Origin of the sequence: Nocardioides faecalis (assembly GCF_018388425.1) — a bacterium.
GTDB lineage: Bacteria > Actinomycetota > Actinomycetes > Propionibacteriales > Nocardioidaceae > Nocardioides > Nocardioides faecalis.
Genome location: NZ_CP074406.1, coordinates 1,940,487 through 2,166,393, shown reverse-complemented (window position 1 = coordinate 2,166,393; position 225,907 = coordinate 1,940,487). Strand labels below are relative to the sequence as shown.

220 protein-coding genes, 2 tRNA genes, 3 rRNA genes, 1 pseudogene and 1 riboswitch (2 of these 227 only partly in view) are annotated in these 225,907 nt (G+C 72.1%); of the genes and pseudogenes, 123 read left to right on the top strand and 103 right to left on the bottom strand.

Going from position 1 to position 225,907, the window contains the following annotated elements:
* Both hisG and KG111_RS10030 read left to right on the top strand, forming a co-directional pair.
* Nucleotides 1-184: the 3' portion of an ATP phosphoribosyltransferase gene (gene hisG, locus KG111_RS10035; RefSeq protein WP_205291935.1), read on the top strand. The gene continues 659 nt to the left of window position 1, outside the view; only the last 184 of its 843 coding nucleotides appear in the window; its start codon lies off the left edge, out of view; its stop codon occupies nt 182-184.
* An 11-nt stretch (nt 185-195) separates the two neighbouring features.
* Nucleotides 196-660, top strand: a complete 465-nt coding sequence (locus tag KG111_RS10030; RefSeq protein ID WP_205291936.1) for a PH domain-containing protein — start codon at nt 196-198, stop codon at nt 658-660.
* Between the two features lie 65 nt (nt 661-725).
* Here KG111_RS10030 and KG111_RS10025 read toward each other — a convergent pair whose 3' ends face one another.
* From KG111_RS10025 to KG111_RS10015, 3 genes are read right to left on the bottom strand one after another with little or no spacing between them, the layout of a single operon-like run.
* Nucleotides 726-1,631, bottom strand: a complete 906-nt coding sequence (locus KG111_RS10025) for an aldose 1-epimerase family protein (protein WP_205291937.1) — start codon at nt 1,629-1,631, stop codon at nt 726-728.
* Entirely contained in the window at nt 1,628-2,173 is a 546-nt protein-coding gene (locus KG111_RS10020; RefSeq protein ID WP_205291938.1) for a nucleoside/nucleotide kinase family protein, read from the bottom strand. The genes KG111_RS10025 and KG111_RS10020 overlap by 4 nt, the downstream gene beginning before the upstream one ends.
* Nucleotides 2,174-2,228: 55 nt before the next feature.
* Nucleotides 2,229-3,473, bottom strand: coding sequence for an amino acid deaminase/aldolase (locus KG111_RS10015; protein ID WP_205291939.1), 1,245 nt, complete (start codon nt 3,471-3,473; stop codon nt 2,229-2,231).
* Nucleotides 3,474-3,500: 27 nt separating this feature from the next.
* On the opposite strand from KG111_RS10015, the gene KG111_RS10010 reads away from it, so the two are divergent.
* From KG111_RS10010 to KG111_RS18570, 22 genes and pseudogenes are all read left to right on the top strand, one after another.
* Nucleotides 3,501-4,052 (top strand): SseB family protein, encoded by a 552-nt coding sequence (locus KG111_RS10010; RefSeq protein ID WP_249666069.1) that lies wholly within the window; start codon nt 3,501-3,503, stop codon nt 4,050-4,052.
* 391 nt (nt 4,053-4,443) lie between these two features.
* Entirely contained in the window at nt 4,444-5,073 is a 630-nt protein-coding gene (gene infC, locus KG111_RS10005) for a translation initiation factor IF-3 (protein ID WP_249666068.1), read from the top strand.
* 70 nt (nt 5,074-5,143) lie between these two features.
* Nucleotides 5,144-5,338 (top strand): 50S ribosomal protein L35, encoded by a 195-nt coding sequence (rpmI, locus tag KG111_RS10000; protein ID WP_028654205.1) that lies wholly within the window; start codon nt 5,144-5,146, stop codon nt 5,336-5,338.
* A 41-nt stretch (nt 5,339-5,379) separates the two neighbouring features.
* Entirely contained in the window at nt 5,380-5,775 is a 396-nt protein-coding gene (gene rplT, locus KG111_RS09995) for a 50S ribosomal protein L20 (RefSeq protein WP_205291941.1), read from the top strand.
* A gap of 5 nt (nt 5,776-5,780) precedes the next feature.
* Nucleotides 5,781-6,596, top strand: a complete 816-nt coding sequence (locus tag KG111_RS09990) for a TrmH family RNA methyltransferase (protein WP_205291942.1) — start codon at nt 5,781-5,783, stop codon at nt 6,594-6,596.
* Entirely contained in the window at nt 6,593-7,654 is a 1,062-nt protein-coding gene (locus KG111_RS09985; RefSeq protein ID WP_249666067.1) for a sensor histidine kinase, read from the top strand. The genes KG111_RS09990 and KG111_RS09985 overlap by 4 nt, the downstream gene beginning before the upstream one ends.
* A gap of 86 nt (nt 7,655-7,740) precedes the next feature.
* Nucleotides 7,741-8,868 carry a phenylalanine--tRNA ligase subunit alpha gene (pheS, locus tag KG111_RS09980; RefSeq protein ID WP_205291943.1) on the top strand — a complete coding sequence of 376 codons (1,128 nt, stop codon included), beginning with the start codon at nt 7,741-7,743 and terminating at the stop codon, nt 8,866-8,868.
* A gap of 3 nt (nt 8,869-8,871) precedes the next feature.
* Entirely contained in the window at nt 8,872-11,358 is a 2,487-nt protein-coding gene (gene pheT / locus KG111_RS09975; protein ID WP_205291944.1) for a phenylalanine--tRNA ligase subunit beta, read from the top strand.
* Nucleotides 11,355-13,463 (top strand): acyltransferase family protein, encoded by a 2,109-nt coding sequence (locus tag KG111_RS09970; RefSeq protein WP_205291945.1) that lies wholly within the window; start codon nt 11,355-11,357, stop codon nt 13,461-13,463. The genes pheT and KG111_RS09970 overlap by 4 nt, the downstream gene beginning before the upstream one ends.
* A 48-nt stretch (nt 13,464-13,511) precedes the next feature.
* The gene (gene argC, locus KG111_RS09965) at nt 13,512-14,567 is read left to right on the top strand and encodes an N-acetyl-gamma-glutamyl-phosphate reductase (protein ID WP_213449978.1); all 1,056 of its coding nucleotides are present in this window, start codon (nt 13,512-13,514) and stop codon (nt 14,565-14,567) included.
* Nucleotides 14,564-15,037, top strand: coding sequence for an ACT domain-containing protein (locus KG111_RS09960; protein WP_205291947.1), 474 nt, complete (start codon nt 14,564-14,566; stop codon nt 15,035-15,037). The genes argC and KG111_RS09960 overlap by 4 nt, the downstream gene beginning before the upstream one ends.
* Nucleotides 15,038-15,059: 22 nt before the next feature.
* Nucleotides 15,060-16,220, top strand: a complete 1,161-nt coding sequence (argJ, locus tag KG111_RS09955; RefSeq protein WP_205291948.1) for a bifunctional glutamate N-acetyltransferase/amino-acid acetyltransferase ArgJ — start codon at nt 15,060-15,062, stop codon at nt 16,218-16,220.
* Nucleotides 16,217-17,152 carry an acetylglutamate kinase gene (gene argB, locus KG111_RS09950; protein ID WP_240195832.1) on the top strand — a complete coding sequence of 312 codons (936 nt, stop codon included), beginning with the start codon at nt 16,217-16,219 and terminating at the stop codon, nt 17,150-17,152. Before argJ ends, argB begins: the two co-directional genes overlap by 4 nt.
* Complete coding sequence (locus KG111_RS09945; RefSeq protein ID WP_283770547.1) at nt 17,149-18,348, top strand: acetylornithine transaminase; 1,200 nt, start codon at nt 17,149-17,151, stop codon at nt 18,346-18,348. Before argB ends, KG111_RS09945 begins: the two co-directional genes overlap by 4 nt.
* The gene (gene argF / locus KG111_RS09940) at nt 18,345-19,316 is read left to right on the top strand and encodes an ornithine carbamoyltransferase (protein WP_205291949.1); all 972 of its coding nucleotides are present in this window, start codon (nt 18,345-18,347) and stop codon (nt 19,314-19,316) included. The genes KG111_RS09945 and argF overlap by 4 nt, the downstream gene beginning before the upstream one ends.
* A gap of 1 nt (nt 19,317) precedes the next feature.
* The gene (locus tag KG111_RS09935) at nt 19,318-19,860 is read left to right on the top strand and encodes an arginine repressor (protein ID WP_205291950.1); all 543 of its coding nucleotides are present in this window, start codon (nt 19,318-19,320) and stop codon (nt 19,858-19,860) included.
* Entirely contained in the window at nt 19,857-21,287 is a 1,431-nt protein-coding gene (gene argG / locus KG111_RS09930; protein ID WP_205291951.1) for an argininosuccinate synthase, read from the top strand. Before KG111_RS09935 ends, argG begins: the two co-directional genes overlap by 4 nt.
* 63 nt (nt 21,288-21,350) lie before the next feature.
* Nucleotides 21,351-22,781, top strand: a complete 1,431-nt coding sequence (argH, locus tag KG111_RS09925) for an argininosuccinate lyase (RefSeq protein WP_205291952.1) — start codon at nt 21,351-21,353, stop codon at nt 22,779-22,781.
* Nucleotides 22,782-23,240: 459 nt separating this feature from the next.
* Nucleotides 23,241-24,758 (top strand): 16S ribosomal RNA (locus KG111_RS09920).
* 424 nt (nt 24,759-25,182) lie between these two features.
* Nucleotides 25,183-28,319 (top strand): 23S ribosomal RNA (locus KG111_RS09915).
* A gap of 153 nt (nt 28,320-28,472) precedes the next feature.
* A 5S ribosomal RNA gene (gene rrf, locus KG111_RS09910) occupies nt 28,473-28,589 on the top strand.
* The 16S, 23S and 5S rRNA genes sit together here, the layout of an rRNA operon.
* Nucleotides 28,590-28,648: 59 nt before the next feature.
* A pseudogene (locus tag KG111_RS18570) lies at nt 28,649-28,861 on the top strand (hypothetical protein); the annotation flags it as partial.
* A 395-nt stretch (nt 28,862-29,256) separates the two neighbouring features.
* Here KG111_RS18570 and KG111_RS09905 read toward each other — a convergent pair.
* On the bottom strand, nt 29,257-30,387 hold the full coding sequence (locus KG111_RS09905) for a DUF1015 family protein (protein WP_205292926.1): 1,131 nt from the start codon (nt 30,385-30,387) through the stop codon (nt 29,257-29,259).
* 49 nt (nt 30,388-30,436) lie between these two features.
* Here KG111_RS09905 and KG111_RS09900 point away from each other — a divergent pair, with 49 nt between their 5' ends.
* The 26 genes from KG111_RS09900 (at nt 30,437) to KG111_RS09775 (ending at nt 57,014) form a co-directional block, all read left to right on the top strand.
* On the top strand, nt 30,437-31,507 hold the full coding sequence (locus tag KG111_RS09900; protein WP_249666066.1) for an HAD-IIA family hydrolase: 1,071 nt from the start codon (nt 30,437-30,439) through the stop codon (nt 31,505-31,507).
* A gap of 9 nt (nt 31,508-31,516) precedes the next feature.
* Complete coding sequence (locus KG111_RS09895; RefSeq protein ID WP_205292927.1) at nt 31,517-31,669, top strand: hypothetical protein; 153 nt, start codon at nt 31,517-31,519, stop codon at nt 31,667-31,669.
* A gap of 1 nt (nt 31,670) precedes the next feature.
* Nucleotides 31,671-32,504: a TlyA family RNA methyltransferase gene (locus tag KG111_RS09890; protein WP_205292928.1), complete on the top strand. Its 834-nt coding sequence runs from the start codon at nt 31,671-31,673 to the stop codon at nt 32,502-32,504.
* Nucleotides 32,501-33,511, top strand: a complete 1,011-nt coding sequence (locus KG111_RS09885) for an NAD kinase (protein ID WP_249666065.1) — start codon at nt 32,501-32,503, stop codon at nt 33,509-33,511. The genes KG111_RS09890 and KG111_RS09885 overlap by 4 nt, the downstream gene beginning before the upstream one ends.
* Nucleotides 33,508-35,259: a DNA repair protein RecN gene (gene recN, locus KG111_RS09880; RefSeq protein ID WP_205292929.1), complete on the top strand. Its 1,752-nt coding sequence runs from the start codon at nt 33,508-33,510 to the stop codon at nt 35,257-35,259. Before KG111_RS09885 ends, recN begins: the two co-directional genes overlap by 4 nt.
* A 45-nt stretch (nt 35,260-35,304) precedes the next feature.
* On the top strand, nt 35,305-37,005 hold the full coding sequence (pyrG, locus tag KG111_RS09875; RefSeq protein WP_205292961.1) for a CTP synthase: 1,701 nt from the start codon (nt 35,305-35,307) through the stop codon (nt 37,003-37,005).
* Nucleotides 37,006-37,013: 8 nt separating this feature from the next.
* Entirely contained in the window at nt 37,014-37,637 is a 624-nt protein-coding gene (locus KG111_RS09870) for an NUDIX domain-containing protein (RefSeq protein ID WP_205292930.1), read from the top strand.
* 21 nt (nt 37,638-37,658) lie between these two features.
* Nucleotides 37,659-38,783 (top strand): alanine dehydrogenase, encoded by a 1,125-nt coding sequence (gene ald / locus KG111_RS09865; protein WP_205292931.1) that lies wholly within the window; start codon nt 37,659-37,661, stop codon nt 38,781-38,783.
* A gap of 10 nt (nt 38,784-38,793) precedes the next feature.
* On the top strand, nt 38,794-39,774 hold the full coding sequence (locus KG111_RS09860; RefSeq protein ID WP_249666064.1) for a site-specific tyrosine recombinase XerD: 981 nt from the start codon (nt 38,794-38,796) through the stop codon (nt 39,772-39,774).
* On the top strand, nt 39,767-42,361 hold the full coding sequence (locus tag KG111_RS09855; protein ID WP_205292932.1) for a DEAD/DEAH box helicase: 2,595 nt from the start codon (nt 39,767-39,769) through the stop codon (nt 42,359-42,361). Before KG111_RS09860 ends, KG111_RS09855 begins: the two co-directional genes overlap by 8 nt.
* A gap of 388 nt (nt 42,362-42,749) precedes the next feature.
* Nucleotides 42,750-43,565 (top strand): ParA family protein, encoded by an 816-nt coding sequence (locus tag KG111_RS09850; protein WP_240196155.1) that lies wholly within the window; start codon nt 42,750-42,752, stop codon nt 43,563-43,565.
* A complete protein-coding gene (locus KG111_RS09845; protein ID WP_205292934.1) occupies nt 43,550-43,906 on the top strand; it encodes a hypothetical protein in 357 nt (118 codons plus the stop codon). The genes KG111_RS09850 and KG111_RS09845 overlap by 16 nt, the downstream gene beginning before the upstream one ends.
* A 7-nt stretch (nt 43,907-43,913) precedes the next feature.
* Nucleotides 43,914-44,795, top strand: a complete 882-nt coding sequence (locus tag KG111_RS09840; protein WP_205292935.1) for a segregation and condensation protein A — start codon at nt 43,914-43,916, stop codon at nt 44,793-44,795.
* Nucleotides 44,792-45,424: an SMC-Scp complex subunit ScpB gene (gene scpB / locus KG111_RS09835; RefSeq protein WP_205292936.1), complete on the top strand. Its 633-nt coding sequence runs from the start codon at nt 44,792-44,794 to the stop codon at nt 45,422-45,424. The genes KG111_RS09840 and scpB overlap by 4 nt, the downstream gene beginning before the upstream one ends.
* Nucleotides 45,414-46,205, top strand: a complete 792-nt coding sequence (locus KG111_RS09830) for a pseudouridine synthase (protein WP_205292937.1) — start codon at nt 45,414-45,416, stop codon at nt 46,203-46,205. Before scpB ends, KG111_RS09830 begins: the two co-directional genes overlap by 11 nt.
* A gap of 16 nt (nt 46,206-46,221) precedes the next feature.
* Nucleotides 46,222-47,058 carry a helix-turn-helix domain-containing protein gene (locus tag KG111_RS09825; RefSeq protein ID WP_249666063.1) on the top strand — a complete coding sequence of 279 codons (837 nt, stop codon included), beginning with the start codon at nt 46,222-46,224 and terminating at the stop codon, nt 47,056-47,058.
* Complete coding sequence (locus tag KG111_RS09820) at nt 47,055-47,510, top strand: VOC family protein (RefSeq protein ID WP_205292938.1); 456 nt, start codon at nt 47,055-47,057, stop codon at nt 47,508-47,510. The genes KG111_RS09825 and KG111_RS09820 overlap by 4 nt, the downstream gene beginning before the upstream one ends.
* A gap of 57 nt (nt 47,511-47,567) precedes the next feature.
* Nucleotides 47,568-48,677 carry a prephenate dehydrogenase gene (locus KG111_RS09815; protein ID WP_205292939.1) on the top strand — a complete coding sequence of 370 codons (1,110 nt, stop codon included), beginning with the start codon at nt 47,568-47,570 and terminating at the stop codon, nt 48,675-48,677.
* 10 nt (nt 48,678-48,687) lie between these two features.
* Complete coding sequence (gene cmk / locus KG111_RS09810; protein ID WP_249666062.1) at nt 48,688-49,428, top strand: (d)CMP kinase; 741 nt, start codon at nt 48,688-48,690, stop codon at nt 49,426-49,428.
* Nucleotides 49,425-50,171, top strand: a complete 747-nt coding sequence (locus KG111_RS09805) for a lysophospholipid acyltransferase family protein (protein WP_249666061.1) — start codon at nt 49,425-49,427, stop codon at nt 50,169-50,171. Before cmk ends, KG111_RS09805 begins: the two co-directional genes overlap by 4 nt.
* The gene (gene der, locus KG111_RS09800; RefSeq protein ID WP_205292940.1) at nt 50,164-51,510 is read left to right on the top strand and encodes a ribosome biogenesis GTPase Der; all 1,347 of its coding nucleotides are present in this window, start codon (nt 50,164-50,166) and stop codon (nt 51,508-51,510) included. Before KG111_RS09805 ends, der begins: the two co-directional genes overlap by 8 nt.
* An 80-nt stretch (nt 51,511-51,590) precedes the next feature.
* Nucleotides 51,591-52,172, top strand: coding sequence for a DnaE2-dependent mutagenesis accessory factor ImuA' (imuA', locus tag KG111_RS09795; protein WP_205292941.1), 582 nt, complete (start codon nt 51,591-51,593; stop codon nt 52,170-52,172).
* A gap of 23 nt (nt 52,173-52,195) precedes the next feature.
* On the top strand, nt 52,196-53,851 hold the full coding sequence (locus tag KG111_RS09790; RefSeq protein ID WP_205292942.1) for a DNA polymerase Y family protein: 1,656 nt from the start codon (nt 52,196-52,198) through the stop codon (nt 53,849-53,851).
* A gap of 35 nt (nt 53,852-53,886) precedes the next feature.
* A complete protein-coding gene (locus KG111_RS09785) occupies nt 53,887-54,309 on the top strand; it encodes a YjbQ family protein (RefSeq protein WP_205292943.1) in 423 nt (140 codons plus the stop codon).
* Between the two features lie 44 nt (nt 54,310-54,353).
* On the top strand, nt 54,354-56,375 hold the full coding sequence (locus tag KG111_RS09780) for an oxidoreductase (protein WP_205292944.1): 2,022 nt from the start codon (nt 54,354-54,356) through the stop codon (nt 56,373-56,375).
* A 24-nt stretch (nt 56,376-56,399) separates the two neighbouring features.
* On the top strand, nt 56,400-57,014 hold the full coding sequence (locus KG111_RS09775) for a GyrI-like domain-containing protein (RefSeq protein ID WP_205292945.1): 615 nt from the start codon (nt 56,400-56,402) through the stop codon (nt 57,012-57,014).
* Nucleotides 57,015-57,036: 22 nt separating this feature from the next.
* Here KG111_RS09775 and KG111_RS09770 read toward each other — a convergent pair whose 3' ends face one another.
* A complete protein-coding gene (locus KG111_RS09770) occupies nt 57,037-57,627 on the bottom strand; it encodes a malonic semialdehyde reductase (protein ID WP_205292946.1) in 591 nt (196 codons plus the stop codon).
* 156 nt (nt 57,628-57,783) lie between these two features.
* On the opposite strand from KG111_RS09770, the gene KG111_RS09765 reads away from it, so the two are divergent.
* The 4 genes from KG111_RS09765 (at nt 57,784) to KG111_RS09750 (ending at nt 65,776) form a co-directional block, all read left to right on the top strand.
* Nucleotides 57,784-61,092, top strand: coding sequence for an error-prone DNA polymerase (locus tag KG111_RS09765; protein WP_205292947.1), 3,309 nt, complete (start codon nt 57,784-57,786; stop codon nt 61,090-61,092).
* A 78-nt stretch (nt 61,093-61,170) separates the two neighbouring features.
* Nucleotides 61,171-61,244, top strand: a tRNA-Pro gene (locus KG111_RS09760).
* Between the two features lie 315 nt (nt 61,245-61,559).
* On the top strand, nt 61,560-64,298 hold the full coding sequence (locus tag KG111_RS09755; RefSeq protein ID WP_213449977.1) for a beta-glucosidase family protein: 2,739 nt from the start codon (nt 61,560-61,562) through the stop codon (nt 64,296-64,298).
* 131 nt (nt 64,299-64,429) lie between these two features.
* On the top strand, nt 64,430-65,776 hold the full coding sequence (locus KG111_RS09750) for a right-handed parallel beta-helix repeat-containing protein (RefSeq protein ID WP_205292949.1): 1,347 nt from the start codon (nt 64,430-64,432) through the stop codon (nt 65,774-65,776).
* Nucleotides 65,777-65,813: 37 nt separating this feature from the next.
* Here KG111_RS09750 and KG111_RS09745 read toward each other — a convergent pair whose 3' ends face one another.
* The 6 genes from KG111_RS09745 to KG111_RS09720 form a co-directional block, all read right to left on the bottom strand.
* Nucleotides 65,814-66,044, bottom strand: coding sequence for a GlsB/YeaQ/YmgE family stress response membrane protein (locus KG111_RS09745; RefSeq protein ID WP_205292950.1), 231 nt, complete (start codon nt 66,042-66,044; stop codon nt 65,814-65,816).
* A gap of 24 nt (nt 66,045-66,068) precedes the next feature.
* On the bottom strand, nt 66,069-66,479 hold the full coding sequence (locus KG111_RS09740; RefSeq protein ID WP_205292951.1) for a VOC family protein: 411 nt from the start codon (nt 66,477-66,479) through the stop codon (nt 66,069-66,071).
* 101 nt (nt 66,480-66,580) lie between these two features.
* Nucleotides 66,581-67,018, bottom strand: coding sequence for a DUF7674 family protein (locus KG111_RS09735; RefSeq protein ID WP_205292952.1), 438 nt, complete (start codon nt 67,016-67,018; stop codon nt 66,581-66,583).
* Nucleotides 67,019-67,215: 197 nt separating this feature from the next.
* Nucleotides 67,216-67,824, bottom strand: coding sequence for a DUF3618 domain-containing protein (locus KG111_RS09730; RefSeq protein ID WP_205292953.1), 609 nt, complete (start codon nt 67,822-67,824; stop codon nt 67,216-67,218).
* Complete coding sequence (locus tag KG111_RS09725; RefSeq protein ID WP_205292954.1) at nt 67,797-68,264, bottom strand: phage holin family protein; 468 nt, start codon at nt 68,262-68,264, stop codon at nt 67,797-67,799. Before KG111_RS09725 ends, KG111_RS09730 begins: the two co-directional genes overlap by 28 nt.
* The gene (locus tag KG111_RS09720) at nt 68,261-68,968 is read right to left on the bottom strand and encodes a hypothetical protein (protein ID WP_205292955.1); all 708 of its coding nucleotides are present in this window, start codon (nt 68,966-68,968) and stop codon (nt 68,261-68,263) included. The genes KG111_RS09725 and KG111_RS09720 overlap by 4 nt, the downstream gene beginning before the upstream one ends.
* A 140-nt stretch (nt 68,969-69,108) precedes the next feature.
* On the opposite strand from KG111_RS09720, the gene KG111_RS09715 reads away from it, so the two are divergent.
* A complete protein-coding gene (locus tag KG111_RS09715; protein ID WP_205292956.1) occupies nt 69,109-69,534 on the top strand; it encodes a Fur family transcriptional regulator in 426 nt (141 codons plus the stop codon).
* A 360-nt stretch (nt 69,535-69,894) separates the two neighbouring features.
* Here KG111_RS09715 and KG111_RS09710 read toward each other — a convergent pair whose 3' ends face one another.
* From KG111_RS09710 to KG111_RS09655, 12 genes are all read right to left on the bottom strand, one after another.
* Nucleotides 69,895-70,176, bottom strand: coding sequence for a GlsB/YeaQ/YmgE family stress response membrane protein (locus KG111_RS09710; RefSeq protein ID WP_205292957.1), 282 nt, complete (start codon nt 70,174-70,176; stop codon nt 69,895-69,897).
* A 174-nt stretch (nt 70,177-70,350) separates the two neighbouring features.
* On the bottom strand, nt 70,351-72,021 hold the full coding sequence (locus KG111_RS09705) for a protein kinase domain-containing protein (RefSeq protein WP_213449976.1): 1,671 nt from the start codon (nt 72,019-72,021) through the stop codon (nt 70,351-70,353).
* Nucleotides 72,018-72,950 carry a ferredoxin family protein gene (locus KG111_RS09700; protein WP_205290427.1) on the bottom strand — a complete coding sequence of 311 codons (933 nt, stop codon included), beginning with the start codon at nt 72,948-72,950 and terminating at the stop codon, nt 72,018-72,020. Before KG111_RS09700 ends, KG111_RS09705 begins: the two co-directional genes overlap by 4 nt.
* The gene (locus KG111_RS09695) at nt 72,947-74,077 is read right to left on the bottom strand and encodes a cupin domain-containing protein (protein WP_205290426.1); all 1,131 of its coding nucleotides are present in this window, start codon (nt 74,075-74,077) and stop codon (nt 72,947-72,949) included. Before KG111_RS09695 ends, KG111_RS09700 begins: the two co-directional genes overlap by 4 nt.
* Before the next feature lie 2 nt (nt 74,078-74,079).
* On the bottom strand, nt 74,080-74,331 hold the full coding sequence (locus KG111_RS09690) for a hypothetical protein (protein WP_205290425.1): 252 nt from the start codon (nt 74,329-74,331) through the stop codon (nt 74,080-74,082).
* Between the two features lie 99 nt (nt 74,332-74,430).
* On the bottom strand, nt 74,431-74,733 hold the full coding sequence (locus KG111_RS09685; RefSeq protein ID WP_205290424.1) for a DUF4235 domain-containing protein: 303 nt from the start codon (nt 74,731-74,733) through the stop codon (nt 74,431-74,433).
* A 23-nt stretch (nt 74,734-74,756) separates the two neighbouring features.
* A complete protein-coding gene (locus KG111_RS09680) occupies nt 74,757-75,899 on the bottom strand; it encodes a YihY/virulence factor BrkB family protein (protein WP_205290423.1) in 1,143 nt (380 codons plus the stop codon).
* Complete coding sequence (locus KG111_RS09675) at nt 75,899-76,210, bottom strand: DUF3618 domain-containing protein (protein ID WP_205290422.1); 312 nt, start codon at nt 76,208-76,210, stop codon at nt 75,899-75,901. The genes KG111_RS09680 and KG111_RS09675 overlap by 1 nt, the downstream gene beginning before the upstream one ends.
* Before the next feature lie 62 nt (nt 76,211-76,272).
* Nucleotides 76,273-76,695 carry a phage holin family protein gene (locus KG111_RS09670; RefSeq protein WP_205290421.1) on the bottom strand — a complete coding sequence of 141 codons (423 nt, stop codon included), beginning with the start codon at nt 76,693-76,695 and terminating at the stop codon, nt 76,273-76,275.
* Nucleotides 76,692-77,066, bottom strand: a complete 375-nt coding sequence (locus KG111_RS09665; protein WP_205290420.1) for a hypothetical protein — start codon at nt 77,064-77,066, stop codon at nt 76,692-76,694. The genes KG111_RS09670 and KG111_RS09665 overlap by 4 nt, the downstream gene beginning before the upstream one ends.
* A 107-nt stretch (nt 77,067-77,173) precedes the next feature.
* On the bottom strand, nt 77,174-78,208 hold the full coding sequence (locus KG111_RS09660) for a Gfo/Idh/MocA family protein (RefSeq protein ID WP_205290419.1): 1,035 nt from the start codon (nt 78,206-78,208) through the stop codon (nt 77,174-77,176).
* 64 nt (nt 78,209-78,272) lie between these two features.
* Nucleotides 78,273-79,196 (bottom strand): hypothetical protein, encoded by a 924-nt coding sequence (locus tag KG111_RS09655; RefSeq protein WP_205290418.1) that lies wholly within the window; start codon nt 79,194-79,196, stop codon nt 78,273-78,275.
* A 189-nt stretch (nt 79,197-79,385) separates the two neighbouring features.
* Here KG111_RS09655 and KG111_RS09650 point away from each other — a divergent pair, with 189 nt between their 5' ends.
* The 3 genes from KG111_RS09650 to KG111_RS09640 are packed head-to-tail and all read left to right on the top strand — an operon-like array spanning nt 79,386 to nt 81,999.
* Complete coding sequence (locus tag KG111_RS09650; RefSeq protein WP_283770545.1) at nt 79,386-79,721, top strand: ArsR/SmtB family transcription factor; 336 nt, start codon at nt 79,386-79,388, stop codon at nt 79,719-79,721.
* Nucleotides 79,721-80,692, top strand: a complete 972-nt coding sequence (locus KG111_RS09645) for a cation diffusion facilitator family transporter (protein WP_205290417.1) — start codon at nt 79,721-79,723, stop codon at nt 80,690-80,692. Before KG111_RS09650 ends, KG111_RS09645 begins: the two co-directional genes overlap by 1 nt.
* 56 nt (nt 80,693-80,748) lie before the next feature.
* Nucleotides 80,749-81,999: an oxidoreductase gene (locus tag KG111_RS09640; RefSeq protein WP_205290416.1), complete on the top strand. Its 1,251-nt coding sequence runs from the start codon at nt 80,749-80,751 to the stop codon at nt 81,997-81,999.
* A gap of 13 nt (nt 82,000-82,012) precedes the next feature.
* Here the strand turns inward: KG111_RS09640 and KG111_RS09635 are convergent, their stop codons facing one another.
* Together KG111_RS09635 and KG111_RS09630 are read right to left on the bottom strand one after the other, a co-directional pair.
* Nucleotides 82,013-83,401: a DUF7168 domain-containing protein gene (locus KG111_RS09635; protein WP_205290415.1), complete on the bottom strand. Its 1,389-nt coding sequence runs from the start codon at nt 83,399-83,401 to the stop codon at nt 82,013-82,015.
* A 35-nt stretch (nt 83,402-83,436) separates the two neighbouring features.
* Entirely contained in the window at nt 83,437-84,633 is a 1,197-nt protein-coding gene (locus KG111_RS09630; protein WP_205290414.1) for a CDP-glycerol glycerophosphotransferase family protein, read from the bottom strand.
* 78 nt (nt 84,634-84,711) lie between these two features.
* Here KG111_RS09630 and KG111_RS18480 point away from each other — a divergent pair, with 78 nt between their 5' ends.
* The 14 genes from KG111_RS18480 (at nt 84,712) to KG111_RS09560 (ending at nt 98,032) form a co-directional block, all read left to right on the top strand.
* Nucleotides 84,712-85,389 carry an acyltransferase gene (locus tag KG111_RS18480; protein WP_283770544.1) on the top strand — a complete coding sequence of 226 codons (678 nt, stop codon included), beginning with the start codon at nt 84,712-84,714 and terminating at the stop codon, nt 85,387-85,389.
* A 94-nt stretch (nt 85,390-85,483) separates the two neighbouring features.
* The gene (locus KG111_RS09620; RefSeq protein WP_205290413.1) at nt 85,484-86,872 is read left to right on the top strand and encodes a hemolysin family protein; all 1,389 of its coding nucleotides are present in this window, start codon (nt 85,484-85,486) and stop codon (nt 86,870-86,872) included.
* Nucleotides 86,865-87,944, top strand: coding sequence for a hemolysin family protein (locus tag KG111_RS09615; RefSeq protein ID WP_205290412.1), 1,080 nt, complete (start codon nt 86,865-86,867; stop codon nt 87,942-87,944). Before KG111_RS09620 ends, KG111_RS09615 begins: the two co-directional genes overlap by 8 nt.
* A 65-nt stretch (nt 87,945-88,009) precedes the next feature.
* The gene (gene clsA, locus KG111_RS09610) at nt 88,010-88,585 is read left to right on the top strand and encodes a cardiolipin synthase ClsA (RefSeq protein ID WP_205290411.1); all 576 of its coding nucleotides are present in this window, start codon (nt 88,010-88,012) and stop codon (nt 88,583-88,585) included.
* The gene (locus KG111_RS09605) at nt 88,585-89,430 is read left to right on the top strand and encodes a DUF881 domain-containing protein (RefSeq protein ID WP_205290410.1); all 846 of its coding nucleotides are present in this window, start codon (nt 88,585-88,587) and stop codon (nt 89,428-89,430) included. Before clsA ends, KG111_RS09605 begins: the two co-directional genes overlap by 1 nt.
* Nucleotides 89,427-89,759 carry a small basic family protein gene (locus KG111_RS09600; RefSeq protein WP_205290409.1) on the top strand — a complete coding sequence of 111 codons (333 nt, stop codon included), beginning with the start codon at nt 89,427-89,429 and terminating at the stop codon, nt 89,757-89,759. Before KG111_RS09605 ends, KG111_RS09600 begins: the two co-directional genes overlap by 4 nt.
* Nucleotides 89,752-90,663 carry a DUF881 domain-containing protein gene (locus tag KG111_RS09595; RefSeq protein WP_205290408.1) on the top strand — a complete coding sequence of 304 codons (912 nt, stop codon included), beginning with the start codon at nt 89,752-89,754 and terminating at the stop codon, nt 90,661-90,663. The genes KG111_RS09600 and KG111_RS09595 overlap by 8 nt, the downstream gene beginning before the upstream one ends.
* Before the next feature lie 10 nt (nt 90,664-90,673).
* Nucleotides 90,674-91,063, top strand: coding sequence for a glycine cleavage system protein GcvH (gene gcvH / locus KG111_RS09590; protein WP_205290407.1), 390 nt, complete (start codon nt 90,674-90,676; stop codon nt 91,061-91,063).
* 48 nt (nt 91,064-91,111) lie between these two features.
* Nucleotides 91,112-91,636, top strand: a complete 525-nt coding sequence (locus KG111_RS09585; protein WP_205290406.1) for an FHA domain-containing protein — start codon at nt 91,112-91,114, stop codon at nt 91,634-91,636.
* 2 nt (nt 91,637-91,638) lie between these two features.
* Nucleotides 91,639-92,376 (top strand): transcriptional regulator FtsR, encoded by a 738-nt coding sequence (ftsR, locus tag KG111_RS09580; RefSeq protein ID WP_205290405.1) that lies wholly within the window; start codon nt 91,639-91,641, stop codon nt 92,374-92,376.
* Between the two features lie 21 nt (nt 92,377-92,397).
* Entirely contained in the window at nt 92,398-92,889 is a 492-nt protein-coding gene (locus KG111_RS09575; RefSeq protein ID WP_205290404.1) for a bifunctional nuclease family protein, read from the top strand.
* 235 nt (nt 92,890-93,124) lie between these two features.
* Entirely contained in the window at nt 93,125-93,652 is a 528-nt protein-coding gene (locus KG111_RS09570; RefSeq protein ID WP_240195431.1) for a MerR family transcriptional regulator, read from the top strand.
* A gap of 22 nt (nt 93,653-93,674) precedes the next feature.
* Nucleotides 93,675-93,781: riboswitch (glycine riboswitch) on the top strand.
* A 70-nt stretch (nt 93,782-93,851) separates the two neighbouring features.
* A complete protein-coding gene (gcvP, locus tag KG111_RS09565) occupies nt 93,852-96,686 on the top strand; it encodes an aminomethyl-transferring glycine dehydrogenase (RefSeq protein ID WP_205290402.1) in 2,835 nt (944 codons plus the stop codon).
* Nucleotides 96,687-96,694: 8 nt separating this feature from the next.
* Nucleotides 96,695-98,032, top strand: coding sequence for a serine hydrolase domain-containing protein (locus tag KG111_RS09560; RefSeq protein WP_205290401.1), 1,338 nt, complete (start codon nt 96,695-96,697; stop codon nt 98,030-98,032).
* Here KG111_RS09560 and KG111_RS09555 read toward each other — a convergent pair.
* On the bottom strand, nt 97,992-98,318 hold the full coding sequence (locus tag KG111_RS09555) for a hypothetical protein (protein ID WP_205290400.1): 327 nt from the start codon (nt 98,316-98,318) through the stop codon (nt 97,992-97,994). The genes KG111_RS09560 and KG111_RS09555 overlap by 41 nt on opposite strands.
* 62 nt (nt 98,319-98,380) lie before the next feature.
* Nucleotides 98,381-98,809 carry a hypothetical protein gene (locus KG111_RS09550; protein WP_205290399.1) on the bottom strand — a complete coding sequence of 143 codons (429 nt, stop codon included), beginning with the start codon at nt 98,807-98,809 and terminating at the stop codon, nt 98,381-98,383.
* Between the two features lie 65 nt (nt 98,810-98,874).
* Between KG111_RS09550 and KG111_RS09545 the strand changes: the two genes are divergently transcribed.
* Nucleotides 98,875-99,753 carry an acyl-CoA thioesterase domain-containing protein gene (locus KG111_RS09545; protein ID WP_249666060.1) on the top strand — a complete coding sequence of 293 codons (879 nt, stop codon included), beginning with the start codon at nt 98,875-98,877 and terminating at the stop codon, nt 99,751-99,753.
* 11 nt (nt 99,754-99,764) lie between these two features.
* Here KG111_RS09545 and KG111_RS09540 read toward each other — a convergent pair whose 3' ends face one another.
* From KG111_RS09540 to KG111_RS09520, 5 genes are all read right to left on the bottom strand, one after another.
* On the bottom strand, nt 99,765-100,244 hold the full coding sequence (locus KG111_RS09540) for a VOC family protein (RefSeq protein WP_205290398.1): 480 nt from the start codon (nt 100,242-100,244) through the stop codon (nt 99,765-99,767).
* A gap of 83 nt (nt 100,245-100,327) precedes the next feature.
* Nucleotides 100,328-101,614, bottom strand: a complete 1,287-nt coding sequence (locus KG111_RS09535; RefSeq protein WP_205290397.1) for an HNH endonuclease signature motif containing protein — start codon at nt 101,612-101,614, stop codon at nt 100,328-100,330.
* A gap of 129 nt (nt 101,615-101,743) precedes the next feature.
* Entirely contained in the window at nt 101,744-102,073 is a 330-nt protein-coding gene (locus tag KG111_RS09530; RefSeq protein ID WP_205290396.1) for a hypothetical protein, read from the bottom strand.
* On the bottom strand, nt 102,070-103,248 hold the full coding sequence (locus KG111_RS09525) for a hypothetical protein (RefSeq protein WP_205290395.1): 1,179 nt from the start codon (nt 103,246-103,248) through the stop codon (nt 102,070-102,072). The genes KG111_RS09530 and KG111_RS09525 overlap by 4 nt, the downstream gene beginning before the upstream one ends.
* 206 nt (nt 103,249-103,454) lie before the next feature.
* Nucleotides 103,455-103,640, bottom strand: coding sequence for a hypothetical protein (locus tag KG111_RS09520; protein ID WP_205290394.1), 186 nt, complete (start codon nt 103,638-103,640; stop codon nt 103,455-103,457).
* Nucleotides 103,641-104,065: 425 nt separating this feature from the next.
* Between KG111_RS09520 and KG111_RS09515 the strand changes: the two genes are divergently transcribed.
* Entirely contained in the window at nt 104,066-104,656 is a 591-nt protein-coding gene (locus tag KG111_RS09515; RefSeq protein WP_205290393.1) for a hypothetical protein, read from the top strand.
* 22 nt (nt 104,657-104,678) lie between these two features.
* On the opposite strand, the gene KG111_RS09510 is transcribed toward KG111_RS09515, so the two are convergent.
* The 4 genes from KG111_RS09510 to pepN form a co-directional block, all read right to left on the bottom strand.
* Complete coding sequence (locus KG111_RS09510; RefSeq protein WP_205290392.1) at nt 104,679-105,995, bottom strand: DUF1501 domain-containing protein; 1,317 nt, start codon at nt 105,993-105,995, stop codon at nt 104,679-104,681.
* Between the two features lie 38 nt (nt 105,996-106,033).
* Nucleotides 106,034-107,815, bottom strand: a complete 1,782-nt coding sequence (locus tag KG111_RS09505) for a DUF1800 domain-containing protein (protein ID WP_205290391.1) — start codon at nt 107,813-107,815, stop codon at nt 106,034-106,036.
* Between the two features lie 88 nt (nt 107,816-107,903).
* Nucleotides 107,904-109,376 carry a DNA recombination protein RmuC gene (locus KG111_RS09500; protein ID WP_205290390.1) on the bottom strand — a complete coding sequence of 491 codons (1,473 nt, stop codon included), beginning with the start codon at nt 109,374-109,376 and terminating at the stop codon, nt 107,904-107,906.
* 64 nt (nt 109,377-109,440) lie between these two features.
* The gene (gene pepN / locus KG111_RS09495) at nt 109,441-111,921 is read right to left on the bottom strand and encodes an aminopeptidase N (RefSeq protein WP_205290389.1); all 2,481 of its coding nucleotides are present in this window, start codon (nt 111,919-111,921) and stop codon (nt 109,441-109,443) included.
* Nucleotides 111,922-112,089: 168 nt separating this feature from the next.
* Here pepN and KG111_RS09490 point away from each other — a divergent pair, with 168 nt between their 5' ends.
* Genes KG111_RS09490 through KG111_RS09470 form a run of 5 tightly spaced genes read left to right on the top strand, consistent with a single transcriptional unit; the run spans nt 112,090 to nt 117,054 of the window.
* The gene (locus tag KG111_RS09490; protein WP_205290388.1) at nt 112,090-113,085 is read left to right on the top strand and encodes a putative F420-0 ABC transporter substrate-binding protein; all 996 of its coding nucleotides are present in this window, start codon (nt 112,090-112,092) and stop codon (nt 113,083-113,085) included.
* A 13-nt stretch (nt 113,086-113,098) separates the two neighbouring features.
* Nucleotides 113,099-114,178, top strand: coding sequence for a putative F420-0 ABC transporter permease subunit (locus KG111_RS09485; protein WP_249666059.1), 1,080 nt, complete (start codon nt 113,099-113,101; stop codon nt 114,176-114,178).
* Nucleotides 114,175-114,999 (top strand): ABC transporter ATP-binding protein, encoded by an 825-nt coding sequence (locus KG111_RS09480; protein ID WP_205290387.1) that lies wholly within the window; start codon nt 114,175-114,177, stop codon nt 114,997-114,999. The genes KG111_RS09485 and KG111_RS09480 overlap by 4 nt, the downstream gene beginning before the upstream one ends.
* Before the next feature lie 58 nt (nt 115,000-115,057).
* On the top strand, nt 115,058-116,053 hold the full coding sequence (locus KG111_RS09475) for a TIGR03557 family F420-dependent LLM class oxidoreductase (protein ID WP_205290386.1): 996 nt from the start codon (nt 115,058-115,060) through the stop codon (nt 116,051-116,053).
* A gap of 53 nt (nt 116,054-116,106) precedes the next feature.
* A complete protein-coding gene (locus KG111_RS09470; RefSeq protein WP_205290385.1) occupies nt 116,107-117,054 on the top strand; it encodes an SDR family NAD(P)-dependent oxidoreductase in 948 nt (315 codons plus the stop codon).
* On the opposite strand, the gene KG111_RS09465 is transcribed toward KG111_RS09470, so the two are convergent.
* Together KG111_RS09465 and KG111_RS09460 are read right to left on the bottom strand one after the other, a co-directional pair.
* Complete coding sequence (locus KG111_RS09465; protein ID WP_205290384.1) at nt 117,051-117,791, bottom strand: peptidylprolyl isomerase; 741 nt, start codon at nt 117,789-117,791, stop codon at nt 117,051-117,053. The genes KG111_RS09470 and KG111_RS09465 overlap by 4 nt on opposite strands.
* 164 nt (nt 117,792-117,955) lie before the next feature.
* Entirely contained in the window at nt 117,956-118,741 is a 786-nt protein-coding gene (locus KG111_RS09460) for an SDR family oxidoreductase (RefSeq protein WP_205290383.1), read from the bottom strand.
* 101 nt (nt 118,742-118,842) lie between these two features.
* On the opposite strand from KG111_RS09460, the gene KG111_RS09455 reads away from it, so the two are divergent.
* Together KG111_RS09455 and KG111_RS09450 are read left to right on the top strand one after the other, a co-directional pair.
* Nucleotides 118,843-119,841 (top strand): SPFH domain-containing protein, encoded by a 999-nt coding sequence (locus KG111_RS09455; RefSeq protein ID WP_205290382.1) that lies wholly within the window; start codon nt 118,843-118,845, stop codon nt 119,839-119,841.
* A gap of 21 nt (nt 119,842-119,862) precedes the next feature.
* On the top strand, nt 119,863-120,075 hold the full coding sequence (locus KG111_RS09450; protein ID WP_240195435.1) for a type II toxin-antitoxin system antitoxin: 213 nt from the start codon (nt 119,863-119,865) through the stop codon (nt 120,073-120,075).
* Nucleotides 120,076-120,111: 36 nt separating this feature from the next.
* Here the strand turns inward: KG111_RS09450 and KG111_RS09445 are convergent, their stop codons facing one another.
* The gene (locus tag KG111_RS09445) at nt 120,112-121,155 is read right to left on the bottom strand and encodes a S66 family peptidase (protein WP_205290381.1); all 1,044 of its coding nucleotides are present in this window, start codon (nt 121,153-121,155) and stop codon (nt 120,112-120,114) included.
* 114 nt (nt 121,156-121,269) lie between these two features.
* On the opposite strand from KG111_RS09445, the gene KG111_RS09440 reads away from it, so the two are divergent.
* Both KG111_RS09440 and KG111_RS09435 read left to right on the top strand, forming a co-directional pair.
* Nucleotides 121,270-121,722 carry a TA system antitoxin ParD family protein gene (locus tag KG111_RS09440; RefSeq protein WP_205290380.1) on the top strand — a complete coding sequence of 151 codons (453 nt, stop codon included), beginning with the start codon at nt 121,270-121,272 and terminating at the stop codon, nt 121,720-121,722.
* Nucleotides 121,719-122,285 carry an ATPase gene (locus KG111_RS09435; protein WP_205290379.1) on the top strand — a complete coding sequence of 189 codons (567 nt, stop codon included), beginning with the start codon at nt 121,719-121,721 and terminating at the stop codon, nt 122,283-122,285. Before KG111_RS09440 ends, KG111_RS09435 begins: the two co-directional genes overlap by 4 nt.
* Nucleotides 122,286-122,364: 79 nt before the next feature.
* Here the strand turns inward: KG111_RS09435 and KG111_RS09430 are convergent, their stop codons facing one another.
* Nucleotides 122,365-123,120: a hypothetical protein gene (locus KG111_RS09430; protein ID WP_205290378.1), complete on the bottom strand. Its 756-nt coding sequence runs from the start codon at nt 123,118-123,120 to the stop codon at nt 122,365-122,367.
* Nucleotides 123,121-123,219: 99 nt separating this feature from the next.
* On the opposite strand from KG111_RS09430, the gene KG111_RS09425 reads away from it, so the two are divergent.
* Nucleotides 123,220-123,744, top strand: coding sequence for a GNAT family N-acetyltransferase (locus KG111_RS09425; RefSeq protein WP_249666058.1), 525 nt, complete (start codon nt 123,220-123,222; stop codon nt 123,742-123,744).
* Nucleotides 123,745-123,853: 109 nt separating this feature from the next.
* Here the strand turns inward: KG111_RS09425 and KG111_RS09420 are convergent, their stop codons facing one another.
* Nucleotides 123,854-124,486: a TetR/AcrR family transcriptional regulator gene (locus KG111_RS09420; RefSeq protein WP_205290377.1), complete on the bottom strand. Its 633-nt coding sequence runs from the start codon at nt 124,484-124,486 to the stop codon at nt 123,854-123,856.
* Between the two features lie 97 nt (nt 124,487-124,583).
* Here KG111_RS09420 and KG111_RS09415 point away from each other — a divergent pair, with 97 nt between their 5' ends.
* Together KG111_RS09415 and KG111_RS18300 are read left to right on the top strand one after the other, a co-directional pair.
* Nucleotides 124,584-125,918: an oxygenase MpaB family protein gene (locus KG111_RS09415; protein WP_205290376.1), complete on the top strand. Its 1,335-nt coding sequence runs from the start codon at nt 124,584-124,586 to the stop codon at nt 125,916-125,918.
* A gap of 193 nt (nt 125,919-126,111) precedes the next feature.
* The gene (locus KG111_RS18300) at nt 126,112-127,782 is read left to right on the top strand and encodes a DUF4389 domain-containing protein (RefSeq protein ID WP_240195348.1); all 1,671 of its coding nucleotides are present in this window, start codon (nt 126,112-126,114) and stop codon (nt 127,780-127,782) included.
* Nucleotides 127,783-127,812: 30 nt separating this feature from the next.
* Here the strand turns inward: KG111_RS18300 and KG111_RS09405 are convergent, their stop codons facing one another.
* From KG111_RS09405 to KG111_RS09395, 3 genes are read right to left on the bottom strand one after another with little or no spacing between them, the layout of a single operon-like run.
* On the bottom strand, nt 127,813-128,274 hold the full coding sequence (locus KG111_RS09405) for a VOC family protein (RefSeq protein ID WP_205290375.1): 462 nt from the start codon (nt 128,272-128,274) through the stop codon (nt 127,813-127,815).
* A gap of 47 nt (nt 128,275-128,321) precedes the next feature.
* Entirely contained in the window at nt 128,322-130,682 is a 2,361-nt protein-coding gene (locus tag KG111_RS09400; RefSeq protein WP_240195347.1) for an ATP-binding cassette domain-containing protein, read from the bottom strand.
* Between the two features lie 46 nt (nt 130,683-130,728).
* Nucleotides 130,729-131,745, bottom strand: a complete 1,017-nt coding sequence (locus KG111_RS09395) for a zinc-dependent alcohol dehydrogenase family protein (RefSeq protein WP_205290373.1) — start codon at nt 131,743-131,745, stop codon at nt 130,729-130,731.
* A gap of 120 nt (nt 131,746-131,865) precedes the next feature.
* Here KG111_RS09395 and KG111_RS09390 point away from each other — a divergent pair, with 120 nt between their 5' ends.
* The 4 genes from KG111_RS09390 to KG111_RS09375 all read left to right on the top strand — a co-directional run bounded on the left by KG111_RS09390 (nt 131,866) and on the right by KG111_RS09375 (nt 136,048).
* Nucleotides 131,866-133,407, top strand: coding sequence for a UDP-N-acetylglucosamine 1-carboxyvinyltransferase (locus KG111_RS09390; protein ID WP_205290372.1), 1,542 nt, complete (start codon nt 131,866-131,868; stop codon nt 133,405-133,407).
* Between the two features lie 7 nt (nt 133,408-133,414).
* Nucleotides 133,415-134,203 carry a glycerophosphodiester phosphodiesterase family protein gene (locus tag KG111_RS09385; protein ID WP_205290371.1) on the top strand — a complete coding sequence of 263 codons (789 nt, stop codon included), beginning with the start codon at nt 133,415-133,417 and terminating at the stop codon, nt 134,201-134,203.
* A 13-nt stretch (nt 134,204-134,216) separates the two neighbouring features.
* Complete coding sequence (locus KG111_RS09380; RefSeq protein ID WP_205290370.1) at nt 134,217-135,569, top strand: MFS transporter; 1,353 nt, start codon at nt 134,217-134,219, stop codon at nt 135,567-135,569.
* An 83-nt stretch (nt 135,570-135,652) separates the two neighbouring features.
* On the top strand, nt 135,653-136,048 hold the full coding sequence (locus KG111_RS09375) for an RNA polymerase-binding protein RbpA (RefSeq protein ID WP_205290369.1): 396 nt from the start codon (nt 135,653-135,655) through the stop codon (nt 136,046-136,048).
* A 26-nt stretch (nt 136,049-136,074) separates the two neighbouring features.
* On the opposite strand, the gene KG111_RS09370 is transcribed toward KG111_RS09375, so the two are convergent.
* From KG111_RS09370 to KG111_RS09355, 4 genes are all read right to left on the bottom strand, one after another.
* Nucleotides 136,075-136,545, bottom strand: coding sequence for an FxsA family protein (locus tag KG111_RS09370; RefSeq protein WP_205290368.1), 471 nt, complete (start codon nt 136,543-136,545; stop codon nt 136,075-136,077).
* Nucleotides 136,542-137,336 carry a polyprenol monophosphomannose synthase gene (locus KG111_RS09365; protein WP_307856043.1) on the bottom strand — a complete coding sequence of 265 codons (795 nt, stop codon included), beginning with the start codon at nt 137,334-137,336 and terminating at the stop codon, nt 136,542-136,544. The genes KG111_RS09370 and KG111_RS09365 overlap by 4 nt, the downstream gene beginning before the upstream one ends.
* Nucleotides 137,326-138,912, bottom strand: coding sequence for an apolipoprotein N-acyltransferase (gene lnt, locus KG111_RS09360; RefSeq protein WP_205290366.1), 1,587 nt, complete (start codon nt 138,910-138,912; stop codon nt 137,326-137,328). The genes KG111_RS09365 and lnt overlap by 11 nt, the downstream gene beginning before the upstream one ends.
* 437 nt (nt 138,913-139,349) lie before the next feature.
* Nucleotides 139,350-139,820: an Lrp/AsnC family transcriptional regulator gene (locus tag KG111_RS09355; protein ID WP_249666057.1), complete on the bottom strand. Its 471-nt coding sequence runs from the start codon at nt 139,818-139,820 to the stop codon at nt 139,350-139,352.
* Between the two features lie 90 nt (nt 139,821-139,910).
* On the opposite strand from KG111_RS09355, the gene KG111_RS09350 reads away from it, so the two are divergent.
* Nucleotides 139,911-140,837 carry a 5'-3' exonuclease gene (locus KG111_RS09350; RefSeq protein WP_283770543.1) on the top strand — a complete coding sequence of 309 codons (927 nt, stop codon included), beginning with the start codon at nt 139,911-139,913 and terminating at the stop codon, nt 140,835-140,837.
* Between the two features lie 47 nt (nt 140,838-140,884).
* Here the strand turns inward: KG111_RS09350 and KG111_RS09345 are convergent, their stop codons facing one another.
* The 8 genes from KG111_RS09345 to pafA form a co-directional block, all read right to left on the bottom strand.
* Nucleotides 140,885-143,698, bottom strand: a complete 2,814-nt coding sequence (locus KG111_RS09345) for a DEAD/DEAH box helicase (RefSeq protein WP_205290365.1) — start codon at nt 143,696-143,698, stop codon at nt 140,885-140,887.
* Entirely contained in the window at nt 143,695-144,564 is an 870-nt protein-coding gene (locus KG111_RS09340) for a diacylglycerol kinase (RefSeq protein ID WP_205290364.1), read from the bottom strand. The genes KG111_RS09345 and KG111_RS09340 overlap by 4 nt, the downstream gene beginning before the upstream one ends.
* Before the next feature lie 120 nt (nt 144,565-144,684).
* Entirely contained in the window at nt 144,685-145,521 is an 837-nt protein-coding gene (tatC, locus tag KG111_RS09335) for a twin-arginine translocase subunit TatC (protein ID WP_205290363.1), read from the bottom strand.
* A gap of 13 nt (nt 145,522-145,534) precedes the next feature.
* Nucleotides 145,535-145,816 (bottom strand): twin-arginine translocase TatA/TatE family subunit, encoded by a 282-nt coding sequence (gene tatA, locus KG111_RS18295; protein WP_249411283.1) that lies wholly within the window; start codon nt 145,814-145,816, stop codon nt 145,535-145,537.
* Between the two features lie 131 nt (nt 145,817-145,947).
* On the bottom strand, nt 145,948-146,982 hold the full coding sequence (locus tag KG111_RS09325; RefSeq protein ID WP_205290362.1) for a helix-turn-helix transcriptional regulator: 1,035 nt from the start codon (nt 146,980-146,982) through the stop codon (nt 145,948-145,950).
* On the bottom strand, nt 146,979-147,947 hold the full coding sequence (locus KG111_RS09320; protein ID WP_205290361.1) for a helix-turn-helix transcriptional regulator: 969 nt from the start codon (nt 147,945-147,947) through the stop codon (nt 146,979-146,981). Before KG111_RS09320 ends, KG111_RS09325 begins: the two co-directional genes overlap by 4 nt.
* Nucleotides 147,948-147,972: 25 nt before the next feature.
* The gene (locus tag KG111_RS09315; protein ID WP_205290360.1) at nt 147,973-149,022 is read right to left on the bottom strand and encodes an FKBP-type peptidyl-prolyl cis-trans isomerase; all 1,050 of its coding nucleotides are present in this window, start codon (nt 149,020-149,022) and stop codon (nt 147,973-147,975) included.
* Nucleotides 149,023-149,072: 50 nt separating this feature from the next.
* Complete coding sequence (gene pafA, locus KG111_RS09310) at nt 149,073-150,434, bottom strand: Pup--protein ligase (RefSeq protein WP_205290359.1); 1,362 nt, start codon at nt 150,432-150,434, stop codon at nt 149,073-149,075.
* Nucleotides 150,435-150,479: 45 nt separating this feature from the next.
* On the opposite strand from pafA, the gene KG111_RS09305 reads away from it, so the two are divergent.
* Nucleotides 150,480-151,913 carry an FAD-dependent oxidoreductase gene (locus KG111_RS09305; protein ID WP_205290358.1) on the top strand — a complete coding sequence of 478 codons (1,434 nt, stop codon included), beginning with the start codon at nt 150,480-150,482 and terminating at the stop codon, nt 151,911-151,913.
* 282 nt (nt 151,914-152,195) lie between these two features.
* Here KG111_RS09305 and prcA read toward each other — a convergent pair whose 3' ends face one another.
* The 4 genes from prcA to dop are packed head-to-tail and all read right to left on the bottom strand — an operon-like array spanning nt 152,196 to nt 155,692.
* Nucleotides 152,196-153,080: a proteasome subunit alpha gene (gene prcA, locus KG111_RS09300; protein WP_205290357.1), complete on the bottom strand. Its 885-nt coding sequence runs from the start codon at nt 153,078-153,080 to the stop codon at nt 152,196-152,198.
* Between the two features lies 1 nt (nt 153,081).
* The gene (prcB, locus tag KG111_RS09295; protein WP_205290356.1) at nt 153,082-153,942 is read right to left on the bottom strand and encodes a proteasome subunit beta; all 861 of its coding nucleotides are present in this window, start codon (nt 153,940-153,942) and stop codon (nt 153,082-153,084) included.
* 7 nt (nt 153,943-153,949) lie between these two features.
* A complete protein-coding gene (locus KG111_RS09290) occupies nt 153,950-154,156 on the bottom strand; it encodes a ubiquitin-like protein Pup (RefSeq protein WP_205290355.1) in 207 nt (68 codons plus the stop codon).
* Between the two features lie 27 nt (nt 154,157-154,183).
* Nucleotides 154,184-155,692, bottom strand: coding sequence for a depupylase/deamidase Dop (gene dop / locus KG111_RS09285; RefSeq protein ID WP_240195345.1), 1,509 nt, complete (start codon nt 155,690-155,692; stop codon nt 154,184-154,186).
* A 114-nt stretch (nt 155,693-155,806) separates the two neighbouring features.
* Here dop and KG111_RS09280 point away from each other — a divergent pair, with 114 nt between their 5' ends.
* A complete protein-coding gene (locus tag KG111_RS09280) occupies nt 155,807-156,649 on the top strand; it encodes a DUF1206 domain-containing protein (protein WP_205290354.1) in 843 nt (280 codons plus the stop codon).
* Nucleotides 156,650-156,716: 67 nt separating this feature from the next.
* Here KG111_RS09280 and KG111_RS09275 read toward each other — a convergent pair whose 3' ends face one another.
* From KG111_RS09275 to KG111_RS09260, 4 genes are all read right to left on the bottom strand, one after another.
* Nucleotides 156,717-156,869, bottom strand: a complete 153-nt coding sequence (locus KG111_RS09275) for a hypothetical protein (RefSeq protein WP_205290353.1) — start codon at nt 156,867-156,869, stop codon at nt 156,717-156,719.
* A 58-nt stretch (nt 156,870-156,927) separates the two neighbouring features.
* On the bottom strand, nt 156,928-158,688 hold the full coding sequence (gene arc / locus KG111_RS09270; RefSeq protein WP_205290352.1) for a proteasome ATPase: 1,761 nt from the start codon (nt 158,686-158,688) through the stop codon (nt 156,928-156,930).
* A gap of 169 nt (nt 158,689-158,857) precedes the next feature.
* Nucleotides 158,858-159,811 (bottom strand): tRNA (adenine-N1)-methyltransferase, encoded by a 954-nt coding sequence (locus KG111_RS09265; RefSeq protein ID WP_283770542.1) that lies wholly within the window; start codon nt 159,809-159,811, stop codon nt 158,858-158,860.
* A 62-nt stretch (nt 159,812-159,873) separates the two neighbouring features.
* Nucleotides 159,874-160,998: a site-2 protease family protein gene (locus tag KG111_RS09260; RefSeq protein WP_205290351.1), complete on the bottom strand. Its 1,125-nt coding sequence runs from the start codon at nt 160,996-160,998 to the stop codon at nt 159,874-159,876.
* Nucleotides 160,999-161,066: 68 nt separating this feature from the next.
* Between KG111_RS09260 and KG111_RS09255 the strand changes: the two genes are divergently transcribed.
* From KG111_RS09255 to KG111_RS09230, 6 genes are all read left to right on the top strand, one after another.
* The gene (locus tag KG111_RS09255) at nt 161,067-161,984 is read left to right on the top strand and encodes a RecB family exonuclease (RefSeq protein ID WP_205290350.1); all 918 of its coding nucleotides are present in this window, start codon (nt 161,067-161,069) and stop codon (nt 161,982-161,984) included.
* A gap of 117 nt (nt 161,985-162,101) precedes the next feature.
* Nucleotides 162,102-163,649, top strand: coding sequence for an ABC transporter substrate-binding protein (locus KG111_RS09250; protein ID WP_205290349.1), 1,548 nt, complete (start codon nt 162,102-162,104; stop codon nt 163,647-163,649).
* Complete coding sequence (locus KG111_RS09245; protein WP_205290348.1) at nt 163,646-164,653, top strand: ABC transporter permease; 1,008 nt, start codon at nt 163,646-163,648, stop codon at nt 164,651-164,653. The genes KG111_RS09250 and KG111_RS09245 overlap by 4 nt, the downstream gene beginning before the upstream one ends.
* Complete coding sequence (locus KG111_RS09240; protein WP_205290347.1) at nt 164,650-165,564, top strand: ABC transporter permease; 915 nt, start codon at nt 164,650-164,652, stop codon at nt 165,562-165,564. Before KG111_RS09245 ends, KG111_RS09240 begins: the two co-directional genes overlap by 4 nt.
* Entirely contained in the window at nt 165,561-166,544 is a 984-nt protein-coding gene (locus tag KG111_RS09235) for an ABC transporter ATP-binding protein (protein ID WP_205290346.1), read from the top strand. Before KG111_RS09240 ends, KG111_RS09235 begins: the two co-directional genes overlap by 4 nt.
* On the top strand, nt 166,541-167,527 hold the full coding sequence (locus tag KG111_RS09230; protein WP_205290345.1) for an oligopeptide/dipeptide ABC transporter ATP-binding protein: 987 nt from the start codon (nt 166,541-166,543) through the stop codon (nt 167,525-167,527). The genes KG111_RS09235 and KG111_RS09230 overlap by 4 nt, the downstream gene beginning before the upstream one ends.
* Nucleotides 167,528-167,529: 2 nt before the next feature.
* On the opposite strand, the gene KG111_RS09225 is transcribed toward KG111_RS09230, so the two are convergent.
* The 6 genes from KG111_RS09225 to metH all read right to left on the bottom strand — a co-directional run bounded on the left by KG111_RS09225 (nt 167,530) and on the right by metH (nt 176,152).
* The gene (locus KG111_RS09225; protein ID WP_283770541.1) at nt 167,530-168,228 is read right to left on the bottom strand and encodes an HAD family hydrolase; all 699 of its coding nucleotides are present in this window, start codon (nt 168,226-168,228) and stop codon (nt 167,530-167,532) included.
* 132 nt (nt 168,229-168,360) lie between these two features.
* Complete coding sequence (locus tag KG111_RS09220) at nt 168,361-169,035, bottom strand: response regulator transcription factor (RefSeq protein ID WP_205290343.1); 675 nt, start codon at nt 169,033-169,035, stop codon at nt 168,361-168,363.
* On the bottom strand, nt 169,032-170,111 hold the full coding sequence (locus KG111_RS09215) for a sensor histidine kinase (protein ID WP_205290342.1): 1,080 nt from the start codon (nt 170,109-170,111) through the stop codon (nt 169,032-169,034). The genes KG111_RS09220 and KG111_RS09215 overlap by 4 nt, the downstream gene beginning before the upstream one ends.
* A 17-nt stretch (nt 170,112-170,128) precedes the next feature.
* The gene (locus KG111_RS09210; protein WP_205290341.1) at nt 170,129-170,938 is read right to left on the bottom strand and encodes an ABC transporter permease; all 810 of its coding nucleotides are present in this window, start codon (nt 170,936-170,938) and stop codon (nt 170,129-170,131) included.
* A complete protein-coding gene (locus KG111_RS09205; RefSeq protein WP_213449975.1) occupies nt 170,935-171,915 on the bottom strand; it encodes an ABC transporter ATP-binding protein in 981 nt (326 codons plus the stop codon). Before KG111_RS09205 ends, KG111_RS09210 begins: the two co-directional genes overlap by 4 nt.
* A 484-nt stretch (nt 171,916-172,399) precedes the next feature.
* Nucleotides 172,400-176,152: a methionine synthase gene (gene metH, locus KG111_RS09200; RefSeq protein ID WP_205290340.1), complete on the bottom strand. Its 3,753-nt coding sequence runs from the start codon at nt 176,150-176,152 to the stop codon at nt 172,400-172,402.
* A 137-nt stretch (nt 176,153-176,289) separates the two neighbouring features.
* On the opposite strand from metH, the gene KG111_RS09195 reads away from it, so the two are divergent.
* From KG111_RS09195 to KG111_RS09175, 5 genes are all read left to right on the top strand, one after another.
* Complete coding sequence (locus tag KG111_RS09195) at nt 176,290-177,135, top strand: PAC2 family protein (protein WP_240195344.1); 846 nt, start codon at nt 176,290-176,292, stop codon at nt 177,133-177,135.
* 94 nt (nt 177,136-177,229) lie between these two features.
* The gene (locus tag KG111_RS09190; protein WP_205290338.1) at nt 177,230-177,592 is read left to right on the top strand and encodes an SAV_915 family protein; all 363 of its coding nucleotides are present in this window, start codon (nt 177,230-177,232) and stop codon (nt 177,590-177,592) included.
* Nucleotides 177,592-177,885, top strand: coding sequence for a hypothetical protein (locus KG111_RS09185; RefSeq protein ID WP_205290337.1), 294 nt, complete (start codon nt 177,592-177,594; stop codon nt 177,883-177,885). Before KG111_RS09190 ends, KG111_RS09185 begins: the two co-directional genes overlap by 1 nt.
* Nucleotides 177,882-178,925: a hypothetical protein gene (locus KG111_RS09180; protein WP_205290336.1), complete on the top strand. Its 1,044-nt coding sequence runs from the start codon at nt 177,882-177,884 to the stop codon at nt 178,923-178,925. The genes KG111_RS09185 and KG111_RS09180 overlap by 4 nt, the downstream gene beginning before the upstream one ends.
* 26 nt (nt 178,926-178,951) lie before the next feature.
* Nucleotides 178,952-179,623, top strand: a complete 672-nt coding sequence (locus KG111_RS09175; RefSeq protein ID WP_205290335.1) for a hypothetical protein — start codon at nt 178,952-178,954, stop codon at nt 179,621-179,623.
* Nucleotides 179,624-179,773: 150 nt separating this feature from the next.
* Here KG111_RS09175 and mshC read toward each other — a convergent pair whose 3' ends face one another.
* Genes mshC through KG111_RS09155 form a run of 4 tightly spaced genes read right to left on the bottom strand, consistent with a single transcriptional unit; the run spans nt 179,774 to nt 183,131 of the window.
* Nucleotides 179,774-181,009 carry a cysteine--1-D-myo-inosityl 2-amino-2-deoxy-alpha-D-glucopyranoside ligase gene (gene mshC, locus KG111_RS09170; protein WP_205290334.1) on the bottom strand — a complete coding sequence of 412 codons (1,236 nt, stop codon included), beginning with the start codon at nt 181,007-181,009 and terminating at the stop codon, nt 179,774-179,776.
* Nucleotides 181,010-181,032: 23 nt separating this feature from the next.
* Nucleotides 181,033-181,776: an SCO1664 family protein gene (locus tag KG111_RS09165; protein WP_249666056.1), complete on the bottom strand. Its 744-nt coding sequence runs from the start codon at nt 181,774-181,776 to the stop codon at nt 181,033-181,035.
* A 25-nt stretch (nt 181,777-181,801) separates the two neighbouring features.
* A complete protein-coding gene (locus tag KG111_RS09160; RefSeq protein ID WP_205290333.1) occupies nt 181,802-182,356 on the bottom strand; it encodes a DUF3090 domain-containing protein in 555 nt (184 codons plus the stop codon).
* A gap of 10 nt (nt 182,357-182,366) precedes the next feature.
* On the bottom strand, nt 182,367-183,131 hold the full coding sequence (locus KG111_RS09155) for an MSMEG_4193 family putative phosphomutase (protein ID WP_205290332.1): 765 nt from the start codon (nt 183,129-183,131) through the stop codon (nt 182,367-182,369).
* A 33-nt stretch (nt 183,132-183,164) separates the two neighbouring features.
* On the opposite strand from KG111_RS09155, the gene corA reads away from it, so the two are divergent.
* Nucleotides 183,165-184,145: a magnesium/cobalt transporter CorA gene (gene corA / locus KG111_RS09150; RefSeq protein WP_205290331.1), complete on the top strand. Its 981-nt coding sequence runs from the start codon at nt 183,165-183,167 to the stop codon at nt 184,143-184,145.
* Between the two features lie 23 nt (nt 184,146-184,168).
* On the opposite strand, the gene KG111_RS09145 is transcribed toward corA, so the two are convergent.
* Nucleotides 184,169-184,990 (bottom strand): undecaprenyl-diphosphate phosphatase, encoded by an 822-nt coding sequence (locus KG111_RS09145; protein WP_205290330.1) that lies wholly within the window; start codon nt 184,988-184,990, stop codon nt 184,169-184,171.
* A 91-nt stretch (nt 184,991-185,081) separates the two neighbouring features.
* Between KG111_RS09145 and KG111_RS09140 the strand changes: the two genes are divergently transcribed.
* Nucleotides 185,082-186,032, top strand: coding sequence for an aldo/keto reductase (locus tag KG111_RS09140; protein ID WP_205290329.1), 951 nt, complete (start codon nt 185,082-185,084; stop codon nt 186,030-186,032).
* Nucleotides 186,029-186,262: a DUF5703 family protein gene (locus KG111_RS09135; RefSeq protein WP_205290463.1), complete on the top strand. Its 234-nt coding sequence runs from the start codon at nt 186,029-186,031 to the stop codon at nt 186,260-186,262. The genes KG111_RS09140 and KG111_RS09135 overlap by 4 nt, the downstream gene beginning before the upstream one ends.
* Before the next feature lie 23 nt (nt 186,263-186,285).
* Here the strand turns inward: KG111_RS09135 and KG111_RS09130 are convergent, their stop codons facing one another.
* The 3 genes from KG111_RS09130 to KG111_RS09120 form a co-directional block, all read right to left on the bottom strand.
* Nucleotides 186,286-187,623, bottom strand: a complete 1,338-nt coding sequence (locus KG111_RS09130) for a M20/M25/M40 family metallo-hydrolase (RefSeq protein WP_205290328.1) — start codon at nt 187,621-187,623, stop codon at nt 186,286-186,288.
* 81 nt (nt 187,624-187,704) lie between these two features.
* The gene (locus tag KG111_RS09125) at nt 187,705-189,396 is read right to left on the bottom strand and encodes a GMC family oxidoreductase N-terminal domain-containing protein (protein ID WP_205290327.1); all 1,692 of its coding nucleotides are present in this window, start codon (nt 189,394-189,396) and stop codon (nt 187,705-187,707) included.
* Complete coding sequence (locus KG111_RS09120) at nt 189,393-190,892, bottom strand: flavin-containing monooxygenase (protein ID WP_205290326.1); 1,500 nt, start codon at nt 190,890-190,892, stop codon at nt 189,393-189,395. Before KG111_RS09120 ends, KG111_RS09125 begins: the two co-directional genes overlap by 4 nt.
* A gap of 70 nt (nt 190,893-190,962) precedes the next feature.
* On the opposite strand from KG111_RS09120, the gene KG111_RS09115 reads away from it, so the two are divergent.
* Genes KG111_RS09115 through KG111_RS09105 form a run of 3 tightly spaced genes read left to right on the top strand, consistent with a single transcriptional unit; the run spans nt 190,963 to nt 194,214 of the window.
* The gene (locus tag KG111_RS09115; RefSeq protein ID WP_205290325.1) at nt 190,963-192,027 is read left to right on the top strand and encodes an AraC family transcriptional regulator; all 1,065 of its coding nucleotides are present in this window, start codon (nt 190,963-190,965) and stop codon (nt 192,025-192,027) included.
* A gap of 55 nt (nt 192,028-192,082) precedes the next feature.
* Complete coding sequence (locus KG111_RS09110; protein ID WP_205290324.1) at nt 192,083-193,747, top strand: GMC oxidoreductase; 1,665 nt, start codon at nt 192,083-192,085, stop codon at nt 193,745-193,747.
* Nucleotides 193,747-194,214, top strand: coding sequence for a hypothetical protein (locus tag KG111_RS09105; RefSeq protein ID WP_205290323.1), 468 nt, complete (start codon nt 193,747-193,749; stop codon nt 194,212-194,214). The genes KG111_RS09110 and KG111_RS09105 overlap by 1 nt, the downstream gene beginning before the upstream one ends.
* Nucleotides 194,215-194,543: 329 nt before the next feature.
* Here the strand turns inward: KG111_RS09105 and KG111_RS09100 are convergent, their stop codons facing one another.
* The 3 genes from KG111_RS09100 to KG111_RS09090 all read right to left on the bottom strand — a co-directional run bounded on the left by KG111_RS09100 (nt 194,544) and on the right by KG111_RS09090 (nt 196,916).
* A complete protein-coding gene (locus KG111_RS09100; protein WP_205290322.1) occupies nt 194,544-195,140 on the bottom strand; it encodes a TetR/AcrR family transcriptional regulator in 597 nt (198 codons plus the stop codon).
* Nucleotides 195,127-196,653, bottom strand: a complete 1,527-nt coding sequence (locus KG111_RS09095) for an MFS transporter (protein ID WP_205290321.1) — start codon at nt 196,651-196,653, stop codon at nt 195,127-195,129. The genes KG111_RS09100 and KG111_RS09095 overlap by 14 nt, the downstream gene beginning before the upstream one ends.
* A gap of 177 nt (nt 196,654-196,830) precedes the next feature.
* A tRNA-Leu gene (locus tag KG111_RS09090) sits at nt 196,831-196,916 on the bottom strand.
* A 155-nt stretch (nt 196,917-197,071) separates the two neighbouring features.
* Between KG111_RS09090 and KG111_RS09085 the strand changes: the two genes are divergently transcribed.
* Complete coding sequence (locus KG111_RS09085; RefSeq protein ID WP_205290320.1) at nt 197,072-197,350, top strand: Fe-S cluster assembly protein HesB; 279 nt, start codon at nt 197,072-197,074, stop codon at nt 197,348-197,350.
* A 44-nt stretch (nt 197,351-197,394) separates the two neighbouring features.
* Nucleotides 197,395-197,988, top strand: a complete 594-nt coding sequence (locus KG111_RS09080; RefSeq protein ID WP_205290319.1) for a LysR family transcriptional regulator substrate-binding protein — start codon at nt 197,395-197,397, stop codon at nt 197,986-197,988.
* A 31-nt stretch (nt 197,989-198,019) separates the two neighbouring features.
* Here the strand turns inward: KG111_RS09080 and KG111_RS09075 are convergent, their stop codons facing one another.
* Complete coding sequence (locus tag KG111_RS09075; RefSeq protein ID WP_205290318.1) at nt 198,020-198,586, bottom strand: nucleosidase; 567 nt, start codon at nt 198,584-198,586, stop codon at nt 198,020-198,022.
* Nucleotides 198,587-198,624: 38 nt separating this feature from the next.
* On the opposite strand from KG111_RS09075, the gene KG111_RS09070 reads away from it, so the two are divergent.
* A complete protein-coding gene (locus tag KG111_RS09070) occupies nt 198,625-199,719 on the top strand; it encodes a galactokinase (RefSeq protein WP_205290317.1) in 1,095 nt (364 codons plus the stop codon).
* Between the two features lie 19 nt (nt 199,720-199,738).
* Here the strand turns inward: KG111_RS09070 and KG111_RS09065 are convergent, their stop codons facing one another.
* Nucleotides 199,739-200,956, bottom strand: coding sequence for an acyl-CoA dehydrogenase family protein (locus KG111_RS09065; protein WP_205290316.1), 1,218 nt, complete (start codon nt 200,954-200,956; stop codon nt 199,739-199,741).
* Nucleotides 200,957-201,035: 79 nt separating this feature from the next.
* Entirely contained in the window at nt 201,036-202,400 is a 1,365-nt protein-coding gene (locus tag KG111_RS09060) for an acyl-CoA dehydrogenase family protein (RefSeq protein ID WP_205290315.1), read from the bottom strand.
* Nucleotides 202,401-202,494: 94 nt separating this feature from the next.
* Here KG111_RS09060 and def point away from each other — a divergent pair, with 94 nt between their 5' ends.
* Nucleotides 202,495-203,130: a peptide deformylase gene (gene def, locus KG111_RS09055; RefSeq protein ID WP_205290314.1), complete on the top strand. Its 636-nt coding sequence runs from the start codon at nt 202,495-202,497 to the stop codon at nt 203,128-203,130.
* A 27-nt stretch (nt 203,131-203,157) separates the two neighbouring features.
* Entirely contained in the window at nt 203,158-204,081 is a 924-nt protein-coding gene (locus tag KG111_RS09050; RefSeq protein WP_205290313.1) for an alpha/beta hydrolase, read from the top strand.
* On the opposite strand, the gene KG111_RS09045 is transcribed toward KG111_RS09050, so the two are convergent.
* Nucleotides 204,065-204,868, bottom strand: coding sequence for a TrmH family RNA methyltransferase (locus KG111_RS09045; RefSeq protein ID WP_205290312.1), 804 nt, complete (start codon nt 204,866-204,868; stop codon nt 204,065-204,067). The genes KG111_RS09050 and KG111_RS09045 overlap by 17 nt on opposite strands.
* Nucleotides 204,869-204,879: 11 nt before the next feature.
* Nucleotides 204,880-206,100: a uroporphyrinogen-III C-methyltransferase gene (cobA, locus tag KG111_RS09040; protein WP_249666054.1), complete on the bottom strand. Its 1,221-nt coding sequence runs from the start codon at nt 206,098-206,100 to the stop codon at nt 204,880-204,882.
* 69 nt (nt 206,101-206,169) lie between these two features.
* Here cobA and KG111_RS09035 point away from each other — a divergent pair, with 69 nt between their 5' ends.
* Nucleotides 206,170-206,697: a YbhB/YbcL family Raf kinase inhibitor-like protein gene (locus KG111_RS09035; RefSeq protein WP_205290310.1), complete on the top strand. Its 528-nt coding sequence runs from the start codon at nt 206,170-206,172 to the stop codon at nt 206,695-206,697.
* Nucleotides 206,698-206,848: 151 nt separating this feature from the next.
* Here KG111_RS09035 and KG111_RS09030 read toward each other — a convergent pair whose 3' ends face one another.
* The 4 genes from KG111_RS09030 to KG111_RS09015 all read right to left on the bottom strand — a co-directional run bounded on the left by KG111_RS09030 (nt 206,849) and on the right by KG111_RS09015 (nt 210,648).
* Nucleotides 206,849-208,000, bottom strand: coding sequence for an acyl-CoA dehydrogenase family protein (locus KG111_RS09030; protein WP_205290309.1), 1,152 nt, complete (start codon nt 207,998-208,000; stop codon nt 206,849-206,851).
* A gap of 53 nt (nt 208,001-208,053) precedes the next feature.
* Nucleotides 208,054-208,722, bottom strand: a complete 669-nt coding sequence (locus KG111_RS09025; RefSeq protein WP_205290308.1) for an FMN reductase — start codon at nt 208,720-208,722, stop codon at nt 208,054-208,056.
* Nucleotides 208,719-209,807 carry an LLM class flavin-dependent oxidoreductase gene (locus KG111_RS09020; protein WP_205290450.1) on the bottom strand — a complete coding sequence of 363 codons (1,089 nt, stop codon included), beginning with the start codon at nt 209,805-209,807 and terminating at the stop codon, nt 208,719-208,721. Before KG111_RS09020 ends, KG111_RS09025 begins: the two co-directional genes overlap by 4 nt.
* A 133-nt stretch (nt 209,808-209,940) precedes the next feature.
* The gene (locus KG111_RS09015) at nt 209,941-210,648 is read right to left on the bottom strand and encodes a PP2C family protein-serine/threonine phosphatase (protein WP_205290307.1); all 708 of its coding nucleotides are present in this window, start codon (nt 210,646-210,648) and stop codon (nt 209,941-209,943) included.
* A gap of 66 nt (nt 210,649-210,714) precedes the next feature.
* Between KG111_RS09015 and KG111_RS09010 the strand changes: the two genes are divergently transcribed.
* Both KG111_RS09010 and KG111_RS09005 read left to right on the top strand, forming a co-directional pair.
* The gene (locus KG111_RS09010; protein ID WP_205290306.1) at nt 210,715-211,713 is read left to right on the top strand and encodes an alpha/beta hydrolase; all 999 of its coding nucleotides are present in this window, start codon (nt 210,715-210,717) and stop codon (nt 211,711-211,713) included.
* A gap of 45 nt (nt 211,714-211,758) precedes the next feature.
* Nucleotides 211,759-212,121: a hypothetical protein gene (locus tag KG111_RS09005; RefSeq protein WP_205290305.1), complete on the top strand. Its 363-nt coding sequence runs from the start codon at nt 211,759-211,761 to the stop codon at nt 212,119-212,121.
* A 36-nt stretch (nt 212,122-212,157) separates the two neighbouring features.
* Here KG111_RS09005 and KG111_RS09000 read toward each other — a convergent pair whose 3' ends face one another.
* Genes KG111_RS09000 through KG111_RS08990 form a run of 3 tightly spaced genes read right to left on the bottom strand, consistent with a single transcriptional unit; the run spans nt 212,158 to nt 214,287 of the window.
* A complete protein-coding gene (locus KG111_RS09000; protein WP_205290304.1) occupies nt 212,158-212,595 on the bottom strand; it encodes a DUF4190 domain-containing protein in 438 nt (145 codons plus the stop codon).
* 38 nt (nt 212,596-212,633) lie between these two features.
* Nucleotides 212,634-213,482: a sulfite exporter TauE/SafE family protein gene (locus tag KG111_RS08995; protein WP_205290303.1), complete on the bottom strand. Its 849-nt coding sequence runs from the start codon at nt 213,480-213,482 to the stop codon at nt 212,634-212,636.
* A 7-nt stretch (nt 213,483-213,489) separates the two neighbouring features.
* A complete protein-coding gene (locus tag KG111_RS08990) occupies nt 213,490-214,287 on the bottom strand; it encodes an ABC transporter ATP-binding protein (protein WP_205290302.1) in 798 nt (265 codons plus the stop codon).
* A 62-nt stretch (nt 214,288-214,349) separates the two neighbouring features.
* Between KG111_RS08990 and KG111_RS08985 the strand changes: the two genes are divergently transcribed.
* Nucleotides 214,350-215,147, top strand: a complete 798-nt coding sequence (locus KG111_RS08985) for an Rv1486c family protein (protein ID WP_205290301.1) — start codon at nt 214,350-214,352, stop codon at nt 215,145-215,147.
* Nucleotides 215,148-215,159: 12 nt separating this feature from the next.
* Nucleotides 215,160-216,386: a phosphoserine phosphatase SerB gene (gene serB, locus KG111_RS08980; RefSeq protein WP_205290300.1), complete on the top strand. Its 1,227-nt coding sequence runs from the start codon at nt 215,160-215,162 to the stop codon at nt 216,384-216,386.
* Between the two features lie 42 nt (nt 216,387-216,428).
* Here the strand turns inward: serB and KG111_RS08975 are convergent, their stop codons facing one another.
* The 7 genes from KG111_RS08975 to KG111_RS08945 form a co-directional block, all read right to left on the bottom strand.
* The gene (locus KG111_RS08975; RefSeq protein ID WP_249666053.1) at nt 216,429-216,935 is read right to left on the bottom strand and encodes a SixA phosphatase family protein; all 507 of its coding nucleotides are present in this window, start codon (nt 216,933-216,935) and stop codon (nt 216,429-216,431) included.
* Nucleotides 216,936-216,962: 27 nt separating this feature from the next.
* On the bottom strand, nt 216,963-217,946 hold the full coding sequence (locus KG111_RS08970; protein WP_205290298.1) for an SDR family oxidoreductase: 984 nt from the start codon (nt 217,944-217,946) through the stop codon (nt 216,963-216,965).
* The gene (locus KG111_RS08965) at nt 217,943-218,989 is read right to left on the bottom strand and encodes a bile acid:sodium symporter family protein (protein WP_205290297.1); all 1,047 of its coding nucleotides are present in this window, start codon (nt 218,987-218,989) and stop codon (nt 217,943-217,945) included. The genes KG111_RS08970 and KG111_RS08965 overlap by 4 nt, the downstream gene beginning before the upstream one ends.
* The gene (locus KG111_RS08960; protein ID WP_205290296.1) at nt 218,986-220,299 is read right to left on the bottom strand and encodes a flavin-containing monooxygenase; all 1,314 of its coding nucleotides are present in this window, start codon (nt 220,297-220,299) and stop codon (nt 218,986-218,988) included. Before KG111_RS08960 ends, KG111_RS08965 begins: the two co-directional genes overlap by 4 nt.
* A gap of 139 nt (nt 220,300-220,438) precedes the next feature.
* Complete coding sequence (fabI, locus tag KG111_RS08955) at nt 220,439-221,218, bottom strand: enoyl-ACP reductase FabI (RefSeq protein ID WP_205290295.1); 780 nt, start codon at nt 221,216-221,218, stop codon at nt 220,439-220,441.
* Nucleotides 221,219-221,221: 3 nt separating this feature from the next.
* A complete protein-coding gene (gene fabG / locus KG111_RS08950; RefSeq protein WP_205290294.1) occupies nt 221,222-221,932 on the bottom strand; it encodes a 3-oxoacyl-ACP reductase FabG in 711 nt (236 codons plus the stop codon).
* A gap of 133 nt (nt 221,933-222,065) precedes the next feature.
* Nucleotides 222,066-222,281: a dodecin gene (locus tag KG111_RS08945; RefSeq protein WP_205290293.1), complete on the bottom strand. Its 216-nt coding sequence runs from the start codon at nt 222,279-222,281 to the stop codon at nt 222,066-222,068.
* Nucleotides 222,282-222,317: 36 nt separating this feature from the next.
* On the opposite strand from KG111_RS08945, the gene KG111_RS08940 reads away from it, so the two are divergent.
* Together KG111_RS08940 and KG111_RS08935 are read left to right on the top strand one after the other, a co-directional pair.
* Nucleotides 222,318-222,653: a DUF3099 domain-containing protein gene (locus KG111_RS08940; protein WP_205290292.1), complete on the top strand. Its 336-nt coding sequence runs from the start codon at nt 222,318-222,320 to the stop codon at nt 222,651-222,653.
* Nucleotides 222,643-222,906 carry an acetone carboxylase gene (locus KG111_RS08935; protein ID WP_205290291.1) on the top strand — a complete coding sequence of 88 codons (264 nt, stop codon included), beginning with the start codon at nt 222,643-222,645 and terminating at the stop codon, nt 222,904-222,906. Before KG111_RS08940 ends, KG111_RS08935 begins: the two co-directional genes overlap by 11 nt.
* Here KG111_RS08935 and moaA read toward each other — a convergent pair.
* Entirely contained in the window at nt 222,889-223,881 is a 993-nt protein-coding gene (gene moaA / locus KG111_RS08930) for a GTP 3',8-cyclase MoaA (RefSeq protein WP_205290290.1), read from the bottom strand. The genes KG111_RS08935 and moaA overlap by 18 nt on opposite strands.
* A gap of 71 nt (nt 223,882-223,952) precedes the next feature.
* Between moaA and KG111_RS08925 the strand changes: the two genes are divergently transcribed.
* The gene (locus tag KG111_RS08925; protein ID WP_205290289.1) at nt 223,953-224,852 is read left to right on the top strand and encodes an SURF1 family cytochrome oxidase biogenesis protein; all 900 of its coding nucleotides are present in this window, start codon (nt 223,953-223,955) and stop codon (nt 224,850-224,852) included.
* Here KG111_RS08925 and KG111_RS08920 read toward each other — a convergent pair.
* Together KG111_RS08920 and KG111_RS08915 are read right to left on the bottom strand one after the other, a co-directional pair.
* Complete coding sequence (locus KG111_RS08920; RefSeq protein ID WP_205290288.1) at nt 224,738-225,508, bottom strand: SDR family oxidoreductase; 771 nt, start codon at nt 225,506-225,508, stop codon at nt 224,738-224,740. The genes KG111_RS08925 and KG111_RS08920 overlap by 115 nt on opposite strands.
* On the bottom strand, nt 225,508-225,907 hold the 3' end of the coding sequence (locus KG111_RS08915; RefSeq protein WP_205290287.1) for a glycerol-3-phosphate dehydrogenase/oxidase. It continues 1,397 nt past the right edge of the window; 400 of the gene's 1,797 nt are visible here — the last part of the coding sequence; its start codon lies beyond the right edge, outside the window — the gene reads right to left on this strand; its stop codon occupies nt 225,508-225,510. The genes KG111_RS08920 and KG111_RS08915 overlap by 1 nt, the downstream gene beginning before the upstream one ends.

The window sequence follows — 225,907 nt, the reverse complement described above, 5'->3', positions numbered from 1 at the left end:
CGAGCAGGCCATCGCCCTGACGCCGGGTTTCGAGAGCCCCACCGTGAGCCCGCTGCACAAGGAGGGCTGGGTCGCGGTGCGCTCCATGGTGCCGCGCGCCACCGCCCAGCGGGTGATGGACGAGATCTACGCGCTCGGGGCCCGAGCGATCCTGACCACCGACATCCACGCCTGCCGCCTGTGAGGCCCGCTACCGTGCCCGAGAACGCGACCACCACCGGCGGTGTGCCCACGCTGCCGCGCACCTGGCGTCCCTTCGGCCCGCGCATGGCCGCACTCGCCTTCGGCGTGATCCTCGTCGGCGGGTTCGTGTTCCTGTGGCTGCGCTTCGACCCGGACACCCAGGCGTCGGTCAACATCTTCCAGAAGGGCACCGTGATCGCCCTCGTGCTGCTCGGCCTGGCCCTGCTCAACGGCATGGCCCGCTCCCGGGTGGTCGCCGACGAGGACGGCCTCACCGTGGTCAACGGCTACCGCAAGCGGGTGCTGGCCTGGTCGGAGGTCGGTGTGGTCCGGGTGCCGAACGGTGCGCCGTGGCCGCAGCTGGACCAGGGCGACGACGTCCGGATCGGGCTGATGGGCATCCACACCTCGGACGGCGCCCGCGCCGAGAAGGCCGTGCGCGAGCTGCGCGCCGTCGTGGCGGCGCACAAGCCCTGACCCGGCCCTGACCCGGCCCTGACCCGGCGCCCGTCCACCGACGACCCCGGCGACGCCGGAGCGGCTCAGAGCGCCCGGATGCCCCACTGCGCGGCGAACGACGCACCCGGCTCCAGCACCACCAGGTCCTCGCGCGAGTTGAACGCGTCCGGCGGCGAGGTCATCGGCTCCACCGCGAGCGAGACCCGCGGCCGGGGCGTGTCGTCGCCGGTGTAGAGCTGCAGCCAGCGGTGGTGCGCGTCCACCCAGAGCGCGACCCCACCGCCGTCGGGGTGGCGCAGCCGGACCGTGGCGACGCCCTCGGCGTCGCGGACCAGGTCGGTCACCGCGTGGTTCAGCGCGTGCCCGGCCAGCCCGGTGGGGGAGTCGGCCTCCAAGCCGAGGTCGCCGATCGCGCCGCGCCCGGTCGGCAGCAGCCGCTCGGCGTCGGTGGCCAGGTAGGTGGCCGCCGGAAGCTCCAGCTCCCACTCGTCGCACGACCCCGGGCCGGCCACCAGGTAGGGGTGGGCGCCGGAGGCGTACGGCGCGGGCGTGTCGGTGGTGTTCGTCGCGGACTGGGTGACGGTGAGCCCGTCGGTGTCGAGGGCGTAGGTCGTGCGCAGGTCCAGGGCCCACGGGTAGCCGGACTGGGCGGGCAGGAAGTAGGACAGCTCGACCAGTGCGGGCTCGTGGCGCACCAGGGTCCATGACGCCCAGCGGACCAGGCCGTGGGAGGCGTTGTTGCGGCTGGGCTCGGTGAGCGCCAGCTGGTGGGTGGTGCCGCCGAACTCGTAGCGGCCGTCGCGCAGCCGGTTCGGCCACGGCACCAGCAGCTGGCCGCGCCCGCCGCTGGGCACGGCGTCCTCGGCGGTGCCGTCCAGCAGCGGCCGGTCGTCGTGGCGCAGCGCGCGCAGCACGCCGCCGCCCTGGGTCACCACGGCGTGGTAGCCGTGGGCACTGATCGGGTACTGCTCGCCGGTGGGTGCGCTCACGCCTGTGAGCCTAGGTCGCGGTCCTCGGTGCGGACGAGGACGTCGGCGTGGCGGCGGGTCCCGGTCTCGGCGTGCAGCCGTTCCTCGTCGGCCAGCCAGGTGGGCCAGTGCTCGGCGAACGCGTCGCCGTCGCGCCGGGCGGCCCGCCGCGCCCGGGTCGCCGGCGACGCCTCGACCCAGGCCAGGGTGGTGACCAGCTCCGCGTAGCGCGGCGAGTAGCAACCGACCCCCTCGAGCACCAGCAGCGGCACCGGCTGCTGCACCTGCTCGCCCGCCCAGCGGTCCTCGGTCCAGTCCCAGCGCGGCCAGCGCCCGGGGCGGCCGGTCGCCAACGGGCGCAGCAGCGCCTCGACGGTCGCGGCGAGGCCGGGCAGGCCGCGCCACCCGGCCAGCATCTCGTCGGTGCCCAGCACCACGGCGTCCGGCGCCAGCTCCCGCAGCCGCTGCGCCAGGGTCGTCTTGCCCGCGCCGGCCGGTCCGTCCAGGCAGATCAGCCGGCCCGCGCCCAGGGTGGCGGGCCGGGCGAGGGCGTGGGCGAGCACGCGACCCGCAGGGTCCGCCTCAGTGGGCTCGCCAGGTCCGGCGGGTTCGGAAGGCTCAGAAGGCAAGGCCGAGGCCGCGGTACGTCGGCGCCTGGTCGACGATGTCGGCGCCGTGCAGCAGCTGCACGGTGGTGCCGTGCTCGAACAGCTCGCCCGACTTGGCGTGGCGGAACCAGACCAGGTCGCCGATCCTGGGGTGCTCGGCGCTCGCCCCGCTCAGCGGGGTCTGCACCTCGCCGGCACCCTCCAGCGCGGTGAGCCCGAGGCCCGAGGGCGCCCACGGCGTGGGGGCTCGGTCCGCGCCGGTGGGGCCGGACGCGATCAGGCCGCCGCCGTGCACCGTCGCCACCTTCGCCGACGGCCGACGCGTCACGGGCAGCCCGAAGAACGCGGCGGGCACGGGGCTGAAGGAGCGGTAGTGGTCGAACAGCGTCGGACCCAGCAGCCCGGAGCCCGCGGTGACCTCGGTGACCACCGGGTCCGCCGCAGACGTCTCCAGCGAGCCCGACCCGCCCGCGTTCCACAGCTGGAGCCCAGCGTGGTCGTGGTGGCCCTCGAGCGCGGCCAGCGCCTCGGCGATGTCCGCGCGCCGCTGCCGCAGCTGCGGCACGGAGAGCTGCTTGATCCGGCGCACCACGGCCGAGCGGGCACGCTGGTGCGGCACCTCGTCCGGGACGCCGGCCACCTGGCCCTCGTAGGTCATCACGCCGACCAGGCGGAACCCGGGCCGCTCCACGACCATCCGGGCCAGCTGGGCGACCGACCCCACGTCGTACAGGGGGGAGCGTTGGGGGCCCACCGAGACACCCGCCCAGCGCAGGCCGGCGTCGACGTCGATGGCGACCCGCACCGGCACGGCGGTGGAGGAGCGCAGCGCGTCGACGGCGTCGAGGTGAGCCACGTCGTCGACCATGATCGTGATCCGCGACGCTGAGCGCGGCGAGGCCACCAGCGCGGCCAGGGCGCCGGCGTCGACGCTCGGATAGGCGACCAGGACGTCGTCGCTCACTTCGTTGTCCACCAGCCACAGCGCCTCGGCGAGGGTGTAGGCCAGCACCCCGGCGAAGCCCTCGGTCTCCAGGGCCCGACGGATCAGCGCCGGCACCCGCAGCGACTTCGACGCCACCCGGATCGGCACGCCGCCGGCGCGGGCCACCAGGTCGGCGGCGTTGGCGTCGAAGGCGTCGAGGTCGACGACGAGCAGGGGCGTGGGCAGCGGCTCGGGCCACGCGCGGACGGCGCCGCTCAGGCGCTCGGCGAGCCGGTCACGGGCCTGGGGGGAGTGGTGCACGTCGGCCATGTTTCCACGCCTGGGATGATCGGGTGCGTGAACCACCCGCCCTCCGAGCGCCCGGACGCCCGACGCCTGCAAGGCTCGGAGTACGTCGACGACGACGGCAGCCCCGACCCGGCGCTGCGCACCGCCCTCGCCGGGTACGACGCCGGCACCACGCCGTACCCCGCTGTGCTCGCCGCGCTGGCCGAGTCCCGGCTCGTGGTGCCGGTGGTCGCGATCCTCGGGGAGACCGGGGAGGGGGCAGCCGGCGCGGACGGCGCCGCGCTCGTCACCGACAAGTCCTCCGACATGGCTGCGGTCCTGCTGACCGGGGCCGACGGCCGGATGGCGCTGCTCGCGTTCAGCGGCATCGACAGCCTCGCGGCCTGGGACCCGCAGGCGCGCCCGGTGCCGGTAGCGGCCCCTCTCGCCGCGGCCACCGCGGTGCAGGAGGGCGCTGCGGCGCTGGTCGTCGACGTCGCCGGCCCGCACCAGCTGGTGCTCGCCGAGGACGACCTGCACCGGATCGCCGCGGGCTGGAGGCCCGTGCGGCTGCAGGACGGCGGCTGGGGCTGGCTGGGCGCCGCCCCCGAGGGCGAGTGAGGCGAAGGCGAGTGAGGCGACACGGCGCGTGAATTGGCACGCAGCGGAACATCTCGGATACGATCGACGTTGACCGATCAGCTGCCACCGAACCGGGAGACCGGGGAGAGCGGCGGACGATCCACAAGCGGGGACCAGCACCATCGTCTCCCACCCGCACGGCCGCCAGGTTGTCGGGTCCGGTCCATGGAGAGCCCTGTTCCACCTCCCTTCGCGGGAGGCGGATGCAGTCGGGGCTCGTGACTGGCTTCCGCTTGGACAGCGGGAGCCTTTTCGTTTTTTGTGCTGTACCACGGCACCTCCGAGAGGCTCTTGACCGAACGAGTTTGGAGGACACATCAGCACCGAGCTGCGAATCAACGACCGGATCCGGGTTCCCGAGGTCCGGCTCGTGGGACCCAACGGCGAGACCGTTGGCATCGTCTCCACTGACCAGGCACTGAAGCTCGCCCAGGAGTCGGACCTCGACCTGGTGGAGATCGCTCCGATGGGCAAGCCGCCCGTCTGCAAGCTCATGGACTACGGGAAGTTCAAGTACGAGAACGCCCAGAAGGCCCGTGAGGCGCGACGGAACCAGACCAACGTCATCATCAAGGAGATGAAGCTCCGGCCGAAGATCGACGCGCACGACTACGAGACCAAGAAGGGTCACGTAGTGCGCTTCCTCAAGGCCGGCGACAAGGTCAAGATCACGATCATGTTCCGCGGCCGCGAGCAGCACCGCCCCGAGCTCGGCTACCGCCTGCTGCAGAAGCTGGCGGAAGACGTGCAGGAGCTGGGCTTCGTGGAGTCCAGCCCCAAGCAGGACGGCCGCAACATGACCATGGTCATCGGTCCGCACAAGAAGAAGGCCGAGGCCAAGGCCGAGGTCAAGGCCGCGAAGGAAGAGCGTCGCGCCGAGCGCGAGGCCGAGGTCGCCGAGGAGCGCGCCGCACAGGCGGAGCGCACGTCGGTCAAGCCCGCCGCCCAGAAGAAGGAGCGGGGTCGCTCGGAGAACCTCGATCCCGAGATCGAAGCCTGAGCAACACATTTCTCGCCCGTGCCACCCCCAGCACGGGCCGTCGGACCTCGCACACAAGGAGACGAGAGACATGCCGAAGAACAAGACGCATTCCGGTGCCAGCAAGCGGTTCAAGGTGACGGGCAGCGGCAAGATCCTGCGGGAGAAGGCCGGCAAGCGCCACAACCTCGAGAAGAAGGCGTCGAAGGTCACGCGTCGACTGACCGGCACCGTCGAGGTCGCCAAGAACGACGTCCCGCGCGCGAAGAAGATGCTCGGTCTCTGACCGACCCTCTCGCACCTGAACACTGAAACAAGGAGCACAAGATGGCACGCGTCAAGCGCGCAGTGAACGCGGCGAAGAAGCGTCGTACCACCCTCGAGCGGGCTAGCGGCTACCGCGGCCAGCGCTCGCGTCTGTACCGCAAGGCCAAGGAGCAGGTCACCCACTCCCTGGTCTACAGCTACAACGACCGCAAGAAGAACAAGGGCAACTTCCGCCGCCTGTGGATCCAGCGGATCAACGCGGCCGCCCGCGCCGAGGGCCTGACCTACAACCGGTTCATCCAGGGCCTGAACCTGGCCGGCATCGAGGTCGACCGCAAGATCCTCGCCGACCTCGCCGTCAACGAGCCCGCCACCTTCTCGGCGCTCGTCGCGCAGGCCAAGGCCGCGCTGCCCGAGGACGTCAACGCTCCTCGCGAGTCCGCGGTCTCTGCCTGAGCCCCATGGACGCACCCCTGAGCGCGGGTAACGCCCGCGTGAAGGAAGCACGCAAGCTGCACCGCCGCTCGGCTCGTTCCGAGCGGCGGTGTTTCCTTGCCGACGGCCCGAAGGCCGTCGAGGGCGCCCTCGACGTCCCAGGCTGCGTGGTCGAGGTCTTCGCCACCCCGCGCGCCGCCACCGAGCACGCGGCCCTGCTGGGCGCCGCGCCGGTCACCGCTCCCGTCACGTTGGTCGACGACCGGGCGATGGCGGGCCTCAGCGACAGCGTCACGCCGGCCGGCCTGGTCGCGGTGTGCCGCCACCTCGACGTGCCGCTGGCCGACGTGGTGGGCGTGGCCGTGGTCCCGCCGCGGCTGCCGGTCATCGCGGTGTGCGCCGACGTGCGCGACCCCGGCAATGCCGGCACCGTCGTGCGCTGCGCCGACGCCGCCGGGGCCAGCGCCGTGGTGCTGGCCGGCGACGCCGTCGACCTGCACAACCCCAAGACGGTGCGCGCCTCGGTGGGCAGCGTCTTCCACCTCCCCGTCGCCCTGGAGCGGGACCCGGCCGCCGCCGTCGCCGCGCTGCGTGACGCCGGCTACCAGGTGCTCGCCGCCGACGGCGGCGGGGAGCTCGACCTCTTCGCCGCCGAGCCGCTGCTGTCCCGCCCGACGGCGTGGCTGTTCGGCAACGAGGCATGGGGGCTGCCGAGCGAGCTGGCCGCCCTCGCCGACGAGCGCATCACCATCCCGATGCTCGGCGCGGCCGAGTCGCTCAACCTCGCCACCGCCGCAGCCGTGTGCCTGTATGCCAGCACCCGCGCCATGATCAGGGCGTGAGCGAACCCGGCGACACCCTGGACCTGCTGCCCGACGGAGTCGTGGTGGCCGACGCCGACGGTCGCGTCTGCGCGATCAACCGCGTCGCCGCCGACATGCTAGACCTGCCGGCGACGCCGTCCCCGCTCGGCCGGCCTCTCGCGGAGGTCCTGACGCTGCGGGACCATCACGGTGCCGCGTGGACCGACACCAACCAGCCGTACGGCGGCCTGCGCACCCGCACCGCGATCCCCGAGCAGACCTGGCTGCTGCCTGAGGGCACCGAGGTGCTCGTCACCGCCCGGCTGCACCGCCTCCCGCGCAGCGGCAGCGGGCAGATCGGCGCCGTGCAGGCGGTGGCACTCTCCCTGCGCTCCGGGCGAGGGCGGGCCCGGCTCGACCGCGACCGCTCCGACCTCGTCGCGACCCTGGCTCACGAGCTCCGCTCCCCGCTGACCGGGGTCAAGGGGTTCGTCCACGTCCTGCTCAACCGCTGGGACCAGCTCAACGACGACCAGAAGCGCCTGATGCTGACCACCGCCGGCGCCGACGCCGACCGGCTGAGCCGGTTGATCGTCGAGCTCCTCGACGTCGCCCGCATCGACACCGGCCGCCTGCAGCTGCACCGCCGCCCGGTCGACCTGGTTCGCAAGGCCGTCCAGGCGCAGCAGTCGATCTCGGTGGCGACCTCCACCCCGATCGAGGTCAGCGTCGCCGACGACCTCCCTCCGGTCGACGCCGACCCCGACAAGGTGATGCAGGTGCTCACCAACGTGATCGAGAACGCCGTGCGCCACGGCGCCGGCACCGTGCGGGTGCACGTCGACCATCTGGCCGAGGACGCCGGCTGGCTCGCCGTGAGCGTCACCGACGAGGGCGACGGCATCCCCGCCGAGCTGCGCAAGCGGGTCTTCACCAAGTTCTGGACCGCCGCCCGGGGTGGGGGATCGGGGCTCGGGCTCTACATCGTCCACGGCCTGGTCCGCGCCCACGGCGGCACGGTGGTGATCGGTGAGAGGCCCGGTGGCGGTGCGCAGGTGGTGACCACCTGGCCCGTCGCGGCCGAGGCCGGGGAGTAGCCGCCGACCCGGACCCGACCGGGGAGACCCGCCGCGGCGGCACCGGTTCGCCGACGGGTCCTCCGGGTTCCTAGACTGCTGCCGATATGTCTGGCCCCAACACCGACTACGACCCCGTGGAGGTCGCCGCCGTGAGCCCTGCCGAGGTGGAGACCGCCCGCGACGCGGCGCTGTCCGCGATCGCCGCCGCCACCGACCTGGAGCGGCTCAAGGCGGTGCGCACCGAGCACGCCGGCGACCGCTCTCCGCTCGCCCTGGCCAACCGGGAGATCGGCGCGCTGCCGCCGCAGGCCCGCAAGGAGGCCGGTCAGCGCGTCGGCCAGGCCCGTGGGGCGGTGAACAAGGCCCTGGCCGAGCGGCAGGCGGTGCTCGAGGTCGAGCACGAGGCGCGGATCCTCGTCACCGAGGCCGTCGACGTCACGCTGCCCACCGACCGCGAGCCCACCGGAGCCCGGCACCCGCTGACCACCGGCGCCGAGCTCATCGCCGACATCTTCGTCGCGATGGGCTGGGAGGTCGCCGAGGGGCCGGTCATCGAGGCCGAGTGGCTCAACTTCGACGCGCTCAACCTCGGTCCGGACCACCCGGCGCGCACCATGCAGGACACCTTCTGGACCGCGCCGGCCGAGAACCACGTCGTGCTGCGCACCCACACCAGCCCGGTCCAGGCCCGCAGCATGCTCGCCCGCGGCGTCAGCGCCGAGAACCCGCTGTACGTGGTGTGCCCCGGCCGCGTCTTCCGCACCGACGAGTACGACGCCACGCACTCGCCGATGTTCCACCAGGTCGAGGGCCTCGCGATCGACGAGGGCATCTCCATGGCGCACCTCAAGGGCACCCTGGACCACTTCGCGACCCAGATGTTCGGTGAGGGCATCACGACCCGCTTCCGGCCGTCGTACTTCCCCTTCACCGAGCCGTCCGCCGAGGTCGACCTGGTCTGCTTCGTGTGCCGGGGCGCGGGCACCGACCCCGAGCGCACCGACTCCTCCTGCCGCACCTGCCGCGGCGAGGGCTGGATCGAGTGGGGCGGTTGCGGCATCGTCAACCCGCGGGTGCTGCAGGCGTGCGGCGTCGACTCGGAGCGGTTCTCCGGGTTCGCCTTCGGGATGGGCATCGACCGCACCCTGATGTTCCGGCACGGTCTCGAGGACCTGCGCACCCTCTTCGAGGGCGACATCCGTTTCACCACCGCATTCGGAAGCGAGCTGTAGAACGTGAGAGCCCCTGTCTCCTGGATCAAGGAGCACGTCGACCTGCCTGCCGGTGTGAGCACCGCGGCGCTCACCGACCGGCTCACCGCGCTCGGCCTCAAGCTCGAGGGCATCCACAGCGCCGGCGCCGGCATCGAGGGCCCGCTGGTCATCGGCCGGGTGCTCACCAAGGAGCCCGAGCCGCAGAAGAACGGCAAGGTCATCAACTGGTGCACCGTCGACGTCGGTGACGCCAACGGCACCGGCGAGCCGCAGGGCATCGTGTGCGGCGCGCACAACTTCGGCCCCGGCGACCTCGTCGTCGTCGTGTTGCCCGGGGGAGTGCTGCCCGGTGGCTTCGCCATCTCCGCACGCAAGACCTACGGCCACGTCTCGGCGGGCATGATCTGCTCGGCAGCCGAGCTCGGGCTCAGCGGCGACGGCGAGGGCATCATCGTCCTGCCGAGCGACGCCGGTGCGCCGGGTGACGACGTCTTCGACCTGCTCGGCCTCTCCGAGGAGGTCATCGAGTTCGAGATCAACCCCGACCGCGCCTACGCGCTGTCGCTGCGCGGCGTCGCGCGCGAGGCCGCGCTCGGCTTCGGGGTGCCGTTCCACGACCCTGCGCAGCGGGTCCTGCCGAAGCCCGACGGCGCGGCCTGGCCGGTCACCGTGGCCGACCCCGCCGGCTGCCCGGTCTTCGCGGCCCGGCTGGTCAGCGGGTTCGACCCGACCCGCCCCACCCCTGAGGTCATCCGCCGACGGATCGAGCAGGCCGGGATGCGCTCGATCTCGCTCGCCGTGGACATCACCAACTACGTGATGCTCGAGCTGGGCCAGCCGATCCACGGCTACGACGCCGACAAGGTCGCCGGCGGCCTCGGGGTGCGTCGCGCGCTGCCCGGCGAGCACCTGACGACCCTCGATGGCACCGACCGCGAGCTCTCGGTCGAGGACCTGGTGATCACCGACGACTCCGGACCGATCGGTCTGGCCGGTGTCATGGGCGGGCTGACCACCGAGATGTCGGAGACCACCACCCGGATCCTCGTCGAGGCCGCGCACTGGGACGCCACCTCGATGTTCCGCACCGGTCGGCGCCATCGGCTGACCTCCGAGGCGGGCAAGCGCAACGAGCGCGGCGTCGACCCGCTCCTGCCCGGTGTCGCCGCGGACCGGGTCGTCGAGCTCCTCGTCGAGCACGGCGGCGCTGTCGCCGAGCCCGGCTACACCCTCGTCGGCACCGCCCCGCAGCGACCGGCCATCCGGCTGCAGACGGACCTGCCGGCCCGGATCAGCGGCATCGACATCTCCGCGATGAGCACCGTCGAGCACCTGCGCTCCATCGGCGCCACCGTGAGCGAGCACGCGTCGGCGGGCACCGTCGAGGTCGTCCCGCCCAGCTGGCGCCCCGACCTCAACGACCCCTACGACCTGGTCGAGGAGGTCGTGCGGATCGTCGGCTACGACCAGGTGCCCAGCGTGCTGCCGCGCCGCGCCACCGGCCGCGGCCTGACCCGCACCCAGCGCCTGCGCCGGCGTGTGGGCCGCACCCTGGCCGGCGCCGGCTGCGTCGAGGTCGTCAGCTTCCCCTTCGTGGGTCCGGCGACCTTCGACAAGCTCGGCGTGCCCGAGGGTGACCCGCTGCGCAACACGGTGCTGCTGGCCAACCCGCTCTCCAGCGAGGAGCCCGGATACACGACCACGCTGCTGCCCGGCCTGCTCGAGGCAGCCGCACGCAACGTGAGCCGCGGCGCCTCGCGCGTCGCGCTGTTCGAGACCGGCACCGTGGCGTTCCCCGCCGACAACGGTCCGGCGCCCATCTACGGCGTGCACGGCCGTCCCTCGGCCTCCGAGATCGACAAGCTGTTCGAGGCGCTGCCCGTGCAGCCGCAGCACCTCGCCGTGGTGATGGGCGGGGAGCGCGAGCAGTCCGGCTGGTGGGGCGAGGGTCGTGCCGTCGGCTGGGAGGACGCGGTCGCCGTGCTGCGCCGCCTCGCCGACGAGCTGGGTGCCCCCATCCGGCTGAGCACCGGCACCCGGGCGCCGTGGCACCCGGGACGCTGCGCGGTCGCCACCGTCGACGAGGTCGTGGTCGGCTACGCCGGCGAGCTGCACCCGCAGGTGTGCACGTCGTACGGCCTGCCGAAGCGCAGCGCCGCCGTCGAGGTCGACCTGGACGCGCTCTTCGCCGCCGTGCCCGACGTGGTCGCAGGCCCCGTCTTCTCGACCATGCCGGTGGCCAAGGAGGACGTCGCCCTGGTGGTGCCGGACTCCGTGACCGTGGCCGAGGTCGAGGAGGCGCTGCGCGAGGGCGCCGGGGACCTGCTGGAGTCGGTGCGCCTGTTCGACGTCTACGCCGGCGAGCAGATCGGCGAGGGGCACAAGTCGCTGGCGTTCGCGCTGCGCTTCCGTGCTCCCGACCGCACCCTGACCGAGGTGGAGACGGGCGCGGCGCGTGACGCCGCCGTGGCGGCTGCCGCAGCCCGGACCGGCGCCGTCCAGCGATGACGACGGCGGAGGTCGCAGGACGCGACGACGCGCCGACTGCTGTGCCGCCGCCGGCGCGCTCTCGCCCGCGCCGGGACATCGAGGGGCTGCGCGCGATCGCGGTGCTCTCGGTCCTCGTCTACCACGCCGGGCTCGCCTGGCTGCCCGGTGGATTCGCGGGTGTCGACGTCTTCTTCGTGATCTCCGGCTTCCTGATCACCTCGCTGATGGTGCGCGAGGTCGAGCAGCGCGGCAGGCTGCGGCTGGCCCGGTTCTGGGCGCGCCGGGCCCGGCGGCTGCTGCCGGCTGGCACCCTGGTGCTGGCGTTCAGCGCGCTGGTCACCGTCTTCTGCCTGCCCGCGGGCGACCGCAAGCCGTTCGGCGGCGACATCGTCGCGGCGGCGTTCTACCTGGTGAACTGGCGCCTGGGCGACCGTGAGGTCGACTATCTCGCCGAGGACGTGGGCGCCTCCCCGGTGCAGCACTACTGGTCGCTGGCGGTGGAGGAGCAGTTCTACATCGTCTGGCCGCTGCTGATCGCCCTCGTTGTCGCCCTGGTCTCCCAGCGCCGCCGGCTCGCGCTCTTCGCCACCGTCGCGGTGCTCACCCTCGCCTCCTTCGCCTGGACCCTGCACTACGTGCAGGAGGTGCCCGGCCAGGCGTTCTTCGTCTCCACCACCCGGGTGTGGGAGCTCGGGGTCGGCGCGCTGCTCGCCGTCGCCTACCCGGTCCTGGTCCGCCTGCCGCAGTGGCTGCGGCAGGTCGCCGGCTGGGCCGGGCTGGCGGCCATCGCGACCGTGATGCTCGCCTACGAGCCCAGCTGGGACTGGCCGGGCCTGGGGACGCTGCTGCCGGTGCTGGGCACCGCGGGGGTCATCCTGGCTGGCGGCACCACCCCGGACCGCGGCGTGGGTGCCGTCATCGGGATCCGTCCGGCGGTGTGGATCGGCGCCCTGTCGTACTCCCTCTACCTGTGGCACTGGCCGTTCATCGTGGGCGCCCAGGGCCTGTGGGGCGACGACCTGCGGGTGCGCCACCTGCTGCTGGTGGTGGCGGTCTCCGCGATCCCGGCGTGGCTGTCCTACCGGTACCTGGAGAACCCGGTGCGCGAGAGCCGGCGGTTGGCCGCGAACCGGCCCGCCCTGGTGATGGGCGGTGTCCTCACCGCGGTGGCCGGCCTCACCGGCGCCGCCGTGATCGCCTCCTTCGCGCTGGTGGGCACCGTCCCGGTGGCGAACGCCGAGGAGAGTCCCGGCGCCGCCGCGATCGGCACCCGCCCGGCCGGCTACTGGGCCGAGCAGCGCAGCGTCGAGGCGATCCGGCCCTCCCCGCTGGACGCCGCCACCGACATGCCGCAGATCTACGACGACTCCTGCGTCGTCAACAACTACGGCGACCTGAAGCAGTGCGAGTACGGCGCGCCCGACGGCGAGCGCACCGTCGTGCTGGTCGGCGACTCCAAGGCCATGCAGTGGTTCACCCCGCTGCACGAGCTCGCCCGCGCCCAGGGCTGGAAGCTGGTCGTGATCGGCAAGAACGGCTGCGAGTTCGCCGACGTGGTCCGTCCCGGCCCGGACGGCAACCCCAATCCGTCCTGCGACGACTGGTCGCAGCGCTCGCTGGCCGAGATCCTCGACCTGCGCCCCGACCTCGTGGTCACGGTGACGCGGTGGAGCGTCGCGATGCCCGGTGGCCCGTACGACGAAGACACCCCGCTGACGCGGAAGGCGATGGTCGACGGCCTCGTGCACCACTGGCAGGCCCTGCGCGACGCGGGCATCGCGGTAGCGCCGATCGTGGACAACCCCGGGCTGTCGAACCGGCCGGAGTGCGTGCAGGAGAACCTCGACGACCTGAGGAAGTGCGCGTTCGACATGGCGCGCCAGTCCAAGGGCTCCGGCGCGGCCGCGCAGCTCGAGGCTGCGGAGCGCGTCGAGGGCGTGCGCCCGGTGGACATGAACGACCTGGCCTGCCCGGACGGCCGGACCTGCCCGGCGGTCATCGGCAACGTGATCGTCTACCGCTCCGGCACGCACATCTCCGACACCTACGCCGAGACGCTGACCCCGATGCTGGGCGAGCGCATGGCGGCGGCGACGGACGGGCTCTTCGGCACCGCCTCCTGACCCTTCCCGACCCCCCTCGACCGAGGGCATGCAGCGTGATGTATGTTCATGCACATGACGAAGGTGAAGGTGGCCGTCGCCGGCGCCAGCGGGTATGCCGGCGGTGAGGTGCTGCGGCTGCTGCTGGCGCACCCCGAGGTGGAGATCGGTGCGCTGAGCGCCGGGTCGAACGCGGGCGAGCGACTCGGCTCCCTGCAGCCGCACCTGTGGCCGCTCGCCGACCGGGTGCTGGAGCCGACCACCCCCGAGGTGCTCTCGGGCCACGACGTCGTCTTCCTCGCCCTGCCGCACGGCCAGTCCGGCCCGCTCGCCGCGGCGCTCGCCGAGACCGACCCGGCCGTCGTGGTCATCGACTGCGGCGCCGACCACAGGCTCGAGGACGCGGCCGTCTGGGAGCGCTTCTACGGCTCCGCGCACTCCGGCACCTGGCCCTACGGCCTGCCCGAGCTGCCCGGCGGCCGGGACGCGCTGCGCGGTGCGCGCCGGGTCGCGGTGCCCGGCTGCTACCCGACGATCTCCTCGCTCGCGCTGGCCCCCGCGGTCGCCGCCGGTCTGGTCACCCCCGACGTGGTCGTGGTCGCCGCCTCCGGCACCAGCGGCGCCGGCAAGGCCGCCAAGACCCACCTGCTCGGCTCCGAGGTGATGGGCAACGCCAGCGCCTACGGCGTCGGCGGCGTGCACCGGCACACCCCGGAGATCACCCAGAACCTCGGCCGGCTCACCCCCGGTGGCCCGACGGGCGTGAAGGTGAGCTTCACGCCGCTGCTGGTGCCGATGTCGCGCGGCATCCTGGCGACCTGCTCGGCACCGCTGGCTCGCGACGTCTCCGCCGCCGAGGCGTACGACGTCTACGCCACCGCGTATGCCACCGAGCCCTTCGTGCACCTGCTGCCCGCGGGCCAGTGGCCGCAGACGCAGTCGGTGACCGGCTCGAACGCCGTGCACCTGCAGGTCGCCGTCGACGAGGCGGCCGGTCGACTGGTCGCGGTCGGCGCGGTGGACAATCTCGCCAAGGGCACTGCCGGCGCCGCCGTGCAGTGCATGAACCTCGCCCTGGGTCTCGACGAGACCACGGGCCTGAGCACCGTAGGACTGGCCCCGTGAGCGAGCAGAGCAACACCCCCGAGAACCCCGAGACCCCGGAGTCGCCCGCGACGTCCGAGACGTCCGAGACGTCCGCGAAGTCGTACACGATCTCGCGGTTCCCCGAGACCCTCGCCGTGGTCCGGTTGCCCGCCGGCGCGGAGATCCCGGAGTGGGCGGAGTCGTCCTCGATCTTCTCCATCACCGCCACCGCGACGGAGACCTCCCTGGTCTGCGCCGGGCGCAGCGTTCCGAAGAAGGCGCGGCACGCGAAGCCGTACACCGCGTTCTGTGTCGAGGGCCCGCTCGACCTCGGCGAGCCGGGCGTGCTGGTGTCGCTGCTGACCCCGCTGGCGGCCGAAGGGCTGCCCGTGTTCACCCTGTCCACCTACGACACGGACTGGATCCTGGTGCGCACCGCACAGGCCGACCGGGCCGAGGACGCGTGGCGACGATCGGGCCACACCGTCGCGCCCGCCGTCCCCGCCTGAACACATCCGTAGAGGTCGCACCATGAGCATCACGCATCCCGCCGGGTTCGCCGCCGCCGGCGCCGCCGTCGGCATCAAGGTCAACGGAGGCAAGGACCTGGCCCTCGTCGCCAGCACCGGCCCTCGCTTCGACTCCGCCTCCGTCTTCACCTCCAACCGCTGCAAGGCCAACCCGGTGCTGTGGAGCGAGCAGGTGGTCAAGGACGGCGTGGTCCGCGCCGTTGTGCTGAACTCCGGGGGAGCGAACTGCTACACCGGCCCCGAGGGCTTCCTCACCACCCACCAGGTCGCCGAGGAGGTCGCCGGCCTGCTCGGCATCGGCGCCGGCGACGTGGTCGTGTGCTCGACCGGCCTGATCGGCCTGGCCAACGACCGCGACGTGCTCCTCAAGGGCGTGCACACCGTGCACGCCGCGCTCAGCAGGGACGGCGGCGCGGACGCCGCCGAGGCGATCATGACCACCGACTCGGTGAGCAAGCAGGTCGTCGTCGAGGCCCCCGACGGGGCCGGCTGGTCCATCGGCGGGATGGCCAAGGGCGCCGGCATGCTCGCACCCGCACTGGCCACGATGCTGGTGGTGATCACCACCGACGCGATCGTCGACGCCGCGGACCTCGACGCCGCACTGCGCGCCTCGACCCGGGTCAGCTTCGACCGGCTCGACTCCGACGGCTGCCAGTCCACCAACGACACCGTCACCGTGCTGGCCTCGGGCGCCTCCGGCGTGCGCCCGGACCTGGAGACGTTCACCGCCGCCCTGACACAGGCGTGCACGTCGCTGGCCAAGCAGCTGCTCGCCGACGCCGAGGGCGCCGACCACGAGATCGCGATCACCGTGTGCGGCGCGGCCAGCGAGGACGACGCGGTCGAGGTCGGCCGCAGCGTCGCACGCAGCAACCTGTTCAAGGCCGCGGTGTTCGGCAAGGACCCGAACTGGGGACGCGTGCTCGCCTCGGTCGGCACCACCGGCGCGGCCTTCGACCCGGCCGACCTGGACGTGGCGATGAACGGCGTGTGGGTGTGCCGCAACAGCACCCCGGCCGAGGACCCGGCCCTGGTCGACCTCTCGCCGCGCGACGTCACGGTGACCATCGACCTGAAGTCCGGGCCGGCCCAGGCCACGGTGTGGACCAACGACCTGACCCACGCCTACGTCCACGAGAACAGCGCGTACTCGTCATGAACGAGGAGAAGATGACCCAGCCCGGCAAGCCCGACCCGTACAAGGCGGCCACGCTCGCCGGTGCCCTGCCGTGGCTGAAGGCCTACCACGGCAAGGTCGTGGTGGTGAAGTACGGCGGCAACGCGATGACCGACGACACCCTCAAGCGTGCCTTCGCCGAGGACATCGCGTTCCTGCGCTTCGCCGGGTTCCGCCCGGTGGTCGTGCACGGCGGCGGCCCGCAGATCTCCCAGATGCTCGACCGGCTCGGCATCGAGTCGGAGTTCCGCGGCGGCCTGCGGGTGACCACGCCGGAGGCGATGGACGTCGTCCGCATGGTGCTCGTCGGCCAGGTGCAGCGCGAGCTGGTCGGCCTGATCAACGAGCACGGCCCGCTGGCCGTCGGCCTCTCCGGCGAGGACGCGGGGCTGTTCACCGCCGTGCAGACCGGCACGGTCGTCGACGGCCAGGAGGTCGATCTCGGGCTGGTCGGCGAGGTGGAGCAGGTGCGCCCCGAGGCGGTGCTCGACCTCATCGAGGCCGGTCGGATCCCCGTCGTGTCCAGCGTCGCCCCCGACTCCGACGGCGTCGTGCACAACGTCAACGCCGACTCGGCCGCGGCCGCGCTGGCCTCCGCCCTGGGCGCCGAGAAGCTGCTGGTGCTCACCGACGTCGAGGGCCTCTACCTCGACTGGCCGGACCCCGAGGAGGTGATCGGCGAGATCAGCCCCGAGGCGCTCGAGGAGATCCTGCCGACCCTGGCCTCCGGCATGATCCCGAAGATGAAGGCGTGCCTGCAGGCGGTGCGCGGCGGCGTCAAGCGCGCGACCGTCGTCGACGGCCGCCAGGAGCACGCCGTCCTGCTGGAGCTGTTCACCGACGAGGGCGTCGGCACCCAGGTGCTGCCCGGCGTCACCACGAAGACGCGCAAGGCGCGGGAGGCCGGCCGGTGAGCGAGCAGAGCCTCAACCAGCAGTGGACCGAGCGGTACGCCGCCGCGGTGATGAACACCTTCGGTCCGCCGAAGATGGTGCTCGCCCGCGGCGAGGGCCTGCGGGTGACCGACGTCGACGGCAACACCTACGTCGACTTCCTCGGCGGCATCGCGGTCAACACCCTCGGCCACGCCCACCCCGCCCTGCTGCGTGCGGTGAGCGAGCAGCTGGCCACGCTGGGCCACGTGTCGAACTTCTTCGCCACCACCCCGCAGGTCGAGCTCGCCGAGCGGCTGCTCGCGCTGACCGCGCCCGGCGTGGACGGCCGGGTCTTCTTCGCCAACTCCGGCGCGGAGGCCAACGAGGCCGCCCTCAAGATCACCCGGCGCACCGGCCGCACCCACATCGTGGCCATGGAGGACGCCTTCCACGGCCGCACCATGGGCAGCCTGGCGCTGACCTCCAAGGCCGCCTACCGCGAGCCCTTCGAGCCATTGCCCGGCCACGTCACCTGGGTGCCGTACGGCGACGCCGACGCCCTCGCGGCTGCGGTCGACGACCAGACCGCCGCAGTGGTGATCGAGCCGCTGCAGGGGGAGGCGGGCGTCAACGTCGCCTCCACCGCGTTCCTGCAGGCCGCCCGCGAGATCACCACGCAGCACGGCGCGCTGCTGTGGCTGGACGAGATCCAGTCCGGCATGGGGCGCACCGGCCACTGGCTGGCCAGCCACCCCGCAGGCATCACCCCCGACCTCGTCACCTTGGCGAAGGGCCTGGCCGGCGGCATCCCGATCGGTGCGTGCATCGGCCTGGGCCGCGCTGGCTCGCTGCTCGAGCCGGGCAACCACGGCACCACCTTCGGCGGCAACCCCGTCGCCTCCGCCGCCGCGCTGGCGGTGATCGACACGATCCTCGGCGAGGGCCTGCTGGAGAACGCCACGGCGATGGGGGAGCGGCTGCGCTCCGGTCTCGCCGCCGACGACCGGGTCAGCGAGGTCCGCGGCAGCGGCGTGCTGGTCGGCCTGACGCTCACCGGCCCCGGCGCACCCGCGGCACCGGCCGTGGTGGCCGCCGCCCAGGACGCCGGCTGGATCATCAACGCCACCGGCCCGGACCGGATCCGGTTCGCGCCGCCGCTCGTGGTCTCCGCGGCCGAGGTCGACGCGTTCGTCCAGGCCTGGCCCACCCTCCTCGACAAGGCGGTGCACCTGTGAGCACGACCGGAACGACCACACCGGACACCCCGGGGACCGGCACGGTCCGCTCCTTCCTGCGCGACGACGACCTGTCGGCGGCCGAGCAGGCCGAGGTGCTCGCCCTGGCCGCGCGGCTGAAGGCCGACCCCTACGGCGCCAAGCCGCTGGCCGGGCCGCGCACGGTCGCGATGATCTTCGACAAGCCCACCCTGCGCACCCAGGCCTCGTTCGCCGCGGGCATCGCCGAGCTCGGGGGCCACCCGATGCTCGTCGACGGCGCCCTGGCCGGGATCGGCAAGCGCGAGTCCGTGCCCGACGTGGCGCGGGTGCTGGGCCGTCAAGCCTCCCAGATCGTGTGGCGCACCTTCGCGCAGAGCGACCTGGAGCAGATGGCGCAGCACTCCGGCGTGCCGGTGATCAACGCGCTCACCGACGAGTTCCACCCCTGCCAGCTCCTCGCCGACCTGCTCACCATCACCGAGCACAAGGGCCGGCTGGCCGGGCTGCGTGTGGCGTTCCTCGGCGACGCCGCCTGCAACATGGGCAACTCCTGGGCGCTGGCCGGGGCGACCGCGGACATGGAGGTGGCGTTCGGCTGCCCCGAGGGCTACGGGCCCGCCGCCGACGTCCGCGCACGCGTGAACCTCATGCCGCTGGGGAGCGTCCGGGTCACCGACGACCCCGTTGCGGCCGTGCAGGGCGCCGACGTCGTGGTCACCGACACCTGGGTGTCGATGGGCAAGGAGGACGAGGCCGCCGAGCGGCGGGCCGTCTTCGGTCCCTACGCGGTGACCACCGAGCTGATGCGGCACGCCGCACCGGACGCGATCGTGCTGCACTGCCTGCCGGCGTACCGCGGCTCGGAGATCGACGCCGAGGTCATCGACGGCCCGCAGAGCGTGGTCTGGGACGAGGCGGAGAACCGCCGCCACGCCCAGAAGGCCGTCATGGCCTGGCTGGCCGACCCGGCGCGACTGGGAGCCTGAGATGCCCGAGCACGCCCTGACCCCGCTGACGAAGAACGCCCGCCTGGCGCTCATCGTGGAGCTGCTGACCGGCCACGAGGTCCGGTCGCAGCCCGAGCTCGCCGACCTCCTCGGCGAACGGGGCGTGCACGTCACCCAGGCGACCTTGAGCCGCGACCTCGTCGAGCTCGACGCCGTCAAGGTCCGTGGCCCCTCAGGCACCCAGGTCTACGCCGTGCCCGCGGTGGGCGACGCCCCCGCGGTCCGCGGCTCGGGTGCCGCCCAGGCCGCGCAGCAGCGGCTCGCCCGGCTGTGCGGCGAGCTGCTGGTCAGCGCGGAGGCCAGCGCCAACCTGGTGGTGCTGCGCACGCCGCCCGGTGCCGCCCAATTCCTGGCCAGCGCGATCGACCGCGCTGAGGCCAGCTTGCGCAGCGACGTCCTCGGCACCATCGCCGGAGACGACACGGTCCTCGTCATCGGACGGGATCCCGCCGGGGGAGACGCCCTGGCCCAACGATTCACCTCCCTCGCAGAGCGCGTGGAGCCTGAAAGGAACGACAGTTGAGCAAGGTCCTCACCTCCCTGCCGATCGGGGAGCGCGTCGGCATCGCCTTCTCCGGCGGCCTCGACACCTCGGTCGCCGTCGCCTGGATGCGTGACAAGGGCGCCGTGCCCTGCACCTACACCGCCGACATCGGCCAGCCCGACGAGCCCGACATCGAGGGCGTCCCGCTGCGCGCCAAGGAGTACGGCGCAGAGATCGCCCGCTCCGTGGACATCAAGCCGCAGCTGGTGGAGGAGGGCCTGGCCGCGCTGGCGTGCGGCGCCTTCCACATCCGCTCCGGCGGCAAGGCGTACTTCAACACCACCCCGTTGGGCCGCGCCGTCACCGGCACCATGCTCGTGCGGGCCATGCAGGCCGACGACGTGCACATCTGGGGCGACGGCTCGACCTACAAGGGCAACGACATCGAGCGGTTCTACCGCTACGGCCTGCTCGCCAACCCCGAGCTGCGCATCTACAAGCCGTGGCTGGACGCCGACTTCGTCGCCGAGCTCGGCGGCCGGCACGAGATGAGCGAGTGGCTCGTCGCCCACGGCCTGCCCTACCGCGACTCCACCGAGAAGGCGTACTCCACCGACGCCAACATCTGGGGCGCCACCCACGAGGCCAAGACCCTGGAGCACCTCGACGTCTCCTTGGAGACCGTCGAGCCGATCATGGGCGTGAAGTTCTGGGACCCCTCGGTCGCCATCGAGTCCGAGGACGTCTCGGTCACCTTCGCGGCCGGCCGCCCGGTCGCCATCAACGGCCGCCGCTACGACGACCCGGTCGCCCTGGTGCTGGAGGCCAACCGCATCGGCGGGCGCCACGGCCTGGGCATGAGCGACCAGATCGAGAACCGGATCATCGAGGCCAAGTCGCGCGGCATCTACGAGGCGCCGGGCATGGCGCTGCTGTTCGCATCGTACGAGCGGCTGGTCAACGCGGTGCACAACGAGGACACCGTCGCGCAGTACCACAACGAGGGCCGCAAGCTCGGCCGCCTGCTCTACGAGGGTCGCTGGCTGGACCCTCAGGCGCTGATGATCCGCGAGTCGATCCAGCGCTGGATCGCCTCCCTGGTCAACGGCACCGTCACGCTGCGGCTGCGCCGCGGCGACGACTACACGATCCTCGACACCAAGGGCACGAACTTCTCCTACCACCCGGAGAAGCTGTCGATGGAGCGCGTCGAGAACGCCGCGTTCGGTCCCACCGACCGGATCGGCCAGCTCACCATGCGCAACCTGGACATCGCGGACTCCCGGGCCAAGCTCGAGCTGTACGCCGGCCAGCCGCTGGACCAGGGCACGGTCCTGGTCGAGAACGGCACGCTCTTCGGCGAGCTGCCCGCGGGCGGCTACGACCGGATCACGGCGAACCCCGAGGGCGGCGACGTGCGCGAGGCCCTGCTGGAGGACGTGGCGATGGAGTCCGGGACCGACTGACGTCGACCCCCGGCTGACGGAGCAGATGCGGGCGGCGATAGCGCACGTCCGAGGAGGAGAGTCATGAGCACGAACACCGGCAAGCTCTGGGGTGGACGCTTCGCGGGCGGCCCGTCCCCGGAGCTGGAGGCGCTGTCGCGCTCCACCCACTTCGACTGGCGGCTGGGGCTGTACGACATCGCCGGCTCCCACGCCCACGCCAAGGCGCTCGGCGCGGCCGGGCTGCTGAGCGAGGCCGAGGAGGCCGAGCTGCACCGTGGGCTCGACGCCCTCGCCGCCAGGTTCCGCGACGGCTCGCTGCAGCCGGCCGAGTCCGACGAGGACGTGCACGGCGCGCTGGAGCGGTTGCTCATCGAGGAGGTCGGCCCGGAGGTCGGCGGCAAGCTCCGCGCGGGCCGTTCCCGCAACGACCAGATCGCCACCCTGTTCCGCCGCTACCTGCTGGACCACGGCGACGTTGTCGCGGGCCTCGTCCTCGACCTGGTCGACGCCCTGGCCACGCAGGCCGCGGCGCACCTGGGGGAGGGGGACACCGAGCCCGCGATCATGCCGGGGCGCACCCACCTGCAGCACGCCCAGCCGGTGCTGCTGTCCCACCACCTGCTGGCGCACGCGTGGGCGCTGCTGCGCGACGTCGACCGGCTCGCCGACTGGCGCCGCCGGGTGGCCGGCGACTCGCCGTACGGCTCCGGGGCGCTGGCCGGACAGAGCCTCGGCCTGGACCCGCAGCTGGTGGCCGCCGAGCTCGGCTTCACCGGCTCGGCCGCGAACTCCATCGACGGCACCGCCTCGCGCGACTTCGTGGCCGAGTTCGCCTTCGTCGCCGCGCAGATCGGCGTGGACGTCAGCCGGATCGCCGAGGAGGTGATCTTGTGGGCGACGCGGGAGTTCGGGTTCGTCACCCTGCACGACTCCTGGTCGACCGGCTCCAGCATCATGCCGCAGAAGAAGAACCCCGACATCTCCGAGCTCGCCCGGGGCAAGGCGGGCAGGCTCGTGGGGAACCTGACCGGCCTGCTCACCACGCTCAAGGCGCTGCCCCTGGCCTACAACCGGGACCTGCAGGAGGACAAGGAGCCGGTCTTCGACTCCGTCGACACCCTCGAGGTCCTGCTGCCGGCGTTCACCGGCCAGGTCGCGACACTGGTCTTCGACACCGACCGGATGGCCGAGCTCGCCCCGCAGGGGTTCTCGCTCGCCACCGACATCGCCGAGTGGCTGGTGCGTGAGGGCGTGCCGTTCCGGATCGCCCACGAGGTGGCAGGTGCCTGCGTACGACGCTGCGAGGAGCTCGGCATCGAGCTCGACGAGCTGAGCGACGAGCAGTTCGCCGACATCTCGCCGCACCTGACGCCCGCCGTGCGCAGCGTGCTCACGGTCGAGGGCTCGGTCGCCTCCCGCGACGGCCGCGGCGGCACCGCACCGGTGCGCGTCCGCGAGCAGCTCGACGAGCTCCGGGGGCGCTCCGCTGCGCTCCGCCAGGCGCTCGACTGAGCCGGCGAGGACCCGTCCGACGCCCGTCGGACACCCGCAAGACACCGCCCCGGGGCGGCCCCGGAAAGTCAGGGGCCGCCCCGGTTTGGCATGTACCGGGGGTGTGTGGGTAATGTTCCTTCTCGCCGCGGGAACGCAGCGAGAACCTCCGGGCCTAGGGCCCAGAACAAAGGTTCTTGTCGTGTGTCCGGGGTGCTTGGTGTGTGCGAGTCGGGTTGCTCCTCGCGGAGTTGACCGGCTCGGATCGGCCGAGTAACGTTTCACAGGTTGCCCCGCGACCAAGGCCCGGATCGGGTTGAGGCGCGAGTGCGTGTGATGTTTGAGAACTCAACAGTGTGTCATGCATATGATTGTTGTGAATTAATGCATCAGCTTATGGCTGGTGTGGGTTTTTCGGCAATGAAATGATTCTGGCGATTAACATTGTCAGGTTTGTTTGGTTGTCAGGTATTGAATTTTCTTATGGAGAGTTTGATCCTGGCTCAGGACGAACGCTGGCGGCGTGCTTAACACATGCAAGTCGAGCGGAAAGGCCCTTCGGGGTACTCGAGCGGCGAACGGGTGAGTAACACGTGAGTAATCTGCCCTGGACTCTGGGATAGCCACCGGAAACGGTGATTAATACCGGATATGACTACTACCCGCATGGGTTGGTGGTGGAAAGTTTTTTCGGTCCAGGATGTGCTCGCGGCCTATCAGCTTGTTGGTGAGGTAATGGCTCACCAAGGCTTTGACGGGTAACCGGCCTGAGAGGGTGACCGGTCACACTGGGACTGAGACACGGCCCAGACTCCTACGGGAGGCAGCAGTGGGGAATATTGGACAATGGGCGGAAGCCTGATCCAGCAACGCCGCGTGAGGGATGACGGCCTTCGGGTTGTAAACCTCTTTCAGTACCGACGAAGCGAAAGTGACGGTAGGTACAGAAGAAGGACCGGCCAACTACGTGCCAGCAGCCGCGGTAATACGTAGGGTCCGAGCGTTGTCCGGAATTATTGGGCGTAAAGGGCTCGTAGGCGGTTTGTCACGTCGGGAGTGAAAACCATGGGCTTAACTCATGGCTTGCTTTCGATACGGGCAGACTAGAGGTATGCAGGGGAGAATGGAATTCCTGGTGTAGCGGTGAAATGCGCAGATATCAGGAGGAACACCGGTGGCGAAGGCGGTTCTCTGGGCATTACCTGACGCTGAGGAGCGAAAGTGTGGGGAGCGAACAGGATTAGATACCCTGGTAGTCCACACCGTAAACGTTGGGCGCTAGGTGTGGGACCTATTCCATGGGTTCCGTGCCGTAGCTAACGCATTAAGCGCCCCGCCTGGGGAGTACGGCCGCAAGGCTAAAACTCAAAGGAATTGACGGGGGCCCGCACAAGCGGCGGAGCATGCGGATTAATTCGATGCAACGCGAAGAACCTTACCTGGGTTTGACATACACCGGAAGCCTCTAGAGATAGAGGTCTCTTTGATACTGGTGTACAGGTGGTGCATGGCTGTCGTCAGCTCGTGTCGTGAGATGTTGGGTTAAGTCCCGCAACGAGCGCAACCCTCGTTCCATGTTGCCAGCGGATAATGCCGGGGACTCATGGGAGACTGCCGGGGTCAACTCGGAGGAAGGTGGGGATGACGTCAAGTCATCATGCCCCTTATGTCCAGGGCTTCACGCATGCTACAATGGCCGGTACAAAGGGCTGCGATCCCGTGAGGGGGAGCGAATCCCAAAAAGCCGGTCTCAGTTCGGATTGGGGTCTGCAACTCGACCCCATGAAGTCGGAGTCGCTAGTAATCGCAGATCAGCAACGCTGCGGTGAATACGTTCCCGGGCCTTGTACACACCGCCCGTCACGTCACGAAAGTCGGCAACACCCGAAGCCGGTGGCCCAACCCTTGTGGGGGGAGCCGTCGAAGGTGGGGCTGGCGATTGGGACGAAGTCGTAACAAGGTAGCCGTACCGGAAGGTGCGGCTGGATCACCTCCTTTCTAAGGAGCACACTCACGCAGCCGGCCGAATGTGCTGGTTGTTCTTTGGGGTGTTCACTAGTGGAACACAATGATCTTCTGCAGCCATGGTGGTTCCTTTCTGGGGGCTGGTGTGGTTGTGGGTGTATGGCACGCTGTTGGGTGTCTGAGGCATCAGACGCCGATCACCTGTTTGGGGTGGGGTGCTGGTAGGGCTTCTGGTTGTTTGATTATTGGATAGTGGACGCGAGCATCCGCCCGCACATGCAGCTCACCTGAGTCTTCGGAGTTTGTTCTTCGGAACTTGGTGGTGGGGTGTGGTTGTGGGTGGTGAATGTTTGTGTTGTTTCGTGATTGTTAAGGTGTTTCTTAACTGATTTGAGAAACCATATGGCCATCTCGTGCATGACGTGTTTGTTTGTTGTGTGTGTTGGTGGTTTGTTGTGGGCAAGTTGTTAAGGGCACATGGTGGATGCCTTGGCATCGAGAGCCGATGAAGGACGTGGGAGCCTGCGAAATGCCCTGGGGAGTTGGCAACCGAGCGTTGATCCGGGGATGTCCGAATGGGGAAACCCAGCTGGAGTCATGTCCAGTTACCCGCATCTGAATAAAATAGGGTGTGTGGAGGGAACGTGGGGAAGTGAAACATCTCAGTACCCACAGGAAGAGAAAACAACCGTGATTCCGAGAGTAGTGGCGAGCGAAATCGGATGAGGCTAAACCTCACTTGTGTGATACCCGGCAGGGGTTGCAGGTGGGGGGTCGTGGGAATGTCGTTGTGCCATCTGCCGGTGGTGCGCACAGTCAGAAACCAGTCTTGAGGTCGAAGTCCGTTGGAAAGCGGTGCCGGAGCGGGTGATAGCCCCGTAGACGATAGAGGCTGGCTGTGTTCGGTATCTCCCAAGTAACACGCCACTCCTGGAATGGTGTGTGAATCTGGCGGGACCACCCGTTAAGCCTAAATACTCCTCGATGACCGATAGCGGACAAGTACCGTGAGGGAAAGGTGAAAAGTACCCCTGGCGGGGAGTGAAATAGTACCTGAAACCATGTGCCTACAATCCGTCAGAGCCCGGCTGCCACTTGTGGTGTTGGGGTGATGGCGTGCCTTTTGAAGAATGAGCCTGCGAGTTAGCGGCACGTGGCAAGGTTAACCCGTGTGGGGTAGCCGTAGCGAAAGCGAGTCTGAATAGGGCGTTTGAGTCGCGTGTTCTAGACCCGAAGCGGAGTGATCTACCCATGGGCAGGTTGAAGCGCCGGTAAGACGGCGTGGAGGACCGAACCCACTTCAGTTGAAAATGGAGGGGATGACCTGTGGGTAGGGGTGAAAGGCCAATCAAACTCCGTGATAGCTGGTTCTCCCCGAAATGCATTTAGGTGCAGCGTTGCGTGTTTCTTGCCGGAGGTAGAGCACTGGATAGCCGATGGGCCCGACCAGGTTACTGACGTTAGCCAAACTCCGAATGCCGGTAAGTGTGAGCGTGGCAGTGAGACTGCGGGCGATAAGGTTCGTAGTCGAGAGGGAAACAGCCCAGACCATCGGCTAAGGCCCCTAAGAGGCGGCTAAGTGGAAAAGGATGTGGAGTCGCAGTGACAACCAGGAGGTTGGCTTGGAAGCAGCCACCCTTGAAAGAGTGCGTAATAGCTCACTGGTCAAGTGATTCCGCGCCGACAATGTAGCGGGGCTCAAGCCGCCCGCCGAAGCCATGGCAGCCACATGTAACCCAAGCCCCACTTGATGGTGGTTCAGGGGTGTGGCTGGGTAGGGGAGCGTCGTGTCACGGGTGAAGCTCCGGAGTGATCCAGGGGTGGACGTGACACGAGTGAGAATGCAGGCATGAGTAGCGAATCACGGGCGAGAAACCCGTGCGCCGATTGATCAAGGGTTCCAGGGTCAAGCTAATCTGCCCTGGGTAAGTCGGGACCTAAGGCGAGGCCGACAGGCGTAGTCGATGGACAACGGGTTGATATTCCCGTACCGGCAAAATGGCGCCCATGACGAGCCCGGTGATGCTAACCACCCGAAACCCAGCTTATTGATCCCTTCGGGGTGAGAGGGCTGGGCGGAGCGTGGGACCCGATCCGGTAGTAGTCAAGCGATGGGGTGACGCAGGAAGGTAGCCCAACCGCCGCGATGGTAGACGGCGGGTAAGCATGTAGGACGTGACCTAGGCAAATCCGGGTTGCAGCCCTTTGGTGGGTGAGTCTGAGATGTGATGCCGACCCCGTAGGGGGGAAGTGGGTGATCCTATGCTGCCTAGAAAAACCTCTAGCGAGCCATGAGCCGCCCGTACCCCAAACCGACTCAGGTGATCAGGTAGAGAATACCAAGGCGATCGAGACAACCATGGTTAAGGAACTCGGCAAAATGCCCCCGTAACTTCGGGAGAAGGGGGGCCCGGATCGTGACCCCACTTGCTGGGTGAGCGTGAAGGGCCGCAGAGACCAGGCCCAAGCGACTGTTTACTAAAAACACAGGTCCGTGCGAAGTTGTAAGACGATGTATACGGACTGACTCCTGCCCGGTGCTGGAAGGTTAAGAGGACGGGTTAGACGCAAGTCGAAGCTCAGAATTTAAGCCCCAGTAAACGGCGGTGGTAACTATAACCATCCTAAGGTAGCGAAATTCCTTGTCGGGTAAGTTCCGACCTGCACGAATGGAGTAACGACTTGGGCGCTGTCTCAACCATGGACTCGGCGAAATTGCACTACGAGTAAAGATGCTCGTTACGCGCGGCAGGACGGAAAGACCCCGGGACCTTTACTATAGTTTGGCATTGGTGTTTGGTTCGGCTTGTGTAGGATAGGTGGGAGACTGTGAAACCTTCACGCCAGTGGGGGTGGAGTCAACGTTGAAATACCACTCTGGTCGTACTAGATGTCTAACCTAGGGCCATGATCTGGTTCAGGGACAGTGCCTGATGGGTAGTTTAACTGGGGCGGTTGCCTCCTAAAGAGTAACGGAGGCGCTCAAAGGTTCCCTCAGCCTGGTTGGCAATCAGGTGTTGAGTGTAAGTGCACAAGGGAGCTTGACTGTGAGACAGACATGTCGAGCAGGGACGAAAGTCGGAACTAGTGATCCGGCAACTGCGAGTGGAAGCGTTGTCGCTCAACGGATAAAAGGTACCCGGGGATAACAGGCTGATCTTCCCCAAGAGTCCATATCGACGGGATGGTTTGGCACCTCGATGTCGGCTCGTCGCATCCTGGGGCTGGAGTAGGTCCCAAGGGTTGGGCTGTTCGCCCATTAAAGCGGCACGCGAGCTGGGTTTAGAACGTCGTGAGACAGTTCGGTCCCTATCCGCCGCGCGCGTAGGAAACTTGAGAAAGGCTGTCCCTAGTACGAGAGGACCGGGATGGACGAACCTCTGGTGTGCCAGTTGTACCGCCAGGTGCATGGCTGGTTGGCTACGTTCGGAAGTGATAACCGCTGAACGCATCTAAGCGGGAAGCACGTTTCAAGATGAGGTTTCCCACCCCTTTGTGGGTTAAGGCCCCCAACAGATTATTGGGTTGATAGGCCGGAGGTGTACAGCAGCAATGCCCAGCCGACCGGTACTAATAGGCCGAAGACTTGCCACAACAAACCCCCAACACATCCAACAAATCCGATGTGCACACGGGTCATGGCAACACACGAACACACATGACATTCCGCGCACCAACGCATCGCGTCCACGATTCAACCCCACACCACCACACCCATGTGGCTGGTGGAGTGAGGGTTCATAGAGTTACGGCGGCCATAGCGGCAGGGAAACACCCGGTCCCATCCCGAACCCGGAAGTTAAGCCTGCCAGCGCCGATGGTACTGCAGCCGAGAGGCTGTGGGAGAGTAGGACGCCGCCGGACAAACATTCCATGAAAGGCCAGCACATTCGTGTGCTGGCCTTTCATGCGTTTTCGACCGGGTGACGCATCCGGATCGTCGGTGGCCCGCTCCCGCCCGGGCTGTTCGACCGTTCTTCTGGTTCGCCGATGTGGAGACACCCGTCGTCGGGCTCCGCCAGCTGGGAGCTGTGCTCGCCGATCAAGGCGTCGGCGCCCTCAGCGTCCGCAGCGTCGCAGCAACTGGGGGCGTCTCACCGGCTCAGGTGCAGTACTACTTCCGTACGAAGCGGGAACTCGTGCGCGCCGGCTTCGACCATGCCGGTGAGCTGTTCTTGTCTCATGTCGTGGCGGCGCGGCCCACGACGGTGCTGGAGGTCGTACAGCAATGGCTGCCGTTGGACGACCTGGAGGGAGCGCCGTGCCCGGGTCTGGCTCGCCTTCGCCGCCATCGCCGCCACCGACGGGGAGCTGGCCGCCGGCGTCCGCGGACCTGGATCGTGAGCTGCGCGGCCGGTTCGTCGCCCAGGGGCTCGCGGCTGATGCCGCGGATCAGATGCTGGCTCTCGTCGACGGCGTCACGATCCAGTGCCTCGTGCTGGCCCTCGCGGGACGTCGGTCGCTCGTCTCGCGCACCGCATCCCGTTCCTGGCACGCCTGGATCCGGGCAGCGGTCCGCGCTCGGACGGGATCAGTCCCGAAGCGACCTGATCAGGACGCCGAGGCTCGGCTTGGGCTGGAACGACGTCGCCTTCTCCGGGAGCAGGCGGTCGGCCTCCGCTATCCGGATCACGTGGTCGACGCTGGGAGCCGGCATCAGCACGGCGACCGCGTCCGGGCGCGCCTTGGCGAGCGCGTCCTCGACGCTGTGGTGGTAGACCAGCGTCGTCGGGCCGTGCGGCAGCGCGGGCACCACGTGACGGTGCAACGTCTCCACGGCGGCCTCGCCGCTGTCGGGGTCCAACCCGATGATCGCCCAGTCGGTGCCGTCGGTGGCGGCGAGCCGGGTCGCGGACAGCGCGGCGACCGAGCCGGCCTGGTCCTGGGGCTCGTAGGTCAGGCCGAGGCTCTGCACGGCGTCACGGAGGTCGTCCATGGTGGCGCCGACGAGCGTGCGGTGGATCGGACCGAGGAACAGCGGGGTGTCGTCCTGGTCCACGAGCATCGCCAGTCCGAAGTCGGTCGGCACGGGGCTGCCCTGCGCGGCGTGCCGGCGCTGCAGCCGCAGGTAGGCGGCGTAGCGGTGGTGACCGTCGGCGATCAGTGCCCGGGTGCTGCTGAGCTCGGCCGCGATCAGGTCGAGGGTCTCGCGATCCCGGGTCGCCCAGATCCGGTGCTGCTGCTCGCTGCGGTCGGTGAACGCGTGCGTGGGCTCGGTGGCGGCCACCGCGCCCAGCTGTGCGCGCAGGGCCTCGGAGCCACGGTGCACCAACAGGATCGGGGCGGGGTTGAGCCGCATCTCCGCCATCCGGTCGGCGAGCTCGTCGGCCTGGACGGGGTGAATCCCCTCGTGTGGCAGCACCGCGCGGTCCGCCGGGTGCAGCGCGCGCCGGGAGACGTCGAGCGCACCGACCAGGCCGCGCACCGTGATGCCGCCGGAGGTGTACTCGTGCAGGTACAGCGCGGGCGTCTCGTCGTGGGTCAGGTACCCCTTGGCCTGCCACCGCGCCAGGCGGTTGGAGACCTCCCGGTACGGCCGGGCGAACGCGCGCCCGGTGGTGGGGTTGCCCACCCGTCCAGGCGCGAGCATGAGGCCGCGGAACGGCTCGAGGCGGAACGGTCCGGCGACGTACGGTGGGGTCACCAACGTGGTCGCGTCCATTCGGGCATCGTACGGAGTCGTTGGTCCTCGACCCTGGCAAGGTTGCCCTGTGCTGTCCTCCTCTGCCGAACCGCTCTGCCCCGCCCACGACCTGGTCATGCTCGACCTGGACGGCGTGGTCTACATCAGCGGCGCCGCGGTGCCCGGTGCGGCGGCCGCGATCGAGGGCACCCGAGCCGCGGGCGGCAGGGTCGCGTTCGTCACCAACAACGCCTCCCGCACGGCCTCCACCGTCGCGGCGCACCTGAGTCAGCTCGGGGTGCCTGCCGACGTCGCCGACGTGGTCACCAGCGCTCAGGCCGCAGCGCACGTGCTGCGCGAGCGCCACGGTGCCGGGGCCCGGGTGGTCTGTCTCGGCGGTCCGGGGCTCCACGGGGCGCTCGAGGAAGCCGGTCTCGTGCCGGTCGGGGTCAGCGAGGAGGCGCAGGCCATCGCCAGCGGCTACGGCCCCGAGCTGCGGTGGCACGAGATCATGTCGGGTGCCGTGCGGATCCGCGACGGCCTGCCCTGGTTGGCCGCCAACGCCGACGCCACGATCCCCACCAAGGAGGGCATCGCTCCCGGCCACGGCCTGCTGGTGCGGATGCTGGAGGAGTTCAGCGGCGTGCCGGCCGAGGTGGCGGGCAAGCCCGAACGCCCGCTGCTCGACGAGACGGTACGACGCGTCGGCGGCGAGCGGCCCCTGATGGTGGGCGACCGGCTCGACACCGACATCGAGGGCGCGCACAACGCCGGCGTCGCCTCGCTCCTCGTGCTCACCGGCGTCACCGGCCTGCCCGAGCTCGTGGCGGCGACGCCGCGGCAGCGGCCGTCGTACCTCTCGCTCGACCTCGGCGGGCTGCTGGAGCCGCACCCCGCGCCGAGCCGCCACCCGCTCGACGCGCCCACCGAGCACGCAGAGGCCGAGGACGTGTCCTGGCGACTCGGGGGCTGGTCGGCGCGCGTGCACGACGGCAGGCTCACGGTGACCCGGGACAGCGACAGCGACCAGACGAGCGGCGGGGCCGCCGACTGGTGGCGGGTGGTCGCGTGCGCGGCATGGGAGCACCTCGACGCCACCGGCACCGTCGCCGACGTGACGGGGGTGCAGGTGCCCGGTGAGGAGTCCGGTGCGCGGTAGCCTCGCCCCATGACCGAGGTACCGCTGACGCCCACCGGGAACGACTCCGTCGACCGCGTCCTCGAGCTGGTGGCCGGGCTCGAGTCGCGCCCGCTGGAGGAGCACGCAGCCGTGTTCGAGGAGGCGCACACCGCGCTGCGCCGTACCCTCGACGGCGCCTGACGTGCCGCCTCGCCGTCTCCGCCTCGACGCGGAGCTGGTCCGGCGCGGGCTCGCACCCTCCCGGGAGCGTGCGGCGCACCTGATCGCCGAGGGCCGGGTCAAGGTCTCCGGCGCCGTGGCCAGCAAGCCCGCCACCGGGGTGACCACCGATGTTGCGATCGTGGTGGCCGAGGGCGAGCACGGTCCCGACTACGTCTCCCGCGGCGCCCACAAGCTGCTCGGCGCCCTCGCCGCCTTCGGCGCGGGCGGCCTGGAGGTCTCCGGACGGCGCTGCCTGGACGCCGGCGCCTCCACCGGCGGCTTCACCGACGTGCTGCTGCGCGCCGGCGCGGCCGAGGTGGTCGCGGTCGACGTCGGCTACGGCCAGCTCGACTGGTCCCTGCAGTCCGACGAACGGGTCCGGGTGCACGACCGCACCAACGTGCGGAGCCTGACCACCGACGACATCGGGGGACCGGTCGACCTCGTCGTCGGCGACCTGTCCTTCATCTCCCTCATCCTCGTCCTCGACGCGCTGCTCGGCGTCACCCGTCCCGACGGCGACCTGGCGCTGATGGTCAAGCCGCAGTTCGAGGTCGGCAAGGACCGGGTCGGCAAGGGCGGTGTGGTCCGCGACCCCGAGCTGCGCGCGGAGGCCGTGCTCGCGGTGGCGCACGCCGCGGCAGAGCGCGGCTGGGGCGCCAGGGCGGTCACGGTCAGCCCGCTGCCCGGCCCCTCGGGCAACGTCGAGTTCTTCTTGTGGCTGCGCCACGGTGCGCCCGAGATCGACGACGAGAGCATCGCCGCGGTCGTGCGCCGCGGCACGTCGGGCGCGAATGAGAGGGTGGATCCGTGAGCGAGACCGCCAGCATCCCCGACCGTCCGGCCGACGACCGTCCGGCCGACGACCGTCCGGCCGACGACCCGCGCCGCGTGCTGGTGCTGGCGCACACGCGGCGCCCCGAGGCCCGCGACGTCGCCCGCTCCTTCGTCAAGGAGCTCACCGGTCACGGCATCGTGGTCCGACTGCTGCGCGCCGAGGCCGACGAGCTGGAGCTGGACCCCGAGGAGTACGTCCCGGCCGTCGAGCTCACCGACTCCGAGAACGACGCCAGCGCCGGCTGCGAGCTCACCGTCGTCATCGGCGGCGACGGCAACATCCTGCGCGCCGCGGAGGTCACCCACGAGCGGCTCACGCCCGTGCTCGGGGTCAACCTCGGTCACGTCGGGTTCCTCGCCGAGGCCGAGCACGAGGACGTCGCGGCCACCATCGACGCCATCGTCGACCAGCGCTACAGCACCGAGGACCGGCTCACCCTCGACGTGCGGGCCTACGTCGGCGGCGAGCTGGTCTACTCCACCTTCGCCGTCAACGAGGCCAGCGTCGAGAAGGCCGCCCGGGAGCGGATGCTCGAGGTCGTCGTCGAGATCGACGGCCGGCCGCTGTCGCGGTGGGGCGGCGACGGCGTCGTGTGCGCCACCCCGACCGGCTCCACGGCGTACAACTTCTCCGCCGGCGGCCCGATCGTGTGGCCCCAGGTGGAGGCGCTGTGCATCGTTCCGATCAGTGCGCACGCCCTGTTCGCCCGGCCCATGGTGGTGGCGCCGTCGTCGGTGATCGCCGTCGAGGTGCTCGAGGGCAACCAGAGCTCCGGTGTGCTGTGGTGCGACGGCCGGCGCAGCCACGACCTGCCACCCGGCGCCCGGATCGAGGTCAGCCGCGGGCAGCGGCCGGTCCGGCTGGTCCGGCTGGCCGAGGCCCCCTTCACCGACCGCCTCGTCGCCAAGTTCGGCCTGTCCGTCGAGGGCTGGCGCGGTGCGGCGGAGCGGCGCCAGGCCCGAGCCAGAGGAGACGTGTCGTGATCGAGGAGCTGCGGATCAGCTCGCTGGGCGTCATCGACTCCTCCGTGCTGGAGCTGGGTCCCGGCCTCACCGTCATCACCGGTGAGACCGGTGCCGGCAAGACGATGGTCGTCACCGCACTGGGGCTGCTGCTCGGCGGTCGCGCCGACTCCGGAGCGGTGCGCGCCGGCGCCAAGCAGGCCCGCGTCGAAGGAGTCGTCGCCGCCGATGCGCTGCCCGGGTTGCGCGCCGCCGTCGAGGACGCCGGGGGAGATGCCGAGGACGGCGTGGTGCTGGGCCGCAACGTCAGTGCCGAGGGCCGCTCCCGGGCGTTCGTCGGCGGCGCCGCGGTGCCCGTGGCCACCCTGGCCTCGATCGCCGAGCCGCTCGTCGCGGTCCACGGCCAGTCCGACCAGCACCGGCTGCTCAAGCCGCAGACCCAACGCCTGGCCCTGGACCGGTTCGGTGCGCTCACCGAGCAGCACGCCCGCTACGCCGAGCTGTACGACGCGCTGGTGACCACCGAGCGCGAGCTCGCCGAGGTGCGCGCCAGCGCCCGCGAGCGCGCCCGAGAGGCCGACCTGCTCCGCTTCGGTGTGGACGAGGTCGCCGCGGTCGACCCGCAGCCCGGCGAGGATGTCGAGCTGGCCGCCGAGGAGACCCGGCTCGGCCACGCCGACACGCTGCGCGGCGCCGCCGAGCAGGCCCGCGAGGCACTGTCCAGCGAGCACGGCTCGCCCGACGCGCTCGGCGCCGTCGCCGCCGCCCGCGGGCTGCTGGAGGGCGTGCGCGAGCACGACCCCGCCGCGGCCGCGCTCGCCGACCGCGTCGCCGAGGTCAGCTACCTGCTCAGCGACGTCGCGGCCGACGTGGCGTCGTACGCCTCGGGGATCGAGGTCGACCCGAACCGGTTGGCTGCGGTCTCCGAACGGCGCGCGGCGCTGACCGGCCTGCTGCGCAAGTACGGCGAGACCGTCGAGGACGTGCTGGCCTGGGCCGAGCAGTCCGCGCTGCGCCTGGGCGACCTCGACTCCACCGACGACCAGATCCGCGACCTCGCCGACCGGGCCGCGGCACTGCGCGCCGAGCTCGCCACCGCGGGCGTCGCGCTGTCCACCGCCCGCGCCGAGGCGGCCACGCGGCTCGGTGCCGCCGTCACCGACGAGCTCACCCTGCTGGCGATGCCGCACGCCCGACTCCAGGTGCGGGTGACCAGGCGCGAGGTGCCCGAGGCCGCCCACCCCACCGATGCCGAGCACCCGCCGCCGGACCTGCTGCGGCTGGCCGAGGGGTGGGTGCGCTTCACCCGCAGCGGGATCGACGACGTGGAGCTCCTGCTCGCCGCCAACACCGGCTCGGAGCCCCGGCCGCTGCACAAGGGCGCCTCGGGCGGTGAGCTGTCCCGGGTGATGCTGGCGGTCGAGGTCTGCCTGGCCGGCACCAGCCCGGTGCCGACCTTCGTCTTCGACGAGGTCGACTCCGGGGTCGGCGGTGCGGCTGCGGTGGAGATCGGGCGCCGCCTGGCCACCCTGGCCGCCGACGCCCAGGTCCTGGTGGTGACCCACCTGCCGCAGGTCGCCGCGTTCGCGGACCGGCACGTGCTGGTGGAGAAGTCCCACGACGGCACCGTCACCAGCTCCGGGCTGGTGGTGCTCGACGACGCCGGTCGGGAGCGCGAGCTGTCCCGGATGCTGGCCGGGCTCACCGAGTCCGACACCGCCCTGGCACACGCCCGCGAGCTGCTCGACGTGGCGCGCCGACGTACGTGATGAACCCAGATCCGAGGAGATGGACTAAGATGGAATCCCGTGAGCATGACGCCCGGTAACCAGGTCAAACACCTCTTCGTGACCGGGGGCGTCGCTTCGTCGCTCGGCAAGGGGCTCACCGCCTCGAGCCTCGGTCGACTGCTGCGCTCGCGCGGTCTGCGGGTGACGATGCAGAAGCTCGACCCCTATCTCAACGTGGATCCGGGCACGATGAACCCGTTCCAGCACGGCGAGGTGTTCGTCACCAACGACGGCGCCGAGACCGACCTGGACATCGGGCACTACGAGCGGTTCCTCGACACCGACCTCAACCAGATCGCCAACGTCACCACCGGGCAGGTCTACTCCAAGGTCATCGCCAAGGAGCGCAAGGGCGAGTACCTCGGCGACACCGTCCAGGTGATCCCGCACATCACCGACGAGATCAAGGACCGGATCCTGGCCATGGGCCACGGCACCGGCGAGGACGCCGTCGACATCGTCATCACCGAGATCGGCGGCACCGTCGGCGACATCGAGTCCCTGCCGTTCCTCGAGGCCGCCCGCCAGGTCCGCCATGACATCGGCCGCGACAACTGCTTCTTCCTGCACGTCTCCCTGGTGCCCTACATCGGCCCGTCCGGCGAGCTGAAGACCAAGCCCACCCAGCACTCGGTGGCCGCGCTGCGCCAGGTCGGCATCCAGCCCGACGCCATCGTGTGCCGCGCCGACCGCGAGCTGCCGGAGAGCATCAAGCGCAAGATCGCGCTCATGTGCGACGTCGACCAGGAGGCCGTGGTCACCGCCGCCGATGCCGCGTCGATCTACGACATCCCCAAGGTGCTGCACCGCGAGGGCCTCGACGCCTACGTCGTACGGCGCCTGAACCTGCCGTTCCGTGACGTCGACTGGACGCTGTGGGACGACCTGCTCCGCCGGGTGCACCACCCCAAGGAGGACGTCACCATCGCGCTGGTCGGCAAGTACATCGACCTGCACGACGCCTACCTCTCGGTCGCCGAGGCGCTGCGCGCCGGCGGCTTCGCGCACGAGGCGAAGGTGCACCTGCGCTGGGTCGCCTCGGACGAGTGCGCCACCCAGGCGGGTGCGGCGCGCCAGCTGGCCGACGTGGACGCGATCTGCGTGCCCGGCGGGTTCGGCATCCGCGGCCTGGAGGGCAAGCTCGGTGCGCTGAGCTACGCCCGGGCGCACAAGATCCCCACCCTCGGGCTCTGCCTGGGCCTGCAGTGCATGGTGATCGAGTACGCCCGCACCGAGCTCGGCCTCACCAAGGCCGGCTCGACCGAGTTCGACCCGGCCACCCCCGAGCCGGTGATCGCCACGATGGAGGAGCAGAAGTCCATCGTGCACGGCGAGGGCGACCTCGGCGGCACCATGCGCCTCGGCCTCTACCCGGCCGCGCTCACCCCCGGCTCGATCGCCCACGAGGTCTACGGCTCCGAGCTCATCGAGGAGCGGCACCGGCACCGGTTCGAGGTCAACAACGCCTACCGTGACCGTCTCGCGAAGGCCGGGCTGGTGTTCTCCGGCGTCAACCCCGACCTCGACCTCGTCGAGTTCGTGGAGCTGCCCCGCGAGGAGCACCCGTACTACATCGGCACCCAGGCGCACCCCGAGCTGCGCTCGCGCCCGACCCGGCCGCACCCGCTGTTCGCCGGCCTCGTCGGCGCCGCGCTCACCCGCCAGCGCGAGACGCGCCTGGAGATCGACGAGTCCGGGCTGCACCCCGAGCCGATCGAGGGGTGAGCCGGGGCGTGGACGCTGGCGACGGGTCGCGGCTGCGTGACGTGGCGGAGACCTGGCCGGTCGTCTCGAGCACCGACCTGCACCGCGACGGCTGGGTGATCGCGCTGCGCTCCGACCTCGTCCGGCGCCCCGGCGCCCCCGCCGAGGAGGGCACGTTCCGCCGGCTCGTCGTCGAGCACCCCGGCGCCGCGGTGGTCCTCGCCGTCGACGACGAGGACCGGGTGCTGTGCCTGCGCCACTACCGGCACGCGGCCGGGCACCGGCTGGTCGAGCTGCCCGCCGGCCTCTGCGACGTGCCCGGCGAGGAGCCCGTCGAGGTCGCCCGGCGCGAGCTGCGGGAGGAGGCCGCCTTCGCCGCCCGCAGCTGGACCCACCTGCTGTCGACCTTCAGCTCACCGGGCTACTCCGCCGAGCGGATCCACTACTTCCTGGCCACCGGGCTCAGCGCGGTCGACCGCGACGGCTTCGTGCTCGAGCACGAGGAGGCGGAGCTGGAGGTGCTGTGGGTGCCGTTCGCCGACCTGGTGGACGCGGTGCTCGCGGGCCAGATCGCCGACGGTCCGGTCGTCCAGGCAGTCCTGGCGGCGCACGTGATGCGGGATCGTGATCCGCAAGCCCTCCCCGAGATGTGACCTGGGCCCTATCTTGGGCGGATGCGGATCGGAGTTCCCACCGAGGTCAAGAACCACGAGTACCGGGTCGCCATCACCCCGATCGGCGTTCACGAGCTGACCAGTCACGGTCACGAGGTGCTGGTCCAGGCCGGCGCCGGCGCCGGCTCCACGATCAGCGACGAGCAGTTCCTCGCCGCGGGCGCCACGATCGTCCCGGACGCCGACGCGGTATGGGAGGGCGCCGAGATGGTGCTCAAGGTCAAGGAGCCCGTCGCCGAGGAGTACCACCGGATGCGCGAGGGACAGGTGCTCTTCACCTACCTCCACCTCGCCGCCGACGCCGCGTTGACCCGTGAGCTGTTGACGCGCAAGGTCACCGCGCTGGCCTACGAGACCGTGCAGCTGCCCTCAGGCTCGCTGCCGCTGCTCTACCCGATGTCGGAGGTCGCCGGCTGCCTGGCACCACAGGTCGGCGCCCACGCGCTGCTCAAGGCCCAGGGCGGCCGCGGTGTGCTGATGGGCGGGGTCGGCGGCGTCGCCAACGCCAAGGTCGTCGTCATCGGCGCCGGCGTGGCCGGCCAGAACGCCGCCAACATCGCGCTCGGCATGGGCGCCGACGTCACCCTGCTCGACACCGACCTGGACAAGCTGCGGATGTCGTTCTGGCGCTACGACAACCGGGTGCACGGGCTCGCCTCCTCCCGGCTGGCGATCGAGCAGCAGGTCGTCGAGGCCGACCTGGTCATCGGGGCCGTGCTGATCCCCGGCGCCGCCGCCCCCAAGCTGGTCAGCAACGAGCTGGTGTCGCGGATGAAGCCCGGCTCGGTGCTGGTCGACATCGCCGTCGACCAAGGCGGCTGCTTCGAGGACACCCGGCCCACCACCCACGACGACCCCACCTTCGCCGTGCACGGCTCGACCTTCTACTGCGTGGCGAACATGCCCGGGGCCGTGCCCGCCACCTCCACCTACGCCCTGACCAACGCGACGCTGCCGTACGCGGTCGCCCTGGCCGACAAGGGGTGGCGCGAGGCCTGCCACGCCGACCCGAGCCTCGCCCACGGGCTCAACACCCACGCCGGGCAGCTGACCAACGCACCGGTCGGCGAGGCGGTCGGCATCGCGACGATCCCGCCCACCGAGGCCCTGGAGGCCGCGCGCTAGCCTGACCTGCGTGAGTCCTGGGGGTGCAGCGGGAGCGGTCGACCGGGCCATCCGCACCTACCTCGACCACCTCGGCGTGGAGAAGGGGCTGGCCGCCAACACGCTGACCTCCTACCGGCGCGACCTGCGCCGCTACCGGGCGCACCTTCTCGCCGCCGGCATCGACGACCTCGACGACGTCACCGAGCAGACGGTCACCGACTTCCTGGTCCGCCTGCGCGAGGGGGACGCCGAGCACGCGCCGCTCGGGGCGGCCTCCGCGGCCCGCACCGTGGTGGCGGTGCGCGGCTTCCACCGCTTCGCCGTCGCCGACGGCCTCGCCGCCGCCGACCCGGCCGCGGCGGTCAAGCCGCCCACCCCGGCGAAACGGCTGCCCAAGGCGCTGCCGCTCTCCGACGTCGAGGCGATCCTCACCGCAGCCGGTGCGGCCGACACCCCGCTCGCGCTGCGCGACCGCGCCCTGCTCGAGCTGCTCTACGGCACCGGCGCCCGGATCTCCGAGGTCGTCGGGCTCGACGTCGACGACGTCGCCGCGCTCACCGACCCCGACCTGGACCCCGACTCGCCCGCAGCCACCCTCCTGCTCCGCGGCAAGGGCGGCAAGGAGCGGCTGGTTCCGGTTGGCTCGTACGCACGCGAGGCGCTGACGTCGTACCTGGTGCGGGGGAGGCCGGCGCTGGTCTCCACCGCCGCCAAGAGCGTGGGGCCTGCGCTGTTCCTGAACTCCCGGGGCGGACGGCTCTCGCGGCAGTCCGCCTGGGCGGTGCTGGTCAAGGCCGCCGAGCGGGCCGGGGTCACCGCCGACGTCTCCCCGCACACCCTGCGGCACTCGTTCGCCACCCACCTGCTCGACGGCGGCGCCGACGTGCGCGTCGTGCAGGAGCTGCTCGGCCACGCCTCGGTGACCACCACCCAGGTCTACACGCTGGTCACCGTCGACAACCTGCGCGAGGTCTTCGCGACCGCCCACCCGAGAGCACGTGATGCCTGAGACCACCACGGCCAGCACGGCCACCACTGCCAGCGCCGCCAGCGCCGCCGACGCTGCCGACGCGGCCTACGACCGCATCCTCGCCCACGCCGAGGCGCGCGGCCTGACGCTGTACCCGCACCAGGAGGAGGCGGTGCTCGCGCTGCTCGGCGGCGACAACGTCGTGCTCGCCACGCCGACCGGCTCCGGCAAGTCCCTGGTCGCCGTCGCCGCCGCGATGGCCGCGCTCGCCGACGACCGGGTCACCTTCTACACCGCTCCGATCAAGGCCCTGGTCAGCGAGAAGTTCTTCGAGCTCGTCGACGTCTTCGGCGCCGCTGACGTCGGCATGATGACCGGCGACGTCTCGGTCAACGCCGACGCCCCGATCATCTGCTGCACCGCCGAGGTGCTGGCCAACCTCGCCCTGCGCGAGGGCCAGCAGGCCGACGTGGGCATGGTCGTGATGGACGAGTTCCACTTCTACGGCGAGCCCGGCCGGGGCTGGGCCTGGCAGGTGCCGCTGATCGAGCTGCCCCAGGCGCAGTTCCTGCTCATGTCCGCCACCCTCGGCGACACCACCGAGCTGGCGGCCGACCTCACCCGCCGCAACGGACGCGAGACGAGCGTCGTCGACGACGCCGAGCGGCCGGTGCCGCTCACGTTCAGCTGGTCGCTGGACCCGATGAGCGACAAGCTCACCGAGCTGGTCACCACCGGCCAGGGGCCGGTCTATGTCGTGCACTTCACCCAGGCAGCGGCCGTCGAGCACGCCGTGTCCCTGCTCGCCGGGCCGACCCGGCTCGACACCTCGCTCGACGAGGACCGCAAGCGTCAGATCGCGGAGCGGATCGCCGGGGTGCGCTTCGCCGCCGGGTTCGGCAAGACGCTGAGCAAGCTGCTGCGCTCCGGGATCGGCGTGCACCACGCCGGCATGCTGCCGCGCTACCGCCGCCTCGTCGAGCAGCTCGCCCAGGCCGGGCTGCTCACCGTCATCTGCGGCACCGACACCCTCGGCGTCGGCATCAACGTGCCCATCCGCACCGTGCTGTTCACCGGCCTGGCGAAGTTCGACGGCAGCCGGCAGCGGGTGCTGCGGGCCCGCGAGTTCCTGCAGATCGCCGGCCGCGCCGGCCGGGCCGGCTTCGACACCGCCGGCTACGTCGTGGTGCAGGCCCCCGAGCACATCATCGAGAACGAGAAGGCCAAGGCCAAGGCCGCCGCCAAGAACGCGGCGATGAGCGAGGCGCAGCGGGCCAAGCGCTCGTCGAAGGCCCAGCTGAAGAAGCCCCCGCCGGGCACCGTCGTGTGGAGCGAGCAGACCTTCGACAAGCTGGTCGCCGGCCGCCCGGAGCCGCTGAAGTCGCAGATGAAGGTCGACAACGCGATGCTCGTCAACGTGCTCTCCCGTGAGGAGGACGCGTTCACCGTGCTGCGCCGGCTGATCACCGACAACCACGAGGACCGGCGCTCCCAGCTCCGGCTCGCCAAGCGCGCCGTACGGCTGGCGCGGAGCCTGGTGGCCTCGGAGGTGCTGACCCGGCTGGACGAGCCCGACCAGTACGGCCGCCGCTACGTGCTCACCGAGCAGCTGCCGTTCGACTTCGCGCTCAACCAGCCGCTGTCGCACTTCGCCCTCGCGGTGCTCGACGTGCTCGACCCGGACAGCCCCACCTACACCCTCGACGTGGTCTCGGTGATCGAGGCGACCCTCGAGGCGCCGCGCCCCGTGCTGTTCGCGCAGCGGCACGCCGCCCGCGGCGAGGCGATCGCGGCGCTCAAGGCCGACGGCGTGGAGTACGACGAGCGGATGGCGCTGGTCGAGGACGTGACCTGGCCCGAGCCACTCGCCGAGCTGCTCGAGCCGCTCTTCGAGACCTACCGCGAGCGCCACCCCTGGCTGGCGCCCGACGCGCTCGCCCCGAAGTCCGTGGTCCGGGAGATGTGGGAGCAGGGGATGGGGTTCACCGACCTGGTCTCGCGCTACCAGGTCGCCCGCTCCGAGGGGCTGGTGCTGCGCTACCTCACCGACGCCTACCGGGCCCTGCGGAACAGCGTGCCCGAGCGCTACCGCACCGAGGAGCTGGACCTGCTCGTCGACTGGTTGGGGGAGACGGTGCGCCAGGTGGACTCCTCGCTGCTCGACGAGTGGGAGGCGCTCAACGACCCCGACCACCTCGACGCCGCCGGTGCCGCCGCGCGTGGCGAGGCACCCCCGCCGCCGCCCCGTCCGCTGAGCAAGCAGGGTCGCGTCTTCGACGTGATGGTCCGCAACGCGATGTGGCGCCGGGTGGAGCTGATGGCACGCGACGACGTCGCCGGCCTGGCCGCCCTCGAGCCCGACGGCGAGCTGGACGAGGCCGCCTGGGACGCCGTGCTGGAGGCCTACTTCGCCGAGCACGACCGGCTGCTGACCGACGCCGACGCCCGGGGGCCCTCGCTGCTCGACATCGAGCGCGGCGCCGACACCTGGCGCGTCACGCAGACCCTGCACGACCCCGAGGGCAACCACGACTGGGTGATCCGCGCGGTGGTCGACCTGGCCGCCAGCGACGAGTCCGGCGAGGTCGTGCTGCGCACCGAGCAGGTCGTCTGCCTCACCGGCTGAGCCCGCCTCGCCGACCGGCCTCACCGACCCGCCTCCCGGACGCGCGGGACGTCGTGCGGCGAGCCTCCCCAATGTCGCTGTGTCGACATTGTTGGATGGTCGTGTCCCGGGCCCTGGGGAAGGGGCCCGCAACCGACACGACGTACATGGTGAGGGCAAGGTGAGGGCAATGGTCGGACCCTACGGAGGTTCCAGTGCACCCGACATGCCGCCGAGGATGCCGATCCCGGCGCCCGGCGAGATGAGCGGCGACGGCGGGGTGCGGCGGCAGTTCGCCAGCGAGCCGACCACGCTGCAGTTCCCGGTCGAGCAGGCCGTCGCGCCGCGACCGGCGGCGAAGTCGAGTGCGGCGAGCGCCGAGGTGGCGCTGGGCCCGACCGGGCGCCCGATGCCGGTGCTGCCCGACCCGCGCCCGCTCACCGAGCACGGTGGTGCCCGGGTGATCTCGATGTGCAACCAGAAGGGTGGCGTCGGCAAGACCACGACCACCATCAACCTGGGTGCGGCGCTGGCCGAGTTCGGCCGCAAGGTGCTTCTCGTCGATTTCGACCCGCAGGGCTCGCTCTCGGTCGGCCTCGGGCTCAACCCGCACGAGATGGACAGCACGGTCTACAACCTGCTGATGGACCGGCAGACGACCATCGACGACGTCGTGGTGCCCTCCGGCGTGCCCGGCATGGACCTGCTGCCCTCCAACATCGACCTGTCCGCCGCCGAGGTGCAGTTGGTGCACGAGGTCGCCCGCGAGCAGACCCTGCAGCGCGTCCTCGCCCCGGCGATCGAGCGCTACGACGTCATCCTCATCGACTGCCAGCCCTCGCTCGGCCTGCTCACCGTCAACGCGCTGACCGCCTCCGACGGCGTGATCATCCCGCTGGAGTGCGAGTACTTCGCACTGCGCGGGGTGGCGCTGCTCAAGCAGACCATCGACAAGGTCCAGGAGCGGCTCAACCCGAACCTGGAGGTCGACGGCGTCCTCGGCACGATGTACGACGGCCGTACGCTGCACGGCCGCGAGGTGCTCGAGCGCCTCGTGCAGGCCTGGGGCGACTCGGTCTTCCACACCGTCATCCGCCGCACGGTGAAGTTCTCCGACTCCACCGTGGCCGGCGAGCCGATCACCTCCTACGCCTCGTCCTCCAGCGGCGCCGAGGCCTACCGCCAGCTGGCGAAGGAGGTGGCGTTGCGGTGCCCCGACGTGTGAGCCTCCCGGCTGCCGACGACCTGTTCCGGCCCACGGTCGGCGCGGAGGAGCCCGCACCGCGCCGCGGCAAGGTGCGCGCCGTGCCGGACACCCCCGAGCCCGCCGAGCCACCCAAGAAGAAGGCGCCCAGCGGCAGGGTCCGTCACGACGAGAAGATCACCGTCTACGTGACCTCCGAGGAGCTGCTGGACCTCGAGCGGGCCCGGCTCACGCTGCGCGGCGAGCACGGCCTTGCCGTGGACCGCGGCCGGATCGTGCGCGAGGCGCTGCACCTGGTGCTGGCCGAGCTGGAGGAGCAGGGGGAGGACTCCACGCTGCTGCGACGGCTGCGTGAGTCATGATGCGACGGTGAGCGAGGTCGAGCAGGTCGCCGAGACCCAGGCCGGGTTCGAGGTCCACCTGAGCAACTTCGAGGGCCCGTTCGACCTCCTGCTCAGCCTCATCGCCAAGCACAAGCTCGACGTCACCGAGATCGCCCTGTCGAAGGTGACCGTCGAGTTCATCGCCCACGTCAAGGCCCTGCCGGCCAACGACCTGGAGGAGACGACGTCTTTCCTGCTGGTCGCCGCCACCCTGCTGGACCTCAAGGCGGCGCGGCTGCTGCCGGCCGGCGACGTGGAGGACGAGGAGGACCTCGCGCTGCTCGAGGCGCGCGACCTCCTCTTCGCCCGGCTGCTGCAGTACCGCGCCTACAAGCAGATCGCCGCCGTCTTCGACGGGCGACTGCGCGTCGAGGCGCACCGCCACCCCCGCGCCGTCGGCCTGGAGGACCGGTTCGCCGGGCTGCTGCCCGAGGTGCTGATCGGGATCGGGCTGGAGCAGTTCGCCGCCCTGGCGGCCCGGGCGATGGCACCCAAGCCGGAGCCCGAGCTGAGCCTGCAGCACATCCACGCCCCCACCGTCAGCGTGCGCGAGCAGGCCGCGGTGGTGATGGAGCGGCTGCGCCGCGCCGGCACGATGACCTTCCGGGCCCTGTGCGGCGACTCCCCGGACACCCTCACCACAGTGGCCCGGTTCCTGTCCCTGCTCGAGCTCTTCCGCGAAGGTGCGGTCTCCTTCGACCAGGTCACCCCGCTCGGTGAGCTGACCGTGCGCTGGACCGGCGCCGAGGAGGTCGACGTGGACGAGCTGATCACCGACGAGTTCGACGGCGCCCCGGCCGAACAGGTCCCGGCCGAGCAGGTCCCGACCGAGCCGGGCGACGACGCGACCGAGGAGAGCACCCCATGACCGAGCAGGACCAAGGCGCCGAGACCGCTGAGGCGGTCGAGCTGCACCCCGCGCTGGAGGCGGTGCTGATGGTCGCCGACCAGCCGCTGGACGCCCTCACCCTGGCCACCGCGGTCGGGCACCCGCCGGCCGTGGTCGACGAGGCCCTCGCCGCCCTCGCCGCCGAGTACGACGCCCAGGGGCGCGGCTTCGAGCTGCGCAACGTCGCCGGCGGCTGGCGCTACTACACCCGCGAGGAGTACGCAGGCGTGGTGGAGGGGTTCGTGCTGGAGGGCCAGCAGGCGCGGCTGACGCAGGCCGCGCTGGAGACCCTCGCCGTGGTGGCCTACCAGCAGCCGGTGTCACGTGCCCGGGTCTCGGCGGTCCGCGGTGTCAACGTCGACGGTGTGATGCGTACCCTGCTCAACCGGGGCCTGGTGGAGGAGGCCGGCCAGGACGGCGAGCACGGTGCGACCCTGTACCGCACCACGTCGTACTTCCTGGAGCGGATCGGCATCGTCTCCCTCGACGAGCTGCCCGACCTGGCCCCGCACCTGCCCGACCTCGAAGAGATGGAGAGCGAGATGTCATCGGCCGCACAGCTGGCCCCGGCGACGGACCCGGGGGAGGCGCGCACCGATGAAGCCTGAGCAGCCGCGCGAGATCCCACGCGAGATCGCCCTGGACGACGACGGCCAGATCCGGCTGCAGAAGCTGCTGGCCTCCGCCGGTGTTGCCTCGCGGCGCCGCTGCGAGGAGCTCATGCTCGGCGGCGAGGTGGAGGTCGACGGCGAGGTCGTCACCCGGCTGGGCACCAAGGTCGACCCTCGCACGGCGGTGATCAAGGTGTCCGGCAAGCGGCTGCCTCCGCTGTCGGACCGGATGTACCTGGTGCTCAACAAGCCGCGCGGCGTGGTCTCCACGATGGCCGACCCCCGCGGGCGGCGCACCCTGAGCGACGTGCTCACCGACGTGCTGCCGGAGGACCCCGGCCTGCGGCTCTTCCACGTCGGTCGCCTCGACACCGACACCTCCGGGCTGCTGCTGCTCACCAACGACGGCGAGTTCGCGCACCGGATGGCGCACCCCTCCTTCGAGGTGGAGAAGACGTACGTCGCCGAGGTGGCCGGCCGGATGACCAAGGCAGGCGTCGCGGAGCTGCTCGCCGGGGTCACCCTCGACGACGGCCCCGTCGAGGTACGACGTGCCCGGCTGCTGGACACCGCCGCCGACCGGTCGATCATCGAGCTGGTCATCCACGAGGGCCGCAACCGGATCGTGCGCCGGCTGCTCGACCAGGTCGGGCACCCGGTGCGGCAGCTGAGCCGCACCCGGTTCGGTCCGATCGAGCTCGGCACGCTGCGCAGCGGCGCGACCCGTGAGCTCAGCGGTGACGAGCTCGGTCAGCTGCTGGAGCTCGTCGGGCTCTAGCCCTACCCTGGGTGCCGTGAGCGAGATCCCGCCGCTCCCGGCAGCCCTGCGCGGACTCCTCGCCGCCCGCGTGGCCTACGACGTCGACATGGGGGCACCCGGTGTGCACCGGGGGCTGCCGTCCACGACGCTGACGCTGGTGCTGCCCCTCGACGCGCCGTTGCGGGTGAGCTGGGCCGGCCGGCCCGACAGCCTGCACGAGGGGTGGACCTCGCTGTCCGGGCTGAGCCTGGTGCCGGCCGCGATCCACCACGAGGGCACCCAGCGCGGTATCCAGCTCGCCCTCACCGTGGCCGGTGCCCGCGCGCTGCTGGGCATGCCGGCCGGAGCCCTGGCCGCGGAGCTCACCGACGCGGACGCCGCGGGCGTGACGGCGTTGCGCGAGCTGCCGGAGCGGCTGCACGGGCTCGACAGCACCCAGGAGCAGGTGGCGCTGGTGGACCGGGTGCTCGTCGACCTGGCCCGAGGCGCCGGGTCCCGGGGCACCGCGCCCCGGGACGGGATGCGCCCCGAGGTCGCCGTGGCGCTGCGTGCCCTGGCCGGTGGTGCCCGGGTGGGCGCGGTCGCCGCGAGCGTCGGGCTCAGCCGCCGCCGGCTCGGCGATCTGGTCCGCGCCGAGTGCGGGGTGAGGCCCAAGCAGCTGCACCGCGTCTCTCGGTTCGCTGCCGCTCGAGGGCTCCTCGGTCGCCTCCCGCTGGCCGAGGTCGCCGCCTGCTGCGGCTTCGCCGACCAGGCCCACCTGACCCGGGAGTGGACGGCGCTGGCGGGCTGCTCGCCGACGGTGTGGCTGCGCGAGGAGTTCCCCTTCGTTCAAGACGAGCCGGTCAGCGGGCTGGCAGCCTCAGACGCATGACGGACACGACCGAGACCCCAGCGACGACCCGCGAGACGACCCCCGAGTCGACGACCTCGACGACAGCGGACCAGGCGAGCACGGTGCGGGTGTGGCCCGCCATGGCCTTCGCCGACGTGGACACGATGCTCGGCTGGCTGCGTGCCGTCGGCTTCGTCGAGCACGTCACCCACCGCGACGACGAGGGCACCGTGGTGCACGCCGAGTGGCTGTGGCCGGGTGGCGGCGGGATCATGTTCGGCGCCGTGCGCGAGACCAGTCCGCTGCACGAGCCCGGCAAGGCCGGCACCTACCTGGTCACCGACGACCCGGACCGGGTCGTCGCCGCGGCGCTCGCGGCGGGCGGCACGTTGCAACGCCCGGTCCTCGAGCAGGACTACGGCGGCCGGGAGGGCTGCGTGCTCGACCCCGAGGGCAACCACTGGTCCTTCGGCTCCTACCAGCCCGCCTGAGCCCGGGAGGTCATCCCCTAGCCTGGGAGCCGTGCCCGGCCCCCGAGTGACCTGCTGATGACCGCCCCATCGAACGGCCCGACGAACGGCTCGTCGAACGCCTCGGTGCTGATCGGACCCGTCGAGGTCGTCGGCACCGGCCTGATCGGCACCTCCATCGCGCTGGCGTGTCGCCGCGCCGGGCTGGAGGTGCTGCTCACCGACGCCGCCGCGGACCACGTGCGCACCGCCTCCGGGCTCGGCGCCGGCCGGCCCCGCGCCGAGGAGGACGTGCCGCAGCTGGTCGTGGTCGCCGTACCGCCCGACGCGCTGGGGGCCGCGATCCGCGCCGCCCTGGACGCCGCCGGGCCGGACACCTACGTCACCGACGTGGGCAGCGTGAAGGGGGCGCCGCTGGACGCGGTGGCGGGCCACCCGGCGGCCGCGCGCTACGTGGGCAGCCACCCGATGGCCGGTACCGAGCACTCCGGGCCGCTGACCGCCAACGCCGCCCTCTTCGACGGCCGCCCCTGGGCGATCACCCCGGCGCACGGCGCCAGCCCCGCCGCGACGGCGCTCGTCGACGCCCTGGTGCGGCTGTGCGGCGCCGTGCCGGTCATGCTGCCGCCGGGCGACCACGACCGTGCGGTGGCTCGCACCTCGCACGTGCCGCACCTGATGGCCTCCCTCGTCGCGGGCACCCTGGCCGGCGCCGCCCCCGACCACCTGGCGCTGTCGGGCACCGGGATCCGCGACGTCACCCGGGTGGCGGGCGGCGACCCGGCGCTCTACAGCCAGATCATCGGCGCCAACACCGACGCCGTCGCCGACCTGCTCACCGAGGTCCGCCAGCGGCTCGACCTGGTGCTGGAGGCGGTGCGCGAGGGCGACCGCGTCGGCCTGGAGTCGCTGCTGGCCTACGGCCAGGCCGGCACCCGCGCCATCCCCGGCAAGCACGGCGGCGCCCCGCAGACGATGGTGCCGGTGCGGGTCGCGGTGCCCGACCACCCGGGCGAGCTGGCGCGGCTGTTCGCCGACGCCGGCGCCAGCGGCGTCAACATCGAGGACGTCCGCATCGACCACGACCCAGGCCGTCCCGTCGGCCTCGTCGAGCTCGACGTGGTGGAGGGCACGGCGGAGGTCCTGCGCGAGGCGCTGGAGTCGAGGGGCTGGACCACGCACCGGTAGTCTGCGGCCCGTGAGCGAGCCGGTGGAGCAGGGTCAGGACACGCCCGGGGCAGCGGGGCGCAGCGTCGTCGTCGCCGTCGACGGGACCTCGGGATCGGGCAAGTCCAGCACCTGCCGGGCGGTCGCGGACCGCCTCGGCCTGCGCTACCTCGACACCGGTGCCCAGTTCCGTGCGGTCACCTGGTGGATGCTGCGCCACGACGTCGACGTGCACGACGCGGCCGCCGTGGCTGCGCACGCCGGCTCCCCGGTGCTCGCCTCGGGCACCGACCCGCTGGCACCGAGCATCACCGTCGACGGCACCGACGTGTCGGTGGAGATCCGCAGCGACGAGGTCAACGCCGCCGTCTCCCCGGTCAGCGCCGTGCCCGAGGTCCGCGCCCGGCTGCTGGCGCTGCAGCGGGAGATCATCACCGAGAGCACCGGCGGCGGCCGTGCGGGCATCGTCGTGGAGGGCCGCGACATCGGCTCCGTGGTGTGGCCGGACGCCGAGCTCAAGATCTACCTGACCGCCGATCCCGCCGCTCGCGCCGCCCGCCGCGCCGCCGAGAACGGCGGCAGCGCCGCGGCCGGTGACGCCGCGCGCGTCGCCGCGACGCAGGAGTCGCTGCTGGCCCGCGACCGGATCGACTCCGCCCGCGCCGTCGCCCCGCTGACGATGGCCGACGGCGCGGTGCACATCGACTCCACCGACCTGACCCTGGACGAGGTCGTCGAGCTGGTGGTGGGACTGGTGACGGAGCGGGTGTGACCCCGCCTCCCGGCCAGGCCCGCGGCCCGGCCGCGCACCTGGCTCCACCGCGCAGCGACACCGTCCGCCCGCCGGCCACGAGGCTGCTGCGCGCCGGACGACCGGCGGCGCGCCGCCTGATCCGGCTGGCCTACGACGTCCGCGTGCACCACGCCGAGCGGTTCCCGGCCACGGGGCCGGCGGTGGTGGCGGCCAACCACGTCGGGTTCGTCGACGGCCCGCTGATGGCGATCTTCGCCCCCCGGCCCGTGCACGCCCTGACGAAGGTCGAGATGTTCACCGGACCCCTCGGCGCGCTGCTGCGCGCCGCCGGACAGATCCCGCTGGACCGGCGCCACACCGACCCGGGCGCCGTGCGCACGGCGCTGCGGGTGCTGCGCGACGGCGGCGCGGTGGGCGTGTTCCCGGAGGGCACCCGCGGGGAGGGCAACTTCGAGGTGTTCCACTCCGGGGCGGCGTACCTGGCGCTGGTCAGCGGCGCCCCGGTCGTGCCGCTGACCTTCCTCGGCACCCGGGAGACGGGTGGGAGCAGCGGCTCGCTGCCCGCGCGGGGGGCACGGATCGACGTCGTGGTCGGGCACCCGGTGCCCGTCGATGCGGTGGGTTGGCCGCGGACGCGGGATCATGTACGTCTGACCTCGGCCGCCCTGCGAGCGCACCTGCGCTCCGGGCTGGCCGATGCCCTCGACGAGACAGGGCGGAGCCTGCCCGGCCCGCTCCCGCAAGGAGACCGTGATGACTGAAGAAGCCGCCCCGACCAGCTCAGGCCCGGTGCCGGTGCTCGCTGTCGTCGGCCGGCCGAACGTGGGCAAGTCCACGTTGGTCAACCGGATCCTCGGCCGCCGCGAGGCCGTCGTGCAGGACATCCCCGGCGTGACCCGGGACCGCGTCTCCTACGACGCGGAGTGGAACGGCCGCGCCTTCACCGTCGTCGACACCGGCGGCTGGGACCCCGACGCGCGCGGACTGGCCGAGCGGATCAAGGCGCAGGCCGAGATCGCCGTGGGCCTGGCCGACGCGGTGCTGTTCGTGGTCGACGCCTCCATCGGGATCACCGACGCCGACGAGGCCGTCGTACGCGTGCTGCGCAAGTCCGGCAAGCCGGTCGTGCTGACCGCGAACAAGGTCGACGACGAGCGTGCCGAGATCGAGGCCTACGGGCTGTGGAACCTCGGGCTCGGCGAGCCGCACGTGGTCTCCGCGCTGCACGGGCGCGGCTCGGGCGACCTGCTCGACGCGGTGCTCGAGGTGCTGCCGAAGGCCCCGGAGGCCGGCGAGAAGGCGATCGGCGGTCCGCGACGGATCGCGATCGTGGGGCGCCCCAACGTCGGCAAGTCCTCACTGCTGAACAAGCTGGCCGGCGAGGAGCGCTCGGTGGTCGACAACGTCGCCGGCACCACCGTCGACCCGGTCGACGAGATCGTCGACCTCGACGGCGACCAGTGGCGCTTCATCGACACCGCCGGCATCCGCAAGCGGGTCAAGGAGGCCTCGGGCCACGAGTACTACGCCTGGCTGCGCACCTCGACCGCGATCGAGCGCGCGGAGGTCTGCGTGCTGGTCCTCGACGGCAGCCAGTCGGTGGCCGAGCAGGACCTGCGGATCCTGCAGGAGGTCCGCGAGGCCGGCAAGGCGCTGGTGATCGCGTTCAACAAGTGGGACCTCGTGGACGCCGAGCGCCGCTACTTCCTCGACCGCGAGATCGAGCGCGACCTGGTCCAGGTGCAGTGGGCGCCGCGGATCAACATCACGGCCAAGACCGGCTGGCACATCGACCGCCTGGTGCCGGCGCTGCGCCGCTCGATCGAGGGCTGGGAGACCCGGGTCACCACCGGCGCGCTGAACGCCTTCCTGGGCCGGATCGTCGCCGAGCACCCGCACCCGGTGCGCAGCGGCAAGCAGCCGCGGATCCTGTTCGGCAGCCAGGTGCAGACCGCGCCGCCGACCTTCAAGCTGTTCACCACCGGCAAGCTCGACGCGGGCTACGAGCGGTTCGTGGAGCGCCGGCTGCGCGAGGAGTTCGGCTTCGTCGGCACCCCGATCGAGATCAAGGTGCAGCCGCGGGAGAAGCGCAAGCGCTGACCCACGGCCCGGCCCTTCGATGCGGGCTGGGGGAGTGCCGCCCACTTGCCTCGTTCGAACAAATGTTCGAAGATGGGTGGGTGAGTCAAGCCGCGGTCCTCGATCAGCTCCGCGGCCGGATCCAGGCCCTCCAGGGCGGCCCGACCCGGCTGAGCGTGCCGACCGCGCCCAGCGTCGAGGGCCTGGTCCAGCTGCGCACCGGAGCGGTCTACTCCGTCGACTCCACCACGCTCGCCATGGAGCTGGCTGCCGGCGCCTCGCAGGCAGGGGAGTGGGTCGGCTTCGCCGGCTGGGACGACTTCGGTGCCGAGGCCGCGCACCAGCGCGGCATCGAGCTGTCCCGCACGGTGCTCGTGCCCGCCCCCGGCGAGCACTGGTTGGAGGTCACCGCCGCGCTCGTCGACGTGCTCAAGGTCGTGGTGCTGCGCCCGCCCGGGACGGTCGACGCCAAGTCCGCCTCGATCCTCGACGCCCGGCTGCGCTCGCGCTCCGGGGTGCTGGTCGTCCAGGGCGACTGGCCACGCTGCGAGGCCCGCCTCTCGGCGGTGCGGACCAGCTGGGAGGGCATCGGGCGGGGCAGTGGCCGGCTGCGCGAGCGGCGGATCGAGGTCGTCGTACGACGTGGCGCGGGGCCACCCGCGCGGGCCGAGGTCGTGGCCTAGATGCGTACCAGGGTGTCGGCCTGATGCGCACCATGGTGCTGTGGTGCCCGGACTGGTCGGTCACCGCCGCGCTGCTGGAGCAGGCGGACACGGCCGGCTCCGCCACCACCGACGCCCCCGTCGGCGCTGAGGCTCCCGCCGGTGCGGAGGTGCCCGCCGCGGTGCTCTCGGGCAACCGGGTCCTCGTGTGCAACGCCGCCGCCCGCGCGGAGGGCGTGCGCCGTGGGCAGCGCCGCCGCGACGCACAGGCCCGGTGCCCCGAGGTGCTGCTGCTGCCCGCGAGCCCGGAGCGCGACGCCCGCTGGTTCGAGCCGGTGCTGGCGACGGTCGAGGAGCTGCGCCCCGGGGTGGCGCCGATCCGTCCCGGCCTGCTCGCGGTGCCCGCCCCGGGCCGGTTCTTCGCCCGCGCCGGCGTCAGCGGGGAGGAGGCGGCTGCCGCCCTGCTCGCCGAGCACCTGGTCGGCGCCGGCGTGTGGGATTGCCGCTTCGGGGTGGCCGACGACCTGTACGCCGCCGAGCGGGCCGCCCGCTCCGCGCCGCCACAGGGCTGCGAGGTCGTCGCGCCGGGGGAGTCCGCGGCGTACCTGCGCGACCTGCCGGTCACGGTCCTGGCCGACGAGGGACCGGAGGGGACCGAGCTCGCCGACCTGCTGCGCCGCCTCGGCCTGCTGCGGCTGGGCGACCTCGCCGCGCTGGGGGCGGGCGAGGTCGCCAACCGGTTCGGCAGCCACGGCGTCGAGGTGTGGCGCCGGGTGCAGGGGGCGGGCGTGGCGCCGCTGGCCTCCCGCACGCCGCCGCCGGAGCTGGCCTGCGAGATCTCCTTCGAGCCGCCCCTGGACTCCGCCGAGGCGGCCGCGTTCAGCGTGCGCACCACCGCCGAACGCTTCGTCGCGGGCCTCGCCGCCCGGCAGCTGGTCGCCACCGGGGTGCGGATCGAGGCCGAGTTCGAGAGCTCGGGTGCCGGTGCTGGCCCGGGCGTCTCGGCGCGCAGCTGGCTGCACCCGCGCTGCTTCACCTCCCGCGACCTGGTGGACCGGGTGCACTGGCAGCTGCAGGCCGGCCTGGCCTCCTCCGGCCTGCGCAGCCGCAAGTCGTTCGGCACCCCGATCACCGCGCCCGTCACGGTGCTGCGGCTGCTGCCCGAGGTCGTCGAACCAGCCGGCGACCACGCCGAAGGCCTGTGGGGTGGTGGCGCCGAGGACCAGGTCGTGCGCGGCGTGGCCCGCGTGCAGGCCATGGTCGGCTACGACGCCGTCCGGGTGCCGGTGCTGCAAGGCGGCCGCGGCGCGGCCGACCGCCAGGCGCTGGTGCCGTGGGGCGAACGACCGACCGGGCTGCGGCCGGTGGACCGGCCCTGGCCCGGGGCGATCCCCGGGCCCGCCCCCACCCGCGTGTTCGCCGAGCCTCACGAGGTGGAGGTGGTGGACGACGCCGGCGCCCCCATCGCGGTCACCGAGCGCGGCATGGTCACCGGCGAGCCGGTGCGGATCCGGCTGGGCCGGCAGTGGTGCCCGGTGGCGGCGTGGGCCGGGCCCTGGCCGGTGGACGAGGGCTGGTGGCTCGGCCCGGGCGCCGGTGGCCGGGTGGCCCGCTTCCAGCTCGTCGGGGTCGACGGCCGGGCCTGGCTGCTGCGCTGGGAGGAGGGCGGCTGCTGGTGGGCCGAGGCGGCGTACGACTGAGCGAGGCGCTGGTCTTCGCCTGCCACGATGGGGGCGTGGACAGCCAGACGCGTACCTACCGCACCGGCGGCACCGAGGTGGTGCTCGACCTGACCTCCGACTGCGCCGACTACGTCGCACGGGCCTCCAGTGCGGCGGGGACCGGAGACGGCCTGCTGCACGTCTTCGTGCCGCACGCCACCGCCGGGCTGGCGATCCTGGAGACCGGCGCCGGCAGCGACGACGACCTGCTCGCCGCGCTCGGCGACCTGCTGCCGGCCGACGACCGGTGGCGCCACCGGCACGGCAGCCGCGGCCACGGCCGCTCGCACGTGATGCCGGCCCTGGTGCCGCCGTACGCGAGCGTGCCCGTGCTGGGCGGAAGGCTGGCGCTGGGCACCTGGCAGAGCATCTGCCTGGTCGACCTCAACGTCGACAACGCCGAGCGTGAGGTGCGGCTCAGCTTCCTGGCCGGCTGAGCACGCCCCTCCCGCCGCCACGTCGGCTGCGGGAGAATCCCGGGGTGAACACCCTGCTCGCCCAGCCGCTGCGGATCGGCTCCTTCACCGCGCCGAACCGGATCATGCAGGCGGCGCACTCCAAGCAGTACAGCGACCGCGTCGAGTCGGAGCGGGAGACGGCGTACTACGTGCGCCGCGCCGAGGGCGGCTGCGGCCTGTTCGTCGCCGGCAACCACTTCGTGCACCCCTCGGGCTCCATCCGTGGCTTCGAGGACGCCTGGCGCCCGGAGTCGGTGGCGGCCAACACCGCGATGACCTCCGCGATCCACGACGCCGGCGCCCGGGTGCTCGTGCAGCTCAACCACCACGGCGCCCAGGCGGCACCGCAGGGCCCGGCAGGACCGCGACCGGTGTACGCCCCGAGCCGGATGATCTCCCCGTCCACCGGCGTCGCCACCCGCGAGCTGAGCCACGGTGACATCCGCGAGCTGGTCGCCGCCTGGGCGCGTTCCGCCGAGCTGGCCCGCGAGGGCGGCTTCGACGGCGTCGAGATCCACCTGGCGCACGGCTACCTGGGCCACCAGTTCCTCTCCCCGCTCTACAACGCCCGGACCGACTCCTACGGAGGCGACCTGGAGGGCCGCACCCGGTTCCCGCGCGAGGTGCTGGCCGCGGTCCGCGCCGCCGTCGGCGACGACTACACCGTCGGCATCCGGATCTGCCTGAACGAGCACCACGAGGGCGAGCCGGGCCGGGGCTTGAGCGCCGCCGACCTGCGCGAGGTCGTCGCCCGTCTGCGGGCCGAGACCCGGATCGACTTCATCGACACCGCCGCCGGCGGCTACCACGACGTGCACTGGGTGTTCCCGTCCTCGGCGATGCCGGTGGCCTGGCTGCGCGAGGACGTCGCCGCGCTCAAGCAGGCCAACCCCGACATCCCGGTCTTCGGGGTCGGCTCGGCATGGGCGGTCGAGGAGGCCGAGGAGGTGCTGGCCTCCGGCATCGCCGACATGGTCGCGCTGACCCGCGGCCAGCTCGCCGACCCCGACCTCGCCCACAAGCTGCTCACCGGCCGCACCGAGACGGTGCGGCACTGCATCCGGCTCAACCAGGGCTGCCTGGGCCGCGGCTCCGTCGGCCTGCCCGTCACCTGCACCGTCAACCCCGACGCCGGCCGCGAGCTCGACCGGCTCCCCGAGCCCGGCCCCGCACAGCGGTGGACCGTCGTCGGCGGCGGACCCGCCGGGATGCACGCCGCGATCCGGCTCGCCCAGGACGGGCACCCGGTCACCCTGCTCGAGGCCGCACCCGTGCTCGGCGGCCAGCTGCGCCGCGCGGTGCGGGTGCCGGGGCGCGGCTCCGTCGGCCTGCTGCTGTCCGACCTGGAGCGCGACGTCGCACGCGCAGGCGTCGACGTACGCCTCGGCGTGGCCGCCGACGTCGCGGCCATCGCCGCCACCGCGCCGCAGCGGGTGCTGCTCGCCACCGGCGCGGTCGCGCCGACCGGGGACACCCACACGACGCTGGCCTTCGGCTCCGGCTTCGCCGAGCCCGCCCCGGCGAGCATCGACGCCTGGACGGCGATGGACGCCGCGCAGGCCGCCTCCGGCCCGAAGCTGGGGCCGCGGGTGCTGGTGGTCGACGACGACGGCACGGCGTATGCCAGCGGCGTGCTGCTGAGCCTGGTCGGCGCCGGCCTGGACGTGCACGTCGCGACGCCGTACGAGACGCTGCTGCCGCACGTCGGCACCGGCTACGAGCGCCAGGTCGTGCTGCGCACCCTGGCCGCCGGCTCGTTCACCCGCACTGTCGGGGTGCGGGTCCGCAGCACCCCCGACGGCCTGCGCCTGGTCGACCAGCTCACCGGCGAGGAGCGCGAGGTCGGCCAGGTCGACACCGTGGTCGCGCTGACCCCGCGCCAAGCGGTCCGCGTCGCCGGCCTGGACGCCGAGGAGTTGAGCGACGCGCTCGGTGTGCCGGTCACCGCGGTCGGCGACGCGCTCAGCCCGCGCAACCTCGACGCGGCGATCCACGAGGCACACTGGGTGGCGACGGGCAGGACGCTGCCCAGTCGGGAGAGCTGACCGAGCTGACCAGGGGGTCCCGCGGTGAAGGTCGACCTGAAGAAGGACCTCGACTGCTACGCCGCGCGCCGCGGCGAGCCGCGGGTGCTCGACGTCCCGCCGCTGCAGTACCTGATGGTCGACGGGCACGGCGACCCGAACACCGCGGAGGAGTACACCCAGGCGCTGGAGGCGCTCTATCCGGTGGCCTACGCGCTGAAGCTCGCCAGCAAGCGGCAGCTGGACCGTGACTACGTGGTGATGCCGCTGGAGGGGCTCTGGTCGGCGGCGGACCCGGAGACCTTCACCTCGCGCCGCGACAAGTCGCAGTGGGACTGGACGATGATGATCCTGGCCCCGGACTGGATCACCGCGGAGCAGTTCGCCGCCGCGGTGGCCGAGGTCGAGCGGAAGCGGTCCCCGGCCGCCCTGGACCGGGTGCGCCTCGCGCCGCTGGTCGAGGGCCGCTGCGTGCAGGTCCTGCACGTCGGGTCGTACGACGACGAGGGGCCCACGGTCGCCGCGCTGCATGCCTTCGCGGCGGCCTCAGGGCTTCGGCCCACCGGCCGGCACCACGAGATCTACCTCGGTGACCCGCGGCGCACCGCACCGGAGCGGCTGCGCACCATCCTGCGTCAGCCGGTCGCCCCCGCGGGCTGAGCGACCGGCCGGCGCCTTCGGGTCAGAGGGCCCGGACGACCTCGTCCTGCTCCAGGCGGGGGAGCCGGTCGAACCACGGGTCCTTGCCGGGGCGGCCGATGTTGACCACGAGCAGCGACTTCCAGGAGGTGCCGGCCAGCAGGTCGGCGTCGATGCCGTCGGCGTCGAAGCCGCCCATGGGGCCGGCGGCGAGACCGGCCGCGCGGACGCCGAGCAGGAAGTAGCCGATCTGCAGCGTGGCGTTGAACCGGGCGGTCTGCTCCCGGGCGGCGTCGTCGGCGAAGAGGTCACGGGCGCCGGGGAAGTGCGGGAAGGTGCGCGGCAGGGTGTCGTGGAACGCGGTGTCCGCGGCCAGCACCGCCACCAGCGGGGCGCTGGCGGTCTTCTCCCGGTTGCCCTCGGACATGTGCTTGAGAAGACGCTCACGACCCTCGTCGGTGCGGACCAGCAGCACCCGGAGCGGCTGGGTGTTCATCGCGGTCGGTGCGTACTTCACCAGGTCGTAGATGGCGGCCACCTGCTCCTCGCTCACCGGCTCGTCGGTGAACGTGTTGGCGGTGCGGGCCTGGCGGAACAGCAGGTCCTGGGCTTCGGCCGAGAGCGCGAGAGTCATGGAAGTTTCAACGAGGTGTGGCGGCGCCTGCTTCCGCGGATCGGGGTGGCTCGGGTCACAACGCACCGGCGGACCTGCGTCGGAGACCTTGGGATCGAACAGATGTTCGACTAGCGTAGGTCCATGAGCCCTTCCGACGACGTCGCCTGATCCGCCATGGGCTGGAACAACCCCCCGGTGCCGTGGCGGGAGCTGGAGCGCCGGCTCTCCGGCCGGGCGCCGGACCTGGAGGCGCCGGTCTCCCGGCGCAAGCACCCGCGCGCCGCTCCGGTGCCGATCCGCCGCCCCGAGCACGCCGCGCCGTACGCCGAGCTGCACTGCCACAGCCACTTCAGCTTCCTCGACGGGGCGAGCTCACCGGGCGAGCTGGTCGCCGAGGCGGTCCGGCTGGGGCTGAGCGGGCTGGCGCTGACCGACCACGACGGCTTCGCCGGCGCGCCGCTGTTCGCCGAGGCGGCCACGGACCACGCCCTGCCCACCGTCTACGGCGCCGAGCTCACTCTGGGCCTGGACGGCTCTCAGAACGGGGTGCCCGACCCGACCGGCACCCACCTGCTGGTGCTCGCCCGGGGTGTGGAGGGCTACCACCGGCTCTCCGGGGCGATCACCGAGGCCGGGCTGCGGGCACCGGAGAAGGGCAGCCCCGCGCACGACCTCGACGAGCTCGCCGAGCGCGGCCGCGGCCACTGGCTGGTGCTGACCGGCTGCCGCAAGGGCGCCGTACGACGTGCGCTGGCCGCCGACGGCCCGGCGGCGGCCGCCGCGGAGCTCGACCGGCTGGTCGCCCGGTTCGGTGCCGAGCACGTGGTGGTCGAGCTGATCGCAGGCGAGCATCCCGGCGCCGAGGAGACCAACGACCTGCTCGCCGCGATCGCCGACGACCGCGGACTGGGAGTGGTGGCCACCGGGAACGTGCACTTCGCGGCTCCGTCGCGGCGCCGGCTCGCGGCGGCGCTGGCCGCGGTCCGCGCCCGGCGCAGCATCGCCGAGCTCGACGGCTGGCTGGACCTGTCCGGGGGAGCGCACCTGCGCAGCGGCGAGGAGATGCTGCAGCGCTTCGCCCGGCGCCCGGACGCCGTGCACCGCTCGGTGGAGCTGGCCGCCGAGCTGGCCTTCGACCTGCGCAAGGCCTCGCCGCGCCTGCCCAAGCAGGGCATCCCCGCCGGGCACACGCCGAGCACCTGGCTGCGCGAGCTCACCGAGCGCGGGTTCACCGAGCGCTACGCGCACACCGAGCACGCCGCCGCCGCGCGGGAGCGGATCGAGCGCGAGCTCGACGTGATCAACCGCAAGGACTTCGCGGGCTACTTCATCATCGTGCACGACATCGTCGCCTTCGCCCGCGAGAACCGGATCCTGTGCCAGGGCCGCGGCTCGGCGGCCAGCTCGGCGGTCTGCTACGCGCTCGGGATCACCGCGGTCGACTCGGTCTACTACAACCTGCCCTTCGAGCGGTTCATCTCCGAGCACCGCGAGGAGGAGCCCGACATCGACGTGGACTTCGACTCCGACCGCCGCGAGGAGGTCATCCAGTGGGTCTACGACACCTATGGGCGGCGCAACGCCGCCCAGGTGTGCAACGTGATCTCCTACCGGCCGCGGATGGCGGTGCGCGACGCCGCCAAGGCGCTCGGCTTCTCGCCCGGCCAGCAGGACGCCTGGTCGAAGTCGATCGACGGCTGGGGCCGGGAGGTGGAGCGTGGCCTCGGCATCCCCGAGCAGGTGGCGGAGCTGGCCGAGGAGATGATGGGCGCCCCGCGCCACCTGGGCATCCACTCCGGCGGCATGGTGCTCACCGAGCGCCCGATCGGCGAGGTCTGCCCGATCGAGAAGGCCCGGATGCCGGGCCGCACCGTGCTGCAGTGGGACAAGGACGGCTGCGAGTCGATGGGGCTGGTGAAGTTCGACCTGCTCGGCCTGGGGATGCTCGGCGCGCTGGACCACATGATGCGGCTCATCGAGGAGCACACCGGCCGGCGCTGGACGCTGGAGACGATCCCGCGCGAGGAGCCGGAGGTCTACGAGATGCTCGGCCGCGCCGACTCCATCGGGGTGTTCCAGGTGGAGTCGCGAGCCCAGATCGGCACGCTGCCGCGGCTGAAGCCGGACTCGTTCTACCAGCTGGCGATCGAGATCGCGCTGATCCGACCCGGACCGATCCAGGGCGGTGCGGTGCACCCCTACGTGCGCCGCAAGACCGGCCGCGACCCGGTGACCTACGACCACCCCCTGCTGGTGCCGGTGCTGGAGCGCACCTTGGGGGTGCCGCTGTTCCAGGAGCAGCTGATGCAGATGGCGGTGGTGCTGGGCGACTGCTCACGCGACGACGCCGACCTGCTGCGCCGGGCGATGGGCTCCAAGCGCGGGGTGGAGCGGATCGAGAGGATCAAGGAGAAGCTCTACGCCGGCATGGCCCGCAAGGGGCTGACCGGTGAGGTCGCGGACGGCATCTACGTCAAGATCCTCTCCTTCGCCGGCTTCGGGTTCGCCGAGTCGCACGCCCTGGCCTTCGCGCTGCTGGTCTACGCCTCGTCGTGGTTCAAGCTGCACTACCCGGCGATGTTCCTGGCCGGCCTGCTGCGCAACCAGCCGATGGGCTTCTACTCCCCGCAGTCCCTGGTCGCCGACGCGCGGCGCCACGGCGTGCAGGTGCTGCGCCCCGACATCGCCTTCTCCGGCGTGCAGGCGGGCATGGAGCCGTGCGACCCGAGCGCGGAGCCGGACGAGCACCGGTACGACGACGGCTGGGCAGTCCGGCTCGGGCTGGACTCGGTGAAGGGCATCGGCACCGAGCTCGCCGCGCGGATCGTCGCCGCCCGCGCCGAGGCGCCGTTCGTCGACCTGCGCGACCTCTCCCGCCGTGCCGGGCTGGGGACCACGCACCTGGAGGCACTCGCCACCGCCGGGGCCTTCGAGAGCCTCGGCCTGGACCGCCGCCAGGCGCTGTGGATGGCCGGCTACGCCGAGGACGAGGCCCAGCTGCCCGGCAGCACCCCGGCGCCGCCACCGCCGACGCTGCCCGGGATGAGCCCGATGGAGGTGACGCTGGCCGACCTGTGGGCCACCCGCGTCTCCACCGACCTGCACCCGATCCAGCACTACCGCGACGCGTTGAGCGCCGCCGGGGTCGCCAGCATCGGGGCCCTGGCCCGCACCGAGGCGGGGCGCCGCGTCCACGTCGCCGGGCTGGTGACCCACCGTCAGCGCCCCGGGACCGCCGGGGGAGTCACGTTCCTCAACCTCGAGGACGAGACCGGCATGCTCAACGTGGTCTGCTCGCCCGGGGTGATGCGGGTGCACCGCCAGGTGGCGCGCAACAAGGTCGCGGTCGTCGTACGGGGCAGGCTGGAGCGGCAGGACGGCGTGACGAACCTGGTCGCGGACCGGATCGAGTCGCTGGACACCGTCCTGCCCGGCTCGGGACAGGCGCTGCAGGTGCGGCAGTCCTCGCGCGACTTCAGGTAGACACCCAGGGCGATTCTCGTCCCTGCCGAGTGCTGCGGTAAGGTCCCGACTGCTCCTGCCGGTGACGGCGGAAGTGTTCGGGCTGTAGCGCAGCTTGGTAGCGCACCTGACTGGGGGTCAGGGGGTCGCAGGTTCAAATCCTGTCAGCCCGACAGATCAGGCCCGGAATTCCACGGAATTCCGGGCCTGAAAGCGTTGGCGGACCTGAGCCGGTCACCAGAAAAGGCATCGTCTGCTCCCCCTGACCGCGCCGTCCGCGTGAGCATCCCCGCGAACGAGCATGGAGTGCCTGCGGGCGTTCCGGATCAGCGAATCTGCCGGTCCTGCGGCCCTTTCTGTCTCTCCGCGACCGACCTCGCCCACGTTCTCATGGGCTCGCGCGTGGGCTCGCGCCTCGCCCCGGCGCCATCCGACCGGCTGCGGCCGCCTTGCCGTCGGATTCCGACAGGCGCATGCTGTAGTGACTCATGTCACACAAGGAATCGGGCCTTGCTATGAAGAGAAGATTCGTCAGTGCGCTCATCGCACTCACCTTGACGGCCGCGACGTTCGGGGTGGCCGTGACCACCCAGCAGCCTGCCGCAGCGCAGGACGAGCTGCCGTGGATGAACACCACACTCCCAGCGAAACAGCGGGCCGAGCTCCTGCTGGACGCGATGACGCTCGACCAGAAGCTCGAGCAGATCTTCAACAAGCCGGTCTACAACGAGGACCTCGACGACGGCGAAGACGGCAACGGGCAGGGGTGTGACTTCACCCTGATCGGCCGTCACATCGAGGGCATCCCGGAGCTGGACATCCCTGACTTCCGGATGGCCAACGGCGGGACCGGCATCCGGGGTGGCGACTGCCTCCCGGAGCCGACCGCGACCGCGCTGCCCGCCCAGATCGCCTCGGCGGCCACCTTCGACCGGCCGCTCAACCGGCGGTGGGGTCAGGTGCTCGACAGCGAGCTGCAGGCCTGGGCGCACCAGGTGCTCTGGGGCCCGGTCATGAACCTGATCCGCACGCCGTACGGCGGGCGCAACAACGAGTTCTTCAGCGAGGACCCGTACCTGACCGGCGCCCTCGGGTCGCAGATCATTCGCGGCATCCAGCAGCGCGGCGTGAGCCAGGCGACGGCCAAGCACTTCGTCGCCAACGACACCGAGTTCCAGTTCGAGCGGTGGACCGCGGCGGTCCGGGTCCCCTCACGGGCGATGCACGAGCTCTACCTGCTGCCGTTCGAGATGTCCGTCAAGGACGCCAACGTCGCGTCGGTGATGTGCGCCTACGGGCAGGTGAACTTCACCTACAACTGCGAGAGCAAGCCCCTGCTGCGACAGACCCTGCGCGAGAAGTGGGGTTTCGACGGCTACGTCTTCTCCGACCGGCGCGCTGCGCAGAGCACCGTGCCCTCGATCCTCGCCGGCACCGATGTCGAGGTGGACGAGGCGCCGGAATGGTACGCGCCCGACGTCGTGAAGGCCGCGCTCGACAAGGGCGAGATCACCGAGGCCGACATCGACGACATGCTGCGCGAGCGCTACATCAAGATGTTCCAGTTCGGAGACTTCGACCGCCCGGAGACCGAGTTCACGTTTGACCGGATCGCGGGCCAGCTCCAGCAGGGCGGGAGCCACGCCCAGGTCGCCAAGGACGCAGCGGAGGACAGCCTGGTGCTGCTGCGCAACGACAAAGGGGTCCTGCCGCTCAAGGCCGACTCGATCGACTCGGTGGCGCTGATCGGCGCCGACTGGTTCGCCGGCGAGGCGACCTTGCCGCCGCGCAGCGGGGACCGGAGCAGAAACATCACGGTGAACGCGCCGTTCACGATCAGCCCGCAGGAGGGCCTGGAGAACGTCCTCAGCAGGCTCGGCTCCGACGCCACGGTGACCTACAACGACGGCACCGACATCGACAGCGCCGTCGCGCTCGCCAAGAGCTCCGACGTGACCATCCTGATCCTCGGTGACGTCGCGCGAGAGACCTGGGACAAGAACAGCAACTGGCCGCAGGAGAACCCCGGCGGCAGCCCCACGGGGGCCGCGAACGAGGTTCCCGACCTCGATCTGCCCACGGTGACGGGCACCAATCAGCAGGAGCTGGCTCCGGCCGTGCTGGACGCCGCTCCGGACGCGGTCACGGTGCTGAAGACCCAGGGGCAGGTGAACATGCCGTGGATCGACAAGGTCGACACCTTGGTGGAGGCGTGGTACCCCGGCGAGGAGGACGGCAACGTCGTGGCAGAGGCGCTGTTCGGGGTCAACAACTTCTCCGGCAAGCTGCCGGTGACGTTCGGGAAGACCGACCGCGAGGCCGCGTACCAGACCCAGCAGCAGTACCCCGGGGTCAAGGAGGACACCGGGTCCCCCGGCGGCATCGGTCGTGACCCCATCCCCGGTGAGCCACAGCGGGTCGTTCGCTACACCGAGGGGCTCAACATGGGCTATCGGTGGTACCAGGCGACTGGCACCCAACCCCTGTTCCCGTTCGGCTTCGGGCTGTCCTACACGACCTTCGGCTACAGCAACCTCAAGGTCGACGACATCCGCGAGAACGGACGGCAGACGGGTCTGCGTGTCAGCTACACCGTGACCAACACCGGCAACGTCGCCGGCAAGGAGGCCTCGCAGGTGTACCTGAGGCTGCCTGCGGAGGCCGGCGAGAACTTCAACCGCCTGGTCGAGTTCAAGAAGGTCAGCCTCAACCCCGGCGCGAGCAAGCGCGTCTCGGTGGTGTTGGACGTCGACGCGGCCAACCACCCGCTCTCCTACTTCGCCCCCACGGATCCCAACGATCTCAGGCGCTGGGCGGACGGGGAGTGGCGGACACCGGTGGGCAGGTTCGGGGTGTACGTCGGCGGATCCTCCGAGAGCCTCCCGCTGCGTCAGTCGGTGCCGGTGAACATCGCACCGCCCGTCGTCAAGGCGCCCTCCCGGATCCTGAAGCCGACCGTGCGCCCCAAGCGGTTGACCCCGAAGGTCCGCGCCCGCCTCAGCTTCAGGGTGGTCTCGGGCGGGCGACCCGCCGCCGGCAGGGTGTTCGTCAGGAAGGCCAACGGCGCCGTGATCGGACGTGACACCCTCGACGCCGCAGGGAAGGCACGGTTCCGGATCAAGCGGCTCAAGGCCGGCACCCACCGGCTCCGGATCGTCTACCGAGGCTCGGACGTCGCGAAGCCGGCCGCCAGGACCCTCGTGATCAAGGTGCGGAAGCGGAGGTAGCACCCGCCGATGATGTGGAGAGCCCCGCGTCCATGTCGGCACTGAGGCGGTGCGGGATCGTCGTCTGCTTGCTGACGGTCCCGCTGGCCGCCTGCACCGGGGACGATCCCGCGCCCCCACGATCCACGCCGGTGGCGCCCTCCGCCGGGCTGGTCGGTCCCGGCGGGACACCTGTCGAGGTCTCCGTGCCGCCCGGCCCGACCGGGAGGGCCCTCGATGTCACGGACCTGGGTGCCGACCCGGACCCTGGCACCGGAGATGACGCTCCCGCCATCCGGCAGGCGTTGGCTGTGGCGAAGGCCGGGGACGAGGTGGTCCTCCCCGCGGGCGTCTACGACCTGAGGTCCGCCGACCCCGACGACGAGGACGCGAACCTGGTCCTCGCCGACGGCGTGCTCCTGCGCGGCGCGGGCAGCGACGCCACCGTGCTCCGCTCGTCGTTCGACGGGGACGACGACAGTGCGGTCGTGCGCGGGGCGGGCGTCGAGAACGCCACCGTGAGCGGTCTGGCCATCAGCTCTGAGCACGACGGCCGCCTCGGCACCGACCCGGACGACGAAGGACCGGGAGGTGGGCCGATGTACGGCGTGCAGATCGGCGAGGACGACGGGGAAGGCAGTCGGCGGGTGCTCATCGACGACGTCTCCGTGGAGCTGTTCCAGCGCCACGGCATCACGGTGAAGGCGAGCCGTGAGGTGACGGTGACCGGCTGTCGCGTCGCCGACGCCACCAGCGTCGGTCCCGGCGGGTCGGGCTACGGCATCGTGGTCGAGGGGAAGTCCGACCAGCGCGATCCCGACGCCGGGAACGACTCCCGGCACAACGTGGTCGTGGGCAACCGCCTCGACGGCACGCACCTGCGCCACGGCATCCTGCTGCAGTTCCCCACGCACAACAACCTGATCGCCGACAACATCGTCGACGGCGGCGTCCGGGACGCCATCGACCTGCACGGCGAGGGCGAGTACCTCAACGAGATCAGGGGCAACACGGTCACCGGGGTCGATGCCGCCGCGATAGCGCTGGGCAACCCGGGCGGCGAGGAGAACAAGCACGACGCGAGCGGCGAGGGGAACTGGGTCCACGACAACCGACTGATCGGCAACGACCAGGGCGTGCTCGTCATCCTCGGCACCCCCGACACCGTCATCGACGACAACGGGATCGTCGGGCGCACCGGCTCCTCGGTGGGCATCGAGCTGCGCAACGCGCCCGGCACCCTCGTCCGCGACAACGCGATCTGGGGCACCACCGAGGGCTTCTGGGGCATCCGCGTGGCCGAGGACGACGGCTCGTCGGGGCGCGGTGCAGGAGTTGCCAGCGACGTCGTGATCTCCGGCAACCGCGTGACCGGGCGAGGGAACGGCATCACCCTCGAGGCCGGCACCGGCCTCACGCTCGAGGACAACACCGTCCAGGTGCAGGGCACGCCGAGGCGGGTCTTCGAGGGTGCCGAGGTCGACGGCGACCCAGGGTGACCCGCGCCGATCCGCCTCAGGCGTGCCCGCCTCGGGCTCAGCGGTGCAGCGCGCGTCCGCCCCGGTTGCGTCCCGTCACGGTGGAGGCGATCACCACCAGCACCGCGGCACAGGCGATGGCGACGATCCAGCGCACCCAGTCCACGCCGGCGCTGCCGTCGCCGCCGAAGGCGGCGTAGACGAACCAGCCGATGACGACCCCGCCGATGCCGCACAGGATGGTCAGCCAGAGCGGGATGTTGTCCTTGTCGCCGGGGGCGAGCGACATGAACGGCGGCCTCAACTAGAGCCGTCAGCCCGTGGCGAGTTGCCACAGGTGACCATCTGGGTCGGCGACGACGGCGGTGTAGCCCCACGGCTGGCGATTTGGTTCGGCCACGATCCGGCCTCCCCCGGACAGCGCGAGGAGGCACCAGGATCGAACCTCCTCTTCGCTGGCTGCCGCTCGGCTAAGCAAGACCTCGACCTGGCCGGGTCCGGCGACTGGGTGATCGTCCCCGACCACCCACGCGAAACCACCTGTGGGGATCAGCATCAGGCGTGTGCCATCGTTGAGCACGAACTGCAACGGTTCCGGCTCACCGTCGTCTTGGGGCTCGCCCGAAGGATCCTGCCCGAGGAACGTTCGGTAGAAGGCCGACGATGCTGGTCGGTCGGCGATGGGCAGGCTCACCGTGATCGACTGCGCGGCGGGGTCTGACATCAGCACGCTCCTCGTGGTCTCGTGTCGTTGGTCCATCGACAGAGACCGCGAACGGGTTCAAGAGTCATCGAAGTGTTGAGAGGAGCGGACGCCGTGTCGGCCTAGTCGGGCTGGATGCGCGGGATAGGGGTGCCGAGTTCCCAGAACCTGTTGATCGCTTCCCAATACTTCGCAGACAGCGGGCGGAGCCAAGGTCGGAACGCTTCCGGGTCAACACCACGCGAAGTGACGGTCTGCGTCTGCATTCCTTCGAGATAGCCGATCACGCCCAGCTCCGAGACATACGCATCTCCGTAACGGATCAGGTGCTCGATGTAGTCGAAGGCGGCATCGAACTCGCTCGTGTCGCTCGCCGCGAGGCGGTCGGCGAGGTGGCCAACCACCCAAGACGCGTCGAGGTAGCCAAGACGACCGCCCGGAGAACCCGAGTCGGCATTGTCGTCGGCAACCTCCGCCCACTCCTCCGACAACGACGGAAGCGCGGCAAGCAAGAGGTCAGGAACCTGCTCGGCGGTGACGAGTGCTTCCGTGGAACCCACGCCGTCCACGCTAAGGGAACTGCGCTGCCGAGGGGGCCGTTTCCTGTCTGAAGGCTCACCGGCACGACCGCTCAGGTTCACATGTCAGCCCGACCGAACCATGACCCTGAGTCCAGACCCAAGACCGGGTGACCGGTCGGGTCTGGACTCAGCGGTTCTTGGTTGCAAGGAGCGCTCTCGTCGTTCGGGAACCCGACTCAGGCGCCCGGTGCCTGGGTCTTGACCTCCTGCGCTGCGGACCGACCCTCGTCGGTGACCTGTTGTGCGGCGCCCGCTGCCGACTCCTTGACCTGCTGAGCGGCCTGGACCGCCGACTCCTTCAGCTCACCGCCGACCTGCTGACCGACCGCCTTCGCCTCGTCTGCCAGCGGCGAGTCCTTGGCGGCCTCGGTCACCCGGTGCGCGACCTCAGCCTCCTTCTGGCTGGCTGGGATCAGGGCAGAGATGATCATGCCGGCGCCGAAGGCGACGAGACCGGCGCCGAGCGGCGAGCCCTGGGCGCGCTGCCCCACGGCGTGCATCGCCGACTGTGCTGTGTCCTGCACCGCACCAGCCGCGCCGGAGGCCGAGTCGGCCATCGCGTGCGTCGCACCCTGTGCACTCCCGCTCGCCGTGCTCGACGCGCTGCCGGCCGAGCCCATCACGCTGTCCCTGAGCGAAGAGACCCGTCCGCGGACCGCTTCCTTGCGCCGTCCGACGGCACGGGAAGGACTGACCTTGTCGTAGAGGGCATCGACGTCGCGCGACAGGTCCTGCCGGGTCTGGTCGATGTCGTCGCTCATCCGTTCTTCAGGTCCCTGGCCCATTCCGCATCCTCCTTCAGTGTCTTCTGCGTGGTCTCCAGCTTCGGGTTCACAGCCTTCAGCTCCTTGCGCCCGGTCAACGCCATCACGCCGGCGGCGATCACCCACAGCGCACCGACGATCAGTGCCGCCCATGCCGCGTGCATCCAGGTGTCGAGCAGGAACAGCAGGGCGAAGGAGAGGAAGATCAGCGCGAGGTGGCCTGCTACACCTGCGCCGCCGAACAGGCCCACTCCCTTCCCGGCCTTGCTGGCCTCGGCCTTGATCTCGGTCTTGGCCAGCTCGATCTCCTGCCTGACCAGCGTGGTGAGGTCGTTCGCAATGTCCCCGACCAGGTCGCCGAGAGACCTTCCCTCGGAGGTGGCGTGGGTGCCGGCCGGACCTTCAGGCGGAGGCTCGGCGTACGGCGGAGCGCCGGGCGTCGGGCCCTGCGGCTCGGTCATGGGGTGCCCCACTGGGTGCCACCGCCCTGCGTGGCCTCCGGGCCGGCAGGTGGCCCAGGGGGCGGCGCGACGGTGCCGGACAGCGGGTCAGCCATGGCCGTGCCCGCCGGCCTGGTGGGCTCCACCGCTGCAGGCGGCGGCACGGCGCCGGTCGATCCGTGAGCATCCGTGCCGTCGGCCGGTGCGGAGGCCGCGGAGGCGGCGTCCTTCGTGCCCCGTGCGAGGCGCCCGGCGACGACCCCTGCAGCGACAGCGCCCAGCAGGAACGTGCCTGGCCTGCGCCGAGCGAAATCGCGTGCCTGGTCCAAGAGCTCTGCGGGTTCGCGCCCCTGGATCTGCGAGGAGAGCCCGCGAGCCTTGTCGCCGACCTGCTGCACGACATCCTTGGCGAGCCCGGACCCTTGGCCCTCACCACGGGCCATGCTCTCCAGGTCGTCGGCGAACGTCTTCAGCGTCGCGACCAGGTTCTCCAGCTGGCTGCGGGACTGGTCCTCGACCTGCGTCCGCGCCTCGCCGATGAGGTTGCGCACCTGCTCCTTGGCGTCGGCCGCGACGCCGGCGGCCTGGTCCTTGGCCGTCTCGGCGACGTGCTTGCCCTCGTCCACCGCGGTCCCGGCGGCCTGCTTGGCCTGGTCTGCGGTGCCGGTCTGATCTCCACTGCCCGTCGGGGCCGGGGATCCTGAACGAAAGTCCTGGGTAGACATCGGTCATCCTTTCCTCGGATCCCTGCGATGTACCCCACGTCACATTCCGGACACCGGCCTCAGGGGCCCCAGATCAGGTATTTCCCGACCTACCGGGCGTGTCCCGGACTCTGTCCAGATCTCCCGGGTACCGAGAACTCGTGGCCGGTTCAGCAGAGCGGCTGAAGGCAGCGGGTCTTCGCATCACGGCGTCGCGGCTCGCCGTGATGGTGGTGCTCGACGCGGCGCGCCGCGACCGCGCGCACCTACTGGTTGCCGAGATCATCACGCGAACCGAGGAGATCCTGCCCAGGGTTCCTCGTCAGACCGTCTACGACTGCCTGGACGCGCTCGTCGCTGGAGACCTTGCGTCGCGGGTGGGACTCCCCGGTGCCGCAGCGCGCTACGAGTCGACCCTCGGGGGCGACCACCATCACCTGGCGTGCCCGCGGTGCGGACGGATCCGGGACGCGCCCTGCGGTGCGACCGCGCGTTGCTCCGAGCTCGTCCACCTGCGGCGTTTCGAGGTCGTACGGACGCAGGTCGTGCACGTCGTTCCCTGCGGACGTTGCGCGTCGACTCGGTGACCCGCCTGCGTGATCTCGGTCTGCCCTGGCGCCCGGTTCCCAGACGATCCGTGTCGTCCGATCCCGAGGGGGCACGAGGCGCGAACCGGACGGCGTGGGGCTCTGCCGCGCGGGTGTCGGCAAAAGCCCGCCGACCGGTCCCGTCACCCCTAGTGTTGCCCGCGCAGCGCCTGGGAGCGGACCCTGTGCCCTGTCGACGCCCGAGCGAGACCCCTACTCCGGTTGTGGCGCACGAGGAGCCCGGTGTCCTAGGGGCCCCACCGCTGCCAGACGCCCCGCCGGTCCTCACTTGGCCGGCGGGGCGTTGGTGCATTCGCCGGCGCTACGGCCCGCGCGGCGCGGGCTGCGCGCGGCGCGGGCTCAGCGGTGCAGCGAGCGCCCGCCCCGGCTGCGACCCGTCACCGTGGACGCGATCACCACCAGCACGGCGGCACAGGCGATGGCGACGATCCAGCGCACCCAGTCCACACCGTTGCTGCCGTCGCCGCCGAAGGCGGTGTAGACGAACCAGCCGATGATGACCCCGCCGATGCCGCACAGGATCGTCAGCCAGATCGGGATGTTGTCCTTGTCGCCGGGGGCGACGAACTTGCCCAGCAGGCCGATGATGATGCCGGCCACGATGACGCCGATGATCTCCATGTCGTGGTCCTCCTCCTGGCCGGGGCCGGAACGTCCCGGTTCTTCTCCTGCGTTACCCGTCGCCGGCGATCAGAGACCGATGGCGGGCACCGACGGCGATCAGGCGGGCGCTCCCCACCAGTCCCTGCTCGACAGGTCGGCTGTGCGGACGTCCCATGCGGTACCCGAAGGGGCTCAACCCTTCCCCTTCGCCTGGCCCTTCTGCTTCCCTTTCGCCTTGCCTTTCGCCTTGCCCTTCGCGGGTCCCTTCGCCTTCCCCTTCGGCGTGGCCTTCTTCGGCTTCTTCGCCGCCGGCCCCGTCCCCGGTGTGGTCTGCGCCGCGCCGCCCGTCGTGACACCGGACCCCGGCGGGGGTGCCACCGCCACCGAGAGCGTGACGGTGGACCCGTCCGGCACCCGCCCGGAGCGATCGAGCGCGATCACCGTGTCGTCCCCGCCCGCCCGTACGACGTCGCGCCGGGCGACCACCAGCCCGAGCTCCTCGAGCATGGCGGCAGCCTCGTCGTACGGGCGCCCGGTGAGGGTGTCGGCGACGACGCGGACCTTGCCGGTCGCGACCAGCAGCTCGACCACGTCGTCGGCCGGCGCGGCGGCGCCGGGCTCGGGCTCCTGAGCGGTGACCTCGCCGCGCGGCGTGCCGGCGGCGTCCGTGCTGCGCGGGCGCACCTGCAACCCGGCGTCCTCGAGCCGCTCGGTCGCCGCCGCGAGCCCGAGCCCCACCACGCTGGGCACCGTCGACTCGTCCCCGCTCGCCGCCCACAACCCGGCACCGGCACCCAGCAGGGCCAGCGCGCCGAGCCCGGCGATCAGGAGCGCCGGAATCCGCCGCACACGCGGTCGCGTGAGCACCGACGTCGTGCCGGTGCCGCTCGAGCCGGTGCCGTTCGAGCCGGTGCCGTCCGTGCTGTCGCCGGCCGTGCTGTCGCCGGCCGGCACGGCGCGCCGCGCGGCGAGCTCGAAGGTGCCGGAGACGTCGATGCTCGCCGCTGCGCCGATCGCCGCCGCCCGCCGGGCGACCGTGGCGGCGTCGGCCGGCCGGTCCGCCGGGTCCCGGGCGCTCAGGTCGGCCAGGAGCGCGGCGACGTCGCCGGGCACGTGGGCGGGCAGGGCCGGCAGGTCCTCGCGCACGTGCGCGACCGCGGTGGCGATGGGGGACTCCCGCCGGAACGGCGAGGCGCCGGTCAGGCACTGGTAGGCCACCACGCCGAGGGCGTACAGGTCCGAGCGCGGGGTGGCCGAGGCGCCCTCGGCCTGCTCGGGGCTCATGTAGTCGGCGGTGCCCACCATGGTGCCGGTCCGGGTGAGCAGGTCGCTGGTGGCGCTGCGGGCGATGCCGAAGTCGACCAGCACGGTGCGCCCGGCGGGGGTGAGCATGATGTTGGCGGGCTTGAGGTCGCGGTGCACGATCCCGGCGTCGTGCACGGCCTGCAGGCCCGCGGCGACCTGCACGACCACCGACATCACCTGCTCGGGCGGCATCGGACCCTGGTCGTCGAGCAGCTGTGCCAGCGAGTGGCCCTCGACGAACTGCATGACGATGAAGGCGGTCTCCGCACCCGTCTCGTCGCGTTCCTCGACCAGGTCGTAGACCTGGGCCACGCCGGGGTGGGAGATCGATGCTGCCAGGTTGGCCTCGCTGCGCATCCGGGCGCGTGCGGTGCTGTCGGCACTGCCTGGGCCGTCGGGGCTGTCCAGGCTGTCGGGGCCGACCGGATCGCGTAGCACCTTCACCGCGACGGTGCGCCCCAGCCGGGTGTCGCTCGCGCGGTAGACCGCGCCCATCCCACCGCGGCCGACCACCTCCTCGAGGCGGTAGCGCCCGTGCAGCAGCTCGCCCGGCCTCATCGGGCGCTCTCCTCGGCGTCGAGCGCCGTGATCGAGACGACCTCGTGCACCGGAACGGCGTTGTCGCGGCGCGCGCGACAGGTCAGCTGCAGGGGGGTGTCGCCGGTGGTGCTGTGCACCCGCACCGACCACCGTGCCTGCCCGGTGGCGAACACCGCCGTCGTGGTGGCGTCCGCGCGGCGCCGCGACACCAGCCGCAACATCTGGGTGCGGGTCTCGCCGAGCTTGCGGCGCAGCGCGACCTCCGCGGCCTGCACCGGCATCGGGTACGACGAGCGCCCACGGAGCAGGTCCAGCTCCAGGTGACCGGACAGGTGGGCCCGAGCGACCCGGAGCGCGGAAGCCGGGTCGACCCGGCCGTAGTAGAGCCCGTGCGGCAGCGCCAGCAGGTTCGCAGCGAACCGGTCCCCGCCGATGTGGGAGACCTCCCACGTCTCCTCGGGGTGCGCGGCCGCGAGCGCGGCGGCCACCGGTCGGCCCCGCTCGGCACAGCAGGCGTCGTGCCGCCCGTGCGTGCACACGCACAGCAACGGGGCGTCGTACGGCGTCAGGCCCGGGGAGCGGCCCTCGCCGAGGGCGGCCAGGTCGAGGTCGAGCAGCTCGCCGGCGTCTGAGACGACGGTGGTCTCCAGCCAGGGACGCACCGGGTCGGCATACGCCGCGAACACGCGGATGCCCTCCGAGACGGTGGAGACCGCGCGGCCGGGCCGGCGGATCAGCAGCGGACGCACCCGCGCTGCGGCCGCCGCTGCGGCGAGCGCCGGGCCGAGACCGTCGGGCAGGCGGGCCTCACGCAGCGCGTCGCTGCCCCACGGGCCGGGGTTCTCCACCAGCAGGAACGCCTGCACGGTGGAGGCGGTCCCGACGGCGGTCTCCGCACGCTCCAGGCTGGCGGCGGCGCAGCGGAACGCGGGGTCGCGGGTCGTCATCGGACGACCTCGAGCAGTCCCTCCCGGACGAGCCGGCGGCACAGGACCGTCCGGCTGGCGGCGTCGAGGTGCGGGGCGAGGTCCGCGGGCCGGAGCTCGGTGCGGCTGCGGATCTCCTCCAGCGCGGGGCGCAGCCGGGCGGGCACGTCCAGGCTGCGGTCGCCGAGGAGCACCTCGAGCCGGTCGCCGCGCGGCTGCAGGACGCAGGCAGCACCGGGGCGCCGGCGCAACACGGTGGTGTCCTCGATCGTCTCCACGGCGAGGACGTCGTGCAGTCCGCCTGCCAGTCGAGGGCTGCGGGTGGTGAGGAAGCGTCGTACCTCGGCGGCCACGGCCTCACGGGTGTCGATCGTGCGCACCCGCGCGGCCAGCTCCTCGAGCCGCTCGGCGAGCTGGTCGGCCAGCGGTGCCGGATCGGTGACGTATCCGGCGGGAAGGTGCGCGTCGGGCACCTGCGCCAGCACGTCGGCGAGGCTGCGCTCGACCAGGCCGCGCCAGGTCAGCTGGTTGATGCCGAGGGTGACGTGCAGGGAGACCGTCTCCTGTGCCCGCGCGGCGTGCGGGGTGCCGGTGGGCAGGTACATGGACAGCCCGGGCTCGAGGACCACGTCCTCGGCGCCGTCGGGTCCGTGCACCTCCCACTGCTTTCGGCCGGCCGTCTGGAACACGAACACGTCGTGGGTGTCGGAGTGCACCGCGAAGCCCTGGGCCCCCGGTGGGGTCAGGTAGGCGTTGGCCTGGCAGGGGTGGCCGAGCTCGAGCTCGAGCTCGGCGACCAACCTCGTCAGCGGTGGCCAGTACCGGTGCAGTCCCTGGAAGACGATCGTGGCGCCGTCCGCGAACAGTGCCAGCGCCTTGCGGGCGTCGACGAGCCCGGTCAGCTGCCTGCCGGCCAGCGTCGCGCGGCGGGTGTAGGCGGACTCGGGCAGGACCGCCCCGTCCTTGGCGAGGCGCACCGACGGGGTGCGGATCGCCGAGGAGGTCAGCAGCGTGTCGGCGTCGTCGAGGGAGAGCAGCCCCACGAGCCGTTCGGGGTCGGTGCGGTGCAGGTGGACCTGCGACGCCCAGACCTTCTCGAGGAAGGTCTGGGCGTCGCCGCTGAGCAGGTCGAGCGCGGAGGCAGGCATCCTCAGGACGCGCCGCCGTCCGTGGTGTCGGTCGCGTCCCCGTCGGTGGCGTCGGAGTCCGTGCCGTCGGAGTCGGTGCCGTCGGAGTCGGTGCCGTCCGAGTCCGTGCCGTCGGAGTCGTGGGCGTCGCCGTCGGCCGTGTCGGTGGCGTCACCGTCGGTGCCGTCCGCGTCTCCGGTCACCGGGGGCGGACCCCCGGCAGGGCTCGTCACCATGTCGTCGTCGCTGAGCGGCTCTTCGGGGGTGGTGGTCATGCGTTCCTCCTCGTGGGCGGGGCTCCTCCCACGGCGCGGCCGCGGAAGGAGGTGGATCTCAGCGCTTCGTTACCCCGTCCGCGACCGGTCAGTCGCGGCTCAGTCGCCGGGCCACTCCCCGGTCCAGCGCTCGAAGGCCCGCGCTCCGCCACGGTTGATCAGGGCGCGTACGACGGTGAAGATCGCGCCCTGCACGGCGGCCGCGAGGACGATCTTGCGCAGCCGGAACTCCGACTGCAGCGGGGTCGGCGGATCCTCGGGGCTCTGCGGGTCCAGGGCCTTCCAGACCCGTTGGAAGATCTGCCCGGCGATGAGCCCGCCGAGCAGGCTCGCGATCAGTCCCCACGGCCGGTACAGCACCTTCGCGGACTTGCTGGTGGACTTCTCGGTGTGGTGCGTCATCGACTGCTCCTCGGTTCTCGGTCCTACTGCGGTTCGCGGCCACGTGCCTTGCGCAGCCGTCGCCCGCGGTCCACGTCCTCACGTCGCTTGATCTCGGCCTTCTCGCTCTTCCGGGTGTCGCGCGGGGGCAGCTGGATCACCTCCTCGGCGGGCAGGCCGGCCTGCAGCTCGCGCCCGCGCTCGAGCTCGGCGTCCAGCTCGGCGCCGAAGAGCAGCGCCAGGTTGGTGATCCACAGCCACAGCAGGAAGACGATGACGCCCGCCAGGGAGCCGTAGGTCTTGTTGTAGCTGCCGAAGTTCGAGACGTAGAAGCCGAACGCCGCCGAGGCGACCACCCACGTCAGGATCGCGACCACCGCGCCGAGGCTGAGCCAGCGGAACTTCGGCTGCTTGACGTTCGGGGTGGCGTAGTAGAGCAGGGCGACGAGGAGCACCACCACGACCAGGAGCACCGGCCACTTGGCGATGTTCCACACGGTCACCGCCGTGTCGCCGAGGCCGACCTGGTCGCCGACCACCTGTGCCACCGGCCCGGTGATCACCAGGCTGACGGCGACCAGTGCGGTGAGCACGATGGTGACGAGCGTGATCAGCAGCATCACGGGTCGCAGCTTCCAGATCGGGCGCCCCTCCTCGATCTCGTAGACCCGGTTCATGCCGCGGCCGAAGGCGCCGACGTAGCCGGATGCCGACCACAGTGCGGTCAGCAGACCGACGACGAAGCCGAGGCCGGCGCCGCGGCTCTGGCTGAGCTGGATCAACGTGGGCTCGAGGGTGTCGGCGACCCCGCCGGCGCCGAGGTCGCGCAGGATCCCGACCAGCGTCCGCACGGTCTCGTCGCCCTGCCCGACGAGACCCACCAGGGACAGCAGGGCGATCACGGCGGGGAAGAGGGCCAGCACCGAGTAGTAGGTCAGCGCCGCGGCCAGGTCCGTGCACTGGTCCTCGGAGAACTCGCGCAGCGTCTTGCGGAGGACGTACTTCCACGACGGCTTGGTCAGGTCGGTCGGGGAGTCCGGCTTGATGTCGGCGTCCGGCCCCACCGCGCCTTCCCGGTCGGCCCCGGCGCCGCTCGGCACCAGTGAGCCGTCCCCGGCCCCCTCGGGCCGGGTCCGCGCCGGCTTCGACGTCTGCTCCGAAGCGTGCTTCTTGCCCAGACCGAGCATCAGCGGGACCTGCGCCGACGCAGCACCACCAGGACCACCACCGCCAGTGCGACCGCACCCGCGACGGCGAGCGGGGCCGGGTTGGCCCTCGCCCTCGCCTTGGCCTCGGCGGCCCCGGCGCGGGCACGGCTCTTGACGTCGAGCTTCGCGGAGAGCTGGTCGACGGTCGCCGCCAGCTCCTCCCGGGTGCGCTCGATGTCCTGCTGGAGGGCCTCGGGGTCGGTCGGCTGCTCGCTGCCGGAGCCGGCCTCGCTGCCGCTGGTGTCCGCCGCGTGCTTGCCGTTCTGCTGCTGGCCGTTCATGTCCGTCATCGCGCGCTCCTCGTGTCGTGCATGTCGTGCGCCGCGGCCTCAGCCGCGGGCGGTGCGTGGGGTCAGTGGTGCATGCCGGGGTGCCGTACGGCGTCGACGTCCTCCCGGACGTTGCCGATCGCCTGGCTGGGCACCGGCGGGGAGGCCTCGGAGACCTTGCTCTTGCCCAGCAGGGCCGCGATCCCGGCGGCCAGGAGCAGCACCACCGCCACGATCAGCGCCGCCAGCCAGGCGTCGAGGGCCAGGGCCAGGGCGAGCACCGCGGTGGCGATGAGGACCCCGACCCCGTACAGCGCCAGGAGGCCGGCGGCGCCGAACATGCCGGCGCCGATCCCCATCTTCTTCGCCTTGCCGGAGACCTCGAGCTGGGCCATTCGGAGCTCGTCGCGCACCAGGCGCGAGACCTCCGCGGACAGCTGGGAGACCAGCTCGCCGGTGGACGGGTCGCCAGAGGAGGAGGGCGGCCCGGTGTGGGTGCCGCTCACGCCGCGCCCCCGCCCGTCCCTCCGGGCCCAGCCGCGCCGGTGCTGCCGGTGCTGCCGGTGCTGCCGGTGCTGCCGGTGCTGCCGGTGCTGCCGGGGCTGCCGGTGCTGCCGGTGCTGCCCGTGGTGCCGGTGCTGCCCGTGCTGCTGTGGCCGCCGGTCACGTCCTGCACCTTGGCGCTGACCTTGGAGCTCGCCTCGGCGGCCTTCTCCTTCGCGAGGTGCTGGGCGGCGTCGGCCTTCTGCTGCACCTTCGGGTTGCGCGCGAGCTGCCGGGCCTTGCCGGCGATCTGCTCGTAGCGCTCGCGTCCTGCACGGGCGCCGAGCACGTAGCCCGCGCCCAGGCCGAGGACGAACGTCATCTTGCTGGCCATGTCGGTACCTCCCAAGATCGGTGTCTGCCGGCGTCGAGGGACGCCGAGCAGATGACTGGCATCACGTTGAGGCGTTACCCGGGGTCGGCCAAGACATGCGCTGGGGCTCAGACGGCGCCGAGCTGGCGCCGCACCTGCGCCATCACCGACGCCAGGTGCCGGGTCACGGCGTGCGGCATCACGGGGGACTCGCGCAGGCCCTGGGCCAGGCATGCGTGCACGTGCTCGACCTGGAACTGCATGCCGCCCTCGAAGGGGGCGGCGAGCGTGGTGTCGGAGACGATCTCCGGCCCGTCCGGGGATGCGGCGGTGGTGAGGACCCGCAGCGCCTGCGGGGCGTACATCGGGCCGGGCAGCTCGAGGCGCCCGTGCGTGCCGAGCACCTGCGCCGTGCCGGGCAGGTCCTCGGTCAGCGACGCGACGACCCGGGAGGTGGTGCCGCCGGCGTGCCGCAGCTCGGCGACCACCGAGGCGTCCACCCCGGTCGGCGCCAGGGAGCCCGAGGCGGTCACGTCCTCCACGGGCCCGAGCACCAGCATCGCCAGCTGCAGCGGGTAGACCCCGATGTCGAGGGTGGCACCGCCGCCGAGTGCGGGGTCGAACAGCCGGTGCCCGGCGTCGTACGACGCCCGGAAGCCGAGCTCGGCCTCGACGTGCTCGGGCCGCCCGATCGTGTGCGCGGCGAGCTCGTCGCGCAGCGCTACGTAGGCCGGCAGGAACCGGCTCCACAGCGCCTCCATGAGGAAGGTCCCGCTGTCGGCGGAGGCGGCCAGCATCTGCTCGGTGGTCGCCGGGTCGATGCCCAGCGGCTTCTCACAGAGCACCGGTTTTCCTGCGCGCAGCGCCGCCACCGTGGGCGCGGCGTGGTGGGCGTGCGGGGTGGCGACGTAGACCGCGTCCACCTCGGGGTCGGCGATGAGGTCGTCGTAGGAGCCGTGACGGCGGGCCGCTCCGTGCTCGGCCGCGAACGCCGCGGCGCGGGCGGGGTCGCGAGAGGCGACCGCGTGCAGCGTGCCGCCCCGGGCGAGCCGCAGGCCCTGGGCGAAGACGCCGGCGATGTGGCCCGGGCCCACGATGCCCCACCGCACCGCGCCGCCGGGCACCGGCGGAGGAGCAGCGGTCCCGTTCGTCGGTGCACCCATGCCCGCACTCCCGTCCTCGGGCCCCTCGGGCCCCGGTTCGGATCAGCCCCCCGGGGGCAGCCTGTCACATCAGGGAGGTGCCACGCTGGGCTCGGACGGCGCCGCGGGCGCTGTGTCCGGGGGCGAGGTCGAGCAGTCCTGCGGCGTCGCGGGCCACGGGGTCGCTCGCCATGACGTGGCGCCGGTAGGTGTCGTAGCTCAGCTCGAGGTAGCGGCGCAGCATCTCCGGCTCGGGGGTCCTCCCGCGGGCGTGCTCGCGCTCCAGGCAGCCGCGCACGTAGCGCTTGAACGCCGCCTCCAGCCCGCGCTCGGACGGCTGGCTGCCCACGGTCACGTCGGGCCGGTTGCCGCGCCGGGTGTTGGGCAGCGCCCACGGGCTCTCCGCGAGCCCGGGGATGCCGTCGCGTAGCTGCAGCCACCGCGCCCACGCCGCCGCGGCCGGGTCGGCCGGGGTGGCCAGCGGCCGGCCGAGCGCGGAACCCTGCAGGTAGCGCACGGTCAGCCGCCGGTGCGCCGGGCTGAGCGCGAGGTGCTCGACCCGCAACCCGGTCCACACCGGCAGCGGAGCCGGCCAGCGCCGGGCCACCGACAGCCACACCCACACCCGCACCTGCGCCGGGCTCGCGTCCGCGGCGGGCTGCGCGAGCAGGGGAGCGAGCGGCAGCGCGGTGCGGTCCGGCTCCGGCGTGCGCAGGCCCGGACACGGGATGCCGGCGTAGCGCGCCACCTTCGCGTAGAGGCTCACCGTGGCGGGCCGCCAGCCACGTCGGTGCGCCAGCGCCGACAGGCCGCTGGAGGCGAGGTCGGCGGCGTCCAGGTCGTGGGGGTGGATGCCGGCCTCGACAGCGGCCTCGGCGAGGCGGCGGTACTGCGCGGCGTACGCCGGGGGAGGGGAGTGCGCGGCCCAAGCCCGTTCCAGCAGCTCGGGTGAGCGGGGCAGGTCCGCGTCGTCGAGTCCCGGCAGACCGCGCTGGATGCTCCCCGCCACACATTCCTCCGCTCACGGTCTCTTGCCATCACCTTGTTCCGTTATCCGCATCATCACAGACATGGCGCCGTCCGCCACGCCGGGGAGGAGGGCCGGACTCCGTCCGGCCCGGCACCGACCAGGGGCCTTCCTCGGATCGTCGAGATGTGCTTTCATCGTCGTATGGCGATGAAATTGGGGAGCGAGGGTGTGACGCGTGGCGGCGAGGCCGCGGTGTTCCACGCGCTCTCCGAACCGACCCGGCTGGCGCTCCTGGAGCACCTGTCCAGCGGGGAGCACCGGGTGCGGGACCTGGTGGACCACCTCGGCCTGGCCCAGTCCACGGTGAGCAAGCACCTCGCCTGTCTTCGCGACTGCGGCCTGGTCACGGTGCGCAGCGAGGGCCGCGCCTCCTGGTTCGCGCTCGCCGACGCCGAGGGGCTCGACGCCCTGCTGCGGGCCGCCGGCCGGCTCGCGGATCGGGCAGGGTCCCGCCCGCTGGCCGAGCACCTCGCCCACGACGCCCAGCTCGCGGGGCGGAGCTGATGGGGGCCGGCCACGGCCACGGCCACGGGCACACGCCGGGGCACGCGTCGAGCGACGGCGGGAACCGGACGCGACTCCTGATCGCGCTGGGGCTCGCCTCCGTGCTGGTGCTCGCCCAAGCCGTGGGCAGTGTCGTCACCGGCAGCCTCGCGCTGCTCACCGACACCGCGCACGCGCTCGCCGACGCCTCCGGACTGGTCGTGGCCGTGCTCGCGGCGACGTTGATGACCCGGCCGCCGACCTCGCGCCGGACCTGGGGGCTGACCCGGGTCGAGGTGATCGCGGCGCTGGGGCAGTCGGCACTGCTGGTGGCCGTCGGGGCCTACACCGCGGTCGAGGGCGTGCGGCGACTGATCGCACCGCCCGAGGTGGCCTCGACCGAGCTGCTGGTCTTCGGCGTCGTCGGCCTCCTCCTCAACCTGGCGGCCGTCGCGGTGCTGGCCTCGCGCCGCACCGCGAACCTCAACCTGCGCGCCGCCTTCCTCGAGGTGCTCAACGACGCCCTGGGGTCGCTCGGCGTGGTCGTGGCCGCCGTCGTCATCGCCACCACCGGCTTCCAGCGCGCCGACGCGATCGCGGCGCTGCTCATCGCCGCGCTCATCGTGCCGCGCGCCTTCCTGCTGGGCCGCGACACCCTGCGAGTGCTGCTGGAGTTCGCGCCGGCCGGCGTCGACGTCGCCGAGGTCGAGCGGCACATCAGCGCCCTCGACCACGTGCGCGACGTGCACGACCTGCACGCCTCGACCATCGGCAGCGGGCTCCCGGTGCTTTCCGGGCACGTCGTGGTGGACGAGGAGTGCTTCACCGGCGGGGGAGCGATGCCGCTGCTCGACCAGATCAGGGAGTGCGTGAGCTCGCACTTCCCAGTGCCCTTCGAGCACGTCACGATCCAGCTCGAGGCCCTCGGCCCGGGCCGACCCGAGTGCCCGCTCGCCCACTGCGCGCGCCCGCCGGAGACGGCCCACCGCTGACGAGACGGAGCACCGGGCACGGCACCCTGGCTGGACGCGTGCGCCATGATCTCGGCGTGCCCCTCCACGATCCCCTCACGCTGCCCAGCGGCCTGGTCCTGCCGCACCGCCTCGTCAAGGCGGCGATGACCGAGAACCTCGCCGACGCCGACAACCAGCCGACCGCGGCGCACGAGCGCCTCTACCGCCGGTGGGCGGCCGGTGCCCAGGGTGGGCTGCTGGTCACCGGCAACCTGATGGTCGACCGGCGCCACCTCGAGCGCAGCCGCAACATCGTGGCCGACCGGCACCTGGACGTGGCCCGGCTGCGGCGGGTGCGCGAGGCCGCGGCCGGCTCGCCGCTGATCGCCCAGCTGAACCACCCGGGCCGGCAGGCGAACCGGTTCCTGTCCACCCGCCCGGTCGCGCCCAGCGCGGACGCCGGTGCCGTGCCGATGCTGGGCCTGTTCGCCCGCCCGCGGCCGCTCTCAGGCGACGAGGTCGCCGAGCTGGTCGACGGGTTCGGGACCGCGGCCAGGCTCTGCCAGGAGGCGGGCCTGGACGGGGTGCAGGTGCACGCCGCGCACGGCTACCTGCTGGCGCAGTTCCTCTCCCCGCACGTCAACCGGCGCACCGACGGCTGGGGCGGCGACGTGCCCGGCCGGGCCCGAGCGCTGCTCGCCGCGGTGCGCGCCGCCCGGCAGGCGACCGGGGCCGGGTTCACCGTCGCGGTGAAGCTGAACTCCTCCGACTTCCGCCACGGCGGCTTCACCGAGGACGACGCCGAGCAGGTCGTCCGGCTGCTCGTCGCCGAGGGCGTCGACCTGATCGAGATCTCCGGCGGCACCTACGAGAACCCGGCACTGTTCGGCGAGACCGCCGGACTGCGCGCCGGCACGGGCGACGGCACCGGTGCCAAGGAGGCGTACTTCGCCGGTTTCGCCCGCCGCGCCCGTACGGCGGCCGGCGACGTCCCGCTCATGCTGACCGGCGGCATCCGCACCCGGGCCGCGATGGACGCCCTCCTCGCCGACGCCGGTGTCGACCTGATCGGCCTGGGCCGGCCGCTGGCCATCGACCCCGACCTGACCCGCCGGCTGCTGGCCGGTGAGGACGGCCGGTCCCTGCCGCGCTACACGCTGCCCACCGTGGCCGGCATGGCGGGGGAGTCGGAGTGGTACGAGACGCAGATCGGACGCCTCGGCGCCGGCGGGGACCCCAAGCCCGACCTGCACCCGGCCGTCGCCGCCGCGCGCTTCGTCGCCGGTGAGGCGGTGCGCGGCGTCTCCGGTCGCCGGCGCCGCCACCGGCTCGCGGCCACGGCCTGAGCCGTCCGGAGCCTCAGCCGCGGGTGATCGCGCGCTCGGTGCCGAGCCGGGCCCGGGCGGCGGCCGCGATGCCCGCGTCGCGGGAGCCGGGGGCGGCGTGCCCGGCGTACGCCGCGCCCTTCCAGGTGCCGCGGATGCCGTGGTCGCGCTGCATCCGGGAGAAGTAGTCGACGACCTCCACCTCCTTGGCCCGCAGAGCGAGCTCGGTGGAGGACGAGGTCGCGGCGGGCGCCGCCTGCGCCGACGTCACCGACGGCGCTGTGGGCACGGTGGACCCGGCCGCCCGTTCGGCCGCGACCGCCGCGTCACGGGCCGCGTCCCGCGCCCGGCGCAGCCGCTCGCCCACGTGGTCGGCCCACGCCTCGTAGAAGGCGGCCCGGGCGGTGGAGCCGTGCACCGGCCGCTCCTGCCAGGCCCGGCGCCGGGCGTCCCAGACCAGGCGGGTGTCGGACTTGTGTGCGCCCGCGCGCAGGTGGGCATCGCCGTCGGCGACCATCTGCGTCACCAGCGCCGCGTAGAGCGCCTTGACCACCGCGATGTCGGAGCCGAACCCGTAGAGCGTCACCCGGGTGTTGGAGGTGTAGATCGCCGCCCGCACGTCGTTGGCGCGGGCGATCTCCAGCAGCAGCCGCACGTAGCGGGCCAGCGACCGCTTGCCGGACTCACCGATCAGCACCGTCTCCCACGTCGGCTCCTCGCTGCGCTCCTCGGCGCCTGCCGTGGCCCGCGCCACCGCGAGCACGATCTGGTGCCGCGTGGCCAGCGACTGCGCCTTGGCGAAGAACGCGTCGCGCTCCGCGGTGTTGCTCGTCCGCTCGGCCTGGCGCAGCAGCCGACCGATCCGCAGCAGGGTGCGGTCCTCGTCGTCGACCCCGGTGTCCAGGCCGTTGAGCCGGTAGGCGGTGTGCAGCAGGTCGGCCAGCACGGGCATCCCGAGGTCCTCGAGCAGGCGCAGGAACGTGGTGCGGAAGGCCCGGTCGTGCCCGGTGCCCGGGCACAGGTGGTGGGCCAGCTCGTGCAGCACCACCGCACCGCGCAATGACCAGGAACCACCCACCTCTCGCGGCGGGATCGCGATCACCCCGCGGGCCGGGAGCTCGCCGTGCTCGTAGTGAGCCTGGCGGTGGCCGCGCCGGGGCCGGACCACGACGGGGATCGCCGCCGCGTCCACACCCTCGGGGTCGTCGTACCGGCTGCCGGTGGCGCACAGGTGGGCCAGCACCCGGTCCACCATCTGCTGCACGTGCGCCGGGTCGGTGAACCGCGGCTCGGTCTCGGGCTCGAAGAGCCGGACCTCGCCGCCCACCTGGATCCGCAGCGGCTCGCCGGGCGTGCGCGCCGCGGTGTCGAGCCAGGCGGCGAACAGGTCCTCGGCGGCGTACGTCTGACGGGTCTCCGGCATGGCCCCAGCGTCTCAGGAAGGCCCGACGCCGCGCGTCAGGCCGCCCCCACGCCCTGCTCGCCCGGCTCGCCCTGCTCGCCCGGCGGTAGCGGCGCCGTGGGCGCCGCACCGCGGAGCCGGTCGCGCAACGCGACGAGCTCGCCGAGCGTCTCGATGAACCGCACCGTGCTGTCGCCGACGGCGTTGTCGTCGAAGTAGTGCCGACGCATCGTCTCCCGGGCCAGCCGGTGCTCGTCGTGGGCGAGCCGGTCCGTGAGCAGCGCGGTCAGGCCGGGCAGAGCGTCGGCGTCGACGACGTCCGCACACCGGCTCACCGGCACCTCGCTGCGCAGCCGCTCGGCGTCGCGGTGCCGGTCGGTGAGGAGGATCGGCTTGTCGGTGCACAGGTAGAGCCAGTCCAGGCCCACCGAGGAGACGTCGGCGACCATCGCGTCGCAGCCGGCGAAGACGGCGAGGATGTCGCCCTGCCAGATCGCGGCGTGCCCGGCGTCGGGGTCGGCCTCCGCGGCGCGCTCGATCAGGTCGAGGATCGCCTGGTGGCCGTCCCGGATCGCCGGGGTGTGGCTGGTGGTCACCTTCGGGTGCGGCTTGTAGACCACCCGCACGTCCGGCACCGCCAGCGCTGCCGCGACGATCTCGGGACCCATCGCGTCGACCGAGGTGTAGTCGTTGTAGTCCGCGTCGCCCTCCCAGGTGGGCGCGTAGAGGATCGTGCGTCGCCGGGTCGGCGGCAGCAGCGGCACGGGGTGCAGGTCGAGCTGGGGCCGGCCGATGCGCACCAGGCGGGACTCGTCGAGCTCCATGATGGCCGCCCGGTGCCGCTGCACCGCCGCCTCACCCGCGACCAGGACCCGGTCGTAGGCCTTGCAGTTGTTCGACACCATCGACTGCTTGTCGCTCTCGCCGTGGTTGATGTGCACGTGGAGCATGCGGTGGTCGAGCAGCGAGTTGAAGTTGAGCGCCGAGTTGTTGCAGTACAGCACCACCTTGGCGCCGAGCTCGTCGTACGTCGTCGCCAGGTCGGGGAACGCCTCGGCCAGCACCAGGGGCAGCCTGGTCCGCTCCGCGACGAGCGGCGCGGTCGCCGGGTTGCGCAGCAGCACGACGACCGGGTGCACCTCGTCGAGACGCTCCAGCACCGGCAGCCACTGCAGCAGCTGGTAGACCCGCGTCGGGTCGTCGGCGAAGTAGGCGACGACGTCGGGACGCACGGGGATCCGGGGCTCTGGCACCCGCGGATACTAGGTCCCCCTCCGCCCGGTCCTGCGGGGTGCCCGGACGCCGGGTTGCCGGTGAGTAACCTGCCTCTCGTGCCCTCCGTGCCGCGGCCCGTGCGCCGCCTGCTTAACCGCTCCGTCCACGCCGCCTGGAGGCTGGCCGAGCGGGTCGGTGACGTCACCCCCGAGACCGACCTCGGTGCGGAGTTCGGCGCCTTCGGCCGGGGCAGCTGCCTCGGGTTCCCGCTGGCCACGGTCTTCGGCGCCGGCGCCATCCACATCGGCGAGGATACCCTGATCGGCCGCTACGCGACGCTGTCGGTGGGCTACGGCCCGACGCAGGCGGTGCTGCCGCCGCGGGCCCTGGTGATCGGTGACCGCTGCGTGCTCGGGGCGCGGCTGTGCGTCACCGCGCACGAGTCGATCACCATCGCCGACGACGTCTGGTTCGGCCAGGACGTCTTCGTCTCCGACGCCAGCCACGGCTACTCCGACCCGCACACCCCGATCGGGCGCCAGTTCGGCATCCATCAGCCGGTCCGGATCGGCTCCGGCTCCTGGATCGGGCACGGCGCGATGATCCTGCCGGGCACCACCATCGGACGCAACGTGGTCGTCGCCGCCGGGTCCGTGGTGCGCGGCGAGGTGGAGGACCACGCCGTCGTCGGCGGGGTGCCCGCCCGGGTGATCCGCAGGCTCGAGCCCGGTGTCGGCTGGGTCGCGGCCGACGGCAGCGGCGACGTGCGCGCCCTCGCCACCACCCCGGCCTGACCCCGGCGCCCCTGCTTGACGCCAGCGACGCAGCGGGACCGGACCCGGTCCCGTAGAGTGATCCCACTCCATCCCGCTGCGTAGAAGGACCTCGATGACCGCCTGGCTCTTGCTGGGGCTTGCCATCCTTTTGATCGTCGCCTGCGGGCTGTTCGTCGCCGCCGAGTTCGCGTTCGTCACGGTGGACCGCGGCCAGGTCGACCGGGCCGCCGCGGAGGGCGACGCCGCCGCCCTCGGCGTGCAACGGGCGCTCCGCTCGCTGTCGACCCAGCTCTCCGGGGCCCAGGTCGGCATCACGATCACCAACCTCGCCATCGGCTTCCTCGCCGAGCCTGCGCTCGCCCAGCTGCTGCGCGGACCGCTGCGCGACGCCGGGCTCGCCGAGAGCGCCGTCGGCCCGGTCGCGCTCGCCTCCGGCCTGGTGATCAGCACGCTGCTGACCATGCTCATCGGTGAGCTGGTGCCCAAGAACGTGGCGATCTCGGTGCCGATGGCCACCGCCCGGATCACCCAGGGCCCGATGCGCGCCTTCACCGCGCTGTGCGCCGGCCCGATCCGGGTGCTCAACGGCAGCGCGAACGCGATCGTGCGCCGTCTCGGCGTCGAGCCGCAGGAGGAGCTGCGCTCGGCGCGCAGCTCCACCGAGCTCGCCTCGCTGATCCAGCGCTCCGCCGACGAGGGCACGCTCGACCCCGACACCGCCGAGCTGATGGAGCGTTCGGTGGAGTTCGCCACCCGCACCGCCGGCGAGATCATGACGCCGCGGGTGCGCACCCGCTCGCTGCACGTCAACGACCGGGCGAGCGCGGTGATCGCGCTGGCGCGGGAGTCCGGCAACTCCCGGTTCCCCGTCCTCGACGACTCCGACAACGTCGTCGGCACGGTGCACGTCAAGAACGCCGTCGCGCTGCCGCTGCACGAGCGGGCCACGACCAAGGTCAAGCACCTGATGGCCAAGCCGATCGTGGTGCCCGACTCGCTGCGCCTCGACCCGCTGCTCGCCCTGCTGCGTGCCGAGAGCTTCCAGATGGCCATCGTCCTCGACGAGTACGGCGACCACGCGGGCATCGTGACCCTGGAGGACGTGATCGAGGAGATCGTCGGCGACATCGCCGACGAGCACGACCGGTCCGGCAGCCGCGGCCGGCTGCGCCGCGACGGCTCGTGGTCGCTGTCCGGCCTGCTGCGTCCCGACGAGGTCGAGGACCTCACCGGGGTGCCGCTGCCCGAGGGCGACGACTACGACACGGTCGCCGGGCTGGTGCTGCAGGTGCTGGGGCGCATCCCCACGAACGGCGACGAGGCCGTCGTACCGCTGCCGGCGGCGGGTGAGGACGAGGAGGCGCCGGCGTCCCATGCCGTGCTCCGGGTGGACCACATGGACGGGCTACGGATCGACCGGCTGAGCATGCGGGTCGAGGAGAGCCCCGAGCCGGCAACGACCGTGCCCGGCTCGAGGCGGCGGGGGGCCGGCGATGAGTGACCTCGGTGGCGTGCTGCTCGCCGTGTTCCTGCTGGCCGCGAACGCCTTCTTCGTGGGCGCCGAGTTCGCGCTGATCTCCGCGCGCCGCTCCCAGATCGAGCCCCTGGCCCAGGCCGGCTCCCGGATGGCCAAGATCACCCTGGCCGCCATGGAGCGGGTCTCGCAGATGATGGCGGGCGCCCAGCTCGGCATCACCATGTGCTCCCTGGGCCTCGGTGCCGTCGGCGAGCCGGCGCTGGCGCACCTGATCGAGCCGGTCTTCCACGAGGTCGGCGTGCCCGACGCGTGGCTGCACCCGGTCGCCTTCGTGCTGGCCCTGACCGTCGTGGTCTTCCTGCACGTGGTGCTGGGGGAGATGGTGCCCAAGAACCTCGCCATCGCCGGACCCGACCGCGCGGCGCTGATCCTGGGCCCGCCGATGTACGGCGTGGTGATGGTGCTGCGGCCCGTGATCGTGTCCATCAACGCGATGGCCAACGCCATCCTGCGGATGCTGAAGATCGAGCCCAAGGACGAGATCGGCAGCACGTTCACCCGCGAGGAGGTCGCCGCGCTGGTGGAGGAGTCCCACGGGGAGGGGCTGCTCGCCGAGGAGGAGTACGGCCGGCTCGCCGGTGCGCTCGGGTTCACCGAGAAGACGGTGGCTTCGGTGACGATGCCGCCCGAGACCCTGGCCACGGTGGTCCGCGGGTCGTCGGCCGCCGACGTGGAGGCGCTGTGCGCCGCGACCGGGTTCAGCCGCTTCCCGGTCGTCGCCGACACGCCGTCGACCGACGGCACCGGCCCCGAGCTGATCGGCTACCTGCACATCAAGGACGTGCTGGAGCCCGACGAGGAGCGGCGTCAGCGCCCCGTCGCCGACCGCTGGATCCGCCCGTTCGCCACCGTCACCCCGGACGCGCTGCTGCACGACGCCCTCGAGGTGCTGCAGCGCCGAGGTGCGCACATGGCCCGCGTCGTGGAGCCCGACGGCACCACCCTCGGCCTGATCGCCCTGGAGGACGTCATCGAGGAGCTCGTGGGGGAGATCCGCGACGCGGCCCACTCGGATGAGCCGGTGCAGAGCTCGTGAGCACTAGGGTGACGCGCGTGGATGCCCCGGACGCACGCTCCGCGCCGGGCGACGATCATGGGGTGATGACCGTCCCGAACGCGCTGAGCGCGCTGCGGTTGCTGGGCATCCCGCTCTTCCTGTGGCTGGTGCTGGGCCCCGAGGAGGACCTGCTCGCGCTGGTGGTGCTGATGGTCGCCGGTGCGACCGACTACCTCGACGGCTGGTTGGCCCGGCGCCTGAACCAGCAGTCGGTCTTCGGCCAGCTGCTCGACCCGGTCGCCGACCGGCTCTACATCCTCGCCGTCGTCGTCGGCCTGGCCATGCGCGACGTCATCCCGTGGTGGCTGGCGCTGTCGCTGCCGCTGCGCGACCTGCTGTTGTGGGGCCTGGTCCCGCTGCTGCGCACCCGCGGCTACAGCGCGCTGCCCGTGCACTTCCTGGGCAAGGCCGCCACCTTCACGCTGCTCTACTCCTTCCCGCTGCTGTTCCTCGGCGACGGTGACGGCACCGGGGCGACGCTGGCGCGGATCTTCGGCTGGTCGCTCGCGCTGTGGGGCGTGGGGCTCTACTGGTGGGCCGGGGTGCTCTACGCATGGCAGGTCCGCACGCTGCTGGCGACCACCGAACGTCCCGAGCGCCCGGAGCGCCGAGGCCGCTGATGGAGACGGTGGACCGCTCGCGCACGCCGCTGCTGGCGCTCATCACCTACGAGGCGATGGACCGCGACTACCAGGTCGCGGCCGGCAAGCGCGCGCAGTCCGCCACCGGCACCGACCGCCGGGCCTCCCGCACGGCGGTGGTCCTCGTGGTCGCGTGCTTCGCGCTGATGGTCACCGTCGCGGCGGTGCAGACCTCGCAGAACGCCGACGTGCAGAGCGCGAGCCGGACCAGCCTGATCGAGCGGATCGAGGTCCGTCGCGAGCGCGTCGCCGGCCTGCAGCAGCAGGCCGCCCAGCTGCGTGAGGACAACGCCGAAGCACAGGTGACGCTGCGCCGGCTCGGCTCGGCCTACAACGACGTCCAGGCGCGTCGTACCCGGATCGGGGCGTGGACCGGCTTCGAGCCGGTCACCGGCGACGGCGTGCGGGTCACCGTCGACAACCCGGCGTACGCCGAGGAGAACGACGTGCTGCGCGACTCCGACCTCGCGCTGCTCGCGGACGCACTGTGGGCAGCCGGGGCGGAGGCCATCGCGATCAACGGTCAGCGGCTCACGGCCACCTCGGGCATCCGCACGTCCGGTGACGCGGTCGAGGTCAACAAGATCGGCGTGGCGCCGCCGTACACGGTCAGCGCCATCGGCAACCCGGGCACGCTCTCCTCGGAGCTGCTGGAGGCGGCCAGCGGCCAGCAGTTCCTGGCGCTCGTCAATCGTTACGGATTCTCCTACGAAGTGGACAATGTCGACGGGCTCGAGCTCCCGGCGGCGCCGAGCTCGCAGCGCTCGCTGCGAGAGGCGACGCGGCTGTTGAGCCCGCGGACGGACGGAGGTGGCACCGGATGATCGCGGTCCTCGGCCTGCTCGTCGGCGTCGCGCTGGGCCTGGTGTTCCAGCCCGACGTCCCCGGCGGGCTCGAGCCCTACCTGCCCATCGCGGTGGTGGCGGCACTCGACGCCGTCTTCGGTGCCCTGCGCGCCTACCTGGACGGCATCTTCGACGACAAGGTCTTCGTCGTCTCCTTCCTGTCCAACGTGGTCATCGCCGCGGGCATCGTCTACCTCGGCGACCGGCTCGGCGTCGGCGGTCAGCTCTCCACCGGCGTGATCGTCGTGCTGGGCATCCGGATCTTCACCAACGCGGCCGCGATCCGCAGGCACCTGTTCCATGCCTGAGCAGACCCCCGACCCCCGCAGCTCTGCTCCTTCCGGGAAGCACGTCGACCCGGAAGGGACGACGCCTGCCGCGGAGCCGATCGAGGAGCCCGTCGAGGAGCCGGCGGAGCAGCCGGTCGAGGAGCCCACCGACAAACCCACCGACAAGCCGGACGAGGCGCCGGCCCCACCGCCGCTGGAGGAGCGCAGCGCCCCGGACCGGATCCGCCAAGCCCTGCTCCGACCGACGCGCCAGCAGCTGGTCGCCGCGGTGCTGCTGGGGCTGCTCGGTTTCGCTGCCGTCACCCAGGTGCGGGTGACCGGCACCGAGGACAACTACGCCGGGCTGCGCCAGCAGGAGCTCATCGACCTGCTCAACGGCCTGGCCGGCACCCGGCAGCGCACGGAGGCCGAGATCGAGCGGCTCGAGGAGGCCGCCGGCGGCCTGCGCGACGACACGACCCGACGCCAGACCGCGCTGGACCAAGCGCAGGACACCGTCGACAGCCTCAGCATCCTGGCCGGCCTGGTGCCGGTCACCGGACCGGGGATCCGGATCACCATCACCGAGGTCGATGGCCGGGTCAGCCTCGGGTCGGTGATCGACACGGTGCAGGAGCTCCGCTCGGTCGGCGCGGAGGCGATGTCGATCAACGGCAAGGTCCGGGTGGTGGCCCAGACCGCCTTCGAGGTCACCGACAGCGGGTTCCTGGCGGGCGGGGAGGAGATCGAGGCGCCGTACGTCATCGACGTGATCGGCGACCCCGCTGCGCTCAGCTCGGCGATCAGCTTCGCGCTCGGACCCAAGAAGCAGATCGAGGAGGACGGCGCCCGGGTGGAGGTCGTCCGCCTCGACACGGTGGACATCGAAGAGGTCACCAGTCGCGACGAGCCTCGCTACGCCGTGCCCGACCCAGGGCAGTAATGTGCACGCCATGACGAACCCCGCCGACCTGAAGTACACCGTCGAGCACGAGTGGTTGCGCGAGCCGGGCGAGGCTGCCGGATCGGTTCGGGTCGGCATCACCGACTACGCCCAGGACGCGCTGGGCGACATCGTCTACGTCTCCCTGCCCGAGGTCGGCGTGACGGTCACCGCGGGCACGCCGTGCGGTGAGCTGGAGTCGACGAAGTCCGTGAGCGACGTCTACGCCCCGGTCAGCGGCGAGGTGGTCGCGGTCAACGACGCGCTCGACGCCACCCCCGAGCTGGTCAACAACGACCCGTACGGCGCGGGCTGGCTCTTCGAGGTGGTCCCGTCCGAGCCCGCCGCCGTCGGCGACCTGCTCGACGCGGCCGCGTATGAGGCCCAGCTCGACATCTGATCAGGTAGGTTCGTCACTCGACCAGCCCGACCCCCAAGGAGCACCCTGATGCCGTTCTGCACCGCCTGTGGCCGGCAGAACCCCGACGACGCCCGTTTCTGCGCCCAGTGCGGCAACCGCCTGGTCGCCGAGGGCGCCGCGCCTCCGGTCAGCGACGCCACCGCGACGATCCAGTTCGGTGCCGGCGTGCCCGGGGCCGAGCGTTCCGAGACGACCTCCGACCGGGCGCTCAGCGCCGTCGACGCCGCCGCCGTGGACGCGCTGCCCAAGGGGCACGCGCTGCTGGTCGTGCAGAAGGGCCCCGGCGCGGGCAGCAGGTTCCTGCTGGACGCCGACGAGGTGACCGCCGGGCGGCACCCGGAGAGCGGGATCTTCCTCGACGACGTCACCGTCTCCCGCCGGCACGCGGTCTTCCGCCGCGACGGCGCGACCTTCACGGTGGAGGACGCGGGCAGCCTGAACGGCACCTACGTCAACCGTGACCGGATCGAGAAGACGACGATCACCGACGGTGACGAGGTCCAGGTCGGCAAGTACCGCCTGGTCTTCTTCGCCGGTCACGAGGGCGCCTGAGGATGGCCCAGGCCATCGCCCGAGGCGAGCGGGACCCCCTGCTCAACATCGGGCAGGTGCTGGAGCTGCTGACCCCCGACTTCGGCGGGCTGATCAGCATCTCCAAGCTCCGCGGCCTGGAGGACGACGGGCTGATCAAGCCCCAGCGGACGCCGTCGGGCTATCGCAAGTTCTCCCACGCCGACGTGGACCGGCTGCGCTACATCCTGCGGATGCAGCGCGACCACTACCTGCCGCGGCGGGTGATCCGTGAGCACCTCGATGCCATGGACCGCGGGCTCGCCCCGCCCCTGCCGGACCCCGTCGTGCCGACGGTGCCCAAGGTGGCCATCGGCGAGGACGGCCTGCCGGCCCCGGAGTCCTTCCGTCGCACCGACCGGCTGCGCCTGTCCCGCAAGGAGCTGATGAAGGTGGCCGAGATCGACGAGCGCCTGCTGGGCGAGCTGGAGGACTACGCACTCGTCACGGCCTCGCCGACCGGGCACTACGACACCGACGCGCTGGTGATCGCCCGGACCGCCCGCGAGCTCGCCGACTTCGGCATCGAGCCGCGCCACCTGCGCGGCTTCCGGGCCGCCGCCGACCGCGAGGTCGGCCTGATCGAGCAGGTCGTCGCGCCTGTACGACGCAGCCGGGACGCCAGCGCCGCGGCGCGCGCCGAGGCGGCGACCAGCGAGATCGCCGCCCTCGCCGTACGGTTGCACGCCACGCTGGTGAAGGCAGGGCTCCGGCGGCTGTGAGTCCCGCGTAGGCTGGGGCACATGCGCGAGGTGGATGTCCTGGGGGTCCGGGTGGAGATGCCGTCCAACCAGCCGATCGTCCTGCTGCGGGAGAGCGACGGCGAGCGCTACCTGCCGATCTGGATCGGAGCGGTGGAGGCCACCGCGATCGCCTTCGCCCAGCAGGGCGTCGTGCCGCCGCGGCCCCTGACGCACGACCTGATGCGCGACATCCTGGACGCGGTCGGTCACGAGCTGAGCGAGGTGCGGATCACCGACGTCAAGGACGGCGTCTTCTTCGCGACGCTCGTCTTCAGCTCCGGCGTCGAGGTCAGCGCGCGTCCCTCGGACTCGATCGCGCTGGCACTGCGCACCGGCACCACGATCTATTGCGAGGAAGACGTGCTGGCCGAGGCCGGCATCGCCGCGCCGGCCGAGGAGGAGGACGAGGTCGAGAGGTTCCGCGAGTTCCTCGACCACGTCTCCGCCGACGACTTCTCCGGCGGCGGGGAGATCGGGAACGAGGAGTCGTGAGAGTGGCGAGGACTCTCAACCTCAACCCGAGAGTGAGGGTTTTCGGCGACACGCCCAGCGACGTCTTTGACCCGCCAGTCGCCGCGGCCGTACCTTGATGAGCCGAACGACATCGTCATGATGCGGGCAGGACACGGACCGTGGAGGACCAGTGAACGAGCAGCAGCCGGAGACGGCACAGCAGACCGCTCAGCGTGAAGCTGAGGCGGCCGCCGTCGCCGAGGAGCAGGGTCTCCTGTTCACCGACGACGTGTCCCCGCTGCCCAGCGACCTGGGCTACCGCGGTCCGACGGCGTGCAGCGCCGCCGGCATCACCTACCGTCAGCTCGACTACTGGGCCCGCACCGGCCTCATCGAGCCCAGCGTCCGTGGAGCCAAGGGCTCCGGATCGCAGCGGCTCTACAGCTTCCGCGACATCCTGATCCTCAAGATCATCAAGCGCCTGCTCGACGCCGGCATCTCGCTGCAGCAGATCCGCAGTGCGGTCAGCCACCTGCGCGAGCGCGGCACCGACGACCTCACCCAGGTCACCCTGATGAGCGACGGCGCCTCGGTCTACGAGTGCACCAGCAACGACGAGGTCATCGACCTGCTCCAGGGCGGTCAGGGTGTCTTCGGCATCGCCATCGGCGGTGTGTGGCGCGAGATCGAGGGCACGCTCGCCGAGCTGCCCAGCGAGTCCGCCGCCGACTCCGACGCGCCGGCCGCATCCGTCGAGGGCGACGAGCTCGCTGCGCGCCGCGCCGCCCGCACCGCCGGCTGAACCGCTAGGCTTGGACTGCTGATCATCCCGCACGGGAGAGTCAGGATGTGCCGCTGAGGCGGTGCAGGCCTGCGCCGAAGGGGCAATTCCTCCCCGGAACCTCTCAGGCGCCCGGACCGTGTGGAGCAGGCAACTCTGGAGGCGCAGCCGACAGAGGGGGAGGCTTCGATCAGTCGATCCCGAGGAAGCCTGCCTGCTGATGAGTGCCCCCTTCGTGAACCGCCACATCGGCCCGGACGACCGCCAGGTCGCCACCATGCTGGACCGGCTCGGCCACGCCAGCCTCGACGCGCTGATGGACGAGGCCGTCCCGGCCACCATCCGCACCCGCGAGCCGCTGAAGCTGCCGGCGGCGCTCAGCGAGGAGGCCACCGCCGCCGAGCTCCGGGCGCTGGCCGCGGCCAACGTGCCCGGCGAGCCGATGATCGGGCTGGGCTACCACGCCACCGTCACCCCGGCGGTGATCCGGCGCAACGTGCTGGAGGACCCCAGCTGGTACACGGCCTACACGCCGTACCAGCCCGAGATCTCCCAGGGCCGGCTCGAGGCGCTGATCAACTTCCAGACCGTGGTCGCCGACCTGACTGGCCTGCCCACCGCCGGCTCCTCGCTGCTCGACGAGGGCACCGCCGCTGCGGAGGCGCTCGCACTGGCCTACCGCGCCAACCGCAAGGCCTCAGGGCCGTTCGTCCTCGACGCCGACGCGCTGCCGCAGACCATCGACGTGGTCCGCACCCGCGCCGATGGCCTCGGGATCGAGGTCGTCGTCGCCGACCTCACCGACGGCCTGCCCGAGCTCGGCGAGAAGGCTGCGGCCGGGGTGCTGGTGCAGTACCCGGGCGCCTCGGGCCGCGTGCGTGACATCAAGCCGCTCATCGACGCGGTGCACGCCCGCGGCGGGCTCGCCGTCGTCGCCGCCGACCTGCTCGCACTGACCCTGCTGGAGGCGCCCGGCACGCTCGGGGCCGACGTGGTCGTCGGCTCCGCCCAGCGCTTCGGCGTCCCGCTGTTCTACGGCGGCCCGCACGCCGGGTTCATGAGCGTGCGCGCCGGCCTCGAGCGGCAGCTGCCCGGGCGCCTCGTCGGCGTCTCGCTCGACGCCGAGGGCCGCCCCGCCTACCGGCTGGCGCTGCAGACCCGCGAGCAGCACATCCGCCGCGACAAGGCGACCTCCAACATCTGCACCGCGCAGGTCCTGCTCGCCGTCACCGCCGGCATGTACGCCGTCTACCACGGCCCCGGCGGCCTGAAGGCGATCGCCGAGGAGGTGCACGCAGCCGCCTCGCTCGTCGCCGACCGGCTGCGCCACGCCGGGGTGCAGGTCGTGCACGACTCCTTCTTCGACACCGTGCTCGCCCGGGTGCCCGGCCGCGCCGCCGACGTGGTCCGCACCGCCCGCGAGGGCGGGGTGCACCTGCGGCTGGTGGACGCCGACCACGTCGGCATCAGCGTGGGGGAGTCCTCGCTCAGCGTGGTCGACGTGGTGCTGCGGGCCTTCGGTGCCGAGCACGCCGCGGGGGAGCGGGTGGCCACGGGCGCGCTGGGCGCGGACGTGCGTCGTACGACGGACTTCCTGACCCACCCGGTGTTCAACACCCACCACAACGAGACCTCGATGCTGCGCTACATCACGCGCCTGGCCAACCGCGACTACGCGCTGGACCGCGGCATGATCCCGCTCGGCTCCTGCACCATGAAGCTCAACGCCACCACCGAGATGGAGCCCATCTCGCTGGCCGGCTTCGCGAACCTGCACCCCTTCGTGCCCGCGGCGGACGCCGAGGGCTACCGCGAGCTCATCGAGTCGCTGGAGGGCTGGCTGGCGGAGGTCACCGGCTACGACCGGGTCTCGATCCAGCCGAACGCCGGTGCCCAGGGCGAGTACGCCGGCATGCTGGCGATCCGCAACTACCACCGCGCCCAGGGCCAGTCGCAGCGCGACGTCTGCCTGATCCCGTCCTCGGCGCACGGCACCAACCCCGCCTCCGCGGTCATGGCCGGGATGCGGGTGGTGGTCGTGAAGTCCCTCGACGACGGCACCGTCGACCTCGACGACCTGCGCGCCAAGTGCGACGAGCACGCCGAGCGGCTCGCCGCGATCATGGTCACCTACCCCTCCACGCACGGCGTCTACGAGGAGGGCATCACCGAGCTCTGCGAGATCGTGCACGCCGCCGGCGGCCAGGTCTACATCGACGGCGCGAACTTCAACGCCCTGCTCGGCTACGGCCGACCGGGACGCTTCGGCGGCGACGTGTCGCACCTGAACCTGCACAAGACGTTCTGCATCCCGCACGGCGGCGGCGGCCCCGGTGTGGGCCCGGTCGCGGTGCGCGAGCACCTGGCGCCGTACCTGCCCACGCATCTGCTGCACCCCGACCCGAAGCGCCGCGAGGGCACCGGGGCGATCAGCGCCGCGCCCTACGGCTCCGCCGGGATCCTGCCTATCTCGTGGGCCTACATCCGGATGATGGGCGCCGAGGGGCTGACCCGGGCGACCGCGGTGGCGGTGCTCTCGGCCAACTACATCGCCGCCCGGCTCGGCGAGCACTTCCCGGTGCTCTACCGCGGCGAGACCGGCCTGGTCGCGCACGAGTGCATCCTCGACCTGCGCGAGATCACCCGCGCCACCGGCGTCTCCGTCGACGACGTCGCCAAGCGGCTCATCGACTATGGCTTCCACGCCCCCACGATGTCGTTCCCGGTGGCCGGCACCTTGATGGTCGAGCCGACCGAGTCCGAGGACCTCGCCGAGATCGACCGGTTCTGCGACGCGATGATCGCGATCAAGGGCGAGATCGACCGGGTCGCCGCCGGCGAGTGGACGCTCGACGAGTCCCCGCTGCACCACGCCCCGCACACCACGCGAGCCCTGGTCGGGGAGTGGCAGCGGCCCTACAGCCGGGAGGTCGGGGTCTTCCCCGCGGGCCACACCGTCGACAAGTACTGGCCACCGGTGGCCCGCATCGACCAGGCCTACGGCGACCGCAACCTGGTCTGTGCCTGCCCGCCCATCGACGCCTACGCCGACTGAGGCCCGTCGTGGGATCCGATCCCCAGCCCTACGACGCCGTGCTGGCCCGGTTGCAGGCCGCCGGCCGGCTGCCGTCGGTCGTCGCCGCGGTCGCCCGCGGCGGCGAGCCGGTGTGGTCCGGCGCGCTGTCGGTGGACCCCACCGGCCCCGAGGTCTCGCCGGGGACGTCGTACCGGATCGGGTCGATCACCAAGACCCTGACCGCTGTGCTGGTGCTGCAGCTGCGTGACGAGGGCCGGCTCGGGCTCGACGACCCGGTGGGCCGGTTCGTGGGTGAGGCGGGCGGCTACGCGGACGTCTCGCTGACGCGGCTGCTCTCGCACACCGGCGGACTGCAGAGCGAGCCCGTGGGGTCGTGGTGGGAGCGCACCGGCAGCGGCGGCGCCGCCGCCCTGCTCGCCGCGAACGACGGTGCCGGCCGGGTGGCGGCGGCAGGGGAGTGGTTCCACTACTCCAACCTCGGCTACGCGCTCCTCGGCGAGGTCGTGGCCCGGCTGCGCGGGGTGTCGTGGTGGCAGGCGGTGCGTGAGCGGCTGTTGGAGCCGCTGGGCATGAGCGCCACCGACTACCACCCACCCGCCGACCACGCACCGGGGCGCAGCGTCGACCACTTCGCGCACACCCTGACCCCCGAGCCGCTCACCGACACCGGGGCGATGGCGCCGGCCGGGCAGCTGTGGAGCACGACCGCGGACCTGCTGCGCTGGGCCGACTTCCTGGTCACCGGGCACCCCGACGTGCTGGGTGCCGCCACGCTGGAGGAGATGGCGCGTCCGGTGCCGCCCGCCGCGCTCTACGGCCTGGGCGTGCGCCGGGCCGAGCTCGGTCCGGACGGTGCTCCGGGCACCACGCTCTGGGGACACACCGGCTCCATGCCGGGCTTCCTGGCGTCGCTGTTCGTGGACCGCGCCACCCGGGACGCGGCCGTGCTGCTGACGAACGCCACCACCGGCCTCGACACCGCAGCCGTGCCGGGCCAGCTCCTCGCCGGGCTGCCGGTGGACGCCGAGGACGGCTGGGAGCGCTGGGCACCGTCGGTGGCGGTGCCCGCGGAGGCGTCCGAGCTGCTCGGCGTGTGGTTCTGGGGCAACACCGCGTTCGGGCTGGAGTGGCACGGCGAGCAGCTGCTGCTGCGCGACCTGCGGTTCGCGGAGGTCGAGGAGCGGTTCACGCTCGACGGGGGCCGCATCGTGGGCACCGCGGGCTACCACCGCGGCGAGCGGCTGCGGGTGCACCGCTCGACCGACGGCACGGTGAGCCACCTGGAGTGCGCCACGTTCGTCTACACGCGCACGCCGTACGACGTCACGGTGCCGATCCCGGGCGGGCACCCCCGAAGCAGCTGACCACCGACGCCAGCGCCACCACCACGGCGGCACCGAGCACCGGCCAGACCTCGGCGGGCACGAGGTGGGGGAACCGCGCGAGGACCACGGTCACCGCGAGCAGGTGCAGCGCGACGAGGCCCGCCCACGGCCACGGCGTACGGGGGCGCAGCAGTGCGGCGAGGAGGAGCGGCGCCGGCGCCAGCAGCAGCCAGCCGGCGAGCAGTGCGTGCAACGGCCCGCCGTGCTCGCCGAGCCAGGCCACCAGCCGCCACGGGGCGAGGCCGAGGTCGGTGGTCAGCGCCACGACGGGGATCGCAGCGGCGAGGACGGTGGCGCCGGCGCTCGCCGGGTACCAGACGCCCCCGTTCAGTCGAGGGCCTCGACGTCGGCGATGCAGGAACGGCCGTTGCGGGACTTCACGATGACCCGGGCGTTCACCGTCCGGTCCGCCAGCTCTTTCTCGTCGCTGGTGATCCGGACGTCGAAGGAGCCCTCGGCCTCGCCGCGGATGTTGGTGACGTCGTACGTGACGTGCGGGTCGTCGGTGCGGGCCTCCGCCCGAGCCTCCTCGATGAGGTCGACCAGGGCCTTGCGGTCCTTCGAGGACGGCGCCTCGCACAACAGGTCCGCGCCGGCGTCGATGTCGAGGTCCTCGGCGGCCTCGACCGCCGCGTCGGCGACCTCCTCGACGGCCTGGGGATCGCCGCTCGCGACGACCAGCGCGGTCACGCCGCCGGCGAGCAACAGGACCAGGAGGACGACCCCGGCGACGACCCAGCCGATCTTGTCGGTCATGGACTGTTCCGTACCCTCCGGGGTCGGTGCGTAGACCATCTCACCCACCCAGGCATGATGGGCGCGTGGACGAGAACACGTTGCAGTTCGCCTGGTTCCAGCGCGACACCCAGGACCCGAGGACGACGTACCACCCGCTGCCCCTGGCCCAGGGCCGTTGGAAGGCAGACCAGATGCACGGCGTGGCGATCAGCGGTCTGCTGGCACTGGCGCTGGAGGAGGCCGTCGCCGCGGCCGGGCGTGACGACCTGGTGCCGGCGCGCTACCACGTCGACCTGTTCCGGCCGGCGCGGATGCGGGAGACGACGACGTCGGTGACGGTGGTGCGCGAGGCGTCGCGGCTGATGCTCGTCGACGCCACGGTCTCCCAGGACGGCGAGGTCGTGGCGCGTGCCAGCGGCACGTTCCTGAAGCCGACGGCGAACCCCGAGGGCCGGGCGTGGACGTCGCCGGCGGAGCGGCCCGTGCCGCCGCCGGCCGAGCGGATCAACCCGCTCGGTGACCTCGGCGGCCACCACATCCCGCTGTTCCGCAGCGAGGCGCCGTGGTCGGACAACTTCGCCGAGCACCAGAACCCCGGCCGTCACCAGACGTGGCAGACCGCGATCCCGGTCGTGTTGGGCGAGGCCTGCACCCCGTTCCAGGCCGTCGCCTCGCTGGCCGACTCCGCCAGCATGGTGACGAACTGGGGCAGCCACGGCGTGCAGTTCATCAACACCGACATCGACCTCACCCTGACCCGCCTGCCCGACGGGGTCAGCCTCGGGCTGCGCGCCACCGACCGCTTCGCTGACGACGGCCTCGCCGTCGGCATCGCCGAGGTGTACGACGCCCAGGGCTCCTTCGGCGCCGTCACCATCACCTCCCTGGCCAACGCCAAACGGTCGGTGGACTTCACCGACGGCGCGCCGACCGCCGAGGGCGTGCTGGAGGGCAGCGTCTGAGCGGAGGCGGCTCAGGCGTCGTCGTACGCCTTGCGCATGGCGGCGATGTCGATCTTGGTCATGGTGAACATCGCGTCGAGGGCGCGCCTGTTGGCGGGCGTGCTCATGTCGCCGCAGAGCTCCTCGAGCTCCCGGGGCACGATCTGCCAGGACACCCCGAACTTGTCCTTGCACCAGCCGCAGGGCTGCTCGAGGCCGCCGTCGGCGGTCAGCAGGTCCCAGTACTTGTCGACCTCCTTCTGGCCCTCGACCGTGAGGTAGACGGAGAACGCCTCGGAGAGCGTGAACTCGTCGCCGGCGTTGATCGCGGTCACCGGCATCCCGGCAACGGTGAAGTCGACGATGAACTCACCCGGCTCGGTGTGGGGGAGTCCTCCGGGCGCGCTGACCACGTTGGTGACCTTGGAGTCGGGGATGTGCTGCTCGTAGAAGCGGGCGGCGTCGCCCGCCTTGCCGTTGCTGAACCACAGGTGAGCTCGTGCGCTGACCACGGTGACCTCCTTCAGTGCGCCCCGGGATGAGGCTCGTTGGAGGGTTGGACTGCGGACCCGGCGTGGATTCATCGGTGGCCGGGCTACGTCCTGCGGTGGAACCGGACGTCCCCGTTGGCCAGGGTCTCGGGCTCGTAGGCGGGGTCATGCACGCGGTGGTGGTCGAAGGCGCAGAACAGCTTGGCGTCCTTCAGCCGGGTCTGTCCTCCCCGGCTCCAGGGTGTCATGTGGTGCGCCTCGCACCACCGTGCCGGCACGGTGCAGCCTTCGGCGGCGCAGGTCTTCTGGACCAGGCTGAGTGCTTTTCTGATGGCGGGGCTGAAGAGTCGTCGTCTGCGACCGAGGTCGAGGACCTCGCTGTCGCTGCCTAGGACGGCGGGCAGGATGCCAGCGGCGCATGCAAGCCGGCGGGCCTCGCCGGCGGAGATCTGGACGGCGCCGTCGGTGGTCAGGGGTGTGTCGAGCGTGGCGGCACCCAAGCCGGTGCGGAGCTGGTCGATCCCGACGGTGACGACGACCGTGGTGGCGTCCCCGCCGTGCTCGGGCAGGTTGCGCGGGTCGAGGTGCTCGAGCAGCCGACCGAACGCGTTCGCCAGGCGCCGGTGTCGCGGCAGCCGCTCCTCCTCGAGGCCGGTGGAGGTGGTCTGAACGCCAGCGAGGCTTGAGCTCCCCGCACGCCGTGGCCCGGTCCACGCATCCAGGTACGTGCCCAATCGTCCCGCGACTGCGTCGGAGAGCCGCATCGAGATCCGCGTGGTGCCGTCCCCGAGCGGCCGGAACCGCACGGACGACTTCTCCCGAGCGTGCTGCTCCTGCTTCTCGAGGCGTCGCGCGTCCTCGGCGTCCGCGATGTCCGGCGCGGAGACATGCAAGATCGCCTGCCCCAGCCGCCGCAGCTCGGCCGGACCGAAGTCACGCGCGAAGCCCAGCAGGTCGGCCTCGGCCTGTGCCTTGACCTCGACGCCGAGCCGATCGGGCAGGTCATCGACACAGTGCGCGATGACCCGCGCCTGCTCGAGGTTCACTCCGCCGGAGGACAGTGCCCGCGCCGTCGCGGGGAAGCGCTCGTCCAAGGAGCGGGCGAGCTTCTCGTCGGCCCGTAGCCGGACGGGGTCGGTGTGCACGGTCCGGGACAGCCACTGGGTGACATCGCGGGTGCCGTGCTGTTGCGCGATATCGGCCGATACCGCCAAGATCCGGAGCCGGAGCTCATCGACCTGCGCCTGCAACCGGGACAACGCGATCAGCAGCGCTTCCTTCTCATCGACGGAGAGGTAGAGCGGCTGCACCTGGTGCACGTCTGCCAGTGCCCGGCGCGCGGAGCCGACGGCAGCCAGCAACGGCTGCGGAGGGGACTGCGTCAGCGTCATGGCCTGGGCCTCCCGAGTGGCTTGCGGCGTACGCCCATCCTCTCGGGAACGTCCGAGGGAACCTGCTGCCCGGCGTCCCGGTGGTCAACGCTTCGGGGGTGGCGCGAAGCGTTGAGATGAGTGGGGTGGCTAGTTCGGCGTCGGATCCCAGATCGAGGCGTACTCCTCGGCCAGCAGAGGCCACACGACCTCGAGCGCATCCTCCACGTTGTTGATGTCGGCAGACTGCGGCGGAAAGAGAACGAGCTCATGTGGAATCGGTCGTCCAGCGGCGTCCTTGCGGCCGAGCGGGTCAGGAAAGCGGACCGCAACCGTCGGCCCGCATCGCTGAAACGCACGGGGGCCAACGCCGACCCCTGCGAAAGCGCGCTCATACGGTGGAAGCGGATCAGCGAATCCGCCGTCACGGACGAACCTGAAACCCCAGGTCTTCCCTCGTGTGGCCCAGATGAGTGTCATCCAGCGCTCCTGACGAGGATCGCTGCGTCCTCAGCCGCGGCTAGATCTCTGTGGAAATGGGACAGTGTTGCGGCTAGGTTCTCCGCCTTTGTGCCGGCTTCCACCTCGGCTGCCTCGATGTTCGACGCGGCCTTCTGGATGGCCTCTTCAAGCTTTGGAGTCAGTTGGGAGAGCGCGAAGCCCACTGCCCCAGCGATCCTGCTCTTCCTGCTCAACAGAGAAGCGGCGATCTTGCCTGTGAGCCCAAGGCCGAGCGCAACGGTTTCAGCGTTGCTCAAGAGCTTCAGAGCCACGTCGCGCTTAATATTTCCCGCCTGGGCCCACCGGACGTGCCTCTCGAAGGGGAGGATTGATGCCATCGGAAGGATGAGGTCGAGACCGACGCGCTGGGAGACTTCGATCGCCCCAGGCGAGAACTTCGCCGAAGATATGAGAACGAAGTCCTCGCCGACAGAGAGGGCAGTGCTTGACTCGGCCAGATCGCTCAACACGTCGCGCAGTCCTACGATGTCTGCTCCCGCTTTTTCGATGACCAGCTCCTTGAAGCCGTGCACGTCCAGTTCGGGTAGGAGATCTGCCTTTGACAGTGCGATCATCCAGATGCGTGGGAATGTGACCAGCCGTGCGTCGTCAGTGAGCAGGTCGTCCTGCAGCAAGACCAGGCTGTTGCGGAAATTGCTGAAAAGCGACTTCAGATAGCGCTCCTCTTCGCCCTGGTTGTCCAAGAGACGCTGTCCGTCGACGAGTAGAAGTGCAACGTGCGAACTCAGCAGCGCACGAAAGGTGTCGACACGGCGCTGGGCCTCCTCAGGGCCGCTCACGTCTTGCTCGAACCACTCTCCTGGATAGTCATGCCAAACCAACCGAAGCGCCTCGAAAGGTTTGGACTTGAGGGGCTTGGCCTCGCTCTCACCCTTGAACTTGAGGAGGAATCGGTAGGAGGTCGCACTGAACTTGTTGGGGTCGGGAACGGTTGCAGACTTCTTCATCCCGAGATAATTCTGGTGAAGAAGTGTGCCTTGGCTTCCGTTCTCTGCCACTAGGTTGAAGGCACCCGTCTTGGCGCTCTGGGCTTCCTGCTCGGACCCGTAGAACGCCGAGAGCATCACCGTCTTGCCACTTCCGCTTTCGCCGAAGACCGCAATGTGCTGTTCTAGGACTTTTCTGCTCGCCATGTCGGAACCCTAGGGCGTTTCCACCGCGGTGCATGGGACTGTGACTGCGCCGATCGTTCACATCTCGGTGAGCGATTACCCGCGCATTCCGGCCGTGCAGGATCGATGCCCGACAAGAAGTCGACGGCCGAGCGCTTCGGTGCGCCCCCGACGTGTAAGACCTGGCTGCCGTCATGGCGGCGTTCGGGGGAACTGCCAGCGGCGTCCTAGGGCGCGTCGTCGCTGCTCGCGCCCTCGCGCCAGCCACGCCCGAAGGCGCTTGCGGCTGCCATGATGCCGCGGGCGAGGACCGACAGCGCCACGAGCAGCACGCCTGCGGCCAGCGCGAGCAGCAAGAGGCCGCCGATGCCGTGGTCGAAGCAGAGCGCGACGAAGTCCCTCAGTAGGTCCACCTCGTCGAGACTAATGAAGGGGATGGTCCGTGTCTGAGACTGCGTTCACCTGGGTCTCCCTACCCCATCCGCCAAGGGCTTCGGTCGCAACCCGGTCGGCTGGGACTTCGAGCCGACGCCTCTCGCCGCCGACGCGCTCCGGCGCCTCCCGCGGCCCCTGCTCCTCTCCCGGTCGAGAGGGCGTTGGCACGGCGCTGTGCCGGTCGGACCCGGCACGCCGGTGCCGATGGGACCGGGCGGGGAGGCGTCCGCGGTGCACGGTCCGGTCCGCGGTCGACACCGTCGGTACCGACCCCGAGACGTGGCAGTGGATCCTGCGCGTCATGGCGAGCGCCGCCGAGGCGCTGGAGGCTCTGGCGTCGTACGACCGGGGAACATGACGTGTCGCACCGGGGCGGGAGGTCGTGCCATGGCATCCTCGGCGCGTGAGCAGAGCCCTCGGTCCCCCCGCCCAGGCCGCCGACCCCACGCGCGGCCTCGCTCGGGTGCCGGATCCCCGGGTCTGGGGCACGCTCGTCGGAGCCGCCGGGGGCACGGTGTTCGTGCTGGCCAACCGGGGAGACCTACCGGGGCCCTTGCCGGGGATCGCGGTGGCCGCGTGGGCGCTCACCGTGGCGGCGTACGTCTGGTTCGTCCTCGTCGTGCCACGGCCCTTCGGCCCGGTGCCGCAGGTACGGCGGTCGGCCGGCCTCGTCTACCTGACGGGGGTCGTCGGCATGCTGGTGCTGATCCGCGTCGGCTCGCTGTTGCTCGAGGACGCAGACCGCACGGAGCTGCGCCCGGCGCTGATCGTCGTGGCCGTCGGGCTGCACTTCCTGCCCTTCGCGTCCGCGTTCCACACGCCGTTGTTCACCGTCCTCGGCCTGTTGATGCCCGCTATCGGTGGCGTCGGCCTGGTGCTGGGCTGGGCCTGGGACGGCGACGCGGGGGCCTGGGCCGCGGTGATCGCCGGGCTCACCATGCTGACGCTGATCGCTTCGGACGCCGCGCCCACGCGGACCGGCGCTGACGCCTGAGCGGACCCGCGCGCCCGGTCGGCTACCGGGTGACGCCGACCGATGTCACCTTGAACCCGGGGAACGCCTCGGCGAGGGAGATCTCCGGGAACCGGCGGGCGACGATCTCGGCGAGGACGTCGCGGTAGTCGGTGGTGACGGCGACGTCGTCGTCGACGAGGCTGGAGGCGACGTTCGTGAGGCCGGGCCAGGTGCCGTGGTACCGCCCACCCCGGATGCCGGCACCGAGCAGGAGCATGACGTTGCCCCACCCGTGGTCCAGGCCGTGGGCGGAGTTCTCGGTGAGCCGCCGGCCGAACTCGCTCATGACGACGATCGTGACGCGACCGGCCCGCGGGCCGAGGTCGGTGAGGAACGCGTCCAGGTTCGTCGCCAGCGAGGCGAGCTGGGCGGCCATGTTGCCGGAGGCCAGGGTGCCGTAGTCGTTGTGGTAGTCCCAGTTGCCGAAGTCCAAGGTGACCGCGGACGTGCCGACGTCGGCGCGGATCAGCCGGGCGGTGTCCGCGAGCGCCTCGCCGAGACCCTTGCCGCGCCACGAGGTGTCGTAGGCGGCCGCAGGCGCGGGCGGCTCACCCAGGCGGAGGCCCTCCAGGGTCTCGGCGACCTGGCGGGCCTGTCGCACGGACCTCCGCAGCGTCGCCTGGATGTCGGTCGGCACCCGCTCCGCGTCGGCGGACCAGAGCAGGTCCAGGCTCGAACGGCGCCTGGTGCTCCACTCGGCGGTGTCGTGGGCGGGGTTCGCGCCGGCCAGCTCGATGCCGGAGAGCAGTGGCGCGGAGACGGTGGGGTTCGGACCCGAGATGAGGGTGGGAGCCGCGTTCGAGGTCAGGTGCACCCCGGCGAGCGCGTTCGTGGAGCCACCGAGCAGGCGGTTCACCCAGCCCTGGCGGGTCGTGGAACCCGGGTTGGCGTCCTCGACCTCCTCCATCGCGGCGAAGTGGCTCCGGTTGGGGCGGGCCAGGCCCGTCGCGTTCACCGCGGCGAACGTGCCCGCCTCCCAGTGCTTGACCAGGGGCGCCATGCTCGGGTGCAGGCCGAACATCGAGTCAGCGGCCAGCAGCCTGTCCTTGGGGACCGCGATCACCGGGCGGGCCTGGTAGTAGACGGCCTCACCGTGCGGGACGACGACGCCCATCCCGTCGATGGCGCCCCGCAGCGACACGACCACGAGCACGTTGTTCTGCGTGCCCGGGACCGCGGCGTGCGCGACCGAGCGGACGGTGTCGCCGAACACGCCGAGCCCGGCGACACCCGCTGCGGCGGCGGCAGCGGCCAGGACGCCGCGCCTGCTGAAGGTGCGGCGTGCGTCGGCGCAACAGTCGTCGGAGGTGAGGGTCACGTCTTCGCCTTCTGGTCGGCAGGGCAGGTCAGGTGCGGTCAGTGGGTGAGGTGGGTCGGGTTGTCGAGGAGGGGAGCCATTGCCTTCACCCCGAGCCAGTCGGCCAGCGCGGTCGCCTGCCACATGCCCGGGGGCAGCACCGTGGTGGCGCTCAGCCCGATGGCCTCGGCCGAGGCGATGGTGACCGCGGGCTCCGGCGGGCGGCCGGTGAGGTTGCGGTGCACGTGCTCGACGACCTGGGCCACCGTGGGGCTCTGGGACATGTCGGGCAGCCGGGAGCCCGGCGACGGGTAGTCGATGCTGCCGGTCGGCCACCAGCCGGCGAGCAGCGCGGAGTGCATGGAGAAGGAGCGGAGGACCCGGCCGGGGCCGGCGTAGGCGGCCGCGGCATCGGGACGCCCATCAGGTCGCGGCCACGAGTACGGCGCGGGGGCGCCGTAGGAGTAGACCAGGTTGTGCGCGGCGTCGGAGCCCTCGACCGGCTTGCGGACCGTGACGCCGAGCGCCCGCATGGTCGCCACGAAGCCGGACTCCTCGGTGCGCACCTTCTGGTGGGCGGAGGCGAGGAACTCGGGGTGCTGGACGAGGGCCAGGACGACCGGCTTGATGGCGGTGTCGTTGTCCAGGTAGGTCTTGGTCAGCGAGGCCACCAGGGCGGGGGACGGGTCGTCGCTGACGAGGCGTACGGCGAGCTTGCGCATCAGCCGGCGGGCGGTGTCGGGGTGCCGCGCGAGGTGCACGACGAGATCGCGAGCGGCCTGGCCGCCGCGGCCGTCACCGTTGCTCTGGAACCCGGCCACCGCCGCGGCGGACTTGCTGTGCCGCTTGTCGTCGTAGTGGGCGTGGAAGGTCTGCGGCGTGGCCCAGGGGTTGACGGTCCACCCGGACAGGATCCTGCCGGCGGCCTTGACCTCGGCCTCGACGTAGGACCCGACGCCGATCGTGTGCAGCTCGAGCAGCTCGCGCGCGTGGTTCTCGTTCACGGCGCCGGCATCGGAGGAGAAGTTGCCGAGGTAGTACAGCATCGCCGGGTGCAGCGTCGCGGCGAGGAGGATGTCGGTGAACTTGCCCAGGGCGTTGGCGCGCAGCATCGCGTCGTAGTCCTGGCGCCAGTACCAGCCGTCCGAGGTGGCGGGCACGTGGAGATGGTCGGACCAGAACTCGGTCAGCACTTCCCGGACCTGCCAGGTCGAGTGGATGCGTCGTAGGAGGGTCGCGTTGCCCAGGTGCTCGGCGTACTGCCAGTTTGCGACCGTGGCGCTGCGCTCGTTGGTCCAGCGCTGCTGCGGCGTGTGGGTGAGCTCGGGGAACCAGGAGGTCAGCGCCGCCACGGTCGGATGATCGACCGCCGTCGGGGCGAACTGCCGGTGCAACCAGGGCACCGGGCCGCCGGCCGCCTTGATCTCGGCGACCTGGGCCGCGGTGTAGCCGCCGGTGAACCGGGAGACGATCAGGTCGATCGAGGGCCCGCCGGTGTCCGTGACGGCGTCCTCGGGTCGGGCCAGAGCGGCCTCAGCGGCACGCTGTGCAGCCAGGTAGGCGACCCGAGCGGCGGCGGCAGCCTTCGCGGCCTTGGCGGCGGCGGCCCGCGCAGCGACGGACTTCTTCCGCGCAGTCCGGTACGCCCGTCTCGCGCGGGCGACCTTGCGTCCCTTGCGGATGGCAGCGGCCAGCTTCTTCTTCGCCGCCGCGGTCTTCTCTGAGGCGGCCTTGGACTTCTTCGTCGCGGCTTTCGAGCGTGCGAGCGCCTGCTGGTAGGCGGACCTCGCGGTCTCCGCCTTCTTCGCGGCTGCGTCCGCGGCGTTCTTGGCCTCCTGCACGTGCCGAGTGTGCACCGCAACCGTCGGCGCTGGGAACAAACGACCCGCGGATGGGGGAGGCGAAGTGGATCCCGTCACGGCCGGGCGCTCAGCCCGCCTTCTCCTCACCCTCGACGACCTCGGCCTCGGCGAGGTCGAAGTCGAAGGAGAGCTCCTCGCGCTCGAGGTCCGCGATGGCGGCGAACTCGCTGCTGGTCAGCGCGCGCGGGGTCTCCTCGATCTCGGTGGGGGCGGGGATCGTGGAGAGCGGGTCTGCGGCGTTGAGCTTGCGGGCGGCGGGAAGGACGGAGCGCTCGAGGGAGCCGGTGAAGGCGTTGTAGTTCTTCACGCTGCGCTCGATGGAGCGGCCGAGCTTGTCGACGTGCTGGGACAGCGTGAGGATGCGGCGGTACAGGACCTGGCCGAGGTCGAAGAGGACCTGGGCGTCCTCGGCGAGGGCCTCCTGCTTCCAGGTGAACGCGACCGTCTTCAGCATGCTCCACAGGTTCGTGGGGGTGGCGAGCACGATGCCGGCGCCGAAGGCGTGCTCCATCAGCGACGGGTCGACCTCGAGGGCGGCGTTGAGCAGCTGCTCATTGGGGATGAACGCGACCGTGAACTCGGGGCTGGTGGTCAGGCCGGTCCAGTAGCCCTTCTTCGACAGGGTGTCGACGTGGCCGCGGACCTTGCGGGCGTGGTCGGCCAGGAGGCGCTCGCGCTGCTCCGGCTCGATGCCGTCGCGGTGGGCGTCCATGAACGAGTTGTAGGGCACCTTGGCGTCGATCGCCATCTGCTTGCCGCCGGGCAGGTTGATCACCATGTCGGGGCGGCGCATGCCGGAGTCGGCCTCCATCGAGTGCTGCAGCTCGAAGTCGATGCGGTTGAGCAGGCCCGCGGTCTCCACCAGCGTGCGCAGCTGGGTCTCGCCCCACACACCGCGCACCGCGTTGTTCTTCAGCACCGACGCCAGGGTGTCCGCGGCCTTGCGGGACTGCTCCACGGACTGCTGCGTGTGCCGGATCTGCGCGGCGAGCTCGGTGTGCTGCTCCACGCGCGCCTTCTCCAGCTCGTCCACCTTGTGCTGCATCGAGCGCAGGTGCTCCACCACCGGCGTCAGCGTCTTCAGCACCTGCGTCTGGCCGCTCTCGGACTGCTCGCGCTCGACCCGGGCGCGCTCGCGCTCGGCCTCCCGCTCGCGCTGCGCCTGGCGCTGCTGCTCGACGAGCGTGCGGTACTGCGACCGGGCGTCGTCCAGCGCGCTGCGCAGCTCCTCGGCCTGCGCGCTCGCGCTGGCCAGCTCGCTGCGCGTCTGAGCCAGCGCGGCGGCGTCGGCCTCGCGGACCTGCGCCAGCGCCGACTTCTCCTGCTCGCGCACCTGCGCGAGCGCCACCTCGGTGCGGACCTCGGCCAGCTGGATCTCGTTGCGCAGCGCCGCCAGCTCCGCCTCGTGCCGGGCCGCGACGACCTCCGGGGACTCGCCCGCCGGCTCCTCGACCGCCGGCTGCGCGGTGGTCTGGCGCAGCAACCAGCCGAGGCCGGTGCCGAGCAGCAGACCGATGAGCAGTGCGAGGAGGGTGACCATGGGAGGAGTCAATCAGCGTGGCCCGACACAACTCCGCGGGCCACGCCGAACCCGGGGTGTGAGGTCAGTCGGCCCACCGTTGCAGCACGCCCAGGCGCCGCTCCAGCTCGTCGGTCTGGTCGGCCAGTCGACGTCGTACGGCGCCGGGCAGGTCGCGCTCCAACGCCGCCTTGGCCCGGGCGAGGGTGTCCGCGTCGACGTGGGTGAGGGGGAAGAACGCCGCCACCACGACGCCTTGCACCCACCCCTGATGGGCGGCGACGAGGTCGTCGAGCCGGTCGAAGTAGGCCGCGGCGTACGGCGCGGTGAGCTCGAGCTGGTCGGGACGCCACAGCCCGTGGCCGGCCGCGTCGATCTCGTGGTTGGGCACCGAGACCTCCCCGAGCGCCCGGGCCCAGGCGAACTCCTTCGCCTCCGGCGTCGGCAGGGAGGCCACTGCGCGGGCGTGCTGCACCTTCGCCGTGGCGCTCGGTGCCGCGTCGAGGGCGGCGTCCAGCGCGTCGGCGTCGGTGGCGCCGATCTCGGCCAGTCGCCGCATCGCCTTCCAGCGCAGGTCGACGTCGGCGGTGATGCCGGCGGGCAGGTCCTCCCCGGCTGCCCAGCGCGTCAGCACGTCCGCGTCGGTGCTGGAGAGCACCGTGGCCCGGAAGGCGGACAGCTGGATCTCGCTGCCGGGCGTCGCGGCCTGCGCGGCGGTCCGCACCGCGGCGTGGAACCGCGCGGTGGTGGTCTCCGGGGCCATCGGCAGCACCGTCTCCAGCACCCAGGGCAGTGCGGAGCGGACGCCGTCCGCGGTGTCCTCGACCGGGGGCGCGGCGACGAGCAGCTCCGCGACGGCGGCCGGGGAGACCTCGCCGGCGAAGAGCGCCATCCGCACGTTGTTCCACATCGCCGCTCGCAGCTGCGGTTCCTCCATCACCGGCGCCAGCGCGGGCAGCGCCGCCATCGTGACCGCGTCCGGCGGGCTGATCGCCCACGTGGACTCGGTCGCGTCCAGCAGCACCGGTGCCTGGCCCGCGTCGTACGGCGTCTCGTCGGCGTCCAGCACCAGCGGCTCGCGCTGCCAGCCGCCGTCACGGTGCACGGCGACCTCGAGCTGGTGGCGCCGCTGCGCCGGGTACGCCGCCGGAGACGTACGACGCACCACGCCCGCCGCCCGGTCCAACCTCAGCGTGTCCGGGCCCGGCGTCAGCAGCCAGTCCCGGGTGAAGTCGCCCAGGTCCACCCCGGCCGCCCGCTCCCAGCGGCCGAACAGGTCGTGCATCGTGGCGTTGCCGAACCGGTGCGCGGTGAAGTGCTCGCGCAGCCCGGCCAGGAACGCCTCGTCCCCGATCCGCACCGCCAGCTGGCGCAGCACGTTCGAGCCGCGGGCGTACGAGATGCCGTCGAAGTTCTGCAGCGCCGACAGCGCGTCGGGCGCTGCGTTGCCGGCGACGGGGTGGGTGGTCGGCCGGGAGTCCGCGATCAGCCCCCAGGTGCGCCGGGCGTACGACTGGTGCAGCCACGCGTCGTCGTAGGCGGTGGCGTCAGCAGTGACCCGGTAGCCCATGTACTCGGCGAACGACTCGTTGAGCCACAGGTCGTCCCACCAGCGCGGCGTGACCAGGTTGCCGAACCACTGGTGCGACATCTCGTGGGCGATCAGCGCGGCGCGGAAGCTGCGGTCGGCCCGGGTGCTCACGCTCTCGAAGAGCAGCGCGTCGCGGATGGTGATGCAGCCCGGGTTCTCCATCGCGCCGGCGTTGAACTCCGGCACGAACGCCTGGTGGTAGTCACCGAACGGGTAGCGCACCCCGAAGAGCCGGTGCAGCTCGTCGAAGGACTGCCTGGTCAGCGTGAACAGCTCGTCGGCCTCGCGGTCGAGCACCGGGGCCAGGCTGCGCCGGGCGCTGAGGCTGAGCGCGATGTCGTCGTGCTCGGCGCGCACGACGTGGTACGGCCCTGCCACCAGCGTGACGAAGTACGTCGCCAGCGGGGGAGTGGGCCCGATCTCCCAGCGCTTCACCGCGGCTCCGTCGCCCGCGAGGATGCCGGTGTCGCGGGCCGGTGCGTTGCCGACGACCAGCCAGTCCGCCGGGGCCGTCACCGTGAACGAGTACGGCGCCTTGAGGTCGGGCTGGTCGAAGCAGGCGAAGATCGAGGGCGCGGCGTCCATGAACGACATGCCGTAGACGTAGGCGAGCCCGTCGGCGGGGTCGACCGAGCGGTGCAGGCCCTCACCGTCGTTGCGGAAGCCCATGGTCGCCTCGACCACCAGCTCGTGCTCCCCGGCGGGCAGCTCCAGCGCCAGCCTGCCCTCGGCCAGGCCCGCCACGTCGAGCGGAGCGCCGTCGAGGGTGGCGCGGTGCAGCACCCGGGGCTTGACGTCGACGAACGTGCGCACGGCGTCGCTGGTGAACCGGATCGTGGTCCGCGAGGCGAAGGTCTCCTCGCTCGCAGCCAGGTCCAGCTCGACGTCGTACCGGGTCACCGCCAGGTGGGCGGCGCGGTGCTCGGCCTCGGTCCGGGTCAGGCTCCGGGTGGGACTGTTCGCCTCTGTGCTCACACGGAGCACCTTATGTTCGCTACGGTGGGCACCGATCCGTCGGACGCCGACTTCGTACGACGCACCAACTCCCGGACCTGGGGCTGTTGATCACCGTCTCCGCGACTTCGCGTGGAGGCCCGTTCACCGTGCCGCGGCCACGCCGCACCCACCGTCCAGGAGTACTCCGTGCGTCTTGCCCCCCTTGCCTCCCTGGCCGCCTCCGGCCTGCTCGTCCTCACCGTGACGACCGCCTGCGGCAGCGACGCCGCCGTCGACGAGACGGAGGGCAGCGCCGCCGCGGGCTACCCGGTCAGCGTCGACAACTGCGGCACCGGGGTCACCCTCGCCAAGCCCCCGCAGCGGATCGTGACCATCAAGTCCACCTCCACCGACCTCGTGCTCGCCCTCGGCCTCGCCGACAAGATCGTCGGTACGGCGTTCGCCGACGGCCCGGTGGCCGAGGAGTGGGCCGAGGACGCCGCCGACCTGCCGGTGCTCGCCGAGCAGGCACCCTCCCAGGAGGTCGTGCTGGAGACCGAGCCCGATCTGGTCCTCGCCGGCTGGGAGTCCAACTTCGCCGCCGACACCGCCGGCGAGCGCGACATGCTCGCCAAGCTCGGCGTGGCCACCTACGTCGCGCCCTCGGCGTGTCAGGAGCCCGGCTACCAGCCGGCGAAGATGACCTTCGACCTCCTCTTCGAGCACTTCACGGAGGCGGGCCGGGTCCTCGGCGTACCCGAGGCCGCCGAGAAGCTGGTCGCCCAGCAGCGCGCGGCGCTGGACAAGGTCGGCAAGGCGCTGCCCGGCACCACGGCGCTGTGGTGGTCCTCCGGGGAGGACACCCCGTTCGTCGGCGGCACCATCGGCGCACCGCAGATGGTGCTCGACGCCCTCGGCCTGGAGAACGTGGTGCGCGAGAAGGCCACCTGGACCTCCTACGGCTGGGAGGCGATCGTCGACGCCGACCCCGACGTCATCGTGCTCGTCGACGCCGCCTGGAACAGCGCCAAGGACAAGATCGCCAGCCTCGAGGCCAACCCCGCCACCGCGGAGCTGACCGCGGTGCGCAAGAGCCGCTACCTGGTCGTGCCGTTCCCGGCCGCGGAGGCCGGGGTGCGGTCGGTCTCCGCCGCGCTCGAGCTCGCCGACCAGCTCGAGCGCTACGACCTGCTGGTGCGATGAGCGGCCCGAGCCTGTGACCGCGCCCTCGTTCTCCCGCGCCGACGCCGGGCACGCCGTCGGTACGGCGCCAGCCCGGCGCCGACGCGACCGGCTGGCCGCGCTGCTCGGTGCTCCGGTGCTGCTGGTGGCGCTCGTGCTCTCGATCGTCCTCGCCGTCACCGTCGGGCCCGCGGACCTGAGCGCGGGGGAGGTGTGGGGCTCGATCCTGCACCACCTCGGCTTCGGCACGAGCGACCTGAGCGTGCTGCGCGACGGCATCGTGTGGGAGCTGCGGCTGCCCCGCGTGCTGACCGCCGCCGCCGTCGGCGCCGGGCTCGCGGTCAGCGGTGCGGTGATGCAGGCGCTGACCCGCAACCCGCTGGCGGACCCCTACCTGCTCGGCCTGTCCGCCGGCGCCTCGCTGGGAGCGGTGCTGGTGCTGCTGCTCGGGGTGGCGATCTCATTGACCGTGGCCGCGTTCTCCGGCGCGATGCTCGCGCTGCTCGGCACGCTGCTGCTGGCGCGGTCGCTGGGCGTGATCACGCCCAGCCGCACCGTGCTCGCCGGTCTCGCGGTCTCCTCGTTCGCAGGCGCCCTGACGTCCCTGGTGATCTTCTGGAACACCCAGGGCGACTCCTACCGGCAGATCCTGAACTGGCTGTTGGGCTCTCTGGCCGGCGCCGACTGGGGGAGCGTCAAGGTGGCCTGGCTGACCCTGCTGCTCGTCGGGGTGCCGGTCATCCTCGGCGGCCGCGTCCTCGATGCCTTCGCCTTCGGCGACACCGCCGCCGCCGCGCTCGGCGTGCACGTCACCCGCACCCGCTGGTTGCTGCTCGCCGGCACCGCCCTGCTCACCGGTGCCATGGTCTCGGTCAGCGGCTCGATCGGGTTCGTCGGCCTGGTGCTGCCGAACGCGGTGCGCCTGGTCGTCGGGTCCCGGCACCGGCTGCTGCTCCCGCTCTCGGCCCTGCTCGGTGCGATCCTCATGGTGTGGGTCGACACCGGGGCCCGCAGCCTTTTCGAGCCCCGCGAGCTGCCGGTGGGGATCATCACCGTCCTCGTCGGCGCCCCGGTGTTCATGCTCGTGCTGCTGCGCAACCGGGAGCGGGCATGAGCACGACACCCCGCGCGCCGCGGGACGGCACTGCCGCCGGCACCGCCGGGGCGGTGCAGGTCGCCCGCGTCGGCGCCACCGCGGGCGGGCACACGCTGCTGCACGACGTCTCGTTCACGGTGCCCACCGGCGCGGTGAGCGCGCTCGTCGGACCGAACGGCGCCGGCAAGTCCACGCTGCTGCGCGCCCTGTCCGGGGCCGGCCCCCGTGCCGGCGGCAGCGTGCACCTGGGATCGCAGGACCTGTTCGCGTTGTCGCGCCGCGAGCGCGCCCGGCGCGTGGCGCTGGTCGAGCAGGAGGTGCGCAGCGAGTTCGCGCTGACGGTCAGGCAGGCCGTCGCGCTGGGTCGCACCCCGCACCAGTCCCGCTGGTCGCTGACGGCGGCCGACGACGACACCGTGGTCGAGGACGCCCTGGTCCGCGCCGGTGCCGCCGAGCTGGCCGGCCGCGAGCTCGGCACCCTCTCCGGAGGCGAGCAGCAGCGGGTGCAGCTGGCCCGTGCGCTGGCCCAGCAGCCGGAGCTGCTGCTGCTCGACGAGCCGACCAACCACCTCGACGTCCGCGCCCAGCTGCGCACCCTCGGCCTGCTCCGCGAGCTGGCCGCCGACGGCGTCACCGTGCTCGCCGCGCTGCACGACCTGAACCTCGCGGCGTCGTACTGCGACCACGTGGTGGTGTTGGCCGACGGCCGGGTGCGCGCCAGCGGACCGGTGGCCCCGACGCTGACGCCCGCACTGATCGCCGAGACGTACGGCGTACAGGCCGACGTGCTCACCCATCCGCGCACCGGGCGGCCGTTGATCGCGTTCTCACCGCGATGAGCGGCACCCCGGCCCGGACAGCCGGTGCGCGGCGAGCGCCCACCACTACAGTGAGCGCGTGAGCGGTCGCATCGGGTACGTCGCCGCCAGCGACCGGGTGCAGCCACGCGAGGCCGTCGACCTGGCGGTACTGGCCGAGAGCGCCGGCTTCCACGGCACGCTGGTCGCCGACCTGTTCCAGCCGTGGCTGCCCAGCCTGGGCCAGGCGCCGCACGCCTGGAGCGTGCTGGCCGCGCTGGCCGAGCACACCGCCTCCGACTTCGGACCGGGCATGGCCGTGCCGGGCTACCGGGTGCACCCGGCGACCCTGGCACAGGCCAGTGCCACCCTCGCCGCGCTGCACCCCGGCCGGCACTGGCTCACCGTCAGCGCCGGGGAGGCACTCAGCGAGCACGTCACCGGCGGCTACTGGCCGGAGGCCCCCGAGCGGATCAACCGGCTCTTCGAGGCCGTCGACCTGATCAAGCGGCTCTTCGCCGCCTCCGCCGCCGGACGCGACATCCGCTTCGCCGGCGAGCACTTCCAGCTCGAGACCACCCGTCTGTGGACCATGCCGCCGACGCCACCGCCCGTGCTGGTCGCCACCGGGGGACCGGTGACCGCCCGACGGGCCGGCCGCTCCGCCGACGGCCTGCTGGCGGTGGGCGTGACCTACGAGCAGGCCGCGCACATCCTCGACCGGTTCCGCGCCGGCGCGAAGGAGGGCGGCAAGGACGGCGAGCAGATGCCGAAGTGGCTGCACCTCAACGTCTCCTGGGCACCCAGCGGCGAGCAGGCGCTCGCCCAGGCCGTGGAGTGCTACCCGATCGGCGCCATGCGGTTCTCCCGCGGCGACCTGCGCTCCCCGCAGCTGCTCGAGCAGGTCGCCCGGATGGTGCGGCCCGAGGACTTCGCCGGGAGGCTGCCGATCAGCGAGGACCCCGACGTGCACCGCGCCGAGATCCAGCGCTTCCTCGACCTCGGCTACGACCGGGTCTTCGTGCACAACGTCGGGCGCAACCACGGCGCCTTCCTGCAGGCCTTCGGTGAGCACGTGCTTCCGCGGCTGAGCTGACCGCTGTCGCCGAGGCGCGGGAGAACCTGTTCTCGGTGTGCGATTCTTCCGCCATGCGTCCGTGGACCAAGGTGCCGCCGCAGGCGGGACGTCGCTTCGTGATCACCGGCTCCAACGGCGGGCTCGGGCTCGAGACCGCCCGGATCCTCGGCTCGCGCGGCGCCGAGATCGTGATGGCCTGCCGCAGCGTCGAGAAGGCCGAGGCCGCCGCCCGGACCGTGCCCGGCCACGACAAGGGCCGCGTCACGGTGCGCCGCGTCGACGTCAGCGACCTGGCCTCGGTGCGGGCGTTCGTGGCCGAGGAGCAGGCCGAGGGCCGCGGGATCGACGTGCTCATCAACAACGCCGGCGTCCTCGGGGTGCCGCACTCGGTGAGCGCGGAGGGCGTGGAGATGCACTTCGCGACCAACTACCTGGGCCACTTCGCGCTCACCCTCGGCCTGCTGCCGCAGCTGCGCGACCGGGTGGTGATGCTGAGCTCGCGCGAGCACCGCTCGGGACGCATCGACCTGGACGACCTGGGCTGGGAGCGGCGGCCCTACCGGCCGTTCGCGGCGTACGGCGCCTCGAAGCTCGCCGACCTGCTCTTCATGCGCGAGCTGGACCGCCGGCTGCGCGCCACCGGCTCGCCGGTGCGCTCGGTCGGCGCCCACCCCGGCGCCACCGCCACCTCGATCACCAGCGGCAGCGGCCACCCGCTGATCACCTGGATCGGCCACCACGGTCACCGCCTGGTCGGCATGCCCGCCTGGCGCGGCGCGTTGTGCACCGTGTACGCCGCCGTCGCCGACATCCCTGGCGGCACCTACATCGGTCCGCACGGCCGCACCGAGTTGTGGGGTTGGCCCGCGCCGGCGCGGATGTCGCCGAAGGTCGAGGACACCGCGCTCGCCGCGGCGCTGTGGCAGCGCTCCGTCGAGCTGACCGGAGTCGACCTCGAGGAGCCCGGTGCCGGGCAGCCCGGCGCTGGGCAGCCGGGTGGTGGCCAGCCGGGGGCCTAGCCGATCGAGATGCTCTTGAAGGTGACCGGCGTGTTCGGCCGGCCGCCGCCGCTCTGCGCCCAGAAGCCGTCGTTGCCCGACGCCGTCGCCTTCTTCAGCGTGGCCAGGGACGCCTTGTCGAGGTGGCCCCACACGGTGTAGCTGGGCGGGAAGCCGGAGTCGCCGAAGACGATGAAGAACTGCCCGCCGCCGGAGTCGGGGTAGCCGGTGTTGGCCATCGCCAGGGTGCCGGCCCCGTAGGTCTCGGTGCCGTCGATCTCGTCCGGGATCGTGTAGCCGGGGCCGCCGGTGCCGGTCTCGGGGGAGGGCTGCTCCGCCTTCGGGTCGAAGACCGGGTCGCCACACTGCAGGAACTCGAAGCCGGGGTCGTTGCCCTGGCGGTGGCACGACGTGTTGTCGTAGTAGCCCTGCTCGGCCAGGGAGGCGAACGACGCCACCGTGCACGGCGCCTTGTCCGCGTCCAGGACGACCTTCAGGTCGCCCACCGAGGTCTTCAGCACCGCGTTCACCTTCTCGGTGTACGGCGGCGTGGGCGCCGGCGGCTCGACGTCGCGCGCCGGCTTGCCGCTCGGGGTGAACTCGCACGCGCCCTCACCCGACGCGGTCTCCGTGCTCGTGCCTGCGCTGCTGGGCTTGTCGTCGCCGGCGGAGCTGCTCTGCGACTCGTCGTCGCCACAGGCGCTGAGCGCGGTGAGCAGGAGCAGGGCCGGGACTCCGGCAAGCAGGCGGGTGCGCATGGGGCAGCATGCTACGCAGCGTCGCGGAGCGCCCCGAGCCTCGGGTCACGAGCACAGGAGGATCGGTGTGGTGCCACGAGCGGCTACGAAGCTCGTGCTTCCCACCGCGGCTCGGTGATCACCCGTCCGGATCCAGCGTGCTCACGGCAACCGGTTCCGCATGCTCAGCGGCCGCCGGCGATCCGGCCGTTGATCGTCCGCATCAGCCACGCCGGTGCCAGCGCGGAGGAGGTCATCAGCGCCTTGGCCTGCCGCCCCACGGCGTGGTGCGGGCTGCGCGGGCGCAGCCGCGAGCGCCGGGCGCGCACGAGGTCGAGCACCTCGGCGGCCACGTCGTCCGGGGTCAGCCGGATGCCCAGGGAGCGGCTCGAGGCCGTGTCCAGCCCTTCGGTCATCGCGGTGCGCACGAACAGTGGCCAGACGGCGTCCACCGCGATGTCGTCGCCCGCCCACTCCAGGTCCAGTGCCTCGGTCAGGCCGCGCACGGCGAACTTGGTCGCGGAGTAGGTGGCCAGCTCCGGCTGGCCGTAGAGCGCGCTGGCCGAGGCCAGGTTGACCACGTGCGCGCCGGGTGTGTCGCGCAGGTAGGGGTGGGCGGTGTGGCAGCCGTTGAGCACGCCGGTCACGTTGATGTCGACCATCCGCTGCTGCGTGGCCAGGTCGATGTCGGCGAACGGGCCGGCGGCGAGGATGCCGGCGTTGTTGACCAGCACGTCGAGTCGGCCGCCGGTGTGCTCGGCCAGCTCGGCGAGCCTCGCGCGCCACTGCTCGGCGTCGCGGACGTCGAGGCGGCCGGTGCGCAGGCCGGGCAGCTCCTCGGCCAGCCGGGCCAGACCCGGCTCGTCGACGTCGTACGCCGCGACGAGGTGGCCCGCGGCGTGCAGGCGGGTGGCGATGGCGCGGCCGATGCCTGCGGCGGCTCCGGTGACGACGGCGGTGGGTCGGGTCATGCGCCGAGTATCGCGACGGGCGCAAGGACCTGTGCCGGGGGCTCGCTGCTGATATCGTAGTGATATCACTCTCGCTGAGAGTCCCGATCGAAGGAGCACCCATGACGACCCCGCCCGTCGCCCCGCCCGCGCCGCCCGCCGCGCCGTCCGTCGTCCCGCCGGTCCGCGTCGACATCGCCGAGAAGCGCGGCTTCGCGATCAGCGGCTGGCCGGTGCTCCTGGTCGTGCTCGCACTGGTCGCGGTCGCCACGGTGCTGCTGGTCATCGGCCTCGAAGCCCTGGACGCCGGTGACGGGGGAGCGCTCGAGGCCACCCTGGGCGGCGTGATCGGCTTCCTCGCCCTGCTCGGGCTGAGCGGGTTCTGCGTGATCCAGCCCGGCGACACCCGCGTGGTGACGTTCTTCGGGGCCTACATCGGCACCGTGCGTCGTACCGGCCTGTCGTGGACGGTGCCGCTGAGCGGGCGACGCGGTGTCCCGGTGCGGGTGCAGAACTTCGAGACGCAGACGCTGAAGGTCAACGAGAAGACCGGCTCGCCGGTCCAGGTCTCCGCGATCGTGGTCTGGCAGGTCGCCGACACCGCCAAGGCCGTCTTCGCCGTCGACGCCTACGACGACTTCGTGGCCACGCAGTCGGAGGCGGCCCTGCGTCACGTCGTCGCCACCCACCCGTACGACGCGCAGGCACAGGCCTCGGTCAGCGACCAGACCGAGGCGGAGATCGAGCGCTCGCCGCAGATCGTCACGCTGCGGGAGAACGGCAACGAGGTCGCCGACGAGCTGGTGGTCGAGCTCAACGAGCGGATCCACATCGCCGGTCTCGAGGTGCTCGAGGTGCGGCTGTCGAACCTGTCCTACGCCCCCGAGATCGCCGGCGCCATGCTCCAGCGACAGCAGGCCCAGGCCGTCCTCGACGCCCGCCAGGTGATGGTCACCGGCGCGGTCTCCCTGGTGACCGAGGCGCTGTCGCTGCTGGAGCAGAACGGCGACATCGAGCTCGACCCGGAGCGCCGCGCCGCGATGACCTCGAACCTGATGACGGTGCTGGTCGGCGGCGGCTCGGCTACGCCGGTCGTCAACGTCGGCACCCTGTACAACTGATCGCCGACGCAGGACAGCGACGTGCCCAGGGGAGTGCCGGGACGGCCGGAGCGGAAGCAGATCCCGCTCCGGCTGGACCCGGCCATCGCCGAGGCCGTGCGCCGGTGGGCCGAGGACGACCTGCGCTCGGTGAACGCCCAGATCGAGAAGCTGTTGCACGACGCGCTCGTGCGTGCCGGGCGGCTGCCGCGTGGCGGCGCCGGGTCTGGTCCCTCAGAGGGGCCGGAGGAGTGAGGGCGGCCGCTCGATAGCCTCGGGCGGCGGCACGGGTCAGGAGTAATCCGCGACGATCCGACGGCCGACGCCGTCGACGGTGACCAGGCCGCCGTACGGCAGGATCCACTGCGGCCGGGTGTGGCCGAACGGGGGACCGACGACCACCACGGCGTCGGCGTTGTACCGCTCGATCGTCGCGATGGCCGTCTCGCACTGCGCGCGGCGGTGTGCCCGACGCTCGTCGGCGCTGGGTCGCCGGGTGAGGTCGGAAGTCGGTGGGCGGGCGACGAGGACCGCGTCGACGGCGCCGAGGATGCCGCGTTCACCGAGTGCGCGCAGGATCCAGCCGAAGTCCCGGGCGGGGATCAGCTCCTCGGAGGTCTCCAGCAGCAGCACGCCACCGGCCAGCATGTCCGGATCGTGAGGGAAGCGGCCGGCCGTCAGGATCCACTGCAGCACCTCGACGCAGCCGCCCCAGGTGCGACCGGTGACGCTCCGGGTCGGCCCGGCCCACGTCCACGGCTCGGTGGGCTCGCGCTCGCCGTGCTCGGTCAGCGCGCGAGGGTCGGCCCAGTCGTGGCCGAAGTCCTCGGACTCACCCGGCTCCACGATCTCGAGCCGCTCGCCGGTGAGCAGCGCGGCGCGCAGGCTCTGCTCGTGCACCGGGTCGATGCCCGGCCCGGCGCCGAGATGGACCTGGGTGGAGCCGCCGTAGAAGCCGGGCACGCCGTGGGTCCACAGCCAGTTGAGGAGGTTGGTGTTGTCGCTGTAGCCGAGGAACGGCTTGGGGTCGGCGCGCACGGCGGCAGTGTCCAGGTGGGGGATGACGGTGATCTGGTCCTCGCCGCCGGCGGTCGCCAGCACGGCTCGGATCTCCGGGTCGGCGAAGGCGGCGTTCAGGTCCGCGGCTCGGTCGCGGCTGCTGGCGTCGAGGCGGCGCGTCGTCGGGTACTCGACCGGCACCAGCCCGGTGGTCGCGGTGAGTCGCCGCAGGGCCTGCTCGTGCACTGCGGGACCGACGGCCGGCACGGCGAACGACGGTGAGAGCACGGCGACCTTGTCGCCGGGCCGAGCCTTGGGTACGACGGCGAGATCCATGGCCGGACCCTACGGGGACCCTGTCTCGCGGCGGCGCGCCTTCGCTTCACCCTGGGCGACATCTGTAGCAGGTTGCTACGATGGTGTAGCGAAGTGCTACGACAGGGGAGTGCGATGGGCAAGGCAGAGCGGGTCACGAGGTTCGACGAGGCGCTGTTCGAGACGGCTGCCGCTGAGGGCTCCCGGCAGTCCCGTTCGGCGCGTCAGCAGCTCGAGCACTGGGCGCGCCTCGGCGCCGCGCTCTCTGCTCAGGTCGACTCGCCGGTCAACCGCGTCCGTCTCGCGCTCGAGGGCAAGGTCGCGCAGCGGGACCTGAGCCTGGACGAGGCCCGGCAGTTCGATGCTGCGATCACCGCGCGGATCGACGAGGCGGTGGCGCACGCGGACTTCTCCTCGGCTCCCTTGCCGGACTTCTCCTCAGCCACCCCGGATCCGCACCGAGTGCTGGCCGACCTGACGTCGCGCGGTGCGCTCGCCGAGCGCTCGCGCGCCCAGCTCCGCGAGGCGGTGGCCGATCTCGGCCGGGCACTGGAGGGCGAGCAGTCGCCGGCGAAGGCCGGTAGGTGACGCGGCTGGACCTCGTCGTCGGGCCCAACGGTGCGGGGAAGTCGACCTTCGTCGACCGCGTCCTGCTGCCGGCGCTGCCGCACCGGGCCTTCGTCAACGCCGACGAGATCGCCAAGCTCTACTGGCCCGGCGACGAGGTCGAGAAGTCGCGGGTGGCCGCGCGGCTCGCAGAGGTGTTGCGTTCAGCCTTCATCGCGCTACAGGAACCGTTCATCGCCGAGACGGTGTTCTCGCACTCCTCGAAGCTCGACCTGATCCGAGACGCCACCGCCGGCGGCTACCGCGTGCACCTGCACGTGCTGATGCTGCCCGAGGACGACACGGTCGCCCGGGTTGCCAAGCGCGTCGGCCAGGGTGGGCACGCCGTACCCGAGGACAAGATCCGCGGGCGCTACCAGCGGCTGTGGGACAACGTCGCGGACGCCGTACGCCTGTGCGACACCGCCGACCTCTACGACAACACCGCTAGCAGCCCGGTCCGCACCGCGAGGTTCAGCGGGGGTGTCGCGCACGGCGCGGTGTCCTGGCCGGGCTGGGTGCCCGAGGTCCTGACTGCGCTCTGAACCCGGAAGAGGGGCTCATCTCCTCACGTAATGACATAATGTCACTTATCGGCGATATGGGTGGTGCGCCGGAGAGGGGTCAGCGGGAGCAGCTGGACTGCCGCATGACGAGTGACTCGCCCTCGGCGTCGAGCGCGCTCGTCAGGACGAACCCCCGGCCCTTGGCGTACCAGGACGTCGTGGCCATGCTTGCGAACAGGTCGCGCATGTCCTTCTTGATCTGCCGGGCGAACTCGGGCTTGGCGTTGGTGATCTTCAGGGACGTCATCTTGGTCCGCTGCCCGAAGGCACGGACCTTGGTGCGCTCGGTGTCGGCGAGCGCGATGCGGCGCGTGCCGAGGTTGCTGGTCCGGTACTTGGCGGCGATCATCACCGTGCGACCGCTCTTGGTCGCGAGCGCGGCCATCTCGGTCGGCATCGTGATCCGCAGCGTCATCGTGGCGGCCTCGGCCTTGCGACGCTTCGCGGAGGACGACGGCGCCGGCAGTGTGGCGTCGTACGACACCTTGTTGACCATCCCGAACATGCGCAGCGTCTCGCGCTGCTTCAACCCCGCCTTGCCGCCCTTGAGCAGGTGCACCGACTGGGCATAGGTCATGCCCTCGCTGGACATGGCCAGCACGATCTTCTTGCCGCTGCGCTTGCGGACCTTGGCCTTCTCGGTGCCCACGACCTCCCCGGCCTCGTCGGTGAGCGTGTAGCTGCACTTCACGCCCGTCGCCGGGAAGTACGCCGCCCACGGGTGCTGCTTGGCGGCGGCCTGCGCCGACGTGCCGAGCAGCGGCAGGAGCAGGCTGAGGAGCAGGACGGCGGAGAAGCGGGATACGAGGCGCACCGGCGAAGCCTAGGGTGCGCACGGCATGGGCGTGGGCGCTTCGGACAAGGCGCGCAGGTGAGGCCGTGGTCGTGCGTGCCGATGACATAACGTGGTGCCGTGCACCTCTCGACCGAGCGCCTGCTCATACGTCCCTGGCGACACGACGAGGCCGCCCGCCTGCTCGACATCCAGAGCAGGATCGAGATCGTGAAGTGGCTCGCCGACGGCGAGCCGGTGCTGATGAAGGACCTCGACGAGGCGCACGCGCGCATCGACCGGTATGCCGCCCGCTCGGCCGAGCCACCCCGCGGCATCTGGGCCGTCGAGGTCCGCGACACGGGCGTGGTCGCCGGCACGGTGCTGCTGCTGACCCTGCCGAACGACGAGGCTGGCGAGGTCGAGATCGGTTGGCACCTGCACCCCGACGCCTGGGGCCACGGCTACGCCACGGAGGCCGCGCGCGCCGTGCTGGCGCACGGGTTCGGCGCCGGCCTACCCGAGATCCTCGCCATCACCCACCTCGACAACGAGCCGTCCCAGGCCGTCTGCCACCGCCTCGGCATGAGCGACCTCGGCGTCGTCGGGAAGTGGTACCGGCTGTTCCGCATCAACGCCGAGGAGTGGCGGGCCACGCTCGGCTGAGGCACGGCCCGGGGTCCCGGTCTCCCGGAAACGCCGCGGTGCCGGCCTCGGCGGCGCTAGGTTCCGAACGACTACCGAGGGAGACCCGGCTGGGCCCGCGCGGGCTCGCTCACAGGATCGCCGGCAATCGGGCGCTGAGCGCGGTCAGTGACTCCGCGATCAACGCGCTCACCTGTGCCTGCTCCAGCCTGAGGGCGCCGTCGAGCCAGGCGCGGATCAGCTCCAGTCCCCCGCCCGCGACCACCAGCGAGGTCGCCCGCAGCTGCTGCTCGCTGAGCGTGGCGCCGGCGCGGCGGGCCTGGGCGGCGTACTCCCCCGCGGCCGCGTGCAGCAGCGCCGTACGACGTGCCGCCAGCACCGGGACCTCGCAGAGCAGGAAGCGCGCCCGGCGCGGGTCCTCGCCGAGCCGCTCCACGATCGCGGTGATCGCCGCCCGGGTCACCGTGGCGACGTCACTCGAGTCGTCCGCGTCCGCGATCGCGGCGAGGGCGTCGGCGACGAGACCGGCGCCGAGCTCGTCGTAGGTGACGGCGGCCAGGTCCTCGAGGTCGGTGAAGCTCTCGTAGAGCGACCGCGGGCCGAGCTCGGCCTCCGCCGCGATCCGGCGGACGGTGGCGGCCTCCCAGCCCGACTCCCCCACGACCGCCACCATGGCGGCCATGAGGCGCCTGCGTCGGTCGGCACGACGCTGCTCCGGCTCCACGCCGGCGTAGGTCCGGCCGGCCTGCTCGGAGGTCGTCATGGCGCCAGTCTCCCACCGCGTCCGTGCTTGTGCGCCACCCACCCGCTATGATTCGGAATCAGATGATTCCCAACATTCGTTCGTCGAGAGGCACCCGATGGCCCGCTCCACCGTCGACCTCCCCGCACCGGCTCCCGGTCGGGTCCACCCCCTGAACAGCGCCGCCCGGCACTCGCTGGCCGATCCGTTGCCCATCCATCCGGCATTGCAAGAGGGCGCCGCCGCACTGGCGCTGCGCTGGCTCAGCGCGGGCGACGCCCGGCCCACCCGGGCCCAGGCCGAGGCGTTCGCTGCCTACCGCCACGTCGGCGACCCGCCCGCCGACGCGCTCGTCGCCGCGATGCGCAAGGACCGCCGAGGGCGAGCGCAGCTCGAGCAGGCCCTCGAGCACGGGGTGGAGACCGTCGACGACCCGCTGCCCGAGCTCATCGACTTCTTCGCCGAGCTGGAGGCGGTGCCGTACTGGCTGGACCACGCCCTGCTCGAGCGAGCCAGCGCCACACTCAACCGGGTGCCCGTCGACACCCTGGTCTCCCTGACCGCGGCGGTCACGCTGCCCGGCAGCTACGTCTCCCCGCTGGTCAACGAGGTGCTGCTGCACGGCGGCGACCTGCACCGCCGCGCCGCCGGACGGGTCACCGAGACGGTGTCCTGGCTCGTCGACTGTGCTTCCCCGGGCGGCATGGAACGCTTCGGCGACGGCTTCAAGACCACCGCCCGGGTGCGGATCATCCACGGCTACATCCGTGCCGGCGTCGGATCCCTCGACGACTGGGACGTCGAGACGCGCGGCGTGCCGGTCAACCAGCTGCACTACTGCGTGACCATGATCCCGCTGCTCGCCGTCGCCCTCGGCACCGTGGCGCTGGGCCACCTGCAGAGCGCCAAGGAACGCGAGGCCGTCGTGCACCTCTACCGCTACATGAGCCACCTGATGGGGGTCGTGCCCGAGCTGCAGGTGGCCTCGCTGAACGACCTCACCCGGCTGGTCTGGTTGGCGGCGTGGTCGGAGTTCGACCCCGACGAGTCCAGCCGTCTGCTCACCACCGCCGTGCTCGACTCCGTCGACCAGCTGCGCGACCTCACCGACGGCACCGCGGGCCAGCGGTTGCGGCGCACGCTGCACCGCCGCGTGCACCACGACCTGACCCGGCTCTCCCTCGGACCGTCATACGCCGCCGCGGCGGGCGTCACGCCGCTCAGCGCCGGCATCGCGGTGCTGCCGGTGCTCGCCGCGGGCAACGTCGTACGCGACGTCGCGCAGCGGCTCACCCGCCGCGACGTCGCCACCGCCGCGCGGCGCGGCCACGCCCGGCGGGCGGCCGACCTGGCCCGGCTCAAGGAGCGGGTGCACACCCGGCCCTACCGACGCGACGAGGCGGTCGACACCGTCCGCAGCCGAGCGGACAAGCCGCTGGCCTCCGCCGGCTGAGCGCCCTGCGGGGCGGCTGCGACCCGGGTTCGTCCCGGGCCGAAGGGCACCCCCCGGGGGCCGGGGGCGGGGTGTCCTTCGGCCCCGGTGCTGGTGACCACCGACAGTGGAGGGTCCGGTCGGTGGAACCTACGTTGAAGTGGAGCGTCCGCCCCGCGGAACGCCGCCAGGGCAACTCAGGAGGGTGACCCGGATGTCGACTGTGAACACTCCGCCGGGGGCCGCGTCGTATCCCTTGCGTATCGACGGCGAGCTCGACCCGAACACCTCGAGGGCGCTGTGGCTGGTGAAGTGGCTCCTCGCCATCCCCCACTACGTGGTGCTGGCCTTCCTCGGGATCGCGTTCTCGTTCCTGACCTTCCTGGCGTTCTTCGCGATCCTGTTCACCGGGCGCTACCCGCGGGTCATCTTCGACTTCAACGTCGGCGTGCTGCGCTGGGGCTGGCGGGTCACCTTCTACGCCTACGGCGTCCTGGGCACCGACCGCTACCCGCCCTTCTCGCTGCACGACGTGCCGGACTACCCCGCGCACCTCGACGTGGACTACCCCGAACGCCTCTCCCGCGGCCTCGTCCTGGTCAAGTGGTGGCTGCTCGCCATCCCGCACTTCCTCGTCCTCAGCGCCATCCTCGGTGGGGCGACGCTCGCCGTCGGGGACGACATGGGCGCGTCGTCGTGGTCACCGGGCCTGTTGCCGGTGCTGGTGCTGGTGGCGGCGATCTGCCTGCTGTTCACCAAGCGCTACCCCCCGCGGCTGTTCGACCTGGTGGTCGGGCTGGAGCGGTGGAGCACGCGCGTCACGGCCTACGTGACGCTGATGACCGACCGTTATCCGCCGTTCGCGCTCGACCAGGGCGGACGCGACCCGGGCACCCCGGGGACCCCGGGCACCCAGCCTCCGGCCGCAGGGGCCACGGCGCCCGGGGCACCGGTGACGGGCACTGCGACCCCAGAGACTCCGGGCCAGGAGACCGCGGCCCAGGAGACCCGGGCTGCGTGGAGTCCGCCTCCTGCTTCCCCGGGGCCCGCGGCATCGACCCCGCCTCCGGCACCCGAGCTCGCAGCGGTGCCTGTGCCCGCACCTGCGCCTGCGCCTGCGCAGGGGCCGGCACCGACGCCTGCGCCGGGGTCGGCGGCGAAGACCGGCTGGAGCGCCGGTCGCGTGGTGACGATGACGATCGGGGCGACGCTCGTGGCCGTCAGCCTGTGGTTCCTGGCCGCCGCGACGGTGGTGGGGGTGGTCGACGTCGGTGCCAAGGACCGCGACGGCTACTTCATGAGCGATGCGGAGCAGCTCTCCACCCAGACCAGCGCGATCATCTCCCGGAGCGTGGACCTGCACGAGGGGTGGTCGGGCGACGACCTGCCGGACCTGCTGACCGGCGACGTGCGGGTCACCGCCGAGCCGGGATCGGGGACCGAGCTCTTCCTCGGTCTCGCCCGCACCCGTGACGTCGAGGCCTACCTGGCCGGCGTCGACCACGTCGTCCTGACCGACCTGGACGACGACGGACGACCCGAGTACCGCACCCGCACCGGCTCGGGGACCGGCGTCACCCCACCGGGTGACCAGGACTTCTGGACCGTCCAGGACTCCGGGACCGGCAAGCTCTCGGTCGACTGGAGGCCCACCGAGGGCGAGTGGACCTACGTGGTCATGAACGCCGACGGCAGCCCCGACGTCCGCAGCGACGTCGCTGTCGGAGCGGAGCTGCCGATCATCGGTGGCCTCGCCGCCGTGCTCGCCGTGACAGGTCTCGTCCTGCTGCTCATCGGCCTCGTCCTGGTGGTGATCGCGCTCCGCTCGGCTTCCAAGCACCGACGCAAGATGGCCTCGGCGACCCCGCCGTCGGGTCGAGGTTGAGTCGGGGCTGGGGCGAGGTCGGGGCGAGGCTCAGTCCAGGCAGAACTCGTTGCCCTCGGGGTCGGTCATCACGATGAACCCGGCCTCCAGCGGCGGTTCCGGCTCGACGCGACGGACCCGGGTGGCGCCGAGGCCGACCAGCCGCTCGCACTCGGCCTCCAGCGCCGCCATCCGGTCGTCGTCGCTGAGCCCGGGCGCGGCGCGGACGTCGAGATGGACCCGGTTCTTGACGGTCTTGTCCTCGGGCACCCGCTGGAAGAAGATCCGCGGCCCGGTGCCCTCGGGGTCCTCGATCGCTGCGCGGGCGCCGCGCAGCTCCGCGGGCACGCCGGCCTGCTCGAGAAAGGTGTCCCAGGCGTCGTACACGTCGGCGCCCTCGGGCACGACCATGCCCGGCGGCGCCGGGATCACGTAGTCCAGTGCGGCGGCCCAGAACCGGGCCATCTCGGGGGCGTCGTGGACGTCGAAGGTCACCTGCACGGCTCGGCTCATACGACCTGCCTACCTCGCGGCACCGACAGCGGGGAACCCCGCAGCCCTCAGGCGGTGCCGACGTAGGCGGCCAGGTGCTCACCGGTCAGCGTCGAGCGCTGCGCGACCAGGTCGGCCGGCGTGCCCTCGAAGACGACCCGGCCTCCGTCGTGGCCGGCGCCGGGGCCCAGGTCGATGATCCAGTCCGCGTGCGCCATCACCGCCTGGTGGTGCTCGATCACGATCACCGACTTGCCGGCCTCGACCAGCCGGTCGAGCAGCGCCAGCAGGTTCGCCACGTCAGCCAGGTGCAGACCGGTGGTGGGCTCGTCGAGGACGTAGATCCCGCCCTCCTCCCCCATCCGCACGGCCAGCTTGAGCCGCTGCCGCTCCCCGCCGGAGAGCGTGTTCAGCGGCTGGCCCAGCTTCAGGTAGCCCAGCCCGACGTCCTCGAGCCGGGCGAGGACCTTCGCCGCCGCTGGCGTCTTCGCCTCGCCCGCGGCGAAGAAGGCGTGTGCCTCGGCCACCGGCAGGTCGAGCACCTCGGCGATGTTCAGCCCGCCCAGGCGCAGCTCGAGGACGGCGGCCTGGAACCGCCGGCCCCCGCACTCCTCGCACACGCTGGCCACGGTCTCCATGAAGCCGAGCTCGGTGTAGATCATCCCGTTGCCGTTGCAGCCGGCACAGGCGCCCTCGGAGTTGGCGCTGAACAGCGCGGGCTTCACGCCGTTCGCCTTCGCGAACGCCTTGCGGATCGGCTCCAACAGCCCCGAGTACGTCGCCGGGTTGGACCGGCGCGAGCCCTTGATCGCGCTCTGGTCGACCACGACCACGCCCTCGCGGCCGGCGACCGAGCCGTGGATCAGCGAGCTCTTGCCGGAGCCGGCCACCCCGGTCACCACGCACAGCACGCCGAGCGGCACGTCCACGTCGACGTCGAGGAGGTTGTGCCGCGTCGCCCCGCGCACCTGCAGCGCACCGGTCGGCGTGCGGACGGTGTCCTTGAGCGCGGCGCGGTAGCCGAGGTGGCGACCGGTCAGCGTGTCGCTGGCGAGCAGCCCGGCCACGTCACCCTCGTAGCAGACCGTGCCGCCTCCGGTGCCCGCACCGGGGCCGAGGTCGACCACATGGTCGGCGATGGCGATCGTCTCGGGCTTGTGCTCCACCACCAGCACGGTGTTGCCCTTGTCGCGCAGCTCCACCAGCAGGTCGTTCATCTGCGCGATGTCGTGCGGGTGCAGCCCCACGGTCGGCTCGTCGAAGACGTAGGTGACGTCGGTCAGCGCGGAGCCGAGGTGCCGGATCATCTTGGTCCGCTGCGCCTCTCCCCCGGACAGCGTGCCCGCGGGCCGGTCCAGCGAGAGGTAGCCGAGCCCGATCTGCACGAAGGACTCCAGCAGGTGGGTGAGGTTGGCGACCAGCGGGGCCACCGTCGCCTCGTCGATGCCGCGCACCCACTGCGCGGCATCGGTGATCTGCATGGCGCAGACCTCGGCGATCCCCTTGCCGTTCACCCGGACCGAGCGCGCCGCCTCGTTGAGGCGGGTGCCCTCGCACGCCGCGCACGGTGCGAAGACCGCGGCGCGCTCCACGAACGCCTTGATGTGCGGCTGCAGCGAGTCGACGTCCTTGCTGAACATCGACTTGCGGATCTTGGGGATCAGCCCCTCGTAGGTGATGTTGACGTTCTCCACCTTGACCTTGCGGGTCTCGCCGTACAGCAGGTCCTGGCACTCCTCCTCGCTCAGGTCGCGCACCGCCACGTCGGGGCGCACCACCGTCTTGTACGGCGCCACCATCCACCCGTCGGCGGTGTAGCCGGGCACCAGGATGGCGCCCTCGACCAGCGACTTGGACTCGTCCACGATCTGGGTCAGGTCCAGGTCGGAGACGGTTCCCCGTCCCTCGCACTCCGCACACATGCCGCCCAGGTAGACGGTCTGCTGCACGACGTTCTTCTCGACCTTGCCGCCGGCCTTCTCCGTCGAGAGCACGCCGCTGGCCTTGCGGGTCGGCACGTTGAACGCGAACGCGGTGGGCGGGCCGATGGAGGGCTCGCCGATCCGGCTGAACAGCATCCGCAGCATCGCGTGGGCGTCGGTGGCGGTGCCGACCGTGGACCTAGCGTTGGCGCCCATCCGCTCCTGGTCCACCAGGATCGCGGTGGTGATGCCCTCGATGTGGTCGACCTCGGGCCGGGCCATCGACGGCATGAAGCCCTGGACGAAGGTCGAGTAGGTCTCGTTGATCATCCGCTGCGACTCCGCGGCGATCGTGGCGAAGACCAGCGAGCTCTTCCCGGAGCCGGACACGCCCGTGAACACCGAGAGCCGCCGCTTGGGGATCTCGAGGCTGACGTCCTTGAGGTTGTTCTCCCGCGCCCCCTGGACGCGGATCAGGTCGTGGCCGTCGGCGGGGTGGCTGCCCATGGCGCGCAGCATAGGGCGATCCGCCGACGCCCGCGCTCGATCGCGCCTAGGGCTGCAGCATCACCTTGATCGCACGGCGCTCGTCCATCGCGCGGTAGCCCTCGGGTGACTGCTCCAGCGGCAGGGTCAGGTCGAAGACCAGGCCGGGCTCGATGCGGCCGGCGGTGACCAGGTCGAGCAGCTCGGGCAGGTAGCGGCGCACCGGCGCCATGCCGCCGCGCACCCCGATGTTCTTCTCGAACAGGGTGCGGACCGGCAGCTGCACCCCGTGCGGCACGCCGACGAAGCCGACGCCGCCGCCGGGGCGGGTCACGGCGATCGCGGTGCTCATGGCGTCGTCGGTGCCGACACACTCCAGGGCGGCGTCCACACCGACCCCGTCGGTCAGCTCCAGCACCTCGGCCTGACCCTCGGCGCCGCGCGCGGCGACCACGTGGGTGGCGCCGAAGGCGCGGGCCACCTGCTGGCGTGACTCGTGGCGCGACATCGCGATGATCCGCTCGGCGCCGAGCACCGAGGCGGCCAGGACGCCGCACAGGCCCACGGCGCCGTCGCCGACCACGGCGACGGTGTCACCGGGCCGGACACCGGCCGAGACGGCCGCGTGCCAGCCGGTCGGCATCACGTCGGTCAGCGCCAGCACGGAGGTGAGGAGCTCGGGCGGCGGCGCCTCGCCGGTGCCGACCAGGCTGCCGTCGGCTTGGGTCACGCGGGCGTACTCGGCCTGGCCGCTGCTGGTCATGCCGAGGTTCACGCACGCCGACTGCGCCCCGGCGCGGCAGTGCGCGCAGGTGTTGTCGCAGTGGCAGAACGGCACGATGACGAAGTCGCCGCGGCGGAACAGGGAGACCTCGCTGCCGACCTCCTCGACCACTCCGATGCACTCGTGGCCGATGGTGGCGCCGGGACGGATCGGGTTCTCCCCGCGATAGGGCCACAGGTCCGAGCCGCAGATGCAGCCGGCGGTGACCTTGACGATGGCGTCGGTGGCCTTCTTCAGCACCGGGTCGGGGACCTGCTCGACGCGGATGTCTCCGGGGGCGTGGATGGTGGTGGCGCGCACCCTCCGATGTTGGCAGACGCCGCCGAACACGGCACCGCCGGGAAGGGCGAGGCGCTGGGTCGCCAGCACCACACCCGCCCCGCATTGGGTCTATCTCATATGTGAGTTACCGTCGTAGACATGACGATCACCGAGCCCGACGGCGACTACAAGGGCCGCATCGGCAACCTGATCCGTGACGCGCGCAAGCACCGCGCGCTCACCCAGGCCCAGCTCGCGGAGCGCCTCGGCACCAGCCAGAGCGCGATCAACCGCATCGAGAAGGGCCACCAGAACCTGTCCCTGGAGATGCTGGCCCGCATCGGCAGCGCGCTCGACTCCGAGATCGTCGCCCTCGGCGCCGGCCCCACCCACCTCCGGGTCAAGGGCCCCACCACCCTGACCGGCAGCATCGACGTCAAGACGTCGAAGAACGCCGGGGTGGCGCTGCTGTGCGCCTCGCTGCTCAACCGCGGCCGTACGACGCTGCGCAAGGTCGCCCGGATCGAGGAGGTCAACCGGCTGCTCGAGGTGCTCAACAGCCTCGGCGTGCAGACCCGGTGGATCAACACCGACAACGACCTGGAGATCGTCCCGCCCAAGGAGCTGGACTTCACCCGGATCGACGAGGAGGCCGCGCGCCGCACCCGGTCGGTGATCATGTTCCTCGGCCCGCTGCTGCACCGCACCGAGAGCTTCGAGCTGCCCTACGCCGGCGGCTGCAACCTGGGCACCCGCACCGTCGAGCCGCACATGTCGGCGCTGCGCCCCTTCGGCCTCGAGGTCACCGCCACCGACGGCTGGTACCACGCCCGGCACAACCCCGCTGTCGTGCCGGGCCGGCCGATCGTGCTCACCGAGCGCGGCGACACCGTCACCGAGAACGCGCTGATGGCCGCGGCGCTGCACCCGGGCACCACCGTGATCCGCAACGCCTCGTCGAACTACATGGTCCAGGACCTGTGCTTCTTCCTGCAGTCCCTGGGCGTGGCCGTGGAGGGCATCGGCACCACGACCCTGACCGTCACCGGTGTGGAGAGCATCGACGTGGACGTCGACTACTCCCCCAGCGAGGACCCGATCGAGGCGATGTCGCTGCTGGCCGCCGCGATCGTGACCGGCTCGGAGATCACCATCGAGCGGGCGCCGATCGAGTTCCTCGAGATCGAGCTGGCCGTGCTGGGCGAGATGGGCTTCCGCTACGACCTCTCCGAGGAGTACCTCGCCGCCAACGGGCGCACCCGGCTGGTCGACATCACCACCCACCCCTCGGACCTGGTCGCCCCGCGCGACAAGATCCACCCGATGCCGTTCCCCGGCCTCAACATCGACAACCTGCCGTTCTTCGCCGTGATCGGCGCGGTCGCCGAGGGTCAGACCTACCTGCACGACTGGGTCTACGACAACCGCGCCATCTACCTCACCGAGCTCAACAAGCTCGGCGGCAAGGTCACCCTGCTGGACCCGCACCGGGTGCAGATCGAGGGCCCGACCTCGTGGACCGGCGCCGAGCTGATCTGCCCGCCGGCCCTGCGGCCCGCGGTGGTGGTGCTGCTGGCGATGCTGGCGAGCAAGGGCACCTCGGTGCTGCGCGGCACCTACGTGATCCACCGTGGCTACGAGGACCTGGCCGAGCGGCTCAGCTCGCTCGGCGCCGACATCGAGAGCTTCCGGGACATCTGAGCCGGCGATGGCCGAGCTCGAGGAGCCCTACCTCGCCCCCGGGCGGGTGCTCGCCCTGGCCCACCGCGGCGGCGCGTTCCACCCCGAGATCGAGGGGCTGGAGAACACGATGGCGGCCTTCAAGCACGCGGCCGGCCTCGGCTACACCTACCTGGAGACCGACGTCCACGCCACCAGCGACGGCGTCCTGCTCGCCTTCCACGACGACGTGCTGGACCGGGTCACCGACGGCACCGGCGCGGTCGGCGAGCTCACCCTGGCCGACGTACGACGCGCCCGCATCGGTGGCCGCGAGCAGGTGCCGACGCTGGTGGAGCTGCTCGATGCGTTCCCGCGGGCCCGGTTCAACATCGACATCAAGTCCGAGGCAGCCGTCGAGCCGCTGGCCGCGCTGGTCCGTGAGCGAGGGCTGTGGGACCGGGTGCTGGTCGGATCCTTCTCGCACCGGCGCACCCGCCGCTTCCGGGCGCTGACCGAGCAGCGGGTGCCGACGGCGGCGACGCCCTGGCAGGTCGTGGCGTTCCGGTGCGCGCCGACAGCGCGGATCGCGGCGCTGCTCGCCGGCCCCGACGTCGACGCCTTCCAGGTGCCGCACCGCCGCGGCAGGTTCACCGTGGTCACGCCCGGCTTCGTCCGGCGCGCCCACGCTGCCGGCCTGCCGGTGCACGTGTGGACGATCGACGACCCCGACGAGATGCGCCTGCTGCTGGACCGCGGCGTGGATGGGATCTTCACGGATCGCACCGACCTGCTCAAGGATGTGCTCCAGTCGTGCGGCCGGTGGTGGTCGCCGTAGGGAGGGGACCCCGATGAGCATGGCCGAACCGATCGTGGAGCCGGAGCCGCTGCCCCGGACCCGGGAGCAGCGCTCCTGGTACTACACCGACTGGGCGGTCTCGGCGTTCCAGACCACCGTCGCCGGCGTGCTCTTCGCCCCCTACCTCATCTCGGTCGCCGAGAACGCGGTCGGCGAGCAGGGCCGGCTCGAGCTCCTCGGGCTGTCCATCGCGCCGGGCTCGCTGCCGTCGTACGTGATCACGTTGTCGACGGTGCTCTCCGCGGTGCTCTACCCGCTGCTGGGCGCCGTGGCGGACCGCACCGCGCACAAGACCCGCCTGCTCGCCGGGTTCGCCTGGGCCGGTGCGCTGGCCACCGCCCTGCTGTTCTTCCTCGAGGGCGAGAACTGGCTGTTCGGCAGCCTGATGTTCATCGTGGCCAACCTGTGCGGCGGGGCGGCGGTGGTGGTCAGCGACTCGATCCTGCCGCTGATCTCCACCGAGGCCGAGCGCGACCGCGTCTCCTCGGTGGGCTGGGCCTACGGGTACGCCGGCGGCGGCCTGCTGCTGGCGGTGAACTTCGCGATGGTCACCTTCCACGACGCGCTCGGGCTGAGCACCGAGCTCGCGGTGCGCCTGTCGATGTTGTCCGCGGCGCTGTGGTGGGCCGGGTTCATCATCATCCCCTGGCGAGGCATCCGGGACCGGGCGCCGGTGGCCGTGGAGCGGGTCGAGGGCGGGCTGCTCGCCCGCTCCTTCGGCCAGCTGGCCGCCACCCTCAAGGACCTGCGCAACTACCCCGTCGCGTTGACCTTCCTGCTCGCCTACCTCTTCTTCAACGACGGCATCCAGACCGTCATCGCCTCCGCCTCGACGTTCGGCATCAAGGAGCTCGGATTCGCCGAGGGCACCGTGCTGGGCACCTACCTGCTGGTGCAGTTCGTCGCGATGTTCGGTGCCGTCGGCTTCGGCCGGGCCGCCGGCCGGTTCGGCGCCAAGAAGGTGATCCTGGCGGGGATCGTGGGCTGGATGGGCATCGTCACCGTCGCCCTGGTGGTCCCCGAACGCCAGCTGTACGGGTTCTTGCTGCTCGGCGCCGCGATCGGGGTGGTGCTGGGCGGCACCCAGGCCCTGGCGCGGTCCTACTTCTCCCTGTTCATCCCCCGCGGCAAGGAGGCGGAGTACTTCAGCCTCTACCACGCGGTCGACCGGGGCACCTCGTGGTTCGGCACCCTCACCTTCGGTGTCGTCTACCAGCTCACCGACTCCTACCGGCCGGCGATCTTCGCCCTCATCGTCTTCTTCGTCGTCGGCGGCCTGCTGCTGCTGCGGGTGAACACCGCCGAGGGCATTCGCCAGGCAGGGAACCAGCGCCTCGCCGGGTGACCGAGACCTCGCCCCGGGGATGGAACCTTTGATCCGCGGGTAGCGTTGACAGGTCAGAGAAGAAACACGGGAGGTGGGTTCTCATGGCCGAGCGGACATTGCGCGGCGCCCGACTGGGCGGTCAGTCGTTCGAGGACGAGCGCGGCATCGAGTTCGCTGCTCGGCAGCAGGTCGGGTACCGGTGCTCCCAGGGGCACGAGTTCGAGATCACCATGTCCGTCGAGGCCGACGTGCCGGCGGTGTGGGAGTGCCCGCGCTGTGGCTCCGAGGGCGAGAGCACCTCGGGCATCGAGCGCGAGGTGAAGGTCGAGAAGCCGCAGCGCACCCACTGGGACATGCTGCTGGAGCGGCGCTCCGAGAAGGAGCTCGAAGACATCCTGACCGAGCGGCTCGAGCTGCTGCGCGGCGGCGAGATCGGACCGGCGCACCTGCACCGCGCCAACGCCCGCAAGCGCAAGGCGGCGACCAAGTCGTCCTGACCGCCTCGTCCTGACCGGCGACCGGCCTAGTCGGGCCGCTCGTCGATCACCTCGCCCCGGATCACGGTGTCCTGCGCCGAAGGTCCGGGGCGTGTCTGTGTCACCACCAGCCGGCTCATCGCGTAGCCGGCCAGCAGCCTGCGGAACAGCGGACGGGTGAGCGGGAGGATGAGCAGGATCCCGATCGCGTCGCTGACGAATCCGGGGCTCATCATCAGCGCGCCGCCGAGCACGATCAGCACGCCGTCGGCGAGCTCCTTCGTCGGCATCGCACCGGTCTCCAGCCGGCTGCGCATCGCCCGCCAGGCCCGCCTGCCCTCCCGCTTGATCAGCCAGGCGCCGAAGATGCTGTCGGCGAGCAGCAGCAGCACCGTCCACCAAGGGCCGATGGCCTGCCCGACCTGGACGAGCACGTAGATCTCCAGGATCGGCATCACCAGCAGCGCCAGCACGAGCAGGGCGCTCAGCCGGCGGCGGTTGCGACGGGTCGGGCTCATCGCGGCCGCCCGCTGCCGACCCGGGTGCGCAGCTGGCGCCAGCGCTCCTGCAGGCCCCACGTGGTGATCCGGTGCAGCGACTCCACCGCCACCCTTCCGCTCATCTTCGACTCCCCGCGGACCCGCTCCACGAACTCGATCGGCACCTCGCGCACGGTGAGCCCCGCACGCAGCGTGCGCGTGACGAGGTCGGTCTGGAACACGTAGCCGGTCGAGCGCACCTCGTGCAGACGCAGCTTCTCCAGCGCGGAGCGCCGGTAGAGGCGGAACCCGGCGGTGGCGTCGCGCACGTCCACGCCCAGCAGCAGCCGGACGTAGAGGTTGCCCCCGCGAGACAGTGCCTCGCGCTGCCAGGGCCAGTTGACCACCGAGCCGCCGGGCACGTAGCGCGAGCCGATCACCAGGTCGGCGTCGAGCAGGCCGTGCAGGAGGCGACCGAGCTGTTCGGGCTGGTGCGAGCCGTCGGCATCCATCTCGCCGATGACGTCGTAGCCCTGGGACAGCGCCCAGTCGAATCCGGCCAGGTACGCCGCCCCGAGCCCACCCTTGGCGTCGCGGTGCAGCACGTGCACGTGCGGGTCCGCCGCGGCGAGCCGGTCGGCCTCGGCGCCGGTGCCGTCGGGCGAGCCGTCGTCGACGACCAGCACGTCGACGTCGGGCTGGGCGAAGCGGAGCCGGCCCAGGACCCAGGACAGGTTGGCCGCCTCGTTGTACGTCGGTACGACCATCACGACCCGGCCGAGGGCGGCGACGTCGTCGGCGGGCTCCGCCGTGGTGTGCTCAGCCGACACGGGTGCTCTCGTCCGGCGACGGCGTGCTCGAGTTCCGCACCGCATCCTCCTCAGTCCCCGCCCCGCGGCGGTGGGGCGTCCCTCTCCCTCGACGGTACGCGACGCCACCCCACACCAGGGCCAGCAGGGCCACGACGGCCAGGAGTCGGCTGGGCCAGGGGCCCATGCGCATCGCCGGCGTCAGGTCGCTGCTCAGGCCGACCTCGTTCACCAGCACGGCGGTGGTGCGCGGCTCGGCCGTGGCCACCACCTCGCCGTCGGGGTCGATCACGCCGCTGCGTCCGTTGGTGGAGGCCACGGTCAGCCAGCGTCCCGCCTCGATCGCCCGCAGCCGGGTGATGGCGAACTGCTGCTCGACCTGGTGGGTGAAGATGAAGCTGGCGTTGGAGGTCTGCACGGCGAGGAGCTCGGCGCCGTCGCGCACCTGCGGCGGCATCACGTCGTCGTAGACGACGTCGAAGCAGATCGCGTCGGCGAGGCTCACCCCGGCCACGCGCAGCGGCTCGGTGCGGGTCCCGCTCTTCATGTCGCGCGAGATCAGCGCCAGCTGGCCGAACTTGGGGTCCCAGTAGCGCCGGAAGGGGATGTACTCGCCGTACGGCACCGGGTGGCGCTTGGTGTAGCGCTCCCCCGGCCCGGTCGCCGGGTCCCACACCACCCCTTGGTTCAAGATGTGGTCCGGACCGTCGTCGACGAGCGCACCGACCACGACCGGCACCCCGATCGTCGAGGCCGCCTCGAGGATGCCCTGGCGCACGGGACCGGGGCGGAACGGGTCGGTGGCGGTGGAGTTCTCCGGCCACAGCACGAAGTCGGGCCGGGGCGCACGGCCCGCGGCGACGTCGGCGGCGAGGGCGACCGTGGCGTCGACGTGGTTCTCGGTCACCCCGAGGGAGTCGTAGAGGATGTTGTTGCCCGGCCCCGGCACGTCTCCCTGCACCACCGCCACGGTCGTCGTACCGCTGGTGGAGACCTGGTAGGGGAACAGCGCGGGAGCGAGCAGCAGCGCAGCGACCGCCACCAGCCCCGCCCCGCGGCGGACGAGCTGACCGCGGGCCCGGTGCTCGAGGACGCCCTCGATCAGGTGGGCCAGCGCGAAGCCGGCCAGCGCGAGCACGAAGCTCAGCCCGGTCATGGACAGGTAGGCCACCGCTGGGGCGGCGGGGGTGTCGATGGCGGCGAACGACAACCGGCCCCACGGCATCCCGCTGAACGGCCAACCGCTGCGGATCGTCTCCATCGTCGTCCACGCCGCGGCCAGCCACACCGGCCAGGCCGGAAGGCGGCGCAACAACGGCACCGTCAGCCCCAGCAGGCCGTAGAAGGCGGCCTCGACGCTGGACAGCGCCGCCCAGGCGTCCGGACCGATGGAGGTGCGCATCCACGCGATGTGGGTGAAGTAGAAGGCCACGCCGAAGGCCAGACCGACCAGCCCGGCGCGACGCACGGTCAGGCCGCGCAGGGCCAGGGCGTAGCAGGCCACGGCCGGCGGCAGCAGCCAGGCCAGTGCGAGGGGCTCGTACGCCGCACTCAGCGACAGCCCGGCGCCGATCGCGAGGCACAAACGCTTCACCACGTCCGAAGCGTAGTGGCCCGCCGGTCACTGCAGGGCATCGGAAGGGTCCGGATCCCCTTCGGACCATCGCGCCGCCCGACCGGCTGCCGAGGACGCGACGTTGTCTAGGAGGACCAGGACCCTTCCGGTCCGCTCTCGAGGTGCGAACCGACCTCCGCGAACCGCAGACGGGTTGAGCTGGTGCTACTCCCCCGACACAACGGCCACTCGGACGTCGGTCCGCCGGCCACGACCTGCACGAGCGAACGAATCCGTACTTTGGTCAGCGGACGCGGCGATGTCAACCGGCCGGTGACCTGCGCTGATACACGTTCTCGCAGGTCAGCAGCGGGGCGTCCCAACCCAAAATCCCGAGAAAAATCTGAGCCTCCCGGCGTGTCGTCGCGCGGCTCGCCGAGAGGTCCCTGGTGGGGCGGCCGGCACGGCCGGGCGGGTGCTCAGACCTGGTGCTCGGAGACCGGCCGGTTCTCGTAGTACGTCGAGAGCACGATCGTGGTCCGGGTGGACACGTTGGCCGCCGCACGGATCCGACCGAGCAGCACTTCGAGCGCCGCCGGCGAGGTGGAGCGGACCTTGAGGACGTAGGACTCCTCGCCGGCCACCGACCAGCACGACTCGATCTCCGGCATGTCCTGGAGCTGCTCCGGGCAGTCGTCCGGCGCGGAGGGGTCGATCGGCCGGATGGCGATGAACGCCGTCAGCGGCAGACCGATCTCGGCGTAGTTCACCGTGGCGCCGTAGCCCAGGATCAGGCCGCGCTGCTCGAGACGCTTCACCCGCTGGTGAACCGCGGAGGTGGACAGCCCGGTGGCCCGGCCGAGGTCGGTGTAGGACATCCGGCCGTCCTCGGCGAGCAGCTCGAGGATCCGGCGATCGAGCGCCTCGACCGTGCTGCCACCACCGCTCACGCGCACACCCTAGGTCAGCGACCACGCCCCGGTCGGGGTGTCTCACGACATGCCACGGCGCGCACGGCGCGGCGCCACTACGCTGGCGCGGTGAGTGACCGACTGCTCCTTCTCGACACCGCCAGCATGTACTTCCGCGCCTTCTTCGGCGCCCCCGAGATCCTGGCCCCCGACGGCACCAACGTGAACGCGGTGCGCGGCCTGCTGGGCTACGTCTCCACCCTGGTGGAGCAGTACCAGCCCACGCACCTGGCGTGCTGCTGGGACGAGGACTGGCGCCCGCAGTGGCGCGTCGACCTGATCCCCAGCTACAAGGCCCACCGGGTGGTCGCCGAGGTCGACGAGGCTCCCGACGTCGAGGAGGTGCCGGACCCGTTGCAGCGGCAGGTGCCCATCATGCGCGAGGTGCTGGAGGCCTTCGGGATCGCCGTGGTCGGTGCCCCCGGCTACGAGGCCGACGACGTGATCGGGACGCTGGCCACCGGTGCGGGCATGCCCGTCGACGTCGTGACCGGCGACCGTGACCTGTTCCAGCTCGTCGACGACGCCGCCGGGGTGCGGGTGCTCTACATCGGCAAGGGCGTGGGCCGCCACGAGCGGGTCGACGAGGCCTGGGTGCAGGCCAAGTACGGCGTGCGCGCCGACCAGTACGCCGACTTCGCGACCCTGCGCGGTGACGCCTCCGACGGGCTGCCCGGCGTGAAGGGCGTGGGCGACAAGACGGCCGCGTCGCTGCTGGCCGCCTACGGCGACCTCGCCGGCGTCCGGGCCGCGGCCGAGGACCCGGACACCCCGCTGGGTCCCGGGCCGCGGCGCAAGATCAAGGACGCGGCGCCGTATCTGGACGTGGCCCCCAAGGTGGTGGCGGTGGCGCGCGACCTCGAGCTGGACCGCTCCGGCCTCGCGCTGCCGCGCACGCCGGCGGACCCGGACGCCCTGGCCGTGCTCGCCGAGCGCTGGTCGCTGGCCAGCCCGGTGACCCGGCTGGTGGACGTGCTGCGGGTCCGCGGCACCTGACACCGCCTCCGGGCAGTGGCTGAGCCCTGCCCGAGCCGGCCCGTGACCTAGCCGGCGGCGACGATCCCGCGGCGCAGCAGGCCGACCAGCTGCCGGGCGCTGTCGCGGACCGGGGTGCCGGCGGCGGCGTCGGCGATCTGGCCCGCGAAGTCGATCAGCTGCTTCATCTGGCGCACGAAGTCGCCGGCGGTCTGGTCGTTGCGGGTGATCACCTCGTCGAGGTCCTGGCCCTGGGCCCAGCGGTACGCGGTCCACGCGAAGCCGGGGTCCGGGCGGCGCAGGAAGTCCAGCCGGTGCTGGCGCTCCAGCACCTCCAGCTCCGACCACAGCCGCACCATCGCGTCGATGCGCTCGGTGACCACCCCACCGGGCACGGCGCCGGGGCCGTCCTCGGGACGCCGGGCCTCGTAGACCAGGCTGGAGAGGACCGCGCCGAGCTCGGCGGGCGTGAGGTCGTCCCACAGCCCGGTGCGCAGCGCCTCGGCCGCGACCAGGTCGAGGTCGGAGTAGATCCGCATCAGGCCGCGGCCGCGGTCGGTGACCGTGTCCGCGTCGAGGTAGCCCAGCGCCTCCAGCACCTCACACACCCGGTCGAAGGTGCGGGCCACCGTGTTGGTGCGCCGCTCGATGCGCGCGGAGAGCAGGTCGGCGTCCTTCTTCAGCTTCGCGTGCCGCTCGGCCCACCGCGAGTGCTCCTCGCGGTCCGCGCAACCGTGGCAGGGGTGCTCGCGCACCCGGGCCCGGGCCGCGGCGATCGCGCGCGCCGCGCCCTCCTCGACCGGCGCCTTCTCGGCCCGCGGGCGGGTCACCGAGGCGGGCAGGCCGCGCACGGCCTCGCGCACCGCCTGCGCGAGGTCCTTGCGCTGGTGCGGGTTGCGCGGGTCGACCCGCTTGGGCAGCCTCAGCCGCGCCACGGGCTCTACCGGCACCGGGAAGTCCATCATCGCCAGGCGGCGCCCCTGGCGCTCCGCGGTGACCACCAGCGGCCGGTGGCCCTGCTCGGACAGGCCCGGGTCGACGATCACCGCCGGCCCGGCGAACTTGCCCGCCGGCACCACGATCACGTCACCGGGCACCAGCCGCTCCAGCGACGCCGCGGCCTCCTCACGGCGGTCGGTGCGCCGCGCCCGGCTGGCGCTCTTCTCCAGCTCCGAGACCCGGCGGCGCAGCGCGGCGTACTCCATGAAGTCGCCCAGGTGGCACTGCGCGGCCTCGGCGTAGCCCCCCAGGGCGTCCTCCGCCTTGTGCAGCTGACGGGCCAGGCCGACCACAGCCCGGTCGGCCTGGAACTGCGCGAAGGACATCTCCAGCAGCTCGCGGGCGCGGTGGCGGCCGTAGGAGTGCACCAGGTTGACCGCCATGTTGTACGACGGCCGGAACGACGAGCGCAGCGGGTAGGTGCGCGTGGAGGCCAGCCCGGCCAGCTCGCGGGGGTTCATGCCCGGCTGCCACAGCACCACCGCGTGGCCCTCGATGTCGAGGCCACGGCGTCCGGCACGGCCGGTGAGCTGGGTGTACTCGCCGGGGGTGATGTCGGCATGGGTCTCGCCGTTCCACTTGCTCAGCTTCTCCAGCACCACGGTGCGCGCCGGCATGTTGATGCCCAGCGCGAGGGTCTCGGTGGCGAAGACCATCTTCACCAGGCCCCGTAGGTAGAGCTCCTCCACGCACTCCTTGAACGCCGGCAGCATGCCGGCGTGGTGGGCGGCGATGCCGCGCGAGGCGGCGTCCAGGAAGTCGTGGTAGCCGAGGACCTGCAGGTCGTCGGCGGGCAGCACGCCCAGCGTGGACTCGACGTAGGCGATGGCCTCGTCGCGCTCCTCGGGCGTGGTCAGCCGCAGGTTCGCGTCCAGGCACTGCTTGACGGCGGCGTCGCACCCGGCGCGGCTGAAGATGAAGTCGATGGCCGGGAGCAGGTTCTTGCGCTCCAGCGCGTCGATGACGTCGATGCGGCCCGGGATCCAGACCCGGCGCCCGCTGCCGACGTTGCGGCTGCCGGGACCGCCCTGGCGGCCGCGGGCGCCCTTGGGGGTGCGCCGGTCCTTGAGCCGGGAGGAGGCCCAGTCGTCGCGGGCGAGCTTCATCAGCTCCTCGTTGACGGGCGCGCCCTCGCGCACGAAGCCCGCGGCGGCGTCGACGTCGGAGGAGGCGAACAGGTCCAGCAGCCGCCGTCCGGCCATCACGTGCTGGAACAACGGCACCGGGCGCCGCTCCGCGACGATGGTGCGGGTGGAGCCGCGCACCGTGGACAGCCACTCGCCGAACTCCTCAGCGTTGGAGACCGTCGCCGAGAGCGAGACCACCGAGACGGAGTCGGGCAGGTGGATGATGACCTCCTCCCACACCGCCCCGCGGGACCGGTCGGCCAGGTAGTGCACCTCGTCCATCACCACGAACCCGAGCCCGACCAGGGTTCGGGAGCGGGCGTAGAGCATGTTGCGCAGCACCTCGGTGGTCATCACGACCACGGGCGCCTCGCCGTTGATCGAGGTGTCGCCGGTGAGCAGGCCGACCTGGTCGACGCCGTAGCGGGCGACGAGGTCGTGGTACTTCTGGTTCGACAGCGCCTTGATCGGCGTCGTGTAGAAGCACTTGCGCCCGGTCTCTAGCGCCAGGTGCACCGCGAACTCGCCGACCACGGTCTTGCCGGCGCCCGTGGGCGCGGCGACCAGCACGCTGTCGCCCTCCTCCACCGCCTGGCACCCCTCGACCTGGAACTCGTCGAGGCCGAAGGAGTAGCCGGCGGCGAAGTCGGTGAAGACGGGGTGCCGGGCGTTGCGCCGGTAGGCGGCGTAGCGCTCGGCGGGGCCGAGCTCCGGCTCCTGGGGGTCGGGGCGCTGGGGGTCGGGACGCTGGCTCATGCGCGCACCCGGACCGCACCGGCGACGCACTCGACGCTCAACGGCAGCGGACCGAACCGCTCGCCGTCGGCGTAGCCGACGATGCCAGGGCTGGCGATGGTGACCTTGCGGACGCGATGCCGCTCGTACTGGGGGTGGTTCACGTGACTCCCGTGGTAGAGCTTGGGGAAGGTGCGGACGAGCTCGAGGCGGCTCACCGGCTTGATCAGCACGACGTCGAGGAGGCCGTCGTCGAGCTCGGCGCCGTGGGCGATCCGCAGCCCGCCACCGAACGACGGCCCGTTGCCGATGGCGACCAGCATGGCGTCCAGCTCGCGTTCGGCGCCGTCGAGGACCAGGGTGTAGCGCAGCGGCTCGAAGACTCGCAGCTCGGCGAGCGTGGCCAGGTTGTAGCGCGCCTGGCCGCGCGGCCAGGTCATCTTGTTGGCCCGCTCGTTGACGACGGCGTCGAACCCGGCGGCCAGCACGCCGCCGTACCAGCGCTCGCCGATCCGGGCCAGGTCGACGCTGCGCTCGCGACCGTGCACGATCCGGCGCGCGGCCGCCGCCCCGTCGCGCAGCGGCAGGCCGAAGCAGCGGGCGAAGTCGTTGCCGGTGCCCGCGGGCAGCACGCCGATCGGGACGTCGGTGCCCGCCGCCGCCTGCAGCCCGAGGTTGACCATGCCGTCGCCGCCGCACATCACCAGGACGTCGGGCCGGGTGGCCACGACCTCGTGGGCCAGCGCCAGCGAGGCGTCGGCGTCGAGGCCGTGGTGCGCCTCGACCTCCCAGCCGGCGGCGCGGAACTGCGGCAGCGCCTCGTCGCGCCGGCGTACGCCCCGCCCCTTCCCCGATGCGGGGTTGGTCAGGATGACTGCGCGCGGCACAGCACGAAGGTTAGGCCACCCGCCAACCAACGCTCGTGGCCCAGTCCAGGTAGTCCCTGACGAAAAGCACCGTCCCGGACTCCGGGGCGGTGCTTTTCGTCAGGGACTATCGCAGGCAACTCAGAGGGGGCTGGCCTCGTCCGGGGAGAGCCCGGCGTTGGGCGAGCGTCGCGCGCGGCGCCGGTCGTTGAAGCGCGCGATGAGCTCGGAGATCCCGAACAGGACCACCATCGGCACGGCCATGAAGGTCATGGTGAAAGGGTCACCGGACGGCGTCATCACCGCGGCGAAGACGAACGAGCCGACGATGATCCACGGCCGGTACTCCCCCAGCGCCTTGCCGGTGACCACGCCGGCCAGGTTGAGCAGCACGACGAAGACGGGGATCTCGAAGGCGATGCCGAAGCCGAGCAGGGTGCGGCTGAAGAAGGTCAGGTAGTCGTTGAACTCGACCAGGTTGGTCAGCTCGTCGGGGTTCAACCCGATCAGGATCTCCAGACCCTTGGGCAGGGTCACGTAGCCCAGCACGACCCCGGCGAGGAACAGCGGTCCGGCGATGACGGCGAAGATCGCGGTCCAGCGCTTCTCGTGGCGGTGCAGGGCGGGCAGGACGAACGCCCAGATCTGGTAGAGCCAGATCGGGCTGGAGCCGACGAGCGCGGCCAGGCCGCAGAGCTTGAGGTAGAGCAGGAACCCGCCCGCAGCACCCGAGGTGGTCGCCTCGGTGGTGCCGTTCGGCAGCTCGCGCTGCGCGGCCAGGTAGGGGTCGAGGACCAGCTGAAACAGCGGCTCGAAGAAGAACAGCGCGATGCCGAACGCGGCCAGGACCGCGAAGCCGGCCTTCAGGATGCGGGCGCGCAGCTCCCGCAGGTGGTCCGACAGTGCCATCCGGCCGTCGGCGCCGACAGGGTGGACGGGCTTGCCGACGAACAGCCGCCCGATGCCGATCAGGGACAACGCGAGTGCGGGATCAGGAGTTGTGCTCGCGGCGCTCGTCGACGATCTCGCCCTCGGCGACCTCGCCGGCGCCCGGGTTCAGCTCACCGTTCGGAGCGATCGGCGAGGCCGGTCCGCCCTTCGGCTTGGCCTCGTCGTCGTCGCGCAGGCCCTTGGTCTCGGCCTTGAAGATCCGCAGCGCCTGACCGGTGCCGCGGGCTAGGTCGGGGAGCTTGGCCGCGCCGAAGACCAGGATCACGATCGCCAGGATGATGAGCCACTCGGCTCCCTGGGGCATTCCGATCAGGGACGTCATCGCCAGACCAACTCTCACATCAATTCCGCACGGACGTGGTCCATGCTACGCCCCGCCCGGGCGGCAAGGGCGCATCGGTGGTGCCCCCGACGCCCCGCTCGACGCTCCGGCCCGACGCTCGGCCCGTCGGCTCAGCGGTACAGCCCGAGGGTCTCCGAGGCGAGCGCGGTGAACGACGCGGCCACCTCGGGCGGTGAGACGACCCGCGCGTGCGGGGCCAGGCGCAGCAGCAGGCGGTTGAGCCAGTGCCGGTCCAGCACCACGAGGTCGACCTCGGCACCGCCGTCGGGCAGGCCGCGGACCGCACGCACCGGGTAGTACTCGGTGGCCCACCGCGCCTGCCGGTCCAGGCGCAGCGTCACCAGCACCGCTCCCTCCAGGCCCGGGTCGCGGAACAAGCCCGCGGAGAGGTCGCGCGGAGCCCGGCGCACCTCGACGGGGTCGTCGAGCACCTCGGCCTTCACGATCCGGTCCAGCCGGAACAGGCGGTCGCCGCCGGCCCGGTGGCACCAGGCGTCGAGGTAGGAGTGCGCACCGTGGGTCAGCACCGCGACGGGGTCGACGACCCGTTCGGACTCCTCGTTGCGGGAGGCGACGAAGTAGGACAGCCGGACCTGGCGGCCGGCGTCGATGGCCTGCTCCAGCACGGCGGTGAGCTCGGCGAGCCGGACCTGGTCGGCGTCGCGTGGCGAGGGGTTGACCGCGACGTGGCCGGCCCCGGCCGTGGTCACGGCGCGCTCCAGCTTGGCGAGCGCCGAGTCCACCACCTCACGGGTCTGGCCGGTGGAGGTGTCGCGCAGCGTGCGCAGCGCCACGATCACCGCCGACGCCTCGGTGGCACTCAGGCGCAGCGGCCGGGACAGGTAGTCGGCGTTCGCCACCCGGATCACGCCGTCGGACAGCGGGCTGCCCTGCTCGGTCTGGATGGCGTCCAGGTCCACGTCGATGAGGTCATCAGGCAGCCCGCCGGGCAGCCCGCACATGAACAGCACCCGCAGGTCGCGCAGCACCTGCTCCGGCGTGGTGTCCAGTAGCGCGGCCGCCTCGGCCAGCCGTACGCCGTCGCGTTGGTGCAGGAACGGCACCAGGGTGAGCAGCCGCGCCACCTGGTCGCGGGCGCCAGGGGCGCGGCCGGATCCGGAGGCAGGGGGCGTGCGCCGGGTCATGTGTCCACCAGAACCTGCTCCAGCGAGTGGCGGACCTGCTGGCGGGCGTGCTCGGGGGCCAGCAGCACCACGTCGGGGCCCTCGGCGAGGACCTCCTCGACCAGGGACTCGCTGCGACGTCGTACCTCGACGAGGTCCCACACCGAGTGCGCGTCGGGGCCCTCGACACCGGGCTGCACCCGCTCGGCGTCACGGCGGAACAGGTGCCCGGCGCCGGCGCGCACGAGCAGCGTCGCGTGCTCGGTGCGGGCCGGCGGGTCGAGGCGGCGGGTGATCGCGCGCAGGTCGACGTCGGCGGGCACCTCGTAGGCGCCCGGTGTACTGGCGGTGCGCACCGGTCCGACCACGCGGGAGAGCCGGAAGACGCGCTCTGCGCCCCGGTCGACGTCGTGGCCCACGACGTACCAGCGGCCCGCCGAGCGGACCACGCCCCACGGCTGCAGGTGACGGGTGGTGGGTGCGTCGGCACCCGGGCGGCGGTAGTCGAAGGCGATCTCCACCCGCTCGCACACCGCGAACCAGCAGGCGTCGAAGGCCGGCTCGTCCGCGGTCAGCAGCGGGCCGGTGATGTCGAGGGCGTCCAGGTCGACGTCGATCCCGGCCGCGGTCAGCTTGCGGACCGCGTCGCTGGTGACCTGCGCCATCGTGGCGTGCTGCCACACCCGGGAGGCGATGCCGACCACGGCCGCCTCCTGCGGCGTCAGCGCGACGTCGGGCAGCGCGAAGGCGTCCGGCGGGATCCGGTAGCCGACCTCGTCGGAGAACAGCGGGTCCAGCGGCGCCACCTCGACCGGGACGCCGAGGCTGCGCAGCTCGTCCTTGTCGCGCTCGAACATCTTCTCGAACGCCTCCGGGCTGGACCCGGCGTAGAGCAGGCCCCGGATCCGGTCCTTGCCGATCGGGCGCCGCTGGACCAGCAGCATGATCAGCAGATTGAGCAGACGCTCGCTCTTGGGCACGGCCATGCCCGCGATTGTGCCGTGCCGGGGACTACTCCGACGAGCCCTCGGCGGGTGCCGGCGCGGGCGCGGGCTCCGGGTCAGCCGCGTCGAGGACGTCGACGACGAAGTACAGCGTCGAGTTCGCCGGGATGTCGCCCTGCGCCTCGTTGCCGTAGCCCAGCTTCGGCGGGATCTGCAGCAGCACCCGGCTGCCCACCGGGACGCCGACGAGGCCCTCGGACCAGCCCTTGACCACGGTCGCGGCCTCGCCGCCGACGGTGGCGACGAAACCGGTGCCGGTGTAGCTCTCGTCGAACGGCTTCTTGCCCTTGTAGACCTGGCCGAGGTAGTTGACCAGGATCGACTGGCCCGACTCGACGACCGGGCCGGTGCCCTTGATGAGCAGGGCGGTGCGGAGCTTGTCGGTGGGCTTGGGGACGCCCTTGAAGTCCAGCGCGGCGGGCACGCCGTCCTTCTCCACGATCTTCGGCGCCCAGGCGGGGGCCTTCTCGGCCTGCCCCTGCGGTCCGGCCAGCTCGACCAGGTCGGCGACGAACAGCAGGCCGTCCTCGTTGCCGACGTCGATGCCGGCGAAGAACTCCGAGACCTGGGTGTTGCCCAGGTAGTCGCCGATCAGCTCCTCGCTGCCGACGGTGACGCCGATCCGGGTGCCGAGGTGCTGGCCGGGCTTGATCGCCTTCACGATCTCCGCGGTGAGCAGCTCCTCCACCGACATCGGCTCGACCTCCTCACCGACCCTGACCAGCTTGGAGACCGTGGTCTCGTCGTAGGTGTCGTAGTTGACCTGGTGGGTCCAGCCGTTCGCCAGCGTGAACTCGACCCGCACCACGTCGCCCTTGGCGAGCGGGGTGCCGTCACCCTCCTCGAGCACCTTGGCCTTCGCCTTCTCGGGCTTCAGCCGCCCCTTCCAGTCCACCTCCGGGGCGGACCCGACCGGGCCGGAGACCGTCACGGCGTCGAAGCCGGACAGCTGCTCATCGTCACCGCCGCAGGCGGTGAGCGTGAGGCTCGCCGACAGGGCAACGCCCAGCAGGAGGGCGGACGGACGCTTCATGGCGGGGCGCAGGCGGGCGAACACGCGCAAACCTTACCCAGACGACGGTACGGGAGCCGACCCGGACGGGGGGCTCACATGCCGTCGATGAGTCGCTGCACCCGCTCGTCGTAGGCCCGGAAGGGGTCCTTGCACAGCACCGTGCGCTGGGCCTGGTCGTTGAGCTTGAGGTGGACCCAGTCGACGGTGAAGTCGCGGCGACGCTCCTGGGCGCGTCGGATGAACTCCCCGCGCAGCCGGGCACGGGTGTTCTGCGGCGGCACGGACTTGGCCTCGAAGATGCGCAGGTCGCTGGAGACCCGGGCGACCGCACCTCGCTTCTCCAGCAGGTAGTAGAGCCCGCGGCCACGGTGGATGTCGTGGTAGGCGAGGTCGAGCTGGGCCACCCGCGGGTGCGAGAGCGCAAGCCCGTGCTTCGCGCGGTACCGGTCGATCAGCTTCCACTTGATCACCCAGTCGAGCTCGCGGTCGACCAGGCCGAGGTCGTCGGACTCCACCGCCTTGAGCCCGCGCTCCCACAGGTCGAGGGCACGCTCGATCACGGGCGTGGAGATCTGGCGCCGGTCGACGAAGTCGCGGGCCTTGCTCAGGTACTCGCCCTGGATGTCCAGGGCGCTCGCCTCGCGACCGTTCGCCAGCCGCACCTTGCGCCGGCCGGTGACGTCGTGGGAGATCTCGCGGATCGCGCGGATCGGGTTCTCCATCGTGAGGTCGCGCATCACCACGCCCTCCTCGATCATCCGCAGCACCAGGTCGCAGGAGGCGACCTTGAGCATCGTGGTGGTCTCGCTCATGTTGGAGTCGCCCACGATGACGTGAAGCCGGCGGTAGCGCTCGGCGTCGGCATGCGGCTCGTCGCGGGTGTTGATGATCGGCCGGCTGCGGGTGGTGGCGCTGGAGACGCCCTCCCAGATGTGCTCGGCCCGCTGGCTCACCGAGTACGACGTGCCGCGGGGGCTCTGGGACACCTTGCCGGCGCCCACCAGGATCTGCCGGGTCACCAGGAACGGGATCAGGATGTCGGCGAGCCGGCTGAACTCGCCGGCGCGGCTGACCAGGTAGTTCTCGTGGCAGCCGTAGGAGTTGCCAGCGGAGTCGGTGTTGTTCTTGAACAGGTAGATCTCACCGGCGATGCCCTCGTCGTGCAGCCGCTGCTCGGCGTCGAGCAGCAGCCCTTCGAGCACCCGCTCCCCGGCCTTGTCGTGGGTGACCAGCTCCGCGATGTCGTCGCACTCCGGGGTGGCGTACTCCGGGTGGCTGCCCACGTCGAGGTAGAGCCTCGCCCCGTTGCGCAGGAAGACGTTGCTGGAGCGACCCCAGCTCACGACCTTGCGGAACAGGTAGCGGGCCACCTCGTCCGGGCTCAGTCTCCGCTGCCCGCGGAACGTGCAGGTGACGCCGTACTCGTTCTCGATCCCGAAGATCCGGCGGTCCATGAATGCACACTACTGTCCTTGTCCGCACGGGGTACCGAACCGCGCATGGACGCTCCTGAGCACGCTCCCCTGCTCCCCGTCGACAGCCGCCCGGTCTGGTTCGAGGGGCCGCGGCCCGATCCGCGGCCGTCGGCCACCGGCGCCACGTCGTACGACGTCGCGGTGGTGGGTGCCGGCATCGCCGGTCTGACCACCGCTCTGCTGCTCGCCCGGGCCGGGCGCCGGGTGGCGGTGCTGGAGGCGCGCCGCATCGGTGACGGCACCACCGGGCACACCACCGGCAAGGTGTCGCTGCTGCAGGGCACCAAGCTGAGCCGGGCGGTGCGGACGAACCCGCCGGCCGTGGTGCGTGACTACGTCGAGGCCTCCCGCGAGGGCCAGGCGTGGCTGCGCCACTACTGCGAGCGGGCCGGGATGGACGTGACCGACCGGCACGCCACGACGTACGCGACCACGCGGGTCGGCGAGCTGCGTGCCCGTGCCGAGCTGGCGGCCGCCCAGCTGGTCGGTCTGGACGCGACCTGGGTGGAGGAGACCGAGCTGCCCTACGAGGTGCGCGGCGCGGTGCGGCTCGACGGCCAGTTCCAGCTCGACCCGCTGGTGCTGCTGCGTGCCCTGGTCGCCGACGCCGAGGCCGAGGGCGCGGTGGTGCTGGAGGGCTCCCGGGTGCGGCGGGTGCGTCAGGAGGACGACGTGGTCCGCCTCGACGTCGACACCGAGGCCGGCGAGGCGCAGGTGCGGGCGGAGAAGGTCGTCATCGCCACCAACCAGCCCATCTTGGACCGCGGTGGCTTCTTCGCCCGGGTTCAGGCCCAGCGCTCCTACGCCGCCACGGTCTCCGGGAGCTGGATCCCGGACGGGATGCACCTGTCCAGCGACCGGCCGACCCGCTCGCTGCGCTCGGTGACCACCGTGGACGGCGAGGAGCTGCTGCAGGTCGGTGGCTCGGGGCACGGCACGGGCCGAGGCCGGGAGTCCGACCACGTCGCGGACCTGCTCGGCTGGGCCGACCAGACGTTCCCCGGCAGCGAGGTCCGCCACGTCTGGTCGGCGCAGGACCAGACCCCGGCCACCGCGCTGCCCTATGTCGGTCCGGTGCTGCCCGGCGACGACGCGATCCATGTCCTCACCGGCTTCGACAAGTGGGGCATGACCACCGCCCCCGCCGCGGCGCTGCTGCTCGCCGCCGAGCTCCTCGGCGGCTCGCCGCCGGCCTGGGGCCGGGCGCTGCGTGCCTGGACCCCGCGCGAGGTGGCCAGCATCGGCCGCACCGCCTTCTTCAACGCCGAGGTCGGCTGGCACATGGTCTCCGGCCACGTGCAGCGGCCCCTGCGGCGCGACCAGGCGCCGCTGTGCACCCACCTCGGTGGCGTGCTGTGCTGGAACGACGCCGAGGAGTCCTGGGACTGCCCGCTGCACGGCTCCCGCTTCGACGCCGACGGCCAGGTGCTGGAGGGGCCGGCGACCCGGCCGCTGTGAGGGCCGCTACCCGAATCGGGTGAGACAGCCGAGCGTCGCCCGCGGTTACGGTCGCCCGCAGCGGTGGGCTCGGGCAGCGGCCTCCTCGCCACCGCGACCGCCGACACCAGGCCCGTGAGCGCCGGTACCTGGCCCGGCACGAGCGCTACGGCGAGCGTCGCCTCGGGCAAGGTGATCGCCTGGACCGTGGTGCTCGCGCCGCCGGCCTGACGCCCGGCCCGGATGGAGCGACCGGAGCCGAACGCCCCCGGTCGAGTGCCCCGGGCAGGACCTTCCGCCCGGTCAGAGCGGAGGCGCCACCGGCGGCTCGCCCTGGCCCTTGTCCTGGCCCTTGTCCTGGCCGTTGTCCCGGCCGTTGCCCGGGGAGCTGACGTCCGGGCTCTGCGCGCCCTCAGACGTCCCGAGCGCGATCGGCGTCTCCGAGCTGTGCTGCTGCGGCGCGGCCTCCGACGGCCCGCGGTTGCCGAGCACGTCCTCGAGCTGGGCAGGCAGGATCCGGCGGAACTTGCGGGGCTGCAGCCGGCTCCGGTCGAGCACCGCGACCTCCAGGTCGTCGACCGGGATGACGCGGTCCGCGCCCTGGCCGCGGTCGTTGCTGGTGTGGCCCAGCGCGGCCACGGCGACCCGCAGCGCGTCGGCCAGCGAGGCGCCCGGCGTGTAGTGCTGCTCGAGGTAGGCCGCCACCGTGTCCGCGTCGCCCCCCATCACGGCGTAGCCGTGCTCGTCGGCGACCCGGCCCTCGTAGGTCAGCCGGTAGATCTGGTCGTCCTCGGGCGCGTCGCCGACCTCGGCGACGAAGATCTCCACCTCGTACGGCTTCTCGCCGCCGGAGGAGAAGATCGTGCCGAGGGTCTGCGCGTAGGCGTTGGCCAGGCCGCGACCGGTCACGTCGCGGCGGTCGTAGGCGTAGCCACGCATGTCGGCCAGCCGCACCCCGGCGATGCGCAGGTTCTCGAACTCGTTGTAGCGACCGACGGCTGCGAACGCGAGCCGGTCGTAGAGCTCGGAGACCTTGTGCAGCGCCTGCGAGGGGTTCTCGGTGACCAGCAGCACGCCGTCGGCGAACTGGACCGCTGCGAGCGAGCGGCCCCGGGCGATGCCCTTGCGGGCGAAGTCCGCCCGGTCCTTCATCAGCTGCTCGGGCGAGACGTAGAACGGAGTGCTCATCTCAGGCGTCCTCTCCGTGCTCGGCGCTGCCCGGCAACGCGGCCGGCGGTCCGTCGGGGCGCAGCATCCGGGCGCCGTACAGCTCGTCGACCAGCCCGGCGACGCTCTCCTCGTCCAGGCGGCGCACACCGTCGGCGGTCACCATCCACACCATCGGGAAGATCCGGCGGGTCAGGTCCGGGCCGCCGGTGGCGGAGTCGTCGTCGGCGGCGTCGTACAGCGCCTGCAGGCAGACGCGCACGGTGTCCTCGCCGCTCATCCCCTCGCGCCACAGCTTCTTCAGCGCGCCCCGGGCGAACAGCGAGCCGGAGCCGACGGTGAAGAACGACGCCTCCTCGTGGCGGCCACCGGTGACGTCGTAGCCGAAGATCCGCCCCACGCGGGAGGCGAGGTCGTAGCCGGCGAACATGGGCACCACGGCCAGGCCCTGCATGGCCATGCCGAGGTTGGCGCGGATCAGGGCGGAGAGGCGGTTGGCCTTGCCGTCCAGCGAGAGCAGGGTGCCCTCGATCTTCTCGTAGTGCTCCAGCTCGACCTGGAACAGCCGCACCATCTCCACGGCCAGCCCGGCGGTGCCGGCGATGCCGACCACGGAGTACTCGTCGGCGGGGAAGACCTTCTCGATGTCGCGCTGGGCGATGACGTTGCCCATGGTGGCGCGCCGGTCGCCGGCCATCACCACACCACCGGGGAAGGTGGCGGCGACGATGGTCGTGCCGTGCGGCGCCAGCTGGTCGACGCTGCCGGCAGGCAGCGAACGGCGGGCCGGCAGCAGGTCGGGGGCGTTCTCGGCGATGAAGTCGCTGAAGGAGCTGGTCCCGGGGCGCAGGAAGGCAGCCGGGATCCGGGCGTCACCACTCATCGGCGGATCACTCGCCACCCTTCTGGATGAACGACTTCACGAAGTCCTCGGCGTTGGTCTCGAGGACGTCGTCGATCTCGTCGAGGATCGCGTCGACGTCATCGTCGAGGGCTTCCTTGCGCTCGGCGACTGCCGGCTCGGTGGTCTCGGGGGCGACCTCGGTCGCCTCCTCGTTCTCCTCCGAGCGGCGCGGCTGCTTCTGCTCCTGGGCCATGGCGTCAGCCTAGCCACTCCGACCCACTCAGCGGGTGAGTGCGCGGACCAGTTCCTCGGCGCTGTCGCAGGAGTCGATCAGTGGGCCCACGTGCGACCGGCTGCCGCGCAGCGGATCGATGGTCGGCACCCGCTGCAGGGAGTCCCGCCCGGGCAGGTCGAAGATCACCGAGTCCCACGACGCCGCGGCGATGTGGTCGGCGTACTTCTCCAGGCACCGGCCGCGGAAGTAGGCCCGGGTCTGGGTGGGCGGGTCGGTCATCGCGGCGTCCACCTCGGCGTCGGTGAGCAGCCGCTGGATCCGCCCGGCCCGCTGCAGCCGGTGGTAGAGCCCCTTCTCGGGGCGGATGTCGGAGTACTGGTAGTCGATGAGCTGGAGCTTCGCGTCGTCCCAGGCCAGGCCGTCGCGGGAGCGGTACTGCTCGATCAGCCTCAGCTTCGCGACCCAGTCGAGCTGGTCGGCCAGCGACATCGGGTCCGTCTCCAGCCGGACGAGCACGTCCTCCCACCGGCTCAGCACGTCCACGGTCTGCTCGTCCGCGTCGGCGCCGTACCGGTCCTCGACGTACTTGCGGGCCAGGTCGAGGTACTCCATCTGCAGCTGCACCCCGGTCAGCTCGCGGCCGTCGGCAAGCCGCATCCGGTGCCGCAGGGAGGGGTCGTGGGAGACCGCCCGCAGCGCGGAGACCGGGGACACGACGGAGAGGTCGCGGTCGATGAACCGGTCCTCGATCATCGCCAGCACCAGCGACGTGGTGCCCACCTTGAGGTAGGTGGCGATCTCGGAGAGGTTGGCGTCGCCGATGATCACGTGCAGCCGCCGGTACTTCTCCGGGTCGGCGTGCGGCTCGTCGCGGGTGTTGATGATGGGCCGCTTCAGGGTGGTCTCCAGCCCCACCTCGACCTCGAAGAAGTCGGCGCGCTGGCTGATCTGGTAGCCGTGCTTGCGCCCGTCCTGGCCCCGGCCCACCCGGCCCGCCCCGCACACGACCTGGCGGCTGACGAAGAACGGGGTGAGGTGCCGGACGATGTCGGCGAACGGGGTGGAGCGGCGCATCAGGTAGTTCTCGTGCGCGCCGTAGGAGGCACCCTTGTTGTCGGTGTTGTTCTTGTACAGCACGATCGTCGGGTTGCCGGGCAGCTGGGCGGCCAGCCGGGCGGCGTCGAACATCACCTGCTCGCCGGCCTTCTCCCAGCGCACCACGTCCAACGGCGTGACCACCTCAGGCGTGGCGTACTCCGGATGGGCGTGGTCGACGTAGAGCCGGGCGCCGTTGGTCAGGATCACGTTCGCCAGCCCGAGGTCCTCGTCGGTGAGCTGGGTGGGGTCGGCGACCTGCCGCGACATGTCGAACCCGCGGGCGTCGCGCAGCGGGGACTCCTCCTCGAAGTCCCACCGCGCCCGGCGCGCACGCAGCGTGGCCGAGGCGTAGGCGTTGACGACTTGCGAGGAGGCGACCATCGGGTTCGCGCTCGGCTGGCCGGGCACGGCGATGCCGTACTCGATCTCGGTGCCCATGACTCGCCGCACGCTCATGCTGCGAGCCTACGCGCCACGACCCGGGCGCCACCCCTTTCGTGCTTCGACGTACGCCGCGGTGACTGGGCTGCGTCGCCGGTGGGTAATGCGGGCCCGGGAGTGAGGATGACGATGAGCGTGACGAAGAGCAGGACCCAGGACCGGGCGCAGCAGCGAGCCCGCCAGATGCGCGACAACACGGCGCTCGACCGGCTGGCCCGCGCGGGCATGGCCGGCTATGGCCTCGTGTACGTGTTGATCGCGTGGCTGGCGGCCCAGCTGGCGCTCGGACGAGCCTCGGGGTCCGCCTCCGGCGAGGGAGCGTTCGCCGAGCTGTCGGGCAGCCCCCTCGGCAAGGTGAGCCTGTGGGTGGTGGCGATCGGCCTCGCGGGACTGTGCCTGCGCCAGGCGTTCCAGGCCGTCGGCGGGCACGGTGACCACGACGGCGCCCGGCGGTGGGTGGCCCGGGTGAGCTCGGCCGTGCGCGGCGTGGTGTTCGCGACGTTGGCCGTGCTGGCCGTGCGCACCGCCCTGGGCGACGGGGGCTCGGGCGGCGGATCCGGCGAGGCGGGCCTGTCCCAGCGGCTGCTGGAGCTGCCCTTCGGTCCGGTGCTGGTGGTGGGCGTCGGTCTCGTGCTGATCGGCGTGGGGATCGCGAGTGCCTGGCGCGGACTGAACGACAAGTGGCGCAAGGACCTCGAGGTCGACGGCCAGACCGGCCACATCGGCACGGTGGTCACCGTGCTGGCGCGCGTCGGCTACACCGGCCGCGCCGTCGCCTTCGCGCTGATCGCCTGGCTGTTCGTGCTCGCCGGCCTCACGCACGACCCGAAGAAGTCCGGCGGCCTGGACCAGGCGGTCGTCCGGTTCCGCGACGAGCCGTGGGGGCCGTGGGTGCTGGTGGCGGTCGCTGTCGGCCTCGGCTGCTACGGCGCCTTCCACGTCGCCCGCGGCTGGTACCTGCGCAACCGCTGAGACCCAGCAACGACGCGGGCCCCGTACCGAGATCTCGGTCGGGGCCCGCGTCGTAGGAAGCCTGCGGTCAGCGGCCCTTGACCACCTTGACGACGGCGGTGGCGCCGAGGCCGAGCAGTGCGACGATGACGAGCTTCTTGACCATGAGGTTCTCCTGTCGGGAATGCGGATACGTGCACCGCCAGCCAAGCAAACCCGGGCAGGCAAGCGGGGCCGACACGCCGCCACCGGCCCCCGGGTCTGGAACCGGGTGCCGATGACGCGGGCTACAGGTCGGATTACAGGTACTGGCCGGTGTCGGAGACGGTGTCGATGGAGCGACCGGGCTCGGTGCCCTGCTTGCCGGTGACCAGGGTGCGGATGAACACGATCCGCTCCCCCTTCTTGCCCGAGATCCGCGCCCAGTCGTCGGGGTTGGTCGTGTTGGGCAGGTCCTCGTTCTCCTTGAACTCGTCCACGCACGCCTGCAGCAGGTGCGTGACCCGCAAACCCTTCTGCTGGTGGTCGATGAAGTCCTTGATCGCCATCTTCTTCGCCCGGTCGACGATGTTCTGGATCATCGCGCCGGAGTTGAAGTCCTTGAAGTACAGGACCTCCTTGTCACCGTTGGCGTAGGTCACCTCGAGGAAGCGGTTCTCCTCCGTCTCGGTGTACATCCGCTCCACGGTGGCCCGGATCATCCCGTCGACCGTGGCCCGGCGGTCGTTGCCGAACTCGGCCAGGTCGTCGGGGTGCAGCGGCAGCCCCGGGGTCAGGTACTTGCTGAAGATGTCGCGCGCCGACTCGGCGTCGGGGCGCTCGATCTTGATCTTCACGTCGAGCCGGCCCGGACGCAGGATCGCGGGGTCGATCATGTCCTCGCGGTTCGAGGCACCGATGACCAGCACGTTCTCGAGCAGCTCGACGCCGTCGATCTCGCTGAGCAGCTGCGGGACGATCGTGTTCTCCACGTCCGAGGAGACGCCCGAGCCGCGGGTGCGGAACAGCGAGTCCATCTCGTCGAAGAACACGATGACCGGGGTGCCGGTGCTGGCCTTCTCCCGAGCGCGCTGGAACACCAGCCGGATGTGGCGCTCGGTCTCGCCGACGTACTTGTTGAGGAGCTCGGGGCCCTTGATGTTGAGGAAGTACGACTTCCCCTCGGCGCCGGTCTTCGCGGCTACCTTCTTGGCCAGCGAGTTGGCCACGGCCTTCGCGATCAGCGTCTTGCCGCATCCGGGCGGGCCGTAGAGCAGGATGCCCTTCGGCGGCTTGAGCTCGTGCTCGGCGAACAGCTCGGGGTAGAGGTACGGCAGCTCGACGGCATCCTGGATCGCCTCGATCTGGTTGCCGAGGCCACCGATCGACTCGTAGGAGATGTCCGGGACCTCCTCCAGGACGAGCTCCTCGACCTCGGACTTGGGCACCCGCTCGTAGACGTAGCCGGCGCGGGAGTCCAGCAGCAGGGAGTCGCCGGCGCGCAGGGTCGTGCCGAGCAGCGGCTCGGCGAGGCGGACGACCCGCTCCTCGTCGGCGTTCGCGATGACCAGCACCCGCTCGCCGTCGGCGAGCAGCTCCTTGAACATCACCACCTCGCCGACCGTCTCGTAGGCGAAGGCGTCGACCACGTTCAGGGCCTCGTTGAGCAGCACCTCCTGGCCGGTGCGCAGCGTGTCCACGTCGACGTTGGGGCTCACCGTGACCCGCAGCTTGCGACCGCCGGTGAACACGTCGACGGTCTCGTCCTCGTTGCGCTGCAGGAACGTGCCGAAGCCCGCGGGCGGTTGGGCCAGCCGGTCGACCTCCTCCTTGAGCTTGAGGATCTGGTCGCGAGCCTCGCGCAGGGTTCCTGCAAGGCGCTCGTTCTGCGCGGTCGCCGCCGCCAACGAGCGCTGGGTCTCGCTGAGCCGCGCCTCCAGGGACCGGGCCCCCGTGCCGGGCGCGTCGACCAGACGCCGGCGCAGGTCGTGGATCTCTTCCTCCAGGAAGCGGACCTGCTGCTGCAGCTCTGCTGCGTCCGGGGTCCGCCGGGCGCCGGGAGCGCCTTCACCTGTCGTCATCGCACACCTCCTGGCGTCGACACTACTCGGCGCGGTGTTACGCGAGAACGGTTCGCCACGCGCACCTTTGCAACGTTTGCGTTGCCGGGTTCAGGCGGGTGTGGGCCGGGGCGACGTGGCTTGCTGCGCGGCCGGTGCAGGGTCCGGAGGCGGGTTCTGAGGAGGCGGTTCAGTCCTCCGCGGGCACGTCCGGAATCCCCGGCGGGCGGGGGCCGGTGTAGTCCGGTCCGTAGGCACCCGGTGCCGGGCGCCGCTTCTTCAGCGGGGCCCGCTGTCCCGGCGCCATCCGGCGCGCAGTGACCAGGAAGGCGGTGTGGCCAATCATCTTGTGGCCCGGGCGCACGGCCAGGCCCTCGACGTGCCAGTCGCGGACCAGGGACTCCCACGGGGCGGGCTCGGTGAAGCCGCCGTGCACCCGCACCGCCTCGACGAACTTCGACAGCTGGGTGGTGGTGGCGACGTAGGCGCACACGATGCCGCCGGGCAGCAGGGCGTCCGCCGCGGCGTCGAGGCAGTCCCAGGGGGCGAGCATGTCGAGGATGATCCGGTCGCAGCGCTCGCCGGAGGCCGGCAGCGCCTCGGCCAGGTCTCCGATCGTCAGGTTCCAGGCCGGGTGGGTCTGGCCCTCGGGGGCGCCGAAGAACTGGGTGACGTTGCGGCGGGCGACGTCGGCGAACTCCTCGCGGCGCTCGTACGACGACACCCGGCCGTAGGGCCCGACGGCGCGCAGCAGCGAGCAGGTCAACGCCCCGGAGCCGACGCCGGCCTCGACCACGTGCGCGCCGGGGAAGATGTCGGCCATCGCGATGATCTGCGCGGAGTCCTTGGGATAGACCACCGCGGCCCCGCGGGGCATGGAGACGACGTACTCCGAGAGCAGAGGCCGGAAGACGAGGTACTCCCCGCCGACCGAGGATGTGACGGTGAAGCCCTCCTCGCGGCCGATCAGCTCGTCGTGCTCGAGGTGGCCCTTGTTGGAGAAGAACCGCTTGCCCGCCTGCAGCGCGAAGTTGTGCCGGCGGCCCTTGGCGTCGACCAGGCGGACCCACTCGCCCTCGCGCAGCGGACCGCGGTGGACGCCGGACCAGGCCTCGGGGGGCACGTCGGGGATGGTGTCGCTCACCGGCGCAATCTATCGGGAGACCCCGGCCGTGGCCGAAGCGGCGTCGGGGCCAAGCGCCGGGCTCAGCGGCCGCGGGCGGCTCGGGCGATGTCCGAGCCGAGCAGGACGCCGTGCACGGAGCCGTCAGGGGCGAGCAGCACGTAGGCGTTCGCGGGCGTGCGCCGCAGCGCCTCCACCAGCTCGGTGCCGGAGACCGACTCGGGCAGGGCGGAGCCGTCGTCGAGGCGCCGCGCCACCGCCGAGGCGGGCACCCACGGCCGGCGCTCGGGCGGGGTGGCGGCGACGGCGCGCGGGTCGACGACGCCCACGGGCAACCCGCTGGCGCTGACGGTGACGATGCTGGGGGTGCCGCTCTCCTCGGCCCGGCGCAGCGCCTCGGCCAGCGGGAGGTCGTCGGCCACCGGCAGCGCAGGGCGGGCCAACGTCTTGGCGTCCAGCCCGCTGAGTCGCTCCACGACGCGGGCGGTGTGCAGCGACTGCGAGGCGCCGACCCACAAGAAGAGAGCGACGATGGTGAGCAGCAGCGGGTCGACCAGCGCGCCGGCGTTGGCGGCGAGGATCGCCCAGGCGGCGACGGCGAGCGCGGTGATCCGACCGCCCCAGGCGGCGGCCACGGTGCCGATGTAGGAACGACCGGTGGCGGCCCACACGCCGGCCTTGAGCACCCGGCCGCCGTCCAGGGGCAGGCCGGGCACGAGGTTGAGGACGCCGATGAGCAGGTTGGCCCCGGCCAGGCCCTCGAGCAGCAACCGGGTGAGCCCGGGCGGCATGGCCAGGCACGCCACGAGCGCCACCGCACCGACGGCGAGCGAGGTCAGCGGACCGACCACGGCGATCCAGAACTCCTGCCGGGGCCGCCGGGCCTCGCCGGAGATCGCGGTGGCGCCACCGAGGAAGTGCAGCGTGATGGACTCGACCCGGAAGCCGAGGCGGCGGGCCACCAGCGCGTGCGACGCCTCGTGCAGCAGGATGGCGAGGTAGAGGGCGATCGCGAACGCCAGGCCGACCACGTACTTCCAAGCGCCGAGGCCGGCCTGCACCTGCTCCACCCGCGGCCCCATCAGGTAGGCGATCAGTGCCGCGATCAGGAACCAGGAGCTGGAGACCAGCACGTCGCTGCCCGCGATCCGGCCGATGCGGAGCATCCCGCGGGGCACGGACGGTGGTGCTGGGTCGGGCGCGGCCATGCCTTCACGGTATCCGTCTCCCCCGTGCCTCAACCGTGCTGTCGGAGCCCTGGCCTAGGGTCGCGGCCATGAGCAGCATCGAGGCGCCTGCGGGCACGCCGGGGATCGCGCCGGCGGACCCGGCCGAGCAGGCGGAGCGGGCGGGACGCGCCGTCGACGGCGTCGAGGTGCTCGGCGCGCTCTCGCCGTCGCGGGTGGCCGACTTCCTCGGCTGCGCGTTGTACTACCGGCTGCGCAACATCGACCGGCTGCCCGAGCCGCCTTCGCCGGCCGCGGTCCGCGGCACCGTGGTGCACCGCGCGCTGGAGCTGCTCTTCGACCTGCCCGCCGGGCGTCGTACGCCGGAGCAGGCGCAAGAGCTGGTGGTCCCGGCGTGGGAGGAGCTGCAGGAGCTGGAGCCGGCTCTGGCCTCGATGTTCGCCGCCGAGGGACCCGACGTCGTGACCTGGCTGGCGTCGTGCCGCGACGTGCTGGCAACCTACTTCGACCTCGAGGACCCCACCCGCTTGGAGCCGGCCGAGCGGGAGGTGTACGTCGAGACGCTCACCGACGCCAAGCTGCTGCTGCGCGGCGTGGTGGACCGCCTCGACGTGGCGCCCGACGGCGCGATCCGGGTGGTGGACTACAAGACCGGCTCCTCCCCGCGCGAGCAGTTCGAGGCCAAGGCGCTGTTCCAGCTGAAGTTCTACGCGCTGGTGCTGTGGCGGATGCGCGGCACGATCCCGGCGGTGCTGCGCCTGGTCTACCTGGGCAACGGCGAGGTGCTGGAGTACTCCCCCGACGAGACCGAGCTGCTCGCCACCGAGCGCAAGGTGCACGCGGTGTGGGAGGCCATCCGGGCCGCCACACAGGCCCAGGACTTCCAGCCGCGACCCGGCGCGACCTGCCGCTGGTGCGCGCACCAAGCGCTGTGCCCGGCGTACGGCGGCACGCCCCCGCCGTACCCTGCCGCACCCTCTCCGGCGGCCGCGCCCGTCTCTGCCTGAGGCCGTCGAGTGACTCCGGCTGTCCGGCAGGCGAGATCGCGGTGTTCCATGTCACATCGCGGTGCTATATCGTATATGTTCCGCGGACTCGCGGGACCTGACGAGAAGGCGGTGTTCATGTCGTTCCCCCAGTACTCAAGCCGGGCCCGGGGCCGCGCCCTGCGGCGCACCCTGACCAGCGTCGCGGCGCTCGCGATGGCGACGACGCTCGCCGCGTGCGGGGCCGAGAGCGGAGACAGCGCCGGCGGCGAGGCGGTCAAGGACGCGCACGTGAAGCTGGCCAGCACGGCCATCACGAGCAGCCTCGACCCCGCGGCCGCGCTCTCCTCCGTGGGACGCAGCTACACCAAGCAGGTCTTCGACCAGCTGGTCACCTTCGACGCCGACGGCAAGCTGGTCGCCGGCCTTGCCGAGAGCTGGAAGCTCAAGGACGACACGACGATGTCGTTCACCCTGCGCGAGGGCGTGACCTTCTCCTCCGGCGCGGCGTTCGACGCCGACGCCGTGGTGGCCAACGTGCAGCGGATCCAGTCCGGCGACCCCGCCTACTCCACCGTCGCCGCGAAGCTGAGCACGGTCGCGAAGGCGGTCACCGTCTCCCCCACCGAGGTCGAGATCAGCACCGACGTGGCGGACCCGGTCCTGCTCAACCGGCTCACCCTGCTCGACATCGTCGACCCCGCCACCTTCGACGGCGACCGGCCGGCCGGCACCGGCCCGTTCCAGGTCACCGACTACAAGGAGGGCACCAGCATCGAGCTGGAGCGCTTCGACGACTCGTGGCGCGCGACGGACAACGTCGAGCGGATCACCTTCCAGGCGATCCCCAGCGCGACGACGATGGTCAACGCGCTGCAGACCGGCGAGGTGGACGTCGCCTTCGGCCTGCCCGCCGACAACTCCAAGCAGCTGGAGTCCAAGGGCTTCCAGTCGGTCAGCAAGTCCGCCGGCTCCTCGGCGATCACCAGCCTGATCGCGGACGCCGAGCCCAAGCTCGCCGACCTGCGGGTGCGCCAGGCCATCAACTACGCCATCGACCGCGACGCGTTCGTCGAGGCCGCGCTGGGTGGCTTCGGCCGGCCCAACGGCAGCCAGTTCCTGCAGGAGGGTTACCTCGGCTACGACGCCGACCTGCCCAGCTACGGCTACGACCCCGCCAAGGCCAAGAAGCTGATCAAGGAGGCCGGCGTCGAGGGCCTGGAGCTGCCGATCGCCACGACCGCCCTGTTCAAGACCCAGGCCGAGGCGGTCGCGGGCTTCCTCAACGCGGTGGGCTTCAAGTCCGAGGTCGTCCTCGAGGACCTCTCCGCGTTCATCGGCTCGCTGCTGCAGAAGAGCAAGTCGCCCCTGCTGTACTGGCAGACCGACTACTACGACCTGCGCGACATCGCCGCGGTCACCCGGTTCGGTCCCCCGTTCCCCGGCCAGCAGGTCCACTTCGACAATGCCGAGTACCAGAAGCTGTTCACCGAGCAGACGCAGGAGATGGACGAGGAGAAGCGCGAGGCGCTGATCCAGCAGATGGCCAAGGTCATGAACGACCAGGCCGGTGTGCTGCTCCTGGCGTGGCCGGACAACCTGTACACGGCCGCTCCCCGGGTCAAGGAAGTGCCGCTCACCGGTGACAGCCTGATCCGTGTCGAGGAGATGGTCATCACCAAGTGACCGCTCTCGACGACGTGCGTCCCCCTGCCGCTCCGGCGCGGCGGGGGGACGCCCGCGGGCGGGCCTCGGACCTGCTCACCGGCCCGCTGCGGGCGCTCCTCGCGCTGCTGCTCCGCACGGCGCTGACCCTTCTCGGGCTCCTGACCCTGCTGTTCTTCCTCGTCCGGCTCAAGGGCGACCCCGCCGGAGTGCTCGCCGGCCCCTCGGCAACCCCCGAGCAGCTCGACGAGATCCGCGCCGCCTACGGTCTCGACCGCTCGCTGCTCGCGCAGTACCTGGACTTCCTCGGCGACACCGCCCGCCTCGACTTCGGCACGTCGGTCTTCAGCGGCCAGCCGGCGCTGGAGGCCGCGCTCGCCGCGCTGCCCGCCACGCTGGTGCTGATCTTCGCCACGATGGTCCTCTCCGTGCTCCTCGGCATCCCCGCCGGCATGGCCCTGCACCGCGGTCCGCGCCCGGTCCGCGTGGTGCTGAGCGGGCTGCTCACCCTCGGCCAGGCCGTCCCGGCCTTCGTGATCGGGGTCGGCCTGAGCGCCGTGCTCGCGGTGCGGCTCGGGTGGCTGCCCGCCTTCGGCAGCGGCACGGCCGCGACACTGGTGATGCCGACCGTGACCCTCGCCCTCTTCGCCATCGCCCGCACCGCGCGGATGGTCGATGCTGAGCTCGACCTGGTCGAGCAGCACGACTTCCTGCGCACCGCCGCCGCCAAGGGCGCCTCCGAGCGCCGCGTGGCGTGGCGCCACGCGCTGCCGAACGCCTTCCCCGCGGTCGCCGCCGCCCTGGTGGTCGAGACGTCGTACCTGATCAGCGGAGCCGTGGTCGTGGAAGTCCTCTTCGCCTACGACGGCATCGGCAAGCGCCTCGTGGACGCCATCTTCGCCCGGGACTACCCGGTGGTGCAGGCGTCGGTGTTCGCGATCGGTGTCGTCGTCATCGTCATCAACGTCATCGGCGACGCGCTGCTGCGCGCGCTCGACCCGCGCACCGGAAGGGCCGCCGCATGAGCACCGTCGACGACTCCTCCCACGTCTCCTCGCCCCTGTCCCCCGTCCCCGAGACGGCGCCGTCGGCGCGCCGGCGCCGGGTGGACCTGCGGCTGTGGCTCCCGCTCGGGGTGCTCCTGCTCATCGGGGCCGCCAGCGTGCTCGGTCCCGGACTGCTGGACCTGGAGCCGGAGGCCCAGGACCTGGGGAACCGGCTGCAGGAGCCGGTGTGGCTCGGCGGCGACGGCGGCGCGCTGGGCACCGACGCCTTCGGCCGCGACCTGCTGGCGCGCACGCTGGCCGGCGGCCAGGTCTCGCTGGCGGTCGGGTTCGGCGCCGCCACCGGCGCCGTCCTGCTCGGGGTGCTCCTCGGCCTCGTCGCCGGCTACCGCGGCGGACGGCTCGACCGGGCGATCATGAGCGTGGCCGACGTATGGCTGGCGTTCCCCTTCCTGGTGTTGGCGCTGGCCGCCGTCGCGGTGGTCGGCTCCGACATCCCCGTGCTGATCGCGTTGCTCACCCTGGGCGGCTGGGTGCTGCCCACGAGGGTGACCCGCACGATCGTGCAACGGCTGCGCGGCGAGGACTACGTGGTCGCCGCCACCGGCGCCGGCGCCAGCGACGCCTACGTGGTGTGGCGCCACCTCCTCCCGCAGGTCCTGCCGGTGACGCTGGTGGTCTGGTCGTTCACCGTCGGCACGCTCGTGGTGATCGAGAGCTCGCTGTCGTTCCTCGGCCTCGGCGTCCGCCCGCCCACACCGTCGTGGGGCAACCTCATCTCCGACGGCACCTCCTACCTGGAGACCGCGTGGTGGATCCTGACCTGGCCCGCGCTGATGATCGTGGTGACCGTGCTGTGCGCCAACGCCCTCGGCACGGCGCTGCGTCGCCGGCTGAGCAACGTGGCGCTCGACCCGAAGGTGCTGACGTGAGTGACACCCTGACCATCTCCGACCTGTACGTCGAGGCCGGACCCACCGCGCAGGCGAAGGTGCTGGTGCGCGGTGCCAGCCTGCGCGTGCCCGCGGGCAGCGTCGTCGGTCTGGTCGGCGAGTCCGGCTCCGGCAAGACCGTGACCTGCATGTCCGCGCTGGGCCTGGCGGGCTCCGGCGTGCGGATCACCGGCGGCTCGGTGCGCCTGGCCGGCACCGAGCTGGTCGGCGCGGACGCCGCGACGTTGAACCGGGTGCGCGGCGGAGTGGTGGGCACCGTGTTCCAGGACCCGCTCAGCTCGCTCAACCCGCTGCAGCGCGTCGGCGCCCAGATCGCGGAGGCCCTCGTCCTGCACCGCGGTGGCCGCCCGCGTCAGCACCGCGCGCGGGTGGTCGAGCTGCTCGCCTCGGTGGGTGTGCCCGGTCCCGAGCAGCGGATGCGTGCCTACCCGCACGAGCTCTCCGGCGGGCTGCGCCAGCGTGTCGCCATCGCCATCGCGCTCGCCAACGACCCGGCGCTGCTGGTCGCCGACGAGCCGACGACCGCGCTCGACGTCACCGTGCAGGCCCAGGTCCTGGACGTGATCCGCAAGGCCACCCGCACCGAGCAGCGCGCGGCGCTGATCGTGACCCACGACTTCGGTCTGGTCGCCGAGGTCGCGGACCGGGTCGCGGTCATGTACGCCGGGCAGATCGTCGAGGAGGGGCCGGTGCAGGAGATCTTCACCCACCCCCAGCACCCCTACACCCGGGGGCTGCTGGCCAGCCGGCCGACGCTGGCCACCGGCCGGCGGCGACTGGCCGCCATGCCGGGACGGCCGCCGGTGCCCGGGCAGTGGCCGGCCGGGTGCGCCTTCGCGGAGCGCTGCCCGCACGTCGTAGGCGCCTGCGCGCAGGCGCCGCCGATCACGGCGAGCACCGAAGGCTGGTCGCGATGCTGGCGCCCGGGCGTCGGCGGTGCGCTGGAGGAGGTCCGGTGAGCGCCACGACGAACGCGATGACGGGCGACGCGCCGAGCGCCACGAGCGCGGTGCTGGAGGTCCGTGGCGCCCGCAAGACGTACGACGTCGCGCACGGCCGGCAGCGCGCCCGGCTCGTCGCGGTCGACGACATCACGCTGCAGGTGCACCCCGGAGAGACGGTGGCGCTGGTCGGCGAGAGCGGCTGCGGCAAGTCCACGCTGGCGCGGGCGGCGGCGATGCTGTCGCCGTTGGACGCAGGCGAGGTGCTGTGGTCGGGCCAGCTGGTCTCGGGGCTGCGGCGTCGTTCGCTGCGTGCGCGGCGCGGGCACACGCAGCTGGTGTTCCAGGACCCCGCGGCGGCGCTGTCGCCGCGGATGAGCATCGGTGACATCGTCGCCGAGCCGTTGCGGATCCAGGGGCGCGAGGGCGTGGCGTACAAGGTCACCGAGCTGCTCGAGGCGGTCGGGCTGGACCCGGGCGTCGCGTCGCGGCTGCCGCGCGCGCTCAGCGGCGGCCAGCGGCAACGGGTGGTGATCGCCCGCGCGCTGGCGCTGGACCCCCGGCTGCTGGTGCTGGACGAGCCGGTGGCCTCGCTCGACGTGTCGGTGCAGGCCCAGGTGCTCAACCTGCTCTCGGACCTGCAGGCCGAGCGCGGGTTCGGGGCGCTGCTCATCGCCCACGACCTCGCGGTCGTCAGCAGCGTGGCGGACCGGATCGGCGTGATGTACCTGGGCCGGATCGTCGAGGAGGGACCGGCCGAGCAGGTGATCGCCTCGCCGCGGCATCCCTACACCCAGATGCTGGTGAACGCGATCCCGGCCTTCACCCCGGCCCAGCGGCGTGAGCGGGTGGCGGTGAGCGGCGACCCGGCCACGCCATGGGACGACCTGCCCGGGTGCACCTTCGCGCCTCGCTGCCCGCTGGCCACCGACGTGTGCCTGGAGGCGGTGCCGGCCGTCCGTCCCGTCGACGGCGTCGAGGTGGCCTGCCACCACGCCTGAGGTCAGCCCAGGGCACCCAGGTCGGCGGGCGTGAGGTCCTCGAGGGTGTCGCGGAAGTGCCGGCCCGGCGCGGCCGGCACGGGCACGTGGTTGGGCACGACGAGCACCCGGCACCCGGCCGCCTCGGCGGAACGGACGCCGGTCGGTGAGTCCTCGACAGCGACGCAGTCGGCGGGGTCCAGGCCCAGCGCCGCGGCCGCGGTCAGGTACGGCTCGGGGTGCGGCTTGCCCTTCTCCACCTGGTCGCCGGTGACGATCACCCGGAACGTCTCCGGTGGCAGGTGCTCGAGGATCGGCGCCACCAGCCGCTGGTAGGACATGGTGACCAGCGCGCACGGCACGCCCGCGGCGTGCAGCGCCAGCAGCATCTCGCGTGCCCCCGGGCGCCACGGCACCGCGTGCCGCACCTGCGCGACCACGCCGTCGAGCAACATCTCCACGATCTCTGCGGCCGACTGCTGCATCCCGACCCGGTTCCTGATGTACTCCCCCGACACGATCAGCTCGTTGCCCACCAGCGCCATCGCGTCCTCGTGGGTCCACGTGCCGCCGTGCGTCTCGGCGATCTCGGTCTCGGTGGCCATCCAGTACGGCTCGGTGTCGACCAGGGTGCCGTCCATGTCCCATAGGACGGCCGCGGGCAGCCTCCGACCAGCTTCCTCGTGCTGACCTGCAGGTTCACGAGAAGACGCGGTGTTCACCAATGCCCTCCAACAAGCTCCATGCGACTAACGATGCGACTATGCACCCTAGGTGCGCCCCCTGCCCCATTGACGGGCATGCGCTAACCCCCGTGCGCCGTAAAGCGGCACAGGCAGCGGCCAAGCCCAACCTCACCCGGAGCGGCGCCCCGGCTGGACCAGCCCGTGGTCGAAGGCGAAGACCACGGCGGCAGCGCGGTCGCGCAGGCCGAGCTTGGCGAAGATGTGCCCGACGTGGGTCTTGATCGTGCCCTCGCCGAGGAACAGGTTGGCGGCGATCTCGGTGTTGTTGAGACCGGCGCCGATCAGGGCGAGCACCTCTCGCTCCCGTGGCGTGAGCGTCTCGACAGCCGCGCCGGACACCGGTGGGGCCTGCGCTCCGCGGTAGGCCGTGAGCACCCGGCCGGTGACGGCCGGGTCCAGCCACGAGTCGCCGGCGGCGACCGCCCGGACAGCGCGCTGGAGGTCCTCGGCCGGGACAGACTTGAGCAGGAAGCCGGCCGCCCCGGCGCGGAGCGCCCCGGCGAGCACCTCCTCGTCCTCGAACGTCGTCAGCACCAGCACCGCTGGCGCATCGGGTACGTCGGCCAGCAACCGGGTCGCGGCGACGCCGTCGACCCGGGGCATCCGCACGTCCATCACCACCACGTCGGGACGCAGGGACGCCACCGCGTCGACGATGCCCTCGCCGCTCGCCAGCTCACCGACGATCTCGAACCCGAACCGGGAGCGCAGGATCCCGCGCAGCCCCGTGCGGACGAGCTCCTGGTCATCGACCAGGAGCACCCGGACCACCTCCTGGGTCATGACGGCAGCACCGCCTCGACCAGCCAGCCCTGCGGGACCGGACCGCCGGTGAGTCGGCCACCGACGCTTTCGGCGCGCTCGCGCATGCCGTCGAGGCCGGAACCGGGGGTGGCCGCGGGGTCGGGCGCCCCGCCGTTGCGCACCGTCACCGTGACGTCTGCCTTGCCGGCGATCACGCAGACAGCGACTGGCTCGCCGGCGGCGTGCCGAGCGGCGTTGGTCAGTGCCTCCTGGACGATCCGGTAGGCAGCCAGTCCCCGGGCGGATCCCAAAGAGGAAAGGTCTCCCTCGACCTTGAGCTCGACGGCCGCGCCGGCTCGGCGGAACGAGTCCACGAGGTCGGTGATGTCACGGGCGTCGGGCAGCGGCGCCATCCGGACGGGGTCGTCGGTGCGCATCAGGCCGACGGTGGCGCGGACCTCCTCCAGGCTCTGTCGGGCCAACCTCTCCGCCTCGACCAGGGAGGCGCGCGCTTCCTCGGGCTCGTCGTCGAGTGCGAGCCGGGCGCTGCCGATGTGCAGCAGCGAGACGGTCAGGGCGTGGCCGATCACGTCGTGCACCTCACCGGCGATCCGGCTGCGCTCCTCGGCCCTGCTGCGCTCGGCCAGCTCGGCCCGGGTGCGGTTGAGCTCGACCACGGTCAGTCGCAGTCGCCGGGCGAACACGCAGGCGATGGTCGTGAACGCCGTACCGATGACCCAGGCACCCCATCCGGGTTCCGAGGGGTGGATCGCCCACTCCCCGACGGGTCCTGCGAGGAGTACGACGAGCGTGGTCAGGGCCACCGGCAACGCAGACGTCAGCGCGGCCCAGGCGGCGATGACGCACAGCCCCATCCAGGACAGGTTGGAGGACTGCTCGTGACCGAGCACCACCAGCCCCGCGATCGGGATGACCAACCCCGCCGCGAGCCGCCAGCCCGACGGCGCCCACTTCGCCAGCGCCAGCGCCGCAGCGACGATGCCCGCGGCCGACCACAGCGCCACCGGGGTCGACTGGCGCGTCATCAGCACTCCCAGGAGCGCGAAGAACGCGAGCGCGGCAGGTGCCGCGGCTCGCGTTCCCCACTCCGTCATGGGAGCGACCCTAGACGTCACAGGGCGCTGCGCCGTGCCGCCAGGGCCATGGCGCCGACCGCGATCACGGTGACGGCCACCAGGGCGACCGTGGCGTCGCCGATCCCGAGCCACGGTTCCCGGATCGCCTGGTTGGCCAGCGACAGCGGCAGCCGCTCGGAGATCTCCCGCAGCGCATCCGACATCACCGCCGGCGGTGGGCCGCCGACACCGAGCAGGAAGGAGGGGAAGAACAGCAGCAGCCCGACGGCCTGTGCCGCCCGCGCCGAGGGCAGCATCGTCCCGAGCAGCACCCCGATGCTGGCGAACGCCACGGAGGCAACGACCACGCCGGCCACGACCCGCACCGGGTCCTCGACGCGCGGGACGCCGTAGACCGGTGCGGCGACGGCCAGCAGGAGCGCACCCGAGATCGCGATCGCGGTGAGGCCGACCACGAGCTGGGCCAACGCGAACGACCACCGTGGGAACCCCGACGCCGCGAACCGGCGCAGCACTCCTCGCTCCCGGTAGGTGGCGATGTGCACCGGCAGCATGATCAGTCCGGTCGCCCCGATCACCACGGTGAAGTAGGAAGCGACGTACCAGTGCGACGGGTTCACCGGGAAGGCGTCGTCGGGCTGGGTCCCGAACGAGCCGCCGATGATCAGCATGCAGACGATCGGGAACACCAGCACGAAGGTCAGGGTGAACGGCTCGCGGCTGAGCAGCCGGAGCTCGGTGGTGACGAGTCGGCGGGTGGCCGAGCGGTGCTTGGGCGCGGGCCCGGCGGTGGAGCGCGGATCGGCGCCGGCAGTGTCCGGCTGGATGGGGACGAACGTGCTCATGATGCGACCTTCCTGGTCTCGGGGAGATCGGTGGACTGGTCGAGCAGGGTCAGCAGCGCCGACTCGAGGTCGGGGATGTCGACCCGGAGATCGACCGGCACGGGGTGTCCGCTCGCGACGAGCCAGGCCCCCACGTGGGCGATGGCCTCGCGCGCGCCCTCGATCGCGACCTGGTCGCGCTCCTGGCTCACCCGGTGTACGCCGGGAAGTCGATCGAGCTCGCCGCGGATCGCCGAACCCCCGGCACCTGGAAGGCCGAAGCGGACCGTGACTCCAGGGGCGTGGCGGGCGACCAGCTCGGCGGGCGTGCCCTGGTCGAGCACCCGCCCCTGCCGCATGGCGACGACACGCTCGCACAGTGCCTCCGCCTCGTCGAGCTCGTGCGTCACGAGCATGACGGTGGTGCCCTCGTCACGCAGCTGCGCAACGGCGGACCACACCTCACGCCGTGCGGCGGGGTCCAGGCCCTGGGTGAGCTCGTCGAGGATGACCAGGCGCGGTCGGTTGAGCAGCGCCAGCACGAGGAACAACCGCTGCCGCTCTCCCCCGCTCAGCCCCGCGAACGGGGAGCGATGCAGCCGCCCGAGGCCGAACTGCTCGAGCAGCCGGTCCCGGTCCTGGGCGTGCGGGCCGGCGAACAGGTCCACCGCCTCGGTGACCCGCAGCCGGTCGGGCAGCCCAGAGCTCTGCAGCTGGCTGCCCACCTGCAGGCGCAGGCGATCGGCCTGCTTGACCGGGTCCAGGCCGAGGACCCGGATCACCCCGGAGTCGGGTGTCCGCAGGCCCTGCAGGCACTCGACGGTGGTGGTCTTGCCGGCACCGTTGGCGCCGATGAGACCGACGATCTCACCAGCCCCCACGTGCAGGTCGAGATTGTCGACGACGACTCGTCCGCCGTACGACTTGGTCAGTCCGCGCACGGTGACGACCGGCCCAGAGATGTGCTCGGTGGCGTGGCGCATGGGTGTTGGTTGCATGCCCCCATTCCATGTCGCGGGGACCCCTCGGCACATCGGCCCGCAGGCAGAACCCGACCTCTGCCCCCGGGCAGAGGCCCCTGGAGACTGTAAGCAGTGCAGACGAACCCGACCAGGTCCCTGGACCGGCCCTGCGACGGCCACGCGACGGCCACGCGATGACCGTGGTGACCTTCGGCGCAGTCAGGTAGGTGCGCTCCAGGGCGATCAGCTGGAGCACCTGGGTGTGGTCGCGCAGATCCTCGCCCTGGCCGAACAGGTCCCGCCGGCCACGGCCTCGCGGACGCAGCTGTGGCGGCGTACGGCGAAACCGTCGTCCGCCTCCTGTAGACCAAGATGGTCGAGCAGCAAACGCAACCACAAGGTGGTCGGGCAGCTGACGAAGGACGCGGTGCGCCAGTCGCCTTGGTGCGGACGTACGCCGTGCGTACGGCGTCATCGTGACCGGGGACGCCTCACCGCGCGGCGGCTCGTGCGCGCAGGCTCAGTCGTCCGGGTCGTAGCCCAGGTTCGGCGAGAGCCACTTCTCGGCCTCGGCGACGCTCCAGCCCTTCCGTGCCGCGTAGTCCTCGATCTGGTCGCGGCCCAAGCGGCCGACCACGAAGTACTGCGCCTGCGGGTGGCTGTAGTAGATGCCGGAGACCGACGCCCCGGGCCACATCGCCATCGACTCGGTGAGCGTGATGCCGGTGTTCTCCTCCACTCCGAGCAGGTCCCAGATGGTCAGCTTCTCGGTGTGGTCCGGGCAGGCCGGGTAGCCGGGCGCGGGCCGGATGCCGGTGTACTTCTCGGCGATCAGGTCCTCGTTGCTCAGCTGCTCGTGCGGCACGTGCGCCCAGAACTCGGTGCGCACCCGCTGGTGCAGCCGCTCCGCGAACGCCTCGGCCAGCCGGTCGGCCAACGACTCCAGCAGGATCGCGGAGTAGTCGTCGAGCTCCTTCTTGAACGTCTCGATCCGCTCGGTCACCCCGTGCCCGGCGGTCACCGCGAAGGCACCGACCCAGTCGCCGCCGCCGACCAGGTCCGAGCCGACCGGTGCGACGTAGTCGGCCAGGGAGCGGTTCGGGACGCCGTCGCGGTGCTTGCCCTGCTGCCGCAGCTGGAACAGCGTGGCGCGCACCTCGGCGCGGGACTCGTCGCCATAGACGACCACGTCCTCGCCGGTGCTCGCCGCCGGGAACAGCCCGTAGACGCCGTTCGCGGTCAGCCAGCCCTCGGCCACGAGCCGGTCGAGCATGGCCTGGGCGTCGTCGTACAGCTTGCGGGCGGCCTCACCATAGGTGGGGCTGTTGAGGATGTCGGGGAACCGGCCCTTCATCTCCCAGGCGTTGAAGAACGGCTGCCAGTCGATGTACTCGCGCAGCTCGGACAGGTCGTAGTCCGCGAGCACGTGCACCCCCGGGGTGCGCGGCTGCGGCGGGGCGTAGCCGGCCCAGTCGATGGGGCTCTTGTTGTCCTTCGCGGCGGCGAACGACAGCTGGGGGCGATCCGACTTCTGCGAGTGCCGCGCCCGCAATGAGTCGTAGTCGGCCCTGGTGGCCTCCATCAGGGCCGGGCGCTGCCGGCCGTCGAGCAGCGCGGCGGCGGTCGGCACGGAGCGCGAGGCGTCCTTGACCCAGACCACCGGGCCGTCGTACTTCGGGTCGACCTTGACCGCGGTGTGTGCCCGTGAGGTGGTGGCACCGCCGATCAGCAGCGGGATGTCCAACCCCACGCGCTGCATCTCGGTGGCGAAGCCGACCATCTCGTCGAGGCTGGGCGTGATCAGGCCGGAAAGGCCGATGATGTCGGCGCCGACCTCCTTGGCGGTGTCCAGGATCTTCTGCGCCGGCACCATCACGCCGAGGTCGATGACCTCGTAGTTGTTGCACGAGAGCACGACGCCGACGATGTTCTTGCCGATGTCGTGCACGTCGCCCTTGACCGTGGCGAGGACGATCGTGCCGTTGGTGTCCTTCACGGTGGCCAGCTCGGGGTTGTCCAGCTTCTCCTGCTCGATGAAGGGGATCAGGTAGGCCACAGCCTTCTTCATCACCCGCGCCGACTTCACCACCTGCGGCAGGAACATCTTGCCGGCGCCGAACAGGTCGCCGACGACGTTCATGCCGTCCATCAGCGGTCCCTCGATGACCTCGATCGGCCGGCCGCCGCGCTCCGCGATCTCGGTGCGCAGCTCCTCGGTGTCGGCCTCCACGTGGGCGTCGATGCCCTTGACCAGGGCGTGGGTGATCCGCTGCCCCACAGGCAGCGAGCGCCACTCCTCCGCGGCCGCCGCGGCCTTCTCGCCGCTGCCGCGGTGCGCCTCGGCCAGCTCGAGCAGCCGCTCGGTGGCCGCGACGGAGTCGTCGGTCCGGTTCAGCACGACGTCCTCGATGGCGTCGCGCAGCGCGGGGTCGATGGTGTCGTAGGGCACCAGGGCGCCGGCGTTGACGATGCCCATGTCCAGGCCCGCCTCGATGGCGTGGAACAGAAACACCGCGTGGATCGCCTCGCGCACCGCGTTGTTGCCGCGGAAGCTGAACGAGACGTTGGAGATGCCGCCGGAGACCTTGGCGCCGGGGAGGTTCTGCTTGATCCACCGGGTCGCCTCGATGAAGTCCACGCCGTACGACGCGTGCTCCTCGATGCCCGTGGCGACCGCGAACACGTTGGGGTCGAAGATGATGTCCTCGGCCGGGAAGCCGACCTCGTCGACGAGGATCCGGTAGGCGCGCTCGCAGATCTGCTTGCGGCGCTCGAGGTTGTCGGCCTGACCGTCCTCGTCGAAGGCCATCACCACCGCGGCGGCGCCGTACTTCTTGCACAGCCGGGCCTGCTCGACGAACTTCTCCTCGCCCTCCTTCATGGAGATCGAGTTGACGATCGGCTTGCCCTGCACGCAGCGCAGCCCGGCCTCGATCACCTCCCACTTGGAGGAGTCGATCATCAGCGGCACCCGGGAGATGTCGGGCTCGGAGGCGATCAGCTTGACGAAGCGGTCCATCGCCGCGACGCCGTCGATCATCCCCTCGTCCATGTTGACGTCGATGACCTGCGCGCCGGCCTCCACCTGCTGGGCGGCCACCGACAGCGCGGTGTCGTAGTCGCCGTCCTTGATCAGGTTGCGGAACCGGGCCGAGCCGGTGATGTTGGTGCGCTCGCCGACGTTGACGAACAGCGAGTCGTCGGTGACCGTGAACGGCTCCAGGCCGGCCAGGCGCAGCGCGGGCTCGACGGTGGCGGGCTCGCGCACCGGCCGACCCTCCATCACCTTGGCGATCTCGGCGATGTGCGCCGGCGTGGTGCCGCAGCAGCCACCGACCAGGTTGAGGAACCCGGCCTCGGCGAACTCGGTGAGCACGGCGGCGGTGTCCGCCGGCGCCTCCTCGTACTCGCCGAAGGCGTTCGGCAGACCGGCGTTGGGGTAGACCGAGACGAAGGTGTCGGCGAGCCGGGAGAGCTCGGCGACGTAGGGCCGCATCTCCTTCGCGCCGAGGGCGCAGTTGAGGCCCACCGCCAGCGGACGCGCGTGTCGCACGGAGTCCCAGAACGCCTCGGTGACCTGCCCCGAGAGGGTCCGGCCAGAGGCGTCGGTGATGGTGCCGGAGATGACGACCGGCCAGCGCCGTCCGGTCTCCTCGAAGAGCGTCTCGACGGCGAAGATGGCCGCCTTCGCGTTGAGGGTGTCGAAGATCGTCTCGATGAACAACAGGTCCGAGCCGCCGTCGACCAGGCCGCGGGCAGCGGTCAGGTAGGCATCGACGAGCTGAGCGTACGAGACGTTGCGGGCGCCGGGGTCGTTGACGTCGGGGCTGATCGAGGCGGTGCGGGTGGTCGGGCCGAGCGCCCCGGCGACGTACCGCTTGCGGCCGGTGGCGGCAGCGACCTCGTCGGCCACCTGCCGCGCCAGCGCCGCGGAGGCGACGTTGAGCTCGTAGGCCAGCTCCTCCATGCCGTAGTCGCCGAGCGAGACCGCGTTGGAGCTGAACGTGTTGGTCTCGATGACGTCGGCGCCGGCGTCGAGGTACTCGCGGTGGATGCCGGCGATGATCTCGGGCTGGGTGAGCGAGAGCAGGTCGTTGTTGCCGACGAGATCGGAGGGCCAGTCGGCGAACCGCTCGCCGCGGTAGCCGGCCTCGTCGGGACGGTCCCGCTGGATCGCGGTGCCCATCGCACCGTCCAGGATGACGATCCGCTCACGCAGCAGCGCGGAGAGCTCCTCGGTGGCGTCGGGCTGCCAGTTCTTGTCCTGAGCCATGCGTCAATCCTTCCGGGTGGAAGGCGCCCTTGGTGGTTCGGTCGAGCGTGGCGGGCACCCGTGTGGGTGGGACCCGTTGCAACGCCTCTCGACTGCGCACGATGGTACTCGGACGCGACCACTAGGCTCGAAGGGTGATGGAGATCGAGACGGTCCCCGACCTGCACCGGCCGGTGGTGATCGCTGCGTTCGAGGGCTGGAACGACGCCGCGGAGTCCGCGACGTCGCTGGTGGACCACCTGATGGAGGTGTGGGACGCGCACGTGGTGGCAGCGATCGACCCCGACGAGTACTACGACTTCCAGGTCAACCGGCCCGTGGTGGGGATCGACGAGAACGGGTTCCGCAAGCTCACCTGGCCCAGCACCCACGTCGCGGTGGCCTCCCCGCCCGGCCTGGACCGTGACGTCATCCTGATCCGCGGGATCGAGCCCAACATGCGCTGGCGCCAGTTCACCGCCGAGCTGCTCGCCGTGATCGACGAGCTCGGCGGCGAGCTGCTCGTCACCCTGGGCGCGTTGCTCTCCGACAGCCCGCACAGCCGCCCGATCCCGGTGTCCGGCTCGTCCACGGAGCCGGAGTTGATGGACCTGCTCACCCTGGAGCACTCGACCTACGAGGGCCCCACCGGCATCGTCGGGGTGCTGCAGGACGCCTGCGTGAAGGTCGACCTGCCGGCCGTGTCGTTCTGGGCCGCGGTGCCGCACTACGTCGCCCAGCCGCCGTGCCCCAAGGCGACGCTGGCGCTGCTCGGCAAGCTCGAGGACCTGCTCGAGATGCCGATCCCCCTCGGCGACCTGCCCGACGACGCCATCGCCTGGGAGCGCGGCGTCGACGAGCTGGCCGAGGAGGACGAGGACATCGCCGACTACGTGCGCTCCCTGGAGGAGTCCCGCGACACCGTCGACCTGCCCGAGGCCTCCGGTGAGGCCATTGCGCGGGAGTTCGAGCGCTACCTGAAGCGGCGGGGCCGGGAGGGCTGACCGCGCCGGCGGGCTCGGCCGGTCGGCACGCGAGTTCTCCACAGGCCGCGAACCTGGTCGTTTCCGCCTCCGGCAGCGGGACAGGTGTCGGAGCATGGACAGCTCCTCCACGACGTACCAGATCCCCTGCCAGCCCACGACCGAGCGTCCGGCCGCTGCGGCCGACCCTCCAGAAGAGCTCGTGACCGGCCCTCCGGTGGTCTATCTGCCGGTCCGGCTCGCCCCAGACGGCACGCCCCAGGAGGTGCCCCTCCTCCGGCTGGCCGACAGCAGGGTCGCGCTTCTCGGCTACTCCGCGCTGGACCGCCTGAGAGCCTGCCTCGGCGAGCGCCAGCCCTGGATGCTGGCCACGGCGGAGGTGCTGGCGGCGCTCGCCGAGCATCGGCCGTACGACGTCAAGGTGCTCGACCTGCCGGTGCCGCCCGAGCACCGTGCACGCCTGCTGGGCGCCGGCTGATGGCAGCGGAGACCCGGCTCGAGCGACCCACGCGCGAGATGCTGGAGAAGGCCCACGGGCTCGCGGCCACCGACCTGGCGAGCCTCCACCGGCGGATCCCGAGCGACCTCGACGCCGGTGACGCCGAGGCCTACGTGATCGCCATCGTCGACGGGTTGGCGAGCACGGCCGCCGACGTCGCGTTCGTGCACCGTGGCACCGCGCACATGGTGCGGGACGCCGCCGAGGAGCTCGTCCTGACCGAGGACGCCGTCACTGCGACCTTGCGCCGCCTGGCGGGACTGCTCCGATGATCGACATCAGCATCGACGGCTCGCCGGAGAACATCACGGCCTGGGCGTCGTGGCTGCGCGACAGCCTGCGCGCCACGCTCGACGACACCAGCGACGACACGGCCGAGGTCCGGCGCAAGGCCCGCGACGGCTGGCACGGCGATGGCGGTGAGGCCTATCTCGACTACAACCGCGAGCTCGTGGAGGGCACCGACAGCCACGAGCGCCGGGTCGGTCGCGGCGCCCGGGCGTTGGACGACCTCGCCGCCGCGCTGAGTGGGGCGCAGGACGCGATGGCCGCACTGCGCACGCGCGCGGTCGAGGGCGGCCTGGTGCTGCGCGGCGAGACCATCGATGCTCCGGCCGCAGGGGTGAGGACCGACCCGGAGGACCTGTACGACGTCCTGGCCGAGGAGGCTGCCGCGGTCCGCGCCGGCTACCGCGAGTGGCTGGAGTCCAACCTGCCGGCGGCGGTGAGCGACGCCGAGCAGGACGACGACCTCGACCGGCTGGTCAAGCTCATCAAGGCGCGCTACCCGGACCTCACGCAGGTCGCCGGCCTCGGGCTCAACGCGCTCGGGGAGGCGCTGCGGAATCGGCGCGCGCAGTACCTGCGGGACTCGCGCCGCTCCGGTGACCCGCGGAAGCGGGCTCGACCGAAGACGCCGGAGGGCCGCCGGCACGTGGAGGATCTGACCCGACGGAGCCGGCTCTTCGACCGGGTGGGTGCGCTCCTCAGGAAGGCGTCGCTCCCCCTGGCGATCGGCGGCGGGATCCATGAGGGCATCACCACGGGTGATTGGGTGCGGCCGGCCGTCGTCATCGCAAGTGGCATGGCAGCCGGCGCGGCGGTGCCGGTCCTCTTCGCGGGTGCCCCCGCCTTCGCCGTCGGACTCGCCGCTGTGGGCGCCTCGATCGCTGTGGCGAGTGCCGCCGCGTACCTGTACGACACCTTCGAGGTGAGGGACAAGATCGAGGACGCCTCCACGTGGCTCAAGGGCCGGGCCAGTGCCGGCGGCGGATTGATCGCGAGCGGATGGGACAAGGTGACCCCGTGGTGAGAACCTGGTGGGGGGTAGTCACCTGGTTGAGCGACCGGATGCGCGCGCGGCTCAGTCACCGCACGATCGTCATCCTGGGCGTTGCCATGTGCCTGATCTGTGGCGCAGCCTCCGGGTTCATCGCTATCACGGAGGTGGCGGGCGGCGTCCGGTGGTTCCAGGCCGTGGTCGCCCCGATGTGGTTCCTCGCCCTGCCGCCCCTTCTCTTCGTGCACGTGGCGCGGAGGCGGGGGCCTGCGCTGTTCCAGGACCGTCACCGGGTGCGCGCCGCAGTCCTGGTCGAGGTGCCACTGCGCATCGTGCTCCTGCTCTGCCCGCTGCTGTCCGTCACTGCTGTGTGGGCCACCCTGGACGAGTGGTCGATGCATGGCACCGACCGTGCCACCACGTGGGGCGGCACGCTGATCCTCGCCTTCGTCGCTCTCAGTGCCGTACCGCTGATCTGGCGGATGGCCTGCGGTCGATTGCCGTGGATGACCTTGGAGCTCGGCGACAGGTTCGTCTACCAAGGTTGGTTCCAACGCCTGGAGCTGGACTGGGACCAGATCCGCTGGGTCCGGTCGAGCGAGGAGCGCGACGGCATGGTCGTGCTCCGCCATCGACGGGAGGTGGTGCAGTTCCAGGTGGCCGCCTTCCCAGTCCGACGAGACGCGGTGGTCGCGGAGATCCGGCGGCGCGCGCAGGCCGCGCGCCGCTAGGCACGGGCCCTACCGGCGTCCCACCGGGATAGTCCCTGACGAAAAGCACCGAGATCCACGCGGGAACGGTGCTTTTCGTCAGGGACTACCGCGCGACGACGCCCGGCCAGGATCAGCCCAGGCCGAGGTGGAGGGGACTGGCGTCGGAGGTCAGAGGCTGATGCCGAGGGCGGCGTCCAGCACGGGCAGCAGGGTCGCTGCGGCGTCGGGGTCGCTGGTGTCGGCCAGTCCGTCGGTGCCCAGCGTGGCGCGCACCCAGGCGTCGACGGCGGCCACCGCACGGGGCGCGTCGAGGTCGTCGGCCAGGGCGGCCAGCACCTCGCTCACCACCGGGGCGGCCGGCGCGCCGGCGCCCAGGGCGAGGGCGCGGCGCCAGTCGGCGACGGTGTCGACGGCGGCCCACAGCTGCTCGTCGGTCCACTCCCAGTCGCTGCGGTAATGGTGGCGCAGCAGCGCCAGCCGGATGCCCATCGGGTCGATGTCGGCGTTGCGCAGCGCGGAGACGAAGACCAGGTTGCCCAGCGACTTCGACATCTTCGTGCCGTCGTAGGCCACCATCCCGGCGTGGCTGTAGGCCCGGGCGAACCGATCGCCGGTGGCGACCTGCACGTGGCCGGCGCACATCTCGTGGTGCGGGAAGATCAGGTCGCTGCCGCCGCCCTGGACGTCGAAGGCGGCGCCGAGGTGGGTCAGCGCGATCGCGGCGCACTCCACGTGCCAGCCGGGGCGGCCCTTGCCGAACGGGCTGTCCCACGACGGCTCGCCCTCCCGCTCACCGAGCCACACGACGCAGTCGAGCGGGTTCTTCTTGCCCTCGCGCTCCGGGTCCCCGCCGCGCTCGGCGAAGAGCGCCAGCATCGTGTCGCGGTCGAGGTTGGACTCCTCACCGAAGGCCGGGTCGGCGTCGACGGAGAAGTACACGTCGCTCTCGACCCGGTAGAGCACACCGGCGGCGTCGAGGCGCTGCAGCAGCTCGATGACCAGCGGGATCGACTCCACCGCGCCGACGTACTCGACCGGCGGCAGGACCCGCAGCGCCTCCATGTCGTGGCGGAACAGCTCGGTCTCCCGCTCGGCGAGCTCGACCCAGTCGACCTTGACCTTCTCGGCGCGCTCAAGCAGCGGGTCGTCGACGTCGGTGACGTTCTGCACGTAGCGCACGTCGTGGCCCGCGTTGCGCCAGGCACGGTTGAGCAGGTCGAACGCGACGTAGGTGTTGGCGTGCCCGATGTGGGTGGCGTCGTACGGCGTGATGCCGCAGACGTAGAGGCGCGCCGGACCCTCGGGCCGGGTCTCGACCTTCTCCCCCGTGGCGGTGTCGTGGAGGACGACCGGAGGACCGGTGAGGGGCAGGACCGGGAAGCCCGGTGCGTTCCAAGCGCGCATGGCCGTGATGCTAGTTGCTCGGTTCAGAACGGCGGCCACGGGATGGCCGGCCCGTGCCCGCTGGGGCCGGGAAGGCGCCCCTGGGCCAGCAGCCGTCGAGTACGACGCTCCAGCGCCTCGATCTCGTGCTCGGCGAGGTGGAAGCCCAGCTCCTCCCCCAGCTCCCCGGCCACCGCGTCCAGCAGGCCGGTGAGCACCGTGGTCTCCTCGTCGCTCAGCGCCGTGCCGGCCCAGCCCCACAGCACGGTGCGCAGCTTGGGCTCGTGGTGGAAGGAGACGCCGTGGTCCACGGCGAGCCGCCGGCCGTCGCTCATCGCAAGCACGTGGCCGCCCTTGCGGTCGGCGTTGTTGATGACGACGTCGAAGACGGCCATGCGGCGCAGCGCGGCGGTGTCCTCGTGCACCAGCAGCACCGCGCGCTCACGCTCGTCGAGACCCTCGAACACCGCCAGCCACCCCTCGGGCACCTCGCCGGCGGGCACCAGGGTGACGGCCTCGGTCTCCGGGTCGACCTCCTGCCACTCCTGCACCATGCCCGGCCCGTGCGGCCCCTCGGCCCACCAGGTGCGGGGCACCAGGTCCCACCCGGAGGCGGCGGAGACCAGGTGCGCGGCGATCTCGCGGTGCGCCAGCGAGCCGTCGGGGAAGTCCCACAGCGGCCGCTCGCCGGCGACCGGCTTGTAGACCACCTCGACGCCGTCGAGCTCGGCGAGGAAGGTGGCGTTGGAGGCCGGCATGATCCGGCCCTTGATGCTCAGCTGCGACACGGCGCTCCCGGGTCCCTGTCGATGCTCAGGGGTCGCGACGCTTGAAGCCGTTGGCGCGCACGCACAGGTGCCCGTCGGGGTCGATGGGCTGGCCGCAGAACGGGCACGAAGGGCGGCCGGCGCCGATCACCGACTCGGCGCGCTGCACGAACGCCCGGGCCTGGCCCGGCTCCAGGCGCACCAGCAGCAGCTCCTCGGCCTCCTCGCCGTCGGCGAGCTCGATCGGCTCGGCCCCGACGGGGAAGACCTCGATCACCACCCGCTCGTCCTCGGGGTCCCACGACAGCGTCATGGTGCCGGCCCGGAACTCCTCGGTGATCGGCAGCGTCAGCGGCGCGTCGTCGATCAGGTCGACCGGGGCGACCGCGGGCACCACGGTGCGCGAGCTGCCGTCGGCGATGACCTCGTCGAGCAGCTCGTCGACCCGCTCGGCGAGCGCGGCCACCTGCTGCTTCTCCAGCGCCACCGACACCACGCGGGCGCCCTCGGTGGCCTGCAGGAAGAACGTGCGGGCCCCGGGCTCGCCGACGGTGCCGGCGACGAAGCGCTCGGGCGGGTCGAAGGCGTGGACGATCGGCATGTCCACGACCCTAGCGAGCCGGTCCGGCGCCGCCGCCGACGACCGCCCCCGGATCGCTGCCGGCCCCGGAGTCTGCCTCGCCGTCAGGCTCACCGTCGGCGCCCGGTGCGGCCTTGTCCGCAGGCCGGGGCGCGAGCCAGGACAGGTCGCCGTCGTGGGTGTTGGAGGCCAGCACGTAGGGCCGGTCGGCGCCGTAGCGCACCACCGAGATCGACGCGGGGTCGACGTTGATCCGCTGGAACAGGTCGAGGTGCAGCCCGAGCGCGTCGGCGAGGACCGCCTTGATGATGTCGCCGTGGCTGACCGCCACCCAGACGGCGTCGGCACCGTGCTCGGCGGTGATCGCGGCGTCGAGGCGTCGTACGGCGGAGACCGCGCGGTGCTGCATCGTGGTCATCGCCTCGCCGCCGGGGAAGGTCACCGCGGAGGGTTGGGCCTGCACGGTGCGCCACAGCGGCTCCTTGGCCAGCACCTTGATCTGCTGGCCCTGCCACTCGCCGTAGTCGCACTCGGCCAGGCCGCGCTCGACGACGGCGCGGGGCTTGGGGCGTCCGGCCTCCTTCTGTGCGGCGGCGACCGCGGCCGCGGTCTGGCGGCACCGCTCCTGCGGGCTGGTGACGAGCCGGGCGATCGCGACGCCCGCGATACGCCGGCCGGCGCGTTCGACCTGGGTGGTGCCGAGGTCGTCGAGCCGGACGCCGGAGGTGCGCCCGGCCAGGACGCCGGACGCGTTGGCGGTGGTGCGTCCGTGGCGCAGCAGCAGCAAGGTGGCCATGGCCGCGAGCCTAGAGGGCCTAGCCTGGACGGCGTGATCATCCAGAGCGGTGTCTACCGGGCCGGTCAGCGCCTGGAGCTCGAGTGTGGCCCGCACGACTACGCCGCCATGCGGGCGGCCGCCACCGAGCCGGGCGACTTCGTGTGGCTGGGGCTCTACGCGCCCGACGACGCCGAGCTCCACGACGTGGCCGCGGCCTTCGACCTGCACCCGCTGGCCGTCGAGGACGCCGCCGTCGCCCACCAGCGCCCCAAGCTCGAGACCTACGGCTCCACCTTGTTCCTCGTCCTCCGCACGCTGTGGTACGTGGACTCCGACGATGCTGTGGAGACCGGCGAGATCAGCATCTTCCTCGGTCCCGGCTTCGTGATCACCGTCCGCCACGGCGAGGGCGCCTCGCTGACGGGGGTGCGCCGGACCCTCGAGCACCGCACCACGGTGCTGGGTCACGGCCCCTCCGCGGTGCTCTACGCCGTGTGCGACGACGTGGTGGACGGCTACACCGCCGTGGTCGCCGACCTGCAGATCGACGTGGACGAGATCGAGGCGTCGGTCTTCTCCGAGAACCGCAGCCGTGACGCGGAGCGGATCTACGTGCTCAAGCGGGAGCTGTCTGAGGCGCGCCGCGCGATCGTGCCGCTGCGCGACCCGGTCCGGCACTTCGCCGAGGGCACCGTCGAACAGATCGATGAGGCGACGGTTCCGTACTTCCGCGACGTCAGCGACCACCTCCACCAGGCCGCGGAGGCGCTGGAGGGGCTCGACGGCCTGTTGTCGAGCGCCTTCGATGCCCACCTGTCCCGGGTGGGTGTGCAGCAGAACGACGACATGCGCAAGATCTCCGCCGGAGGTGCGCTGATCGTCGTACCGACCCTGATCGCCGGGATCTACGGCATGAACTTCGAGCACATGCCGCTGCTCGGGTGGACGTACGGCTACCCGTTCTCGCTGCTGCTGATGGTGGGCAGCGTCGTCGGCCTGCTGGTGCTCTTCAAGCGCTCCGGCTGGCTGTAGGGCCCTGGTCGGAGCGCGTGGGGTCAGGGGTTGAGCACACCGAAGCCGAGCAGGATGAGCACGCCGGCACCGAGCACGATCCGGTACACCACGAACGGGGTGAAGGACTTGGTGCTGACGTAGCGCAGCAGCCAGGCGATCGCGGCGTAGCCGACGACGAAGGAGACCACGGTCGCGGCGATCGTGGGGCCCCAGGAGTACAGGTTGTCCCCGTCGGGGATCTCCTTGAGCTGGAACAGCCCGGCGCCCACGACGGCGGGGATGGCGAGCAGGAACGCGAACCGGGTGGCGGCCTCGCGCTCGTAGCCCAGCAGGCGGCCCATCGAGATGGTGGCGCCGGAGCGGGAGACGCCGGGGATCAGCGCCAGGGCCTGCGCGCCGCCCATGGCCAGGGCGTGGCGCAGCGACATCTGCTTGATCTGCCGGTCGGTGCGGCCGATCCGGTCGGCCACGCCGAGGATCACGCCGAGGACGATCAGCATCGTGCCGATCACCCACAGGTTGCGGAAGTCCTTCTCGATGACGTCCTTGAGCAGCACGCCGAGCACGACGATCGGCAGCGAGCCGACGATGATGTACCAGCCCATCCGGGCGTCCACCGCTCCGCGGTACTCCGGCTTGAACAGCGAGAGCACCCACGCCTTGGCGATGCGCCAGATGTCCTTGCGGAAGTAGATCAGCACGGCGAGCTCGGTGCCGATCTGCACCACCGCGGTGAACGCCGCACCCGGGTCGCCCCACCCGAACAGCTCGGGGAAGATCCGCAGGTGGGCACTGCTGGAGATCGGGAGGAACTCGGTCAGTCCCTGGAGCACGCCGAGGAACACCGCTTGCAGGAAGTCCACCACAACGCCGCATCCTAGGGTTCGGAGTCGCTGTGCGGGGTCCCGGCGTGCCCCGCGTGGGCGAGGTCACGGGTGGGACTACCTTGTCCGCATGCAACAGCGGTACGTCGGCAGCACCGGGCTGCAGGTCTCCAGGTTCGGTCTCGGCCTGATGACGTGGGGCACGACCACCGACGAGCACGAGGCCCGCGAGCAGCTCGTCGCGTTCCTCGACGCCGGGGGAACGCTGCTCGACACCGCCCTGGCCTACGGCGACGGCGCCTCCGAGGAGCTGCTCGGCAGCCTGCTGGGTGACGTCGTGCCGCGTGAGGACGTGGTGCTCGCGACCAAGGCCGGCTTCGGCGAGCGCCGCGGCGAGTGGGTGTACGACGCCTCCCGCGGCGCCCTGCTGCGCGGCCTGGACACCTCTCTGCGCCGTTTGGGCACCGACCACGTCGACCTGTGGCAGGTGCACGTGTGGGACTCGGGCACGCCGCTGGAGGAGACGCTCGGTGCGCTCGACGCCGCCGTGTCTTCCGGGCGCGCCCGCTACGTCGGCATCTCCAACTACACCGGTTGGCAGACCGCGCAGGCCGCCACCTGGCAGCGCGCCGTGCCCGGCCGCACGCCGATCGCGAGCACCCAGATGGAGTACTCGCTGGTCAACCGGCGCATCGAGCGTGAGGTGCTGCCCGCCGCGGAGGCGCTGGGGCTCGGGGTGCTGCCCTACTCCCCGCTCGGCAAGGGCGTGCTGACCGGCAAGTACCGCACCGGCATCCCGGCGTCCTCGCGCGGCGCCTCCGACCGGGCGTCGGTCGTCGAGGCCTACCTCGACGACGACAGCCGTGGCATCGTGGAATCTGTGGTGCGTGCCGCGGAGGGTCTGGGCTGGAGCCCGCTCGAGGTGGCGCTGAGCTGGGTGCGCGACGCCCCCGGCGTCACGGCCCCCATCCTCGGCGCCCGCACCGGGGCCCAGCTCAAGGCCGCGCTCGGCGCGGAGGCGAAGGTGCTGCCCCCGGAGATCAGGGCGGCCCTGGACGACGTGTCGGGATCGGCGAGATGAGCCACCACCTCGTGCGCCCCCGGATCATGCGTGGCCTGGGCCGCGGGGTGGAGTGGGAGTTCGACCGGGTCACCTTCGAGCGCGACTTCTCCCGCAACATGGTCACCCGGCTGCTCGTGGAGCGCGCCGAGCACGGTGGCTGGGAGCTGGACCGGGTGCAGATCGGCCCCGACGGCAAGCGTCGGGTGGTGCTGCGCCGCAAGATCATCCGCGCGGTGCGCACCGCCTGACACGGCCTGAGCGGCGACGCACCTCAGACCCGGTCCAGGAACCCGTCGAGGACCCGGGCACCGAACTGCAGGGCGTCGACGGGCACGCGCTCGTCCACGCCGTGGAACAGCGCGGTGAAGTCCAGGTCGTCGGGCAGCCGCAGCGGGGCGAAGCCATAGGTGCGCATGCCGAGCTTGGTGAAGTGCTTGGCGTCGGTGCCCGCACCCATCAGGTACGGCGCGACGAGTGCGTCGGGGTCCTCGGCCAGCAGGCTGGCGGTCATCGCATCGACCAGCGCCCCGTCGTACGGCGTCTCCCAGGGGGCCTGGCGGGAGAGGAACTCGATGTCGACGCCGTCGCCGGCCAGTTCCGCCAGGGTCGCGAAGAACTCGTCCTCGTAGCCGGGCAGGAAGCGGCCGTCGAGGTGCGCGGTGGCCTCGGAGGGGATGACGTTGACCTTGTAGCCGGCCCCCAGCATGGTCGGGTTGACCGAGTTGCGCAGGGTGGCGCCGATCATCCGCGCCGCTCCCCCGAACTCCTCGACCAGCGCCTCGGCGTTCTCGGGGGTGGCCTCGGTGCCGGCGAGCTCCGCGACGGCCGCGAGCAGGGTCTGCATCGCGGGGGTCAGCTGCACGGGCCACTCCTGCGCCCCGATCCGGGCCACCGCGCCGGCGAGGCGGGTGACGGCGTTGTCACGGTTGATCATCGAGCCGTGCCCGGCGGTGCCGCGCGCGGTCAGCCGCATCCAGGCCATCCCCTTCTCGGCCGCCTCGATGAGGTAGAGCCGGCGTCCGCGCACGGTGGTGCTGAAGCCACCGACCTCGCCGATCGCCTCGGTGCAGCCCTCGAACCACTCCCGGTGCTCGCGCACCAGCACCTCCGCGCCCTGGTGCCCACCGGCCTCCTCGTCGGCGGTGAAGCACAGCACGACGGGCCGCTGCGGCACCCGGCCGGCGCGTTGGCGGGCCCGGACCACCGAGAGCAGCATCGCGTCGAAGTCCTTCATGTCGACGGCGCCGCGGCCCCACACGTAGCCGTCGCGGACCTCGCCCGAGAACGGGTGCACCTGCCAGTCCTCGGCAGCCGCCGGTACGACGTCGAGGTGGCCGTGGACCAGCATCGCGTCCTCGCGCGGGGCGCCGCCGCGCGGCTCGCCGCCCCAGCGGGCGAGCACGTTCGCCCGCCCGGGTGCGGTCTCGATCACCTCGGCGGTGATGCCGACCTCGTCGAGCAGCGCGGCCACGTGCTCGGCGGCCTTGCGCTCCCCGGGGCCCTCGGTGTCGCCGTAGTTGGAGGTGTCGATCCGGATCAGGTCCCGGCACAGGTCGACGACCTCGGCGGCGACGTCGGGGCGCGGGGCGTGGTCGGTCGGGTCGGCCATGGCGTCATGGTCCCACGGCCTCCCTCCTGCCGTGGGACCTCGACGCCCGCCCTTGCGCTGGCCGATGCTCGCCAGGCGGCTTCAGCTGACCCCGACCACGGGCAGCCGGTAGGCGGCCGGTGCGGACGGTGGCACGGCGGGGCTCCGCGGTGCCACCGGCGCGATGCGTCGGTACTCCTCGCCCGGTGCGGGCCGCGGATCGGGCTCCCCCTTGTTCGGCCACATCGCCACCGCACGCTCCGACATCGCGGTGATGGTCAGTGAGGGGTTGACTCCCAGGTTGGCTGCGACCGCGGAGCCGTCGATGACGTGCAGGCCCGCGTAACCGTGCAGCCGGTGGTAGGGGTCGATGACGCCCTTCTCCGCGGTCGTGCCGATCGGGCAGCCGCCGACCAGGTGGCCCGTCATCGGGATGTTCACCAGGTCGGCCCACGTGCCGCCCGGGATGCCGTCCATCTCCTCGCCGACGGCGCGCGCCGTCTGGTGCGCCTGCGGGATCCACACCGGGTTGGCCTCCCCGATGCCCTGCCGGGTGGTGAGCACCTTGCCCCAGGGGCGCCGCTTGAGGTAGGTGCTCAGCGAGTTGTCGAGGCTCTGCATGACCAGCAGCACGATGCTCTCCTCCGACCAGTGCCGGGGGTCGTGCAGCTTCACCAGGTCGCGGCGGTGGCGCCACATCTGTCCCCCCCCGGCCGCCAGGCGCGACGTGCGTCCGGTCGGCATGTCGGTGAGGATCGCCTGCATCAGGCCGAGCAGGTTGCTGCCGCGGCCGTAGCGCACGGGCTCGACGTGGGTGTGCTCGTCGACGTGGATGGACGACGTGATCGCCACCCCGCGGGAGTAGTCGACGTCGCTGCCGCGGGCGCGCACCGAGATGATCGCCTCGGAGTTGGTGCGGGTCAGCGCGCCCAGCCGTGGCGAGATCCGGGGCAGGCTGCCCCGGTCCTTGAGCCGGTGCAGCAGCCGCTGCGTGCCCAGCGCGGCGGCGGAGAACACCACCTGGTCGGCGGTGAACGTCTGCCGGTCCTGACGCAGCTTGCCGTTGGTGCGGCGGGTGCGGACGTCGTACCCACCGCCGGGGCGGGGGCGCACGTCGACGACCGTGGTCAGCGGGTGCACCTCGGCGCCGGCCTTCTCGGCCAGGTAGAGGTAGTTCTTCACCGTGGTGTTCTTCGCCCCCACCCGGCAGCCGGTCATGCAGGCACCGCAGTCGGTGCAGGTGGTCCGCTCGGGACCGGCGCCGCCGAAGTACGGGTCCGCGACCCGCTCGCCGGGCTGCGCCCCGAACAGCACGCCCACGTCGGTGGGACCGAACGTGTCGCCGACCCCCATCTTCTCGGCGACCGCCTTCATCACGTGGTCCGAGGGCGACATGTGCGGGTAGGTGGCGACTCCGAGCATCCGCCGCGCCTGGTCGTAGTACGGCGTGAGCTCGTCGGCCCAGTCGGTGACGTGCGACCAGTGCGGGTCGTCGAAGAAGGCCTTCGGCGGCTGGTAGAGGGTGTTGGCATAGACCAGCGACCCGCCGCCCACACCGGCGCCGGAGAGCACGACGACGTCCTTGAGCAGCGCCATCCGCAGCAGGCCGTAGCAGCCGAGCACGGGGTTGAACACGTAGTCGCGCAGCTTCCACGACGTGGTCGGCAGCTCGTCGTCGGCGAAGCGGCGACCGGCCTCCAGCACGCCGACCTTGTAGCCCTTCTCCGACAGGCGCAGCGCGGTGACGCTGCCGCCGAAGCCCGAGCCGACGACGACGACGTCGTAGTGGGTCACCGGGCCGCCGTCGCTGCCGGGTCGCCGGTGCCGACGGCGCCCACCTGCTCGAACTCGGCGGCGTCGAAGCGGGAGGTGCGGCGCTGGTACTCCGCGACCGTGCCGGGCCAGTTGGTGCTGATCCGGCCGCTGGCCTCGCGGTACCAGCTGGCGCAGGTGGTCCACACGCTGGAGGCGAGGCGGGACTGGATCTCGTCGTCGTACGCCCTGGCCGGCTGCTCGCGGACGGCGATCGGCTCCCCGGTCTGCCCGATCTGCCGCACGGCCTGGCTGATGTAGCCGGCCTGCGCCTCGAGCATGCCCAAGATCGAGCTGCCGCCGAGGTTGGTGTTGGGGCCGTAGAGGATGAAGAAGTTGGGGAACTTCGGCACCGAGATGCCCAGGTGCGCCCGGGTGCCGCCCTCGGCCCAGTACTCGTGCAGGTCCGCACCGCCCGGGCCGGTGATCCGCATCGGGGCGAGGAACTCGGTGGCTGCGAAACCGGTGCCGTGGATCAGCACGTCGACCTCGTGCAGCGTGCCGTCGGCGGTGCGGATCCCGCCCGGCTCCACCGCGGTGATGGAGTCGGTGACGACGTCGACGTTCTCGCGCGCCAGCGCCGGGTACCAGTCGTTGGAGAACAGCAGCCGCTTGCAGCCCAGGTCGTAGTCGGGGACCAGCTTGGCCCGCAGCGCCGGGTCCTTGATCTGCAGCCGCAGGTGCGCCTGCCAGGCCTTGGTGAGCAGGTCGGCGAGCCGGCCGTTGTCGTCGAGGGTCTTGTTCAGCTGCTCGGTGAGGTGGAAGACCGCCTTGCGGGTCACGCCGTGCATCTGCGGGAAGCGAGCGAAGCGGCGCAGCGAACGGGCGGAGTAGGTGCCGTCCGGCTTCGGGACGACGTACGGCGCGGAGCGCTGGAAGACCGTCATCTCCCCGACCTTCGGCGCGATGGCCGGCACGAACTGGATCGCCGAAGCGCCGGTGCCGATGACACCGACCCGCTTGCCCGTCAGGTCGACGTCGTGGTCCCACGTCGCGGAGTGGAAGGACGGGCCGGTGAAGCTCTCCAGCCCGGGGATCTTGGGGATCGCGGGCCGCGAGAGCTGGCCGACCGCGGAGATCAGCACGTCGCTGCGCAGCTCCTCGCCGTCGGCGAGGCGGACCACCCACTGCGCGGTGTCGGCGTCCCAGTCGGCGCCGGCGACCTCGGCGTTGGTGCGCACCAGGTCGAGCAGGCCGCTGCTCTGCGCGTGCTCACGGATGTAGCGGTGGATCTCGCCCTGCCGGGCGTAGCGGTGGCTCCAGTCGTGCTTGGGCGCGAACGACCAGGAGTACAGCACCGACGGCACGTCGCAGGCCGCCCCCGGGTAGGTGTTGTCGCGCCACACGCCGCCGACGTCGTCGGCCCGCTCGAGGATGGTGATGTCGCGGACGCCCGCGGTGCGCAGGTGGTGCGCGGTGGCCAGGCCGCCGAACCCGGCGCCGATGATGATCACCGACGGTGCTGTGGTCTGCTTCATAGCGGACAAACTAGGAACTCGCCGACCCCGGCACCAGCGACGCGCGGCCAGGCGATCCATAATTCCGGCCATGACGACGACGTCGCCCGGACCGGGCTCGATGCCGGTGGCCTTCGAGCCGGCCGTGACCCGGGACTGGGACTTCCCCCGCCAGGCGGCCGGCACCGCGCTGCTCGTGCAGGTCGGGGTCGAGGCCGGAGTCCCGGGCGACCGACTGCTGCTCGGCAGCGGGCTGACGGTCAAGGACCTCGCCGACCACCAGCGCGAGGTCACCGCCGACCAGGAGCTGCGGGTGGTGCGCAACCTGATCGCAGGCGTGCCGCGGATGACCGGCATCCGGGTCGGTGCCCGCTACCACGCCTCCACCTTCGGCCCGCTGGGGTTCGCGCTGATGAGCAGCCCCACGCTGGCGGACGCGGCGAACCTGACGCTGCGCTTCCTGGACCTCAGCTTCTCCTTCACCACGCCCTCGGCGGTGCTCGACGGCGAGCGGGTGCGGATCGCCGTCGACGACCGCGGCGTGCCCGCCGACGTACGACGCTTCCTGGTCGAGCGGGACCTGGCGGCCATCTGGACGGTGTTCCGCGAGATCGCCGGCGGCGAGCCCCGGGCCGAGCGCGTGGTGCTGCCCTTCGACCCCGCCCCGGACGTCGGGGAGCACCGGGCCGCGTTCGGGGTCGCGCCCGCCTGGGAGCCCGGCGGTGCCCGCGCCTGGATCGGCCTGGACGCCTCCTGGTTCGCCCGGCCGCTGCCGCAGGCCAACGCACATGCCTTCGCGTTCGCCGAGCAGATGTGCCGCGAGCTGGTCTCGCCGCGGCGCAGCCGGCACGGGATCACCGAGCACGCGCGGATCCTCATCGCTCAGCGCCTCGAGGACGGTGCGCCCATGGACCAGGTGGCCAGCGCGCTGGGGTTGAGCGAGCGGTCGCTGCGCCGCCGCCTCACCGAGGCCGGGACCACCTACCGGGCGCTGCTGGACGACGTGCGTGCCGCCGCCGCCGAGGAGCTGCTGGCCGACCGGCGGCTGCACCTGGACGAGGTCGCGCACCGACTGGGGTACGCCGAGGCGTCGAGCTTCGTGGTGGCCTACCGGCGTTGGACGGGCCGTACGCCGCGCGCCGCGCGCCGAGCGTGACCGGGACCACCCTTCCTGGGCGGCCACGCGGAGGTGCGCACTAGCCTTCCGCGCCATGACCCACCCACGCACCCGTGCTGACGGTTTCGACGCGGATGTCGTCGTGGTCGGCAGCGGCTTCGGCGGCGCCGCCAGCGCGCTGCGCCTGACCGAGGCCGGACACCAGGTGCTCGTGCTGGAGAAGGGCCGCCGGCTCAGCGACGACGACCTGCTGAAGGCCCGCCGCGACCCGCGCGGCTACCTGTGGGCACCCGCGGCCGGCATGCGCGGCTTCTTCTGGCAGCGCATCTTCCGGCACATGGCGATCATCGGCGGCACCGGCGTCGGCGGCGGCTCGATCGTGTGGGCCGGGGTGCTGCTGGAGCCCGGCGAGGACTTCTACACAGCCCCCGCGATGCGGCGCCTCGGGGTGGACTGGCGCGCCGAGCTGGCGCCCCACCTCGCCCGCGCCGGTCGGATGCTGGGCCGGGTGAGGAGCCCGCACCGCGGGCCGATGGACGAGCACCTCGAGGCGGCTGCGCGCAGCATGGGAGCGGAGTCGACGTACGGCCCGGTGCCGCTGGCGATCCACTTCGGCCGCGAGGGCGTGCGCGAGCCCGACCCGTTCTTCGGCGGCGAGGGGCCCGAGCGCACCGGGTGCCGGCTGTGCGGGGAGTGCCTGCTGGGCTGCCCCTACGGGTCCAAGAACCAGCTGACCCGCAACTACCTGCACCTCGCCGAGCGGTACGGCGCCGAGATCCGCGCCGAGCAGGAGGTGCACAGCATCGCGCCGCTGCCCGACGGCGGCTACCTGCTGCGCACCCGGCACCCATGGCGACGCGGTGCGGGCGAGCAGGAGGTCCGCGCCCGCAAGGTGGTGCTGGCCGCCGGCGTGCTCGGCACCGTCGAGCTGCTGCACCGCTGCCGCGACGAGCTCGGCACGCTGCCGCACGTCTCGCCGCTGCTGGGCCGTGGGGTGCGCACCAACTCCGAGGCGCTGACCGCGATCCTGCAGCCGCCCGGCGCCGACCTGTCCCGCGGACCGACGATCTCCAGCGACTTCCATCCCGACGAGCGCACCCACACCACCCAGAACCGCTACATCGGCGGCTGGCACATGCGGCTGCAGCTCGGCCCCCTGGTCGACGACGAGCGTCCCGGGCGCCGGGCTCGGCGCACGCTGGGCCGGATCCTGGCCCGGCCCGACGCGCAGGCCCGGCTGGTCGGCGCCCGCGGGTTCCTGCGCCGTCTCACCGTGCTGACCACCATGCAGCACCACGACAGCGAGCTGGCGTTGGACCTGCGCCGCTCCCCGGTGCGGCCCTGGCGCCGGGTGCTGCGCTCCCGGCTCACCGAGGGGGTCCGGCCGCCGAGCTACCTGCCCGTGGCCAACGCGGTGACCCGGGCCTTCGCCGAGGCCTCGGGCGGGCGGCCGCTGAACCTGCTCGGCGAGTCCGTCGGCGGGCTGTCGGTCACCGCGCACATCCTCGGCGGCGCCGTGATGGGCCCCGACGCCGCCACCGGCGTCGTCGACGCCGACCACGAGGTGCACGGCCACCCCGGCCTCTACGTGATGGACGCCAGCGTCATCCCCGCCAACCTGGGGGTGAACCCGTCGCTGACCATCACCGCGCTCGCCGAGCGGTTCGCCGCCCGCTTCCCCGCCGCGGCCGGGGACGCCGTGCGCCGGGAGCCGATCGACGCCCGCCCTGCCAGCCGCCTCAGCCTCGAGGAGGTCTGATGACCTACACCGTCCTTTCCCTGCGCCGCGCCTGGTCCGGCCTGGTCCCGCCGGCCCCCGAGGAGGTCGTCGGCGACCTGCGCGCGTCGTTCGTGGCTCCGCTGCGCACCGTCGCGCCGCGCGGGCTGGGGCTGATCGGCCTGCCGCGCTGGTACGGCAAGCGGTTCCGCCGTGAGGGCGCGAGCGTCACCGGCGTGAACCTGCTGCGCTCCCCCGGCCACTCCACTGGTGGCTCCACTGGGGAGCTCGTCGAGACGCTGCCGATGCAGGTGCAGCTCGGGGTGTCGCTGGCCGACGACCTGCCGGCGCTGGTGGTGACCTATCCCAAGGAGTCGCCGCGGCCGTGGCCGTGGGTGCGCGATGAGCTGCGGGTACTGCCCGACGGCACGATCCTGGGCATGACGTTCGTCGACCTGCCCGGCCTGCGCCGGACCGGCGGCACGCCGTTCCTGCTGACCCGGACCTGAGCACGCGGACCTGAGGGCGCCCCGCCCGCCGAGGCGGACGGGGCGCTGCGGCGGCCGGCGAACCTCAGGGGGACAGCCCGGCACGGTTGTGTGGGGCCCGTGGCCAGGCCTCGGCTCCCAGCAAGCACCGCTCTTCGAGCGTAAGCCCCGATGCTGAACGGCACCCCGCTCCTCGCCGCTGGGGGTGGGCGGGAACGGGGCGCCGTCGCCGGCGGCTCCCGGGGGCGTGCCGCGCGCGGATGTGGGGTCCACACGGCGGAGAGAGCGTCGCCTGACGAGAGCGTAAGCGTTGTTATGGGCAATGGCTCCCAGAAATGGTGTGACCTGTATCACGATTCTTTCGTCGCGTCGGCCGTGCCTTCCGTGGCCTCGCTGAGGGCGAACAGCTGCGCCCGCAACGACGCCAGCCGCTCGGCGTCCAGGTACGGCGTACCCCACGACAGCGCGGCACCGTCGGCGGCGAGGCGGATGAGCAGCGTCCGCTCGACCGGCAGCCCGTCGGCGGCGAAGGCGGCGTCGAGCCGGGCGGCGTCGTGAGGTGCGATCCGCTCGAGGTGCTCGATCGTCGCCTGGGATCCCAGGTGGGCGATCAGGCTGGTGGCGCTCGCCCATCGGGTGATGTGCGCCGAGTCGCCGGTCATGGCGCGGACGTAGGCCCGGGTGAACTGGCCCGGCCGGCTCTCAGAGTGGTCGACCAGCGCCTGCACCTCGGACCAGAACATCTCGATCCCGTGGTCCACGAACGCAGCGACGAGGTCGTCGCGGCTGCGGAAGTGGTGCATCAGCCCGCTCTTGGTGACGCCGGCAGCCCGGGCGACGTCGGCGAGGCTGACGTTGGAGCCCCGCTCCTCGAGCATGCGGCCGAAGGCGTCGAGGATGGCGCGGCGGGTCCGGTCGGCGTCGCGCGTGCGCTCAGTGCTCGACAAGGACCGCTCCCCCGGGCTGGCGCTCCGACGGGATGAGCCGCCACGCGACGACGGCAGCCACGAGCAGGATGGCGGCTGCCAGGAACGAGGTCGACTGCATCGCCGCTGCGAAGGCGTCCTGGGCCGCGCTGATCACGCCGGGATCCTCGCTGCCGTAGACGGCCGAGGCAAGCGACTCCTCGGCTGCTGCCCGGTCGAGGGCGCTGGAGTCGGCCGGCAGCTCGAGCGACGAGCGGTAGAACAGCGTCTGCAACGAGCCGAGGATTGCGATGCCGAAGGCCCCGCCGAGCTCGTAGCCGGTCTCGGCGACCGCGGAGGCGGCCCCGGCGCGCTGGGGCGGGACCGCGCCGACGACGGCGTTCACCGACAGCGCCATCGCCAGGCCTGCCCCGAGTCCGAGCAGCGCCAACCCGGCGCCGATGCCCCAGTAGCCGCTCCACCCGGTCGCGAGCCCGGTGACCGCGAGCCCGAGCGAGGCCACGAACAGCCCGGCGCCGATCGATCGGCCGGCGCCGAGCCTGGCCAGCGCGACCCCGACGAGTGCGACGACGACCATCGAGGCGAGCGTTCCCGGCATCTCCGCCCAGCCGGCCTTGAGCGGACCGTACCCGCGCACCATCTGCAGGTACTGGGAGAGGAAGAAGAGCAGTCCGAGGAAGCCGAAGATGGCCAGGACGTTCGCCGCGAGGGCGCCGGCGAAGGCCGGGACCTTGAACAGCGAGACGTCCAGCAACGGGACGTCGAGACCACGCTGGCGGCGTGCGAACAGCCAGCCCACGACCGCGCCCACCACGAGTGCCGCCACGGCCGGGACCTCGAGCCCGTCGGTGACGAAGCGCTTGACCGCGAAGACGACCGGGACGATCGTGCCGACCGACATCACCGAGGAGAGCAGATCGATCCGCCCGGCCGTCTCGCCCTTGGACTCATCGAGCAGGAACCAGCCCGCGGCGAAGGCGACCACCATCACCGGCACGTTGATGAGGAACACCGAGCCCCACCAGAAGTGCTCCAGCAGGGCGCCGCCGACCAGCGGCCCCAGCGCGGCCCCGGCCGTGGCACCGGCGGTCCACAGCGCGATCGCCTTGGCGCGCTGGCGCGCCTCGGGGAACATCGCCCGCACCATCGACAGCGTCGAGGGCATCAGGGTCGATCCGGCCACACCCAGCAGCGCCCGCGCCGCGATGAGTGCCTCGGCGCTGGGCGCGAAGGCGGCCAGCACCGAGGCCACGCCGAAGCACGCCGTACCGATCAGCAGCAGGCGCTTGCGGCCGATCCGGTCCGCCACGTTGCCCATGGTGATCAGCAGCCCGGCCAGCACGAAGGCGTAGATGTCACCGATCCACAGGACCTGATTCGCGCTTGGCGCCAGGTCCTCGGTCAACGACGGCACAGCGAGGTAGAGCACCGTGCCGTCGATCGCCAACAGGAGCACGACGAGGACGAGGACCACGAGACCGGTCCACTCGCGGGGGCCGCCGGTCAGGCGGCCAGGGCCGTCGATGACACTCACCGGCCGGACGCTACAGACCAGATGGACTGTTGTGCCAACCGGCCAGTCGGCATGATGGATCGGCGCGCATGGTGGTCGGCGCGGCACCCCGGCGGGAAAGCGTGTGCCGGAAAAAGCAACGTGTCCCACCGCCGATCCGGCCCGGAGGCCGGTCCCGCGGTGGGACTCGTTGTTCTGTGTCCGAGGGGGGACTTGAACCCCCACGCCCTAATACGGGCACTAGCACCTCAAGCTAGCGCGTCTGCCAATTCCGCCACCCGGACGAGTGCGGAGAAACCGTAGCAGGGACCGGTTTCGGAGGCCGCATCGGGGACCACCTGGACCTCGCCCGCGGTACGTCGTCCGGGCGCGCCTTGAACGGGACGCCCGAGCCTGCAACCGTGGATCAGGTCCTGTCCTCAAGACATGGGAGGCACCCGTGCTGACCTTGACCGAGAACGCAAGCACCATCGTGAAGCAGCTGACCCACGTGCCGGAGGCTCCCGAGACCGCCGGGCTGCGCATCTCCGGAGCCGCGGAAGAGGGTTTCGCCGTCACCGCTGCCGGACAGCCAGAGGCGGGTGACAGCGTCGTCGAGCAGGACGGCGCCGTGGTCTACCTCGACGCGACCGCCGCGCAGCAGCTCGACGCGATGGTCCTCGACGCCGGCGTCGACGACACCGGCGCCGTCCAGTTCGGGCTCACCGCCCAGGCCTGAGCGCGCCGACCACCGCGGGGGTCGCGTCTGGGATCGTTGACCGCATGCAGCAGCTGCGTGTGGCCTTCGCCCCTGGCGTGACCCCCGACAAGTGGGCGCGCGCCTGGCGCGAGCGCCACCCCCGCCTTCCCCTCCGGCTCCTGCCGCTCGAGCAGGACGCCCCCCGCGCCGTCCTCGACGACGGCACCGCCGACATGCTGCTCGGCCGGCTGCCCGTCGACCTCGACTCCCCCAGTCCGCTGCACTGCGTGCGGCTGTACGACGAGGTGCCGGTCGTGGTGGCCAGCAGCGAGCACTTCCTCGCCGCTGCCGACGCCGACACCCCTATCGACCTCGCCGAGCTCGACGGCGAGCAGCTGGTGCTGCCGCACCCCTCCGGCTGGACCCCGAAGGTCGAGCAGCTCGACTTCCCGCCGATGAGCGTCAAGGACGCCATCGAGGTCGCCGCCGCGGGCACCGGCGTCGTGATCGTCCCGATGTCGCTGGCCCGGCTCTACCACCGCAAGGACGTCGTGCAGCGGCCCGTCGACCTGCCGCCGACCACCGTGGCGCTGCTGTGGCGCCGCGACGCCGACAGCGACGTGCACCAGGACTTCGTCGGCGTGGTGCGCGGTCGTCGGCCGCGCAGCAGCCGCTGAGCCTGGTCCTGGTCTTGGCCCTGGTCCTGGATCAGCCCAGGTGCTCCTGGACCCAGTGGCCCAGGACCCGGGCGCTGGCCTCGACGAGCTCGACCCACTCCATCGCGCCCTCGTCGGCGTTGTCCGAGACGTGCTTGACCATGCGCAGCGGCACGCCGAACTCCTGGGCGACCCAGGCGACGGCGTAGCCCTCCATGTCGACCAGGTGCGCCTGCGCCGCCAGCCTGTCGCGCACCACCGGGTCGGTGACGAACACGTCGCCGGAGGCGAGCACCGTCGGCGCCTCGCCGATCTCGAGCCGCTCGCGGGGGTCGTAGCCCAGCGCACGGATCGCCTCGGCGTTGATGTCGTGGTTGATCACCGTGCCGATCTCGAAGAGACCGTCATGGCCGGGCCCGACGCCGAGGTCCTCGCGCAGCGCGCCGGCCGTGCCCAGGTTGACCAGCACCAGGTCGGAGAGGTCGGGGACCGTGGCGAGGTAGCGGGTGAGCGCGGTCGCGGCCCGGGTCTTGCCGATCCCGGTGACCACGACGTCCGGGCCGGCGGGGACGTGGGCGGCTTCGGCCGCGACGGCGGCGACGATCACGGGGCGGGGCACGACGCTCACCGTAGCGAGACGTCGGCAAGGATGGCCCGGTGACCTCAGCGACCGCGACCGCCCCCGGCCGGGTCAATCTGATCGGTGAGCACACCGACTACAACGGCGGCCTGTGCCTGCCGGTCGCGGTGCCGTTGAGCACCACGGTGACCGTCGGCGGGCGCGAGGACGACCACGTCAACATCATCAGCGACGCCGCCGGCACCTGGACCGGCACCCACGCCGACGTCGCGTCCGGCCAGGTCCCCGGCTGGGCCCGCTACGTCGCCGGCGTGCTGCACGAGCTCACCCGCGCGGGCCACCGGCTGCCGGGGCTGGACCTCAGCATCACCTCCTCGCTCCCCCTGGGCGGCGGTCTGTCCAGCTCCGCGGCGCTGGAGTGCGCGGTCGCGCTGGCGGTGACCCAGCTGGTCGCCACCGACGACCAGGACGGCGCTGACGGGTCCGACTGGCTCGACGAGGCCCGCCGGCGCCAGATCGCCGAGCTGTGCCGCCGCGCGGAGACGCAGTACGTCGGCGCCCCCACCGGCGGCATGGACCAGCTGGCCAGCATGCTGGCCCGCGAGGAGCACGCGCTGCTCATCGACTTCGCCGAGCCGGCCAACCCGCGGACCCGCCCGGTGCCGCTGCCGCTGGGCGAGGCCGGCCTGGAGCTGCTGGTCACCGACACCGGGGTGCGGCACGCGCTGGCCGACGGCGACGGCGGCTACGCCCAGCGCCGCGACGAGTGCACCCGCGCCGCCGCCGACCCGGACAGCACCGACCCCGTGCTGCGCGCCCGCTCCCGCCACGTGCACTCGGAGAACGACCGGGTGCGTGCGGCCGTGGCGGCGATCGAGGCCCGCGACTGGATCCGGCTCGGCGCGCTGCTCACCGCCTCCCACCACTCCCTGCGCGACGACTTCGAGGTCTCCTGCGCCGAGCTCGACGCCGCGGTCGACGCCGCGCTGGCCGCGGGCGCCCTGGGCGCCCGGTTGACCGGCGGCGGGTTCGGCGGCTGCACGGTGGCCCTGACGCACGAAGACCGCGTCGACGCCGTACGAGACGGCATCGACGCGGCCTACGCGCGGGCCGGGTACCCGCCGCCGGTGCACCATCGGGTGCGGCCGGCGGCGGGCGCCCGGATCGACTAGCTCACCTCGGTGGAGCGGCTCACTTCAGCTGCGCGCTGGTCAGGCCCAGCACCCGGCGCGCCACGATCAGCTGCTGGATCTGCTGGGTGCCCTCGAAGATGTCGAGGATCTTGGAGTCCCGCGCCCACTTCTCCAACAGCTCGGTCTCGCTGTAGCCGACCGAGGCGCACAGCTCGACACAGGACAGCGTGACGTCGGAGCCGACCCGGCCGGCCTTCGCCTTGGCCATCGAGGCCTCCAGCGAGTTCGGCTTGCGGTTGTCGGCCATCCACGCCGCCTGCAGGGTGAGCAGCCGCGCACCCTCCCAGTCGGCCTCCAGCTGCAGGAACTTCGCCGCCGCCGCGTGCTGCAGGTGCCCCGGCCGGTCGTAGTCGACCTCCACGCCGGCCTGGGCGAGCAGGTCGCGGGTCAGGTCGAGGGAGGCCCGCGCCGTGCCGACCGCCATCGCGGCCACCAGCGGCCGGGTGTTGTCGAAGGTCGCCATCGCGCCGGCGAACCCCTGCTCGACGTTGATCTCCGGAGAGCCGAGCAGGTTCTCCTTCGGGACCCGGCAGTCGGTGAACGTGATGACTGCGGTGTCGGAGGCCCGGATGCCGAGCTTCTCCTCCAGCCGCTCCACCTTCATCCCGGGGGTGCCCTTCTCGACCACGAACGACTTGATCGCCGCCCGGCCCAGGGACTTGTCGAGGGTCGCCCACACCACGACGCAGTCGGAGCGCTCGCCGGAGGTGACGAAGATCTTCTCGCCGTTGATCACGTACTCGTCGCCGTCGAGGACCGCGGTCGTGGAGACCTGCGCGGAGTCGGAGCCGAAGGAGGGCTCGGTGATCGCCATCGAGGCCCACTTGCCCTCGAACCGCTTCAGCTGCTCCTCGTCGGCCACCGAGGCGATCGCGGAGTTGCCCAGCCCCTGGCGCGGCATCGACAGCAACAGCCCGACGTCGCCCCAGCACATCTCGGCGATCGAGGTCACCGAGGCCATGTTCGAGCCGTTCTTCACGGTGCCCTTGTCGTCGTCGCCCGCCTCCCGGCGCACCCCGGTCGCGCCGGCGCCCTCGCTGGCGCCGGACGCGGCGAGGCCGTCGATCATCGCCGCGAGCATGTCGAGCTCCTCGGGATAGGCGTGCTCGGCGGCGTCGTACTTGCGCGAGATCGGCCGCAGCATGTTCATCGCGACCTGGTGGGCCTGGTCGATCAGCGCCCGGTGCTTCTTCGGAACCTCGAGGTTAATGCTCATCGACGTGCTCGCTTCGCTCCGCGCGCCGACGAGGCACGCTGACCACTGTGTCCATTGGTTCCCTCGCTTCGCTCAGTCACTAGACGAGCACCGTCCCTTCCATCACTCCGACGGCACGCAGGTCGCGGTACCACCGCTCGACCGGGTGCTCCTTGACGAATCCGTGCCCGCCGAGCAGCTGCACGCCGTCGTTGCCGATCTGCATGCCCTTCTCGGCGCACAGCCGCCGCGCGAGCGCGACCTGCTTGCCGAAGTCCTTGCCGGCCGCGGCTCGGGAGGCGGCGCGGTAGGTCAGCAGACGCATCGCCTGCAGCTCGATGGCGATGTTGGCGACCATGAACGCCACGGACTGGCGGTGTGCGATCGGCTCGCCGAACGCCTCGCGCTCCTTGACGTACGGCGTGACGTAGTCGAGCACCGCCTGGCCGGTGCCGACCGCCAGAGCGCACCAGGCGAGCCGGGACAGCCGCACGCACTCGGTGTAGGTCGACCCGTCGGTGGCGCCCAGCACGGCGTCGGCCGGCACGGTCACGTCGGTGAGCTCCAGGCGCGTCATCGAGGCGGCCCGCACGCCCATCCCCGGGTCGGCGACGATGCTCAGGCCCGGCGTGGAGGACTCCAGCAGGAACAGCACGGGCTTGCCCTCGAGCGCGGCGCCGACGATGAACAGCTCGGCGTGCTCGCCGCGGGCGACGAGGCTCTTGGTGCCGTTGAGGACGTACCCGTCGCCGCGGCGCACCGCGGTGGTCGCGGGGTCGAGCACGTCGAACAGCACGGTGGGCTCGTTCAGCGCCAGCGCGGCGGCGGGGACCTCGTCGCCGGTGAACGCCGGCAGGTAGGTCTGCTGCTGGGCCTCGGTGCCCCACAGGCCGATGGCGGTGGCCACCGAGCCGGGCGCGAGCGCGGCGACGGCCAGGCCCATGTCGCCGTGGGCCAGCGCCTCGGCGACCAGCGTGCCGGCCATGGCGGAGCGTTCCTCGGCGATGCCGCCGAGCGACTCGGGCAGGCCGAGGATCGGCAGGCCGACCTCCAGGCCCGACTTCAGCACGGTATCGGGGGCGGCGCACTCCTTGTCGGCCGCGGCCGCCGCGGGCCGCAGCACCTCGCCGGCGAGCTCGCCGACCACGTCGACGAGCATCTGCTCGTCCTCGGTCGGGGTGAGGTCGAAGACGCCGCTGGCGGGCGCGCTGGCCGGGCGGGTGCCCGGGGCGTCCTTGCGGCCGGAGCGTGCGAACGCGCGGCTGGTGGCGGTGAGGGTCTTGAACCCGGAGCGGGTGACGGTGAAGACGGCCTGCTCGGTCTGCTTGCGCAGCCCCACCTTGTCGAGCAGGTCGCTCTGGGCGAGGCGGTTCAGCCCGGCGACGAGGTGGCCGATGGGGTCGCGGCTCTCCTGGCTCGGGATGCCGAACTTCCCGCCTGGTCGGAGGTTGCTGATCAAGGACATGGCGCTCAATGTAACTCTGAGTTACACATTGCGCTACACCCCGTGCGGCACCTCTCGGCAGGTGGACCGAGCACCGCTTCCTAGGATGGGCGCCATGAGCACCGGCACCTCTCCGCAGGACTCCCCGCAGGACTCCGGGAAGGAGACCGGCCCGGACGAGGTCCACGCGCCGTACGGGCCCCTGCCCCGCGGTGGCAGCGTGCGCCCGATGACCCGGTGGGGCACGCCGGTGATGCATCGCGCCCAGCAGCAGGTCACCTCCTTCGACGACGACCTGCGCGCGCTCGCCGCGGACATGGTGGCGACGATGTACGCCGCGGACGGCGTCGGCCTGGCCGCCTGCCAGATCGGCGAGGACGTCGCGATGTTCGTCTTCGACTGCCCGGATGCCTCCGGGCGACGCACCGTCGGCGTGGTGTGCAACCCGCGGCTCACCGTGCCCGAGGGCCGCGAGCGGGTGCTGGACGAGGACCTCGAGGGCTGCCTGTCCTACCCCGGTGCGTTCGTCGACTGCGCGCGACCCGACTACGCCGCGGTCGAGGGCCAGGGCCTCGACGGGCAGCCGGTCCGGTTCGAGGGAGACGGGCTGCTCGCCCGCTGCCTGCAGCACGAGACCGACCACACCGTCGGCACCGTCTTCGGCGACCGGGTCTCGGCGAAGCTGATGAAGAAGCTGCGCAAGCAGCACGACTCCGCGGTGGGCGACTATCCGCCGGAGTGGCCCACCTGAGGCTGCCGCGGCGGCTAGGTTGCCAGGATGCCCCTGCACCCTGAGCTCGCCCCGCTGCTGGCGCTGATCGACGCCGGCATCCCCATGCACACCCTCTCGCCGGTCGAGGCCCGAGCGTCCTTCCGCCGGCTCACCGTCGAGAGCCGTGACCCCGCCTCGCTGCCTGAGGTCGCCTCGGTCGAGGAGACGACCGTCGCGGGCGGCGCGGGCGAGCTGCCGGCGCGGGTCTACCGCCCCGTCGGCGAGGACGCCGCCCGGGCGACCGTCGTGCTGCTGCACGGCGGCGGGTACGTCGTCGGCGACCTCGACACCCACGAGGGCATGGCACGGGCGCTGTGCGCCGGGCTGGACGCCGTGGTCGTCTCCGTGGACTACCGCCTGGCCCCCGAGGCGCCGTACCCCGCCGCGGCGCAGGACGCCATCGCGGCCGTGACCGACGTCCGCGGCCGCCTGGGCGAGCTCGGCGGCGGCGACGTGCTCGGCGTCGCCGGCGACTCCGCGGGCGGCAACCTGGCTGCGGTGGCGAGCCAGCACGTCGACGGCATCGCCGCCCAGCTGCTGGTCTACCCCGCCACCGACGTGCTGGGCGAGTACCCCTCACGCACCGAGAACGGCTCCGGGTTCTTCCTCGACACCCCGACGCTGGGCTGGTTCATCGACCACTACGCGCCGCCCGGCACCGACCTCGCCGAGCCCACGATCTCCCCGCTGCGCGGCAAGCTCGACGGCCTGCCGCCGGCGGTCGTGGTCACTGCCGAGCTCGACCCGCTGCGCGACGAGGGCAACGCCTACGCGCACGCCCTGGCCGAGGCCGGCGTCACCGTGGACCTGGTCACCTACCCCGGGCTGATCCACGGCTTCTTCGACATGGGTACCTGGTCGCCGGCCTGCCAGCAGGCGATCGACGACACCATCGCCCGGTTCGCGCGGCTCCTCAGCGCCGCGCGGTGACGTAGCAGGCCACCGCCGTCGCGGCCGCCACGTTGAGGGAGTCGATGCCGGCTGCCATCGGGATGATCGCGCGCTTGGCCGCGCTCTGCTCCCAGCGCGCGGAGAGACCGTGGCCCTCCGAGCCCAGCACGAGCGCCACCTTGTCCAGCCCGCGCACCGCCTCCTCGATCGGCACCGCGTCCTCGGCCAGGGTCAGCGCCACCGTGGTGAAGCCGCGCTCCCCCAGGTCGACCAGCGCGTCGTACCAGTCGGGCAGGCGGGTCCAGGGCAGGGAGAACACCGCGCCCATCGCCACCTTGATCGCACGGCGGTAGAGCGGGTCGGCGCAGCGCGGTGCGAGCAGCACCGCGTCGAAGCCGAGCGCTGCGCCGCTGCGCAGGATGGCGCCGACGTTGGTGTGGTCGACGAGGTCCTCCAGCACCAGCACCGACCGCGCGCCGGCGAGCACCTCGTCCAGGCTCGGCAGCGGGCGCCGCTCCAGCGAGGCGAGTGCGCCGCGGTGCACGTGGAAGCCGGTGACCTGCTCGGCCAGGGCCTCGGAGACGACGTAGCAGGGCGCCTCCGAGCGCTCCAGCACGTCCGCCAGCCCGTCGAGCCAGCGCGGCGCCATGAGGAAGGAGCGCGGCGTGTGGCCGGCCTCCACCGCGCGTCGTACGACCTTCTCGCCCTCGGCGAGGAACAGGCCGTGGGTGGCCTCGAGGTGCTTGCGCAGCTCGACGTCGCGCAGGTCGCGGTAGTCGGCCAGCCGCGGGTCCGCGGCGTCGTCGATCTCGACGAGCTGGGCCACGTCGTGCTCCTTCAGAAGGCGTCGGGGTGGGCGACGGCGACGACCTCGCCGATCACGATGATCGCCGGAGGCTTCACGTCCTCGGCGACCAGGCGCTCGGCCAGTGTGCCCAGCGTCGCCAGCACGGTGCGCTGCGTCGGCATCGTGCCGTCGCAGATCACGGCGACCGGGGTCGCGGCGCTCCGGCCGCCGGCGATGAGCGCCTGGGCGATCGCGGGCGCGTTCTGCACGCCCATCATGACCACCACGGTGCCCTGCATCCGGGCCAGCGCGTCGTAGTCGACCAGCGCCTCGGGGTGGCCTGGCGGCAGGTGGCCGGAGACGACGGTGAACTCGTGGGTGATGCCGCGGTGGGTGACCGGGATGCCGGCGATGCCGGGCACCGAGACCGGGGAGGTCAGGCCGGGCACGACGGTGACCGGCACACCGGCCTCCCGGCAGGCGATGACCTCCTCGAAGCCGCGGCCGAAGACGAAGCTGTCGCCGCCCTTGAACCGGACCACGCGCTTGCCGGCCAGGGCCCGCTCGACGATCACCCGGTTGATCTCCTCCTGCTGCGCCGAGCGGCCGCGGGGCAGCTTCGCCACGTCGATGAGCTCCACGTCCGCGGGCAGGTCGCCGAGCAGCTCGCGCGGGGCCAGCCGGTCCGCGACGACCACGTCGGCGGACATCAGCGCCTTGCGGCCCGCGATCGGGATCAGGTCGGGGTCGCCGGGACCGCCGCCGACCAGCGTCACGCCCGGCGTGCGGTCGCGGTGGTGTGGCGCGGCGATGGTGCCCTCACGCAGCCCGGCGACGATGTCGTCGCGCACCGAGGCCGAGCGGCGCGGGTCGCGGTTGCCGACCACGGCGACGGTGATGCCGGCCTCGCGGCCCACGGCCGGGGTCCAGGCCGTGCCCTTGGTCGCGTCGTCGGAGCGCACGCAGAAGATCCGCTGCTGCTCGCACAGCACCGAGACCCGGTCGTTGACGTCGGCGTCGTCGGTGACGGCCATGACGTACCAGGCGCCGTCCAGGTCGGAGTCCGCGAACTCCCCGCGGCGCCAGGTGATCTCACCCGAGCCCACCAGCCCCTCGATCGCCGGCGTCACCACCGGAGAGACGACCAGCACGTCCGCACCGACGGCGATCAGCTGCGGCACCCGCCGCTGGGCGACGTGGCCACCGCCGACCACGACGACACGCCGTCCGGCTAGACGCAGACCCGAGGGGTACGGCGGGAAGTCGTTCACGCGCGCCATTGTCGCGGGCGGCGTCGTACGACGCTGACAGCGTTCACCCAGCGGGCTAGTTTTCGTGACATGAGCCTCGAACGCCCCGTGAGCCCCAACCCCTACGACCTGCTGCCCCCGGTGCCGTCGTTCACCGTGACCAGCACGGACGTCACCGACGGCGCACCGCTGTCCGACGCCCAGGTCGCCGCTGCCGGCAACACCTCGCCGCAGCTGTCGTGGGCGGACGCCCCGGAGGGCACCAAGTCGTTCACGGTCACCTGCTTCGACCCGGACGCGCCGACGCCGAGCGGCTTCTGGCACTGGGTCCTCGTCGACCTGCCCGCCGACGTCACCTCGCTGGACGCCGGCGCGGGCGCGGAGGGCGCCTCCCTGCCGGGCAACGCGTTCATGTGCCGCAACGACGGCGGCGCCAAGGCGTTCATGGGCGCCGCGCCGCCCGAGGGCGACCAGGTGCACCGCTACTACTTCGTCGTGCACGCCGTACGGGAGGAGACGCTCGGCGTCGACTCCGACGCCTCACCGGCCGTGGTGTCGTTCAACCTCGCGTTCAAGACGCTGGGGCGCGCGATCCTGCACGGCACCTACCAGCACTGAGACCTTCCCGCGCCCGGTCCCGGCGCCGTACCGCCTGCTCCTGATACCGACCGGGACCGGGCAGGCGGAGGTTTCCTTGCGCTTTTCGGGGGTTGGAACCCCGATCCGTGCAGGAATCCCCGGTCGACCGGGGATTCCTGCACCGGGGACCTCAGAGACCCATGTTCTTGGCGATGATCAGCTTCATCACCTCGGACGTCCCGCCGTAGATGCGGGTGACCCGGGTGTCGGCGTAGAGCCGGGCGATCGGGTACTCGTTCATGTAGCCGTAGCCGCCGTGCAGCTGCAGGCAGCGGTCGGTGACCCGGCCGGCGACCTCGGTGCAGAACAGCTTCGCGGACGCGGCGTCGGCCGGCGTCAGGTCGCCGTTGTCGTAGGCCTCGACCGCGCGGTCCACGACCGCCTGGGCGGCGTCGACCTCGGCCTGACAGGCGGCGAGCTCGAACTTGGTGTTCTGGAACGAGGCGACGGTGGTGCCGAACACCTGGCGCTGCTTGGTGTACTCGACGGCGAACTGCACGGCCGCGGCCGCCTGGGCGTAGGCGTCGACGGCGATGCCGAGCCGCTCGCCGACGAGGTTCTGGCCGAGGTAGCTGAACCCCTGGTTCTCCTCGCCGAGCAGGTCCTCGGCGGGGATCCGCACGTCGGTGAACGACAGCTCGGCGGTGTCGGAGGTGCGCAGGCCCATCTTGTCCAGCTTGCGGCCGACCTCCCAGCCGGGCGAGGAGGTGTCGACCACGAACAGCGAGATGCCGAAGCGGCGGTCGTCCTCGCGCGGCGGCGCGGTGCGGGCGCAGACGATGACGCGGTCGGCGTTCACGCCGCCGGTGATGAACGTCTTCGAGCCGTTGAGGATGTAGCTGTCGCCGTCCTTGCGGGCGGTGGTGCGCATGCCGGCCAGGTCGGAGCCGGTGCCGGGCTCGGTCATCGCGATCGCGAACATCGTCTCGCCGCTGATGAAGCCGGGCATCCAGCGCTCGAGCTGCTCGGGGGTGCCGAACTTCGTCAGGTACGGCAGGCACAGCCCGACGTGCACGCCGGAGCCGCCGAAGCTGACGCCGGCCCGCATGACCTCCTCGGCCTGGATCACGGCGTACTTGAACGACTCGATGCCGGCGCCGCCGTACTCCTCGGGCGCCTCGATGCCGAAGACGCCCAGGTCGCCGAGCTTGCGGTACAGGTCCTTCGGGAAGATCCCGTCCTCGTACCACTGCTGGTAGTTGGGGACGATCTCCGCCTCGATGAACGCCCGCAGGGTCTTGCGGAAGTCCTCGTGCTCAGCGTTGAAGATGGTGCGGCGCATGATGCTCCTCTCACGACGGTGTGAGGTTCATCGTGCCACCATCACTGTCACGATCAACGCACCGTGTCGCCCGACGCCTCCCGCAGCAGCTGCTCGAACGGCGCCGGCACGCTCAAAGCGTCCGCCTCCGAACCCGCCGGTTCGCCGCGGTCCACGGCGTCGACGGGACCGACGGGGCCGCGGTCCTGGCCGCCGAGCAGCTGGGCCAGCTCGCCGGCGGCGCGGGCGACGCGCTTGTCGAGCGCCCCGGCCTGGACGTCGCCGAAGTCCTCGGTCGCGGCGAAGACGCCGGTGGGCACCACGACGGCGTGCAGGTGGCTGAACAGCGGGCGCAGCGCGTGGTCGAGCACGAGGCTGTGCCGCGGCGAGCCGGCGGTCGCCGCGACGAGCACCGGGGTGCCGTCCAGGACGTCGCGGGGAAGCACGTCGACGAACGTCTTGAACAGCCCCGAGTACGACGCCGCGAACACCGGGGTCACCGCAACCACGGCGTCGGCACGCCGGACCGCGGCGAGCGCGTCGGCGAGCTCGTCGCTGGGGAAGCCGGTGAGCAGGTGGTCGGCCAGCGCGTGGGCCAGCGGGCGGAGCTCGACGTGCTGCACCTCGACCTCGGTGCCCCGGGCGGCGGCGGCTCCGGTCACGGCTGCGGCCAGCGTGTCGGCGAGCAGCCGGGTGCTCGAGGGCACTGACAGCCCGGCGGAGACGACGACGACCCGCTTCATCGGGCGAGCTCCTCACGAGCGGGCGCGGCGACGAGCGAGGCGTGGGTGGGTGCGTCGGGCACGTCGGCACCACGACCCTCGGCGAAGCCGCGGCGCAGGTCGGGCAGGATCTCGCCGAGCAGGTCGAGCTGCTCCAGCACCGTCTGGAGCGGCAGCCCGGCGTGGTCGATGAGGAACAGCTGGCGCTGGTAGTCGCCGGCGTACTCCCGGAACGACAAGGTGCGCTCCAGCACCTGCTGCGGGGAGCCCACCGTCAGCGGCGTCTGGGCGGTGAAGTCCTCCAGCGACGGGCCGTGGCCGTAGACCGGCGCGTTGTCGAAGTACGGCCGGAACTCGCGCACCGCGTCCTGGCTGTTGCGGCGCATGAAGAACTGCCCGCCGAGCCCGACGATGGCCTGCTCGGGGGTGCCGTGGCCGTAGTGGGCGAAGCGGTCGCGGTAGAGCCGCACCATCTGCGCGGTGTGCGCGGCAGGCCAGAAGATGTGGTTGTGGAAGAACCCGTCGCCGTAGTAGGCGGCCTGCTCGGCGATCTCGGGGCTGCGGATGGAGCCGTGCCACACGAAGGGCGGTACGCCGTCGAGCGGGCGCGGGGTGGAGGTGTAGCCCTGCAGCGGGGTGCGGAAGCGGCCCTGCCAGTCGACGCCCTCCTCGCGCCACAACCGGCGCAGGAGGGCGTAGTTCTCGATCGCCAGGTTGATGCCCTGGCGGATGTCCTTGCCGAACCACGGATAGACCGGGCCGGTGTTGCCGCGGCCCATCATCAGGTCGACCCGGCCGTCGGTGAGGTGCTGGATCTTGGCGTAGTCCTCGGCGATCAGGACCGGGTCGGTGGTGGTGATCAGCGTCGTCGCCGTGGACAGGATGATCCGCTCGGTGAGCGCGCCGACGTAGGCCAAGGTGGCGGTCGGGTTGGAGGAGATGAACGGCGGGTTGTGGTGCTCGCCGGTGGCGAAGACGTCCAGTCCGATCTCCTCGGCCTTGCGGGCGATGGCGACGGTGGCCTTGATCCGCTCGTGCTCGGTCGGGGTGCGCCCCGTGGTCGGGTCGGGGGTGACGTCGCCGACCGAGAAGATGCCGATCTGGATGCACATCGAGCTCACCTTTCCTGGTGCCGGGCCGCCGCCCGACCCCTGAGTTGCCATGTCACCTATCGGCAACCGGGTGTCGCCGCGGTCTATTCCACGCGGCTGGTCAGTCGGGGCTGGTCGGTCGCGCTGGTCAGTCGCGGCGCAGCACGAGCACGGCGCGGTCGTCGTCGCCGCGCGGCACCAGGTCGATGATCCGGCGCGCCACGCCGTCCCACCCGGTCCGCACGCAGGACGAGGCGGTCGCGCGCAGCCACTCGATGCCCTCGTCGATGTCGACGCCACGCGACTCCACCACGCCGTCGGTGTAGAACAGCAGCGCCTCCCCGGAGGCGAGCCTGCCCTTGCTGTCGTGGACCTCCGGGTCCGGCTCGACGCCGAGGGCCATGCCGCGCGCGTTGTCCACCGACCAGCCGTGCTCCTCCCCCGCCCACCGCAACGCGGGCGGGTGCCCGGCGCTGCGGATCCGGTAGTCGCCCGAGGCGAGGTCGATGTCGACCTGCACGGCGGTGGCCAGGCTCTCGTCGGAGGGCTGGCGCAGCAGGTACCGGTTCGCGGCGGGCAGCAGGTCGTCGGCGGGCACGGCCACGATCAGGCTCTGCAGCGCACCGGTCAGCTGCAGGGCCGCGGGCACCGCGGCGGGTCCGTGGCCGCACACGTCGACCAGGACCATGTGGAGCCGGGCGTGATCGGTGTCGAGGTGGGTGACGATGAAGTCGCCGCCGTACGAGACGCCGGCGGCGCCGAGCATCGCCGACTGGTGGGCCCATCCGGCGGGCAGCGGGGGCAGCTTGCCGCGCGCTTGAAGCCGTGCCCGCAGCTCGGCGAGGAGTGGCTCCATCGCGCCAGCCTAAGGGCGCTAGATTCCTCGGGGCGGGACCGCAACGCGAGAAGATCGAGGCAGCACGTGAGCGACGAGCACCACCCCGACGTCCTCGGGGACCCGTGGCGGGCCGAGACCATCGAGCTGGCCGACGACTTCGAGGGCGAGGTGGTCGCCACGCTGGTCAGCCGGCGCGCCGCACGCACCGACGGCGCCGGCGCCGCGAGCCGCGGCACCGGCACGTGGGCCACCCTGCACGTGCACGGCTTCGCCGAGTACTTCTTCCAGGTCGAGTACGGCGAGTGGTGGCTCGAGCGCGGCCACGACATGTACGCCCTGGACCTGCGCAAGTACGGCCGCTCCCTGCGCGCACACCAGTCGGCGACGTACGTGGCCGACCTCTCCGACTACTTCGAGGAGCTCGACGCCGCCTGGGAGCGGATCACCGTGCGCGACGGGCACGAGCACGTGGTGCTCTCCGGGCACTCCACCGGCGGGCTCGTCGTGGCGCTGTGGGCCCACGAGCGCCGTCCGGCACAGCTGGCGGGCCTGGTGCTGAACTCGCCGTGGCTGGACCTGCAGGGCAGCCGCCTGCTGCGCAGCCTGCCCGTCACCGTGCTGGTGGACCAGCTGGGCCGGCGGCGGCCGTTGCAGGAGGTCAGCCGCGACGTCAGCGGCCTGTACGGACGCAGCCTGCACCGCGAGCACGACGGCGAGTGGGACTTCGACCTTCAGTGGAAGCCCATCACGTCGTACCCGGTGCGGGTCGGCTGGCTCGCCGCGGTGCGCCGGGGCCACCGACAGCTGCAGGCCGGTCTCGACATCGCGGTGCCGGCGCTGGTGCTCTCCTCGGACCGCAGCACGACCCCGCAGGGCATGGACGAGGACGTGCACACCTCCGACATCGTCCTCGACGTCCAGCAGATCCGGCGCTGGGCCACCGCCGTCGGCTCCCATGTCACCTACGCCGCGGTGCCGGGCGCGATCCACGACGTGGTGCTCTCCCGCCTCGGCCCACGCCGGCGCGCCTACGGCGAGATCCGGCGCTGGCTGGACGCCTACGTCGCCCCGCGCGACATCTAGAACCCGTTGCACCTGCCGCCCGCCGCGGGCGCTAGCCTGCGGCCCATGGATCCCGTCACCGGACTCTCCCTGGGCCGCATCGGCCTCGGCATCGGCGCCCTCGTCGCACCCGACCGCACCGCCGAGCTCCTCGGCCTCGACTCCGCCGCCAACCCGCAGCTCAGCGTGTACGGGCGGATGTTCGGCGCGCGCGAGGTCGCCCTCGGTGCCATCACCCTCGTCGCCGGGGGCGCGCTGCGCCGCAACCTGACGCTGGTCGGGATGGCCGTCGACGGCGCCGACGTCGCCGCCGCGGTCTCCGCGCTGCGCTCGCGCACGATGCCGACCGCCAGCGCCGGCTCCTTCGCCGCAGTGGCGGCGGGCGCGGTCGGCGCGGGGTTCTTCTCCCTGCGCCGCTCCCCTCGCTGACCGGCGCGCCCGCCCACTAGCGGCCCGGGGCGTCGCTCAGACGTTCAACGCGAACAGCGCGACGTAGAAGAGCCCGATCGCGATGCAGATGGCGAACGAGATCCAGCCGACGATCACTCCCGCCAGCGCCAGGCCGGCGCCGCCCTGCCCGGTCTGCGCGATCTGCCTCCGCGCGACGTGTCCCAGGATCGCGCCGACGACGCCCGGCGCGCCACAGCAGACGGTCAGGCCGAGGATGCTCACCACGAGCGAGGCGATCGCCATGCCGTTGGTCGGCGCAGCCGGAGCGTAGCCGTAGGGCTGCTGGCCGTACGGGCTCGGCTGGCCATAGGGCGCCTGGCCGTACGAGGGCTGACCGTACGGCGGCTGACCGTACGGGGGCTGGCCGTAAGGCGGCTGGCCGTAGGGATCCTGGCCGTACGACGGCTGGGGCTGCTCGTCTGAGGGCTGCTCGCCCCAGGGCGGTGTCGACATCGTGCGGTTCTCCTTCGAGGCTGGTTGGTCGCGCGGCGTCAGCCGAGGAGGATGCTGACGACTGCGGCGAGGCCGACGACGACGATCACCGACCGCAGCGCGACCGCCGGAAGCCGGCGACCCACGGAGGCGCCCAGGAAGCCGCCGATGACCGCGCCGACGCCGATGACGAGCACCAGCAGCCAGTCGACCTCGGCGTCGGTGCCGAGCAGGCCGAGCTCGGCGACGACCACGAAGATCAGGCCGGCCACGCCGTTGACGACCGCGACCAGCACGTTCTTGACGCCGTTGAGCCGTTGCAGGCTCTCGGAGATGCCGATGCCGAGCACCGCCATCAGGATCACGCCCTGCGCGGCACCGAAGTAGCCGCCGTAGACCCCGGTGCCGAAGGCCGCGATCGGCACCCACCAGGCACCGGTGACCGGCTGGCGGACGGCCGCCTGCTCCCCTGCCGGGTGCCCTGCCGGGTCGGCGAGCTCACGGGCCTGCTCCCGCGCCGCGGTGCGCGCCGCCACCGCACGGGAGAGCCGCGGCTGCACGATCACCAGGACGACACCGAGCAGGATGAGCGCCGGGACGACGGCCTCGAAGGCATCCGGCGGCAGCCAGAGCAGCAGCAGGGCGCCGAGCACGCCCCCGGCGGTGGAGAAGATCAGCAGCCGCAGCACGCGGGTGCGCTGGCCGGCCAGCTCGCGCCGGTAGCCGACCGCACCCGCGACCGAGCCGGGGACCAGGCCGAGGCTGTTGGACATGTTCGCCGTCACCGGCGGCACCCCGAGGGCCAGCAGCGTGGGGAACGTGATCAGCGTGCCCGAGCCCACGACGGCGTTGATCGTGCCCGCCCCGACCCCGGCGAGCAGGATCGCGACGATCTCGAAGGTCCCCACCTCGGGCTCAGCCGCGGTGGCGCTGCTTGCGGCGCGCCGCGTAGCGGCCGTCGTGCTCCTCGAGCACGAGCGGCATCCCGAAGGTCGCCGACAGCGCCTCGGCGCTCAGGGTCGTCTCGATCGGGCCCTGCGTCACCACCGCGCCGTCGCGCAGCATCAGCACGTGCGTGAAGCCGGGCGGGATCTCCTCGACGTGGTGCGAGACCAGCACCGTGGCCGGCGAGGTCGGGTCGTGGGCGAGCACGGAGAGCGTGGAGACCAGGTCCTCACGGCCGCCCAGGTCCAGACCCGCGGCGGGCTCGTCGAGCAGCAGCAGCTCCGGGTCCGTCATCAGCGCCCGTGCGATGAGCACCCGCTTGCGCTCCCCCTCGCTCAGCGTGCCGAACGTGCGGTCGGCGAGGTGGTGCACCCCGAGCTCGCGCAGCAGCGAGTCCACCCGGTCGTGGTCGAGGCGGTCGTAGGCCTCGTTCCAGCGCCCCACGACGCCGTACGACGCCGAGAGCACCACGTCGCGCACGATCTCGCCGCGCGGCACCTTCTCGGCCAGCGCCGCGCTGGACACGCCGATCCGGGGACGCAGCTCGAACACGTCGACGGTGCCGAGCAGCTCGCCGAGGATGCCGACGGCGCCGGAGGTGGGGAACATCTGGGCTCCCGCGACCTGCATCAGCGTCGTCTTGCCGGCGCCGTTGGCGCCGAGCAGCACCCACCGCTCCCCCTCACGGACCACCCAGCTGACACGGTCCAGCAGGGTCGCCTGACCGCGACGCACACTGACCTCGGCAAGCTCGAGCACGGCGGACATGGGCGCAACCCTACGGTCCCCTCCGGTGCCGGCTGCGGCGAGGTCCGGCATACAGTTCGCCGGTGAGCTTGCTGCCTGCATCGGCGCGCGTCGCATGGTGGGGAACCGCGTGGCTGCGCGGCCGGATCGGCCCCGATGAGTGCCTCGACGGCGTGCTCGGCAGGACCCCGCAGAAGGCGGGCTCGGAGCCCGCCGTACACGATGCCGACGCGCACGATGCCGACGTCGCCCACGTCGTGGTGGCCGAGGGCAGCGCCGAGCCGCTGCTGCTGGAGCTGGGCGCGCTGCGCGGCGCCGGCGTGACCGGGCTCGCCGCCGCCTTCCCCGCCACCGGCGACCCGGTGGGGTTGCGTGGCCCGGCCGCGCTGACCGCCGAGGCCATCGACCAGGGCGAGGCGGTGCTGGCGTTGGGCACCGACCGGGCCTGGGTGCCCTACCGGGTGGGCCGGGCCGTGGAGTGGGTGCCGTACCCGGCGAACCGCCGGCCCCCGCCGGACCTGGGCGAGGCGGACCGGGAGCTGCGTGGTGCGCTGCTCGCCGCTGCCGACGCGCTGGCCGCCCTCGACGTGGCGAGCTGGCGTCCCGAGGTCGCCGACGAGCTGCACGACCTGCGCGCCGGTGCGCCCGTCGCCGCGCCGGCAGGCACCCCGCAGCGTGCGGTCGACGTGGTGGGGCGCGCGCTGCACCTGCGTGCCGTGGTGGAGATGGCCCTGCTCGACGACGGCGGGGCGCTCAGCGTCGGCGAGGCCGCCCGGCGGCGGGCGGCGCTGGAGCCGTTGGAGCGTGCGGTGCGCCGGGCGTTGACCGCGGCGTGCTCACCGGACGGCTGGCCCCCGGAGCCCGGGACGGGCAAGCGATAGCCTGCAGCCGCGATGAGCACACACGACGCCGCCTCCCCCGACACCCTGCTGATCACGGTCACCGGCACCGACCGCCCCGGCGTGACCTCGGCCATCCTGGCGAGCCTGACCCCCTTCGGGGTGGCGGTCGTGGACCTCGAGCAGATCCTGATGCGTGGTCGCCTCGTGCTCGGGGTGCTCGTCAGCGCCCCGCGAGACGTCAAGAAGCTGCGCCGCGCGGTCACCGCCGCGGCCGACGCGCTGGGCATGAGCGTGGAGTTCGAGAAGGGCTCCGGTGACAACCGTTCGCGCAGCCGCGAGCGTGCGCACGTGACCGTCATCGGTTCCCCGCTGAAGGCATCGGCGATGGCCGCGATCGCGGGCCGCATCGCCGACTGCGGCGGCAACATCGACCGGATCGAGCGCATGGCGCGCTACCCGGTGACCGCCATCGAGCTGCACGTCTCCGGTGCCGCGCCGGACCGGCTGCGCTCCCTGCTCGCGGCGGACGCGGTGCAGCACCGCGTCGACGTCGCGGTGCAGCCGGCGAACCTGCTGCGCCACGGCATGCGGCTCATCGTGATGGACGTCGACTCCACCCTGATCCAGGGCGAGGTGATCGAGATGCTGGCCGAGCACGCCGGCCACGGCGAGCAGGTCGCCGAGATCACCGAGCGCGCGATGCGCGGCGAGCTGGACTTCGAGGCCTCGTTGCGGGCCCGGGTGCGGCTGCTGGCCGGCCTCGACGCCGCGATCCTCGACGAGGTGTACGACGCCATCGTGGTCAACCCGGGTGCCCGGACCCTGGTGCGCACGCTGCGTCGGCTGGGCTACCGGTTCGCGATCGTCTCGGGCGGCTTCACCCAGATCACCGACCGGCTCGCCGCCGACCTGGGGATCCACCGCGCGCGCGCCAACACCCTCGAGATCGTCGACGGCCGGCTCACCGGCGAGGTCGTGGGCGAGGTCGTGGACCGGGCGGGCAAGGCGGCCGCGCTGCGGGAGTTCGCCGCGGACCTGGGCATCCCGGTGGCGTCCACGATCGCGATCGGCGACGGGGCCAACGACCTGGACATGCTCGACGCCGCCGGGCTCGGCATCGCCTACAACGCCCGACCGGTGGTCCGCGAGGCCGCGGACACCTCCCTGAACGTGCCGTACCTGGACTCGATCATGTACCTGCTCGGCATCAGCCGCGAGGAGATCGTCGCCGCCGACGCCGCCCACGGCATCGTCACCCCCGCTCCGCCGCTGGGCTGAGCCCCGCCGCTGGGCTGGGCTCCGCCGTTGGGCCGAGCGCGCTCAGCTGCGGGCGACGTGGAATCCCTCGAGCCGCGCGCCGGTGGCTACGAAGTCGCTCCACGCGCCGTCCAGCTCGAGCACGGCGGCGGTCGCGGTCGGGAAGCTGCCGCGCTCCACGGCGCCGCTCGCGGCGCCGGTGCCGTCGTCCAGGCCGGCGACCAGCATGGAGACCGTCGGGTTGTGCCCGACCACCACCACGGTGTCCACCTCGGCGGGCGTGACGTGGACCAGCTCCAGCACACCGGCCTCGTCGGTGTCGTAGAGCGCGCCGTCGACGTGCGGCGCGAGCTCCCAGCCCGCCCCTGCCGCCAGCGCGTCCCAGGTCTGCCGGGTGCGTACGGCGCGGGAGACGTAGGCGACGCCGGGCTCGATGCGCTGCGACGCCAGCCACGCGCCGAGCGCACGCGCGTCCGCGGTGCCCTCGGGGTGCAGCGGGCGCTGCACGTCGCTCTCGGCCGCCTGCTGCGCCCTCGCGTGCCGCACCACGACCAGCCGCCTGCTGCTCACCCGAGTCATCGTAGGAGATCCCCGCCCTCAGCGCGCGCGGCTGCGAGCGACACCGGGATGGGTCTCCAGGTACGCCTCGAAGGCCTGCGCGGAGGTCAGCGCGGGCACGTAGCCGAACCGCTCCTTGAGCGCACCGTTGGCGAGCACCGGCCGATAGCGAAGGAACCGCACCTGCTCCGGCCCGTGCGGGGTCAGCCGCAGGCTCCGCGCCACCCGCAGCGCCGCGCCGAGCACCCCGGCGGGCACGTCCAGCACCGGTTTGCCGAGGCGCCGGGCGATGTCGCGCACGGTGAGCGCACCGTCGCCGGCGACGTTGTAGACCCCGGGCGGGCCGTCGGTGGCTGCGCGCACCATCGCGGCGGCGACGTCGTCGACCCACACGAACACGAACGGCGAGTCCGAGCCGCGCACCCCCAGGATCAGCGGCCCGTCCCACAGCGCGGTGATCTGGTTCTGCACGGTGGGCCCGAGGATGGTGCCGATCCGGAACACCACCTGCTCCAGGCCGGGGTGCTCGGTGCGGGCGTCGGCGAGCATCTCCTCGACCAGCCGCTTGTGCCGGGAGTAGCCGAACTCGTCGTTGCCGCGCACCGGCACGTCCTCGGTGATCCACGCAGGACTGTCGGGGTGGTAGCCGTAGGCGGCGCCGGAGCTGGACACGACCAGGCGTCGTACGCCGGCGCGCACGGCGGCGTCGAGGACGTGACGGGTGCCCTCGACGTCGACGCGGTACTCCAGCTCCAGGTCGCGGCCGGGGTTCACGATGGCGGCCAGGTGGACCACGACGTCGATGTCGTGCTCGCGCAGCAGCGGCTCGACGGTGCCGGGCTCGGTGACGTCGCAGCGGACGTCGAGGACACCGGGCCGCGGCGTCTCCGGCACCCGTACGTCGGCGGCCACCACCGCGGCGACCTCGGGGTGTGCGGCGAGCTGCTCGGCCAGGGTGGAGCCGAGGAAGCCCGCCCCGCCGGTGATCAGCACCCGGCGCCCGGCCCGCTCGCCGGTGCTCACGAGCCCACCGCGGTGGTGCCCGGCTGCGCGCCCGGCGCCGACGAGGCAGCCTCACCACCGCGGCGCCGGCTGTGCCGGGCCCACAGCGAGGCCAGCACCAGTCCGGCGATGATGTCCCACACGCCCCACCAGCCGGCGACCACGGCCATCCCGCCGAGGCCGTCGAAGAAGGTCATCACGATCCCGAGCCCGAGCCCGGCGTTGCGGATGCCGACCTCGAACGTCATCGCCTTGCGCTCCCGCACCCCCAGGCCACCGAGCCGCGCGGTGAGGTAGCCGATCGCGAGGGCCACGGCGTCGTGCAGCGCGACCACGAGGAGGATGACCCCGAGGAACTGCACGAAGACCGCCCAGTTGCCGGCCAGGGCGCCGACGATGAAGCCGAGCAGGGCGAGCAGGCTGAACCACTTCACGCCCGGCTGCACGGCGGCGGCGAACCGGCCGAACCGGGCGCGCACCGCCAGGCCCACGGCGAACGGCACGCCGATGATCAGCACGATCTCCAGAAGCATCCGGAGCGGGTCGAGGTCGACGTCGGTGAGCAGCGCGTCGGTGTCGGGGTGCAGGGAGCCCCAGAACGCGATGCTGAGCGGCATCGCGGCGATGTAGAGCAGGTTGCCGACCGCGGTCATCGACACCGACAGGGCGACGTTGCCCCCGGCGCGGTGGGTGAGCACCTGGGAGATGTTGCCCGGCGGGCAGCACGCGACGAGCAGCATGCCCAGCGCCATCGAGGCCGTCACCGGCAGCACCAGGGTGAGCCCGAACGTGACGATCGGCAGCACCAGCAGCTGGGCGGCGATCGCGATCGCGAACGAGCGGGGGTGCCGCGCGACCGCCCGGAAGTCGTCCGGCGAGGTGTCCAGGGCGATGCCGAGCATGATCAGCCCGAGCACCACGTTGAGCAGCACCAGCGAGGAGGGCGCGAAGTTCACGGCGACCTCGTCGATGTCCTCTGCCGCGGAGACCACCCCGGGGACCAGCGAGGAGACCAGCGAGGAGACCAGCGTGGCGAGGTCGGCCACCAGTCCCGGCGCGCTCATCGCACACCACCCGTGGCGGCCTGGACGCCCAGGTCCTCGGTCGCGGTGCGGACCGCGGCACGGTAGGCGTCCTTGTTCACGTAGTACGCCATCCGGGCCAGGCCGAGGTAGCGGTAGCCGCCGGTGGTGTCGGGCCACGGCTCGTGGCGCACCCGGCGCCGCAGGGCCGCGGCCCGCTCGGGCGCGTCGGTCTCGGCGCGCAGGTAGGCGGCGATCAGCGCGGCCTGCTCGTAACGGCCCTGCCAGCCCAGGCCGGAGGCCTCCACCATGCCCATCACGTAGAGCCCAGCGAAGGCGGGCGGGAAGATGTTGAGGTAGAGCTCGGGGGCGTGGTCCGACCAGTTGAGGTCGGCCGGGTCCAGGAACGGGTAGTCGAGCCGGTAGCCGGTGGCCAGCAGCACGAGGTCGTACTCGTCGCTGCTGCCGTCGGTGAAGTGCACGCACGAGCCGTCGAAGCGGTCGATGTCGGCGCGGACCCGTAGGTCGCCCTGGCCGAGGTGCTGCAGCACCTGGGTGTTGACGATCGGGTGCGACTCGTAGATCCGGTAGTCCGGCTCCGGGAACCCGAACCGGGCGGGGTCGCCGGTGAACAGCCGCAGCACCCGGGTGTCCACGGCCTGCTTGATCCGGCGCGGCAGCGGGCGGCCCTGGTTGAGCGTGTCGGCGGGCTTGCCGAACAGGTAGCGCGGGACGAAGTAGTAGCCGCGGCGCACGCTCATGTCCACCGACGCGGCGTGGTGGACGGCGTCGACGGCGATGTCGCAGCCCGAGTTGCCGGCGCCGATGATCAGCACCCGCTTGCCGGCCAGCTCGCCGGCGTGCTTGTACGTCGCCGTGTGCCGGATCTCGCCGGTGAACTCACCGGCGAAGCTCGGCACGTTCGGCGTGGCGAGGGTGCCGTTGGCGGCGATGACGCCGTCGTAGACCTCGCTGCGCGGTCCGTCGGGACCGTGGCTGTCCACCCGCCACCGGCCGTGCTCCCGCGTCGCGCGGACGACCGTGGTGGAGAACGCGAAGTGCTCGGCGAGCCCGAACCGGGCCGCGTAGTCGCAGAAGTACTGCTTCAGCGCGCGGTGCCCGGGGTAGTCCGCGTCCACCTGCATCGGGAACTCGGCGAACTCGGTCGTGGTGCGTGAGGAGATCAGGTGCGCGGAGTCGTACATGGTGCTCCGCGGGTTCTCGATGTCCCACAGGCCGCCCACCCCCGGCCCGGCCTCGAACCCGCGGAACGCGATGCCCGCGGCCTGCAGTGCCCGCGCTACCGCGAGACCGCTCGGGCCGGCACCGATGACGGCGTACGTCCTGCTCATGGCTCCCCCGTCCCGGCCCTCCCCAAGGCCGAAGTCGACTCGACGACTGCAGTTTGACATCCGTCACACCGAAGCGCGACAGCGGGAGGGCCGGAACGGACAGCCAGTGCCGACAGCCAGTGCCGACAGCAGTGCGGCGTCAGGCGCCCATCGCGTGGAAGCCGCCGTCGACGTGCACGATCTCGCCGGTGGTCGCCGGGAACAGGTCCGAGAGCAGGGCGCACACCGCACGCGCGGTCGGCTCCTGGTCGGTGTTGTCCCAGCCGAGCGGGGCCTTGGTGCTCCACATCGACTCGAGCTCCTCGAACCCGGGGATGGCCTTGGCCGCCAGCGTGCGCAGCGGGCCGGCGGAGACCAGGTTGACCCGGATCCCGTCGGGCCCGAGGTCGCGCGCCAGGTAGCGGGAGGTGGACTCCAACGCGGCCTTGGCCACGCCCATCCAGTCGTAGACGGGCCAGGCGATGGTGGCGTCGAAGGTGAGGCCGACCACCGAGCCGCCGTCGCTCATCAGCGGCCGGCAGGCCACCGCGAGGTCCTTGAGGGAGTACGCCGAGACCTGCACCGCCTGCGCCACGTCCGCCCACGGACCGGTGAGGAACTTGCCGCCGAGCAGCGTCTCGGGGTTGCCGTAGGCGATGGAGTGCACCACGCCGTGCAACACGGCGTCCTCACCGAGCTCGGCGCGGATCGCGTCGGGCAGGGCGGCGAGGTGCTCGGCGTCGGTGACGTCGAGCTCGAGGACGGGCGGCAGCGTGGGCAGCCGCTTGGCGATGCGCCGGGTGATCCGCAGCGCCTGGCCGAAGTTGGAGATGAGCACGGTGGCGCCCTGCTCCTGGGCGAACTTCGCCACCGCGAAGCCGATCGAGGTGTCGAGCGTGACGCCCGCGACCAGGATGTTCTTGCCGTCGAGAATTCCCATTGCTCAGTGCCCCATTCCGAGTCCGCCGTCGACCGGGATGATCGCCCCGGTCACGTATGCCGATGCCGGGCTCGCCAGCCACACCACCGCGCCGGCGACCTCCGCCGGGTCGGCGTAGCGGCCGAGCGGCACCTGGCTCTTGATGCCTGCCTTCTGCTCGTCGGTGAGCACCGCGGTCATGTCGGTCTCGACGTAGCCGGGCGCCACGACGTTGGCGGTGATCGAGCGCGGTCCGAGCTCGCGGGCCAGCGACCGCGCCATGCCGACCAGACCGGCCTTGGACGCGGCGTAGTTGACCTGGCCGGGTGAGCCGAGCATGCCGACCACGCTGGAGATGAAGATGATCCGGCCGCGGCGCTGACGCATCATCGACTTCGCCGCACGCCGGGCGAGCCGGAACGAGCCGGTCAGGTTGGTGTCGATGACCGAGGACCAGTCGTCGTCGGACATCCGCAGCAGCAGGGTGTCGGCGGTGATCCCGGCGTTGGCGACCAGGACCTCCACCGGTCCGTGCGCCTCCTCCGCGGCGGCGAAGGCGGCGTCGAGCGCGACGGGGTCGGTGACGTCCGCCTTGAGCTCCAGCGCGCCCGTCGGGACGCCTCCGCTGCGGGTGGTGACGGCGACGTGGTCGCCCTCGGCGAGGAACGCCTCGGCGATGGCGCGGCCGATGCCGCGGTTGCCTCCGGTGATGAGGACCGAACGTGGTGGGTTCACATCCGGGACGCTAGTGGTCCGGCGGCCGCCGGCACCGTCACGGCAGGCACCAAGTTCCCCGGATTCGCTTGTAGGACTCCGACAAAGGCGCCGCCGGGACGGATCCGGGCTGCTGCGTGGTGGGCCTGCTCCCCTACTCGTCGTCCTCGAGGCGGAAGCCGACCTTGATCGAGACCTGGAAGTGCTCGACCTGACCGTCCTTGATCTGGCCGCGGACCTGCTGGACCTCGAACCAGTCGAGGTGGCGCAGGGTCTGGCTGGCACGGGAGACCCCGTTGCGGATCGCCTGGTCGATGCCCTCCGGGGAGGTGCCGACGATCTCGGTGACGCGATAGGTGCGGTTGGACATGCCAGCACCCTACTGCGGTCGGCGTAGGCTGGTGCCATGTCCTCCCCGCGGTCCGCCCGCACGAGCCGCCCGGTCCACGGTGACGTCGTCCGGATCACGACCGCGGGCACCAGCCGCGCCGATGAGATGTCCAAGCGGCAGCGCAACTACGCGATCGCGATGTCGATCCGCACCGTCTGCTTCATCGGTGCCGCCGTGACCGGCGCTGCCGGGCTGAGCTGGGTGTGGCCGTGGCTGATCGCCGGGGCGATCTTCCTGCCGTACGTCGCGGTGGTGCTCGCCAACGCCGGGGACAGCCGCGCCAGCTCGCTGCCCCTGCCCGGCGGCGGCGACCCGCAGCGACAGCTCGAGAGCACCCCGCGTGAGCTCTGAGGTGCCGCAGGACCAGGACGCGCCCGACCACTGCTCGGCCCGGGGCTGCCGCACCGCGGCCCGTTTCCAGCTGCGCTGGAACAACCCCAAGCTGCATCCGCCGGAGCGCCGCAAGACGTGGCTGGCGTGCGCGGAGCACCGCGAGTCGCTCGAGGCGTTCCTGGGTGCGCGCGGCTTCCTGAGGGAGACCGTGGAGCACACCCAGCCGGTCTCGGCGCAGGACGCGGTGGAGGGCTCAGCCGCCGATCGCTGACATCGGCCGGTCGGGCTGCAGGAACGACGGATCGTCGATGCCGTGCCCCGGCGCCTTGCCCCACATGGCCGTGCGCCACCGGGTGGCGAGGTCCGCGTCGTCGGCGCCGCCGCGCAGCGCGGCCCTCAGGTCGGACTCCTCGCGGGCGAACAGGCAGTTGCGGACCTGGCCGTCGGCGGTGAGCCGCACCCGGTCGCAGTCGCCGCAGAAGGGACGGGTGACCGAGGCGATCACCCCGACCATGGCCGGCCCGTCGTCGACCGTGAACAGCTCAGCGGGCGCGCTGCCGCGCGGCTCGCTGGCCGGGGTCAGCCGGTAGGCCGTGGCCAGCGACGCGAAGATCTCGTCGGCGGTGACCATCAGGTCGCGGTCCCAGCCGTGCTGGGCGTCCAGGGGCATCTGCTCGATGAACCGCAGCTGGTAGCCGCGCTCGAGGCACCAGCCGAGCAGCTCGGGTGCCTGGTCGTCGTTGACCCCGCGCAGCAGCACCGCATTGACCTTCACCGGGCCCAGCCCGGCTGCCTCGGCGGCGGCGAGGCCGGCGATGACGTCGGCGAGCCGGTCGCGGCGGGTGATGGTCGTGAAGCTGTCGCGGCGCACCGTGTCCAGGCTGACGTTGACCCGGTCCAGGCCGGCCTCGGCCAGCGCGCCGGCGGTGCGGGAGAGTCCCAGCGCGTTCGTGGTGATCGACATCTCCACGTCCTCGTCCAGCGCGCGCACCCGGCGCACGATGTCGACCAGGCCGCGTCGTACCAGCGGCTCGCCGCCGGTGAACCGGACCTCGTTCACGCCGAGGTGCTGCACGGCGACGCCGATCAGTCGCACCACCTCGTCGTCGCTGAGCTGCTGGGAGTCGGGCATCCACTCCAGCCCTTCGGGCGGCATGCAGTAGGTGCACCGCAGGTTGCACCGGTCCGTCAGCGACACCCGGAGATCGGTGGCGATCCGGCCGTGGCGGTCGATGAGCGGCAGCATCGTTCCAGCATAGGCACGTCCAGCCCGGGGCGGGTCGATGTCGCAGCGGCGCCGCGCCGTACCGTGGTCCCGTGCGATCGTTCCTCTCCTCGTGGCGATTCCTGCTGAGCCGACGCTGGGGCCTCTTCTTCCTCGCCGTGCTGGTCGTGGCCGGCGGCACCTGGTGGCTCGGCGAGTGGCAGTTCGGCCGGTTGGAGGACCGCAAGGACTCCAACGCGGTCGTCCGCGCGAACGAGGAGCGGGCCGCGGTCCAGGTCAGCGAGGTCCTCGCCCCCGGCCGGGCGGTCGCCAAGGACGACGAGTGGCGCCTGGTCACCGCGACCGGCAAGTACGACGTCGACGACACCGTCGTGGTGCGCTACCGCACCCGCAAGTCCCAGCCGGGCGTGGAGGTGGTGGTGCCGCTGGTGACCACCGACGGCACGACGCTGCTGGTCGACCGCGGCTGGTACGCCACCGACGACCCGCAGATCGGCCCCGACGAGCTGCCCGCTCCCCCCTCCGGCGAGGTCACCGTGACCGGCTGGGTGCGCAGCGACGGCACCGGCGCCAGCACGGCGGTGACCGGCCGCTCGACCCGTGCCATCGCCAGCGGCCCGATCGGTGAGGCGATCGGCCAGGAGGTGTTCGGCGGGTTCATGGCGCTGAAGTCCGAGGACCCGGCCCCGCCCGAGGAGCTCGCGCCCGTCACGCTTCCCGAGCTCGGCCAGGGCCCGCACTTCTTCTACGGCCTGCAGTGGTGGTTCTTCGGCGTGCTCGCCTTCATCTGCTTCGGCTACCTGGCCTGGGACGAGCGCAAGAACGGCCCGCGCGGGCAGCGCAAGCGCGCCCCGGGTCGCGCTCAGAGCGCCCGGACTCAGAGTGCCCGGGACATGCCCCCGTCGACCGGCACCATCGCCCCCGAGACGAACGAGGACGCCGGCGAGAGCAGGAAGGCCGCCACCTTGCCGAACTCCTCCGGCGCGCCGTAGCGGCGCAGCGGGATCTGCTCCTCCCACGTCCGGCGTGCCGCCTCGGCGTCGCCGGTCGCGTCGTCCAGCTCGGCGACCCGGTCGGTGCCGACCCGGCCCGGCAGCAGGGCGTTGACCCGCACCCCCGACGGGCCGAGCTCGTCGGCGAGGGTCTTGGCGACCATGGCCAGCCCCGGCCGCAGGCCGTTGGAGACGGCGAGCCCGGCGATCGGCTGCCGCACGCTGGTGGACAGCACGAACGCGAGGCTGCCGCCGGAGGTCAGCGACGTGCCGATCTCCCGCGCCAGGCGGACCCCGCCGAGGAAGACGGACTCGAAGGCCGCGGTCCACTGCGCATCGGTGATCGCCGTGGTGGCCCCGGCCGGCGGACCGCCCACGCTGATCAGGGCGCCGTCGAGGCGGCCCCACCGCTCCTGCGCGGTCGCGATCAGCCGGCCCGGGGTCGCCGGGTCCGCGTTGTCGCAGGCCACGCCCGCGACGTTGTCCGCGCCGTACCGGGCGCCCAGCTCGGCCACCGCGGCGTCCACCGCCTCGGCCGTCCGGCCCGACAGCACCACCCGGGCACCGTCGGCGAGCAGCGCGGTGGCCGTCGCGCGGCCCAGGCCGCGGGTGGCTCCGGTGAGGACGTAGGCGCGCTCACGCAGGTCCAGGTCCATCAGGTCGTCTCCCCTTCGTCGCTGCCGAGGCCGCTGCCGGCACCGGCGTCCATCGTCTCCGACCCGGCCGCGTCCTGCGAGACCGGCACCACGTCGGGGGCGCCCTTGCGGGCGGCGTCGGCGGTGAGGTCGTCCGGCTGGCGCTGGCTCTCCCGCTCCGCCTCCACCCGCTTGAGGTAGTGCTGCACCTCGCGCTCGGTCTGCGCGGCGTCCCAGTGCAGGTGGCCGCGGACCAGCTCGGCGACGTACGGCGCCGCGGCGACGCCGCGGTCGAAGGTCTCGAACGAGATCCGCAGCCGTCGGGTGAGCACGTCGTCGAGGTGCCGGGCGCCTTCGTGGGTGACCGCGTAGACGGCCTCGACCTTCAGGTAGTCCTCGGCGCCGGGCAGCGGCTCGGCG

What these genes read in the sequence shown, in the direction of transcription:
- KG111_RS09970 (WP_205291945.1), top strand. Translation starts at nt 11,355, where the DNA reads ATGACGACGGCGGAGGTCGCAGGACGCGACGACGCGCCGACTGCTGTG.
- KG111_RS09720 (WP_205292955.1), bottom strand. Translation starts at nt 68,968, where the DNA reads ATGTCTACCCAGGACTTTCGTTCAGGATCCCCGGCCCCGACGGGCAGT.
- dop (WP_240195345.1), bottom strand. Translation starts at nt 155,692, where the DNA reads ATGAGCGTGCGGCGAGTCATGGGCACCGAGATCGAGTACGGCATCGCC.
- KG111_RS09790 (WP_205292942.1), top strand. Translation starts at nt 52,196, where the DNA reads ATGCGCACCATGGTGCTGTGGTGCCCGGACTGGTCGGTCACCGCCGCG.
- KG111_RS09605 (WP_205290410.1), top strand. Translation starts at nt 88,585, where the DNA reads ATGGAGACGGTGGACCGCTCGCGCACGCCGCTGCTGGCGCTCATCACC.
- KG111_RS09180 (WP_205290336.1), top strand. Translation starts at nt 177,882, where the DNA reads ATGATCGACATCAGCATCGACGGCTCGCCGGAGAACATCACGGCCTGG.
- KG111_RS09000 (WP_205290304.1), bottom strand. Translation starts at nt 212,595, where the DNA reads ATGTCGACACCGCCCTGGGGCGAGCAGCCCTCAGACGAGCAGCCCCAG.
- KG111_RS09445 (WP_205290381.1), bottom strand. Translation starts at nt 121,155, where the DNA reads ATGGATCTCGCCGTCGTACCCAAGGCTCGGCCCGGCGACAAGGTCGCC.
- argH (WP_205291952.1), top strand. Translation starts at nt 21,351, where the DNA reads ATGAGCACGAACACCGGCAAGCTCTGGGGTGGACGCTTCGCGGGCGGC.
- KG111_RS09745 (WP_205292950.1), bottom strand. Translation starts at nt 66,044, where the DNA reads ATGTCGCTCGCCCCCGGCGACAAGGACAACATCCCGCTCTGGCTGACC.
- KG111_RS09815 (WP_205292939.1), top strand. Translation starts at nt 47,568, where the DNA reads ATGACCGCCCCATCGAACGGCCCGACGAACGGCTCGTCGAACGCCTCG.
- KG111_RS09635 (WP_205290415.1), bottom strand. Translation starts at nt 83,401, where the DNA reads ATGCCGGAGACCCGTCAGACGTACGCCGCCGAGGACCTGTTCGCCGCC.
- ald (WP_205292931.1), top strand. Translation starts at nt 37,659, where the DNA reads ATGCGGATCGGAGTTCCCACCGAGGTCAAGAACCACGAGTACCGGGTC.
- KG111_RS09850 (WP_240196155.1), top strand. Translation starts at nt 42,750, where the DNA reads ATGCCGGTGCTGCCCGACCCGCGCCCGCTCACCGAGCACGGTGGTGCC.
- KG111_RS08945 (WP_205290293.1), bottom strand. Translation starts at nt 222,281, where the DNA reads ATGTCCAACCGCACCTATCGCGTCACCGAGATCGTCGGCACCTCCCCG.
- KG111_RS09595 (WP_205290408.1), top strand. Translation starts at nt 89,752, where the DNA reads ATGCCTGAGCAGACCCCCGACCCCCGCAGCTCTGCTCCTTCCGGGAAG.
- KG111_RS09855 (WP_205292932.1), top strand. Translation starts at nt 39,767, where the DNA reads ATGCCTGAGACCACCACGGCCAGCACGGCCACCACTGCCAGCGCCGCC.
- KG111_RS09465 (WP_205290384.1), bottom strand. Translation starts at nt 117,791, where the DNA reads ATGCGCACCCGCCTGCTTGCCGGAGTCCCGGCCCTGCTCCTGCTCACC.
- KG111_RS09255 (WP_205290350.1), top strand. Translation starts at nt 161,067, where the DNA reads ATGAGCAGCATCGAGGCGCCTGCGGGCACGCCGGGGATCGCGCCGGCG.
- KG111_RS09665 (WP_205290420.1), bottom strand. Translation starts at nt 77,066, where the DNA reads ATGGCCAGCAAGATGACGTTCGTCCTCGGCCTGGGCGCGGGCTACGTG.
- KG111_RS09660 (WP_205290419.1), bottom strand. Translation starts at nt 78,208, where the DNA reads ATGGGTGCACCGACGAACGGGACCGCTGCTCCTCCGCCGGTGCCCGGC.
- KG111_RS09195 (WP_240195344.1), top strand. Translation starts at nt 176,290, where the DNA reads ATGGAGATCGAGACGGTCCCCGACCTGCACCGGCCGGTGGTGATCGCT.
- KG111_RS09730 (WP_205292953.1), bottom strand. Translation starts at nt 67,824, where the DNA reads ATGGGCCAGGGACCTGAAGAACGGATGAGCGACGACATCGACCAGACC.
- tatA (WP_249411283.1), bottom strand. Translation starts at nt 145,816, where the DNA reads ATGACGTCCCTGATCGGAATGCCCCAGGGAGCCGAGTGGCTCATCATC.
- KG111_RS09620 (WP_205290413.1), top strand. Translation starts at nt 85,484, where the DNA reads ATGACCGCCTGGCTCTTGCTGGGGCTTGCCATCCTTTTGATCGTCGCC.
- KG111_RS09905 (WP_205292926.1), bottom strand. Translation starts at nt 30,387, where the DNA reads ATGGACGCGACCACGTTGGTGACCCCACCGTACGTCGCCGGACCGTTC.
- KG111_RS09220 (WP_205290343.1), bottom strand. Translation starts at nt 169,035, where the DNA reads ATGACCCAGGAGGTGGTCCGGGTGCTCCTGGTCGATGACCAGGAGCTC.
- KG111_RS09130 (WP_205290328.1), bottom strand. Translation starts at nt 187,623, where the DNA reads ATGGCCGACCCGACCGACCACGCCCCGCGCCCCGACGTCGCCGCCGAG.
- KG111_RS09530 (WP_205290396.1), bottom strand. Translation starts at nt 102,073, where the DNA reads ATGACACTCATCTGGGCCACACGAGGGAAGACCTGGGGTTTCAGGTTC.
- KG111_RS09060 (WP_205290315.1), bottom strand. Translation starts at nt 202,400, where the DNA reads ATGTCCTTGATCAGCAACCTCCGACCAGGCGGGAAGTTCGGCATCCCG.
- KG111_RS09210 (WP_205290341.1), bottom strand. Translation starts at nt 170,938, where the DNA reads ATGAGCACGTTCGTCCCCATCCAGCCGGACACTGCCGGCGCCGATCCG.
- KG111_RS09035 (WP_205290310.1), top strand. Translation starts at nt 206,170, where the DNA reads ATGAGCCTCGAACGCCCCGTGAGCCCCAACCCCTACGACCTGCTGCCC.
- KG111_RS09260 (WP_205290351.1), bottom strand. Translation starts at nt 160,998, where the DNA reads ATGGCCGCGCCCGACCCAGCACCACCGTCCGTGCCCCGCGGGATGCTC.
- scpB (WP_205292936.1), top strand. Translation starts at nt 44,792, where the DNA reads ATGACCGAGCAGGACCAAGGCGCCGAGACCGCTGAGGCGGTCGAGCTG.
- moaA (WP_205290290.1), bottom strand. Translation starts at nt 223,881, where the DNA reads ATGCTGCCGCTCATCGACCGCCACGGCCGGATCGCCACCGATCTCCGG.
- KG111_RS09680 (WP_205290423.1), bottom strand. Translation starts at nt 75,899, where the DNA reads ATGCTCGGTCTGGGCAAGAAGCACGCTTCGGAGCAGACGTCGAAGCCG.
- KG111_RS09500 (WP_205290390.1), bottom strand. Translation starts at nt 109,376, where the DNA reads ATGGTCACCCTCCTCGCACTGCTCATCGGTCTGCTGCTCGGCACCGGC.
- KG111_RS08965 (WP_205290297.1), bottom strand. Translation starts at nt 218,989, where the DNA reads ATGAGCGCGCCGGGACTGGTGGCCGACCTCGCCACGCTGGTCTCCTCG.
- KG111_RS10015 (WP_205291939.1), bottom strand. Translation starts at nt 3,473, where the DNA reads ATGGCCGACGTGCACCACTCCCCCCAGGCCCGTGACCGGCTCGCCGAG.
- KG111_RS09105 (WP_205290323.1), top strand. Translation starts at nt 193,747, where the DNA reads ATGACCTACACCGTCCTTTCCCTGCGCCGCGCCTGGTCCGGCCTGGTC.
- KG111_RS09460 (WP_205290383.1), bottom strand. Translation starts at nt 118,741, where the DNA reads ATGACCCGACCCACCGCCGTCGTCACCGGAGCCGCCGCAGGCATCGGC.
- KG111_RS09280 (WP_205290354.1), top strand. Translation starts at nt 155,807, where the DNA reads ATGAGCGTGACGAAGAGCAGGACCCAGGACCGGGCGCAGCAGCGAGCC.
- rpmI (WP_028654205.1), top strand. Translation starts at nt 5,144, where the DNA reads ATGCCGAAGAACAAGACGCATTCCGGTGCCAGCAAGCGGTTCAAGGTG.
- KG111_RS09765 (WP_205292947.1), top strand. Translation starts at nt 57,784, where the DNA reads ATGGGCTGGAACAACCCCCCGGTGCCGTGGCGGGAGCTGGAGCGCCGG.
- KG111_RS09830 (WP_205292937.1), top strand. Translation starts at nt 45,414, where the DNA reads ATGAAGCCTGAGCAGCCGCGCGAGATCCCACGCGAGATCGCCCTGGAC.
- KG111_RS09250 (WP_205290349.1), top strand. Translation starts at nt 162,102, where the DNA reads ATGTCGTTCCCCCAGTACTCAAGCCGGGCCCGGGGCCGCGCCCTGCGG.
- KG111_RS09320 (WP_205290361.1), bottom strand. Translation starts at nt 147,947, where the DNA reads ATGGCCGTGCCCAAGAGCGAGCGTCTGCTCAATCTGCTGATCATGCTG.
- KG111_RS09600 (WP_205290409.1), top strand. Translation starts at nt 89,427, where the DNA reads ATGATCGCGGTCCTCGGCCTGCTCGTCGGCGTCGCGCTGGGCCTGGTG.
- metH (WP_205290340.1), bottom strand. Translation starts at nt 176,152, where the DNA reads ATGGCTCAGGACAAGAACTGGCAGCCCGACGCCACCGAGGAGCTCTCC.
- KG111_RS09400 (WP_240195347.1), bottom strand. Translation starts at nt 130,682, where the DNA reads ATGGGCAGCCACCCCGCCGACGGCCACGACCTGATCCGCGTCCAGGGG.
- KG111_RS09160 (WP_205290333.1), bottom strand. Translation starts at nt 182,356, where the DNA reads ATGCCGATCGTCCACGCCTTCGACCCGCCCGAGCGCTTCGTCGCCGGC.
- arc (WP_205290352.1), bottom strand. Translation starts at nt 158,688, where the DNA reads ATGACGACAGGTGAAGGCGCTCCCGGCGCCCGGCGGACCCCGGACGCA.
- KG111_RS09415 (WP_205290376.1), top strand. Translation starts at nt 124,584, where the DNA reads ATGGCCCGCTCCACCGTCGACCTCCCCGCACCGGCTCCCGGTCGGGTC.
- KG111_RS09615 (WP_205290412.1), top strand. Translation starts at nt 86,865, where the DNA reads ATGAGTGACCTCGGTGGCGTGCTGCTCGCCGTGTTCCTGCTGGCCGCG.
- KG111_RS09080 (WP_205290319.1), top strand. Translation starts at nt 197,395, where the DNA reads ATGCAGCAGCTGCGTGTGGCCTTCGCCCCTGGCGTGACCCCCGACAAG.
- KG111_RS18300 (WP_240195348.1), top strand. Translation starts at nt 126,112, where the DNA reads ATGTCGACTGTGAACACTCCGCCGGGGGCCGCGTCGTATCCCTTGCGT.
- KG111_RS08940 (WP_205290292.1), top strand. Translation starts at nt 222,318, where the DNA reads ATGTCCTCCCCGCGGTCCGCCCGCACGAGCCGCCCGGTCCACGGTGAC.
- KG111_RS09645 (WP_205290417.1), top strand. Translation starts at nt 79,721, where the DNA reads ATGGGGGCCGGCCACGGCCACGGCCACGGGCACACGCCGGGGCACGCG.
- KG111_RS08920 (WP_205290288.1), bottom strand. Translation starts at nt 225,508, where the DNA reads ATGGACCTGGACCTGCGTGAGCGCGCCTACGTCCTCACCGGAGCCACC.
- KG111_RS09705 (WP_213449976.1), bottom strand. Translation starts at nt 72,021, where the DNA reads ATGAGGCCGGGCGAGCTGCTGCACGGGCGCTACCGCCTCGAGGAGGTG.
- KG111_RS09755 (WP_213449977.1), top strand. Translation starts at nt 61,560, where the DNA reads ATGTCACACAAGGAATCGGGCCTTGCTATGAAGAGAAGATTCGTCAGT.
- KG111_RS09480 (WP_205290387.1), top strand. Translation starts at nt 114,175, where the DNA reads ATGAGCACGACACCCCGCGCGCCGCGGGACGGCACTGCCGCCGGCACC.
- KG111_RS09290 (WP_205290355.1), bottom strand. Translation starts at nt 154,156, where the DNA reads ATGGCCCAGGAGCAGAAGCAGCCGCGCCGCTCGGAGGAGAACGAGGAG.
- KG111_RS09405 (WP_205290375.1), bottom strand. Translation starts at nt 128,274, where the DNA reads ATGAGCCGAGCCGTGCAGGTGACCTTCGACGTCCACGACGCCCCCGAG.
- KG111_RS09065 (WP_205290316.1), bottom strand. Translation starts at nt 200,956, where the DNA reads ATGAGCATTAACCTCGAGGTTCCGAAGAAGCACCGGGCGCTGATCGAC.
- KG111_RS08960 (WP_205290296.1), bottom strand. Translation starts at nt 220,299, where the DNA reads ATGAGCAGGACGTACGCCGTCATCGGTGCCGGCCCGAGCGGTCTCGCG.
- KG111_RS09440 (WP_205290380.1), top strand. Translation starts at nt 121,270, where the DNA reads ATGGGCAAGGCAGAGCGGGTCACGAGGTTCGACGAGGCGCTGTTCGAG.
- KG111_RS09110 (WP_205290324.1), top strand. Translation starts at nt 192,083, where the DNA reads ATGACCCACCCACGCACCCGTGCTGACGGTTTCGACGCGGATGTCGTC.
- pyrG (WP_205292961.1), top strand. Translation starts at nt 35,305, where the DNA reads ATGACGCCCGGTAACCAGGTCAAACACCTCTTCGTGACCGGGGGCGTC.
- KG111_RS09025 (WP_205290308.1), bottom strand. Translation starts at nt 208,722, where the DNA reads ATGAAGCGGGTCGTCGTCGTCTCCGCCGGGCTGTCAGTGCCCTCGAGC.
- KG111_RS09710 (WP_205292957.1), bottom strand. Translation starts at nt 70,176, where the DNA reads ATGGAGATCATCGGCGTCATCGTGGCCGGCATCATCATCGGCCTGCTG.
- der (WP_205292940.1), top strand. Translation starts at nt 50,164, where the DNA reads ATGACTGAAGAAGCCGCCCCGACCAGCTCAGGCCCGGTGCCGGTGCTC.
- argB (WP_240195832.1), top strand. Translation starts at nt 16,217, where the DNA reads ATGAACGAGGAGAAGATGACCCAGCCCGGCAAGCCCGACCCGTACAAG.
- gcvH (WP_205290407.1), top strand. Translation starts at nt 90,674, where the DNA reads ATGACGAACCCCGCCGACCTGAAGTACACCGTCGAGCACGAGTGGTTG.
- gcvP (WP_205290402.1), top strand. Translation starts at nt 93,852, where the DNA reads ATGAGTGCCCCCTTCGTGAACCGCCACATCGGCCCGGACGACCGCCAG.
- KG111_RS09115 (WP_205290325.1), top strand. Translation starts at nt 190,963, where the DNA reads ATGACGACGACGTCGCCCGGACCGGGCTCGATGCCGGTGGCCTTCGAG.
- clsA (WP_205290411.1), top strand. Translation starts at nt 88,010, where the DNA reads ATGACCGTCCCGAACGCGCTGAGCGCGCTGCGGTTGCTGGGCATCCCG.
- KG111_RS09140 (WP_205290329.1), top strand. Translation starts at nt 185,082, where the DNA reads ATGCAACAGCGGTACGTCGGCAGCACCGGGCTGCAGGTCTCCAGGTTC.
- KG111_RS09155 (WP_205290332.1), bottom strand. Translation starts at nt 183,131, where the DNA reads ATGGCCACCTTGCTGCTGCTGCGCCACGGACGCACCACCGCCAACGCG.
- KG111_RS09370 (WP_205290368.1), bottom strand. Translation starts at nt 136,545, where the DNA reads ATGAGCCCGACCCGTCGCAACCGCCGCCGGCTGAGCGCCCTGCTCGTG.
- pheS (WP_205291943.1), top strand. Translation starts at nt 7,741, where the DNA reads ATGTCTGGCCCCAACACCGACTACGACCCCGTGGAGGTCGCCGCCGTG.
- KG111_RS09305 (WP_205290358.1), top strand. Translation starts at nt 150,480, where the DNA reads ATGGACGCTCCTGAGCACGCTCCCCTGCTCCCCGTCGACAGCCGCCCG.
- prcB (WP_205290356.1), bottom strand. Translation starts at nt 153,942, where the DNA reads ATGAGTGGTGACGCCCGGATCCCGGCTGCCTTCCTGCGCCCCGGGACC.
- KG111_RS09205 (WP_213449975.1), bottom strand. Translation starts at nt 171,915, where the DNA reads ATGCAACCAACACCCATGCGCCACGCCACCGAGCACATCTCTGGGCCG.
- KG111_RS09380 (WP_205290370.1), top strand. Translation starts at nt 134,217, where the DNA reads ATGAGCATGGCCGAACCGATCGTGGAGCCGGAGCCGCTGCCCCGGACC.
- KG111_RS09050 (WP_205290313.1), top strand. Translation starts at nt 203,158, where the DNA reads ATGCCCCTGCACCCTGAGCTCGCCCCGCTGCTGGCGCTGATCGACGCC.
- fabI (WP_205290295.1), bottom strand. Translation starts at nt 221,218, where the DNA reads ATGGGAATTCTCGACGGCAAGAACATCCTGGTCGCGGGCGTCACGCTC.
- KG111_RS09030 (WP_205290309.1), bottom strand. Translation starts at nt 208,000, where the DNA reads ATGCGCCGCACCATCTTCAACGCTGAGCACGAGGACTTCCGCAAGACC.
- KG111_RS09770 (WP_205292946.1), bottom strand. Translation starts at nt 57,627, where the DNA reads ATGACTCTCGCGCTCTCGGCCGAAGCCCAGGACCTGCTGTTCCGCCAG.
- KG111_RS09385 (WP_205290371.1), top strand. Translation starts at nt 133,415, where the DNA reads ATGGCCGAGCTCGAGGAGCCCTACCTCGCCCCCGGGCGGGTGCTCGCC.
- KG111_RS09455 (WP_205290382.1), top strand. Translation starts at nt 118,843, where the DNA reads ATGACGACCCCGCCCGTCGCCCCGCCCGCGCCGCCCGCCGCGCCGTCC.
- KG111_RS09820 (WP_205292938.1), top strand. Translation starts at nt 47,055, where the DNA reads ATGACGGACACGACCGAGACCCCAGCGACGACCCGCGAGACGACCCCC.
- argJ (WP_205291948.1), top strand. Translation starts at nt 15,060, where the DNA reads ATGAGCATCACGCATCCCGCCGGGTTCGCCGCCGCCGGCGCCGCCGTC.
- KG111_RS09585 (WP_205290406.1), top strand. Translation starts at nt 91,112, where the DNA reads ATGCCGTTCTGCACCGCCTGTGGCCGGCAGAACCCCGACGACGCCCGT.
- serB (WP_205290300.1), top strand. Translation starts at nt 215,160, where the DNA reads ATGAGCACACACGACGCCGCCTCCCCCGACACCCTGCTGATCACGGTC.
- KG111_RS09390 (WP_205290372.1), top strand. Translation starts at nt 131,866, where the DNA reads ATGACGATCACCGAGCCCGACGGCGACTACAAGGGCCGCATCGGCAAC.
- KG111_RS09325 (WP_205290362.1), bottom strand. Translation starts at nt 146,982, where the DNA reads ATGACCCGGCGCACGCCCCCTGCCTCCGGATCCGGCCGCGCCCCTGGC.
- KG111_RS09550 (WP_205290399.1), bottom strand. Translation starts at nt 98,809, where the DNA reads ATGACCGACAAGATCGGCTGGGTCGTCGCCGGGGTCGTCCTCCTGGTC.
- KG111_RS09725 (WP_205292954.1), bottom strand. Translation starts at nt 68,264, where the DNA reads ATGACCGAGCCGCAGGGCCCGACGCCCGGCGCTCCGCCGTACGCCGAG.
- ftsR (WP_205290405.1), top strand. Translation starts at nt 91,639, where the DNA reads ATGGCCCAGGCCATCGCCCGAGGCGAGCGGGACCCCCTGCTCAACATC.
- KG111_RS09240 (WP_205290347.1), top strand. Translation starts at nt 164,650, where the DNA reads ATGAGCACCGTCGACGACTCCTCCCACGTCTCCTCGCCCCTGTCCCCC.
- KG111_RS09470 (WP_205290385.1), top strand. Translation starts at nt 116,107, where the DNA reads ATGCGTCCGTGGACCAAGGTGCCGCCGCAGGCGGGACGTCGCTTCGTG.
- mshC (WP_205290334.1), bottom strand. Translation starts at nt 181,009, where the DNA reads ATGCGCGCTTGGAACGCACCGGGCTTCCCGGTCCTGCCCCTCACCGGT.
- prcA (WP_205290357.1), bottom strand. Translation starts at nt 153,080, where the DNA reads ATGAGCACTCCGTTCTACGTCTCGCCCGAGCAGCTGATGAAGGACCGG.
- pafA (WP_205290359.1), bottom strand. Translation starts at nt 150,434, where the DNA reads ATGGACCGCCGGATCTTCGGGATCGAGAACGAGTACGGCGTCACCTGC.
- KG111_RS09190 (WP_205290338.1), top strand. Translation starts at nt 177,230, where the DNA reads ATGGACAGCTCCTCCACGACGTACCAGATCCCCTGCCAGCCCACGACC.
- KG111_RS09935 (WP_205291950.1), top strand. Translation starts at nt 19,318, where the DNA reads ATGCCCGAGCACGCCCTGACCCCGCTGACGAAGAACGCCCGCCTGGCG.
- KG111_RS09990 (WP_205291942.1), top strand. Translation starts at nt 5,781, where the DNA reads ATGGACGCACCCCTGAGCGCGGGTAACGCCCGCGTGAAGGAAGCACGC.
- KG111_RS09690 (WP_205290425.1), bottom strand. Translation starts at nt 74,331, where the DNA reads ATGACCACCACCCCCGAAGAGCCGCTCAGCGACGACGACATGGTGACG.
- KG111_RS09215 (WP_205290342.1), bottom strand. Translation starts at nt 170,111, where the DNA reads ATGACGGAGTGGGGAACGCGAGCCGCGGCACCTGCCGCGCTCGCGTTC.
- KG111_RS09895 (WP_205292927.1), top strand. Translation starts at nt 31,517, where the DNA reads ATGACCGAGGTACCGCTGACGCCCACCGGGAACGACTCCGTCGACCGC.
- KG111_RS08990 (WP_205290302.1), bottom strand. Translation starts at nt 214,287, where the DNA reads ATGTCCGCCGTGCTCGAGCTTGCCGAGGTCAGTGTGCGTCGCGGTCAG.
- KG111_RS09700 (WP_205290427.1), bottom strand. Translation starts at nt 72,950, where the DNA reads ATGACGACCCGCGACCCCGCGTTCCGCTGCGCCGCCGCCAGCCTGGAG.
- KG111_RS09375 (WP_205290369.1), top strand. Translation starts at nt 135,653, where the DNA reads ATGGCCGAGCGGACATTGCGCGGCGCCCGACTGGGCGGTCAGTCGTTC.
- KG111_RS09675 (WP_205290422.1), bottom strand. Translation starts at nt 76,210, where the DNA reads ATGACGGACATGAACGGCCAGCAGCAGAACGGCAAGCACGCGGCGGAC.
- KG111_RS09685 (WP_205290424.1), bottom strand. Translation starts at nt 74,733, where the DNA reads ATGACGCACCACACCGAGAAGTCCACCAGCAAGTCCGCGAAGGTGCTG.
- KG111_RS09740 (WP_205292951.1), bottom strand. Translation starts at nt 66,479, where the DNA reads ATGTCAGACCCCGCCGCGCAGTCGATCACGGTGAGCCTGCCCATCGCC.
- KG111_RS09420 (WP_205290377.1), bottom strand. Translation starts at nt 124,486, where the DNA reads ATGACGACCTCCGAGCAGGCCGGCCGGACCTACGCCGGCGTGGAGCCG.
- def (WP_205290314.1), top strand. Translation starts at nt 202,495, where the DNA reads ATGAGCACCGGCACCTCTCCGCAGGACTCCCCGCAGGACTCCGGGAAG.
- KG111_RS09005 (WP_205290305.1), top strand. Translation starts at nt 211,759, where the DNA reads ATGGATCCCGTCACCGGACTCTCCCTGGGCCGCATCGGCCTCGGCATC.
- KG111_RS09135 (WP_205290463.1), top strand. Translation starts at nt 186,029, where the DNA reads ATGAGCCACCACCTCGTGCGCCCCCGGATCATGCGTGGCCTGGGCCGC.
- KG111_RS09535 (WP_205290397.1), bottom strand. Translation starts at nt 101,614, where the DNA reads ATGACGCTGACGCAGTCCCCTCCGCAGCCGTTGCTGGCTGCCGTCGGC.
- argC (WP_213449978.1), top strand. Translation starts at nt 13,512, where the DNA reads ATGCACATGACGAAGGTGAAGGTGGCCGTCGCCGGCGCCAGCGGGTAT.
- KG111_RS09695 (WP_205290426.1), bottom strand. Translation starts at nt 74,077, where the DNA reads ATGCCTGCCTCCGCGCTCGACCTGCTCAGCGGCGACGCCCAGACCTTC.
- KG111_RS09185 (WP_205290337.1), top strand. Translation starts at nt 177,592, where the DNA reads ATGGCAGCGGAGACCCGGCTCGAGCGACCCACGCGCGAGATGCTGGAG.
- KG111_RS09575 (WP_205290404.1), top strand. Translation starts at nt 92,398, where the DNA reads ATGCGCGAGGTGGATGTCCTGGGGGTCCGGGTGGAGATGCCGTCCAAC.
- rplT (WP_205291941.1), top strand. Translation starts at nt 5,380, where the DNA reads ATGGCACGCGTCAAGCGCGCAGTGAACGCGGCGAAGAAGCGTCGTACC.
- KG111_RS09120 (WP_205290326.1), bottom strand. Translation starts at nt 190,892, where the DNA reads ATGAAGCAGACCACAGCACCGTCGGTGATCATCATCGGCGCCGGGTTC.
- KG111_RS09015 (WP_205290307.1), bottom strand. Translation starts at nt 210,648, where the DNA reads ATGGAGCCACTCCTCGCCGAGCTGCGGGCACGGCTTCAAGCGCGCGGC.
- KG111_RS09345 (WP_205290365.1), bottom strand. Translation starts at nt 143,698, where the DNA reads ATGAGCCAGCGTCCCGACCCCCAGCGCCCCGACCCCCAGGAGCCGGAG.
- KG111_RS09525 (WP_205290395.1), bottom strand. Translation starts at nt 103,248, where the DNA reads ATGGCGAGCAGAAAAGTCCTAGAACAGCACATTGCGGTCTTCGGCGAA.